The organism is Pseudomonas peradeniyensis, assembly GCF_014268935.2.
Taxonomy (GTDB): domain Bacteria; phylum Pseudomonadota; class Gammaproteobacteria; order Pseudomonadales; family Pseudomonadaceae; genus Aquipseudomonas; species Aquipseudomonas peradeniyensis.
On record NZ_JABWRJ020000003.1, the window covers coordinates 797,501 to 1,025,081 of the forward strand.

Genomic DNA, 227,581 nt, shown 5'->3' on the forward strand with positions numbered 1-227,581 from the left:
CTTTAGAGCGCGAAGTGGTTGATGCCATGCTTCCAAGAAAAGCTCCTAAGCTTCAGATAACTGGGAACCGTACCCCAAACCGACACAGGTGGTTAGGTAGAGAATACCAAGGCGCTTGAGAGAACTCGGGTGAAGGAACTAGGCAAAATGGCACCGTAACTTCGGGAGAAGGTGCGCCGGTGAGGGTGAAGCACTTGCTGCGTAAGCCCACGCCGGTCGAAGATACCAGGCCGCTGCGACTGTTTATTAAAAACACAGCACTCTGCAAACACGAAAGTGGACGTATAGGGTGTGACGCCTGCCCGGTGCCGGAAGGTTAATTGATGGGGTTAGCGCAAGCGAAGCTCTTGATCGAAGCCCCGGTAAACGGCGGCCGTAACTATAACGGTCCTAAGGTAGCGAAATTCCTTGTCGGGTAAGTTCCGACCTGCACGAATGGCGTAACGATGGCGGCGCTGTCTCCACCCGAGACTCAGTGAAATTGAAATCGCTGTGAAGATGCAGTGTATCCGCGGCTAGACGGAAAGACCCCGTGAACCTTTACTATAGCTTTGCACTGGACTTTGAGCTTGCTTGTGTAGGATAGGTGGGAGGCTTTGAAGTGGGGACGCCAGTTCTCATGGAGCCATCCTTGAAATACCACCCTGGCAACCTTGAGGTTCTAACTCAGGTCCGTTATCCGGATCGAGGACAGTGTATGGTGGGTAGTTTGACTGGGGCGGTCTCCTCCCAAAGAGTAACGGAGGAGTACGAAGGTGCGCTCAGACCGGTCGGAAATCGGTCGTAGAGTATAAAGGCAAAAGCGCGCTTGACTGCGAGACACACACGTCGAGCAGGTACGAAAGTAGGTCTTAGTGATCCGGTGGTTCTGTATGGAAGGGCCATCGCTCAACGGATAAAAGGTACTCCGGGGATAACAGGCTGATACCGCCCAAGAGTTCATATCGACGGCGGTGTTTGGCACCTCGATGTCGGCTCATCACATCCTGGGGCTGAAGCCGGTCCCAAGGGTATGGCTGTTCGCCATTTAAAGTGGTACGCGAGCTGGGTTTAGAACGTCGTGAGACAGTTCGGTCCCTATCTGCCGTGGACGTTTGAGATTTGAGAGGGGCTGCTCCTAGTACGAGAGGACCGGAGTGGACGAACCTCTGGTGTTCCGGTTGTCACGCCAGTGGCATTGCCGGGTAGCTATGTTCGGAAGAGATAACCGCTGAAAGCATCTAAGCGGGAAACTTGCCTCAAGATGAGATCTCACTGGAGCCTTGAGCTCCCTGAAGGGCCGTCGAAGACTACGACGTTGATAGGTTGGGTGTGTAAGCGCTGTGAGGCGTTGAGCTAACCAATACTAATTGCCCGTGAGGCTTGACCATATAACACCCAAGCAATTTGCAAAGCGCAGATTGCGGTGGTGAAGACGAAAGAACCGAAAGTTCGCAACATCACAAATCGCATATCCGAATTCGCTGGAGTATCCATCTGGATCTTCTGGCAACAGAATTTCTTGACGACCATAGAGCATTGGAACCACCTGATCCCATCCCGAACTCAGCAGTGAAACGATGCATCGCCGATGGTAGTGTGGGGTTTCCCCATGTGAGAGTAGGTCATCGTCAAGATTCATTTCGCAAAACCCCTATCTGCACGAGCAGGTAGGGGTTTTGTCTTTTCCGCGTTCCCAAATCAACGCCCCGCCGCCCCTGTGGGAGCGGCCTCGTGTCGCGAAAGGGCCGCAAAGCGGCCCCAGCGATCTATGCATTAACGCTGAGATCCTGGGTCTGCTACGCAGCCCTTTCGCGACACAAGGCCGCTCCTACCCGACTTATACTGGCCTGAATACAAGCATTGATCTGGACCATCGAATGAAACCCTTTGACGACTTGGTAGCCGAGGCCAACGCCGCGGATGTGACCGGCTGGGGCTTCGACTGGCTGGCAGGACGCGCCTCTGAGCAGCGTCCGCCTTGGGGCTATGCCCAGCTCCTTGCGCAGCGTCTGGGTAGGGTCTGCGCGGCGCTGGATCTCGACACCGGCGGCGGGGAGGTACTGGATGAGACACCGCGCTTCCCGCTCCTCATGTGCGCAACTGAAGCCTGGCCACCCAACGCCCGCAAGGCGCACGAGCGTCTAGGACCGCGCGGCGTTGAAGTCGTGCAGGTAGCCCCCGGTACCGCGCTCCCATTTGCCGATGCCTCATTCGAGCTGGTCACCTCACGCCACCCAGTGCAACCGGACTGGTCCGAGATTCATCGCGTCCTCCGACCTGGTGGACACTACTTCGCCCAGCACGTGGGCCCAGCCTCGGCCTTCGAGCTGATCGAGCATTTCCTGGGGCCATTGCCACGTGAGCGGCAAATGCGCGATCCGCAAGAGGAAGTGGCAGCAGCACAGGCAGCCGGGCTTACGGTGACTGACCTGCGCACAGCCCGTTGCCGCATGCTGTTCCATGACGTAGGCGCAGTCGTGTGGATTCTTCGCAAATGCGTATGGTGGGTGCCGGACTTCTCTGTGGATAAGTACCGTGCTGAACTGCTGGCCCTGGATAGCCAGATGCGCCAGGGCGAGCCTTTTGTCGCGCATTCGACCCGTCATCTCATTGAAGCGAGGCGTTAAGCGGGCGTAGGCCGAGGCAGCCGCTATCGATCGATAGCGGCCATGTACCCTTACATCCCGTTGGCGAATTCCGGCTCCTCCATTTCGACCCGCGCATTCATCCCCCTGAGCGCCCTGGCATATTCGCCCAGCACCTGAAGCGCCCAGTCGGCCCGGCGACGAATGCGCAGGTCTTGCGTACTCGCGCTTTGCGGGCCATTCATCACGTCCTCCACCTGGCGCACGATCAACTGCTCGGGCAGGTAGCAGATGCGACAATTCTTGTAGCTGGACGCACGCAATTCAGACAGCGGGTAGCTCCCGCCCTGGCCAGAGGACACCCCGACCAGCAGTGCCGGCTTGTGCCCCAACTCGCGGTAGCCGGCGTAGACGAACAGGTTCTTCAGCGCCGGGCAGGCCATGCCGTGCCATTCCGGGGTCAGCACCACCAGGGCATCGGCTTCACGCAGCAGGGCTGCATACTCGGCCCAGAGTCCGTGTTCATCCTTGGCTGGCCACAACGGCAGCGGCGCAAGCCCCAGATCGATCACCCTTGGCAGCTCGCTGAGTTGCAATGCCTGCAGGCGTTGGCCGAGAAAAGCGGCCACCTTCGCCGACTGGCTGTCCGCCTGGCTGGAGCCGGCCACGAGTACGATATTCAGGCTCATTTGGCCAGCTCCTGGTCCGATTCCGTCGGCAGGCTGGTCGACTTGCCGCGCATCAGCGGCCAGAATAGCTCCTCCTGCCAGCTGACCGGGCGCATGCCTTCGATACCGTAATGCTGGGGGCGGCGGCGGGTGATCTTTGCCGTGCCGAACAGCACGTCCCAGAAGAACAGCAGGTTGCCGAAGTTGCCCTTGTAATGCGTCACTCCGTCATCGGCGCTCAGGCCGTGATGCGCCGAGTGGGTCGCGGGGGTGGAAATGGTCCGTTCCAGCAGCCACATCACGGGCCGCAGTGCGCGTATGCGGTAAAGCTTGTCATCCCAGGGCACGCTGCTGTGGGCGCCGAAGATGACCAGCATCTTGACGATCAGGTAGCCGAAGTACACAGGCGCCAACCCCAGGTAGATCAGGGCCCCGCTGAACCACAGGCCGGGCATCAGCAGGTAATAGAAGCTGTTGTTGCGATAGACGATGCGGATGCTCATGTAGGGCGCTGAATGGTGTGCACGGTGCAGCGAGTAGAGCAGGGGCACCTTGTGGCTGAGGCGATGCCACCAGTACTGGGTCATGTCGTCCAGCACCAGGAACAGGACGAGCCCAAGCACCCAGTGCAGGCCGGCGAGGCTGCCCTTCAGTTGTGGCGCGAAGTGTTCCAGCAGGCTGTTGCTGAGGAACGTGACCAACGGCAGGGTGACCACCATCAGCAGGGCGCTGCCGACGATCTCGATGATCGCGTCCCGGCGTTTGCCGCGAGGCTGAAGGAAGCAGGCGCAGGTGATTTCGAGGAGGATGAAGCCGATCAGGATGGCGAGAATAATCGGTATCGGGCTGTTTGTTATTGTTGTGCTCATGGCATTCTCCGGTGGGTGCCGATCAAGGCGGTGCCCACCCATAAGAATTCACGAAGCCGTCAGACGATATGCGCGAAACGGACAGAATCACCCGAGAAGCGGCCAACCCATCGCCCGAGCGATTCCACCGCGGCCCGCTCGGCCGGGTACTGGAGCGCTACCTTCAGACGCATTCGCTGAAGGCGCGCAGCAACTACAGCATGCTTGCGCTGGAGCAGCTTTGGGCCAAGGCGGCCGGTCATGATCCGGCAATCGGCTTGCACCTGTTCTCGCACTTTAGCCGCCAGGACTGGCATGTACTGGCCCAGGGCTGCCTGTTTAGCGCCACGCTGGCCGAGGCCATCCGCTTCTGGGCGCGTTATGCACGGCTGGCATCGGACATGGACACCCTGGAGCTGGTCGAAGAGGGTGATTGCCTCGGGGTGGAGTTGCGTATCGATGCGCCAGCCAGCCTGGTGCGCTATATGGTCGAGCACTACAGCGTGATGTCCCTCAGCGTGATGGGCGTGGGGATGGGCGCGGCTGTAGTGCCGCAGCGGGCGTGCTTCGCTCACCGTCGGCCAGCGTACTACCCGGAGTACCACGAGTGGTTTGGTGAAAATATCCAGTTCGACTGCGGGTACAACCGCTTGTACTTCAGTCGTATCCAGCTGGACATGCCATTGCTGACCCAGCATGCCGGGATGATGGAGGTGGTGAGCCAGGAGCTGGAGCGTCGGCTGGCGCAGCAGTCCCAGCTCAGTGGCTGGTCGGCCCGGGTAACCCAGGGTATTCGCCAAGGCCTCATCACGGGCCGATTGATTACCCTGGAGGCGCAGGCACAGGACCTTCACCAGAGCGCACGTACCTTGCGTCGGCGGCTGGAGGATGAGGGGACCAGTTTTCGTGTGCTGCTCGACCGGGTGCGTGCCGAGCTGGAGCAGTACCTGGAGATACAGGGGGATAGCCGAGCGCAGATTGCTGCACAGCTTGGCTACAGTGACCTGGCGGCTTATGCCCATGCGCGCAAGCGCTGGCGATCACTGTAGGAACTGGCCGCTGAGGCACCGAATTGCAGACACAAAAAAAGACGCCCATTGGGCGTCTTCTTTTTAGGATTTGGTGGAGCCGGGGGGATTTGAACCCCCGTCCGCCAGTACTCCGCTGTCGGTACTACATGCTTAGCCGTGTCTACTGATTTAATCCGCAGCCGCCCGACGGGCAGGGTGCTTTGGATGAGTTGGGTAAGTTTTAGTCGCTTCGCCCCCAACGTGCTGCACGACGATCCTGTTCTGTATGACAATCATTTCGGGTTTACAGGCATCCCCTGATGATTGCTGGAGCCGAAGCTACCAGAAGCTATGGATCAGATTAAGCCGCGAAAGCGACTTCTTTCTCCAAGCCGAAGGTATTGTCATTGGCAACTATAGAAAGTTGCAACAGTGGATTTACGAGTTCTGTTACCAACTCGGCATGCACCTAGAGTTTCGCTACCGGCGTCGAATCCTAATCGGCCCCACACTCAGCTCTAGCTGAACGTGCCTTTCAGCACGCAAGGCCGAGTATACGCGTTTGCGCGGGCGGCGTCGACAGATGGTTCGGCCGCCCGCGCTGGCGCAGGGCTCAGGTGCCGCTGCCACCGGCCGAGCCGCTGCCTTTCTCGGTCTTCTCCAGGCGCTCGAGCACCTTGCTGGTGATGGCGATGCACTCCTTGGTGTCGCCTTTTGCCTGGGCGGCCTTGGCCTGGTCCACATGCTCGGTGATGGCCTTGTCCAGGCCTTCGGAGGTGGCGCCGGCGGTGGCCATGCTGTCGTCGATCTTCTGCAGGTTCATGGCGCACAGGTCGTCGGCGGCGAACACAGGCGAGGCCAGCAGGGTGGCGGCCGCGAACAGAGCGGATAGCGCAGTGCCTTTCATGGGAGTCTCCTTTGAGGCCTTGGGAGGTGGGCCTGATCGGTGGACTGTGCGGGTTTGCGCGGGGTTCCATTGGGTTGCTGGGGCGACCGTATGGCCTGAACCATGCGCGATACCTGTAGGAGATCACCCAGCCCTTGCGGGTTGAGCTGTCGCGCAGGGAACAAAGTTGCCAGCATCACCAGCGTGGGAGCGGGCTTGCCCCGCGAAGCGGTGTATGGCGCCGGCATAGCCGGTGATCGCGGGGCAAGCCCGCTCCCACGCTGCCTCAGTCAAATCAAGGAACTATGTTCTGTTCCATGAGAGCGACCGAACGGGCCTTCTGAAGGGCAATAAAAAGCCCCGGCACGGGGCCGGGGCTCTTTCATCACGCTAACGCGATCACTCCTGGTTGGCCAGTTTGTGCTCAAGGTAGTGGATGTTGACGCCGCCTTTGCAGAAACCTTCATCACGCACCAGGTCGCGGTGCAGCGGGATGTTGGTCTTGATGCCGTCGACGACGATCTCGTCCAGGGCATTGCGCATGCGCGCCATGGCTTCGTCGCGGTCCTTGCCGTAGGTGATCAGCTTGCCGATCAACGAATCGTAGTTCGGCGGAACCGAGTAGCCGCTGTACAGGTGCGAATCGACGCGCACGCCGTTGCCGCCCGGGGCGTGGAAGTGCTTCACCTTGCCTGGGCTCGGGATGAACTTCTTCGGGTCTTCGGCGTTGATCCGGCACTCCAGCGAGTGACCGCGGATCACCACGTCTTCCTGGCGGAACGACAGCTTGTTGCCAGCGGCGATGCTCAGCATCTCCTTGACGATGTCGATGCCGGTGACCATTTCCGAAACCGGGTGCTCCACCTGAACACGGGTGTTCATCTCGATGAAGTAGAAGCGGCCGTTCTCGTACAGGAATTCGAAGGTACCGGCACCGCGGTAGCCGATCTCGATGCACGCGTCGACGCAACGCTTGAAGACTTCCTGACGGGCCTTCTCGTCGATGCCCGGGGCCGGAGCTTCTTCCAGGACCTTCTGGTGACGGCGCTGCAGCGAGCAGTCACGGTCGCCCAGGTGCACGGCGTTGCCCTGGCCGTCGGACAGCACCTGCACTTCCACGTGACGTGGGTTGGTCAGGAACTTCTCCAGGTAGACCATCGGGTTGCCGAACGCGGCACCGGCTTCGGTGCGGGTCAGCTTGGCCGATTCGATCAGGTCTTCTTCCTTGTGCACCACGCGCATGCCGCGACCACCACCGCCACCGGCGGCCTTGATGATCACCGGGTAGCCGACGTCACGGGCGATTGCCAGGGCAACCTCTTCGTCTTCCGGCAGCGGGCCGTCGGAACCTGGCACGGTCGGTACGCCCGACTTGATCATCGCGTCCTTGGCCGAAACCTTGTCGCCCATCAGGCGGATGGTGTCGGCTTTCGGGCCGATGAAGGCGAAGCCGGATTTTTCCACCTGCTCGGCGAAATCGGCGTTTTCCGCGAGGAAGCCGTAGCCCGGGTGGATGGCGGTGGCGCCTGTCACTTCGGCGGCGGCGATGATCGCCGGAATGTGCAGGTACGATTCCTTGGACGATGCAGGGCCGATGCAGACCGACTCGTCTGCCAGGCCCAGGTGCATCAGTTCACGGTCGGCCGTGGAGTGCACGGCGACGGTCTTGATGCCCAGCTCTTTGCAGGCACGCAGGATCCGCAGGGCAATTTCCCCGCGGTTGGCGATCAGAACTTTTTCGAGCTTCCCAGACATCGTTGGCTCTCCGCGAATCAAACGATGGTGAACAGCGGCTGGTCGAACTCAACCGGCTGGCCGTCTTCCACCAGGATGGCGTCGATCACACCGCCGATCTCGGCTTCGATGTGGTTCATCATCTTCATGGCTTCGACGATGCACAGGGTGTCGCCTTTCTTCACGGCCTGGCCGACTTCTGCGTAGTTCGGCGAAGTTGGCGAAGGCTTGCGGTAGAAGGTGCCGACCATTGGCGAACGGATCACGGTGCCTTTCAGGGCAGGCGCGGCGGCAGCGGCTTCAGCGGCCGGGGCGGCAGCGGCAACAGGTGCTGCGGCGGCAACCGGAGCGGCCATCGGAGCCGGAGCGGCGAAGTACTGGGCGCCGGCCGGGGTCTTGCTGTGACGGCTGATGCGAACGGACTCTTCGCCTTCCTTGATCTCCAGTTCGTCGATGCCAGACTCTTCCAGCAGTTCGATCAGCTTCTTGACTTTACGGATATCCATTAATCAGCAACTCCCAAGGTTCGGTCGGGGACGTATTTTTAAAACGTGTCGAAAACGTTTCTTCATGAGCCTCGGCCCGAAGGGGCCAAGGCCTTGTGTCATCAGGGCTGTGCGTTGGCAGCCAGGTGTTCCAGCGCGGATTCCAGGGCCAGCCGGTAACCGGTGGCGCCCAGGCCGCAGATCACCCCTACGGCAACATCGGAAAAGTAGGAGTGGTGGCGGAACGGTTCACGCTTGTGCACGTTGGAGAGGTGCACTTCGATGAATGGGATGCTCACCGCGAGCAATGCGTCACGTAATGCGACGCTGGTGTGGGTGAAAGCGGCCGGATTGATCAGGATGAAGTCCACGCCTTCGTTGCGCGCGGCATGGATGCGGTCGATCAATTCGTATTCGGCATTGCTCTGCAGGTATTGCAGATGGTGGCCGGCGGCGCGGGCGCGTTGCTCCAGGTCCTGATTGATCTGGGCCAGGGTGGCGGCGCCGTAGTGGCCCGGTTCGCGGGTCCCGAGCAGGTTCAGGTTGGGGCCGTGCAGCACCAGTAGGGTTGCCATCTGCGATTCCTTGGTTTTGTAGGGCAATTCGACATAGCGCGGCGACTATGCCGCAAGCGGCGCTGAGTGTCCAGTTCCCGGCAATAGCCAGCACGATGTCCGAGATTCGCGCAAAGTATGTGACCAGATGATTAAGTCTGGTCACTGCGGCGGGGTTTTTTCACTGGATGCGGGAAGTTATAGCCCGAGTTGGCCGCGCACGCGCGCCAATACCTGGGCGAAATCGCCGGCGTTTATCTCACCGATGACCCGATCGGTGGTCATTTCGCTGCCGTTCGCGGCAAAGAACATCAGCGCGGGAGGGCCGAACAGCCGGTAGCGGTCGAGCAGGGCGCGTTGTTCGGCGTTGCTCTCGGTGATGTCGAAGCGCAGCAGGCGGAAGGCGCCCAGCTGCGGCTGGACCTGCGGCGCGTTGAGCACTTCGTGTTCGATCACCTTTCAACTGATGCACCAGTCGGCGTACCAGTCGAGCAGCACCGGCTGGCCGGCAGCCTTGGCCTCGGCCAGCTCCGCGTCGAGGGCCGCCGGGGTGATGACGGTCTGCCAGGCGTCGGTTTTGGCCGCCTCGACGCCGCTGGCCGCAGCTGGTGGCGGCAGCGGGCGCAGCGGGTCGCCCTGGCCGCTCAGGGCGCCATACCAGCAGGCCAGGGCGTACACCAGCAGCGCCAGGCCCAGCAGTTGCGCCAGGCGCTGGCGCGGGGTCTTGACCACGAACTCCAGGGCGCCGAGGAACAGCGCCACGCCGGCGGCCAGCAGGCCGACCAGCAGCAGGGTGGCCGGTCCCGGCAGCACGCGGCTGAGCAGGCCGATGGCCAGGCCCAGCAGCAGCACACCGATGGCGTTTTTCACCGTGTTCATCCACGGGCCGCTCTTCGGCAGCCAGGCCGCGCCGCCAGTGGCGACCAACAACAGCGGCGCGCCCATGCCCAGGCCCAGGGCAAACAGTTTCAGCGCGCCGCCCAGGGCGTCGCCGCTGGCGCTGATGTACAGCAAGGCGCCGGCCAGCGGCGCCGACACGCAGGGCGAGACCAGCAGGCTGGACAGCACGCCGAGCACCGCCGCGCCGAGCAGTGAGCCGCCCTTGGTGCGGTGGGCGAGGTTGTCCAGGCGGCTGCTCAGGGCCTGCGGCAGCTTGATGTCGAACAGGCCGAACATGGCCAGGGCGAACAGCACGAAGAACGCGGCGAACGGCACCAGCACCCAGGCCGACTGCAGGCGCGCTTGCAGGTTCAGGCCGGCGCCGAACAGGCCCATCAGCGCGCCAAGCACGGCGAAGCTCGCCGCCATCGGCAGCACGTAGGCCAGCGACAGCGACAGCCCGCGCAGGCCGCCGACCTGGCCGCGCAGGACTACGCCGGAGAGGATCGGCAGCATCGGCAGCACGCACGGGGTGAAGGTCAGGCCGACCCCGGCGAGGAAGAACAGCAACAGCGATTTCCAGGTCCAGCCCTGCTCGGCGGTAGCCGGCAGCGGGGCGCCTTGGCCGTCGATGCTCAGCCGCGCGGTTTCCGGCGGATAGCACAGGCCCTTGTCGGCGCAGCCCTGGTAGCCCACCAGCAGGGTGAAGGCGCGCGGGTCGTTGCGCGGCAGCTCGATGTCGAGCACGCCGTGGTACACCTCGACATCGCCGAAGAACTCGTCGTGCTTGGCCTCGCCCTTGGGGATGTTCGGCGCGCCCAGGCGGATGTCCGCGGGCTCGGTGCGGAACTGGAAGCGGTGGCGGTAGAGGTAGTAGCCGTCGGTGGCGACGAAGCGCAGCTTGACGGTCTGGGCGTCGGCCTGGACCAGGTTGAGCTTGAAGGCTTCGTGCACCGGCAGGAAGTCGGCGCTGTTGGAGGCGGCGCCGAGGGTGGCGCTGGGGCGGTTGTCGAGCAGGCCCGTGGCGAAGACGGGGCTGGCCAGCAGCAGGAACAGCAGGAAAAACAGGCGGCGCATGGCGGACTCGCGAGGTGGAACGTGGCGGCATGATAGCGGAGTTGGTCGAGATTGGGGCTGCTTTGCAGCCCCATCAAGCAGATGGCTAGAGCCTGAACGCCCGCACTGCCGTATTCAACTCGCCCCCCAGCTTGAGCAACTGCTCCCCCTGCTCACGCCCTTCACCAATGCGCTGCAGGTTGTCCTCGCCCAGCTCATGAATCCGCTCGCTGTGATCGCGGATCTCGCTCACCGCCCCGGTCTGCTGCGCGGTCACATCGGCGATCCGCACCGCCGTGTCGGCAATGGTGCGGATGGCGCTGACGATTGCATCCAGCGCGCCATCGGCCGACTGTGCCTGGTTCGCGGTGGCCTCGGCGTGTTCCAGCTGGGTGCGCATGCCGTCCACCGAACTGCGGGCGGCCTGTTGCAGGCGGTCGATCAGCGCCTGGATCTCACCGGTGGCGCCGGTGGTGCGCTGGGCCAGCGAGCGCACTTCGTCCGCGACCACGGCGAAGCCACGGCCCATCTCGCCGGCCCGGGCCGCTTCGATGGCGGCGTTGAGGGCAAGCAGGTTGGTCTGCTCGGCAATCGCCCGGATCACCGTGAGCACGCCACCGATGGTCGCCGACTCTTCCGCCAGTTGTTCGATCATCCGTGCGTTGCCCTGCACCTCGTCGACCAGCGAACGCAGGCCGGACAGGCTCTGGCCGATCACCGTCTGCCCCTGCTCCACGGCCCGGCCGGCATCGCGACTGGCCTCGGCGGCGGCGCTGGCGTCGCCGGCCACCTGTTGGATGGTCGCCTCCAGTTCGCCCAGGGCGTCGCGGATCTGCGCCGTGTCGCCGGCCTGGCGCTCGGCGCCGTCGTGCAGGGCGTTGCTCATGCCGGCCAGGGCATGGCTGCTGCCAGCCACCTGTTCGGCGTTGTGGCGGATGGTGCCGACCAGTTCCACCAGGTACTGGCGCAGGCGATTCAGCGATTCCTGGATATCGTGCAGCTCGCGGTTGGTGCGGCCCAGGGCGATGGCCTGGGCGAAGTCGCCCTCGGCCCAGCGCGACAGCGCCGGCGCCAGGCTGGTCAGGGTGCGTGCCAGGCGCCGCTGCAGGGTATCGATCAGCAGGGCGATCAGCAGGATCAGGCCGATCATCAGGCCCTGGATCAGGCGCACCTCGCCGGCGATGGTGGCGTGCAGGCCGCGCACCTCGGGCTCGAGACCGGCGATGGCCTGCTGCACCGCTTCCAGGCGCTCGCCGGTGCTGGCGGCCAGGGCGGCGCGGCGCTCGATCTGCTCGCGGGTGCGTTGCAGTTCGCCGGGGTAGCGGCCGAGCAGGCTGTGCAGCTCGCGCTTCAGGCCCACGGCGACGTCTTCCTGCTGGCTGCTGGCCTGGGATTCCAGGCCCATCATCGCGGCGAAGTCGTCGGCGTTGGACTCGGCGGCGCGGGTCACCCCCAGCAAGGGCAGGCCGTCGATGGCCTGGGCCTGGGCGGCGATCAGTTGCAGTTCGCGCTCCACCTCGGCGGCCAGCTCGGCGCGGCCGCTGCTGACCAGCTTGTCGCGGGCCAGGGACAGCTTGCCCAGGTGCAGCGAGGCCTCCAGCAGCGGTGTCAGGTAACGACCGGCGTCGCTGCTGGCGCTGTCGCGGGCGTAGCCGGCCAGTTGCTCGAGGTTGGCTCCCAGCTCCCGCTCGGCCTGCAGCAGCAGGGCCTGGGGATCGCCGGCCAGCTTGCCGGCGGCGAGCAGTTCGTTGGCGGTGAAGCCCTGCAGGCTGTCGAGGCTCGGGCGCAGCTTGGCCGACAGGTCCTCGGGCCAGTCGGCCAGGGCGGTTTGCAACTGCTTGTTGGCCTCCATCGCCGCGGCATGGCGCAGGGCATCGCCGCTGCCCAGGTAGGCCTGGATATTGCGCGCGGCGTCGTTCTGGAACTGCTGGGACAGGCCCAGGTAGCGCTCCATCAGTTGGTAGGGACGTTCCAGGGCGCGTTGCGACCACCACAGGGTCGCGCCCAGGGCGATACACACGGTCACCAGCAACAGGGTGTTGAAATTGGTCAGCCACTTCAGGCGCATAGCCGCGAACTTCCTGCGGAGGGGGAGTGGAGAGGTCGGGGCCTGAAGTTATTGCGATTTTGTGACGGGGTGATGACGGCGGAGGGTTGGCGCCATAAAAAAGTGGCACAGTGCCGGTATTGGTGTCAGGGCCATCGCGGGGCAAGCCCGCTCCCACGAGATTTGCGCCATCCTGCGCAAATGGAGCAAGCCAGTTGCTCTTGCAGACGTCCAGGTATCACTCGTGGGAGCGGGCTTGCCCGACGATGCGGTTATGGCTCCACCCTGACCACGCAGTTGCGCCCGGCATGCTTGGCCCGGTACAGCGCCTCGTCCGCGGCGCTGGCCATGGTCAGCGCATCGAGGCTGTCGTCCAGCTGCACCACCCCGGCGCTGAAGGTGCACTGCAGGTCATGGGGCTGGGCCGGGTAGTGGATCTCGGCGAAACGCCGGCGGATCTCGTCGAGCACCTTGTGCGCCGCCTCCAGCGCGGTGTTGGGCATGACGATGGCGAACTCCTCGCCGCCGTAGCGGCCGATGAAGTCGGTCTTGCGCAGGCGCTGCTTGAGGAACAGCGCCAGGCTCTTGATCACCCGGTCGCCCATGGGGTGGCCGTGGCGGTCGTTGATCTTCTTGAAGTGGTCGATGTCGAGCATGGCGAAGCTCAGCGGCTGCGCTTCGCGGCGGGCGCGGAAGCTGCAGTCTTCGAGCAGTTGCAGGATGTGGGTATGGTTATACAGCCCGGTGAGGCTGTCGCGGACCATCCGCGCCTTGAGGTGGCGGGCGCGGGCGGCGCGGTTGCGCACGGTGGTCACCAGGTGCCGCGAGCGGATCGGCTTGGTGAGGAAGTCGTCGCCGCCTTCGCTCATGGCGTCGAGCTGCTTGTCCAGGTCGTCCTCGGCCGACAGGTAGATGATCGGCACGCTGACGTAGCGGTCGTTGTGGCGGATCACCTTGGCCAGCTCCGGGCCGGTGCACTCGGGCATGTACATATCGAGGATGATCAGGTCGGGCTGGAAGTCGGCCAGCTCGCTCATGGTGCGGATTGGCTCGGTCAGGGTGCGGGTGATGATCCCGGCGCTGTTGAGCAGGCGCTCGGTGTGCAGGGCCTGGGCGCGGGAGTCGTCGATCACCAGCACGCGGAACGGGTCGTATTGGGTGGCGCTGGTCAGCAGTTCGAGTTTTTCCAGCAGGCTGGAGGCGTCCAGGGTGCCGGTGAGGAACTCCTGGCCGCCGGCGCGCACGGCGGCCAGGCGGGTCGGGGTATCGGTCTCGTGCAGGCAGAAGAACAGCAGCGGTACCGGCTGCTCCAGCCCCTGCTGGGCCTGGGCCGCCAGTTGCAGGCCGACGCCGGCGCCGGTGAAGTCCACATCCATGACGATGGCCGACGGCAGGCGCTCGCTCATCGACGCCTGGAACGCCTCGGCGCTGCACAGCGCCTGCACGGTCAGGCCGAAGAACTCCAGCTGCTGGGCCAGGCGCTCGGCGCGGTCGTGGTCCTGCAGCACGATATAGACCGGCTTGCGCAGTGGCGGCAGGGGTACGTTGTCGAGCTGGTCGCCCTTGCGCAGTCCGGTGCGTGACAGGCGCTGCATCAGGCGGTTGAGTTCGCTGATCAGTTCGGAGTTGAGCCGCGCGCTGTTGGCCTCGATGGCGCGCAGGGTCTGGCCGATGGCCGTCGACAGGCTACCGTGCTCGGGTTGCTCGAAGCGTTCGGCGTAGCGCTGCAGGCGCAGGTTGGCCTCGCACAGTTCGCCCAGGTCGCCGCTGGACCACTCGCCACGCTGCAGGCGCTGCCAGATCTCGAGGATCTGCCGGGCCTGGTGGATCACCCGCTGGGCAAAGTGCTGCTTGAGGCGTTCGTGGCTCGGCTCGGCTGGCTGGGTCATGTCCTGACTACTTATGAGTGGGAGGGCGCAGGTTCAATGATGGCTCTATGCTAGCACTGCTTTTCCGACAAGCGAGTGCCTGGGGTCAACAAAGTGTTCAGGGACCGTCATTCAGTTGCCGACCCGATGGTCGCTTATACGAATGGCGGCGTCTGCTTTATAGTGCTGGCATGCGGGCTTGTCGTGGCACCCTGGCCGAGGCCTGTGGTCCAAGCCCTGAACCGTTCGTGACTGATTAAGGACAATGCCATGCTGGATTGGAAAAACCGCGAGGCCAAGGCCGAGCCCCGTGAGCGGGTCGAAACCCGCGGCGCCGCCACCCGTAGCTACCTCGGCGGCCTCTGGAGCCGTGCCCTGGGCACCCTGATCGGCCTCTACCTGCTGGTGTGCATCGGCCTGGGCTGGTACTGGAGCCAGGAGCCCGAGCTGTTCCCGGTGCAGCAGAACGCCCAGGCCGCCGCCGAGCGCAACGGCCAGCAGATGGTGGTCGGCTATACCACCGTCGAGACCCTCAAGACCGTCGCCGGCACCCTGCTCGACAAGCCGGGCGGCTACATCTCCAACGACCGCTTCCCGCCAGGGCTGTGGATGGACAACATGCCGAGCTGGGAATACGGCGTGCTGGTCCAGGTACGTGACCTTTCTCGCGCCCTGCGCAAGGACTTCGCCCGCTCCCAGTCGCAGTCGACCGAGGACGCCGACCTGGCCAAGGCCGAGCCGCGCTTCAACTTCGACAACAAGAGCTGGATCCTGCCGTCGAGCGAGTCGGAGTTCGAAGAGGGCATCAAGTCGCTGAACCGTTACCAGACCCGTCTGGCCAAGGGTGACCAGGGCGCGATCTTCTACACCCGCGCCGACAACCTGAACAACTGGCTGGGCGACGTGGCCACCCGCCTGGGCTCGCTGTCGCAGCGCCTGTCGGCCAGCGTCGGCCGGGTCAAGCTGAACAACACCCTGAAGACCGAGGCCGTGGCCCCCGGCCAGGCGCCGCAGGTCGACGAGGAAGTGGTCGAGACCCCGTGGCTGCAGATCGACAACGTGTTCTACGAAGCCCGCGGCCAGGCCTGGGCGCTGTCGCACCTGCTGCGCGCCATCGAGGTCGATTTCGCCGACGTGTTGGCGAAGAAGAACGCCACGGTCAGCGTGCGGCAGATCATCCGCGAGCTGGAAGCCTCGCAGGAAGCGCTGTGGAGCCCGATGGTGCTCAACGGCAGCGGCTTCGGCATGTGGGCCAACCACTCGCTGGTGATGGCCAACTACATCTCCCGGGCCAACGCCGCGGTCATCGACCTGCGCCAACTGCTGTCCCAGGGCTGAGATGCCGGTCAATCCTGCCGAGGTCGCGCACCGCGCGGCCTCCGACGCCGAGCTGGTGGCCTGGGTCGACGAGCATGACCAACTGCTCGGCGCCCTGCCACGGGCCGAGCTGCGCGAGCGCGGCCTGATCGGGCGCTGCACCTTCATCCTGCTGTTCAACGGCGCGGGTGAGCTGTGCGTGCACCGGCGCACCCTGAGCAAGGCGCTGTATCCCGGTTACTGGGATGTGGCGGCCGGTGGCATGGTCGGGGTGCAGGAGTCCTACGCCGACTCGGCGGCCCGCGAGCTTGCCGAGGAGCTGGGGGTGAGCGGCGTCGAGTTGCGTTTTCACGAGACGTTCTACTTCGAGCAGCCGGGTAACCGCTTGTGGTGCGCGGTGTACTCGGCGGTGTGGGATGGGGCGCTGCGCTTGCAGCCCGAGGAGGTCATCGAGGCGCGGTTCATCAGCGTCGAGCAGGCCCAGGCGGAAAGCGCGCAGCGGCCGTATTGCCCGGACTCGCTGGTGGCGTTGCAGCGGTACCAGGCTGGCCTGATCTGACCGATCGCGGGGCAAGCCCGCTCCCACGATTTTGAACTGCAATTGCGTGGGAGCGGGCTTGCCCCGCGATGAGGTCGCAAAACTTTCGTAAAATGGCGCAATCCTGTACTTAGCAACAGCCAGATTTATCGTTACACTGCGCGCCCTTTTCGGGCTGTCGCATGACCTTGCGGCAGTAGCGCCGCCCCTGCCAGAGTGGGGCTTCGCGGTCGGCTCCCGCCGACCAGTTTTTTGTCCTCGGCACAGAGGAACAAAAGTGGCCAAGAAAGCTTCTTCCTTCGCCGCCCTTGGCGGTCTCGTATATTCCACCGATGCCGGTCGGCACTGTCCCGACTGTGGCCAGCCGGTGGACGCTTGCGTCTGCAAGCAGCAGGTCATCCCCGAAGGCGACGGCATTGCCCGTGTGCGCCGTGAAAGCAAAGGCCGTGGCGGCAAGACCGTGACCACCATCACCGGTGTGCCGCTGGCGCTGGAGCCGCTCAAGGAACTCGCCAGCACGCTCAAGCGCCGCTGCGGCACCGGCGGCGCGCTCAAGGACGGCGTCATCGAAATCCAGGGCGACCACGTCGAGCTGCTGCTCGCCGAGCTGATCAAGCAGGGTTTCAAGGCGAAGAAATCCGGCGGCTGAGTGCAGCCGCGCGATTTTTTGCCCAGTGCTTTCTAAACTCGTTCCGATGGCCAGGGTCTATGCCTGGACACGGAAGAATCGTCATTTTCAGTATCTACACTGCCTGCGCCCGAAGCGGGGCAGTGTTATCGACTTTTCATACAGGGGACTTGAATGTCCGTACGACGCACACGCAAAGACGATGGTAGCCAATGGACCGTGGCCGACAGCCGCAGTGTTTATGGCATCCGCCATTGGGGCGCTGGTTATTTCGCCATCAATGAAGCCGGGCGCGTCGAAGTGCGCCCCAACGGCCCGGACAGCGCGCCGATCGACCTGTTCGAGCAGGTCCAGGAGCTGCGCCAGAGCGGCCTGTCGCTGCCGCTGCTGGTCCGTTTCCCCGACATCCTGCAGGACCGCGTGCGCCAGCTGACCGGCGCCTTCGACGCCAACATCGCGCGCCTGGAGTACCAGAGCCAGTACACCGCGCTGTACCCGATCAAGGTCAACCAGCAGGAAGCGGTGGTCGAGAACATCATCGCCACCCAGAACGTCTCCATTGGCCTGGAAGCCGGCTCCAAGCCCGAGCTGCTGGCGGTGCTGGCGCTGGCGCCGAAGGGCGGCACCATCGTCTGCAACGGTTACAAGGACCGCGAGTTCATCCGCCTGGCGCTGATGGGCCAGAAGCTCGGCCACAACGTGTTCATCGTCATCGAGAAGGAATCCGAGGTCGCCCTGGTGATCGAGGAAGCCGCGGAGCTGAAGGTCAAGCCACAGGTCGGCCTGCGCGTGCGCCTGTCGTCGCTGGCCTCGAGCAAGTGGGCCGATACCGGCGGCGAGAAGTCCAAGTTCGGTCTGTCCGCCGCCCAGCTGATCTCGGTGGTGCAGCGCTTCCGTGACGCAGGGCTCGACCAGGGCATCCGTCTGCTGCACTTCCACATGGGCTCGCAGATCGCCAACCTGGCCGACTACCAGCACGGTTTCAAGGAAGCCATCCGCTACTACGGCGAGCTGCGCGCCCTGGGCCTGCCGGTCGATCACATTGACGTCGGCGGCGGCCTGGGCGTGGACTACGACGGTACCCACTCGCGCAACGCCAGCTCGATCAACTACGACATGGACGACTACGCCGGCGTGGTGGTCGGGATGCTCAAGGAGTTCTGCGACGCGCAGGGCCTGCCGCATCCGCACATCTTCTCCGAGAGCGGCCGCTCGCTGACCGCGCACCACGCCATGCTGGTGATCCAGGTGACCGACGTCGAGAGCCACAACGACGAGATGCCGACCATCGAGAACAAGGCGTCGCTGCCCGAGACCGTGCAGTGGCTGGCCGACCTGCTCGGCCCCACCGACATCGAGATGGTCACCGAGACCTACTGGCGCGCCACCCACTACATGGGCGACGTGGCCGCGCAGTACGCCGACGGCAAGCTGACCCTGGCTGAAAAGGCCCTGGCCGAGCAGTGCTACTTCGCCGTGTGCCGTCGACTGCACAACTCGCTCAAGGCCCGCCAGCGCTCGCACCGCCAGGTGCTGGACGAGCTGAACGACAAGCTGGCCGACAAGTACATCTGCAACTTCTCGGTGTTCCAGAGCCTGCCGGACACCTGGGCCATCGGCCAGGTGCTGCCGATCATCCCGCTGCACCGCCTGGACGAAGAGCCGCTGCGCCGCGCCGTGCTGCAGGATTTGACCTGCGACTCCGACGGCAAGATCAACCAGTACGTCGACGAGCAGAGCATCGAGACCAGCATGCCGGTGCACGCGGTCAAGGAAGGCGAGGACTACCTGTTGGGCGTGTTCCTGGTGGGCGCGTACCAGGAGATCCTCGGCGACATGCACAACCTGTTCGGTGACACCGACTCGGTGAACATCTACCAGAACGCCGACGGCAGCGTGTACCACGCCGGCATCGAGACCCACGACACCATCGAGGACATGCTGCGCTACGTGCACCTGTCACCGGAGGAGTTGATGACCCACTACCGCGACAAGGTGGCCAGCGCACGGATCAGCGCCCGCGAGCGCACGCAGTTCCTTGATGCGTTGCGGTTGGGGTTGACCCGGTCTTCGTACTTGTCTTCGTAAGCCGGGGCCGCTTTGCGGCCCTTTCGCGGCACGAGGCCGCTCTCACAGGTATTGCATATCCCTTTTGGAAATCCCGGTACCTGTGGGAGCGGCCTTGTGTCGCGAAATGAGGGCGAAGCCCTCACCGAAGTCATAACGAGAAATGATCCAGTAGCTGTCCACCCTGCCACCACGGCTAACTTTGAATGCAATGTTCAAAGGAGCACGACATGGACAGTCCACACTCTCGCCTTTTACGTCGAGGCCGATTTTCCGAGCCTGGGCGCCCCTACTTGCTGACAACCACTACCCGCGACCGCAAACCGCTGTTTGCAGACTTCAACCTCGCCCGAGTCGTGGTCAACCAGATGCGCTTTTGTGATCAGAAGAATGCTTGTCGCACCTTGGCTTGGGTCCTGATGCCAGATCATGTGCATTGGCTTGTCGAGCTAGGGCATACCCGCTTGAGCACACTGATGTGCGCGTTCAAATCTCGTAGCAGCAATGCGCTATACCGCGAGGGTGTTGAACGGCAGCACATCTGGCAGACCGGTTTTCACGACCGGGCCTTACGGCGGGAAGAGGATGTCAAAGCGGTTGCCCGGTACATTGTTGCCAATCCGATTCGTGCAGGGTTGGCCAAGTGTGCCGGCGAGTATTCACATTGGGATTGCGTATGGCTGTAACCCTGTAGGTGAGGGCTTCGCCCCCAGCTTCACCGAACCCAACGATCCCGCTGCTGCAACCGCCACCCCACCCACCCCAGCGTCACCGCCCTCAGCGCCATGAACAGCAAGAAGGCCAACCACAACCCATGGTTGCCGAACCCACGTATGACAACCGCCACAGGCAACGCGATCACCACCGACACCAGCATCGCATTGCGCATCTCCCGCGCCCGCGTCGCGCCGATGAACAGCCCATCGAGCAGATAGCTCCACACCGCCACCAACGGCAGCACCGCCAGATACGGCAGGTACGGATAGGCCGCCTCGCGCACGCTGGCGATATCAGTCTGCAAGTCGATGAAAAGATGGCCGCCCAGCAGGAACAGCACCGCGAACCCCAGGCTGACGATCAACGACCACCCGCAGGCCACCACCAGCGCTCGCTTCAAGGCGCCGCGATCACGGGCGCCGATGGCATGCCCGCACAGCGCCTCGACCGCATGGGCCAGGCCATCGAGGGCGTAGGCGGTGAGCATCAGCCCGTTGAGCAGCAGGGCATTGGCCGCCACCGTCGCTTCGCCCAGCCGGGCGCCCTGCACGGTCAGCAGCAGGAACACCAGCTGCAGCGCCAGGCTGCGCAGGAAGATATCGCGGTTCACCGCCAGCAGGGGCCGCCAGGCCTGCCAGCGCTTCAGCGCGGCCCAGGCGATATGCCCGGGGTAGGCGCGCAGCGCCGGGCGGGTGAGGGCCAGGCCGAGCAGGGCGGCGCACCACTCGGCGATTACCGAGGCCCGTGCCGAGCCGACCACGCCCCAGTCCAGACCGAGCACGAACCACAGGTTCAGGGCGATGTTCAGCAGGTTGGTGGTCAGCAGGATCGCCAGCGGCGCCCGGGCGTTCTGCGTGCCGAGGAACCAGCCGACCAGGGCGTAGCTGGCCAGCGCTGCCGGCAGGCCGAGCAGGCGGGTGTGGAAGAACGCCTCGGTGGAGGCATGCAGTGCCTCGCTGGGCTGCATCGCATGCAGCGCCAGCTGGCTGAAGGGCAGGGCGAGCAGGCCGATCAGTAGGGCGAAGGCCAGTGCCAGCAGCAGCCCCTGCACCAGCACCTGACGCAGCGCGGCGCCGTCGGCGCGGCCGGCGGCCTGGGCGGCGAAGCCGGTGGAGCCCATGCGCAGGAAGCCCATCAGCCCGACCATGAAGGTGAACAGCGTGGCGCCCACCGCCACCGCGCCCAACTGGTGGGCGTGGGGCAGGTGGCCGATCACCGTGCTGTCGACCAGCGCCACCAGCGGCACCGAGATGTTGGACAGGATCATCGGCGCGGCCAGGGCCCAGACCTTGTGGTGGGTGGGGCGGTCGCGCCAGGCGGTGGACAGTGAAGACATGCGAATCCTTCGTTGCAGGGCCGCTTCGCGCCCCTTGCAAGATCAAATACGCCATTGTACCGACCAGGCAACCAATCGGCGCGAACAGGGTCTCACTTGCCGCGCATCGCCAGGTAAGCAACGCACCGTTGCGCTATAGTTGCCCCCCTCACGTACACGCTGCCGAAGAGTTCTCTCTCAAATGCTCAACAAAGGATTGTTGCTGGCCTGCGCGCTGGCCCTGCTCAGTGCCTGTGATTCCTCCACCCCGGACAAGCAGCCGGCACCCGCCGATGCCGCCACCGCCGTCGCGCCCGCCGAAACCAAGGCGGCCAAGCGCGAAGACCCGGCGCTGCTCGCCAAGCGCTACGCCGGTCGCGAGCTGACCGTGCTGGACGTCTCGGAAGTCCAACTCGACGGCGCCAGCACCCTGTCGGTCAGCGTCTCCGCGCCGCTGGACGCCAACCAGGACTTCGCCGCCAAGCTGCACCTGGTCGACACCGTCAAGGGCAAGGTCGACGGTGCCTGGGAACTCTCCGACAACCAGATGGAACTGCGCTTGCGCCACCTGGAGCCGCAGCGCAAGATGGTCCTGACCATCGACAAGGGCCTGCTCTCGGTCAACGGCAACGCGCTTGAGGCCGAATCGGTCAGCCGCTTCGAGACCCGCGACATGCAGCCCACCGTGGGCTTCGCCAGCCGCGGTTCGCTGCTGCCCACGCGCCTGGCCGAAGGCCTGCCGGTGATCGCCCTGAACGTTGACAAGGTCGATGTCGAGTTCTTCCGCATCAAACCGGACATGCTCTCCAGCTTCCTGGTCAATTGGGGCCGCAACTCAAGCCTCTACTACTACCAGTCCAAGGAAACCCTGGAGATGGCCGAGCTGGTCTACAGCGGCCGCTTCGACCTCAACCCCGCGCGCAACACCCGCGAGACCGTGCTGCTGCCGATCGCCGGGATCAAGCCGCTGCAGGAGCCGGGCGTGTACCTGGCAGTGATGCGTGCCTCGGGCACCTATGACTATTCACAGCCGGCGACCTTGTTCACCCTGAGCGACATCGGTGTTTCCGCGCACCGCTACCGCGACCGCCTGGACGTGTTCAGCCAGGCCCTGGAGGGCGGCAAGGCGCTCAAGGACGTCACCCTCGAACTGCACGACGACAAGGGCAAGCTGCTGGCCCAGGCCAAGACCGACGGCGACGGCCATGCCCAGCTGCCCATTACCGCCAAGGCCGATACCCTGATCGCCACCCAGGGTGTGCACACCACCCTGTTGCGCCTGAACACCGCCGCCCTCGACCTGGCCGAGTTCGACATCGCCGGCCCCCAGGCCAACCCGCTGCAGTTCTTCATCTTCGGCCCACGCGACCTCTATCGCCCGGGCGAGACCGTGCTGCTCAACGGCCTGCTGCGCGACCAGGACGGCAAGCCGGTCAAGGCCCAGCCGGTGAGCGTGGAAGTGCGCCGCCCGGACGAACAGGTCAGCCGCAAGTTCGTCTGGGAGGCCGACAAGAACGGCTTGTTCCAGTACCAGCTGCAACTGGCCACCGAGGCCCCGACCGGCCGCTGGCAACTGCTGCTGGACCTGGGCGGTGGCCGCAAGCAGGTCTACGAATTCCTCGTCGAGGACTTCCTCCCCGAGCGCCTGGCCCTGGAGCTCAAGGGCAGCAGCACGCCGCTGGCGCCGGATGAGACCGCCACCATCCAGGTCAATGGCCGTTATCTCTACGGCGCGCCGGCCGCCGGCAACCGCCTCAGCGGCCAGGCCTATGTGCGCCCGCTGCGCGAAGCGGTGAAGGCGCTGCCGGGCTACCAGTTCGGCGCGGTCACCGAGACCGACCTGAATCAGGACCTGGAGCTCGACGAAGTCACCCTCGACCAGAACGGCAAGGCCCGCATCGATATCGAAAGCCGCTGGGCCGAGGCCCGCTCGCCACTGCAACTGACCGTGCAGGCCAGCCTGCAGGAGTCTGGCGGCCGACCGATTACCCGGCGCCTGGAGCAACCGATCTGGCCTGCCGACCGCCTGCCGGGCCTGCGCGGCCTGTTCGACGGCGAAGAGACCGACGGCGACGGCCCGGTGGAATTCGAGTTCCTGGTGGCTGACCGCGACGGCAAGAAGCTCGCCGCCGACAACCTGAAGGTGCGCCTGATCCGCGAGCGCCGCGACTACTACTGGAACTACTCGCAGAGCGATGGCTGGAGCTACAACTACAATGAGAAATTCCTCACCCAGGCCGAGGAAACAGTCAGCGTGAAGGCCGGCTCCACCGCCAAGCTGAACTTCCAGGTGGAATGGGGCCCGTACCGCGTCGAGGTGGAAGACCCGCAGACCGGCCTGGTCTCCAGCGCGCGCTTCTGGGCCGGCTACCGCGCCCAGGACAACGCCGAGGGCGGCGCCGTGCGCCCCGACCAGGTCAAGATCGCCCTGGACAAGCCGGCCTACAAGGAAGGCGGCACCGCCAAGGTCACCGTCACCCCGCCGGCCGCCGGCAGCGGCTACCTGATGATCGAGTCCGCCGATGGCCCGCTGTGGTGGCAGGAGATCGACGTACCCGCCGAGGGCAAGACCTTCGACGTCGAGCTGGACAAGAAGTGGGCGCGCCACGACCTGTACATCAGCGCCCTGGTGATCCGCCCGGGCGAGCGCAAGGCCAATGCCACGCCGAAACGCGCCGTGGGCGTGCTGCACTTGCCGCTGGACCGTGCCGAGCGCAAGCTGGCCGTGTCGCTGCAGGCGCCGGAGAAGATGCGGCCCAAGCAGCCGTTGACGGTCAAGTTCAAGGCGGTCAACGCCGACGGCAGCGTGCCGAAGCAGGTGCATGTGCTGCTGTCCGCAGTGGACGTGGGCATCCTCAATATCACCGATTTCAAGACCCCCGACCCGTTCGCCAGCCTGTTCGGCCGCAAGGCCTATGGCGCTGACCAGCTCGATATCTACGGCCAGCTGATCGAGGCCGGCCAGGGCCGCCTGGCCAGCCTCGCCTTCGGTGGTGACGCCGCCATGGCCAAGGGCGGCAAGCGCCCGAATACCACGGTGACCATCGTTGCCCAGCAGAGCCTGCCGGTGACCCTCGACGAGAAGGGCGAAGGCCAGGCCACCGTCGAGATCCCCGACTTCAACGGTGAACTGCGCCTGATGGCCCAGGCCTGGACCGAGGAACACTTCGGCATGGCCGAAGGCAAGACCGTGGTCGCCGCGCCGCTGATCGCCGAACTGTCCGCGCCGCGCTTCCTGGCGGGTGGCGACCGCACCAGCCTGGCGCTGGACCTGGCCAACCTGTCCGGCCGTGCCCAGCAACTGAGCGTGCAACTGATCGCCGAAGGGCAGTTGAGCCTGGTCGGCGGTGCCCAGCAGAACTTCAGCCTGGCCGAAGGCCAGCGCACCACGTTGATGATTCCGGTGCAGGCCCAGGGCGGCCTGGGCCAGGGCAAGGTGCGGGTGCAGGTCAATGGCCTGCAACTGCCGGGCGAGCCAGCCAACACCTTCGAGCGCGAGTGGACCCTGGGCGTGCGCCCGGCCTACCCGGCGATGCTCAAGCACTACCGCGTGGCCCTCAAGGACCAGCCCTGGAGCCTGCCGGAGAGCGACCTGGCCGAGTTCGAACCCGCGGGCCTGGAAGCGAGCCTGGCGCTGTCGAGCCGCCCGCCGCTGAACCTGGCCGAGCAGATCCGCGCCCTGGAAGCCTACCCCTACGGCTGCCTGGAGCAGACCACCAGTGGCCTGTACCCGTCGCTGTACGCCGATGCCGACAGCCTCAAGCGCCTGGGCATCAAGGGCGAGCCGGCCGATGTGCGCAAGCGCAAGATCGAGATGGGCATCGAGCACCTGCTGGGCATGCAGCGCTACAACGGTAGCTTCGGCCTGTGGAGCTCGGACAGCGAGGAAGAATACTGGCTGACCGCCTACGTCACCGACTTCCTGCTGCGTGCTCGCGAGCAAGGCTACGGCGTACCGGCCGAAGTGCTGAAGAAGGCCAGCGAGCGCCTGCTGCGGTATGTGCAGGAGCGCAACCTGATCGAAGTCGACTACAGCCAGAACGCCGACCACACCCGCTTCGCCGTTCAGGCCTACGCCGGCCTGGTGCTGGCGCGCAGCCAACAGGCGCCGCTGGGCGCCCTGCGCAGCCTGTTCGAGCGCCGCGCCGACGCCCGCTCCGGCCTGCCGTTGGTGCAACTGGCGGTGGCGCTGGACAAGATGGGCGACAAGCAGCGTTCGCAGCAGGCATTGCAGGCAGGCCTGGCCGTGACCCGCAGTAAAGGCTGGATGGCCGACTACGGCAGCGCGTTGCGTGACCAAGCGCTGATCCTCGCCTTGCTGCAGGAGAACAACCTTGCTGGCAACCAGGTCGACCAGCGTCTGTTCGGCCTGTCCGACGAGCTGGCCGCCAACCGCTGGCTGTCCACCCAGGAGCGCAATGCGCTGTTCCTCGCCGGCCGTGGCCTGCTGGGCAAGCCGGAAGGCAACTGGAAAGCCCGCCTCGACAGCGCCGGTGAAGTGCGCGAGTTCGACAACAACGACTCGGGCATGAAGCTCGAAGGCCCGCTGCTGGCCTCGCCGTTGACTGTGCAGAACCAGGGCGGCGACACCCTGTACCAGCAGCTGACCCTGTCCGGCTACCCGCGCCAGGCCCCGGCCGCCAGCGGCAACGGCATGGAGATCCGCCGCGAGTACCTGGGCATGAACGGCCAGGCACTGGATGTGCGTAACCTGCGCAGCGGCGACCTGGTGCTGGTGCACCTGGCGCTCAAGGCCCAGGACCAGGTGCCGGACGCCCTGGTGGTCGATCTGTTGCCGGCGGGCCTGGAGCTGGAAAACCAGAACCTGGCGCAGAGCGCCGCCAGCCTGGACAACGCCAGCAGCGCGGTGAAGCAGTGGCGCGAGTCGATGCAGAACGCCAGCGTGGTGCACCAGGAGTACCGTGACGACCGCTACGTGGCCGCGCTCAAGCTCGACAGCTACGGCACCACCCACCTGCTGTACCTGGCCCGCGCGGTGACCCCGGGCAGCTACCGCATCCCGCCGCCGCAGGTGGAGTCGATGTACCGGCCGAACCTGCAGGCGATCGGCGACAGCCAGGGCGAGATGGTGGTGCGCGCCCGCTGAGGCAACGCAGGAAGCGACTCGTGGGAGCGGGCTTGCCCCGCGATAGCGTCAGGTCAGGCAGCAATGCCGACCGTACGGACGCCATCGCGGGGCAAGCCCGCTCCCACGCAGACCTGCTCTCACAGGCGTATCGCTAGTGCACCACCCAACTCAACACCCACAACCCCAGCAACGCCCAGATGATCCCGAGGATGATCGACGCCCGCATGAACGCGCGCACCGCCGAGTACAGCAGCATCAGGCCAACGACGAGCGCCAGGATGCTGACCAGCGAGGTGTCCATGCCCAGCGTGCGCGCCAGGCCGTCGATGAAATTGCCACCGGCGTTGGCCAGCAGGTTGAACAACCCGCCCAGGCCGTCGACGATGAAACGGATCACCGAACCCAGAACCTGGCCCAGCCACTCGAAAAAACCTTCTACATGCATAGTCGCTTCCTGATCAACGAATCGGCGATTCCCAGCCTTTGGCCATCATCTGGCCCGGTCGGTTCCCGATGCCAAGCTTAGCGCGCCCAGGTCTGCTCAAGCTGCTGCGGCGTGTCGCCATCACCCTGCTGGCGGCCATCGTCCTGCTGTGGCTGGCCGACCGCATCTGGCCCTTGCCCATGCCGGGCGATGACCTGGCGCGGGTGGTGCTGGCCGAGGACGGCACGCCGCTGTGGCGTTTCGCCGACGCCGACGGCGTGTGGCGCTACCCGGTCGGCCCGGACGAGGTCTCGCCGCTGTACCTCGAAGCCTTGCTCGCATACGAAGACCGCTGGTTCTATCACCACCCGGGGGTCAACCCCATGGCCCTGGCCCGGGCGGCCTGGCTCAACCTGCGCGGTGGGCGGGTGGTGTCCGGTGGCAGTACCCTGTCGATGCAGGTGGCGCGCCTGCTCGACCCGCACGACCGCACCCTGGCCGGCAAGCTGCGCCAGCTGTGGCGCACGGCGCAGCTGGAGTGGCACCTGTCCAAGGCCGAGATCCTCCAGCTGTACCTCAACCGGGCGCCGTTCGGCGGCACCTTGCAGGGCGTGGCCGCGGCCAGCTGGGCCTACCTGGGCAAGTCGCCGAAGCACCTGACCCCTGCCGAGGCCGCGCTGCTCGCCGTGCTGCCCCAGGCGCCGAGCCGCCTGCGCCCGGACCGTCATCCCGAGCGTGCCCAGCGCGCCCGGGACAAGGTGCTGCAGCGTCTGGCCGAGTACCAGGTGTGGCCGGCCCAGCGTATCGACGAGGCCCGCGAAGAGCCGCTGCTGCTGGCACCGCGCCAGGAGCCGGCACTGGCGCCCTTGCTCGCCCGACGCCTGAACACGCCGGACAGCCCGCCGCTGATCCGCACCACCCTCGACGCCGCCCTGCAGCGCCGCCTCGAAGACCTGCTGATGGGCTGGCGCGCGCGTCTGCCCGAGCGCACCTCGGCGGCGCTGCTGGTGGTGGAGACCCAGAGCATGGCGGTGCGCGCCTATCTCGGCTCCATCGACCTGAGCGACGAGCGCCGCTTCGGCCATGTGGACATGATCCACGCCCTGCGCTCGCCCGGCTCGACCCTCAAGCCATTCCTCTACGCCATGGCCATGGACGATGGCCTGATTCATTCCGAATCGCTGCTGCAGGATGTGCCCCGGCGTTATGGCGACTACCGCCCCGGCAACTTCTCCATGGGCTTCAGCGGTCCGGTGTCGGCCAGCTCGGCGCTGGCGCTGTCGCTCAACCTGCCGGCGGTGCAGTTGCTCGAGGCCTATGGCCCGAAACGCTTTGCCGCGCAGATGCGCATGGGTGGCATGCCGCTGGTGCTGCCGCCACTGGCCGAGCCGAACCTGTCGCTGATCCTCGGTGGCGCGGGCAGCCGCCTGGAGGACCTGGTCGGTGGCTATGCCGCGTTCGGCCGTGGCGGCAACAGCGCGAAGATTCGCCTGCAACCCCAGGACCCGCTGGTGGAGCGCCGCCTGTTGTCGCCGGGCTCGGCCTGGATCACCCGGCGCATCCTCAGCGGCCTGGCCCGGCCGGACCGCGACCCCCATGCCGAACTGGTACAGCGCCCGCAACTGGCCTGGAAGACCGGCACCAGCTACGGCTTTCGCGATGCCTGGTCGGTGGGCGTGGGCCCGCGTTACCTGATCGGCGTGTGGATCGGTCGCCCCGATGGCACCCCGGTGCCGGGTCAGTTCGGCCTGGCCTCGGCGGCGCCGCTGATGCTGCAGGTGCACGACTTGCTAAGCAATCGCGACAGCCAACGTGGCATCGAGGTGCCGGTCGAGCCGGTGCCGGCGTCGGTGGGCGTGGCGGCGATCTGTTGGCCCTTGGGCCAGCCGATGAACCGCCAGGACCCCAACTGCCGCCGCCAGCGTTTCGCCTGGACCCTGGACGGCACCACCCCGCCGACCTTGTTGGCGGCCGACCAGCCTCTGGGGCTGGGTTTGCGCGAGACGGTGTGGCTCAACGACCAGGGGCTGCGCGTCGATGCCGCTTGCCCAGGCGCCAAGGCCCACGATGTCGCCTTGTGGCCGGCCCCGCTGGAACCCTGGCTGCCCCGGGCCGAGCACCGTGCGGCGCGGCTGCCCGCGGTGGACCCTGCCTGCCCGCCACAGCAGGTGGCCAGCGCGCCGCCGCTGTCGATCGTCGGCGTGCGCGCCGGCGACAACCTGCGCCGCCCGGCTACCAGTCACGAGCCTTTGCAGTTGCGGGTGTCGGCCTTGGGCGGTGCTGGGCGGCGCTGGTGGTTCCTGAATGGCCAGCCGTTGGGCGAGACCCAGGGGCAGGACAGCTTGCCGGTGCGATTCGAACAGGCGGGCAGCATCGAGTTGAGTGCGTTGGATGAAAGCGGCGAGACGGCGCGGGTGGCGTTTCAGGTCAGCGAATGAACCTGCTGGGTGAAAGGGCTGCAACGCAGCCCCAAAGTACCGATCAGTGCTTCATGCCGAGCTCGGCATCATCCATCAATGCCTTGGCCAGCGCGCTCAGGTAGTACGACGCCCAGAGCAGTTGGGGTTTTTCCTCCATGATCCCGGTGATGGTCAGGTCGCGTACGCAGCCCATCAGCTCTGACGCCTGGTCGCGGGCGTGCTGGCAGGGGATGCCGGGTTCGATGCAGAACAGCGGGTCGGTCATGCCTTCGCCTTGGTAGAACTTGGTCTTGCCGGCGGTGGTGGGGGTGTTGTCTGTGGTCATGATTGTTCTCCCTGAAATGGTTGGTGCCTGTGCGGGCGCTATCGCGGGGCAAGCCCGCTCCCACGCAGCTGAGTTCTACGCAGGCCTGGCGTGGGAGCGGCGGTTCGCCGCTGCGACTTGCCCCGCGATTGGGCTTAATGCAACGTCGGCGCCTGCGCTGGCATCTGTACCTGGATCAATGCCGCTTCGAGCAATACGCGCAGCGACTCCATTTCATGCATCGAAGCCATCATCAACACGGCAGCCGGCGACCTGGGTTTAAGCTGTATGGCGTGATGGGCCACGGTCAAGGCGCACAGGGCGTACTCGGTGGCCTGGATGAGGGTGTCTTCGAGGGAGTGAGGGTTGTGGGGTGGATCTGGAACGATCTTAAGCATGGTCAAGGTCCTGTTCGTGAATAAGGACCACCACCGGTTGCTGTCAAACAAGAAAGGTGGCAGCTGTACATGGGTTGACAGACCGGTGAACAAGACCAGAAACCGGCGCACACGAGGTGCCCCACGCACAGCCGCCATAAAACAGCGCCATGCGGTTTTGTTCAGAGCGGCCTGTCAAAGCCGGTCGCTGATTGTGCAGCGACTGCCCGAGACTAGAGGCCAACCCAGACCACCGCAATGGCTTGAAAGGGCTTGGGAGTATGTTTGGGAAATGGACTACAGGGAATGGGGAAAGTCTGATGAATCGGTGATCTGTTCGAGATTGCTGGGGCTGCTTTGCAGCCCTTTCGCGACGCAAGGCCGCTCCCACAGGGATCGCGCTAGCTTTAGCAGTTGAGCAAGACAGTTGGTCCCACAGGGAAACGCGATCGCCTGTGGGAGCGGCCTTGTGTCGCGAAAGGGGCGCGCAGCGGCCCCAGCATTCTCTCAGCCACCAGGAATAATGATTTATGCCTAGTCCTTTCGACAAAATTTGCGATCTACCCAGCGAAACCATCAGAAATTCATAGCCTTACCCTCCACCCCCAGCCCTCTCCCACAGGTACTAACACCAAGTTGTAATCTACCCGTCCCGCCCCCCTCGGCTTTCACTGCTGGTAGCAAGCACAACAACCAGCAGCGGGAGTCTTCCCATGAACACTCAAGCGTGGATCAAGGCCGCAACGGCGCTGACGATGGTCATGTCCCTGGGCCTTACCGGTTGCAGCAGTGGTGGCGGTGGGCATCACAGCGAGGTCGACGGCTCCTCGGCCGACGGCGGCACGGGCGCAGGCGCGGGCGCTGGAGGCTCGGGCGGCGGGGCCGGTGACGGTGGCGCAGGCACCGGTGGTGGTGGCAGCACCCCGGGCGATGGAAGCGCAGGCACCGGTGGGGGCAGCGGCGGCTCCGGCGGCTCCGGCGGCGGCACCACACCCGGCGGCGGCGATGGTGAAACCGGTGGAGGCACGACACCGACCGCCCTGGTCACCGGCCAGGTGGTCGATCAGCTGGGCAACACCGTCTCCGGCGTTGGCGACGGCGTGAGCAACCTCGGTCAGGTGATCGGCTCGCTGCCCATCGCCGGCGACACCTCGCTGACTGGCGGCGTGGGTACGCTGGTGTCATCCACCGGCAACGCGGTGAACAGTGTCGGCAGCGGCCTGAGCGACGGCCTGGGTCAACTGGGCACCGGCAATAATGCCGTGGGCACCACGGTCGGGGTGGTCGGCGCGGCCACCGCCGACCTGGGCACCGGCGTCTCTGGCCTTGGCCAGGGCGTGACCGGCCTGGCCAGCAACGGGCCGGTCGAGCAGGTACCGGTGGTCAACCAACTGGTCGCCGGGGCCGGGCAGGGTGTCGATCGGGTCGGTGAGGCCGTGACCATGCTTGGCAATACCCTCTCGCCGGTTGGTACCAGCGGCCCGCTGGCCGGTGCGACCCAGGGCGCGAGCGATGCCCTGGTGCCGGTGGTCTCATTGGTGGAAAACACCACGGCCAACGTCACCCGGCAGACCGGGCTCGCCGGCCCGCTCAACCAGACGTTGAATCAAACCGGCACCGCCTTGAACCAGGCCGGCCTGCAACTGGCTGGCTCGGGTAATCCACTGGGCACCACGCTCGGGCAGGCGGTCGCCAATACCGGCACCAGCGTGAGCACCGCCAGCGGGCTGGCGCCGGTCACCGGCGGCCCACGCACGGGACTGCTGGAAACCGCTGGCGGCGTGGTGGCCGGTGCCGGCAGCGGCCTGGCCGCAAGTGTTGGCAGTCCGACGGTGAGCGGTATCGGCGGCAGCCTGGTGCAGGCGGGCAACAGCGTCGCCAGCCTGGGCCCGGTGCTCGGCGGCAACGGCGTGACCAACACGGCGGCAGGCACCCCAGCCGCAGCACTGACCCAGCAGGTGGGCAGCGGGCTCAATCCGGTGGTCGCCGGTGTGTCCAGCGTGACCCAGCAGGTCGGCGCCAGCACAGGCGCGGGAGCACCGGTGGCCGGGTTGCTGAACCAGGTCGGTGGCGCGGTGGGTACCGTCGGCACGCAATTGACCGGCGCCACGGCCAACCCGACGGTCAGCCAGTTGGGCGCGACGGTGACGGCGGTGGGCGCAACGGTCGGTCAGGCCGGCACCTTGGTCAATGCCAACGGCACGCAGGGCGGTGGCCTCGGCGGTGCGCTAAGTGGTGTGACAGGCGCCCTGGCAGGCGGGCAGCGCTGACGCGACGGGCTACGCTCAAGGTGAGCGAGACCGACCGGCGCGCCGTGCGCCGGTCGGTCACCCTGCCACCCGTGGATCATGGAGTGTCCGAATGCGCCGATGGCTGGTGACGATGCTGGCGCTGTCCGTGGCCAGCCTGGCCCGGGCCGAGCCCTTGCCGGGTTTCCTCAACAGCAACGAGACCGAGCGCCGCCTGCCCACGCCGAACCTCCCGGTGGACGCCTATCGTCCCGGCCCCGCTGGCCTGCTCGTACCCACCGTGGACAACGCACGCCAGTCGCCCTTGCTGATGAGCACGCGGGTGGCGGTGCGCAAGGTGCGCTTCGAAGGCGGCACCGTCTACCCCTTGAGCGACCTGCGCGAGCACTACCAGCCGCTGATCGGTCGCGAGGTGACCCTCGCCGAGCTGATCGAGGTCACCCGCCGCCTGACCCAACGCTACCAGCAGGACGGCTACCTGCTGTCGTACGCCTACCTGCCGCCCCAGGACTTCGTCGATGGCCGGGTGCGGGTGGTGCTGGTGGAGGGCTATATCCACGACTATCAGGTCGAGGGCGATATCGGCGCGGCGCGGGCTTACCTGGACCAGCTGATGGAGCGCCTCAAGGCCGAGCGCCCGCTGACCCGCGAAAGCTTCGAGCGCTACACCAGCCTGGCCGGGCGTATCCCCGGAGTGACCTTCCAGGCCCAGGTGCCGCCCCCGGCCACCACCGATGGCGCGACCCGGCTGCTGGCCCAGGTCTCGCGCAAACCGTTCACCACCACCCTGAGCCTCAATGACGGCAGCCGCGACGACCTGCAGGCGCTGCTCGGTGCCAGCAGCAATGCGCAGACCCGTTTTGCCGAGCAACTGAGCGCCAGCGTGCTGGTGCCGCCCGGCGAGGACAAGGAGCATTACTACCGTCTCGACTACAGTCAGTTCCTCGACGCCGAGGGTTCGCGGCTGCTGCTGTCGGCCTCGCGCTATCGCAGCGACCCCAAGGCGCGCATCCGCCTGGACAACGGCATCGACCTGACCCAGCACCGCGAGAACGAACGCTACTCGGTGGGCATCAGCCAGTCGTTGATCGCCTCGCCCAGCGAATGGCTGGAGGTGGTCGGGCGCTTCTACGTAGTCAATGACCGCATCGACTACCAGGTGGTGGGGTTTCCGTTGCGTCTGGACAGCGAGACCGACATTCGCGCGCTGTCCTTCGAAGGCGACTGGCGCAAGGCCGAGACCCGGCGCCTGCGCATCCTCAGTGCCGGGGTCTACCAAGGCCTCGACCGCCTGGGGGCGAACACCAATGCCGACTACGACCTGGACTTTCTGCGCCTGAGGGTATCGGGCGTGCAGAGCGACAACTTCACCGACAACTGGCAGGGCGTGGCGTCGGCGGCCGTCTACTGGAGCAACGACAGCCTGCCCGACAGCGAGCGGGCGGTGTTCGGCGGGCAGAACTTCGGGCGCGGTTACCCCAGTGACCAGGGCTCGGGCGACAAAGGCTGGGGGCTGGCCTACGAGGTCAACTACAGCTTCCATCGCGACGGTGGATGGCTCAAGGTCGTGCAGCCGTATGTGGCGCTCGACACGGCGCGGGCCTGGTTCAACGAGCTGGATGTGAAGGACACGAAGATGTCATCGGCGGCGTTGGGGTTGCGGTTTGGCGATATGCGCTACTACAACATTGCGGTCGAGGTGGCCAAGCCAATGTCGGACATCGCCCTGGACAGCTTCAACCGGCGGCCACGGCTGAACTTGAGTTTCAGTTATCAGTTGTAGGGAGACGCACCTTGTTGGAGCGGCCTTGCCGAGGCGTCGGACCGGTCGGAAAGGGCCGCAAAGCGGCCCCGGCAATATCTGCATTTTCGTTGAGATCCTGGGGCTGCTACGCAGCCCTTTCGCGACGCAAGGCCGCTCCTACAGGGATAGCGCAAGGCTTGAGGTTGTTGTGTCGCTATTTAACGGCCTGCATCAACGGCTTGGGAAACAGGTTCTCCAGCGTCTCGAGCAGGCGCGCGTGGTAGATCGGCTTGCGGAACAGGTCGAGCACCTGCAAGCGCAGCAGGTCGCTGACATCGTCCATGTCGGCATGCCCGGACATGACGATCACCGGCAAATGCTGGCGCGCGGTGTGGTCGCGCAGGCGCTGCACCAGGCCCAGGCCGCTCTCCTCGGGCATGCGCAGGTCGGTGATCACCAGGGCGACATCGGGGTGGCGGGTCAGTTGCTGCAGGGCGCCACGCACCGAGGTGGCGGTGTGGCAACAGAAACCCTCGTTCTCCAGCAGTTCGGCCAGCTCCAGCAGGGCCTCTTCCTCGTCGTCCACCAGCAGGATCTGTTGACGCAAGGAAGAGGTCGGCATGGTCGGCTCCTGGCAGTGGGACTACACGTCATGCAGGTGCTGCGCGATCACTGGGTGATCGCGGTCTGGATGGTGGTCATGATCGCCGATACCTCGGTCGAGATCGGCGTGACGAAGCCGGCCAGTATCACCGCCACCATCGCCGCGATCACTGCGTATTCGATACCGGAGGCGCCGTCCTTGCGCTGGAGGAAAGTCTTCACATGGATGAGGATCTGTTGCAGCAGCATGGCACTACTCCTTGCGCTCGATGGGCGCCGGTCGGCGGGGGCTTGATAAGTGATACCCCTTTGCCATCAGAGCATCGCCAAGCCGTGGCGACGTGCAAATGTAAGAAGGCATTAATACAAAAGTATTGGTTGCAATTGACGATGCTAAGTTTTTGTTTTGCCGACGCGTCAATTTCATGGCTCTAAAAATGCGGTACAGGTAATGGCGAAAGATAGCGGCTCAGCTACCGTCCAATAGCGAAATAGTTACCTTTTGCCATCATTGGTCCCAGGCGTAGGGGAGAGCGCAGATGAGCAGTCGCCTGACCATGATCCTCGCCGGCCTGTTTCTGATCGCGGCCTTGCTCGCCGGTTACTGGGGGCTGCGTTTGAGCCATCCGGCCGAACCGGCGCCGGCGCCATTGCCCCCCTCCGGTGAAGCGGTGATTCCCGCCGCGCCGGTCCCCGTCGCTCCTCCCGAACCGCCACGCTCACCCATCGTGGTGCTGCGCAGGGCGGTACCGGCCAACACCCCCTTGAGCGAGGATGATGTGCTGGTCGAACGTCTGCAGGTGGTACCCGCCGGCGCCTTCCAGCAACTCGACCAGGTGCTTGGACGTCGCAGCTCCCGTCCCTTGGCGGCGGGCAGTTGGCTGGACGAGTCGAGCTTCCAGGCCGGTGGCCCGCTGGCGCGGATGATCCGCCCCCACGAGCGCGCCGTGGCGGTGGCCGTCGACGATGTGAGCGGCGCCGCCGGGCAGTTGCGCCCAGGGGACTTCGTCGACGTGCTGCTGTTCCTGCGTGAAGAGAACAACAACCCGCAGTCCTCCGCCCAGGTGGTGCTGCGGGCCCTGCGCGTGCTCAGCGTCGACCAGCAGACCGGGCTGGCCAACGACGGGCGCCCGGCGCAAACGGCCGAAGAACAGAAGGCCCGGCGCGAGCAGCAATCGCTGAACAGCAACACCACCCGCACCGTGAGCCTGGCCGTGCCCGAAGCCTTGGCCAGCCGTCTTATGCTGGCGGCCCAGGCCGGGACTTTGCGCCTGGCGGTGCGCAGCGCCGACGAGCCCCTGCTGGCGGCCTACTGGTCCGGCCAGGATGCCAGCTCGCAGCTGCAGCGCGCCAACCGCGACCTCTATCGCTTCAGTCAGCTGTCCCAGGTGCCCCTGGCCAGCCAGGCGGTCGCCGCCGCGGCCGGTGCGCCGACGATGCAGATCATTCGCGGCGCCCAGAGCGGCGATAACAACAAGTCTCCCTGAACCGGCAAGGATGCGATCCATGCGTAGTTCTTTGCGTGTTACTCCACGAGGCGAATTGACCCTGACCCTGCTGGCGCCGACGGCGCAGGCGGCGGCCAAGGGTTGCACGGTGTTCGGTCAGTTGCACAGCCTGATCGGCTCGCCCGGCATTCCCCTCGACAACAGCGTCTTCACCATCGTCTGGGTCCATGGCGGGTTGTCCCAATGAACGAAAGCCTGAACCAGACCTACCTGGCCTTGACCCGCACCGACGAGGACCTGCACTGGCTGCAGGGCGCGCTGGCGCCGCTGGGGCAGGTGATCGGCGCCAGCAGTCCGAACCTCGACGAGCTGCTGGCGCTGGTCGACATGACCTTCAGCAACCTGGTGTTCATCGGCCTGGACCGCGAGCAGTTGATCGGCCAGTGCGCGCTGATCGAGGGCATGCTCGAAGCCAAGCCGATGCTGGCCATCGTCGCCCTTGGCGATGGCATGGACAACCAGCTGGTGCTGCATGCCATGCGCGCCGGGGCCCGCGACTTCGTTGCCTATGGCTCGCGGGCCAGCGAGGTGGCAGGGCTGGTGCGACGCCTGGGCAAGCGCCTGCCGACGGCCACCAGCAATCCCAGCCTGGGCGGTCTGACCGTGCTCTTCGGCACCCAGCGTGGCGCCGACGGCGCGCTGCTCACCACGCACCTGGCGCGGGTGGTGCAGGACAGCGGCCAGCAGACCCTGCTGCTAGACCTCGGCCTGCCTCGGGGCGACAGCCTGGCGCTGCTGGGGCTGGAGGCCTCGTTCCATTTCGGTGATGCGCTGCGCCATCTGCGCCGGCTCGACACGACCCTGATCGACAGCGCCTTCACCCGCGACAAGGGCGGCCTGCGCATCCTGGCCTACGCCGACAACGACGAGGCCCTGGAACAGTCCAGCGCCGCCGAGCTGTACATGCTGCTCGGCGCCTTGCGCCAGCACTTCCAGCACATCGTCGTGAACCTCACCGGCCAGGCCGACAGCGAGGCCCTGCGTACCATCGTCAGCCACTGCGACAAGCTGATCGTCTACACCGACCAGAACATCCTCGACTGCCGGCGCAACCTGGACGTGCTCGAACAGTGGCGCGACCGCGGCATCAAGCTGGAGCATGCCAGTTTGCTGGTGGACCGCTACCTGCGCCATGTGGCGCCGGATGCAGATGCCCTGGCCAAACGCTACGGGCTGGCCCTGCTCAAGGTCATGCCCTACAGCCCGGAGGTGCGCCTGAACGCCAAGAACCAGGGCCTGAGCCTGTTCGAGCTGGCCCCGCGCGAAGGCCTGACCCAGGCCCTGCGCGGCCTGGGCGAACGCCTGGCGCAGCGTTCGGAAACCCTGGCACCGTCCGGCCATACCTGGCTCAACCGGCTATGGGGCAACCGATGAGCAACGAAGAACCCTTTGGCGGGCCGCGCCATGCGGCCAGCGATCCGCAGGTGCTCAAGCGCGCCCTGCACCGGCATGTCATCGACGCCATCGAGGACAGTGGCCGCAACCTGCTCGAAGGGGCGCGCCCGGTGCTGGCGCAGTTCGTCCTGGAACAGGTGGGCGACTATGTGGCGCGCCTGCGCCTGGCCCTGTCGCGCTACGAGATGGAGCGCCTGGCCGAGGAAATCGTCGACGAGCTGACCGGCTACGGCCCGTTGGAAGTGCTGCTGCGCGACCCGAGCGTCACCGAGATCCTGGTCAACGGCCCGTACCGGGTGTTTGTCGAGCGGGCGGGGCTGTTGCAACAGACCGACCTGCGCTTCATCGACGCGCACCATGTCGAGCGGGTGATGCAGCGCATCCTCGCGCCCCTCGGGCGGCGCCTGGACGAGTCGTCGCCAATGGTCGACGCGCGCATGCCCGACGGCAGCCGGGTCAACGCGATCATCCCGCCGGTGGCGCTGGACGGGCCTTGCCTGTCGATCCGCAAGTTCCGCCAGGACATGCTCAAGAGCGCCGACCTGCTGGCCACCCGGGCCATCGACCAGCCGATCTACGACTTCCTCGAGCGCGCCGTGGGCCGGCGCTGCAACATCCTGGTCAGCGGCGGCACCGGCACCGGCAAGACCACCTTGCTCAATATCCTCAGCCAGATGATCGCGCCCCAGGAGCGCCTGGTGACCATCGAGGATGTGGCCGAACTGCAACTGCACCACCCGCATGTGGTGCGCCTGGAGACCCGTCCGCCGAATGCCGAGGGCCATGGCGAGATCAAGGCCAGCGAGTTGATCCGCAACGCCCTGCGCATGCGCCCCGACCGCATCATCCTCGGCGAGATCCGCGGCGCCGAGGTGCTCGATGTGATGACCGCGATGAACACCGGCCACGACGGCTCGATGAGCACGGTGCACGCCAACACCGCCCAGGACGCGCTGCTGCGCCTGGAGACCCTGGTCGGCCTGACCGGTCGCCAGGTGGCCGAGAAGACCCTGCGACAGATGATCTGCGCGGCGCTGGACGTGGTGATCCAGCTGACCCGCCTGGCCGATGGCCGGCGCTGCGTCAGTGAGGTGCTGGAAGTGGTCGGCGTGCGCGACGATGTGTATGTCACCAACACCCTGTTCCGCCTCGACCGGCGCAGCGGCGACGGCTTCCTGCGCGAGGCGCCGAATCCGGCCGGCAACAAGCTGCGCCACGAGGGTGTGCTGTGATGGGCCCGCTGCTGCTGGCGCTGTCGCCCTTGTGCCTGGGCATGGCGCTGCTGCTGTTGCGCCTGGGCCTGTACAAGCGCGGCGAGGAGCGCATCCTCGAACGCCTGGGCCGGGCCTACCGCGCCGTGCGCAGCGGCAATCCCCGGCGCGACTGGCTCGACCCGCTGCTGCAGCGGGCGGGCCTGGCCCATGCCGACTTTTCCCCCAGGCCGTGGCTGTTCGCCTGGCTGGCGCTGACCCTGCTCGCCGGTCTGGTTGCGGGTTGGGTCGCGGCGTCGATGGTGCTGTTCGGCCTGCCGCTGCTCGGTCACCTCTACCTGGCCTGGCGCTGCCGGCGGCGTCTGCAGCAGATCGTCCAGCAACTGCCCGGCCTGCTTGACTACAGCGTGCGCAGCCTCAAGGCCGGTCGCACCCTGAACGAGGCGGTGCTCGGCGGCGTCGACAGCACCCGCGAGCCGCTGCGCTCGGCGATGCTGCGGGTGCGGCGCAACGTGCAACTGGGCGTGCCGTTGGAGGATGCGGTCAACGAACTCGCCGAACTCTATGGCCAGGCCGAACTGCGCATGTTCGCCCTGGGGCTGCGCATCAATCAGCGCCACGGCGGCAATGCCAGCGAGCTGATGGAGAACCTGATAAAGCTGATCCGCGAGCACGAGCAGGGCGACCGGCAACTGCGCGCCATGACCGGCGAGACCCGCATCACTGCATGGATCCTCGGCGCGCTGCCGCTGGCCATGGTTGGCTACTTCCTGTTCGCCAACCCCACCTACCTGTTGGCCATGTGGCATGACCGCAGCGGGCAACTGATGCTGCTCTTCGCCTTTGCCCTGCAGGTCGTCGGCTGCCTGGTGTTGTGGCGCATGATGAGGAGCCTGTGACCATGGCCATGTTGCTCTGCGCGCTGTTCCTGTTCGCCGCATTCGTGCTGTTGGCCTTGCAGGCCGCGCAGCAGTGGCGGGCCCGGCAGCGGGTGGCGCGGCGCCTGCAGGGGCGGTTGGCCCGTGACGAACGGCTCGGCGACTGGCTGCAGTGGCTGGGCAGCAGCCCGTTGGGGCGACGCCTGCAACGGCTGGATGGCGAGACCCAGGCGCTGCTTGATCGCCTGGGCTGGCGGCGCAGCCGGCAACGGGCGCTGTTCGCCGCCGTGCAGCTGGGCTTGCCGCTGCTGGCGGTGGGGGTGGCGCTGCTGCTGGCCCATGGCTTGCCCGGGGAAAACCGCGGGCACTGGGGCGTGCTGGTGCTCTGCGCGATGGGCGCGGGCTACCTGCTGCCCAAGCGCCTGCTGGTGCTGGCGGCAGCGCGGCGTCAGCGGCAGATCGCCCAGGAGGTGAGCCTGCTGATCCCGCTGCTGCGCATCCTCTTCGAAACCGGGCTGGCGGTGGAGCAGGCCCTGCGGGTGCTGGCCCATGAAGGTCGCAGCCTGGTGCCGAACATCAGCGACGAATTGCGCCTTGTCCTGCAGCGGGTCGATTCCGGCCTGGCCCTGGGCCCGGAGCTGGAAAAGACCGCGCGCCTGCTGGCGGTGGACGAGTTGATCGACACCTGCGTCATCCTCCAGCAACTGCTGGTGCAGGGCAGTGGTTCGATGAAGTCGCTGCTGGCGCTCAAGGAACTGCTCGACGACCGACGCCTGACCGGCCTGCAGGAGCGGGTATCGAAGATGTCGGCGAAGATGTCGGCGGTGATGATGGTGTTCCTGTTCCCGGCGTTGCTGATCGTCCTGGCCGGGCCAGGTTTTTCCGCGTTGGCGCGGGCCTTGGGCTCATGAACATGGAATGCAGGAGATCACCCAGCCCTTCGGGCTACGTTGTCGTGCAGGAAACGATTTCCTGTGGGAGCGGCCTTGCGCCGCTCCGACAAAGATGCGGTATTCACAAGGTCAGTGCGTGGTAAACCGCTGATGCACCGGCGACGAACGCGGGGTCAACGCCAGCGCCAGCTGCGTGCGATTGTGCATGTGAGTCAGGCGCAGCACCTGCGACACGTACAGTTTCACCGTGTTCTCGGTGATGCCCAGCTCGCAGGCGATCTGGTAGTTGGTCTTGCCCTTGCTCACCAGGCGGGCCACCTCAAGCTGTCGCGGTGACAGCTTCTCGAAGGCGGCGGGCAGTTCCGCCTCGCCCTCTTCGGCGTCGCTGGCGCGGCGGTGGGTGCCCTGGCCACGGGCTTTTTCCAGGTCCTGGTAGAGATCGTCGATGGACTCGGCCAGCTCCTGCAGGCGCTGGTTGAGGCTGCCCAGCTCGCGGAAATTGCGGCGCCGTTCGAGCAGCGCCGCTTCCTGGCGGCGCACGCCCTCGAGCAGTTCGTCCAGGTCCATGGGTTTCTGGTAGTAGTCGGCGAAGCCCTCGCGCAGGGCGCGGATCACGTCCTGCTTGTCGGCGCGGCCGGTCAGCATGATCGCCTCGAACATGCGCTGCGGCCCGGCGATCTGCTTGAGGGTGCGGACCAGCTCGATGCCATCGCGCTCGGGCATGTGCAGGTCGCACAGGATCAGGCCGATGGTCTCGTCGGCCTTGTAGCAGTCGATGGCCTGCCCGGTGGAATGGGCGGGGACACATCGGTAGCCCTCGCTTTCGAGAAATTCGCATAACTCTTCGACGATCACTGGCTGGTCGTCGACCACCAGCACTTTCACCTCACTGACGGACTTGTTCACGATCAACTCCCTGTTGTATCGGCTCTGCTCCCGGGCCAGAGGCTCTGGCAGGTAGAAAAGTAGTCGCACTTTGCAATTATGTACATGCGCCTTGCCCTTCGAAGCGGCCCATCGGTCGGTTATTGGATCCAGACGGCCGTCAGCAGGAATCCGGCCAGCACGTAGGGGGCAAAGGGCTGCTTGTCGCCGACCTGTTCGGCCAGCGCCTGCAGGCGCTTTTTCACCTTGGGGTTGAGCAGGGTCCACAGGCGCCGCCGCCCGAACATCCAGGCCAGCACGGTGACCCCGGCGCCGATGAACGTGCCAAGCACGTACTGCGGGCTGGTGGCCAGGGCCAGGGCGCCCATCAGCTTGACGTCGCCGGCGCCGAAGCGGCCGAGCATGTAGCCGGGCAGGGTAAGCAGCATGACGATGGCCAGGGCCCAGCCGGCTTCGCTGGCGTCGGCGCCGATCCAGCTGCGTCCGGTGGCGAACAGCCAGGCCAGGGCGCACGCCGCGACCCCGAGGGTCAAGGCGTTGGAAATTTGCCGTTCACGGACATCTTGTTCGGTGCACAAGGCAAGCCACATCAGGAGAACAATGCTTTGCATTGGCAAATTGCCATCCCTATTCGTTGAACGGTTCTATGCTTTCAGACAGGTCTCACAGTCAGGGTAGACGCGATCATGAAAGCAGGCCCGGCGGGACGGCAAAAAGGCGCGGCAGCCATCGAGTTTGTCGCGGTATTCATGGTGTTTTTCGCGGTGTTCTATGGGCTGGTCAGCTACGCCTTGCCGATGCTGATGCTGCAGTCGTTCAACCAGGCCAGCAGCGAGGCCGTGCGCCGCTGCGTGGCCGTGGACCCGACCAGCCAGACCTACGAGCTGGACGTGCAGGGGCTGGCCCGGCAGGTGATCGGCCAGCAGTTGGCGTGGATGCCCAGCGCGCTGGGGTTCAGTGTGCTTACCGACACCCGGGTCACCGTTGGCGCAGACAAGGTGCTCACGGTGGTGATCGACTACCCGCGCTCGCGCCTGACGCAGGTGCTGCCGACCCTGGTGCTGCCGGTGGTCGGTGACGTACCGAAGCTGCCCGCACGGCTACAGGCCCAGGCGAGCCTGCAACTGTGAGTGGTGGCCTGTTCGATCGCTGGTTCGCCGCGCCGGCCCCGGCCCAGACGCCCGAGGTGACGCCGGCCATCGGTCTGCAACTGTGGCTCGATGACCAGGCGCGGGTGCTGCGTCTGGCCGGTCCGCTGCGCAGCCTGCTGGCACTGCCCGGCCAGGCGGGTGCGCGGGTGCATGACTATCTGGAGCGCCACAGCTGGCTGGTGCTCGAAGGGCAGCCCGCCGACTGGCAGGGCCAGCCCCTGGACCTGGATTTTCACACCGTCATGGGCCATGCGTTGCACACCCGTGGCTGGCTGCAGCGCCACGAACAAGGCTGGATGCTGCAGCTGTTCGATATCGGCGATCTGCTGCGCGAACAGCGCTGGGATCGTCAGCGCCCCCTGCTCGGCGAGATCGGCCACGCTCTGCGCGAATGCGGCAGCGAGCGCCTGCTACAGACGACCCGCGAACAGCTGCACAGCCTGGCCGAGCACTGGCAGGCGGCCGCGCTGCGGCTGATGCTGCGCGAACCGGGCGGCTGGCGCCACTACGCCAGCAGCGACGAGACCTGGCCCTGGCCTGATGATCGCAGGCTGCGCGAGCGCCTGGACCGTTGGCCGGCCCATACCCTGATCGAAGTCGATGACGACCCCGAGTTGCTTGCCCTGTGCGGTGCTGCGTCGCTGTTTCTGGTGCCCTATCGTCAGGGCCTGGAGGCCGAGGCCTGGGTGCTGTGCGCGGGAGCGCGGCAGGCGCCCCCGGTCGACATGGCCCTGGCGCTGGTGCGGACCTTGACCGAGCCGCTGCTGGTGCGCCATCGCCGCCAGCAACTGCAGCACCAGGCCCATCACCTCGATGACCTGCAGCGCCAGCTGGGCGCGGGGTGGTGGGAGTGGCCGACGCACGGCGAGCTGCAGCTGGACTCGGCCCTGGCCGCGAGCCTCGGGTTGGCGAACCGGGTCAGCCTTGGCCAATGGCTTGCCCGCCTGCATCCGGCGGACCGCGAGCCGGCGCAACTGGCCCTGGACCAGGCCCGTGACGGGCAGGCGCTGAGCCTCAGCGTGCGGCTGCCGGACCGCGACCCCCTGGCGCCGCCGCGCTGGTTCCATTGGGCCGGCCAGGCCCAGGGCGGCCAATTGCGCGGCTTCCTGCTCGATATCAGCGCCCTCAAGGCCCAGGAGCAGCAGGCCGGCGCGGCCCGTGCGCGGCTGGAGAACCTCATCGCCCGCTCGCCCGCGGTGATCTACGTGCAGCGCTATACCGAAGGCGCGCTGCACAGCGATTTCTACAGCGCCAGCCTGGCGCCGTTGCTGGGCTGGGCGGCCGACAGCGAACAGGCGCGCCAGCCGGGCCTGGCGGTGCATCCGGACGACCGCCCGCTGTGGCTGGAGCGCACCCGAGGCCTGTTGCGCGATGGCCAGGTGCGCTGCCGCTATCGCCTGCGCGATCACCTTGGCGGCTATCACTGGATGCTCGACGAGGCCCGTCTGCTGCGAGACGACCTCGGCCAGCCGCTGGAGGTGGTCGGCCTGTGGCTGGACGTCAGCGAGGCCACCGAAGCCGCCGAGCGCATGCGCCAGAGCGAGGAGCGCTACCGCGTGCTGGTGGAGGATTCGCCGGCGATGATCTGCCGGTATCGCCCGGACCTGACCGTGCTGTTCGGCAATCGGCCCCTGGCCGACTACCTGGGCTGCACGCCCGAGCAGTTGCAGGGCGCGGACCTGGGGCAGTGGTTGTCCGCCGGCCAGCGCGAGGCCTTCCTCCTGCGCCTGCGGGCGCTGACACCGGAGCAGCCGGTGAGCAGCGCGGAGATCTGCTTGCAACTGCCCGGTCGCGAGCATGCCTGGTGGGTCTGGGCCGACCGTGGGTTGTTCGACGCCGAGGGCAAGCTGCTGGAGGTCCAGGCCGTGGGCCGCGACAACACCGAGGTACGGCGCAGCCAGCAGCAACTGTTGCAGGGCGCGAAGATGGCGACCCTTGGCGAGCTGGCCACCGGGCTGCTGCACGAGATCAACCAGCCGCTCAACGTGATGCGCATGGCGGTGGCCAACACCCTCAAGCGCCTGGAGAACGGCGCTGCCGATCCTGCCTATCTGGAAGACAAGCTGCGCCGCATCGAGGCCCAGGTCGAGCGCGCCGCCCGGCTGGTCGACCATATGCGGGTGTATGGCCGGCGCTCGGCGGTCGAGCGCGAGCGCTTCGCCGCCTGGGCCGCGGTGGAAGGCGCCCGGGCGTTGCTCGAGGAAGGCCTGCGCGGCAAGGGCGTGACGCTGCGCCTGGAGCCGCCCGAGGCCCTGGCGCAGGTGCTCGGGCATCAGGACCAGCTGGAGCAGGTGCTGATCAACCTGATGGTCAATGCCCGTGACGCCTTGCTGGAAAAGCAGGTGGCGCAGCCTTGGATCCGGGTACGCCAGGCGCTGCATGGCGGATGCCTGTGGCTGCTGGTGGAGGACAACGCTGGCGGGATCGATCCGCAACTGCACGAGCGGATCTTCGAACCCTTCTTCACCACCAAGCCAGCCGGGGTCGGCACCGGGCTGGGCCTGTCGGTCAGCCATGGCATCGTCAGCCAGATGGGCGGCCGCCTGAGCGTGGACAACGGCGCCGAGGGCGCATGCTTCCGGGTCGAGCTGCCCCTTCACAGCACCAGTTGAGCGTGGCCGCTGGCGCAACTGAGGTTGGTGCCGACCTGGGCGTCGAGCAGGTCGATGCCGAGCACCTTGAGCAAGCCGTTGACCAGGGGATCGAGCAGGGGGCTGAGCAGGTTCTTGATGACCGGCTCGAGGATGTTCTTCACCCCGTCCAGCAGCCCGGCGGTGAGCACCAGCACCTGGCCGAGGCCGCTATTGCCGATGGGCTTGTAGGCTTCCAGGTGGATGCCCGCCAGGGTGTCGGACAGGCTCGCCACCACCTGGGCCTGGTCGCTGTCCATGGGTAGGTAGGCAGGTTCCTGGCCGATTTCGGTCGGGGCGTGGGCGCCGCTGAACAGCAGCGCTTTTTCCTCCGGGCCACTGCCCAGCAGCTTGCTGTCTACCCGTACGCCGATGCCGCCGCCGGCATAGGGCACCCGTGTGCCGCAGGACGGCGGCAGGATCAGCACGCGGCTGCAGACATTGGTGCCGATATCGATGACCGGCAGGGCCTTGACCACGGTGGTGCCGTTGTTGAGGAAGTCCGCCGGGGAATCGAACCTGCCGATGGCGATTTTCGCCGCCGAGCGCTGGGTGAGGGTGGTCAGGCTCTTCGGGGTGCACGTGTAGTTGTCGGGCGGTGCCGGACGCAGGCGGCTGGTGCCTTCGGCGACTTCGATGCCGATGTCGATATGCACCTGGCCGTCCAGCAACTTGATGTCGCTGACCTTGCACGGGATGCCCAGGGCGCAGGTCAACGATTGCACGGTGCCCAGCAGGTTCAGGCTGAGCAGGTTGTTGAGCACGTTGGTCAAGGGTGCCGCCAGGTCCAGCACTGCGTTGAGCAGCCCGGCGATGCCGCTCAGCAGGGGCAGGTCGAGGGAGACCAGCGCCCGGATCTGGGCTGTATGAACACGCAACTCATCGGTACGCGGGTCACCCGCGGCAGAGGTTTGCTGAGGGTCGATCACCTTGAGGTACACGCGACCGTTGACCAGCCCCAATGCATTGATAGGGATTTCGGCATTCACGGCTTGCCGCTTCGCCGCCACCTGAATCATGGCTTGCACCAGCTGCAGCAGTTGAACGTTCGCATCCAGGCCCGCCTGGACGGTCCCGGTCTGGAGATTCAGCAGCTCACCCAGCGTTATCGGCCCCGTCAGGTCTGCCGCAAGCTTGAGCAGGTTGCCGGTCACCTGCGCAGTGGCCCCACTTTGTTGGAGCACCTTGACGGCAACGTCCAACAGCTTCTGGGTAGTGGTCTCCAGGCTCAGCAATTGCTGGTAGTCACCCAGGTCCAGGTGCAGTTCGGTCGACAGTGCGTCGGTATAGCTGAGCAGGTTGAGCTGGGTATCGGCGATACCTTGCCAGCCCAGCACGCTGAGTTGGGTGCTTGCACCGATGGCCTTCAGCAGCGCGTTGAGAACGGCTGATTGCATCGAGCTGACTTGCAGGAGTGTGGTATGGATGCTCAACATCGCCTGGGGCGGGCCTGGGCTGGCGGCTACCGCGCTGGCACGGAGCGTGGTGGTACGGGCGATGGCGCCGCCCTGGACCAGCGCATACACCCCGCCGGCGACGCTGGTGACCACCACGTTGCTGACCTCGACCTTGATCGCCTCGTTGCGCACGTTGTCGGCGGTGAAGGTGCGCAGGTTGTCGATGCCGGTGCGCAGGTAGCCACAGCTGGCGATCAGTGGATTGAGGGGCGAGTGGCCGTTGCGGGTGGCTGCGGTGCGGGCCAGGGCGGAGGCCTGCGGGCCGCTGCCGCTGCAGACCCCGCCGTGCTCGGCGGCTTCCAGGGCGGCCATGTCGGCGATGCGCTGCAGCTTGCGTTGTTCGAGGTAGAGGCGGCCGCTGTCGACGGTCAGGAGCATGAACACCAGGGCCAGGCCCATGGTCAGCGCGGCCATCAGGCCGATCGCGCCGCGTTGGCGCACAGCGGAACGGGGAACCACGGGCACTCCTTTGCCGGCCTGTGGCCCGGCAGCGCGGCGGCGGTGCAAGGAGTGTAGTCAAGGTGATGGCAAGTTGCCTTGTCTGCTGATCCGCACTTTTGGCACAAACCATAATGCTTTGATTAGGCTGGAACAGCGTGGGAGCGGGCTTGCCCCGCGATGGGTGTATGGCACCGGCTTTGCCGGTGAATCGCGGGGCAAGCCCGCTCCCACGCTGTCCGAGTTGAATCAAAGAATTACGTATTATTTGATGGGGTGTCTCGCAGGCCTCAGTGCGGCGGATAGTTGCTCAACACCTGGGTCACGGTCTTCTGGATCGCCGCATTGCGCTCCTGCGGGCTGGGCGGGTAGTTGTTCATGATCTGCTCGGCGCTGCCGCGCCATACCAGCTTGCCGTCGCGGCCGTCGAACAGGTCGACCTGGATGGTCGCCACCTTGTAGTCGACGCTGCGCGTCTCGTTGTACATCGGCCCACCCCAGTAACCGCCCCAGTAGCCACCCCAGGCACCGCCGTAATTGGTGGTGATCTGCTGCTGGCGGTCCTCGACGATCAGGTAGGCGCGCACCTTCACATCCGCCCGGGCATTGCCCTGGACCGGGCGCAGGCCGCGCTGGTCGAGCTGGCCGGCGACCGCCTGGCGAATGCGTTGCTCGGTCAGGTCGCTCTTGATCCGCGGATCGTCCGGGCGATACTGCAGGCCCGGCTCCTGCCAGGCCCAGCTGCGGTAGGCGGCGAAGTCGCGGCTGGCATCGAAGTCGTGCTGCACGTTGTTGCTCGAACAGGCGGCCAGCAGCAGGGCGAAGGACAGTAGAACGAGACGGCGCAACATGATGGTTCTCCGTGGGAGGTTAGCTGGGAGGATAGCCGCTCATCGCCTTGCTCACCGACTCGCGCAGGGCGCTTTCGCGTTCACGCGGCGAGTCCTTGTCGCTGCCGCTTTCGGCGCTGGCGCTCCACACCGGCTGGCCGTTGCGGGCATCGAACAGGTCGATGCGCACCACCATCACCTCGACTTCGTAGGTGCGCACGATCGGCACGCTGGCGTAGCCGCCATAGCCGTTGCGATAGCCACCGTAGCCGACGCCGCCGTAAGGGTAGGGGCCGTAGTAGGGATCGTAGTCGTAGTCGCGCACCTGGCGCAGGCGCCGCTCCAGGCGCACGTCGGCGCTGACCAGCAGGTCGGCGGGCGCATTGTGCGCCGGGCGCAGGCCGTGCTGGTCGAGGGCGCCGCTCACCGCGTCGGCCAGCTGGCCCGGCGTCGCGTTGACCAGGCCCCCGGGTGGCTGGTTGTTGCGCCAGCTCCAGCTGCGGTAACGGCCGTAGTCGCGTGCCGGCGCGGGGTAGGCGCTGGCATCGAAGGTATTGGCGGCCTGGGGCGGCGCCGGCGGCAGCGGCTTGCCGCTGGCGACATAGGGGTTGCTGCCCTGGCAGGCGGCCAGGGCGAAGGGGAGCAGGGCCAGGCAGAGCAGACGGTACGGCATGGATCCTCCTGGCGAGCGGGTCAGTGGGGGCGGCACATCCAGTGCAGATAGCGGCCCAGGCCAGCGAAGCTGGGGTGGCGGCGGTGCGCCAGTTCCATCTCCAGCAGGTCGAGCAGCTCGGCCTTGTCCTGGAACTCCTTGGGCATGTAGTCGTGGAATACCCGTACGCCGCTCTCGCTTTCGACCTGCCACAGAGCTTCAAGTTGCGCCCTGAGCTCGCGCGGATCAAGTGGTTTCTGTGGCGTGAGGCTCTGCTTTTCACCGGCCAGGCGATTGTGCCGCAGCTTGCGGAAATGGCCCTTGAGCAGGTTGCGGTAGACCAGCGCGTCGCGGTTGTAGAAGGCCAGCGACAGCCAGCCGCCCGGCGCGGTCAGCTGGTGCAGGACCGGCAGGATGCTTTCGGGCTCGGCCAGCCATTCGAGCACGGCGTGGCACAGCACCAGGTCGTAGGGTTCGGTGAGTTGGCCGAGCAGGTCCTGCCACGGCGCCTGGATGAAGGTCGCCTGCTGGCCGGCCTCGGCAAAGCGCGCGCGGGCGCCGTCGAGCATCGGCGCGGCGGGTTCGGCAAGGGTCACCTGGTGGCCGCGCTGGGCCAGCCACAGGGCCATGTGACCGAGCCCCGCGCCGATATCGAGCACCCGCAGTGGACGGTCGGGCAGGGCTTCGGCCAGGTCGGCCTGGAGCACCGCCAGGCGGATGGCACCCTTGGCGCCGCCGTAGATCTTCTCGGCGAAGCGGCTGGCCAATTCATCGAAGTGACGGTCGTTCATTTTGCGAAGCGCCTCTCGCTGTCGGCGAGCTTGGCCCGTACCACCTCATCCATGTCCAGGCCCAGCTCGCTGCACAGCAGCAACAGGTAGAGGACGATATCGCCTATCTCTTGGCCTGCGTGTGCGAGCTTGTCGGCGGGCAGCCGGCGGGACTGGTCCTCGGTCAGCCACTGGAAGATCTCCACCAGCTCGGCCATTTCGACGCTGGCGGCCATGGCCAGGTTCTTCGGGCTGTGGAATACCCGCCAGTCGTTGGTGTCGCGGATGCGGTGCAGGCGTTCGGTCAGTTCTTGCAGGTTCATCGGGGTCTCCTCGTGGCGCATAGCTTCCGGCGAGGTGCCTTGCAAAGCAAGCCCGATCAGAGCGTGCGCCAACTGCCGAGCATATGCAGCAGCCCGCCGTGGCCATCCAGGCGCAGCTCGCCGCTTGGCCCCGCCTCGCTGGCGCTCAGTATCACCTCTGAAGGCAGGCGCACCGGTTTGTGGAAGTCCACCGAAAAGGCATACCCGGCCTTGGGCAGGTGTCCCTGCAAGGCCGCCAGCGCCATGGCCTTGCTCCACATGCCGTGGGCGATGGCCCTGGGGAAGCCGAACAGGCGTGCCGTGAGGCTGCTCAGGTGGATCGGGTTGTAGTCGCCGCAGACCCTGGCGTAGCGCCGGCCGATATCGCCGTCGGCATACCAGCGGGTGGCCTCGGGCAACGCGGCGGGCGTTGTCTCGGTCAGGTCCGCGGCCGGCGCGTCGAGCTTGAGGCCGCGCACCAGCATGCGGCTGGTCTCGCGCCAGAGCAGGCCGAGGCCATCTTCGGCCTCGGTCACCAGGTCGAAGGTGCCGCCCTTTTCATGGGGTTGCAGGTTGTCGGCATACACCGCGAAGCGCAGCCCGTCGATGCCGCCCAGGGGGCGCAGCACCTGCAGGCTGTTGTGCAGGTGCACCAGCCCCAGCAGCGGGAAGGGAAACGCCTCGGCGGTGAGCAACTGCAGTTGCAAACTGAAGGCCATGATGTGCGGGTAGGTACCCGGCAGGCGGCCGTCGTCCGCGAAGTGGCAGAGCCGGCGGTAGGCCGCCAGGTTGGCGGGATCGACCCGCAGGAAACAGCGCAGGCCCTGCTCCGGCAACTGGCTGCCACGGATCTTGCGTTTGCCGAGGGCGCGCAGGTACAGGCTCAGTCGTGAGTCGGGGCTGTGCAGGTCGTGCCAGGGTCGGGTCATGGTCAGGCTCCCATCAAGGCCTGGCCGCAGACCCGCAAGGCCTGGCCATTGACCGCGCCCGAGCCCGGCTGGCTGAGCCAGGCGATGGCTTCGGCGACGTCCTGCGGCAGCCCGCCCTGGCCCAGCGAGCTCAGGCGCCGGCCGGCCTCGCGTAGGCCCATGGGCATGGCCGCGGTCATGTGCGTCTCGATGAAGCCCGGCGCCACCGCATTGATGCTGGCGCCCTGTTCGGCCAGGCGTGGCGCCCAGGCCTGGGCGAAGCCGATCAGCCCGGCCTTGCTGGCCGCGTAGTTGGACTGGCCGCGGTTGCCGGCGATGCCGCTGACCGAGGCGAGCAGGGTGATGCGCGCATCCGCGTGCAGCTTGCCTCCTTCGAACAGCGCCTGGGTCAGCACCTGGGGCGCCTTGAGGTTGACGGCCAGTACCGCGTCCCAGTACTCCGGGGTCATGTTGGCGAGGGTCTTGTCGCGGGTGATGCCGGCGTTGTGCACAACGATATCCAGGCCCTGGGGCAGGGCTTCGAGCAGTTGCGCGGCGGCATCGGCGGCGCAGATGTCCAGCGCCAGGGCGCGGCCGCCCAGGCGCGCGGCGAGGGCGTCGAGGTCGCGCTGGGCCTGGGGTACATCGAGCAGCGTCACCTCGGCGCCGTCCCGAGCCAGGGTTTCGGCAATCGCCGCGCCGATGCCCCGGGCGGCGCCGGTGACCAGGGCGTGGCGACCGGCCAGCGGTCGGGTCCAGTCTTGCACCTGGGCGGCGCAGGGCGCCAGGCGCAGGACCTGGCCGGAAACGAATGCGCTCTTGGGCGAAAGGAAGAACCGCAGCGCGCCCTCGAGCTGGCTTTCGGCGCCTTCGGCGACATACAGCAGGTTGGCCGTGGCGCCGTTGCGCAGTTCCTTGGCCAGCGAGCGGCTGAAGCCTTCGAGGGCCCGCTGGGCGACGCTGTCCTGCGCATCGGCCATGGCTTCTGGCGCACGCCCCAGGATCACCACGTGGGCGCTGGAGGCCAGGCTGCGCAGCAGGGGTTGGAAAAATTCGCGCAACTGCTTGAGGTCATCGCTGTCGGACAGGTGACTGGCATCGAACACCACCGCCTTGAGCTTCGGCCCCAGGCCCGCGACCCAGGCGGGAACCTCGAGCGCTTCGCTGGCAAAGCCATAGCAGTCGGCCGTCAGACGCGGGGCGATCGCCGCCACCTGGCCTGCCAGCGGCCCACCGCCCAGCACCAGCGCGCCCTCGATGGGACGCAGGCGTCCGGCCTGCCAGCGTTCCAGCGGCACCGGGCGGGGCAGGCCGAGGGCATCGACCAGTTTTCGTCCGAGGGTGGAGTTGGCAAAGCCCAGATAGCGGTCGCTCATGTACGGTTCTCCCTGAAGGCAAGCATGCAAGTGTGGACCAAGTTTGTGGCAGGGTCGTTCGAATGCGCGAAAAGAACCTAGGCTTAAGGATCAAATTGTTTCAGGAGGAATACAGGCATGCAGTCAATTCGCCGGGTCGCGATCCTGGGGGGCAACCGGATTCCCTTCGCCCGCTCCAACGGCGCCTACGCCAAGGCCAGCAACCAGGCGATGCTCACGGCGGCCCTCGAAGGCCTGGTGGAGCGTTACCGGCTGCACGGCCTGCGCCTGGGCGAAGTGGCGGCCGGCGCGGTGCTCAAGCATTCGCGTGACATGAACCTGACCCGCGAGTGCGTGCTGGGCTCGAGGCTGTCGCCGCAGACGCCGGCCTACGACATCCAGCAGGCCTGCGGCACCGGCCTGGAAGCGGCGTTGCTGGTGGCCAACAAGATCGCCCTGGGGCAGATCGACAGTGGCATCGCCGGGGGCGTCGACACCACCTCGGACGCGCCCATCGCGGTGAGCGAGGGGCTGCGCCAGATCCTTCTGCAGGCCAACCGCGGCAAGACCCTCGGCGAGCGTCTCAAGCCCTTCCTGAAACTGCGCCCGGGCCTGCTCAAGCCCGAGCTGCCGCGCAATGGCGAGCCACGCACGGGGCTGTCGATGGGCGAGCACTGCGAACGCATGGCGCAGACCTGGCAGATCGGCCGCGAGGAGCAGGATGAACTGGCCCTGCTCAGCCATCAGCACCTGGCGGCGTCCTATCATGAGGGTTGGCACGACGACCTGCTCACGCCCTACCTCGGCCTGACCCGGGACAACAACTTGCGCGCCGACCTGACCCTGGAGCAGTTGGCCAAGCTCAAGCCGGTGTTCGAGCGCAGCGGCCTGGGCACGCTCACGCCGGGCAACTCCACGCCGCTGACCGATGGCGCCTCGCTGGTGCTGCTCGGCAGCGAGGCCTGGGCCGAGGCGCAAGGCCTGAAGGTGCAGGCCTACCTGGTGGACGGCGAGGCGGCGGCGGTCGATTTCGTCCATGGCCAGGAAGGCCTGCTGATGGCGCCGGTGTACGCGGTGCCGCGGCTGCTGGCGCGCAATGGCCTGACCTTGCAGGATTTCGACTTCTACGAGATCCACGAAGCCTTCGCCGCCCAGGTGCTGTGCACCCTCAAGGCCTGGGAGGATGCCGACTACTGCCGCACGCGGCTGGGGCTCGACGGGCCGCTGGGGGCGATCGATCGCGCCAGGCTGAACGTGAAGGGCAGCTCGCTGGCCGCCGGGCATCCGTTCGCGGCGACGGGAGGGCGGATACTGGCGAACATGGCCAAGCTGCTGAGCGAGCGTGGCAAGGGGCGTGGCCTGATCTCGATCTGCGCGGCGGGCGGACAGGGGGTGACGGCGATCGTCGAACGCTAGGTGGCGATGGCTGGTACCCTTGTCCGACCCGAGACACCAGGCCTCAGCATGTCGATCACCGGACCGCGTCCCATCCCCGCCCTGGACCACCTGCCCAGGCCACTCTACGCCCGCGCCGAGAGCCTGGGCGCCGGGTCCTGGACCACCCGTCACCAGCATGACTGGGTGCAGTTCTCCTATGCCATCAGCGGCGTGCTTGGTGTCTATACCAGCGACGGCAGCTACTTCGCCCCGCCGCAGTGGGGCGTGTGGATCCCGGCCGGCACTGAGCACGAAGTGCTGACCTCGATGCAGGCCGAGATGCGCAGCCTGTACGTGCGCAGCGACGCCTGCCCCTGGGCGCCGGGCGAATGCCGGGTACTGGAGGTCACGCCGCTGGCGCGGGAGCTGATCAAGCAGTTCTGCACCTTCGCGGTGAACTACCCGGAAGGCGACAGTGCCGAAGCGCGGCTGGTGGCGGTGTTGCTGGACCAGCTGCGCACCCTGCCGCAGGTGGGATTCTCGCTGCCGCTGCCGCGCCACCCGGGCCTGCTGGCGTTGTGCAACGGCTTGATCGCCGCCCCCGACCAGCCCCAGACCCTGCAGCAGTGGGCGGTGCAACTCGGGGTGTCGGAAAAGACCTTGATGCGCCTGTTCCAGCGCGAGACGGGGCTGAGCTTTCGCAACTGGCGCCAGCGCATGCGCCTGCTGTCATCACTGGCGCTGCTGGAGGCCGGGGAGAGCGTCACCCAGGCCGCGCTGGGCTGCGGGTATGACTCGACCTCGGCCTATATCGCCGCGTTCCGCCAGCTGTTCGGCGCGACCCCGGGGGAGCTGCGCCTGTAGCACCGGCTGGTGTCTCTTTCAGTGACAACACCCGCTGCCATTGGCCAGGTCCTTGAGGATCGGACAGTCCGGCCGGTCGTCGCCCTGGCAGTGGGCCACCAGCTCGCCGAGGGTGTCGCGCAGGCTCACCAGCTCCTCGATGCGCTTGTTCAGTGCCTCGATATGTTGCGTGGCCAGGGCCTTTACATCGGCGCTGGCGCGCTGGCGGTCCTGCCAGAGGGTCAGCAACCGGGCGACTTCCTCCAGGGAAAAACCCAGGTCCCGCGAGCGCTTGATGAACGCCAGGCTGTGCAGGTCCTCCTGCTGGTACAACCGGTAGCCGCTTTCGCTGCGCGTGGCGGGACGCAGCAGGCCGATGGACTCGTAGTAGCGGATCATCTTGGCGCTGAGCCCGCTGCGGCGGGCGGCCTGGCCGATGTTCATGGGGCCTCCTGGTCGATGGCGGTGGGTTTCCAGGTCTTCAGCCACAGGGCATTGCTCACCACGCTGACGCTGGACAGCGCCATGGCGGCGCCGGCCAGCACCGGATTGAGGTAGCCCAGCGCGGCCAGGGGGATGCCGATCAGGTTGTAGATGAATGCCCAGAACAGGTTCTGACGGATCTTCGCGTAGGTCTTGCGGCTGATCTCGAGGGCGGCGGGCACCAGGCGCGGGTCGCCGCGCATCAGGGTGATGCCGGCCGCCTGCATGGCCACGTCGGTGCCACCGCCCATGGCGATGCCGATGTCGGCGGCCGCCAGCGCCGGGGCATCGTTGATGCCGTCGCCGACCATGGCTACCACGCCCTGTTGCTTGAGCGCGGCCACCGTGGCGGCCTTGTCCGCTGGCAGCACTTCGGCGTGCACGTCGTCGATGCCGAGGGCCTCGGCCACCACCTTGGCGCTGCCGCGGTTGTCGCCGGTCAGCAGGTGGCTGCTGATGTGGCGCGCATGCAAGGCGGCGATGGCCGGGCCGGCACCGGGCTTGAGGCTGTCGCCGAAGGCGAACAGGCCCAGTACGCGGGGCTGGCTGCCGAGTTCGATCAGCCAGGACAAGGTGCGTCCCTCGGCCTCCCAGGCCTGGGCACTGGCCGCCAGTTCGCCCGGCAGCAGTTGGCTCTCGTCGAGCAGGCGGCGGTTGCCCAGGGCCAGCTCGCGACCGTCCACCTGGCCGGCGATGCCACGGCCGGTGAGGGACTGGCTGTCGGTCACTTGCGGTACGTCAAGACTGCGCTCGGTACAGGCGTCGAGCACCGCCTTGGCCAACGGGTGCTCGCTGCCGCGTTGCAGGGCACCGGCCAGGCGCAGCAGTTCGTTGTCATCGCCGCTGCTGGCCTGCAGGTGGACGATACGCGGGCTGCCGGAGGTGAGGGTGCCGGTCTTGTCGAACACCACGCGGTTGACCGCATGGGCGCGCTCCAGCGCTTCGGCGTCCTTGATCAGGATGCCATGGCGGGCGGCGACGCCGGTGCCGGCCATGATCGCCGCGGGCGTGGCCAAGCCCAAGGCGCAGGGGCAGGCAATGACCAGCACGGCGACGGCGTTGATCAGCGCGGTTTCCAGCGGTGCGCCGGCCAGCCACCAGCCGACCAGGGTGACCAGGGCCAGCACCAGCACTGCAGGGACGAACACCTGGCTGACCCGGTCGACCAGCTTCTGGATCGGCGCCTTGGCCGCCTGGGCGTCCTCGACCAGGCGGATGATGCGGGCGAGCACGGTCTCGGTGCCCAGCGCCAGGGTCTTCACCAGCAGGCGGCCTTCGCCGTTGATGGCGCCACCGGTCACCGCGTCGCCGGGCTGCTTGGGCACCGGCAGGCTTTCACCGCTGATCAGGGCTTCGTCGGCGTGGCTGCTGCCTTCGAGCACCTGGCCATCGACCGGGAAGCGTTCGCCGGGCTTGACCAGCACCACATCGTCGAGGCGCAGCTGGCTGATGGCGACGTCTTCCTCGCGCCCGTCGATAACCCGCACGGCGCGTTCCGGACGCAGGGCCTCCAGTGCCCGGATGGCGCTGGCGGTCTGGCGCTTGGCGCGGCTTTCCAGGTACTTGCCCAATAGCACCAGGGCGATCACCACTGCCGAGGCTTCGAAGTACAGGTGCGGCTCCATGCCGCTGTGCGCATTGGCCCATTGGTACAGGCTCAGGCCATAGCCGGCGCTGGTGCCCAGGGCGACCAGCAGGTCCATGTTGCCGGCACCGGCGCGCACGGCCTTCCAGGCGGCGACGTAGAAGCGCGCGCCAAGGATGAACTGCACCGGGGTGGCCAGCAGGAACTGCGCCCATGCCGGCAGCATCCAGTGCAGGCCGAACGGTTGCACCAGCATTGGCAGCACCAGTGGCAGTGCCAGCAGCAGGGCGGCGGCGACCGCCAGGCGTTCGTTGCGCAGGCGGCGTCGGGCCTGTGCCTGGTCATCGTGGCTGGCAAGCGGCAGGGTGGCGCTGTAGCCGGCTTTCTCGACCGCGGCGATCAGTGCGCCGTCGTCGACGCCCTCGAGCACTTCGAGGTGGGCGCGTTCGCTGGCCAGGTTGACGCTGACCTGCTCGACCCCCGGCAGTTTGCCGAGGGCGCGCTCGACCCGGCCGGCGCAGCTGGTGCAGGTCATGCCGCCGATCTGCAGTTCGAGGGTGCGGGTGGGGACGCTGTAGCCGGCGTCGCGCACCGCGTCGACCAGTGCCGGCAGGCTGTCGGCCGGGGCCTGGACCCGGGCCTGCTCGGTGGCGAGGTTGACGCTGACGTGTTCGGTACCGGTGACCTTGCGCAGGGCGCGTTCGACCCGACCTGCGCAGCTGGCGCAGGTCATGCCGCCGATCGGCAGGTCGAAGGTGGTGGATGCGGGCATGGCTCTCTCCTCCGTGGACAGGCCTCCAGCATCAACCTTGCCATGCGGGCAAGGTCAATAGCCCAGGCCGGCTCTCTTGAGCACCAGGCCATTGTGCCCCATGGCGATCCGGTATTTGTTGATCTGGCCCGCCTGCAGGGTCAGCCGCGTGCTGCGCTGGTCCTCGACGCCGGGGGCGCAGCCGGGTACCTGCCCGGGCAGCAGGCGCAGGCGCACATCGACGGGGCCCGGCGGCAGGTTGAACGAGGTCGCCTGTTCCTGGAACAGGCGGCCGGACAGCTGGTCGTTGAGATAGATGCCGATCTCGCAGCTGGTGGCCACCTCCAGGCGTTCCCGGGAAATGATCAGCACGCTGTAGTCCGAATTGCCCTCGGCGCTGGCCGGTGGCACGACGGCCAGTGCGCCCAGCAATCCGACGAGGCCCAATGCTGCCCTGATCATGAAAAATCTCCTGCTTGCCAAAATCGTCAAAGGCGCAGCTTGGCCGAGCCGCGCGCGGATTTCCAGCCCGGCCGTTTTTCTCGGAACTTGACCTTGCCCCGATGGCAAGGCTGAGACTGGGCAAAACCCACAAGGAGGCAACCTCGATGCAAGTGTTCAATGTGCAAGGCATGACCTGTGGCCACTGCGTGAAGGGCGTGACCCGGGCGGTGCAGGAGCAGGATGCGGCGGCGCGGGTGGAAGTGGACCTGGCGACGCGGCAGGTGCGGGTGGAGAGTGTCCTGGCGGCGGATCGGATCCTCGCGGCGATTCGTGAAGAGGGGTATCAGGCCGAAGTGGCCTGAGATATCGCGGTGTGCATGGCGATAGTCTTGCGGCGCCTATGAGATCGAGCGCCGCCCGCGCGGCGCTCGGTCTGACAGACGATGCAAAGCTCCCGTCGTGCACCCACAAAATCAATACAAAGGTTTTCAGGTAGACTAGCGAACTTGCTTAGCCTGCTATGGATTCTCCATGAACCTGCGAACCTTGCTGATTCTCGGCGCCCTCAGTGCGTTCGGGCCTCTGGCGATCGACTTCTATCTGCCGGCCTTCCCGGCCATGGCGCATGCCTTCGGCACCGACGAAAAGCATGTGCAGGCAACCCTGGCCGCCTACTTCCTCGGCCTGTCCCTGGGCCAGCTCGCCTACGGGCCGGTGGCCGACCGTTTCGGCCGGCGCCTGCCGCTGCTGTTCGGGGTCGGCCTGTTCACCGTGGCGTCATTGGCCTGCGCCTATGCGCCCAATCTCGACAGCCTGATCCTGGCGCGTTTCGTCCAGGCCCTGGGCGGTTGCGCCGGGATGGTGCTGTCGCGGGCGATCGTCAGCGACAAGTGCGACGCGGTGGCCTCGGCCAAGGTGTTCTCGCAGCTGATGCTGGTGATGGGCCTGGCGCCGATCCTCGCGCCGATGCTCGGTGGCGTGCTGGTCAACGTGGCCGGCTGGCAGTCGATCTTCCTCGCCCTGGGCCTGTTCAGCGCGGCGTGCCTGCTGGCGGTCGGCCTGGGCCTGCCGGAAAGCCTGCCGGCCCATATACCGCGCCAGCCGCTGTCGGGCGCGCTGCGCCAGTACCTGAGCCTGCTCGGCGACCGGGTGTTCGTCGGCCATGCACTGACCGGCGGCATCGCCATCGCCGGGATGTTCGCCTACATCGCCGGTTCGCCGTTCGTGTTCATCAAACTCTACGGTGTGCCGCCCGAGCACTACGGCTGGTTGTTCGGCACCAACGCCGCTGGCTTCATCCTGATGGCCCAGGTCAATGCGCGGCTGCTGGCCAAGCGCGGCCCGGCGTTCCTGCTGGCGCGAGCGGTGTGGTTGTACCTGGTGGCGGCGCTGGCGCTGCTGGTGGTCGCGGCGTTGCGCCCGGCACAGCTCTGGCCATTACTGGTACCGCTGTTCGTGTGCATCGCCAGCCTCGGCTGCATCATCCCCAACGCCTCGGCCTGCGCCATGAGCGGGCAAGGTACGCGTGCGGGCAGTGCCTCGGCCCTGATGGGCTGCCTGCAGTTCAGCGTCGCCGCGGGCGCGGCGGCGCTGGTCGGGGTGCTGCACGATGGCAGCGCGGTGCCCATGGCGCTGGTGATCAGCCTGTGCGGCGCGCTGGTGGTCAGTGTCGCAGTGCTGACCCGGCGCCTGCAGGCCAGCCGGCCTGCGTGAGCGGGTGGGGCGCGTTGAGGCGCGCCTCCAGCAGGGCGACGAACGACCGTGCCTCGGCCTCGCTACGGAAACTCACCACATGCTGGTCGAGCTGGACCTGCCAGGGGCAGGCGGGGTTCCGGTTCGACGCACTGACGACAATCTTCATCGCGATCCACCTCCAGTGAGCGGGAGCGGATCTAGTGTAGCGCTGCCCCCGTCCCGTGCCATGACCAGGGTCAGTACCCTGACTGACGGTCATGACGGTCTGAAGTAGGGAGACCTTCTGTTTTGCAAGGCGGAAATATTCCCCTTCACTGTCGGACATATCGAGCCCCCTGATAGCAGCTGTCAGCTTCGTTCCCGCTACAGCCACGGTAGTACGGGGGATGAGCAGGATTAGCCGTCTATCGCTCTGACAGACGCATCTTTCAGAACGTTTTTTGGGAGGCGAATGCCGACCCGCCTGGGCCATGCCTCCCTCACGGCGAGCGCCTTCCAGCGGCTTATACTGCCTCCGGCGACCAGCGTGGCGTGAGCGTTTTCCGCAGCTGGCGCCGATCATCCGGCACACGAACCATCCCGCGCTTGCCCACACCGGAGGCAGGGCATCTGCGGCGTTCGCCAGCAGGCGGGATTCATCAGGGAGCTTCAGGTTCATGAACGCAGTCCGCAGCATCAGTCAGGTCGCCAACCTGATGGCCGATCCCAAGCGCAGCGCCATGTTGTGGGCGTTGATCGATGGCACCCCGCGTGCGGCGGACGAGCTTGCCGTGCTCACCGGCTTGAGCACCTCGTCGGCCTGCGCGCACCTGTCGCTGTTGTCCAGTGCCGGGCTGCTCAGGCATGAGGCGCGTGGCCGCAAGCGCTTCTTCCGCTTGGCCACACCGGAGGTCGGCACCGCGGTGGAGGCGCTGGCCAGCGTTCAACTGGCGAGCCGCTCACCTGCAGAGCAGGGCACGACGCTGCAGATTCCCCTGTCGATGCGCAAGGCGCGCCTGTGTGGCGACCACCTGGGCGGCGAAGTGGCCGCCGCGCTGCTCCACCGCCTGCATGTGGCCGGTTGGCTGGAAGGAAGCGAGCAGTACCTGTCGGTAAGCCAGGAGGGCAAGGAGCATCTGGAGGCGCTGGGGGTGTTCATCGATGCGCTGGCCGCGGGTGACCGGCACGGCTGCGTGATCTGCCATTGCAGCAAATGGAACGATCAGGGCCCGCACCTGGGCGGCTGCCTGGGCAAGGCCCTGCTTCGCCTGTTCACCCAGTCGGGCTGGGTGCGTGAGCAGGAGGGCAGCCGGGCGGTGCAGCTCACACCGCTCGGCCAGCAGCAGATCAACGCGATCGCCTGCCTCCCGGCCCGACAGGCCGGCTAGCGGACCAGGCGCGCGTCCAGGCTGTTCTGCGCCAGGCGGCGTGCCTGGTCCTGGGTCATGCCCAGGTGCTGGTGAAGGGCGTGGAAGTTCTCGGTGACGTAGCCACCGAAGTAGGCCGGATCATCGGAGTTGACCGTGACCTTCACGCCGCGCTCGAGCATGTCGAGGATGTTGTGCTGGCCCATGTGTTCGAACACGCACAGCTTGGTGTTGGACAGCGGGCAGACGGTCAGCGGGATCTGCTCGTCGATGATGCGCTGCATCAGACGCTCGTCCTCGATGGCGCGCACGCCGTGGTCGATCCGCTGGATTTTCAGCAGGTCGAGGGCTTCCCAGATGTACTCGGGTGGGCCCTCCTCACCGGCATGGGCCACGGTCAGGAAGCCTTCACTGCGGGCGCGGTCGAAGACGCGCTGGAACTTGCTCGGCGGATGGCCTTTCTCCGAGCTGTCCAGGCCCACGGCGACGAAGGCGTCGCGGAACGGCAGGGCCTGGTCCAGGGTCTTGTGCGCTTCGTCTTCGCTCAGGTGGCGCAGGAAGCTGAGGATCAGGCCGCTGCTGATGCCCAACTGCTCGCGACCATCCTTCAGGGCCCGGTTGATGCCCTCGAGCACCACCTCGAACGGGATGCCTCGGTCGGTGTGGGTCTGCGGGTCGAAGAACGGCTCGGTGTGGATGACGTTCTGCGCCTTGCAGCGCTGCAGGTAGGCCCAGGTCAGGTCGTAGAAGTCCTGCTCGGTACGCAGGACATCGGCGCCCTGGTAGTAGAGGTCGAGGAATTCCTGCAGATTGTTGAAGGCATAGGCGCTGCGCAGGGTCTCGACGTCCGCCCAGGGCAGGGCAATCTTGTTGCGTTCGGCCAGGGCGAACAGCAGTTCGGGCTCCAGCGAGCCCTCCAGGTGCATGTGCAGTTCCGCCTTGGGCAAGGCGTTCAGCCATTCATACATGTGTGCAATCTCGGTCAGGTACGGTTGGCCGCCATTCTACAGGGCCTGGCCGGGCAATGCGCCCACCCAGGCCGGTATCGCCCGGGATTACCAGATGAGCACCTCGCCCTTGTAGTTGATGAAGCGCAGGCCGCCGTTGCCGCTCTGGGCCTTGATCTGCTCGAGCATGCCACGGGTGCTGGTGAGCACGTCGATCTCGGCGTTCTCGCCGCCCATGTCGGTCTTCACCCAGCCCGGGTGCATGGCCAGCACGGCCAGGTCGGGGCGCTGCAGCTCGACCACGAAGCTGTTGATCATCGAGTTGAGCGCGGCCTTGCTGGCCTTGTACAGGCAGACTTCGCCGCCGTCGGGGATGGTCACGCTGCCCAGGATCGAGCTCATGAAGGCCAGCACCCCGCTGCCTTCGCGCACCTGGCCGGCCAGGCGGCGGGCCACACGGATAGGTGCCACGGCGTTGGTCATGAACAGCTCGCCGATCTGCTGTACCTGCACGCTTTCCAGATCCTGCGGCAGCGGGCCCATCACCCCGGCATTGACGAACACCAGGTCGAACACTTCACCTTGCAGGCGCTGCTTGAGCCCGTCGAGCTGAGCGGTGTCGTTCATCTCCAGGCGCTCGATGCGCACCCCTGAGACTTCGCCCAGCGCACCCGGCTGTTGCGGGTCGCGGACGGTGGCGACGACGTTCCAGCCATCTTCGCGCAGGCGTTGCGCCAGGCCCAGGCCGAGGCCTCGGGAGGCGCCGATGATCAGGGCGGTCTTGTTGGCGGTCATAGCGATACTCCATATCAAGGGCGCGGCGAGCGCTGCTGTGCACAGGTTCGCTCGTCGCGCGACAACGTGGTGGTTGCCCTCCACAGGGGAAGGCCTGGGTGACGAGCATAAACCAGGTGGCGGTCGGCTGCCCTGTCGCGGCTGGTCAAAAAATGATCGATGGTCTGAAAGGCCGCTGGGGCCGGGGTCTGGTGGGGTGGTTCACGGGTTATCCACAGGCTGCTCCACAGTAATTGTGTGCAAGCGAGGCGGCCTGAAAATGCACGTTTCAGGTTACGCAGGCGCTGGTGGCTGGGGATAACTCACACGCTTTCAGTGACTTGGGTTTATGTCACACAAATGTGATCAAAATATGCTCAATAAGCTGCAGGCCTTGCCGAACAGGGCCTGCAGCGGAGTGCCCCAAGCTTATCCACAGGCAGGCCCACAGCAGTTGTGGGCAACGCTCAGGCCCGTTCCAGCAGGATGCGCCCGCGGCTCAGGTCGGCGAGCTGCTGCTGCAGCACCTCGAGGTGGCTGTCACCCAGGGCGATGCGCAGGTCGACGCCGTTGGCGGTGAACTGCTCGTCCAGCACCAGGCCGTCGACTTCGCCCAGGCGCAGCTTGACCAGCGCCAGTTCGCTGAAGGTGCAACTGCAGATGAACTCGCTGCGCTGTACCAGCAAGCGCTTGGGCGCCTGCTGCAGGCACTTGTTGGCGCCGCCACCATAGGCCCGGGCCAGGCCACCGGTGCCCAGCTGGATGCCGCCGTACCAGCGGATCACCAGGACTACCACCTGGTCGCAGTCCTGGGCCTCGATGGCGGCAAGGATCGGGCGCCCGGCCGTGCCGCCAGGCTCGCCGTCGTCGCTGCTGCGGTATTGGCCGCCGAGCTTCCAGGCCCAGCAGTTGTGGGTGGCCGCCAGGTCGCTGTGGCGTTCGATGAAGGCCATGGCCTCGGCCGGGCTGCTGATCGGGCCGGCGAGGGTGATGAAGCGGCTCTTGCGGATTTCCTCGCGGAACTCGCAGAGCTCGAGCAGGGTAGAAGGCATAAGTCCGGGTCAGGCGGGCGTGCTGATGCCGCAGCCTTTGAGAATGATGTGGATAAGGTTGTTGCTGGCGTCTTCCATGTCCTGCTTGGTCAGCCGGCTGCGGCCGGTCACCTGGCAGATCTGGGTGGCGAAGTCGGCATAGTGCTGGGTGCTGCCCCAGAGCAGGAAGATCAGGTGCACAGGGTCTACCCGGTCCATCTTGCCGGCGTCCATCCAGGCCTGGAACACCGCGGCACGGCCGCGGAACCATTCGCGGTAATCAGCGCTGAAGTACTCGCTCAGGCATTCGCCGCCGCTGATCACTTCCATGGCGAAGATTCGCGAGGCCTGCGGGTTGCGCCGGGAGAACTCCATCTTGGTGCGGATGTACTGGCTGAGCGCCTCGGCCGGGTCGTCCTCCACGCTCAGAGCGTTGAAGGTGCTGTCCCACAGTTCGATGATGTTGCTCAGCACCGCGATATACAGGCCCAGCTTGTTGGTGAAGTAGTAGTGCAGGTTGGCCTTGGGCAGCCCGGCCTTGAGCGCGATGGTGTTCATGCTCGTGCCCTTGTAGCCATGCCGGGCGAACTCGTCTTCGGCGGCCTGGATGATGGCCTGCTCGTTCTTCTGGCGAATGCGGCCGGCGGGCTTGCCCGAGGCGGGGGAGCGATGCGCAGGGACTTCTAGGGTCATGGACGATTCCGGGCGGGTCGTTACGGATGTCCGACAGATTACCTGCCTGTGCCGAAGTGACAAGCATTAGCGGTAGAGATGCGTATCAACGTGTCGCAGCCAGACTCTCGAGGAAGCTTTCCAGCACCAGGTTCGGCCGGCGGCCCTTGCGCGTCACCCAACTCAGGCCCAGGTCATAGAAGCGCTGGGCGGGCTTGAGCGCACGCAGGCGTCCCTGCTGCACCCAGAACATCGCGTAATGGTCGGGCAGGTAGCCGATGTAGCGCCCGGTGAGGATGAGGAAGGCCATGCCTTCGCGGTCCGAGGCGCTGGCGGTGCAGCGCAGGGCCTGGTAATGGGCCTGGATGTCGGCCGGCAGGCGGAAGGTCGGGGCGATCGCATCCTGGCCATTGAGGCGATCGTCGTCGATCTGCTGGTCATCGGCATAGAACAGCGGATGGCCGACCGCGCAGTAGAGCAGCGAGCGCTCGCTGTACAGCGGCTGGTATTCGAGCCCGGAGAGCGGGCTGGTCTGTGGCACCACGCCGACATGCAGGCTGCCGTCGAGCACGCCCTGTTCGACCTGGCTAGGCGCGATCATACGGATCTGGATGTGCACGTCCGGGCCGCGGTCCTTCAGTTCGGCCAGGGCATGGGTGATGCGCATGTGCGGCAGGGTCACCAGGTTGTCGGTGAGGCCGATGTTCAGTTCGCCGCGCAAGTGCTGGTGCAGGCCGTTCACTTCGGTGCGAAAGGTTTCCAGGGCGCTGAGCAACTGCAGCGCCGAGTGGTAGACCTCGCGGCCTTCCTCGGTCAGCGAAAAACCGGCGCGGCCTCGTTGGCACAGACGCAGCCCCAGGCGTTGCTCGAGGTCGTTCATCTGCTGGCTGATCGCCGAGCGGCCGATCCCCAGCACGTTCTCCGCCGCCGAGAAGCCGCCGCATTCGACGACGCTGCGGTAGATTTTCAGCAGGCGGATGTCGAAATCGCTGACCTGGGCGAGGGGATCGGGGCGTCGGCTCATTAGTTTAGTTATCCGCTGACTGAAGATTAGAAATGCTGGGTTTTTCGAACTTTATCGCCGTGACAATTTAGCTGCAACAACACCCATCGTTGCCTAATCGTCTTCCGAGGAATCGCCCGATGAACATGCCCGAAACCGCCCAGGCCGGTCTGGCCAGCCAGCTCAAGCTGGACGCCCACTGGATGCCGTACACCGCCAACCGCAACTTCCAGCGCGACCCGCGGCTGATCGTGGCGGCCGAAGGCAACTACCTGGTCGACGACAAGGGCCGCAAGGTGTTCGACGCCCTCTCGGGCCTGTGGACCTGCGGTGCCGGGCATACCCGCAAGGAGATCAGCGAGGCGGTGGCCCGTCAGGTCGCCACCCTCGATTATTCGCCGGCCTTCCAGTTCGGCCACCCGCTGTCGTTCCAGCTGGCCGAGAAGATCGTCGACCTGGTGCCGGGCGACCTGAACCACGTGTTCTTCACCAACTCCGGTTCCGAGTGCGCCGACACCGCGCTGAAAATGGTCCGTGCCTACTGGCGCCTGAAGGGCCAGGCCACCAAGACCAAGATCATCGGCCGTGCCCGCGGCTACCACGGCGTGAACATCGCCGGCACCAGCCTGGGCGGCGTCAACGGCAACCGCAAGCTGTTCGGCCAGTTGCTGGACGTCGACCACCTGCCGCACACCGTGCTGCCGGCCAACGTGTTCAGCAAGGGCATGCCGGAAGAGGGCGGTATCGCCTTGGCCGACGAGATGCTCAAGCTGATCGAGCTGCATGACGCCTCGAACATCGCCGCGGTGATCGTCGAACCGCTGGCCGGTTCCGCCGGTGTGCTGCCGCCGCCGAAGGGCTACCTCAAGCGCCTGCGCGAGATCTGCAGCCAGCACAACATCCTGCTGATCTTCGACGAAGTGATCACCGGCTTCGGCCGCATGGGCGCGATGACCGGCGCCGAAGCCTTCGGTGTCACCCCGGACCTGATGTGCATCGCCAAGCAGGTCACCAACGGCGCCATCCCGATGGGCGCGGTGATCGCCACCAGCGAGATCTACCAGACCTTCATGAACCAGCCGACCCCCGAGTACGCGGTGGAATTCCCCCACGGCTACACCTACTCGGCGCACCCGGTCGCCTGCGCCGCCGGTATCGCTGCGCTGGACCTGCTGCAAAAGGAAAACCTGGTGCAGTCCGCCGCCGAGCTGGCGCCGCACTTCGAGAAGCTGCTGCACGGCATCAAGGGGACGAAGAACGTCGTCGACATCCGCAACTATGGCCTGGCGGGCGCCATCCAGATCGCCGCGCGCGACGGTGACGCCATCGTCCGTCCGTACGAGGCGGCCATGAAGCTGTGGCAAGCCGGCTTCTATGTGCGCTTCGGTGGCGACACCCTGCAGTTCGGGCCAACCTTCAACACCCAGCCGCAAGAGCTGGATCGCCTGTTCGACGCGGTGGGCGAAGTCCTGAACAAGGTCGACTGACTTTTCTGATTTTGACGTCGGGCGCGTGAGTACCACGCGCCTGTCTCTACCTTCCTTTATCTGGAGTTCTGCATGAGCATTGTTCAGCACCTGATCCACGGCGAGCTGGTCACCAAGGGCGAGCGCACCGCCGATGTCTTCAACCCGTCCACCGGCCAGGCCGTGCGCAAGGTCGAACTGGCCAGCCGCGCCACCATCCAGCAGGCCATCGATTCGGCCAAGGCCGCCTTCCCGGCCTGGCGCAACACCCCGCCGGCCAAGCGTGCCCAGGTGATGTTCCGCTTCAAGCAGCTGCTGGAGCAGAACGAGGCGAAGATCTCGCAGATGATCAGCGAGGAGCACGGCAAGACCCTGGAAGATGCCGCGGGTGAGCTCAAGCGCGGCATCGAGAACGTCGAGTTCGCCTGCGCCGCCCCTGAACTGCTCAAGGGTGAGTACAGCCGCAATGTCGGCCCGAACATCGATGCCTGGTCTGACTTCCAGCCGCTGGGCATCGTCGCCGGCATCACCCCGTTCAACTTCCCGGCCATGGTGCCGCTGTGGATGTACCCGCTGGCCATCGCCTGCGGTAACGCCTTCATCCTCAAACCGTCCGAGCGCGATCCGAGCTCGACCCTGTACATCGCCCAGCTGCTGCTGGAAGCCGGCCTGCCGAAGGGCATCCTCAATGTCGTGCATGGCGACAAGGAAGCGGTCGATGCGCTGATCGAGGCGCCGGAGGTCAAGGCCCTGAGTTTCGTCGGTTCGACCCCGATCGCCGAGTACATCTATGCCGAGGGCACCAAGCGCGGCAAGCGCGTCCAGGCCCTGGGTGGCGCGAAGAACCATGCGGTGCTGATGCCCGACGCCGACCTGGACAACGCCGTCAGCGCGCTGATGGGCGCGGCCTACGGTTCCTGCGGCGAACGCTGCATGGCCATTTCGGTGGCGGTGTGTGTCGGCGACCAGGTGGCCGATGCACTGATCGCCAAGCTGGAGCCGCAGATCAAGGCGTTGAAGATTGGTGCCGGCACTGCCTGTGGCCTGGACATGGGCCCGCTGGTGACCGCCGCCGCGCGTGACAAGGTGGTGGGCTACATCGATGACGGCGTTGCCGCTGGCGCCAAGCTGGTGGTCGATGGCCGTGGCTACCGTGTGGCCGGTAACGAGGATGGCTATTTTGTCGGCGGTACCCTGTTCGACAAAGTCACCCCCGAGATGCGCATCTATAAGGAAGAGATCTTCGGCCCGGTGCTGTGCGTGGTGCGGGTGAACAGCCTGGAACAGGCCATGCAGCTGATCAACGAGCACGAGTACGGCAACGGTACCTGCATCTTCACCCGTGACGGTGAGGCGGCGCGGCTGTTCTGCGACGAGATCGAAGTGGGCATGGTCGGTGTCAACGTACCGCTGCCGGTGCCGGTGGCGTACCACAGCTTTGGTGGCTGGAAGCGTTCGCTGTTCGGCGACCTGCATGCCTATGGCCCGGACGGTGTGCGCTTCTATACCCGTCGCAAGGCGATTACCCAGCGCTGGCCACAGCGGGCCAGCCATGAGGCTTCGCAGTTTGCGTTCCCGAGCCTGTAAGGCACAGGGATGAAAGCGGGGCGGCCGACAGGCCGCCCCGCTTTGTTTCTTGGCTGCTTATATAGGTGCTATGGCTGTGGCGAGCACCTGGCAGCCCCCGACGCGGTCTTTTCCCCCGATATTTCACTTTAATGAAATTAACGGTTGACGCCCTGTCAGATCCCCTTATAATGCGCCCCACTTCCAGCGACATCGGAACGAAAAACTCCTTGAATATCAATGAGTTGATTGTTGAAGAGGGTTGCGGAGGTGCTTCGATCATCTGATCGGCAGCGGTGAAAAAGGCAGTTGGCAGCAGGTTGTAACGCTGTATGATTCGCCTCCCGCTACGAGAGATCGCAGCGAGTCAAGTGTTTGAAGTGAAACGAGTTCTTCGTTAAAAACCTCAAAATAAACGCTTGACACGAAATGAGGAAAGCGTAGAATGCGCGCCTCGGTTGAGATGAAAAGCTCTTGGCCAAACGCTCTTTAACAAATTGAATCAAGCAATTCGTGTGGGTGCTTGTGAGTACGGACTGATAGTCGCCAAGATTATCAGCATCACAAGTGGCCATGCGAGAAATCACATAGTCATTTGAGATTGCTGAGCCAAGTTTAGGGTTTCTTAAAAACCCAAGCAGTATTGAACTGAAGAGTTTGATCATGGCTCAGATTGAACGCTGGCGGCAGGCCTAACACATGCAAGTCGAGCGGATGACGGGAGCTTGCTCCTTGATTCAGCGGCGGACGGGTGAGTAATGCCTAGGAATCTGCCTGGTAGTGGGGGACAACGTTTCGAAAGGAACGCTAATACCGCATACGTCCTACGGGAGAAAGCAGGGGACCTTCGGGCCTTGCGCTATCAGATGAGCCTAGGTCGGATTAGCTAGTAGGTGAGGTAATGGCTCACCTAGGCGACGATCCGTAACTGGTCTGAGAGGATGATCAGTCACACTGGAACTGAGACACGGTCCAGACTCCTACGGGAGGCAGCAGTGGGGAATATTGGACAATGGGCGAAAGCCTGATCCAGCCATGCCGCGTGTGTGAAGAAGGTCTTCGGATTGTAAAGCACTTTAAGTTGGGAGGAAGGGCAGTAAGTTAATACCTTGCTGTTTTGACGTTACCGACAGAATAAGCACCGGCTAACTCTGTGCCAGCAGCCGCGGTAATACAGAGGGTGCAAGCGTTAATCGGAATTACTGGGCGTAAAGCGCGCGTAGGTGGTTCGTTAAGTTGGATGTGAAAGCCCCGGGCTCAACCTGGGAACTGCATCCAAAACTGGCGAGCTAGAGTATGGTAGAGGGTGGTGGAATTTCCTGTGTAGCGGTGAAATGCGTAGATATAGGAAGGAACACCAGTGGCGAAGGCGACCACCTGGACTGATACTGACACTGAGGTGCGAAAGCGTGGGGAGCAAACAGGATTAGATACCCTGGTAGTCCACGCCGTAAACGATGTCAACTAGCCGTTGGAATCCTTGAGATTTTAGTGGCGCAGCTAACGCATTAAGTTGACCGCCTGGGGAGTACGGCCGCAAGGTTAAAACTCAAATGAATTGACGGGGGCCCGCACAAGCGGTGGAGCATGTGGTTTAATTCGAAGCAACGCGAAGAACCTTACCAGGCCTTGACATGCAGAGAACTTTCCAGAGATGGATTGGTGCCTTCGGGAACTCTGACACAGGTGCTGCATGGCTGTCGTCAGCTCGTGTCGTGAGATGTTGGGTTAAGTCCCGTAACGAGCGCAACCCTTGTCCTTAGTTACCAGCACGTTATGGTGGGCACTCTAAGGAGACTGCCGGTGACAAACCGGAGGAAGGTGGGGATGACGTCAAGTCATCATGGCCCTTACGGCCTGGGCTACACACGTGCTACAATGGTCGGTACAGAGGGTTGCCAAGCCGCGAGGTGGAGCTAATCTCACAAAACCGATCGTAGTCCGGATCGCAGTCTGCAACTCGACTGCGTGAAGTCGGAATCGCTAGTAATCGCAAATCAGAATGTTGCGGTGAATACGTTCCCGGGCCTTGTACACACCGCCCGTCACACCATGGGAGTGGGTTGCACCAGAAGTAGCTAGTCTAACCTTCGGGAGGACGGTTACCACGGTGTGATTCATGACTGGGGTGAAGTCGTAACAAGGTAGCCGTAGGGGAACCTGCGGCTGGATCACCTCCTTAATCGAAGACATCAGCCTGCTGATGAGCTCCCACACGAATTGCTTGATTCATTGTGTAAAGACGATGCTGTAACGCGACCCTGTTATAGGTCTGTAGCTCAGTTGGTTAGAGCGCACCCCTGATAAGGGTGAGGTCGGCAGTTCAAATCTGCCCAGACCTACCAATTACTTGGTGCGGCTGGTCAAATGGGGCCATAGCTCAGCTGGGAGAGCGCCTGCCTTGCACGCAGGAGGTCAGCGGTTCGATCCCGCTTGGCTCCACCACTCTTTCAGGTTTCGCAGCACTGCTCAGAACTTAGAAATGAACATTCGTTGATGAATGTTGATTTCTGACTTTTGTCAGATCGTTCTTTAAAAATTCGGATATGTGATAGATAGACTGAATGCCAGTTTCACTGCTGGTTATTCAGGCTAAGGTAAAATTTGTGAGTTCTGCTCAGCAATGAGCGAAATGCGAATTTTCGGCGAATGTCGTCTTCACAGTATAACCAGATTGCTTGGGGTTATATGGTCAAGTGAAGAAGCGCATACGGTGGATGCCTTGGCAGTCAGAGGCGATGAAAGACGTGGTAGCCTGCGATAAGCTTTGGGGAGTCGGCAAACAGACTGTGATCCAGAGATCTCTGAATGGGGGAACCCAGCCAGCACAAGCTGGTTATCTTGTACTGAATACATAGGTGCAAGAGGCGAACCAGGGGAACTGAAACATCTAAGTACCCTGAGGAAAAGAAATCAACCGAGATTCCCTTAGTAGTGGCGAGCGAACGGGGACCAGCCCTTAAGCTGGTTTGAGATTAGTGGAACGCTCTGGAAAGTGCGGCCATAGTGGGTGATAGCCCCGTACACGAAAATCTCTTGCCAGTGAAATCGAGTAGGACGGAGCACGAGAAACTTTGTCTGAACATGGGGGGACCATCCTCCAAGGCTAAATACTACTGACTGACCGATAGTGAACCAGTACCGTGAGGGAAAGGCGAAAAGAACCCCGGAGAGGGGAGTGAAATAGAACCTGAAACCGTATGCGTACAAGCAGTGGGAGCCTACTTTGTTAGGTGACTGCGTACCTTTTGTATAATGGGTCAGCGACTTATATTCAGTGGCGAGCTTAACCGAATAGGGGAGGCGTAGCGAAAGCGAGTCTTAATAGGGCGCTTTAGTCGCTGGGTATAGACCCGAAACCGGGCGATCTATCCATGGGCAGGTTGAAGGTTAGGTAACACTGACTGGAGGACCGAACCGACTACCGTTGAAAAGTTAGCGGATGACCTGTGGATCGGAGTGAAAGGCTAATCAAGCTCGGAGATAGCTGGTTCTCCTCGAAAGCTATTTAGGTAGCGCCTCATGTATCACTGTAGGGGGTAGAGCACTGTTTCGGCTAGGGGGTCATCCCGACTTACCAAACCGATGCAAACTCCGAATACCTACAAGTGCCGAGCATGGGAGACACACGGCGGGTGCTAACGTCCGTCGTGAAAAGGGAAACAACCCAGACCGTCAGCTAAGGTCCCAAAGTCATGGTTAAGTGGGAAACGATGTGGGAAGGCTTAGACAGCTAGGAGGTTGGCTTAGAAGCAGCCACCCTTTAAAGAAAGCGTAATAGCTCACTAGTCGAGTCGGCCTGCGCGGAAGATGTAACGGGGCTCAAACCATGCACCGAAGCTACGGGTATCACCTCTGGTGATGCGGTAGAGGAGCGTTCTGTAAGCCTGTGAAGGTGAGTTGAGAAGCTTGCTGGAGGTATCAGAAGTGCGAATGCTGACATGAGTAACGACAATGCGAGTGAAAAACTCGCACGCCGAAAGACCAAGGTTTCCTGCGCAACGTTAATCGACGCAGGGTTAGTCGGTCCCTAAGGCGAGGCTGAAAAGCGTAGTCGATGGAAAACAGGTTAATATTCCTGTACTTCCAGTTATTGCGATGGAGGGACGGAGAAGGCTAGGCCAGCTTGGCGTTGGTTGTCCAAGTTTAAGGTGGTAGGCTGAGATCTTAGGCAAATCCGGGATCTTAAGGCCGAGAGCTGATGACGAGTGCTCTTTAGAGCGCGAAGTGGTTGATGCCATGCTTCCAAGAAAAGCTCCTAAGCTTCAGATAACTGGGAACCGTACCCCAAACCGACACAGGTGGTTAGGTAGAGAATACCAAGGCGCTTGAGAGAACTCGGGTGAAGGAACTAGGCAAAATGGCACCGTAACTTCGGGAGAAGGTGCGCCGGTGAGGGTGAAGCACTTGCTGCGTAAGCCCACGCCGGTCGAAGATACCAGGCCGCTGCGACTGTTTATTAAAAACACAGCACTCTGCAAACACGAAAGTGGACGTATAGGGTGTGACGCCTGCCCGGTGCCGGAAGGTTAATTGATGGGGTTAGCGCAAGCGAAGCTCTTGATCGAAGCCCCGGTAAACGGCGGCCGTAACTATAACGGTCCTAAGGTAGCGAAATTCCTTGTCGGGTAAGTTCCGACCTGCACGAATGGCGTAACGATGGCGGCGCTGTCTCCACCCGAGACTCAGTGAAATTGAAATCGCTGTGAAGATGCAGTGTATCCGCGGCTAGACGGAAAGACCCCGTGAACCTTTACTATAGCTTTGCACTGGACTTTGAGCTTGCTTGTGTAGGATAGGTGGGAGGCTTTGAAGTGGGGACGCCAGTTCTCATGGAGCCATCCTTGAAATACCACCCTGGCAACCTTGAGGTTCTAACTCAGGTCCGTTATCCGGATCGAGGACAGTGTATGGTGGGTAGTTTGACTGGGGCGGTCTCCTCCCAAAGAGTAACGGAGGAGTACGAAGGTGCGCTCAGACCGGTCGGAAATCGGTCGTAGAGTATAAAGGCAAAAGCGCGCTTGACTGCGAGACACACACGTCGAGCAGGTACGAAAGTAGGTCTTAGTGATCCGGTGGTTCTGTATGGAAGGGCCATCGCTCAACGGATAAAAGGTACTCCGGGGATAACAGGCTGATACCGCCCAAGAGTTCATATCGACGGCGGTGTTTGGCACCTCGATGTCGGCTCATCACATCCTGGGGCTGAAGCCGGTCCCAAGGGTATGGCTGTTCGCCATTTAAAGTGGTACGCGAGCTGGGTTTAGAACGTCGTGAGACAGTTCGGTCCCTATCTGCCGTGGACGTTTGAGATTTGAGAGGGGCTGCTCCTAGTACGAGAGGACCGGAGTGGACGAACCTCTGGTGTTCCGGTTGTCACGCCAGTGGCATTGCCGGGTAGCTATGTTCGGAAGAGATAACCGCTGAAAGCATCTAAGCGGGAAACTTGCCTCAAGATGAGATCTCACTGGAGCCTTGAGCTCCCTGAAGGGCCGTCGAAGACTACGACGTTGATAGGTTGGGTGTGTAAGCGCTGTGAGGCGTTGAGCTAACCAATACTAATTGCCCGTGAGGCTTGACCATATAACACCCAAGCAATTTGCGCTGAGGCCAAATTGTGGTGGTGAAGACGAAAGAACCGAAGATTCGTAAGACCACAAATTCACATATCCGAATTCGCTGGAGTATCCATCTGGATCTTCTGGCAACAGAATTTCTTGACGACCATAGAGCATTGGAACCACCTGATCCCATCCCGAACTCAGCAGTGAAACGATGCATCGCCGATGGTAGTGTGGGGTTTCCCCATGTGAGAGTAGGTCATCGTCAAGATTCATTTCGCAAAACCCCTATCTGCGCGAGCAGGTAGGGGTTTTGTCTTTTCTGCGTTCCGACAAGCCCGCTCCCACGGAGGCCCTCGACCGCGTCGCCTGCCTCCGTGATAAGGTTTCCCCTCTGCATCAACCGCTTCCCGAGATCACCCAATGCCCCAGACCACCTCACTTCACCCAGGCTTCATGATCGTCCAGGGCAACCGCCTGGACGACCTGCGCAATCTGGTGGTGAGCGTGATGCGCCGTTACCCCCTGGCGCCGCTGGAAAACGAAATCGCCCTGGTGCAGAGCAACGGAATCGCCCAATGGTTGAAACTGGCCCTGGCCGAGGACCCGCAGGACGACGACCAGGGCGGTTGCGGGATCGCCGCCGCCATCGATGTGCAGCTTCCGGGCAGCTTCATGTGGCAGCTGTACCGCCGCGTGCTGGGGCGCGACGAAATCCCCGAGGTGTCACTGCTGGACAAGGCGCCCCTGACCTGGCGCCTGATGCGCCTGCTCCCGGAAGTGATCGAACGCCCGCACTTCGAGCCCCTGCGCCGCTTTCTCACCGATGACAGCGACCTGCGCAAGCGCTACCAGCTGGCCGAGCGCCTTGCCGACCTGTTCGACCAGTACCAGGTCTACCGTGCCGACTGGCTGAAGGACTGGGCAAGTGGTGCCCATGTGCTCAATACCGCGCGTGGCGAGCGCAAGCCGCTGGCCGCCGGCAATCGCTGGCAGGCCGAGCTGTGGCGGATCCTGCTCGAGGACGTCGGCGAGACGGGCATGGCCCAGAGCCGGGCCGGCGTGCATCAACGTTTCATCGAGCGGATCAACGGCCTGGAACAGGCCCCCGCCGGGCTGCCGGCGCGGCTGATCGTGTTCGGCATCTCGTCGCTGCCCGCCCAGATCCTCGAGGCCCTGGCAGGCCTGGCCCGCTTCAGCCAGGTGCTGCTGTGCGTGCACAACCCTTGCCGCCATCACTGGGGCGATATCGTCGCCGACAAGGACCTGTTGCGACACCAGTACAAGCGTCAGCAACGCAAGCAGGGCATGCCCCTGCAACTGGACGACGAGCTGCTGCACCAGCATGCACACCCGCTGTTGGCGGCCTGGGGCAAGCAGGGGCGCGACTATATCAACCTGCTCGACAGCTACGACGATCCCGGCAGTTACCAGGGCGTGTTCAGCGACGGACGCATCGACCTGTTCGGCGAAGGTGAACCGAAGACACTGCTCAACCAGTTGCAGGACGACATCCTCGAGCTGCGCCCCCTGGCCGAGACCCGCGAGCAGTGGCCGGCAGTTGATCCGGGCAAGGACCGTTCCGTGCGTTTTCACCTGGCCCACAGTCCGCAGCGTGAAGTGGAGATCCTCCACGATCAGTTGCTGGCCCGCTTCAGTGCCGACCCCACGCTGCGGCCTCGCGACGTTATCGTCATGCTGCCGGCCATCGACACCTACGCACCGCATATCCGCGCGGTGTTCGGCCAGCTCGATCGCAACGATCCGCGCTATATCCCGTTCACCCTGACCGACCAGGGCCAGCGTGGTCGCGACCCGTTGCTGATCGCCCTGGAGCATCTGCTCAAGCTGCCTGACAGCCGTTTCGCCGTCAGCGAAGTGCTCGACCTGCTGGACGTGCCGGCAGTACGCGCCCGCTTCGCCATCCAGGAAAGCGACCTGCCAACCCTGCACCGTTGGATCGAAGGCGCCGGCATCCGTTGGGGATTGAGTGCCGAGCAACGTGCCAGCCTTGGCCTTCCCGAGGGACTCGAGCAGAACAGTTGGCGCTTCGGCCTGCGGCGCATGCTGCTGGGGTACGCGGTCGGCGTGGGCGAAGGCTGTGACGGTATCGAGCCTTATGATGAGATCGGTGGCCTCGATGCCGCGTTGATCGGGCCTTTGGTGGCGTTGCTCGATGCCCTGGACATTGCCTGCCAGGCGCTCTCACAGCCGGCCTCGGCGACGGAGTGGGGGGCACGGCTGCATGCGCTGCTGCAGATCTTCTTCCTGGCCGAGAACGAACACGACGAACTGCTCCTGGTGCAGTTGCAGGACCTGCGCGACACCTGGCTGGAAACCTGTGACGCGGTCGGCCTGCACGACCTGCTGCCACTGACCGTGGTGCGCGAAGCCTGGCTGTCCGGGCTGGACCAGGGCAAGTTGTCCCAGCGCTTCCTGGCCGGCTCGGTGAACTTCTGCACCTTGATGCCCATGCGTGCCATTCCGTTCAGGGTGGTCTGCCTGCTGGGCATGAACGACGGCGACTACCCGCGTGCCCAGCCGCCCCTCGACTTCGACCTGATGGCCAGCGACTACCGGCCTGGGGACCGTTCCCGTCGTGAGGATGACCGTTACCTGCTGCTCGAGGCCCTGCTCTCGGCACGTGACCAGCTCTACGTCAGCTGGGTCGGGCGCAGTATCCGCGACAACAGCGAGCGCCCGTCCTCAGTGCTGATCGGGCAGTTGCGCGATCACCTGGCCGCCGGCTGGCAGCTTGCCGGCGCCAAGAACGGCCAACGCGACGACCCGGGGCAGCAGTTGCTGCATGCCCTGACCCAGGAGCATCCATTACAGCCGTTCAGCCAGCGCTACTTCCAGAAGGGCAGCCCGTTGTTCAGCTTCGCCCATGAATGGTTGGCGTTGCACCAGGCCGGGGATGAAGCGCAAGCGCCTACCGCCCTGTCGCCCTACGCCGGCGATGAGCCGCTCAATCTGGTGCAGCTTCAGGACTTCCTGCGCCATCCGGTACGGCATTTCTTCAGCCAGCGTCTGAAAGTGTTCTTCGAGGCCCTGGAGGCACCGACCCCGGACGAGGAGCCGTTCGTGCTGGACGCCCTGCAACGCTATGGCCTGAGCGAAAGCCTGCTCGGCGCTGCGCTGGCCGATCCGGACAACGCCGAGCGGGCGCTGCAGGACCAGGCACGACGCCTCCAGGCCTGCGGGATGCTGCCGCTGGCAGGCTTCGGCGAAGCCTTGCAGGCCGAGCTGATCCAGCCACTGCCGGACCTGCTGCAACGTCATCGGCAACTGCTGCAACGTTGGCCGACCCTGGTCGAGGGTGCCCTGCCGATCCATTTCGAACACGGGCCGCTGCGCCTCGAGGGCTGGCTCGGCCGGGTGTACCAGGCCGAGGACCAGAGCCTGCTGAGCATCGCCACCGTGCCCAACACCCTCAGTGCCGGGCGCAACAGCCTGAAGTGGCACCGACTGGTGCCGGCCTGGGTCATGCACCTTGCCGCCTGCGCCTCGGGCTATCCGCTGCATAGCGCGTTGGTGGCCAGTGACCTGACCCTGCTGCTGGGCCCGTTGCCCCAGAGTGAGGCGGCAGAGCGCCTGGGCGAACTGTTGGTGGCACGCCAGGCGGGCATGAACGCCCCTTTGCCGGTGGCGGCCAAGACCGCCTTCGCCTGGCTGGCCCAGGAGGATCCGGACAAGGCCGTGGCCGCAGCCATCCGCGCCTATGAGGGTGACGGCCAGAACAGCTTCGGTGAGCGCAGCGAAAGCCTGGCCTTGGCCCGCCAGTACCGTGACTTCGCCGCGCTGGCCCTCGACGAAACCTTCGAAGGCTGGTGCGAAGCCTTGTACCGCCCCCTGTTCGCAGCGCCCTGGCAGACCCTGGGTAATCCGGAGAACGCCCAATGACCCAAGCCCGCCCCCTGGCGCTGAGTTTCCCTTTGCACGGCAGCCAGCTGATCGAAGCCAGTGCCGGTACCGGCAAGACGTTCACCATCTCGGCCTTGTACCTGCGGCTGATCCTCGGCCATGGCGGTGAGCAGGGTTTCAGCCGCGAACTGCTGCCACCGCAGATCCTCGTGGTGACCTTCACCGACGCGGCCACCAAGGAGCTGCGCGAGCGTATCCGCGCGCGCCTGGCGGAGGCGGCGCGTTTCTTCCGCGGCGAGCTGGACGATGCCGACCCGCTGCTGCACCTGCTGCGCGACGATTATCCACAGGAGCAATGGCCACGCTGTGCCAGCCGCCTGGAGATCGCCGTGCAGTGGATGGACGAGGCCGCCGTTTCGACCATCCACGGCTGGTGCCAGCGCATGTTGCGCGAGCACGCCTTCGACAGCGGCAGCCTGTTCACCCAGAGCCTGGAGACCGATCACAGCGAACTGCTGGGCCAGGTCATGCGCGACTATTGGCGGCGCTTCTGCTACGGCATGCGTGGTGAGTCGCTGGCCTGGGTGCGCGGCAACTGGGGCAGCCCCGATGCCTTGTTGCCGAGGATCAGGCCGCTGTTCGGCCGTGTCCGGGGCCAGGTGGACGATCAGGACCCACAAGCCTTGATCGAGGCGACCCTGCGCCAGCGCACGGAACAACTGGCGCAGCTCAAGGCGCCCTGGGGCGCCTGGGCCGACGAGCTGCAGCAGATCTGCCGCGATGCCGTAGCGGCCAAGCAGGCCGACGGGCGCAAGTTGCAGGCACGCTATTTCGAGCCCTGGTTCGACAAGCTGCGGGCCTGGGCCGGTGATGAGCAGGCCATGGAACTGGACCTGGGCACCGGCTTCACCCGCCTGACACCCGCTGGCCTGGCCGAGGCCTGGAAGTCCGGCGAGCCGCCGCAGCACCCGGCACTGCGGGCCATGGAATCCTTGCGCGAGCAGTTGCAGGGGCTGGCCAGCCCCGATGCACGGTTGCTGGAGCATGCCGCCGCCTGGGTTTCGGCGCGCTTCGAGGTGGAGAAACGCCGCCGCGCCGAGATGGGCTTCGACGATATGCTGCTGCGCCTGGAGCATGCCCTGGGCAGCGACTCGGGTGAGCGCCTGGCCGCGTTGATCCGCGAGCAGTTCCCGGTCGCGTTGATCGACGAATTCCAGGACACCGACCCCGTCCAGTACGGGATCTTCGAGCGCATCTACCGCATCACCGAGAACAACCCGGACACCGGCCTGTTCATGATCGGCGACCCCAAGCAGGCGATCTACGCCTTCCGTGGCGCCGACATTTTCACCTACCTGGCCGCGCGCCGCGCCACCGCCGGGCGCCTGCACAGCCTGGACACCAACTACCGCTCCAGCCAGGCCATGGTCGCGGCGGTCAATCGGGTGTTCCTCCAGGCCGAGGAACGCGCCGAGGGCCGTGGCGCCTTCCTGTTCCGGGCCCAGGGCGACAATCCGCTGCCCTTCGTCGAAGTGCGCGCCAAGGGCCGTGGCGAGCAACTGCTGATCGCCGGACAGCCCAGCGCGGCCCTGCATTGCTGGCAGCTGGAGAGCGACGAGCCAGTATCCAGCACAGCGTATCGCCAGCAGTTGGCGGCCAGTTGCGCCAGCCATATCGTCGAGCTGCTCGAAGGTGGTCAGCAAGGCGTCAGCGGTTTCGCCGATGCCGCTGGCAAGCTGCGACCCTGCCTGCCTTCCGATATCGCCATCCTGGTGCGCGACGGTCGTGAGGCCCAGCTGGTCCGCGCCGAGCTGGCGGCTCGCGACGTGCGCAGCGTATACCTGTCGGACAAGGACTCGGTGTTCGCCGCCCAGGAGGCCCATGACTTGCTGGCCTGGCTCAAGGCCTGCGCCGAGCCGGACTCGGAGCGCATGCTCAAGGCCGCCTTGGCCAGCCTGACTCTCGACCTGCCGCTTATCGAACTGGAGCGCCTGAACCAGGACGAGCGGGTCTGGGAAAGCTGGGTTATGCGTTTTCGCCGCTATCGCGACACCTGGCAGCGTCAGGGCGTGCTGCCGATGCTGCGCCGCCTGCTGCACGACTTCCAGCTGCCGCGGGCGCTGATGGGCCGCAGCGATGGCGAACGGGTGCTGACCAACCTGCTGCACCTGGCCGAACTGCTGCAGCAGGCCGCGGGCGAGCTGGATGGCGAGCAGGCGCTGATCCGCCATCTCACCGAGCACCTGGCCAACGCCGGGCAGGCCGGAGAAGAGCAGATCCTGCGCCTGGAAAGCGACGAGCAACTGGTCAAGGTGGTGACCATCCACAAGTCCAAGGGCCTGGAATACCCCTTGGTGTACCTGCCGTTCATCTGCACCAGCAAACCGGTGGATGGCCAGCGCCTGCCCCTGGGCTGGCACGACGACCAGGGTGTGGCGCACCTGACCCTGACCCCGAATGCCGAGCAGATCGAGCGCGCCGACGACGAACGCCTGGCCGAGGACCTGCGCTTGCTCTACGTCGCCCTGACCCGTGCCCAGCATGCCTGCTGGCTGGGCGTTGCCGACCTCAAGCGCGGCACCCAGCGCAGTTCGCAGCTGCATCGTTCGGCCTTGGGCTACCTGCTGGGCGGTGGCCTGCCGTTGGCGGCTTCCAGCCAGCTGGGCGAATGGCTCGCCACCCTGGCGGCCGGCAATCCGGCCATCACCCAGGGTCCACTGCCTGAGGTCCAGGCCCTGTGCTACCGCACGCCGGACAGCCAGCGCGAGCTGCTGCCGCCGCGCAAGCCTCGTCGGGCCGCAGCGGAGCACTGGTGGATCGCCTCGTACAGCGCATTGCGGGTGGGTGACCAGACCCTGGTCGCCGACAGCTCCCAGGCCCAGCAACTGCTGGACGACGAGGTGCTGGACAGCCAGTCGCTGCGTGAGGTGCCGGCGGAAGCGGGTGATATCCACCGCTTCCCCCGTGGGCCGAATCCGGGCACCTTCCTTCATGGCCTGCTCGAATGGGCGGGGCGCGAAGGGTTCGCCGAGGTCGCCGCTCAAGGGCATGTGATCGAGCGCACCGTGGGCCAGCGCTGCAACCGACGCGACTGGATCGGCTGGATTCCCACGCTGACCGAATGGCTGCAACAGCTGCTGGTCCAGCCCATGCCGTTGCAAGGGGCCACCTTGACCCTCGCAGGTCTCGAGCGCTACCAGGTCGAAATGGAGTTCTGGTTCGCCAGCCACCAGGTCGACGCGGTGCGCCTCGACCACCTGGTAGCGCGCCACACTCACGCAGGCATGACGCGGGCAGCCGCCCAGCCGACCGTGCTCAACGGCATGTTCAAGGGCTTCATCGACCTGGCCTTCGAACTCGACGGGCGCTACTACGTGGCCGACTACAAGTCCAACTGGCTCGGCCCCGACGCCGAGGCCTACGGCGCCCTGGCCATGGAGCAGGCAATCCTCGAGCACCGCTACGACCTGCAGTACGTGCTCTACCTGCTGGCCCTGCACCGCCAGCTGCGCGCGCGCCTGCCCGACTACGACTACGACCGGCACGTCGGCGGCGCCGTGTTCATCTTCCTGCGTGGCGTCACCTCGGCCGGCCACGGGCTGTATCATGCGCGGCCGCCCCGGGCGCTGATCGAACAGCTCGACGCGATGTTCCGGGGTGAGCAAGAACCTGCCCAACAGGACCTGTTTGCCGGAGCCACGCCATGAGCCGCAACCTCGACGATCTGCTGCCCACGCCCTTGCAGGCCGAGCACCTGAGCGCCCTGGCGCCGCTGCGCCACAGCCAGGACTTGCTGGCGCTGCTCGATCGCTGGGTCGAGCGCGGCTGGCTGCGTGCTTTGGACCGGGCTTTCGTGAGTTTCCTCGAGGAGCGGGCGCCGGGCAGCGATCCGCTGGTGCTGCTGGCCGCCGCCCTGGCCAGCCACCAGCTGGGTCATGGCCATGTCTGCCTCGACCTGCAACAGACCCTCGCCGAGCCGGATTTCGCCCTGTCGCTGCCACCGGAAGGCGATGCCCTGGCCGGGCCGTTGCTGCTGCCTTCGCAACTGCTGGCCAGCCTCGACCTGGGCACCTGGTTGCAGCGGATCGCCGAGAGCCCCCTGGTTGCCACCGGCGACACCGTCGAGCAGCGTGCCCGGCCACTGGTGGTCAGCGGCGAGCGCCTGTACCTGCGCCGCTATTGGACCTACGAGCGACGCATCGACAACGCCCTGCATGAGCGCCTGGCGCGCCTTCAGCCGCAGCCGACCGACCTGGCACTACGCCTGGCGCAACTGTTTGAAGGCGGCTCGAGCGCAGGTGAGGTGGACTGGCAGAAGCTGGCCTGCGCCCTGGCCACCCGGGCCGGCTTCAGTGTCATCACCGGCGGCCCCGGGACCGGCAAGACCACCACCGTGGTACGCCTGCTGGCGTTGTTGCAGGGGCCTGCGGTCGAGCAAGGCCGGCCGCTGCGCATCCGCCTGGCGGCGCCGACCGGCAAGGCCGCGGCGCGCCTCACCGAGTCCATCGGCCAGCAGGTGGAGCGCTTACAGGTGGATGGCGCGGTGCGGGCGCAGATCCCCACCGAGGTCAGCACCGTGCACCGTTTGCTGGGCAGCCGCCCGGGCTCTCGGCACTTCCGCCATCATGCCGGCAATCCGTTGCCCCTGGATGTGCTGGTGGTCGACGAAGCCTCGATGATCGACCTGGAGATGATGGCCAACCTGCTCGACGCCCTGCCGGCCAACGCGCGGCTGGTGCTGCTGGGCGACAAGGACCAGCTCGCCTCGGTGGAGGCCGGGGCGGTGCTGGGCGACCTGTGTCGCGATGCCGAGGACGGCTGCTACTGGCCGCAGACCCTGGCCTGGCTGGAGCAGGTGGGCGGACAGTCGCTGGCCGACATCGGCCTGAGGCCGGGCGATGGCCGGCGTAACCCGCTGGCCCAGCAGATCGTGATGCTGCGCCACTCGCGGCGTTTCGGCGAAGGCAGCGGCATCGGCCAGTTGGCGCGCCTGGTCAATCGCCAGCAAGCGCTGGAGGCGCGTGCGTTGCTGGCGACCCGACCGGCGGATGTCCATTGCCTGACCCTGGGCGGCGAGCATGACAAACGCTTCGACCGCCTGCTGCTCGATGGCCTCAACCAAGGCTCCGAGGGGCCACAAGGGTATCGCGGCTACCTGCGTACCATCGGTCGCCTGCGTCCGCCGCCAGGCACGCCAGGCGACGATCCGCGCTGGGAGCGCTGGGCGGCCGAGGTGCTGCAGAGCTTCGAGGCGTTCCAGTTGCTCTGCGCCGTACGCAAGGGCGCCTGGGGCGTCGAAGGCCTCAATGAGCGGGTCGCCCGGGTGCTGCACAACGCCGGGCTGATCGACAGCCAGCAACCCTGGTACGAAGGCCGTCCGGTACTGGTCACCCGCAACGACTATGGCCTCGGGCTGATGAACGGCGATATCGGCATCGCCCTGCGCCTGCCGGACGAGCAGGGCGAGGCATTGCTGCGCGTGGCCTTCCCGCGCAATGATGGCAGCGGCGGGGTGCGCTTCGTCCTGCCCAGCCGTCTCAGCGAGGTGGAAACGGTGTTCGCCATGACCGTGCACAAGTCCCAGGGCTCGGAATTCAGCCATACCGCGCTGGTGCTGCCCGACGCGCTGAGCCCGGTGCTGACCAAGGAACTGGTGTACACCGGCATCACCCGCGCCAAGCATTGCTTCAGCCTGATCGAGCCGCGCGCCGGGGTGTTCGAGGAGGCCGTGGGGCGCAAGGTCCGGCGGGTCTCGGGGCTGATGCTGGAGCAAGTCTGACTCTGGAGTTTGCCGCCGATATGCTATCGTTGCGGCATTATCCGCAAACATTTTGTGAGATTTCCCCCCATGACAGTGGCTGTCTCGGCCTTGGGACGCGTGAAGGGCTGTGCGCTCTCGTTGCTGATGGCCATGCTGTTGTCGAACGGCGCCCCCGCCTGGGCGGGCAATGCCGTGTCGGATGCGCAGGTGCAGCTACGGGCCAAGGCCGTGACCCAGGTCGTGCTGGGCATCCTCAGCTACGCCCGCTGGCCTGCCGACCCCAATCCCCTGCGCCTGTGCCTGGTCGGTCCGACCGAGTACGCCGACGACCTGATCAAGGGCAATCTGCAGCAGTCCGGGCAACCCCTGCAGGTGCGCCGCCTGCTCGCCGACGACCCCAGTGTGGCCAGTGCCTGTGACGCCATCTACCTCGGCAAGCTCGACAAGCAGCAACGTGAGCGATTGTTCCAGCGGATCAACGGCCATCCGGTGCTGAGCATCAGCGAGGCCGACGATCCGTGCACGGTGGGGAGCCTGTTCTGCCTGCGGGTCGGCGACCAGCAGGTGGCGTTCGACGTCAACCTCGACTCGGTGGCACGCAGCGGCGTGCGCATCCATCCCAGTGTGCTGCAGCTGTCGCGACGGCGGGCGGGGCAGCCATGAAACGTTCAGCCAGGCGCTTCAGCCGGCCGACCCTGCGCGCCGTGCTCGGGCGGGGTCACCTGGGCGTGGCCTTGCTCGCCGCAGGGCTGGCCGGGGTGCTGGTGACCCTGCTCGGGGTGGCGGCGTTGCGCGTGTATGCCAACCACAACCTGCACCTGATCGCCCGCTCCATCAACTACACCGTCGAGGCCGCCGTGGTGTTCGACGACAGTGCCGCGGCCAACGAGGCACTGGCGCTGATCGCCTCCACCGAAGAAGTGGCCGACGCCAAGGTGTACGACAACGATGGCGACCTGCTCGCCCACTGGCAACGCGACGAGCAGGGGGTAATGGCGCAGTTGCAGTCCCAGGTGGCGCGCAGCCTGCTGGAGGAGCCGATCAGCATGCCGGTGCAGCACATGGGCCAGCGGGTCGGTCATATCGAGCTGACCGGGCAGGGCGGCAGCCTGGTGCGCTTCCTGCTCAGCGGCCTGGTGGGCATCCTGGTGTGCACGGTGCTCAGCGCGGTGCTGGCGCTGTACCTGTCGCGACGCCTGTTCGGCGACATCATCCGCCCCTTGCGCAACCTGGCCAGCGTTGCCCATGCCGCGCGGCGCGAGCGCAGTTTCGACCGGCGGGTGCCGCAGACCCAGATCGCCGAGCTCAACGAACTGGGCAACGACTTCAATGCCCTGCTCGACGAGCTGGAGGTCTGGCAGAGCCACCTGCAGAGCGAGAACGAAAGCCTCGCCCACCAGGCCAGCCATGACAGCCTCACCGGCCTGCCCAACCGCGCCTTCTTCGAAGGACGGCTGAGCCGCAGCCTGCGCAATGCCGCCCGTACCGAGGACCACCTGGCGTTGTTGTTCCTCGACAGCGATCACTTCAAGCAGATCAACGACAGCCTCGGCCATGCGGTGGGGGACGAAGTGCTGATCAGCGTGGCCAGCCGCGTGCGCGCGCAGCTGCGCGAGCATGACCTGGTGGCGCGCCTGGGCGGCGACGAGTTCGCCGTGCTGCTGACGCCACTGCACTCACGCGAGGATGCCCAGCGCATCGCCGAGAAGATCGTTGCCAGCATGAAGCTGCCGGTGCAGCTGGAGGATGGCAACAGCCTGACCACCTCGCTGAGCGTCGGTATCGCCTATTACCCGGACGACGGCCGCGACCCGGCCAGTCTGCTCAATGCCGCCGATGCGGCGATGTACCAGGCCAAGCGCAATCGCCGTGGCCATTGGCAAGTGGCGCAGACGGAACGCTGCGCCCCTGATGCAAAGAACAGGAGCTGAACCGTGACCAAGCGTTTTTCCGTGCTGCGTTTTCCGTTATTCACCCTGCTGCTGGCGCTGCTGACCCTGGCCGGCTGCCAGAGCGTGCCGCCCAAGGGGCTGACTCCCGAGCAGGTCGCCGTGCTCAAGCGCGAGGGTTTCGCCCCGACCGACGAGGGCTGGGCGTTCGACCTGTCGGGCAAGGTGCTGTTCGGCAGTGACCTGGACAGCCTCAACAGCGCCAGCGAGTCGATCGTCGAGCGTATCGGCAAGGCGCTGCTGTCGGTGGATATCCAGCGCGTGCGCATCGATGGCCATACCGACGCTTCGGGCAAGACCGCCTATAACCAGCAGCTCTCCGAGCGCCGCGCCCAGAGCGTGGCCAAGGCGTTGATCGGCATCGGCATGCAGCCGCAGAACATCCAGACCCGCGGCATGGGCAGCAGCCAGCCGGTGGCGGATAACCGCACCGCGGCGGGACGCATGGAGAATCGGCGGGTGTCGATCGTGGTGGCGTCGGATTGAGGCTGTTGGGGCCGCTACGCGTCCCTTTCGCCGGCAAGCCGGCTCCCACAGATACAGCGTATGTCTTGGTAACTGTGGGAGCCGGCTTGCCGGCGAAAGGGGCGCGCAGCGGCCCCAGTCAACCCTGAGCGAACTTCATCTCCCGCGTCTCGCCCATCAGCAACGGCGCATTGGCCTCGGTCACCTCGCGAATGTAATCCCATAGCAGCGTGATTCGCTTCAACTTGCGCAGATCCTCCCGGCAGTACATCCAGAACTGCCGCGTCACCTCGATCTGCTCCGGTAGCACCGTCACCAGTCGCGGGTCCTGCGCGGCCAGGAAGCACGGCAGGATCGCCAGCCCGCGCCCCTGCAACGCCGCCGTGTACTGGGCGATCACGCTGGTGCTGCGCAGGTGCGCGTTGGCGTTGGGGATCAGGTTGGCCAGGTACAGCAGCTCCGAGCTGAACGCCAGGTCGTCCACGTAGCTGATGAACGGATGGCGCCCCAGGTCGGCGATCTCGCGGATCGGCTCGTGGCTGTCCAGGTAGTCCTGGGTGGCATACAGGCGCAGGCGGTAGTCGCACAGCTTGCAGCACACATAAGGGCCATGTTCCGGGCGCTCCAGGGCGATGACGATGTCTGCCTCGCGCTTGGACAGGCTGATGAAGTGCGGCAGCGGCAGGATATCCACCGAGATCGCCGGCCAGGCATCGACGAAATGGCTCAACTGCGGGGTGACGAAGAAGCTGCCGAAGCCTTCGGTGCAGCCCATGCGCACATGCCCCGACAACGCCACGCCCGACCCCGAGACCTGCTCGCAGGCCATGTGCAGGGTGCTCTCGATCGACTCGGCATAGCCCAGCAGGCGCTGGCCCTCGGCGGTGAGGACGAAGCCGTTGGTCCGTGATTTTTCGAACAGCAAAGTGCCCAGCGCCCCTTCCAGTGAGCCGATGCGCCGCGACACCGTGGTGTAGTCCACGGCCAGGCGCTTGGCCGCACTGCTGGCCTTGCGGGTGCGCGCCACCTCAAGAAAGAACTTGAGGTCGTCCCAGTTCAGCGCGCTCAGGGAGGTGAGGTCTTTTTGCATGATGATCCGGTTTTTTTGTGCATTCTTGTTGGATGTTTGCACATCTATACTCGAACTCAGCCCCTGAGCGCCACCCCGTTCGCTGCGGCGTAGGCGTCCTCGTTCCGACAATAATTCCAAGGAGAGCGCAGATGAACGCACCCCAGTCGCCCGACCAGACTAAGGTCGAGCAGGTCAAGCTGCTGATCGATGGCCAATGGGTCGAGTCCAAGACCACCGAATGGCGTGACATCGTCAACCCGGCGACCCAGCAAGTGCTGGCGCGGGTGCCGTTCGCCACCGTCGAGGAAGTCAACGCCGCCGTGGCCGCCGCCGAGCGCGCCTTCAAGACCTGGCGCGACACCCCGATCGGCGCGCGCATGCGCATCATGCTCAAGCTGCAGGCGCTGATCCGCGAGCACAGCAAGCGCATCGCCGTGACCCTCAGCGCCGAACAGGGCAAGACCATCGCCGACGCCGAGGGCGATATCTTCCGTGGCCTGGAAGTGGTCGAGCACGCCGCCTCCATCGGCACCCTGCAGATGGGCGAGTTCGCCGAGAACGTCGCCGGCGGTGTCGACACCTATACCCTGCGCCAGCCGATCGGCGTGTGCGCCGGCATTACCCCGTTCAACTTCCCGGCGATGATCCCGCTGTGGATGTTCCCGATGGCCATCGTCTGCGGCAACACCTTCGTGCTCAAGCCGTCCGAGCAGGACCCGCTGTCGACCATGATGCTGGTCGAGCTGGCGCTGGAAGCCGGCATTCCGGCCGGCGTGCTCAACGTGGTGCACGGCGGCAAGCAGGTGGTCGACACGATCTGCACCCACCAGGACATCAAGGCGATCTCGTTCGTCGGCTCGACCGAGGTCGGTACCCACGTCTACAACCTGGGCAGCCAGCACGGCAAGCGCGTGCAGTCGATGATGGGCGCCAAGAACCACGCCGTGGTGCTGCCCGACGCCAACCGCACCCAGACCATCAATGCCCTGGTCGGCGCCGCCTTCGGCGCGGCCGGCCAGCGCTGCATGGCCACCTCGGTGGCGGTGCTGGTGGGCAAGGCCCGCGAATGGCTGCCGGATATCAAGGAAGCGGCGAGCAAGCTCAAGGTCAACGCCGGCAACGAGCCGGGCACCGATGTTGGCCCGGTGGTCTCCAAGCGCGCCAAGGAGCGTGTGCTGGGCCTGATCGAAAGCGGTATCAAGGAAGGCGCCAAGCTCGAACTGGACGGCCGCGATGTGAAGGTGCCAGGCTACGAGCAGGGCAACTTCGTCGGCCCGACCCTGTTCTCCGGGGTGAAGACCGACATGCAGGTCTACACCCAGGAAATCTTCGGCCCGGTGCTGGTGACCCTGGAGGTCGATACCCTCGACGAGGCCATCGCCCTGGTCAACGCCAACCCGTTCGGTAACGGCACCGGCCTGTTCACCCAGAGCGGCGCGGCGGCGCGCAAGTTCCAGAGCGAGATCGATATCGGCCAGGTCGGCATCAACATCCCTATCCCGGTGCCGGTACCGTTCTTCAGCTTCACCGGTTCCCGTGGCTCCAAGCTCGGTGACCTCGGCCCGTACGGCAAGCAGGTGGTGCAGTTCTACACTCAGACCAAGACCGTCACCGCCCGCTGGTTCGACGATGACAGCGTCAATGACGGTGTGAACACCACCATCAGCCTGCGCTAAGGAGCTCGACATGCGTATCGCATTCATCGGCCTGGGCAACATGGGCGCGCCCATGGCCCGCAACCTGATCAAGGCCGGGCACCAGCTCAACCTGTTCGACCTGAACAAGACCGTGCTGGCGGAACTTGCCGAGCTGGGCGGCCAGGTCAGCACGTCGCCCAAGGACGCCGCCGCCAACAGCGAGCTGGTGATCACCATGCTGCCGGCCGCCGCCCATGTGCGCGGCGTGTACCTGGATGAAGAAACCGGCGTGCTGGCCGGCATCCGTCCCGGCACCCCGACCGTGGACTGCAGCACCATCGACCCGCAGACCGCCCGGGAGGTCTCCAAGGCCGCGGCGGCCAAGGGTATCGACATGGGCGATGCGCCGGTCTCCGGTGGTACCGGCGGCGCGGCGGCCGGCACCCTGACCTTCATGGTCGGTGCCAGCGCCGAGCTGTTCGCCACGCTCCAGCCGGTGCTGGCGCAGATGGGCCGCAATATCGTGCACTGTGGCGAGGTCGGTACCGGGCAGATCGCCAAGATCTGCAACAACCTGCTGCTGGGCATCTCGATGATCGGCGTGTCCGAGGCCATGGCCCTGGGCAATGCGCTGGGCATCGACACCAAGGTGCTGGCCGGCATCATCAACAGCTCCACCGGGCGTTGCTGGAGTTCGGACACCTACAACCCATGGCCGGGCATCATCGAGACCGCCCCGGCTTCGCGTGGCTACACCGGCGGCTTCGGCGCCGAGCTGATGCTCAAGGACCTCGGGCTGGCCACCGAGGCCGCGCGCCAGGCGCACCAGCCGGTGATCCTCGGCGCCGTGGCCCAGCAGCTGTACCAGGCCATGAGCCTGCGCGGTGAAGGCGGCAAGGATTTCTCGGCGATCGTCGAGGGGTACCGCAAGAAGGATTGACGAGCGAGTGGACTTGATCGCGGGCCGGGTGGCCCTTCCCCTTGTAACTGCGCACCTTGGGGAAGGGACATCGGGTTCGCGATTTTTTTTGCCCGCTGTGTGGGCGTGGGAGCGGGTCAGGCGAAGACGAAGTACTTGCGCACCGTCTCGACCACTTCCCAGGTTCCCTTCATCCCCGGTTCGATCACGAACACATCCCCTGCTTTAAGATGCTTCGGCTCTTCACCCTCGGGCGTGACGATGCAATAGCCGTCGAGGAAATGGCAGTACTCCCACTTCTCGTAGTTGACCTCGAACTTGCCCGGCGTGCAGATCCAGGTGCCCATGATCTTGCTGCCGTCGGCGGACAGGTAGGCGTTGAGGTTGACGGTGTGCGGGTCGCCGCCGATGCGCTTCCACTTGGTCGCGTCGACCACCGGGGTCGGGCAGGTTTCGCGCAGGACGGTGATGAAATCGGACATGGCGTGGCTCCAGGCAACAAGTGAGATGACGCATCACCATAGAGTCATCACCGGACGGGCAGTTGCCTGGGCTCGACGCCCAGCTGTCTGCCCGCGCAATGTCAGGACTCGGGCCTTGCAGGTTGTGGACTGTCAGTGGCTCACGCCCACCAGTAACGCACGAAGTGGAAGAACACCGGCGCGGCGAAACACACCGAGTCCATGCGGTCGAGCATGCCGCCGTGGCCTTCGATCATGTGGCCCCAGTCCTTCACCCCACGGTCGCGCTTGATCGCCGACATCACCAGCCCGCCGAAGAAGCCCATGGCATTGACGGTCAAGGCCATCAGTGCCGCCTGCCAGAAGGTGAACGGGGTGATCCAGCACAGCAGGGCGCCGACCAGGGTAGCCAGCGCCACGCCGCCGGCCAGGCCTTCGACGGTCTTCGACGGCGACAGGTTCGGCGCCACCTTGCGCTTGCCGAACAGCTTGCCGCACACGTACTGCAGCACGTCGCTGATCTGCACCACCAGGATCAGCCAGGCGATCAGCAGCAGGTTGCGGCCTTCGTAGCCCGGGATGTCCAGGGTCATCAACGCGGGCACCGACGACACGCAGTACACCGCGATCATCAGCCCCCACTGCACCTTGGAGGCGCGCTCGAGGAAGCGCGTGGTATCGCCGCCGAAGCTGGCCAGGATCGGCAGCAACAGGAACAGGTACACCGGGATGAAGATGCTGAACAGCCCGTACCAGTCCATGGCGATCAGCAGGTACTGCACCGGCAGCGCCACATAGAACGCCGCCACCAGCGCCGGATAGTCGCTGCGTCGGGTCGGGGTGAGGGTCATGAACTCGCGCAGGGCATAGAACGACACGCCGTAGAACAGCACGATCACGCCGTACTTGCCGAACAGGAAGGCGATGCCGATGACCAGCACCATCACCCACCAGGCGTTGATGCGTGCGTTGAGGTTGTCGATCACCGCGTGCGGCGCGGGGCCGGCGCGCCATTTGAGCAGGCGGCCGATCAGGCTGGCGAGTAGCAGCAGGGCGCCGATGCCGGCGAACAGCGACAGGGTGTTGTGATCCATCTCAGGCTTCCTTCGGGGCCAGGTTCAGCAGGGCCTGGCGGGCCCGCTCGAGAAAGGCGTGCTTGCCCTCGTCCGGTTGCAGGTGCAGCGGTTCGCCGAAGCTCAGGGTGCACAGCAGTGGCAGCGGCAGGGCGCGACCCTTGGGCATGACCCGGTTGAGGTTGGCGATCCATACCGGCACCAGCTCGACCTGCGGGTTGGCCGAGGCCAGGTGGAACAGGCCGCTCTTGAACGCCAGCAACGGGTCTTCGGTCAGGTTGCGCGTGCCCTCCGGGAAGAAGATCAGCGAGTCGCCCTGGGCGAAGGCATCGAGCACCGGTTGCAGCGGGTTGCCTTCGCTTGCGCCGTGCTGGCGGTCGATCAGCACGCCGTTGAACACCTGGCGGATCAGGAAGTCGCGGATGCCCGGCTTGCACCAGTAGTCGGCGCCCGCCACCGGGCGGGTGCGGCGGCGCAGCGGCTCGGGCAGCGCTGCCCACAGCAGCACGAAGTCGCCATGGCTGCTGTGGTTGGCGAAGTACAGGCGCTGCACCGGTTGCGGCGTGCAGCCCAGCCACAAGGCGCGGGCGCCGGTGATCAGGCGGGCGGCGGAGGTGATGACGAAGGCAGTCAGGCTGGCGAGCATGGCATTGGTCTTATCCGGTGAAGGGTAGGGTCAGCATTAATGCGACCTGCAGGGCCAGGCACAGGGCCTGGCGCCGCAGCAGGGCCAGGGCGGCCCGGCTGCGGGTCGGCCAGTCGCGCGGGTCGTTGGGCGCAGGTTTGAGGCGCAGGTCGAACAGGGCGTGGTCCAGGTCCTGGGTGTCGGCGGGCAGGTCGCTGCTGGCGCCGAGGTGGGCGAACAGGTCGGCATCCAGGGCGACGCGCAGGGCCCAGTACTTGTGGACCAGACCGAGCAGCAGCAAAAGGCCGCAGAGCAGGTGAGGCAGCGGCGCCAATGGCAGACCGAGCAATGGAGCCAGGGTGCAGGCCAGGGCCAGCAGGGTCAGGCCGTCCGACAGGCGCTCCAGCTGGCAGCCACGGGCGAGCAGGCTGGCGACGAGATACAACCTCATGGCTGGGCCTCCAGGTGATGCAGTGCCAGGCGGTGGGCCGGGTGCAGGACCACACCGGGACGCGCCTGGCGAATCAGCGCTTCGGCCTGTTCGGCGCTGGCACAGCGGCCGCTGAGCAGCAGCCAGGCGGCGACGGCGCTGGCGCTGCGCGAGTAACCCAAGGCGCAGCAGACCAGCACCGGGCCTTGTTGATGGCGGTGCTCGATGGCCTTGGCGGCCTGTTGCAGGATTTCCCGGTCTGGGGCAATCAGGTCCAGGGTCGGCAGGCTCTGGTAGTCCTGTGGTGTTTTCAGCGCCTTCATCGCGGGGCAAACCGCGTTGTGGGAGCGGGCTTGCCCCGCGATGTTCTGGTGAGGGACTGCAAGGCAGGGCAGCTCGGCGCTCAGGTCGACAATCGCCGCGAACGCAGACGCTTCAGTGCGCCCCGGCACTCTGCCGAGATACACGCCATCGGCCACCTCATCCGCCTGCGGATGCCGCCAGGTCCATAGTCGCGAATTGACCCAGGCGCACAGCAGGTAAGGCGCCAGCAGCCAGGTGGCGGCCACGGACAGCCGCCCGTCGGCGCCTTTCTGGAAACCTGCGGCGCCGAACAGGGCATAGTTCAGCGCCACCAGCAGCAACGACAGCGCCGGCCACAGCAACCATAACCCGCCACCACCGATCTTCACTGCCAGTAACCCCAGCACGGCCGCGCCCAGGCCATAACGCAGCGTCAGGCGCCAACGTTTCGGATCCTGCGCCAGACGTGCCTGGCGCCAGGGCAACGGGCCACTGTGCGGCCACAGCCACAGGCAAATGAACCCCGCCAGTGCCCCGGTCGGCACATCGATGAAGTGATGCTGCCAGGTGGCCAGCACCGACAGCCCGATCAACCCCATCCAGCCATGCACCACCCAGCGCCAGACGGGATGCCGCGTATGCCGGGCGAACATCGTCCAGATGATCACCAGCAACGCGATGTGCAGCGAGGGCGCCTGGTTGTAGGGCTTGTCGAAGCCCATCAGCACATCGAACAGCCAGCCGAACAGCCCCGACAGCTCAGGGCGCTCGAAGGTGAAGCGCAGCGGCCAGAGCAGGAAGCCGGCCACGCAGATCAGTTGCGCTGTCAGCAGCGCCAGGGCATGACGGTCCATCTCCGAACGCGAGCGCGGCAGCAGGAACGACAACCCGTACAGCAGGTCGATCGACCAGTACGGGATGATCGTCCAGGGCCACAGCGGCACCTGCCGCTCCCAGGCGAACACCAGGCTGCCGATATCCTCGCGGCCTTCGGTATAGGTATTGGCCAGGCCGTAGCTGAGAAAGAAGAACGGTCCGAGCAGCAACAGCCACAGGATACCGCGACGGACCAGCCCGGCTTCACGGGCCATCAGCGCACCCGCTGCGCCAGGCTGACGCTGAAGATGCCCCACTCGTCGATGCGCTGGGTAATCTTGCGGAACCCTGCCGCTTCAACCAGCTGGTCCATCTCCGCCTGGCTGCGCCGGCGCATCACCCAGGCCTGGCCGCCACGGTGGCTGGTCAGGGCGCGGGCGATCATCTCCAACTGCGGGTGCCAGGGCTGGCCGGTGTAGACCAGGTAGCCGCCGTCCTCGACCGCGTCGGCCAGTCCCGCCAGCGAGTTGCCGACCAGCTCGTTGCTGGGGAACAGTTCGTAGAGGCCCGACACCACCGCCAGTGTCGGATGCGGGCTGAGCGCGGCCAGGCTCTGGCGGTCGAAGGCATCGCCCTGGACGAAACGCGCGATCTCGGCCAGGCCCTTTTCGCTGATCAAGGCATTGCCCTGTTGCACGTTCAGTTCGCTGTAGTCGCGCAGCAGGATCGAGTCGGGCAACTGCTGCAAGCCTTGCAGCGCTTCGAGGATGTAGCGGCCATGGCCGGCGGCGATATCGACGATATTCACCGGGCGCTGCTGTTCACGCAGGCGGGCGATGGCCAGGCGCAGCAGTTCCTCGACGTTCAGCTTGCGCTGGCGGATACCACGCCAGCCGATGGCATCCAGGTAGTTGCGGTCGATCAGCTCGCCCAGCTTGCCCTTGCCGGTCGCAGTGTTGCGGTAGACGTAGTCGAGGGTCGAGCCCGAGTCGAAACCGGTATCGAAGCCCAGCTTCACCCCCTCGGAAAGGCCTTTGCCCAAGCGCAGGCCGGCGCGGGTGGCGCGCCAGTAGAGGTCGCGTGGCGAATGGCGCGGCAACGGCGCGGCCAGGCTCTCGGCCTCGGCGCAGCTGGCGCCGCTCTTGTCGGCATCGAGCAGCGAAGGCTGGGCTTGCGGTGCGTCGAAGCAGTGCGCGACGAAGCGCTCGATCCGCGCCAGGGCGTGGGCGCGGTCGCGTTCGCCGAGGGTGTCGTGGAAGAAGCCGGGGAGGATGTGCTTCTCTTTGCGTGCGCTGCCCAGGCGGTCGAAGAACTGCTCCTGCGGCTTGCGCTCGACCACCAGGTCGGCGCCGGAGATCAGCAGCTGCGTCGGCACCTGGATCGCCTGGGCATCGGCGACCACACGGTCGGCGGCGTCGTACAGGCCCAGCAGCATGGTGACGGAGATGGGCCGGCTGATCAGCGGGTCGGCGACATAGGACATGACCCGTTCCGGGTCGTGGGTCAGCAGGCGTGGCTTGACGTAGCTGTTGACGAAGAAGTTGCCGCGCAGGGCCTTCATCAGCTTCAGCCCGGGGCGGGCGAAGGGGACGTAGAGCTTGACCTTGAAGGCCGGCGAGGCGAGCACCAGGCAACGTACCCTGGGCGCATAGTCGTGGGCCCAGGTGGCGACCAGTACCGCGCCGACGCTCTGTGCCAGCACCACCATGTCGGCCTCGGCAATGCCGTGCTGCGCCTGGATGTGCTCGATGAAGGTCTGCACGTCGCGCACGCTGGTGGCAAAGCCCGGACTGTCGCCGCGAGCCCCCGGCGACTGCCCATGGCCACGGGCGTCCCAGGCGAAGAAGTCGTAGCCGGGCATGTCCAGTTCATCGGCCAGGTGGGCCATGCGCCCGCCGTGCTCGTGGCCGCGGTGGAACATCACCACGGCCCGGCGCGGCTGGTGTTCGTTGCGCGTGGCGGGCCAGTGGCGATAGTGCAGCTCGACGCCGTCATGGGTGCAGAAGTGCAGCGATTGCGCTTGGCGCATGGCGAATATCCTTGTCCGGCAGCGAGGGGCTCAGCGGGTTTCGGCCAGGCCGTGGCGAACCCGGTTGTAGAGGGTATAGAGCGAGAGCAGCAGGATGACCAGCAGCAGGCCGTTGATCCAGGTCGCGCCCAGCAGCCCGACCCCCACGCCGGTACCCAGCACGCCGAAGGCGAAGGCCCGGTCGCTCTTGCCCATCGGCCCGTCGTAGCGGCGTGATGCGCCGGCCAGCGGGCCCATCACCCCGGCGTATTCGCTGATCACCGCGAACACCACCACCAGTACCACCAGTGTCGGCGAAATGCCTGGCAGCAGGGCGAAGGGCAGGTAGAGGGCGGTGTCGGCGATCACGTCGCACAGTTCATTGAGGTAGGCGCCGAGCTTCGACTGCTGGCCAAACTCCCGGGCCAGCATGCCGTCGACCGCGTTCAGCGCCATGCGCAGCAGCATCCATACCGGGATCAGCAGGAACAGCCAGGTGACCTGGGGCAGCCAGGCCAGCAGCAGGCCCAGCAGGACGGAAACCGCGGCAGCGGTGACGGTGACCTGGTTGGCGGTGACGCCGCGGTCGAACAGGCGCTGGACGGCAGGGCGCAGCAACGCCTGGAAGCGGGGTTTGAGCTGGTAGATCGATGGCACGTTGAATTCCCTGTCGTGGTGCGGCATGGACGCGATTGTGGGGAATCAGGCGGGGGGGCGGCAAGGGGAGCGTAGTGGAGTTGTGAGGAGGGCGAGGTAATCGAGGTGGCCTTTGCCGGCCTTGATCGCGGGGCAAGCCCGCTCCCACACTGTTCCCCGCGAAGGCAGGGTTGTGCAATAGGCAGGATAATCTCCTACAGATTTGGCGCAATCGTTGTAGGAGCGGGCTTGCTCCGCGAGGGGCCGCACAACGAGTTTCGGTACTCGGCTGTAGTTCATTTCCGAAACTTGTTTCACTGCCGCCTGGCACATTGCGAGGGGGCGGCTGAACGTTCTAGTTTCGCGGTTCACCGACCGGAAACGCTGCCCGGCAGAGGCCCAACCATGGCAGCTCGACAAAGCGAGAGAGCCGATGAACCTACTTGTTGTCCTGCACAAGTCCCGTGAGACCTATTACGGCGTCACCATCCCCGATGTACCTGGCTGTTTTTCCGCAGGTGCCACGGTCCCCCAGGCACTGGAGAACGTTCAGGAGGCGCTGGCGCTGCATTATGAAGGGCTGGTGGCCGATGGCGCGCCCCTGCCGCAGGTGCAGGAAATGGATATGCATGTGGACAACCCAGAGTATGCAGGCGGCCTCTGGGCGTTGGTGGACTTCGACGCAACGCCGTACCTGGGGACGGCGGTACGTTTCAGTGCGACGTTGCCCAAGAACCTGTTGCAACGAATCGACGATCGGGTGAAGCAGGATAATCGCTACGCTTCACGCTCCGCATTCCTGGCTTCGGCGGCGCTGCGCGAACTGGCTGAGGTGTACTGAGCCTGCGCGCCTCGGTCATATTCAGACAGGCTCGGCCAAGCGATCGACCAGCACGGCGGCGTATCCCGGCAATAGGCTGAAATCCCGCGAGCAGAGGAGCAAATGGCGATTGGCCCAGTCCTCTTGCAGGGCAACCCAACGCAGCGGCAGGATGCCTTCCCAGCGCCGAGCCGAGGCCAGTGGCACCACTGCCACGCCGGCCCCACCCGAGACCATGCGGATCACCCCATCGAACCCTTCCGCACGTACCCGCACCTGCATGCGCCTTCCCTGACGCAGCGCCTGTTCCTCAAGGTGCAACGCGAGGGCGCTGTTGGCGCCAAGCCCCACATGCCCATGGCCCAGACTGGCGTTGAAACCTGCCTCATCATGGGCGTCCAGCGGATGTCCCTGGGGCATTACCAGCACCAGCGGATCATCGCGAAACGGCCGTGTCTGCAGATGCTCGCAAGGCGCGGCGCTGGAAATGATGCCCAGGTCCGCCATGCCCTGGGTGATCGCCTGGACGATGCCAAGGCTCGGCAACTCCTGGATATCGACACTCACTCCCGGGTGCTCGACCAGGTAGCTGGCCAGCAATTCCGGCAGGTACTCGGTCAGTGCTGCCGTGTTGCACAGCAGGCGTACCTGTCCTTGCAGGCCTTGGGCGTACTGCCCCAGGTCGTATTGCAGGCGCTCCAACTGCCGGGCAATCAGCCGCGCATGCTGCAGGAGCGCCTGGCCGGCGGGTGTGGGCTGTACACCGCGGCGATTGCGGGTGAGCAGGGGGATGCCCAACGAAGCTTCCATGGCGCGAATGCGGGCACTGGCCGCTGGCAGCGACAGGTGACTGCGTCGGGAACCTTCGGTGATGTTGCCGCTCTCGAGGGTATGCTGGAACAGCTTGAGATCGATCAGGTCGAAATGCATCTGCCTCTGTCCTGGAAAGAGTCTGCCTGAGTATATGGCAGATTTTCAGCGAGCTGGCCGCACGGCAGGATGACGTCATGAATACCTTCCTGGCGTTTTATCAGAGTATCGGACCTGCAATTTCAATGCTGGTGATCATGACCTTCTTCCTGGCTGGCGCGGTCAAGGGGGTGATCGGCCTGGGGCTGCCTACCATTGCCATGGGCTTGCTGGGCCTGGCTATGTCTCCGGCGCAGGCAGCTGCGCTGCTGATCGTGCCGTCGACCGTGACCAACCTGTGGCAGCTGGCGGCAGGCGGTCACTTGCTGGCGCTGCTGCGGCGCCTGGGAGGGATGTTGTCGATGATCTTCATCGGCACCCTGTTGGGCAGCGCCTGGTCAGGTATCGACAGTGGCCCGTGGGCAGCCCATGGCCTGGGCGCTGCGTTGCTGATCTACGCCCTTTACGGCCTGGCCGGCCCGGGCTTGCGGGTGGCGCCTGGGCGGGAACGCTGGCTGGGCCCCGCCTGTGGGTTGCTGACGGGCGTGGTGACGGCGGCCACCGGGGTGTTCGTGATGCCCGCAGTGCCCTATTTGCAGGGTCTTGGCCTGAGCCGTGAGGAGATGGTCCAGGCATTGGGGCTGTCATTTACCGTCTCGACCCTGGCGCTGGCGGTCGGCCTGGCCGGTCAGGATGCCTTGGGTGGCCAGGCCTTGGGTGCTTCGTTGTTGATGCTGGCGCCCGCCTTGCTGGGTATGTTTGCCGGCCAGTGGCTGCGCGGGCGGATCAGCGCAGCGCTGTTCAAGCGCTGCTTCTTCATCGGCCTGGCGCTACTGGGCACGCACCTGTTGATCAGCGGTTAGCAGACGAAGCGCTGAGCATGTCGATCATCTGGATATCAAAGTCACGCTCCAGGTAATCCATGCGCTTTTCGAAGAACGCGGCCATGTGCGGCAGCGCCGAGTGCACGTCCAGGGCCGCCTTGGTCGCCCAGACCTCGAAGAACACGAACAGGCTCGGGTCTTCCTTATCGCGCAGCATGTGGTACTCGATGCAGCCCGGCTCCTGGCGGCTGGGTTCGACGTAGGGACGGAACAGTTGTTCGAAGGCTTCGGACTGTTCCGGGCGGGTCTTGGCTTTGAGGATGAAGGCGTGTTGCTCGCTCATGGCAGATCTCGGTAAGTGAGGAGGGTGAGCAAATTCTAAATCAACAATATGTTTACCATTCGTGATTCACAGGCAAATGTATTTTGCCCTGAACCCGCTGTTTCCCCGCCCCGTGAGTGCCTAACCTGCCGGCAACTTCACTTACAGGGCTGACCCTCCCATGAAAAAGATCCTCCTGCTCAACGGTGGCAAACGCTTCGCCCACTCCGACGGCCGCCTCAACCAGACCTTGCACGACGCCGCGCTGGCCCACCTGGACCGTGCCGGCTTCGATGTGCGGGAAACCTTCATCGACGGTGGTTACGACGTCCAGGCCGAGGTGGAGAAATTCCTCTGGGCCGACGTGGTGATCTACCAGATGCCCGGTTGGTGGATGGGCGCGCCCTGGACGGTGAAGAAGTACATCGACGAGGTGTTCACCGCCGGCCACGGCAGCCTGTACGCCAACGACGGCCGTACCCGCTCCGATGCCTCGCAGAAGTACGGCAGCGGTGGCCTGGTCCAGGGCAAGCAGTACATGCTGTCGCTGACCTGGAACGCGCCGCAGCAGGCGTTCGATGACCCCAGCGATTTCTTCGAAGGCAAGGGCGTGGATGCGGTGTACTTCCCGTTCCACAAGGCCAACCAGTTCCTCGGCATGAGCGGGTTGCCGACCTTCCTCGCCGTCGATGTGATGAAGCGGCCGGATGTGCCGGCGGCGCTGGCGGCGTACGAGCAGCACCTGGATGAGGTGTTCGGCAAGGGTAATTGAGTCGCGGGCCATCGCGGGGCAAGCCCGCTCCCACGAAGCCTTGGGCCGCGCGATGGACTAACTGCTTGCGCATGCCTGGCTCAGCAGCTATCAATCACGGCATTCTCCAATCAGGTCCTTTCGTGTGAAAACTCGCTCCGAAGAACTCCAGGTCTTCGTCGCCGTCATCGACAGCGGCTCGATCTCCGCCGCCGCCGAGCAGATCGGCCAGACCCCGTCGGCCGTCAGCCGTACCCTGTCGCGGCTGGAGGGCAAGCTGGGCACCACCTTGGTCAACCGCACCACCCGGCGCATGGACCTGACCGAGGAAGGGCGCTTCTTCCTCGAGCGCGCGCGGCTGATCCTCGAGCAGATGGACGACATGGAAGAGCGCCTGTCGATGAACCGCCAGACCCCGTCCGGGCGCCTGCGCATCAACGCCGCCGCGCCGTTCATGCTGCATGCGATCCTGCCGTGGATCGGCGAGTTCCGCCGGCAATACCCTGGCATCGAGCTGGAGTTGAACACCGACGACCTGATCATCGACCTGCTGGAGCAGAGCACCGACGTGGCCATCCGCATCGGCGAGCTGTCCGACTCCAGCCTGCATGCCCGTTCGCTGGGCTGCAGCCCGGTGCAGGTGCTCGCCAGCCCCGATTACCTGGCGCGCCACGGCACGCCGCACAGGGTCGAGGATCTCGACCAACACTGCCTGCTCGGCTTCAGCACCCTGGAATCGCTCAACCGCTGGCCATTGCGCCACGCCCAGGGCGACCATTGGGCGATTCGCCCGCAGCTGCTCGCGTCCAGTGGCGAAACCCTGCGTCAGCTGGCGATCGCCGGCGAAGGCATCGTCAGCCTGTCGCACTTCATGACCCACGAGGACATCCGCGCCGGCCGCCTGCAGGTGCTGCTCGGCGAGCACAACAACGGCTATCGCCAGCCGATCCACGCGGTCTACTACCGCAATACCCAGCTGGCCCTGCGCATCCAGTGCTTCCTCGATTTCATCCAGAAGAAACTGGCCGCCTACGCCTGCTGAGTTGCCTGAACGCGACAGCGTCTGCCCATCGGCGGCGCGATCCTGCAATGGTGTTTGCTTAGTCGGAGGGCTTCGGCCTTAATGACTGATCAACAAAAACAACACCAAGGAAGTGCGCATGCGTATCGTCATGTTCCAGTCGCTGGCCCTCGGGGTCGCGATCCTGAGCTGTTCCTCCGCCTTTGCCGTGACGCTGGAAGGCGGCGCGGTGGCCGCGCCTGATCAATATGGCGCACAGGTGGCCGCCGATATCCTCAAGAAGGGCGGCAACGCGGTGGACGCCGCCGTCGCCACCGCCTTCACCCTGGCCGTGACCTACCCCGAGGCCGGCAATATCGGTGGTGGTGGCTTCATGACCCTGTTCGTCGACGGCAAGCCCTATTTCCTCGACTACCGCGAAGTGGCGCCCAAGGCCGCGACCAAGACCATGTACCTGGACGACAAGGGCGAGGTGATCGAGAACCTCAGCCTGGTCGGCGTTCGCGCCGCCGGTGTGCCGGGCACGGTGATGGGGCTGTGGGAGGCGCACCAGAAGTTCGGCAAGCTCAAGTGGAGCGAGCTGCTGACGCCGGCCATCGGCTACGCGCAGAACGGCTTCAAGATCGCCCAGAAGCAGTACCAGTACCGCGACGACGCCCAGGGCCTGTTCAAGACCGCCACCAACTTCAACGACTACTTCGGCAGCATGAAGGTTGGCGAGCTGTTCAAGCAGCCGGAACTGGCGCAGACCCTGGAGCGCATCGCCGACAAGGGCGTCAGCGAGTTCTACCAGGGCAAGACCGCCGACCTGCTGGTGGCGCAGATGCAGGCCGACAAGGGCCTGATCAGCAAGGACGACCTCAAGGACTACAAGGCCGTGTGGCGCGACCCGATCGCCATAAACTGGCGCGGCAATGTGGTCTACACCGCGCCGCCGCCTAGCTCCGGCGGCGTCGCCCTGGCCCAGCTGCTGGGCATCAAGGAAGACCGCGCCGCGGACTTCAAGGGCGTCGAGCACAACTCGGCCAAGTACATCCACCTGCTGGCCGAGATCGAGAAACGCGTGTTCGCCGACCGCGCCGACTACCTCGGTGACCCGGCCTTCACCAAGGTCCCGGTCGACCAGCTGGTGGCCAAGGACTACCTGGCCAAGCGCGCCGCCCAGGTCAACCCGAACGCGATCTCCGAGACCGACAAGGTCAAGCCGGGGCTGGAACCGCACCAGACCACGCACTTCTCCATCGTCGACAAGCAGGGCAACGCGGTGAGCAACACCTACACCCTCAACCTCGACTATGGCAGTGGCGTGGTGGTCAAGGGCGCGGGCTTCCTGCTCAACGACGAGATGGACGATTTCAGCGCCAAGCCGGGGGCGGCCAATGCCTTTGGCGTGGTCGGTGGTGACGCCAACGCCATCGCGCCGGGCAAGCGCATGCTTTCGTCGATGAGTCCGAGCCTGGTGACCCGCGATGGCAAGGTGGCCCTGGTGCTGGGCACGCCGGGCGGTTCGCGGATCTTCACCTCGATCTTCCAGGTGATGAACAACCTGTATGACTACGGCATGCCGCTGGAGAAGGCGGTGGCGGCGCAGCGCGTGCATCACCAGTTGCTGCCCAAGGACACGATCTACTTCGACAGCTATGCGCCGCTCACCGGCAAGGTGGCGGACGATCTGAAGAAGATGGGCTACGTGCTGGAAGACCAGGGCTGGGAGATGGGCGACATCCAGGCCATCCGGGTCACCGGGGAGAAGCTGGAGACCGCGTCGGATCCGCGTGGGCGTGGGGTGGGGATGATCGTCAAGTAAGGCTGGGGTGAAATGATCGCGGGGCAAGCCCGCTCCCACGACCGGTGGGAGCGGGCTTGCCCGCGATGCGTTACAGGGTCAGACGCGGAACTGGCTGACCAGGGTCTGCAGGTGACCACCCAGGCGCGCCAGCTCGACGCTGGAGGCGGCGGTCTCGTCGCTGGCCGCGGCGGTTTGCTCCGACACGTCGCGCACGTTGAGGATGCTGCGGCTGATCTCTTCGGCCACGGCGCTCTGCTGCTCGGCGGCGGCGGCGATCTGCTGGTTCATCGACTGGATGTTCGACACCGTGCGGGTGATGCTCTCCAGCGAACCACCGGCCTTGCGCGCCAGCTCGACGCTGCTGTCGGTCAGGTTGCGGCTGCCGTTCATCACTTCGGCGACCTGCTGGGTGCCTTGCTGCAGGCTGGCAATCAGGCCTTCGATCTCTTCGGTGGACTGCTGGGTGCGCTGGGCCAGGCCACGGACCTCGTCGGCCACCACGGCGAAGCCACGACCGGCCTCGCCGGCGCGGGCCGCCTCGATGGCGGCGTTGAGCGCCAGCAGGTTGGTCTGCTCGGCCACCGACTTGATCACGTCCATGACGCTGCCGATCTTCTGGCTTTCCTGCTGCAGCAGGGTCATCGCCTCGGTGGAGCGGTGCACTTCGTGGGCCAGGCGTTCGATCTGGCTGATGGCTTCACCGACCACCTTGTCGCCGACACGGGCTTCGTCGTCGGCATTGGTCGCCGCGTGGGAGGCCTGCTCGGCGTTGCGCGCGACCTCCTGGACGGTGGCGGCCATCTCGTGCATGGCGGTGGCCACCTGGTCGGTCTCGACCTTCTGGCTGTTGGCGCCGGCGCTGGTCTGCTCGGTCACCGCCGACAGCTCCTCGGCGGCGCTGGCGATCTGGGTGACGCCGTCGCGGATGCCGGTGATCAGGTCGCGCAGGGTGGTGCCCATGCGGGCGATGCCCTGCTGCAGGGCGCCCAGTTCGTCGCGACGGGTGACGCGCAGTTCCTGGGTGAGGTCGCCGCTGGCGATGCGGTTGACCACGTCCATGGTCTCGCGCAGCGGGCGGGTGATCTGGCGGGTGATGATGAACGCGGCGAGCACGCCGACCAGCAGCGCCAGCAGGGTGGCGGTGGTCTGCAGGCTGCGGGCCTGGACGCTTTCGTCGTCACGGCGTTCGATCTGGATCTTGTACAGCTCGTCGCTGCGCTTGACGATGTCGGCGCCCTGCACGGTCATTTCGGCACGGGCAACACCGATGGCGGCGGTGGCGTCGCGGAACTGGCGCACGGCGTCGCGGTAGGCCAGCACGGCGCTTTCGAACTGCTGGATGCGCGAGGCTTCGCCCGGCAGCTGACGCTTGAGGCTGTCGATTTCATTCAGGGCGTTTTCCAGCTGGCGCAGGGCGGCCTGCTCGGCTTCGCTGGTCAGGTCGGCGATGTAGCTACGTACATCCAGGCGCACTTGCACCAGCTGTTGCTTGGCCTTGCTGATCAGCAGGTACTGGGCCAGGCGGCTGGCATCGCTCTCGGAGCTGGATAGCACGGCGCTGCTGATCGCCTCGATGGCGTCATTGGCGCGGGCCGCAGCCTGGTTCATCGATTCACGGGCAGCGAGGGTGGTCTTGTAGCCCTGGCGCATCTTTTCCAGCGAGATCCGGTATTCGCTGATGCTCTGGCCCTGCTCGCGCAGCAGCTTGAGGTTCTCGGGGCTCTTGAAGGTGTTGACCAGGTGCTGCTGCTGGCTGCCGAAGGCGTCGAGCTTGGCCTGGACATTGGCCGCCGAGGCGTCGTCGCCGTTGGTCAGCATCCACTGCAGGCGGGCCACGCGCAGGTTGGTCAGGTCACTGTTGAGCTGGGTGATGTCGCTCATCCAGTTGCTGCGGTCGATGAGGCTGCCCAGGCTGTTCCAGCCGGTCAGGGCCAGCAGGCCGGTCAGGACCAGGACCAGGCCGAAGCCCAGGCCGAGTTTGAGGTTGACGCTGATATTTGCGAACCAACTGTTCATGCACGCTCTCCCAGAGAATGATTTCGCTCACTTGATCTCAAAAGCTGGGCGTTGTTGTTGTCAGATAGCCCGCAGATTTGTGTAGGACTTATCGGCAAAGCGGGGAGAAGCTGAAACGCTTTTTCAGCAAATTTGTAACTTGTTGAATACGTTTGTGTTTTTGATGTGGTCAATCGCGGGTGCATACCCAGTGCGCACCTGCGGGCGCGCACTGGGCTGCGCGTGATATCAAAGGCTACGCGCGCTGAAGGTGTCGCATTGGTTCACGTCACCACTGGAAAACCCGGCCTTGAACCAGCGCACACGCTGTTGCGAAGTACCGTGGGTGAACGAGTCGGGTACGACCCGGCCTTGCCCCTGCTGCTGCAGGCGATCGTCACCGATGGCATTGGCGGCGTTCAGCGCCTCTTCCACATCACCCGGCTCCAGCCAGTTCAGGCGTTTCTGCGCCTGGTAGGCCCAGACCCCGGCCAGGCAGTCGGCCTGCAGCTCCTGGCGTACCAGCAGGCCGTTGTCGCCTTCCATGCGCTGGCCATTACGGCGCGCGGCGTCGACCTTGGCCGAGACGCCGAGCAGGGTCTGCACGTGGTGGCCGATTTCGTGGGCGATCACGTAGGCCTGGGCGAAATCGCCGGCGGCCTTGAAGCGGGTTTCCATTTCACGGAAGAAGGTCATGTCCAGGTACACGCGCTGATCACCCGGGCAGTAGAACGGCCCGACCGCCGACGAGGCGAAGCCGCAGGCGGAATTGACCTGGCCACTGAACAGCACCAGCTTGGGATCGCGGTACTGCTTGCCGGCCTGGGCGAACAGCGCCTTCCAGGTGTCCTCGGTGTCGCCGAGGATCGAGGCGACGAACTCGGCCTGCTCGTCGTTGGCCGGCGGGGCCTTGCCGTCGACGTTGGCTGGAGCGGTCTGCTGCTGCTCCATCTGCCCGGCCAGCTGGCCGAGGATCTGCAACGGGTCCTGCCCGGTGAGCCAGCCGATGCCGACGATCAGCAGGATGGCGCCGAGCCCCAGGCCCTTGCCGCCGCCGAAGCGCATGCCGCCGCCGCCCCCTTCGCCGCGGGCATCGACCACGTTGTCGCTGCGTCGGCCTTTTCGCCATTCCATGTAGAGCTCTCCGGTTTGTGAAACATGAAGTCAAAGATTAGTTCAGCGCTGCCCCCGGCGTCGCCTCGGTCGCTGATGCATAACCAAATGGTTATGGCTGAGACCGCTGAATTCAATATTCATCCCTATTGGCCTGCCGGAAACTGCAAGTCCGCCTGCCACGCCCAGGCGCTCGACAATTCCAAGAGAGGAAACCGGCATGCCCGCCCAGGACACCAGCCGCTTCGTGATCCGTGATCGCAACTGGCACCCCAAGGCCTTCACCCCCGACTACAAGACCTCGGTGGCGCGCTCGCCGCGCCAGGCGCTGGTCAGCATCCCGCAGTCGATCAGCGAAAGCACCGGCCCGGATTTTTCCCATCTGCGCTTTGGTGAGCACGACCACGACCTGCTGCTCAACTTCAACCACGGCGGCCTGCCGATCGGCGAGCGCATCATCGTCGCCGGTCGCGTTGTCGACCAGTACGGCAAACCGGTGCCCAACACTCTGGTGGAGATGTGGCAGGCCAACGCCGGCGGTCGCTACCGGCACAAGAACGACCGCTACCTGGCCCCGCTGGACCCGAACTTCGGCGGTGTCGGCCGTTGCCTGACCGACCGCGACGGCTACTACAGCTTCCGCACCATCAAGCCCGGTCCGTACCCGTGGCGCAACGGCCCCAACGACTGGCGCCCGGCGCATATCCACTTCTCCATCAGCGGACCGTCGATCGCCACCAAGCTGATCACCCAGCTGTACTTCGAGGGTGATCCGCTGATTCCGCTGTGCCCGATCGTCAAGTCGATCGCCAACCCCGAGGCGGTCCAGCGGCTGATCGCCAGGCTCGACATGAGCCACGCCAACCCCATGGATTGCCTGGCCTACCGCTTCGACATCGTCCTGCGCGGCCAGCGCCAGACCCACTTCGAAAACCGCTGAGGAGGCCCGTCATGCCTATCGAACTGCTGCCGGAAACCCCTTCGCAGACTGCCGGCCCCTACGTGCACATCGGCCTGGCCCTGGAAGCCGCAGGCAACCCGACCCGCGACCAGGAAATCTGGAACCGCCTGGCCAGGCCGGATGCGCCGGGCGAACATATCCTCTTGCTCGGGCAGGTGTACGACGGCAACGGCCACCTGGTGCGCGATTCGTTCCTGGAAGTCTGGCAGGCCGATGCCGATGGCCACTACCAGGGTGAGTTCAACCACGAGAACGCCTTCAACAGCTTCGGCCGCACCGCGACCACCTTCGACGCCGGCGAATGGACGCTGCACACGGTCAAGCCGGGTGTGGTGAACAATGTCGCGGGTGTGCCGATGGCACCGCACATCAACATCAGCCTGTTTGCCCGGGGGATCAACATTCACCTGCATACGCGCCTGTATTTCGATGACGAGGGCGAGGCGAACGCCCGGTGCCCGGTGCTCAACCTGATCGAGCAGCCGCAGCGGCGCGAGACGCTGATCGCCAGGCGTTGCGAGGTGGAGGGGAAGACGGCGTATCGGTTCGATATCCGTATCCAGGGGGAAGGGGAGACGGTGTTCTTCGACTTCTGATGGGGTTGGGGCTGCACAGCAGCCCCTGTCCTTCAGCCTTTCGCAGGCTTCAGGTCAAAAGCATCGCCCTGATACTGGAACAACACGCAATCAGCTGCAGCGGTACAGCCGCTTTCATGCACCAGATCAGCCGGCAACTTGTAGTAGGAACCCGCCGGATACTCGGTGCGCTTGCCATCGATCACCGCATAGAAAGTTCCACTCAGCACAACCGTCAGTAGCGTCTGGCTGTGCTGATGCAGCCCGTTGTCGGTACCTTTCCTGAATTTCACATAGGCCGAATAAGGCCCCTTGCCGAAGATATCGCCCTCGACATTGGCATAGCTGACGGCGCCTTTGGTATTGGGTACGTCCTGCCATTTCAACGCTGCGCTGTCAGTGACCGAAATGGTTTTTTCCGCTGCCTGGACGCCGACGGCCAAGGTGCCGAGCATCACGCCCACAATGACTGCTTTCATGGTGGATCTCCTTCATTGAATGACTGTGCAATGAAGGCTAATCAAACAAACAGCGCACAAATACCTGCAAAACTAGCCACATCTTGTGCTCGAATTGCACAAATCACCATCTGGTTTGCGCGTAGTAGGCCTGCACGTAACCCACCAGTGCCCGCACCTTGGGCGCCAGGTAGCGGCTCTGTGGATAAACCGCGTACAGGCTGCGGGCTGGCAGCCTCCAGTCTTCCAGCACCGACACCAGCCGCCCGTCCTGCAGCGCATCGTGCACGATGAAACGGTCGAAGCTGGCGATGCCCAGGCCACCGATGGCGGCGGCGCGCAGGGCCATGGGTGAATTGGCGCTCAGGCGTCGGGGCATGAGGATGTCGCGCTGTTCACCGCAGGCGCCGGCGAGTTGCAGGCGTTGCGGGTGCAGCAGCTGGCTGTAGCCGAGCAGGGCATGGCTGGCCAGTTCATCGGGGTCAGACGGGGCGCCATGGCGCTCGAGATACCCCGGGGCGGCCACCAGCAACACCTCGCTGCTCGCCAGTCGGCGTGCCACCAGGCTGGAGTCCGGCAGGTGGTCGGTGACCCGCAGGCACACATCGATTTCCTCCTCCAGCAGGTCGACGAAGCGATCGCTGCAGTGCAGTTCGATCTGCAGCAGCGGGTGGCGCTCGACGAAGTCCGGCAACCAGTGTCCCAGCTCCAGCTCGCCGAACGCCGTGGCCACGCCCAGGCGCAGCGTGCCGCTGGGCTGTTGCTGATGTTCGGAGAGCTCGAGGGTCATGGCCTGCATCTGCTCGAGGATCTGCACGCAGTGGCGATAGAAGAGTGCGCCGGCCTCGGTCAGGTGCAGGCGGCGGGTGGTGCGGGTGAGCAATTGCGTGCCGAGATGGCGTTCGAGTTGCTTCACCTGGCGTGACAGTATGGTGTGCGACACGCCCGCCTGGCTGGCGGCGGCGCTGAAGCTGCCGAGGTCGACGACCCGGCGGAAGGTTTGCATGGCACTAAGCTGGTCCATCAACACTCCTGGCTGCGTGCGGTGGGGCCGGGGAGGCCCCACTGCAGCGCGGATCAGCGCCGAACCAGCAGCACCCCGCTTTCCATGTGATGGGTGTACGGGAACTGGTCGAACAGCGCACAGCGTTCGATACGGTGGGTATCTTGCAGCTGGGCGATGTTCTGCGCCAGGGTCTCTGGGTTGCACGAGATGTACAGGATGCGCTCGAAGCGTCGGGTCAGCTCGCAGGTGTCCGGGTCCATGCCGGCGCGCGGCGGGTCGACAAACACGGTGCCGAAGTCGTAGGCCTTCAGGTCGATCCCTTCCAGGCGGCGGAACGGGCGGACCTCGTTCAGCGCCTGGGTCAGCTCCTCGGCCGACAGGCGCACCAGGCGCACGTTGTCCACGCCGTTCTCGTCGAGGTTGTGCAGGGCGGCGTTGACCGAGGTCTTGCTGATCTCGGTGGCCAGCACCTGGCGCGCGCGGGTGGCCAGCGGCAGGGTGAAGTTGCCGTTGCCGCAGTACAGCTCCAGCAGGTCGTCCTGGCGCTCGCCCATGGCCTCGAAGGCCCAGCCGAGCATCTTCTGGTTCACCGCGCCGTTGGGCTGGGTGAAGGCGCCTTCGGGCTGGCGATAGCTGAAGGTGCGCCCGGCGATGTCGAGTTTTTCCACGGCGTAGTCGCGGCCGATCACCACGCGCTTGCCCTTGGAGCGGCCGATCACGCTGACGTTCAGGTCGCTGGCCAGTTGCTGCGCGGCCGCTTCCCAGGCCTCGTCCAGCGGGCGGTGATAGCACAGGGTGACCATCGCGTCACCGGCCAGGGTGGTGAGGAACTCGACCTGGAACAGGCGGTTGTCCAATGCCTCGTTGCCCTGCCAGGCGGCCTTCAGGCGTGGCATCAGTTCATTGATGCGCTCGCTGGCGATGGGGAAGTCGTCGATCAGGATCGCCTTGTGCTTCTCGCCCGGCGCAAACATCGCGTAATGGCGCTGGCCGCCTTCGCGCCACAGGCGGAACTCGGCGCGCAGGCGATAGTGGTCTCGAGGCGAGTCGAATACCGCCGGCTCCGGCGCGCCGAACGGTGCCAGCAGCTCGCGCAGGCGGGCGGCCTTGGCCGCCAGTTGCGCGTCGTATTGGGAAGGATCCAGGACAGCACTCATGCGGGGAACCAGCCCAGCTTGATGACGAACAGGATCGACAGGATCACCAGCGCCGGGTTCAGGTCGCGGTGACGGCCGGAGATCAGCTTGATGGCGGTCCAGGCGATGAAGCCGAAGGCGATGCCGTTGGCGATCGAATAGGTCAGCGGCATGGCCAGGGCGGTCACCACCACCGGCGCGGCTTCGGTGACGTCGTCCCAGTTGATCTCGGCCAGGCCCGAGGCCATCAGCACGGCGACGAACAGCAGGGCCGGCGCGGTGGCGAAGGCCGGCACGCTACCGGCCAGCGGGGCGAAGAACAGCGCCAGCAGGAACAGCACGGCGACCACGATGGCGGTCAGGCCGGTGCGCCCGCCCGCGCTCACGCCCGCCGCCGACTCGATGTAGCTGGTGGTGGTCGAGGTGCCCAGCAGGGAACCGGCCATGGCGGCGGTACTGTCGGCGATCAGGGCGCGGCCCATCTTCGGCATGTGGCCGTCCTTGCCCATCAGGCCGGCGCGCTTGGCCACGCCGATCAGGGTGCCGGAGTTGTCGAACAGGTCGACGAACAGGAAGGCGAAGATCACGCTGATCAGGCCGACGTCGAGGGCGCCGGCGATGTCCAGTTGCAGGAAGGTCGGGGCCAGCGACGGCGGCATCGAGACCACGCCGCCGAACGGGGTGACGCCCATCGCGATCGAGGCCACGGTCACCGCCAGGATGCCGATCAGTACCGCGCCGCGGACTTTCAGCGACTCGAGGGCGACAATCAGGAAGAATCCCAGGGTGGCGAGGATCGGCGCTGGTTTGCTGAGGTCGCCCAGGCCCACCAGGGTGGCCGGGTTATCGACGACGATACCTGCGTTATGCAGGGCGATCAGCGCCAGGAACAGGCCGATGCCGGCGGCGATGGCCGAGCGCAGCGGCAGCGGGATGCTGTTCACGATCCACTCGCGGATGCGGAAGATCGACAGCAGGAAGAACAGCACCGCCGAAAGGAACACTGCGCCCAGCGCCACCTGCCAGGTGTGGCCCATGTGCAGGACCACGGTGTAGGTGAAGAAGGCGTTCAGGCCCATGCCCGGCGCCAGCGCGATCGGGTAGTTGGCGATGATGCCCATGGTCACCGAGCCGATGGCCGCGGCCAGGCACGTGGCGACGAACAGCGCGCCCTTGTCCATGCCGGTCTCGCCGAGGATGCTCGGGTTGACGAACAGGATGTAGGCCATGGCCAGGAAGGTGGTGACGCCCGCGAGAATCTCGGTGCGCACATTGGTGTCGTGTGCTTTTAGTTGAAACAGCCTTTCCAGCATGCCTGCTCCCCGGGCGCCCTCGCGCCGTGAATGTATCGACCCCAACAGCAAAGCACAGACCGTACCGGATACCGTGGTTTTGTGTGGGGCGGAAAAAAGCCGCGCATCATACCAGCAAGGGGGACAGGGGCCTATCGTGGGAGCGGGCTTGCCCCGCGATTTCGTCGGATCGGTCACGAGTAAGCGTCCGGTCCTTTGAAATCGGGGGGCAAGCCCGCTCCCACAATGGGAATGTAAGAGCGTGTCAGCCGTTGTGCATGCGGTCCCGATGGGTCAGCGTCGGGAAGAGCTTCATCCACACCCCGGTCACCACCAGCGTGCCCACGCCACCGAGCACCACCGCCGGCACTGTGCCAAACCAGTGCGCGGTGACGCCTGACTCGAACTCGCCGAGCTGGTTCGAGGCACCGATGAACAGCCCGTTCACCGCGCTCACCCGGCCACGCATCTCGTCCGGCGTCTCCAGTTGCACGAAGGCGCTGCGGATGACCATGCTGATCATGTCCGCCGCGCCCAGCACAACCAGTACCGCCAGGGAGAACCAGAACGAAGTGGACAGGCCGAAGGCGATGGTCGCGACGCCAAATATGCCCACTGCGGTGAACATGGTCAGGCCCACCTTGCGTTCCACCGGAAAGCGCGCCAGCCACAACGACATCAGCAATGCCCCGACGGCGGGCGCCGAGCGCAACAGGCCCAGGCCCCAGGCGCCAGTGAGCAGGATGTCCTTGGCGAACACCGGCAGCAGCGCGGTGGCGCCGCCGAGCAGCACGGCGAACAGGTCCAGCGAGATTGCGCCGAGGATATCCGGACGGCTGCGGATAAAGCGGATCCCGGCCAGCAGCGAGTCGAGGCTGGCCCTGCCTGGCTGCGGCTGCTGCCGACGGGCATCGAGGCTCAGGGTCAAAAGGCAGGCGATGAGATAGAGAACTACGGTCGGACCGTACACCCAGGTGCTGCCGAAGGCGTAGAGCAGGCCGCCCACCGCCGGGGCGACAATGGTCGCCGCCTGGGACGCCGAAGCAGAGGCCGCCACCGCGCGCGGGAACAGCCCGGGTGGCACCACGTTGGGCAGCAGGGCCTGGGTCGCCGGCATCTCGAACGAGCGGGCGGCACCCAGCAGGAAGGCCAGCACGAAGATCAGTTCACGGCTGACGTTGTCGGTAAAGCTGCCCACGGCCAGCGCCAGGGCGATCAGCGCCTGCAGGGTCTGGCACAGGGCGGCGACCTTGCGCCGGTCGTAGCGGTCGGCGACATGCCCGGTGTGCAGCATGAACAGCACCCGCGGGGCGAACTCGACCAGCCCGACCAGGCCCAGGTCGAGCACATTGCCGGTGAGCTGGTAGAGGTGCCAGCCGATGGCCACGGTGAGCATCTGGAAGCCGCTGGCGGTGAATACTCGGGCCAGCCAGAAGGCGAGGAAGGGGCGGTGATGGCGCAGCAATTGCGGGGCGGAATCGGACATCGGGGAGCCTGCAGCCTCGGAAATAGAGGGGCCAGAAGAGTAACATCTGTTTGTAACAAATAGTTGCTGAAAGCCGTGTGGATCAACTTTCCACACGCAAAAAAAGAGGGTGAGGCAACCGGTCACGCGGCAATCAACCACACATCCGGATGGGTCATTCGGGACTATGCTTCCATTCAGTCGTTGATCTGGATCAATCGTTCCAGATGCAACGATCTTGGCCCTTGGGCCGGAATCCCCGCGATCGAACAGAACAATTCCAACGCGCCGCACTCGATACCCGTGGGGGCAGTGGGCGACAGGCCATGAGCCCGGTCGCCGGATTACCTGAAGAGGAAGCACCATGTTCGGATTGGAAGCCTTAGAGCTCGCCCGAATCCAGTTTGCCTTTACCGTGTCCTTTCACATCCTGTTCCCGGCCATCACCATTGGCCTGGCGAGCTACCTGGCGGTCCTCGAAGGCCTTTGGCTGAAGACCGGCGACAACACCTACCGTGACCTCTACCACTTCTGGTCGAAGATCTTCGCCGTCAACTTCGGCATGGGCGTGGTCTCGGGCCTGGTCATGGCCTATCAGTTCGGCACCAACTGGAGTCAGTTCTCCGATTTTGCCGGCTCCATCACTGGTCCCTTGCTCACCTACGAGGTCTTGACCGCCTTCTTCCTCGAGGCCGGTTTCCTCGGCGTCATGCTGTTCGGCTGGAACCGTGTCGGCCGTGGCCTGCACTTCTTCGCCACGTGCATGGTGGCGCTCGGCACGCTGGTGTCGACGTTCTGGATCCTCGCCTCCAACAGCTGGATGCAGACACCCCAGGGCTACGAGATCGTCAATGGCCAGGTGATCCCGGTGGACTGGTTCGCGGTGATCTTCAACCCGTCCTTCCCCTACCGGCTGATGCACATGGCCACCGCGGCCTTCGTCGCCACCGCGTTCTTCGTCGGCGCCTCGGCGGCCTGGCACCTGCTGCGCGGGCGCGACAACCCGGCGGTGCGCAAGATGCTGTCGATGGCCATGTGGATGGCGCTGATCGTCGCGCCGGTGCAGGCGGTGATCGGTGACTTCCATGGCTTGAACACCCTCAAGCACCAGCCGGTGAAGATCGCGGCCATCGAAGGCCACTGGGAGAACAAGCCCGGTGAGCCGACCCCGCTGATCCTGTTCGGCATCCCTGACATGAAAGCCGAGACCACGCGCTTCAAGATCGAGATCCCGGCGCTCGGCAGCCTGATCCTCACCCACAGCCTGGACAAGCAGGTCCCGGCGATGAAGGACTTCCCGCCTGAGGATCGACCCAACTCGACCATCGTGTTCTGGTCGTTCCGGATCATGGTCGGGCTGGGCATGCTGATGATCTTCGTCGGCCTGTGGAGCCTGTGGCTGCGCAAGCGCGGCACGCTGTACAGCTCGCGTCCGTTCCTCTACCTGACCTTGTGGATGGGCCCGTCCGGGTTGATCGCCATCCTCGCCGGCTGGTTCACCACCGAGGTCGGTCGCCAGCCCTGGGTGGTCTACGGGCTGATGCGCACCGCCGATGGGGTGTCCAACCATAGCTACGCGCAGCTGGGCTTTACCCTGGTGATGTTCGTGGTGGTCTACTTCGCCCTGTTCGGCACCGGCATCGGCTACATGATGCGCCTGGTGCGCAAAGGGCCGAAGACCGGCGAAGGCGAGGAGCACACCCCGGGTGGCCCTGGCCAGAAACGCACGCCGGCGCGGCCGCTGTCCGCCGCCGATGAAGGCCATGAGGCCGAGTCCAGCAGCCTGAGCAAGGGGAACTGAGATGGGTATCGATCTTCCGCTGATCTGGGCCGTGATCATCATCTTCGGCGTCATGATGTACGTGGTGATGGATGGTTTCGACCTGGGAATCGGCATGCTCTTCCCGTTCGTCCAGGACGAGCGTGACCGTGATGTGATGATGAACACCGTCGCCCCGGTATGGGACGGCAACGAGACCTGGCTGGTGCTGGGCGGCGCGGCACTGTTCGGTGCCTTCCCGCTGGCCTACTCGGTGGTGCTGGAGGCGCTGTACCTGCCGTTGATCCTGATGCTGGTGGGCCTGATCTTCCGGGGCGTGGCCTTCGAGTTCCGCTTCAAGGCCCGGGCCAATAAACGCCACATCTGGGACAAGGCGTTCATCTGGGGTTCGCTGGTGGCGACCTTCTTCCAGGGCGTGGCCCTGGGCGCCTTCATCGAAGGCTTCAAGGTGGTCGACCGCAAGTTCGTAGGCGGCACCCTGGACTGGCTGACGCCGTTCACGCTGTTCAGTGGCCTGGGCCTGATCGTCGCCTACACCCTGCTGGGTTGCACCTGGCTGATCATGAAGACCGAAGGGCCGTTGCAGCAGAAAATGCACGACATGGCCCGCCCCCTGGCGCTGGTGCTGCTGGCGGTGATCGGCATCGTCAGCCTGTGGACGCCGATCGCCTACCCGCAGATCGCCGAGCGCTGGTTCAGCATGCCCAACCTGGTCTGGTTCATGCCGGTGCCGATCCTGGTGCTGGTGACCTTCTATGGCTTGCTGCGGGCGGTGGCGCGCAATGCCCATTACACGCCGTTCCTGCTGACCCTGGTGCTGATCTTCCTGGGCTACAGTGGGCTGGGCATCAGCCTGTGGCCGAACATCATCCCGCCGTCGATCAGCATCTGGGACGCCGCGGCGCCGCCGCAGAGCCAGGGCTTCATGCTGGTGGGCACGCTGTTCATCCTGCCGTTCATCCTTGGCTACACCTACTGGAGCTACTACGTGTTCCGCGGCAAGGTGACCCATGAAGACGGCTATCACTAGGAGCGTATCGTGATGAACGTCGAAGAGAAAAAGCCGTTGTGGCAACGCCTGGGTTGGCTGGTGCTGATCTGGGGGCTGAGCGTGGCGGCGCTTGGGGTGGTGGCTTATGGCATGCGCATGTTCATGAGTGCAGCCGGCCTTAGCACTCACTAGGTTGCAAGGGCTGCCTTGCAGCCCGATCGCGGGGCAAGCCCGCTCCTAAGTACCAGTAGGAGCGGGCTTTTTTCGTTTACTTGAGGGCGCTTATTTACGGGCTTTGAGCACCACGAACTTCGGCGTCGCCGCCACCTGCTCGACCCCTCGGAACAACCGCGCCAGCTTGCTGTGATAGCCCAGGTGGCGGTTGCCGACGATGTACAGCGCGCCACCGACCTCCAACGCCTCCCGGGCCTGTTGGAACATGCGCCAGGCGAGGAAGTCGCCCACCACCTGCTGCTGGTGGAATGGCGGGTTGCACAGCACCACGTCCAGCGATTGTTTCTCCTGCCCGGCCAGACCATCCGCGGCCCTGATCGTCACCTCGCGCTGGCCCAGCGCCGCCTGCCAGTTCTCCTGTGCCGACTGCACCGCCATGTACGACTCGTCGACCAGGGTGAACTGCGCATCCGGGTTGGCCAGGGCGCAGGCGATCGCCAGCACGCCATTCCCACAGCCCAGATCGGCGACCCGGGCATGGCCCAGGTCGCGTGGCAGGTGCGGCAGGAAAGCGCGGGTGCCGATGTCCAGGCCTTCGCGGCAGAACACGTTGGCGTGGTTGACCAGTTCCAGGGCCGGGCTGTCCAGAAGGTAGCGGCTGGGGTAGGGCGAGCGTGCGGCCGGGCGTTCGGCGACGGTGGCAATCAGCAGACGGGCCTTCTTCTGCGCCAGCGAGGCCTGGACCGGGCCGATGTACTTCTCCATCAGGTCGCCGGCGGCACGGGGCAGGTGCTTGATCATGGCCCCGGCAATCACCTGGGCGCCAGGGGCCAGCTGGCCTTGCAGGCGGATCAGCTGTTCCTCGAGCAGGGCCAGGGTTTTCGGCACACGCACCAGCACGCGGTCGAACGGGCCCTGAAAGGCCTCGCTGGCCGGGATGAAGGGCACGCTGTCGAACGGCTTGCCGTTACCCGCCAGGTTCTTCTCCAGGGCCAGGTGCGCCAGGTGCGAGTCACCGCTGCTGCTCACCTGCACATGCCCCGCAAGGCTCGCGGCCAGGGCGCCGAAGCTGTCGTTGAGCACCAGCACCTTGCAGCTCGCCTGCGGCGCCTGGGCGGCCAGGTGTTCCAGCAGGTACTGGTCGGCGGCGTCGAAGGCCAGCAGCGGGTCGTTGGCCTGGGCCGGCTGGCGGATCAGGTCGAGGTCGGCGAAGGGGCTGTTGAACAGGGGCATGGCGTACGGCTCAAGATGGCGCTGCTCATCACGGGGCGCGATGAGCTTGAGGTCCGCGATTCTACAGATTCCGAGCCATTATCTGGGACTGATCTGTTTGGATTCGATCAGCTTGGCGACGGCATGGGTTTTATTGGCGGCGTCTGTCTTCTCGATGGAGCTGCGGATATGAAAGTTCACAGTGCTGGTCGATAAACGCAGGATCTTGGCAATGTCCTCGGCAATTTTGCCTTTCGCGCACCAGTCCATCACTTCCAGTTCACGTACGCTGAGCCCGTAGAGGTGAGTCAGGTGATATTCGCTGAGCAACGAGTGCAAGGTGTTGCATAGCCACATCGTTGCAGCGCACTTTTCGTAGTGTTCTGCGTCGTCGATGGCGCGGGAACGCCGGGACACGCTCAAGTGGCTTTCGTTATGCCGCAGGTCATGCGTTGACTGGGTCCAGCCGTAGGTCATCCCGTGCGCACGGGCTTCCTCGCGCAGGTGTGGCACGTCACGGAAGAGGTCGTCGTTCCAGACAAAAGGCAACTCGCCAAGGTGGCACTTTAATATTGTCGGATCCATACTGATGAAATTCTCGTTCTGGTAACGATCATTCCAGCTTTTGGGGTAGTTATTGTAGAGAATTACCTGTGGACCCTTGGCGCAAGCATGCAGATGCAGCGTCAGCCCCAGATACTCCATGTCGAGCTTCTGTATCAGGTCTACGGCGCATGCAAAAATCTGCTTGGGCTCGCGCTCGTCCAGCAATTGCTGGAGATCTTCCGTCTTCCAGTGTGGCATCGATGAAGCTCCCTTCTGCTTCTCGCTGGATCCAATGTCGGCAACGCACGAAGCGAAGTGTAGGAAATCCCCTAACTCTGTGCTGGGTTTTTTTGTTATAGCTGGCGCGTTTTCTTAGCTGATTGCGCGCAGTCCCAGGCGATACCTTACAAACCGACGGTGTTTATCTCCGCTGCTTTGCGCGACACTACGCGCATCTGTTCCATGGAGCCCGTCATGACCGCCAGCGCCGACAAATTTACCCGCCAGACCCTGCTCGACGTCCAGCCCCTGACGCCCAACCTGTTTTCCCTGCGTGTCACCCGCGATGCCGGTTTCCGTTTCCGCGCCGGGCAGTTCGCCCGCCTGGGGGTGAGCAAGGCCGATGGCAGTGTCGTCTGGCGTGCCTATTCCATGGTCAGCGCACCCCACGACGAGTTCCTCGACTTCTTCTCCATCGTGGTGCCGGGCGGCGAGTTCACCAGTGAGCTGAGCCGCCTGGGCGAGGGCGACACCTTGCTGATCGACCGCCAGGCGTTCGGTTACCTGACCCTGGACCGTTTCGTCGGTGGTCGCGACCTGTGGCTGCTGGCCACCGGCACCGGCATTGCGCCGTTCATGTCGATCCTGCAGGACTTCGAGGCCTGGGAGCGTTTTGACAACATCAAGCTGGTGTACTCGGTGCGCGAGGCGAAGGAGCTGGCGTATGTGGACGAGATCGCCGCGCTGGAGCAACGCGACTACCTGGCGGAGTTCGCGGGCAAGTTGCAGTTCATCCCGGTGGTGACCCGAGAGCAACATCCGGGCGCATTGAATGCGCGGATCACCACGCTGATCGAGAACGGTGAGCTGGAAAAGGCGGCGGGGCTGGCGCTGTCGCCGGAGCACTCGCGGATCATGCTGTGCGGCAACCCAGAGATGATCGACGAGACGCGCAAGGTGCTCAAGGCGCGTGACCTGCAGTTGAGCCTGAGCAAGCGGCCGGGGCAGGTGGCGGTGGAGAACTACTGGTAAGGCACAACAGCGCCTGTTGGATCGTCGCCACTGGGGCCGCCGCAAAGCGGCCCCAGTCGTTTTGTGCTTCAGGGCTGGCGGTTCTGCGCCTTGAGCAGGTCGCGAATCTCGGTCAGCAGGGTTTCCTCGGCGCTCGGCACCGGCGGTGCGGTCGGGGCCACGGCTTCTTCGCGCTTGAGGCGGTTGATCACCTTCACCCCCATGAAGATGGCGAAGGCGACGATGATGAAGTCGAGGATGGTCTGGATGAACTTGCCATAGGCCATTACCACGGCTGGCACATCGCCTTCGGCGGCCTTGAGCGTGATCGCCAGGTCGCTGAAGTCCACGCCGCCGATCAGCAGGCCAATGGGGGGCATGATCACGTCGCCGACAAAGGACGAGACGATCTTGCCGAACGCCGCGCCGATGATGATACCTACCGCCATGTCGACGACATTTCCCTTGACCGCGAAGGCCTTGAATTCACTGAGCATGCCCATGCTGTATTCCTTTGTTACGAATGGAGAGGTAACCGCAGTGTAAGCCACTAAAACGCTTCATGCGTGACGTTCGCAGCTACAGACTGTGTTTAGAGCGAATAGTTTTGTCGCCTGCCGCAGCCTCCGGGACACGTCCGTGTTCGGCTATCATGGCGGTTTTTTCCAGGAGACCCGCCCATGGCCAAGGCCAAGCGCTTGTATGGCTGCACAGAGTGCGGCGCGACCTTCCCCAAATGGGCCGGCCAGTGCGGTGACTGCGGGGCCTGGAACACCCTGGTCGAGACCATGATCGAAAGCGGCGGTGCCGCGGCGCCGAGCGGGCGTGCCGGCTGGACCGGGCAGCAGGCGCAGATCAAGACCCTGGCCGAGGTCAGCGTCGAGGAGATCCCACGCTTCACCACCAGCAGCACCGAGCTTGACCGCGTGCTCGGCGGTGGCCTGGTGGACGGCTCGGTGGTGCTGATTGGCGGTGACCCGGGGATCGGCAAATCCACCATCCTTCTGCAGACCCTGTGCAATATCGCCACGCAGATGCCGGCGCTGTATGTCACCGGTGAGGAGTCGCAGCAGCAGGTGGCCATGCGCTCCCGGCGCCTGGGCCTGCCCCAGGACCAGCTCAAGGTCATGACCGAAACCTGCATCGAGACCATCATCGCCACCGCTCGCCAGGAGAAGCCGCGGGTGATGGTCATCGACTCGATCCAGACCATCTTTACCGAGCAGTTACAGTCGGCCCCGGGCGGTGTCGCCCAGGTGCGCGAGAGCACGGCGTTGCTGGTGCGCTACGCCAAGCAGAGCGGCACGGCGATCTTCCTGGTCGGCCACGTCACCAAGGAAGGCTCGCTGGCCGGGCCACGGGTGCTCGAGCACATGGTCGATACCGTGCTGTATTTCGAGGGTGAGTCCGACGGCCGCCTGCGCCTGCTGCGCGCGGTGAAGAACCGCTTCGGCGCGGTCAACGAACTGGGTGTGTTCGGCATGACCGACCGTGGCCTCAAGGAGGTCTCCAATCCCTCGGCGATCTTCCTCAACCGTACCCAGGAGGAAGTGCCGGGTAGCGTGGTCATGGCCACCTGGGAAGGTACCCGGCCGATGCTGGTGGAGGTGCAGGCGTTGGTCGACGACAGCCACCTGGCCAACCCGCGACGGGTCACCCTGGGCCTGGATCAGAACCGCCTGGCCATGCTGCTGGCGGTGCTGCACCGACACGGCGGTATTCCCACCCATGACCAGGACGTATTCCTCAACGTCGTCGGTGGTGTGAAGGTGCTCGAAACCGCCTCGGACCTGGCGTTGCTGGCCGCGGTGATGTCGAGCCTGCGCAATCGCCCGCTGGCCCATGGCCTGCTGGTGTTCGGCGAGATCGGCCTGTCGGGCGAGGTGCGCCCGGTGCCCAGTGGCCAGGAGCGCCTGAAAGAGGCGGCCAAGCATGGCTTCAAGCGCGCCATCGTGCCCAAGGGCAACGCGCCGAAGGAAGCGCCCGCCGGGTTGCAGGTGATTGCCGTGACCCGTCTGGAACAGGCACTGGATGCACTCTTCGAGTAATGCCGTTTCTTGCAAGTGATTCTCAATAACCAGTAGCATACCGCCACCTTGCGACCACCCCATGGAGAGCGTGTGGCGGAGTTTGACCTCAAGCGGCTGTTCACAAAGCACGCGAAAAATCTTCAGGGCCTGCTCTCGCGCAAGGTGCGCGACCCGCAGCTGGCGGCCGACCTGGTGCAGGACAGTTTCCTGCGCCTGGCCGAGCAGCAACGTCACGAGCCGATCGAAAACGCCCAGGCCTACCTGTACCGCACGGCGCACAACCTGATGATCGATCACGTGCGCCAGCAGCAGCGGCGCAAGACCGACACGGTGCCTCACGAAGCCTTCGAGGCGATAGTCGAGGACGGCCCCGGGCTCGAGGAGCAGGCCGTGCGCGAGCAGCACCTGCGCCGTTTGCAGGCGATCCTCGGCGAGCTGCCCGAGCGCACCCGGGAAATCTTTCGCCTGAACCGCCTGGAGGGCATGACCCACGCCGAGGTCGCCCGGCACCTGGGGATCTCCGACAGCTCGGTGCAAAAGCATCTGGCCAAGGCCCTGGCCTATGTGATGCAGTGCCTGCAGGAAACCGAATGACCAACGGTTTACTGACAATTGCCGCTTCAGACGTCAGCCCAGACATAACCAGATCGCGAGAGAACCGTGTGAGCAGCCAGAACGAGCAAGCCATCCGCGAGCAGGCCGCCGAGTGGGTGGTGCTGGAGGGGGCCGGTCCCCTGGACCCGGAGCAGCAGCAAGCGTTGGCGCAGTGGTGCGCCAGCGATCCGCGGCATGCCCGGGCCTATGCCTTCGCCCAGGCGACCTGGGCCGACCTCGGGCAAGTGGCGGGGCTGGCGTCGTCGACGCTGCATCGTGCGTCGCCGGCCAGGCCCGAGCGTCTTCGCGCCAGGCGGCGTTCGACGCGGTTGCGTTGGGCGGCTGCCAGCAGTGCGATGCTGCTGTTGGCGATACTGGGGGTCGAACAAGGGCCGCGGTTGATCGTCGACTGGCGCGCCGACTACGCCACGGCGGCCGGCGAAGTGCGCCAGGTGAGCTTGTCCGATGGCAGCCGGATCGACCTCGACAGCCGCAGCGCGGTGCAGCTCGATTTCGATGACCGGCAACGCCGGGTGCGCCTGTTGGCCGGCGAGGCGGTGTTCAGCGCCGCGCCCGTCACTGCCGATGAACCGCGCCCCTTTGTGGTCGAGTATGCCGGCGCCACCAGCCAGGCCTTGGGCACGCGTTTCGTGGTGGGCGGTGTGGGTGACGGCGGTTGGGTGGGTATGCTCGAACACAGTGTCGAGGTGCGCTTGCAGGCCGAACCGAGCCAAGGCGCCTCCCGACAGATCCTGCAGCAGGGGCAGGCGCTGCGCTACGACCACGCCGAGGGTGTGCGCCCCTGGCCCGGGCGTGATCTGCAGCGGGCCACCGACTGGCAACGGGGTGTGCTGGTGTTCGAGCGCCAGCCCCTGGCCGAGGTGGTCGAACGCCTGAATCGCTACCGCGACGGCCGCCTGATGGTGGCGGACGGCGCGCTGGCGCGGCGCGAGGTGAGCGGGGTGTTCCGCCTCGACAACCTGGCCGACGCCGCCGACACCCTGACCCGCGAGCTGAAGGCCAAACGCCTGCAGTTGCCGGGCTTGACCGTGATCTACTGAGATTTTCGAAAAAACTTTCATTTGGCGTTACTGAGTTTTCCCGCGTTGCTCGTCTGACTGTTGAGATTGATTTTCATTATTAGAAAACGCCAACAGACGAGACGCGCAGTGAGCACGCAATCAACTCGATCCCTCCGGCCTCTGAGCCGCATCGCCCTTGCCGGCAGCCTGGCCCTGGGCACCTGCACCCTGCCGATGGGGATCGGCATGGTGCAGGCCGCCAGCGCCACCAGCAGCGCCCAGCACACGGTCATTCAGTTCGACATTCCCGCCCAGCCCCTCGACAGCGCCGTGCTGGCCTATGCCGAGCAGTCCGGTGTACAGGTGTTCTTCGACAGCCGAACCCTGGCCGGCCTGCAAAGCGAGGGGCTGCACGGGGGCTACAGCATCGAGGAGGGGCTGCACCGGTTGCTGCGCGGCATGCCCGTGCGCTATCGCTTCAGCGCCCCTGGGCAGGTAGGCCTGGAGCGCCTGGCAGAGGGTGGCCAGGCCATGGAACTGGGCGCCACCCATATCGATTCGGCACGCGACGGCGACTGGGTCTACCAGACGCCCCGTTCGGTCAGCGTGATCACCCGCGAACAGATCGACAAGCGTCCGCCGCGGCATGCCGCCGACATGCTCGAGCAGACCGCGGGCGTGTACACCGCGGTCAACCAGCGCGATCCCGGCCTGTCAGTGAACATCCGCGGCGTGCAGGACTATGGCCGGGTCAACATGAACATCGATGGCATGCGCCAGAACTTCAGCGTCAACGGCCACCAGCAGCGCAACGGCACGATGTTCATCGACCCGGAGTTCGTCAGCAGCGTCGAGATCGAGAAGGGCAGCCAGTCCGGCATGGGCGGCGCGGGCGTGCTGGGCGGCATCGCCACCTTCAATACCCTCGATGCTCGCGAGTTCATCGGGCCGGACAAGGAATACGGCGGACGCGTACGCGCCGGGCATGGCATCGGCGAGCTGGGCAATGGGACCTACTTCAATGGCAGTGGTGTGTTTGCCTTCGGCAACGAAAAAGGTGACGTGCTGCTGGGCATGAGCGAGCGCCATTTTGGCGACTATCGCGCCGGCACTCGCAACCGTGACAACCTCGGCAGCGAAATGCGCCTGCGCAAGTTCTACCCTCGGGCCTGGAACAACTGGCTGGAATCCGAAGTGGGCGACATGGGGACCGTGACCCGTTCAAACCTGGTCAAGCTGGGCCTGAACCTGCCTGAAAGCCAACGCCTGCAGTTGAGCTACCTGGAGACCGACACCGACAGCAAGGATGCCTGGACCTGGCTGGCCGATGACGGCAACTCGTTCTACTACCGACGCTCGGCCAGCAGCGATGTCACCGCCAGGAACGCTGCGCTCGACTACAGCTATGCGCCGGACAACGACCTGATCGACTTCAAGGCCAAGCTGTATTTCGTCACCACCCGCCAGGACCGCTGGAACAACGACAACACCGCCAGTGCCAGCAGTGGCAACCTCTACGCGCCCTATACCGATCACTTCCAGACCGACACCTGGGGGCTGCAGGCGCAGAATACCTCGCGGTTCTATATCGGCCAGAGCAACAGCCTGCAGTTCAACTATGGTGCCGAACTGTTTCTCGACACCTTCAAGCCTAGCAGCGAACGTATTCCGGCCCCCAACGAGAAAAGCAACCCGTTCGTCACCGGTGCCGACCCCGATGGCAAGCGTGCGATGGGTAGCCTGTTCGGTGATGTCACGTTCGAGCACGGTGGCTGGCTGACCCTGGATGCGGGCCTGCGTTACGACCGCTATCGGCTCACTGGCAAGACCGGGTTGACCACCTGGATGTACCCCCAGGGTGTGACCGGCGTGGACATCCTCAGGGAGCGTACCGAGCTGATGTATGACGTCGAGCGCGAAGAGGGTCGCTTCTCGCCGACCTTCGGTGTCGCGGTCAAGCCGGGGCTGGACTGGCTGCAGCTGTATACCCGCTGGGGCCGGGGCTGGCGTCCGCCGGCGGTGACCGAGGCCTTCATGAGTGGCAAGCCCCACGGCGGTGGCAACGAGATGGTCTACCCCAACCCCTTCCTCAAGCCAGAGAGTTCGCACAACTGGGAGGCCGGATTCAATGTGTTCAAGGAATCGTTGTTTCGCCAAGGTGACCGCCTGGGCATGAAGGTCGCGTATTTCGATACGCGGATCGACAACTTCTCGTTCCTCGACTACAGCGCCGACTTGCCCGGTACCGATGTGACGGGCTTGTCGCTGGGGCAGAGCGCCTACCAGAACAACCTCAAAGGCACTACGTTCCGTGGCGTGGAGTACTCGCTCGACTACGACAACGGCCGTTTCTACAGCCAGCTCAGCTACACCCACATGATCGGCAGCAATGACTTCTGCTCCAAGCAGCTGTACATGGGGGGCGGCACCAAGCGAGTGTCGGCGGGGGAGCAATGGGTGGACATGGATTTCGGCGGATTCACCATTCCCGTGCTGATGCCGGCCTACAGCATCACCGACGATCCCGCGCTGAATGATCAGGTCAGCTGTGGCGAAATCATGGGCAATGCCGCCTACATGCCGTCCGACCGGGGCGCGCTCACCGCCGGCCTGCGCTTCTTCGACAATACCCTGGATATCGGCGCTCGCCTGCGCTACAGCGCTGGCAATGGCGAGCACCTGAACAGCCAGGGCTTCGGCAACCTCGAGAAGGCCCGCTGGCCGGAATACAAGGTGTATGACCTGTACGCCAGCTACTGGGCGACCAAGCAGCTGAACATCGCCCTGTCGCTGGAGAACGTCACCGACCAGGCCTACTTCGTGGCCATGGGCGACGCCAACAACCTGTCCCTGGCAAGGGGGCGGACCCTGACCGGCATGCTCGAGTACCGCTTCTGATCCCCCAGGTTCGCCCGATCCCGGGCAACGCGCAGGCAATGGGTGCCTGCGTCTTCAACTGCAAGACCAAGAGGAATTGAAATGTCTCTTTCCGTTACCTACGCGGCTTCCTTCGCCAACGTCACCGTCGACCAGTACCTGTCGGTCTGGGCCACCGGTTTCAAGACTGCCGATCACAACGCCAGCAACACCGGCGGCTTCAACGAAGGCGGCACCGATGGCAGCCAGTACGCCATTCGCGGCACCAACGGCTCCAACTACGCCGTGATCGCCCAGAGCGATACCCAGACCGGCCTGCACTATGTCTGGGACTCGGCACTGCCGGCTGGCAACAACCTGAACCACTACCTGTACGGCGAACTCGACACCGTGACCCTGGGCAACAATCTGCTCAAGGACGCCAGCGGCAACTACAGCGTGCAGTCGCTGGCCGTGAGCTTCGACGGCCTGGACCTGAACGCCGCGCAAGGCGCCGGCCGTGCCGGCAACGACGTGCACAACGTCATCTACAACCTCATGCAGGGCAAGACCGGCGCGCTGGAAACCGTGCTGGACAACCTGCTGGCCGACTATGGCGTCTCCACCAACAGCACCTTCGCCCAGATCGACGCGGCCCTGGCCGCCGGCCCGGTTCACGCCGCTGCCGCCGAAGCGGTCGGCGTGCAGGCGCTGCCCGAGGACCTGGCCCTGGCGGCCTGAGCGCAGGCATGAAAAAGCGAATGGAAGGTCACCCCGCCATTCGCTGATCTGATGCACTTACCCCGCAGCCCGTGTCTTTGCCGGGCCCAGGCTGCGGCGGTGCGAATTCTGTGGCGACGACAGGGCGAATGCAATCGCTGGTCGGCGCCTTCTACGAGGTTTCCAACAAATGCGAACCGCTCCCGCCGCGGCCAATGAAGTGCTGCGGGCGCTCAGGGCCTGCCGTGCCGGGCTTGGCAACGTTGCGCTGTTCACCGCGGTGATCAACGTGCTGATGCTGGCCCCGGCGCTGTACATGCTGCAGGTCTACGACCGGGTCCTGTCGTCGCGCAACGAGATGACCCTGCTGATGCTCAGCCTCATGGTGCTCGGGGTGTTCGCCTTCATGGGCCTGCTGGAGTGGCTGCGCAGCCAGGTGGTGATCCGCCTGGGCACGCGCATGGACATGGACCTCAACCCACGGGTGTTCGAGGCCGCCTACGAGGCGAGCCTGGCCGGGCACAAGGGCGCCGGGGGGCAGATGCTCGCCGACCTGACCGCGCTGCGCCAGTTCGCCACCGGCCAGGCCCTGTTCGCGTTCTTCGACGCGCCGTGGTTCCCGGTGTACCTGTTGGTGATGTTCATGTTCAGCCCATGGCTCGGCCTGATGGCGCTGTTGGGGGCGATACTGCTGACGCTGCTGGCCTGGGTCAACGAGCGCCTGACCCAGGCGCCGTTCGCCGAGGCCGGGCAGCTGTCGCAGCAGGCCGGTCTGGAGGCCAGCGCCAACCTGCGCAACGCCGAGGTGATCGAGGCCATGGGCATGCTGGCGCCGGTACGCCAGCGCTGGGCGCGCCTGCACCATGGCTTCCTGGCCCGACAGAACCTGGGCAGCGAGCGTACCGCGGCGGTCACCGCATTGACCAAGACCGTGCGCCTGGCCCTGCAGTCGCTGGTGCTCGGCCTGGGCGCCTGGCTGGCCATCGAGCAGTTGATCACGCCGGGGATGATGATCGCCGGTTCCATCCTCATGGCCCGGGTGCTGGCGCCGATCGACCAGTTGATCGGTGCCTGGCGCCAATGGAGTGGTGCGCGCCTGGCCTATCAGCGCCTCAGCGAGCTGCTGCAGGCCCAGCCGCCGCGTTCGGCGGGCATGCCGTTGCTGGTGCCGCTCGGCAAGCTTACGGTCGAGCAGGTGGGCGCGACGCAGCCGGGCAGCAGCCGTCTGTGCCTGAACAACCTGGGCTTCGAACTGCCGGCGGGTGAGTCACTGGGGATCATCGGTCCGTCCGGCTCGGGCAAGTCGACCCTGGCGCGGCTGCTGGTCGGCGCCGTTGCCCCGGCGAGCGGCAAGGTCCGCCTGGATGGCGCGGACCTGAGGGTCTGGGACCGTGGCGCGCTGGGCCAGCATATCGGTTACCTGCCCCAGGACGTGCAGCTGTTCGCCGGCAGCATCGCCGACAACATCGCCCGGCTCGGCGCGGTGGATGCCCAGCAGGTGGTGGCCGCGGCGCAGCTGGCGGGGGTGCACGACATGATCCTCAAGCTGCCGGGAGGCTATGACACGCTGCTGGGGGAGGGCGGGTTGGGCCTGTCCGGCGGCCAGCGCCAGCGCATCGGCCTGGCGCGGGCGCTGTATGGGCTGCCGGCGCTGATCGTGCTCGATGAGCCCAATTCCAATCTCGATGAGGCTGGGGAGCAGGCGTTGGTCGAGGCCATTGCCAGGCTGCGCGAGCACAAGCGCACGTTGATCCTGATTACCCACAAGTCCTCGCTGCTGGCCGGCCTGGACAACCTGCTGATGCTCAAGGGCGGCCAGTTGCAGGCCTTCGGCCCCACCGCCCGGGTGCTGCAGGACGCACAGCGGGCCGCCCGGCCGGCTCCCGCCCCCGTCGCGCCATCCTCGACACGCAACCCTATCGGCCTGAGCGTCACCTTCGGCCAGCCAAGAGCCTGACACCATGAGCGTACACGCCCTCTCCACACAAAAGACCGAGGCGAGCCTACTCAGCCTCGACGAACACCGACCGGGCCGGGTGGGCCGCTGGCTGGTGCTGGCAGGTTTCGGCGGTTTCCTCCTGTGGGCCGCGCTGGCGCCGCTGGACAAAGGCGTGCCGGTCAGCGGCAGCGTGATGGTCGCCGGTAGCCGACAGGCCGTGCAGCACCCCACGGGCGGGGTGATCGAGCAGTTGCTGGTGCGTGACGGTGACACGGTGAGCGCCGGCCAGGTCGTGCTGCGCATGGACCCGACCCAGGCTCAGGCCCAGGTCGGTTCGCTGCGGGTGCAGTACGTCAACGCCCGCGCCGCCGAGGCGCGCCTGCTGGCCGAGCGCGATGGCAGGGCCTCGATCGAGTTCCCCCAAGGCCTGCGTGACCAGGCCGCCAGTGCCTGGGTGGCCACGGTGCTGGAGAGCCAGCGGCAACTGCGCAGCAGCCGCGCCCAGGCGCTGGATATGGAGCTCGGTGGCCTGCGCGAGAGCATTGCCGGCGCCGAAGCCTCGTTGCAGGGCCTGCAAGGCTCGCTGGCCAGCAAACAGGCCCAGCGTGACGCGCTGGACGAGCAGCTGGGCGGCCTGCGCGAACTGGCCCGGGACGGCTACATCGCCCGCAATCGCCTGCTCGACAGCGAGCGCCTGTTGGCCCAGGTCAACGGCTCGATCGCCGAGGACTTCGGCAGCATCGGTCGCACCCGGCGCCAGGTGCTGGAACTCAAGCTGCGCATCGGTCAGCGCCAGCAGGAGTACCAGAACGAGGTGCGCCAGCAGCTCGCCGAGCTGCAGGCCAGCGCCGAGGACCTGGACAACCGCCTGCGCAGCGCCGAATTCGAGCTGGCCCATGCCCAGGTGCGGGCCCCCGTGGCCGGCACGGTGGTTGGTCTGAGCGTGTTCACCAACGGCGGTGTCATCGCCCGGGGCCAGCAACTGATGGAGATCGTGCCGCGCGATGCGCCGTTGCTGGTCGACGCCCGGGCTTCGGTGGACATGGTCGACCGCCTGCGCCCAGGGCTGCCGGTGGAGCTGATGTTCGTCGCCTTCAACCAGAGCACCACGCCACGGGTGGATGGCGAGGTGGCCCTCGTCTCCGCCGACCGCCTGCTCGACGAAAAGACCCAGCAGCCCTACTACCAGGTGCGCATCAAGGTCAGCGAGCAGGGCCTTGGCCAACTGGCCGGCCTGGATATCCGCCCGGGCATGCCGGTGGAGGCCTTCGTGCGAACCGGCGAGCGCTCGATGCTCAACTACCTGTTCAAACCATTGGCTGACCGGGTGCATGTCGCCCTGGCCGAGGAATAAGGGGATGTCCGTGCTTTTGCGTGCCGCCTGCCCGCTGCTGTTGTTCACCAGCCTGTCGGCGCAGGCCCTGGACCTGGGCGACGCCTATGCCCTGGCCTTGCGTAACGATCCCACCTGGCAGGGTTCCATCGCCGAGCGCGAGGCTGGGCTCGAGAACCTGGCGATCGGTCGTGCTGGCCTGCTGCCGAGGCTGTCGTATCGCTACAACCGTGCCCGCAACGATTCCGAGGTGACCCAGCGCAGCCAGTTCGGCGATGTGACCACCCAGCGCGACTACCGCAGCTACAGTTCGACCCTGACCCTCGAGCAGCCGTTGTTCGACTATGCCGCCTGGAGCGATTACCGCCGTGGCGTGGCCCAGGCCGCCCTGGCCGACGAGCGCTATCGTGGCCGTGGCCAGGAGTTGATGGTGCGTCTGTTCGGTGCCTACAGCGAAGCGTTGTTCGCCAACGAACAGATCGCCCTGGCCCAGGCCCAGCGACGCACCTACGCCGAGCAGCTGACCCTCAACGAGCGCCTGCTCAAGGGCGGCGAGGGCACCCGTACCGATGTACTGGAAACCCGCGCACGCTACGAGCTGGCCCAGGCCCAGGAAATCGAGGCCGGCGACAATCTCGATGCGGCGTTGCGCGCCTTGCAGGCGATCATCGGCGAACCGGTGGCGGTCGAGGACCTGGCACCGATGACCGGCGATTTTCGCGTCCAGCCGCTCACCCCCACACGTTTCGAACCCTGGCGCGACCTGGCCGTCGCCCATAACGCCGAGCTGGCCAGCCAGCGCCACGGGCTCGAGGTCGCCGAGCAGAACATCGAGCGGCAACGGGCCGGGCACCTGCCTTCGTTGAGTGCCTATGCCAGCAAGGGCATTTCCAGTTCCAGCTCCGAGAGCAGCTACAACCAGCGTTACGACACCGACAGCATCGGCGTGCAGTTGAGCGTGCCGTTGTTTGCCGGGGGCGGTGTACAGGCGTCGGTGCGCCAGGCCCGGGCCCAGCGTGATGCCGCGGGTTTCGAGCTGGATGCGCAGCTGCGCGACACGCTCAACCAGCTGCGTCGGCAGTTCAATCTGTGCGCCAGCGGCACGGCGAAGATCCGTGCCTACGACCTTGCGGTGAAGGCGGCCTCGGCCCTGGTGCAGGCCACGCGCAAGAGCGTGCGGGGAGGGGAACGGGTCAACCTCGATGTGCTGGACGCCGAGCAGCAGCTGTTCGGTGCCAGGCGCGACCTGACGCAGGCACGCCATGAGTACCTGCGGGCGTGGTTGCAGTTGCGCTATCTGGCGGGGGTGCTGGAGGCGGGGGACCTGAATGTGTTGAACCGGTACTTCGTGGCGCACGGCTAGGGCGACTGAGGAGGTTGAACGTGGGAGCGGGCTTGCCCCGCGATGGCGACCGGTCATGAAGTGATGTTGTACCGACAGACCGGATCGCGGGGCAAGCCCGCTCCCACAGTGCATGCTTGCGCACATGCTCGAGACGAAAAAAAGGAGCCGACGATGCGCGTCGGCTCCCCCTCGATGACCGTCCTGGTCAGCGATCAGTGTTCGGCAACCGCCTTGCGCCTGGGCGCCTCGTTGCCGTGCTCGTCAAGCTCCAGCACCGGAACCTCGTTGCCGTCGGCGTCGAACAGCTTGCCATCCTTGAAGTAGTCGCCATCGCGCAGGGCCGAGATGTCCGAGTACTGGATGGTGCGTTCGTAGGCCGCGGCGAATACCGACTGGTTCTCCGAGTTGCCGGTGGTGAAGTGGTTGAAGATCAGGTTCAACAGGATGGCCATGATCGCCGCCGAGCTGATGCCGGAGTGGAAGATGGTTTCGAACCAGCTCGGGAAGTTGTGGTAGAAGGTCGGCGCCGCGATCGGGATCATGCCGAAGCCCAGCGAGGCGGCGACGATGATCAGGTTGACGTTGTTCTTGTAGTTGACCTTGGACAGGGTACGGATGCCGCTGGCCGCCACGGTGCCGAACAGCACGATGCCCGCGCCGCCGAGGACCGGGGTCGGTACCGCGGCGATGACCCGGCCCATGATCGGTAGCAGGCCCAGCACCACCAGGATCACCCCGCCGGTGGCCACCACGTAGCGGCTCTTCACCCCGGTCACGGCCACCAGGCCGACGTTCTGGGCGAAGGCGCTCTGGGTGAACGAGCCGAAGATCGGCGCCAGGATGCTCGACGCCATGTCGGCGCGCAGGCCATTGCCCAGGCGCTTGGAGTCGACCTTGGTGTCGATGATCTCACCCACCGCGAGGATGTCCGCCGAGGTTTCTACCAGGGTCACCATGATCACGATGCACATCGACAGGATCGCGGCGATATGGAAGGTCGGCATGCCGAAGTGGAACGGCGTGGGGAAGGCGAAGATCGGGCCTTCGGTGACCTTGCTGAAATCGGTCATGCCCAGCGCCCAGGCAATCAGGGTGCCGGCGACCATGGCCAGAAGGATCGACAGGCGCGAGATGCTCGCACTGCCCAGCTTGCTCAGCAGCAGGACGATGGCGAAGGTCAGCCCGGCCAGGCCGATGTTGGCCACGCTGCCGAACTCCGGCGAGGCGCTGTTGCCGCCCATCACCCAGCGTGCGGCCACGGGCATCAGGGTCAGGCCGATGGTGGTGATGACGATGCCGGTGACCAGCGGCGGGAAGAACTTGGTGATGCGCGAGAACACCGGGGTGATCAGGAAACCGATGAGCGAAGCCGCCATCACCGCGCCCAGCACCGAAGGCAAGCCGCCACCGCTCTGGCTGCCGAGGATCGCACCCATGGTCGCCACGCCGGCGAACGATACACCCTGCACCAGTGGCAGCTGGCAACCGAAGAACGGCAGGCCCAGGGTCTGCAGCAACGTCGCCAGGCCCCCGGCGAACAGCGAGGCGGCGATCAGCAGGCCGATTTCCGCCGGGGCCAGGCCGGCGGCCTGGCCGAGGATCAGGGGTACGGCGACGATCCCTCCATACATGGTCAGGACATGCTGCAGCCCGTAGGCCAGGTTGGCGCCGAGGCCGAGGTTTTCGTCCTCGGGGCGCGGGGCGGGAGACGTGCTGGGGGACGTGGTCATTGGAGCAGGCTCTCTGTTTATTGTTGTGCCGCTACTGTAGACAACTACCACAAAAAATTGCCACAAAAATTGTATACAAAGTTTTGATCGTAGCGACGGAACGGGTGCGTCCAGGGTGCGTGAAACCTGGATGCAGGTTGCGTTCCAACATGCAGGAGGCTGTTCCAGAGGGGTGTGTACAAACAGGCTGACAGGCGTAGGAAAGCTGTCTGGCTGGACAGGAAAGCCGTCACAGCCAGATAGATAGCAGGCTAAGAGATATCAATCTTCGATGAGTTCGCGCAGCTCGCGCATCATTTCGGTGCTGTCACCCACGTTCAGTTCCACCAGACGGTGCAGATGGGTCATCGAATCGATGTCGATGTGCAGGCAGATGAAACCCAGACGGCTCGGCTCCTCGTGGCGCAGTTCGACCTGCATCAGCACCTGGGTCTTCTTGTCGTTGAGGTGGATGATCGCTTCGAAGTCCTGGGTGAGGTCGGCATTCCAGGGATCGGGGCGCTCGATCAGCAAGCCCTTGAGCGACAGGTCGAGCAGTTTCACCGGCCAGCGCCGCTCGCCCTGGCGCAGTTCAGTGGGGGCATCGAAGGCGATGCGTTGAAAGCGGCGGCGTTCGTCGTGGTCGCTCATGGGAAAAGCCCTCGGGGGTTCAACCTGACTATAGTGGGTTATGTTGCCGTATCAGGTACCGCAATCTGGCCGCAGAGGCTCTAGACCAAAGCAAGTGTGGCAATGCGCTTTGACTCGCCCTAGACTCGATGGGCGGTCTTTCCAATCCACCAGCTGGAAGTAAACCATGAACAACAATAATAGCCTGCTACGCCACATTCCGTGGCTGGCGCTGGCAGTCATAGGGGCCTGCGCGCTGGGTGTGGTTGCCCTGCGTCGCGGTGAGGCAATCAACGCCTTGTGGATCGTGGTCGCGGCAGTGGCCCTCTACCTGGTCGCCTACCGTTACTACAGCCTGTTCATCGCCACCAAGGTGATGCAGCTCGACCCCCGCCGGGCCACGCCCGCGGTACTCAACAACGATGGCCTGGACTACGTCCCGACCAACAAGCACATTCTCTTCGGCCATCACTTCGCCGCCATCGCCGGCGCCGGCCCGCTCGTGGGCCCGGTCCTCGCCGCGCAGATGGGCTACCTGCCCGGCACGCTGTGGCTGATCGCCGGCGTAGTGCTGGCCGGCGCGGTGCAGGACTTCATGGTCCTGTTCCTCTCCACCCGCCGCAACGGCCGCTCGCTGGGCGACATGGTCCGTGAGGAAATGGGCCGCATCCCCGGCACCATCGCCCTGTTCGGCTGCTTCCTGATCATGATCATCATCCTTGCGGTGCTGGCGCTGATCGTGGTCAAGGCCCTGGCCGAGAGCCCGTGGGGCATGTTCACGGTGATGGCGACCATCCCGATCGCGATGTTCATGGGCATCTACATGCGCTACATCCGCCCGGGCCGCATCGGTGAGATCTCGGTCATCGGCGTGGTCCTGCTGCTGCTGTCGATCTGGCTGGGGGGCCAGATCGCTGCGGATCCGGTGTGGGGCCCGGCATTCACCTTCACCGGCGTGCAGATCACCTGGATGCTGGTCGGCTACGGTTTCGTCGCCGCCGTGCTGCCGGTGTGGCTGGTGCTGGCGCCGCGTGACTACCTGTCGACCTTCCTCAAGATCGGCACCATCGTCGGCCTGGCCATCGGCATCCTGATCATCGCGCCCGAACTGAAGATGCCGGCGCTGACCCAGTTCACCGACGGCACCGGCCCGGTGTGGAAGGGCACCCTGTTCCCGTTCCTGTTCATCACCATCGCCTGCGGCGCGGTGTCCGGCTTCCACGCGCTGATCTCCTCGGGGACCACGCCCAAGCTGCTGGACAATGAAACCAACGCTCGCTACATCGGCTACGGCGGCATGCTCATGGAGTCGTTCGTCGCCATCATGGCCATGGTCGCCGCCTCGGTGATCGAGCCGGGCGTGTACTTCGCCATGAACAGCCCGGCCGCGGTGGTCGGTGCCGACGTTGTCTCGGTGGCGCAGACCGTCAGCAGCTGGGGCTTCATGATCACCCCCGAGCAGCTCGAGGCCACCGCCCGTGACATCGGCGAGCACACCATCCTGGCCCGTGCCGGTGGCGCGCCGACCCTGGCGGTCGGTATCGCGCAGATCCTCCATCAGGTGCTGCCGGGCGAGAACACCATGGCGTTCTGGTACCACTTCGCCATTCTGTTCGAGGCACTGTTCATCCTGACCGCCGTGGACGCCGGTACCCGCGCCGGGCGTTTCATGTTGCAGGACCTGCTGGGCAGCTTCGTGCCAGCGCTGAAACGCACCGAGTCGTGGACCGCCAACCTGATCGGCACCGCCGGTTGCGTGGCGCTGTGGGGCTACCTGCTGTACCAGGGCGTGATCGACCCGCTGGGTGGTATCAACACCCTGTGGCCGCTGTTCGGCATCTCCAACCAGATGCTCGCCGGCATCGCCCTGATGCTCGGCACCGTGGTGCTGATCAAGATGAAGCGCCAGCGCTACGTCTGGGTCACCCTGCTGCCGGCCGTGTGGCTGCTGATCTGCACCACCACCGCGGGCCTGATCAAGCTGTTCGACCCGAACCCGGCGGTCGGCTTCCTGGCCCTGGCCAAGAAGTACAGCACCGCGCTGGACGCCGGCCAGGTGCTGGCCCCGGCCAAGGACATCGGCCAGATGCAGCACGTGATCTTCAACGCCTACACCAACGCCGGCCTGACCGTGCTGTTCCTGGTGGTGGTGTTCAGCGTGCTGTTCTTCGCCGTCAAGGTCGGCCTCGCCGCCCTGGGTCGCAAGGAGCGCAGCGACAAGGAAACCCCGTTCCAGGCCCTGCCTGACGCTTGAGAGGACCGCCGCGATGTTCAACGACCTGGGTCGACTGGGTAAGTACCTGGGGCAGGCCGCCCGCCTGATGGTCGGCATGCCCGACTACGACAACTATGTCGAGCACATGCAGAAGAAGCACCCGGACAAGCCGGTGATGAGCTACGAGGAGTTCTTCCGAGAGCGCCAGGAAGCGCGTTATGGTGGCAAGTCCGGGCCCAAGTGCTGTTGAACCCGCGACACGCGTGAACCAGTGGGAGCCCGGGCAACCGGGCTCCCACTTTCATTTTCAGCTGCAGGAGACAACCGCGTGCAAACGCCGATTCCCGTTACCGTGCTGACCGGCTTCCTTGGCGCCGGCAAGACCACATTGCTCAAGCACATGCTCAAGGCCGAGCATGGCCTGAAGCTCGCCGTGATCGAGAACGAATTCAGCGAGGCCGGCATCGACAGCCAGCTGCTGGGCGATGAACCGGTGCAGGTCATGACCCTGGCCAACGGCTGCGTGTGCTGCAGCATCCATGGCGACCTGACCCGGGCCCTGTACCTGCTGCTCGAACGGCTGGATGCCGGTGAAATCGCCTTCGATCGCCTGGTCATCGAATGCACCGGCCTTGCCGACCCGGCGCCGGTGGCGCAGACCTTCTTCATCGATGAAGAGTTGCGTGAGCGCTATATCCTCGACGGCATCATCACCCTGGTCGACACCGCCCACGCCGAGCTGCACCTGACCCAGGCCATCGCCCAGGCCCAGGTCGGCTTCGCCGACCGCCTGCTGCTGAGCAAGACCGACCTGGTCGAGCCACAGGTGGTCGACGCCCTGCACGAGCGCTTGGCGCGTATCAATGGCCGTGCGGCGATCCGCGTGGTCGAGCACGGCCGCATCGACCTGGCCGAACTACTCGATGTGCGCGGCTTCAACCTCAACCCGGACCTGGGCATCAGCCTCAAGCCCACTTTGCGCCCGCTGCTCAAGCCCGCTACCCCTGACCGTATCTCGACGTTGGTGCTGCGCACCGAAACGCCGTTGGACATTGATCGGCTCAGCGACTTCATGAACGAGCTGCTGGAAGAGCACGGCAAGCAATTGCTGCGCTACAAGGGGGTACTGAACATTGCCGGCGAGGACCGCCGCCTGGTGTTCCAAGGGGTGCTGAAGCTGTACGGGTTTGACTGGGACGCCGAGTGGAAGGAAGGCGAGATGCGCGAAAGCGTGATGGTGTTTATCGCCGATGAGTTGCCGGAGGAGAAAATTCGGATAGGGTTTGAGGCGTTGAGTCACGAGGGAGTCAGAAGTATCTGACTTGCTAATGCCGCCTTATGGCGGCATTTTTTTACCTCTACTTACTCAAGCGAGGAAGACCGAATGAACCTTCACAAAGGGACGGATTTTGATGACTTCCTTTTGGAGGAAGGCCTGGCTGAAGTGGTATCTGAGGCGGCACTCAAGCAGGTGCTTATCTGGCAATTGATGCAATGCATCAAGAAGATTCACATCGCAAGCGACGATGGCGTTCAGGGGCTGGAGCGCGTTGCCAACCAGGCGAGTGACGCCAACCCAGCGCATAACATAACCAGCACAGTGGGGCTTGTGCCCACGGCGCTGGATATCAAGTTCGTCAGGGCAGCCAGCAGTTGGTGAACAAGAGCGATTAGTGCCATGGCAGGAGAAGCAGCTCCTGTTGACTGCCTGCTTGCCAGTGACAGACTCACTGGGTATGCCATTCCCTGAGCTACAAGCATCAGGCAATAGGGTAGCCAGATCGCGTAAGCCGAGTTTTTCAACAGTGATGATGCAATAAGCATGATGAGTGCGCCAAGTAACAGCAAAGCGCTCGAAAATCGAAGCATCGTTACTTCGTTGTTACCGGTTGCAAGGGTGCTTGCCAGACGAGTGCCGAGCAGATAGGCAATGCTGATTGGCCATCCCAATAGCCCATATTCCCACATGGACCAGTTGAAGGACTGCTGGAGAAGCAAGGGCGCTGTACTGCTAAATACGACGATGATGGAGTACCCAAAACCTCCAGCAAGCACAGGTAGAATGAAGCGTGGTTGCACAATGAGCTTATGGAGATGGGTACTCTCATCTGTTCGGCACGGGAGAACTATGTGCTGAGCTGCGATATTCCAGCCTTTCAGTGTTGCCATGAGTACACAGGGCATCGCGATGAGCAGCATGGCCACTCGCCAGTTCGTGAGCGTAGCAATCATCGCTCCGATAAACTGGGAGGCCCCGAGTGAGAGTACGAAGCAAAGTGAAAGGCTGCTATATGCGCGTGTCAGATCCTTGCCATCATACTGTTCGACCAGCAACGCACGAGCGGCAACTGATATGCCGCCTGCCAGGGCTCCCTGAAGCAGGCGTAGAACAAGAAATGCCCAGGCAACGGGTGATACTGCGAGCAGAAATGTGCAACAGCCGTAGAGTAGTAGCGTCCAGGTCAGCATACGGCTTGAACCGAGAGTGACCCCCAACCGACCCCATAGCATTACGCATGCCCCCATTCCTCCGAGAAACAGGCTCAGGCTGAGTGCGGCGAATTCATCTGTTGCATTCAGATCGTCAGCAATGGCCGGGAGCATGGGTAGGTAGAAGGTTATACCCGACTGGCACAACAGTACTGCTAAGCAACTGAAGTAGAGAATTCGCCGTTTGGTCATGGCTGAGTGTTCAGTAAATGGGCGATGGCAGGGTTGCTGTCCAGGTACTCAGCGACACTCCGGCAGAAGCTCTCGATTTCACCAGGCTGCATATCTGCTCTGAGCGTAATGCGCAGTGCTGCAGCATTCTTGGGTACGACAGGAAAGAAGACGGCTGAGGTGAGGAACCCGTTGTTGGCCAGGAAGGTCGACGCAGCAATGGCATCTTCAGCCTCTCCAAGCGGTATTAGCCTGATAGGAGATGTTGATCCAGCATGAGGTGTGGGCAAAAGCCTGTCGAACAGTTCGATGTTGTTTCTCAACGCTTGCTGCAGCGTATTCAGCAGAGGGCTGGAGTGAAGTCGGGCGGAGGCCCGGCCTGCACCGATAGCTGCGGCATTGAGACTTTGGGACCAGTTGGTAGGACCGCCATATCTTTGTACAAGGTGTTTCTGTTGGGTATTTGCCAGCATGACCAGGCCACCGCTTGCGGCAAATGCTTTCCCCAAGGACGCTACAATGATGACCCCTTCATCCAGCTCCTGTAGTTGCCCCCTGACAAAGCCCTGCCCAAAAACACCTACCGTAGAAAGGGCATGTGAGTCGTCCAAGTACAAGAACAAACCGTAGCGCTCCTTGAGGTACAGCAAGGCGTCCATGTGTGCCGTCCCGCCCATGCTGTAGTAGCCGTCTGTAACATAGGCAACCCTTCCATGTTGCCTGCAGATGCTCTCGAGTTGGTCCATATCGTTATGGGGAAGCGTCTGGACCTCGGTCTCATCCGCACAAGCTGCTTTGATATGGTTCAGGGAGTAGTGGGCAAACTTGTCGAACACCATATGGGGCGACATTCCATCGGTGAAAATGCCTGCGGCAACAAGAGGCAATACTCCAGAGCTTGCTGCGCTGCATGACAATGTGGCCAGAGACGCGCATCCAAACAGTTCGGACAGTTCAGCCTCATATTGGTCTAGCACTTGAAGCTGGCAGCGATTGCGCGAGTTGGCGATACGTAGGGTGCGCGAATTTTCCAACTCTTCGATCGCCCCTTGGAGGATATCCGGGTGGTAGTCCAGCCCAAGATAGGAGGTCGTACAGAAGTGTTGCAGCGTCCTGCCGTGTTGGTCCTGAAGTAGATTTCTGGCGATGGGCTGCACCTGCAATCCGCAAAGATGCTTGGCATACGATGTCTGCCAGTCCGGCTCGGACTTTTGAATCATGCTCCTGTAATTGGTGAATCGATTTCGAGTGACTGCCATGTCAAACACTTCCTGCAATGGTGTGGAGCAAGCAGTGTGCATTGCAGGAAAGCGTCGGTATGTCCGAAGCCGGGTGTTTTGACCGAGGTAATTCTCCGAGAAGAGCGTCAGAAATACCTTGGTGTGTAGCGGAGAATTAAACAATCACGTTCAAGGTTTTGTAGGATATGCATGCGTCCACACAAGGCACAAAAAAGCCCGGCACATGGCCGGGTTTTTTCACATCAGGCGTCTGCCAATCAGTTGCCGTATACCGGCAGCTTCTTGCAGATGGCCTTGACCTTCTCACGCACGGCGTCGATCACCGCTTCGTTGTTCAGATCAGCCAGGATGTCGCAGATCCAGCCGGCCAGTTCGCGGCACTCGGCTTCCTTGAAGCCACGGGTGGTGACGGCTGGGGTGCCGAAACGCAGGCCCGAGGTGACGAACGGCGAACGTGGGTCGTTCGGAACCGAGTTCTTGTTGACGGTGATGAAGGCCTTGCCCAGGGCGGCGTCGGCGTCCTTACCGGAGATTTCCTGCTTGATCAGCGACAGCAGGAACAGGTGGTTCTGGGTGCCGCCGGAGACGACGTCGAAACCACGCTCGATGAACACTTCGGCCATGGCCTGGGCGTTCTTCACCACTTGCTGCTGGTAGGCCTTGAACTCAGGCTGCAGCGCTTCCTTGAAGCAGATCGCCTTGGCGGCAATGACGTGCTCCAGCGGGCCGCCCTGGGCGCCCGGGAAGACCGCGGAGTTCAGCTTCTTCTCGATGTCGGCGTTGGCACGGGCCAGGATCAGGCCGCCACGTGGACCGCGCAGGGTCTTGTGGGTGGTGGTGGTGACTACGTCGGCGAACGGAACAGGGTTCGGGTACACGCCGGCGGCGACCAGGCCAGCCACGTGGGCCATGTCGACGAACAGGTAGGCACCGACCTTGTCGGCGATTTCACGGAAGCGTGGGAAGTCCAGGACCTGCGAGTAGGCGGAGAAGCCGGCGACGATCATCTTCGGCTTGTGCTCCAGGGCCAGTGCCTCGACTTCGTCGTAGTTGATCAGGCCGTTGGCGTCGATGCCGTACTGGATGGCGTTGTACAGCTTGCCCGAGGAGGAAACGCTGGCGCCGTGGGTCAGGTGACCGCCGTGGGCCAGGCTCATGCCCAGGATGGTGTCACCGGCCGACAGCAGGGCCAGGTAGACAGCGGCGTTGGCCTGGGAACCGGCGTGCGGCTGGACGTTGGCGTAGTCGGCACCGAACAGTTCCTTGGCGCGGTCGATGGCCAGCTGCTCGACGACGTCGACGTACTCGCAACCACCGTAGTAACGCTTGCCTGGGTAGCCTTCGGCGTACTTGTTGGTCAGTACCGAACCCTGGGCCTCCATGACCGCCGGGCTGGTGTAGTTTTCCGAAGCGATCAGCTCGATATGCTCTTCCTGGCGCAGGGCTTCTTGCTGCATGGCTTCGAAGAGCTCGGCGTCGTACTTGGCAATGGTCAAATCACGGCTGAACATGGCGGTCCTCAAGGATCGGGCAGAATTGGGGGTGCATTCTAACCGATTGATTCGCTGCTGGCATATGAAGTGGCATCAAGTCGCGGACCAATGGCCCTCATGTTGCAACCCGCGCCGTTTCTGGGCTGGAATTGACTTCGGGGTCCGGTTTTTCTGGCCGCATGGGGTCAGCGTGGGAGCGGGCTTGCCCCGCGATTTGGCCGTCAAATGATGTGGCCACGGCTTGGCCATCGCGGGGCAAGCCCGCTCCCACGACGTTCGCAAAGAAACCCGCGGCGCGACTACTGGAACATGAACAACGTCTCGTTGCTGAACTGCGCCTCGAACTGGTTGGCCGGCATCGGCCGGCCGAACAGGTAGCCCTGCACCTCGTCGCAGCCATGCTCGCGCAGGAACTCCAGTTGCTCGTGGGTCTCCACGCCCTCGGCGATCACCGCCAGGTTGAGGCTGTGGGCCATGGCGATGATCGCCCGGGCGATCTGCGCGTCCTGCTCGCCCTCGGGCAGGCCGTCGACGAAGGTGCGGTCGATCTTGAGCACGTCGATGGGGAACTGCTTGAGGTAGTTGAGCGACGAGTAGCCGGTGCCGAAGTCGTCGACCGCGATGCTCAGACCGAGGTTCTTCAGGCTGTCGAGGATCTGCATGGCCTCGTTGACCTCGCGCATCAGGATGCTCTCGGTCAGCTCTAGCTCCAGGCAGGCCGGGGGTAGCCCGGTTTCCTCGAGGATGGTGGCGATGCGCGTGCCCAGCTGGCCGTCGGAGAACTGCCGGGCGGAAATGTTCACCGACACCTTCGGCACCCGCACCTTCTCCTTGTGCCAGGCCTTGAGCTGGCGGCAGGCCTCGCGCAGCACCCAGTCGCCGACGTCGACCACCAGGCCCAGTTCCTCGATCACCGGGATGAAGTCGCCCGGCGGCACCAGGCCGCGGGTCGGGTGGCGCCAGCGCAGCAGCGCCTCGGCGCCGGTCAGGCGCTTGCCGTCGCCGCTGAACTGCGGCTGGTAGTAGAGGATGAACTCGTTCTGCTCCAGGGCATGGCGCAGGTCGCTTTCCAGCTCCAGGCGCTCCAGGGCGCTGGCGTTCATGTCCGTCTGGTAGAACTGGAAGTTGTTCTTGCCGCGCTCCTTGGCGTGGTACATCGCCGTGTCGGCGTTCTTCATCAGCTGGCTGAGTTCGCTGCCGTCCTGCGGGCTCAGGGCGATGCCGATACTGGCGGTGACGAAGAACTCGCGGTTTTCCAGGACGAACGGCGTGACCAGCCCCTCGAGGATGTTCTCGGCGACATGGATGGCCCGGTTGAGCGCCTGCTCGCGGCTGGCCTTGGGCTGCAGCAGCAGGGTGAATTCGTCGCCGCCCATGCGCGCCACGGTGTCGTCGTCGTCGACGCAGGCCAGCAGGCGCTCGGCCATGTCCTTGAGCATTCGGTCGCCCGCGGCATGGCCGAGGGAGTCGTTGATCGGCTTGAAACGGTCGAGGTCGAGGAACATCAGCACCACCCAGGCCTTGTGCCGTTCGGCCTGTTGCAGGGCGGTGTACAGGCGGTCCTGGAACAGCGTGCGGTTGGGCAGGTGGGTCAGGGCGTCATAGTAGGCCAGGCGGTGGATGCGCTGTTCGCTGGCCTTGCGCTCGCTGATGTCGGTGAAGAAGCACACGTAGCTGGCCAGGTCGCCCTCGTCGTCGAGTACTGCGGTGATGCCCACCCACGCCGGGTAGTGCTCGCCGTTGCGGCGCTTGAGCCAGACCTCGCCTTCCCAGGTGCCGCGCTGGCCCAGCTGCTTGAGCACGTAGCCAAGCTGGGCGCTCTGCTGCTGTTCGACGGTGAGCATGCCGGGCAGCTGGTCGAGCACTTCGGCCACGGCATAGCCGCTGACCCGGCTGAAGGCCTCGTTGGCCTGGACGATATAGCCGGCCGGGTCAGTGATGAGGATCGCCGAGGTGGAGTGTTCGAACACTGTCGCGGCCATGCGCAGGTCTTTCTCGGCCCGGCGCTGCTGGCTGATATCGCGGCCCACGCCGAGCACGCCTTCGAAACGCTCGTGTTCGTCCCAGACCAGCACCAGGCGCAATTCGATGGGGATCTTGCGGCCGTCGGCGCGCAGGCAGTCGAACAGGAACAGCTGGGTGGGCAGGGTGCTGCGCAACAGGGCCAGTTGCTCGCTGTCGCCCAGCACCTTGCTGACCCGCTCCAGCAGGTTGTAGACGCCGCTGAGCTGGGCGGGGTTGGCGACGATCGACTGCCAGCCGTTGGCGAAGATCCAGTCGGCCTGATAGCCCAGCACCGCCTGTACCGAGGGGCTGACGTAGTTCAACTGCAGCTGGCTGTCGGTGGAGAAGATCACGTCGCTGATGCTCTCGGCGAGCATGCGGTAGCGCTGCTCGCTATCGCGCAGGGACTCGCTGGCTTCGATCTGCACGGTGACGTCCTTGCCCACGCCGATGATGCGGGTGACCAGGCCTTCGCTGTCGCGGGTCAGCACCTGTTCGCGGATGTCGTAGCAGCGCCAGCCGCCGTCGCGGTGGCGGAAACGCAACTGACAGTGCAGCGACTGGCCGTAGCTGGTGTCGCGCTGCTGCTGGCGCAGGGCGCGGTAGTGCTCGGCGTCGCCGGGGTGCAGGAGCATTTCCCAGAAGCGGTCGCCCATCTGCGCCAGCTCCACGCGGTCGTAGCCCAGGGTCTGGCCGAGGTGGCGGTTGCTGAAGATCATCCGCTGGCTGTTGACGTCCTGCACGTAGAGCTGGTCGGGCACCGTGCGCACCACGTCCGACCAGAAGCCTTCGCGTTCGAGCAGCGACAGTTCCACCTGCTTGCGGCTGGTGATGTCGCTGATGCTCAGGATCACCGCCTGGTAGTCGCGACGCTGCTGGGGCAGGCGGGCCATCAGCCACAGGTGCAGCTCACCGCCCAGCGGGGCGGGCAGGCGCACTTCCAGTTCAAGCTGCTGGCGCTCTTCGATCAGCGCGTCGATCAGTTGCATGCCGACACTGTCGCGGCTGTCGCCGCTGCCTTCGATCAGGCGCTGCCAGGCACCTTCGTGGCAGTCGACGTTGAGCAGCTGGCGGGCCACCTGGTTGATCTCGGTGATCTTCAGTTCCGCCAGCAGCGTGCGGCGCAGCCTGGTGTCCAACGCCAGGCTCTGCTTGAGCGCGGCGCGGTTGCGCAGGTGGTAACGGTCGAGCTGGCCGGGCAGGCTGGAGAGGTCGAGCACGCACAGGGCCACGCCGGTGCCCTCGAAGATTTCCTGGTAGCGTCGGCGATCTTCCTGCAGGGCGCGCTGGCGGCGGCGCATGTTGATCAGCGCCAGCACCGGCAGCAGGGCGCAGAACAGCACCAGCACGCACTTGCCGATCAGCGCCGGCAGCAGTTTGTCGCGGGCCAGGCCTGCGTCGAACAGGCCGCGCAGTTGCCAGGTGCTGTTGTCGATGAACGCGAGCATCACGCTCTGCAACGGCTCGTTGCTGGTCTGGCGATGGCCGTGGTGCTGGATGATCTCGCCGCTGCGGCTGTTTTCCAGCAGCCACAGGGGATGGGTGGGGCCGTCCAGGTGGCGGGTCAGCTCCTGGTAGTAGTCCGGGCTCAGGCGCAGCAGCCAGTAGCCGCGATCCTGCTCGGTCGGCTGGCGCAGCAGCAGGTACACCTGCTGGTTGTCGGCGCCGTTGCCATAGAAGAAGCCGCGGCCCTGGTTCAGTTGCAGGAGGTCGTCAATCAACTGACGGTCCGGCGTGCCGTCGAGGCTGTCGCTGCGAACCTGCCCGGTGGCGTCCAGCCAGGCCAGATCGCGCAAGGCCGGCAGGCGCGCCTGCAAGGTGCTGAGCAGGCTCGGCAGGGCGGCGGGCGCCGGTGGTTTGACGTAAGGCTGGACCAGGTTCAGCGATTGCTGGGCCTTGAGCGCCATGTTCAGGCTCAGGTGGTCGGCCAGTTCGGCGCTGGTCGCCAGGCTGTGCTGGCGCAGGTCGGCCTGGGTATGGCGGAACTGGGCGAACAGTTGCCACAACAGCAAGCCCAGCAAAACCAGGGCGAGCAGGGCCAGCGCCCCCTTGAGCGAGCCACGCAGGTGTGTGCCGGCCGAGGTGTCGGCAGGCCGCAGGGATGACGGTTGCGTGAGATTGGTCAAGCGTTGGGTCCTGCGATTTGGCTGGCGATGGCAGGGGTTGCGTCCTCGCAGCATGCACGGCGCGTGCCGTGGTCGCTGGGCGCACTATAAGACGCACGCGAGAAGCCGACTAGCATGCCCGCAAACATGGCAAAGTGCCAGTCTGCTTGTCGGCGACCCGCCCGGCAGCCGGTCATGTCGGTTCGGCAAGCCCCTGCAACCTGTGCGAGAATGCCGCCCGCTTCATAGTCAACGCAACGGAGATGTACGGTTTTGGTTACCCACTATTCCACCAATGGCCTCGATTCCGCCTGTGGGCGCAGCAGTCAGACCCTGGTCAGCACTGCCGTGACCGAGGACGTATCCTGCAAGACCTGCCAGCGTTCGCTGGCCAAGCCGGACACGGCTGCCGCCAGTGCCAACAAGACGCCGTCGCTGGCCGAACTGCGCAAGCAGGCCAAGCCCGCGGTCGAGGCCGTCGCCCCGGCGCCTGCCAAGCCTGCTGCCGCGCCCGCCAAGGTCGCGAGCAAACCCGCCGCCAAGGCTGCTGAAAAACCTGCCCGCAGCGGCGGTTTCAGCGTCAAGGCCGCCTGGGCCGCGCGCCTGGCCGAGCAATCGGACCGTTGCCGCCTGCCGCGTGGCAAGGTCAAGCAAGCGCACGTCTGAGCCTGCGTCACCTCGATCGCGGGTCAAGTCCGCTCCCACGCAACAACACCTTGGCGTGGGAGCGGGCTTGACCCGCGATAGCCGCCGAACGGCGCCGCCATCTACCCATCTGTGCAACGCCGCGAGTTGGCGTAGAATGGCCCACTTTGTTCAACGACACCCCGTAATCACATCCCCCTGGCCCATGCCGGGGCGCGTGTCTTTACCTATCTGATAGAGGGCTTGGTTTTGGCTCAATACGTCTACACCATGCATCGGCTGAGCAAGGTCGTGCCGCCGAAGCGGGAAATTCTCAAGAACATTTCCCTGTCGTTCTTCCCTGGCGCCAAGATCGGCGTGCTGGGCCTGAACGGCGCGGGTAAATCGACCCTGCTGCGGATCATGGCGGGCGTCGACAAGGAATTCGACGGCGAAGCCCGTCCGATGCCCGACATCAACGTCGGCTACCTGCCCCAGGAGCCGCAGCTGGATCCGACCAAGACCGTGCGTGAAGTGGTCGAGGAAGCGGTCAGCGTGATCAAGGACGCCCAGGCCCGCCTGGACGAGGTCTACGCTGCCTACGCCGACCCGGACGCCGACTTCGACAAGCTGGCCGCCGAGCAGGCCAAGCTCGAGGCCATCCTGCAGGCCGCCGACGGCCACAACCTGGAGCGTCAGCTGGACGTCGCCGCCGACGCCCTGCGCCTGCCGGCCTGGGACGCCAGGATCGAGCACCTGTCCGGTGGCGAGAAGCGCCGCGTGGCCCTGTGCCGCCTGCTGCTGTCTGCTCCCGACATGCTGCTGCTGGACGAACCGACCAACCACCTGGACGCCGACTCGGTGGCCTGGCTTGAGCGTTTCCTCCATGACTTCCCCGGCACCGTGGTGGCGATCACCCACGACCGTTACTTCCTCGACAACGTCGCCGGCTGGATCCTCGAACTGGACCGCGGCGCCGGTATCCCGTACGAAGGCAACTACTCGGGCTGGCTGGAGGCCAAGTCGGATCGTCTGGCCCAGGAGTCCAAGCAGCAGAGCGCCCACGAGAAGGCCATGAAAGAGGAACTGGAGTGGGTGCGCAAAGGCGCGAAAGCCCGCCAGTCCAAGTCCAAGGCCCGTCTGCAGCGCTTCGAAGAGATGCAGTCGCAGGAGTTCCAGAAACGCAGCGAGACCAACGAGATCTACATCCCGGCCGGTCCGCGCCTGGGCGACAAGGTCATCGAGTTCAAGAACGTCACCAAGGGCTACGGCGATCGCGTGCTGATCGACAACCTGTCGTTCGCCATGCCCAAGGGCGCCATCGTCGGCGTGATCGGCGGCAACGGTGCCGGTAAGTCGACCCTGTTCCGCATGCTGATGGGCAAGGAGCAGCCGGACTCGGGCAGCATCGAGATCGGTGAAACCGTGCAACTGGCCTGCGTTGACCAGAGCCGCGAGGACCTGGACGGCAGCAAGACCGTGTTCCAGCAGATCTCCGACGGTTCCGACCAGATCCGCATCGGCAGCTACGAGATCCCGTCGCGCACCTACGTCGGCCGCTTCAACTTCAAGGGCGGCGACCAGCAGAAGTTCGTCAAGGACCTCTCCGGTGGTGAGCGTGGCCGCCTGCACCTGGCCCTGACCCTGAAGGAGGGCGGCAACGTCCTGCTGCTCGACGAACCGTCCAACGACCTCGACGTCGAAACCCTGCGTTCCCTGGAAGAAGCCCTGCTGGACTTCCCGGGCGCCGCCATCGTGATTTCCCACGACCGTTGGTTCCTGGACCGTGTGGCCACTCACATCCTGGCGTACGAGGACGACTCGAGCGTGGTGTTCTTCGAGGGCAACTACACCGAGTACGAAGCCGACCGCAAGAAGCGCCTGGGCGACGCCGCTGCCCAGCCGCACCGTGTGCGTCACAAGAAACTGGCCCAGTAAGCCGGATTTCGCTGCACAAAAATGGGGCCCTTCGGGGCCCCATTTTTGTGCCTGGAATATGCTGTTTGTCTTTGTTTGCGTGGGAGCGGGCTTGCCCCGCGATGGCCCGCGTTCAGGCAATCGTGGGGCAAGCCCGCTCCCACGATCCAGTCATTGATTCTGTATACACTTATAGAAAATGCACCAAATAATTTCATAAAAACGACATTTTGCCCTGTTCCAGTGCGATTGGTTCTTGGTACATTCGGGAAAAAACCAAAAACTATCCCTCTTGGTGAGATGTCTACCATGATCGAATCCGTCGACGATTTCCTGGCCCGATTGCAACAGCGCGACCCGGCCCAGCCCGAATTCCACCAGGCCGTGGAAGAAGTGCTACGCAGCCTGTGGCCGTTCCTCGAACAAAACCCTCACTACCTCAAGGCCGGCATCCTCGAGCGCATGGTCGAGCCCGAGCGCGCGGTGCTGTTTCGCGTGTCGTGGGTCGATGACCAGGGCAAGGTCCAGGTCAATCGCGGCTACCGCATCCAGATGAGCAGCGCCATCGGCCCGTACAAGGGCGGCCTGCGCTTCCACCCGTCGGTGAACCTGGGCGTGCTCAAGTTCCTGGCCTTCGAGCAGGTGTTCAAGAACTCGCTGACCTCGCTGCCCATGGGCGGCGGCAAGGGTGGTTCGGACTTCGATCCGAAGGGCAAGAGCGACGCCGAAGTGATGCGCTTCTGCCAGGCGTTCATGAGCGAGCTGTACCGTCATATCGGCGCCGACCTCGACGTGCCGGCCGGTGATATCGGCGTCGGCGCCCGCGAGATCGGCTTCCTGTTCGGCCAGTACAAGCGCCTGGCCAACCAGTTCACCTCGGTGCTGACCGGCAAGGGCATGACCTACGGCGGCAGCCTGATCCGCCCGGAGGCCACCGGCTATGGTTGCGTGTACTTCGCCGAAGAGATGCTCAAGCGCCAGGACAAGCGCATCGACGGTCGCCGCGTGGCGATCTCTGGTTCCGGCAACGTTGCCCAGTACGCCGCGCGCAAGGTCATGGACCTGGGCGGCAAGGTGATCTCGCTGTCCGACTCCGAAGGCACCCTGTTCTGCGAAGCCGGCCTGAACGACGCGCAATGGGATGCGCTGATGGAACTGAAGAACGTCAAGCGCGGCCGTCTCAGCGAGCTGGCCGGGCCGTTCGGCCTGGAGTTCCGCAAGGGCCAGACACCATGGTCCCTGCCGTGTGACATCGCCCTGCCGTGCGCCACCCAGAACGAACTGAACGCCGAGGACGCCCGTACCCTGCTGCGCAACGGCTGCATCTGCGTGGCCGAAGGCGCCAACATGCCGACCACCCTGGAGGCTGTGGATATCTTCATCGAGGCTGGCATCCTCTATGCGCCGGGCAAGGCTTCCAACGCTGGCGGCGTCGCCGTGTCGGGCCTGGAGATGTCGCAGAATGCCATGCGCCTGCTGTGGACCGCGGGCGAGGTGGACAGCAAGCTGCACCACATCATGCAGTCGATCCACCATGCGTGCGTGCATTATGGGGAAGAGGCTGATGGCAGCATCAACTATGTGAAAGGCGCCAACATCGCGGGCTTCGTGAAAGTCGCCGATGCCATGCTGGCGCAGGGCGTGGTCTGATCTCGGATCGCAGGGGGCTGCAAAGCAGCCCCTCAACCCTCAACCTCGATTCCAATAATCTCGATCATCTGATCCCCCGCCGGCCTTCGCCACAACACTTCATCCCCAGGTCCGGCCCCCAGCAACGCCTGCCCCAGCGGCGAGCCCCAGTTGATCAGCCCATGCAGAGCATCTGCCTGGTCCTCGCCCACCAGTTGTACCTGATGCTCCCGTCCATCCTCATCGACGAATCGCACCCGACTGCCAATCTGTACCTTCTCCGTGGACGTGGCCGCAGGCACCACCTGCGCACTCTGCACGCGGGCGTTGAAGTAGCGCAGGTCGCGCTCGGTATCGGCCAATCGCTGTTGGTCGGCCCGCTCGCCCTGCGCCTGCAGTTCGCCGCGCAGCGCGTTCAGCGCGGCCAGCCGTTGCTGCAACTGGGCAAGGCCGGTGGCGGTGACATAGTTGGGCTGGTCGCTGACCCGCCGTTCCACCGGCTGGCTGGCCTGGGCGGCGGCCTGGTCCTCGTTGACGAATGCTCGGCTCATGCAGGGGCCTCCATGTACTGGAGACCATGGTGGCAGGTTACGGGTTGCAACGGTTGTCCGTTTGCGACGTCACTTGCGGCGATAGGCGCGGGCGGCGTCCTGGTCCTTTTCCTGCTGCCACTCGCGGTCGCGCTCGTCCCAGTAGCGTTCGCGGTACTCGCGCAGGTCTTCGTTGGACTGCATCGCGTGGCACTGGCGGAAGCCGTCGTCCCAGCCGCTTTCGTACTGGCGATTGTGCAGGTAGCGCGGGACATCCTTGCGAAAGTCGCCGGCCATCAGCCCGGCGGCCTGGCGACCGCTGCTGCAGCCATCCTGGAAGCCGTCGGCGTAGGCGGGGGGATAGCCCTGGTTGACCATCTGTTCGTGGGTGGTCTCACATCCCGCCAGCAGCAATGCGACACACAGGCCCAACCAATACCGCGACATATCCACCAGACCTTTGACGTAATGGTGGAAAGTCTAGGGGGGGAATTGTCGGCGCGATGTCAAAACGCTGTCGAAGGATCGCGGCGCAGTCGTGGGAGCTGGCTTGTCCCGCGATAAGCCAGCGGACGTATCGCGGGGCAAGCCCGCTCCCACGAGGAAGGCCACGTTGATCAGTATTGGTACCACTTGAGCTCCAGCATCACCTCGTTCTGCGCCGTGGCCAGATGACTGAACTGCCGCGAAGCGCTCAAGCGTAGCCCCAGGTCCCGGCTGATCTCCCACTGCTGGTTCAGGCTCACGCTGCGCCGTACCTCGCCATTGGTGAAGTAATCACCCTTGGCTTCCAGGGTCAGGTTGCCCAGCGGATTGCGCCACAGCAGCCCGCCATTGAACCCGGCCGCCGGTGAGATGAACTCGGCGAAGTCGTTGTGGTGTTCCACCCGCACTGTACCCAGGGCAAAGCCCAGCAGGTCGTCGCCCAGCTGCCAGGTACCGCCAGCGCCGCCATTGACGTGGCTGACCAGCACCTCGTCGTCGTGCTTGCCCGGCACCCGCTCCAGGCCACCGGCGACCTGCCACGACCAGGGCTTGAGCAACTCATTGCGCGGGGTCAGCGAGCGGATGGTGGCCAGGTCCAGGCGCTGCACCTGCCAGTCGTTGCCCTCGTACTGGCGCAGCTTGAGCTGGAGGATCTCGATCTGCGCGCCCAGCGGGAAGCCGTACAGGTTGTCGTTGAGGTCGTGGTAGGCCATGCGCAGGCCGTACTCGGCATAGGCGCGGTCTTCGCGGGTCCCGACGCCCAGTTGCCAGGTGCGCGACTGATGACCATCCTCGGGCAGGCCCGGGCGCTCGATCGCCAGCGGGGGCGGCGGGTTGCGGTTGATCGCCCTGAGCAGCTCGAAACTGCGCGCGGCCTGGGCCGGGTCGCGCTCCTGGCCGTTGGCCCGGTAGCGCTCCAGACGGTAGGCGGCATCCTGCACCAGCGCCTGGCGCTCGCGGGGCAGGGCGGTGAAGTCGGGGCTCCGCAGGTGGGTGGTGTCGGCACTGATGGCCAGGACCTGCTGTTTTTCCTCATGCGCCAGCGGCTCGGCGCGGGCCAGCAGCTCGCGCTCGCGGGAGGGGCGATAGCGCACGTCGGAGACCAGCCCCGACTGCTTGACCGCCTTGACCGTGTCGGTGGGGATCGCGGTCAGCGGGAACTGCGAGGTCAGGTCCAGGCTCGGGCGCGCCACCTGCAGCAGTTCCAGCAGGCGGTAGGAGCAGTTCTCGTCGAAGAAGAAGTAGTCGAACTTGACCTGCCTGAGCTCCCACACGTGCTCGACCATGCGCCCGGTTTCCTGCGGCGTCAGGTCCAGCTGGTATTCCCACAGGTCGCGGTTCTCAAGGCTGCGGTATTCGGAGAGTTTCTCCTGGTAGGGCATGATCGCGAACAATCCGGGGTAGCCGCCCATCAGGCCTTTCCAGGCATAGAGGATGCTGTTGTCGCTGCCTTCGATGTAGGCGCCGAAGTTGATCGCGTAGCTCAGCAGCGTGGTGTCGTCGCGGCGGCTGCTGGACTGGTCGATGCGCAGCAACGTGTGGCCGAACATCGACGACGGGCTGTTGAGGTAGGCCGCCGGGAAGATCAGCGTCGCGCTGTGCGGGTCGATGGACGTGTACCAGGTCTTGAACTCCTGGCAGTCCGGGCTCGGCAGGTCGGTCAGGCCCAGCTGCTCACTTAGCCAGCGGGTACGCGCGGGAAACACGCACTGGGCATGCTTGTCGCCCAGGCTGGCCGGGGCGTACAGGGCGGCGACCGTGGCCTGCAGCTCCTGGTCCGGGTGATGGGCGCCATCTTCGGCGAGGAAGAAGCGTCGATCGTCCACATAGCTGCGCCAGCCGCCGAGCTTGGCGGTCTCGTAGTGCCCGAGGGCGATCCAGTAGGGCGTGGCCGCCAACTGCTGGACGCGGGCCGGGTCGAGCTGGGGTGCGGCATGAATCGGTGCGCTGACGATCAGCGCCAGGGAAGCGAGGCGTTTGAGCATGTCGGGCAACTACATCCTGATGATGCCGGAAGGTGAAGCGCCAAGCCCGCCCCGCAACCGGGGCGGGAGGCGTGGAACTCAAGCCTCGGTGGCGTACTTGGCCAGTTGCGGGTCGCTCTTGAGCACGGCCAGGGTGTTGGAGTGGACAGTCTCGGCAGTCACGTCGGCGCTGCTGAAGATCTGCTGGAAGTGCTCATGGGTGACGGCGGCGAAGCGCGCGCGGTCTTCAGGGGCCACACCGAGGACCACGGCATAGGTGGTCAGGGCTTCGCCCTGGCCCTGGGCCATGTCTTCGGAGAGCTCGTTCATCATGCCGTTCATGGCGAACCAGGATTTGCCGCCATAGGTGAGCGCGGCCTTGGTCGAGCAGCCGTTGGTGCCCGAGGTCATGCCGAAGGTTGCGTTGCCGGAGGTGCCGTTGGTGGTGGAAGCCAGGAAGTGGGCCGGTGTGCCGCGCTGGCCCTCGAACAGCAGGTTGCCCCAGCCGCAGTTCGGGCCGCCCGGCGCTTCGGCCATGGCGTTGATCGAGACAGCGGCGAACAGAGTACCCAGAAGAATCCGTTTCATAGCGTTGTTCTCTTTCTCAAGTGACGTACCAATGGTCAGGGTTCTGGCAACGCGGTTGCCAGGGCGGGAGGATTTCCATCCCCCTGCGCAGCTTGGAGTTTAGGCACGATCCAAAGGTTGCGTTGTTTATTGCGAAAAATTGCTTGCGCGATCGGCCATGTTGGGCTGTGACATAAAGTCCCACGGAGCCTTGCCGCTGCGCGCCGGCAGCGCCAGAATGCCTTTCATCCGCCCCGCCGAAGTAAGGAAACCCAATGCCCGATCCTGTCGCCTCGCGCCTGCGTCTCGCGCCCGAAGCCCTGACCCGGCGTTTCTCCGCTGAACAGTTCGCTTTCTCCAACACCGACGACCTGGAGCCGTTTCGTGGCGTCCTGGGCCAGGAACGTGCCGTCGAGGCCCTGCAGTTCGGCGTGGCCATGCCGCGCCCCGGTTACAACGTGTATGTGATGGGCGAGCCCGGCACGGGCCGCTTCTCCTTCGTCAAGCGTTACCTCAAGGCTGAAGGCAAGCGCCAGCACACCCCGGCCGACTGGCTGTACGTCAACAACTTCGAGGACTCCCGCGAGCCCCGGGCCCTTGAGCTGCCGTCCGGCAGCGCCCATGAGTTCATCAACGACATGAACGGGCTGATCGACAACCTGCTGGCGACCTTCCCGGCGGTGTTCGAGCACCCGTCGTACCAGCAGAAGAAGAGTGCCATCGACCGTGCCTTCAACCAGCGCTACGACCGGGCGCTGGACGTGATCGAGCGGGCCTCGCTGGAAAAGGACGTGGCGCTGTACCGCGACAGCAGCAATGTCGCTTTCACCCCCATGGCAGATGGCAAGGCGCTGGACGAAGCCGAATTCGCCCAACTGCCGGAGGCATTGCGCGAGCGTTTCCACGAGGACATCGCCGAGCTGGAGGAGCGCCTGAACGAGGAGCTCTCCAGCCTGCCGCAGTGGAAGCGCGAATCGAACAACCAGTTGCGCCAGCTCAACGAAGAGACCATCACCCTCGCCCTGCAGCCGCTGCTGGCGCCGCTGTCGGAGAAGTACGCGGAAAACGCCGCGGTGTGCGCTTACCTGCAATCGATGCAGTTGAACCTGCTGCGCACCGTGGTCGAACAGTTGGTCGACGACAGCAAGACCGACGCCGTGGCGCGCAAGATGCTCGAAGAGCAGTACGCGCCCAACCTGGTGGTCGGCCATCCCGGCAAGGGCGGGGCGCCGGTGGTGTTCGAGCCGCATCCGACCTACGACAACCTGTTCGGCCGTATCGAATACAGCACCGACCAGGGCGCGTTGTATACCTCCTACCGCCAGCTGCGTGCGGGGGCATTGCACCGCGCCAACGGCGGCTTCCTGATCCTGGAAGCGGAGAAGATGCTCGGCGAGCCGTTCGTCTGGGACGCGCTCAAGCGTGCCCTGCAATCGCGCAAGTTGAAGATGGAGTCGCCGCTGGGCGAACTGGGCCGCGTCGCCACCGTCAGCCTGACGCCGCAGATGATCCCGCTCAGCGTCAAGCTGGTAATCATCGGCTCGCGCCAGCTGTACTACGCGCTGCAGGACCATGACTCGGACTTCCAGGAGATGTTCCGGGTGCTGGTGGACTTCGACGAAGACATGCCCATGGTCGACGAGAACCTGGAGCAGTTCGCCCAGCTGTTGCGTACCCGCACCAACGAAGAAGGCATGGCGCCGCTGACCAGCGACGCGGTGGCGCGCCTGGCCACCTACAGCGCGCGCCTGGCCGAGAACCAGTCGCGGCTGTCGGCGCGGATCGGCGATTTGTTCCAGCTGGTCAGCGAGGCGGATTTCATCCGCCAGCTGGCCAACGAGGCCATGACCGACGCCGGCCACATCGAGCGTGCGCTCAAGGCCAAGGCCCAGCGCACCGGGCGGGTCTCGCAGCGGGTGCTCGACGACATGCTCGCCGGGATCATCCTGATCGACACCGAAGGCGCGGCAATCGGCAAGTGCAACGGCCTGACCGTGCTCGAGGTCGGTGATTCGGCGTTCGGCATGCCGGCGCGGATTTCCGCCACGGTCTATCCGGGCGGCAGCGGCATCGTCGACATCGAGCGCGAGGTCAACCTCGGGCAGCCGATCCACTCCAAGGGGGTGATGATCCTCACCGGCTACCTGGGCAGCCGCTACGCCCAGGAGTTCCCCCTGGCGATCTCGGCGAGCATTGCCCTGGAGCAGTCCTACGGCTACGTCGATGGCGACAGCGCCTCGCTGGGCGAGGCCTGCACATTGATCTCGGCGCTGTCGCGCACGCCGCTCAAGCAGTGCTTCGCCATCACCGGCTCGATCAACCAGTTCGGCGAGGTGCAGGCGGTCGGCGGGGTCAACGAGAAAATCGAAGGCTTCTTCCGCCTCTGCGAGGCCCGTGGCCTGACCGGCGAACAGGGCGTGATCATCCCGCGGGCCAACGTCGCCACGCTGATGCTCGACGAGCGGGTGGTGCAGGCGGTCGAGGCCGGGCGCTTCCATGTCTACGCCGTCAGCCAGGCCGACGAGGCGCTGAGCCTGCTGGTCGGCGAGGAAGCCGGCGCGGTCGACGACAAGGGCGAATTCGCCGAGGGCAGCGTCAACGCCCGGGTGGTCGAGCGCCTGCGGGTGATCGCCGAGATGATCAGCGAGGAAGAGATCAAGGAGGCCGAGAAGGAGCGCATGGAGGAGGTCATCGCCCAGGCCAAGCCTGCCTGAGTCAATAAACCGGCGTTGGCGGCCATGTGCTACCGTTCAGCGCCGGTTTTCCAACTTTTTCCTCAGCTCGGCTAAAGTGGAACTTAAGGACGTTGTCAGGGTTCAGGATGGAAACAGCCTGAGGGTTTCAGGCTGAACAGGGCTTTACAGAGGGGACGCCGCCATGCGCAACCTCAGCCTCACCCGCCAGTGCCTGGGCCTGGTGACCCGCATCGAATGCAGCATCCGTCCGCTGGCCGGGGACAACGGCATGTGGACCTTGCTGTTCGCCGCCGGCATGGCCGGCGAACAACCCTCGGCGATCAAGGCCCAGGGCCCGTTCCATGGGCCGATGGTGGCCGAGTCGGTGATGAACGCCATCGTCGACAGCCTCACCCTTCATGGTTATCAGGTCGCGGAGGACCCGCAGATCTGGTGCCTGCACCTGCAGGCGCAGTTGCGCCGGATCAACGGTGAGCGGTGCCGCAATCTTGGGGACTATCAGTTCCATCCGGAGACCTGAGCGTTTTTCCTGTGGAACCAGGTTCCCGTGGGAGCGGGCTTGCCCCGCGATAGAGGCCCGGCCTGGCCATTGTGACAGGGCGGCTGGCGCCATCGCGGGGCAAGCCCGCTCCCACGAAGTCGCCTCCACAAAGTCTACTCGCACGATGCACTGCGGCAACCAGCCGCAGGCTTTTGCTGTCACAGGTGGCTGGCTATACTCGCGCTCGCTTTTCCAGTCACTTCACGAGTCCCCCTACTGTCCATGGAACGTATCCTCGAAAACGCGATGTATGCCTCGCGCTGGCTGCTCGCCCCGATCTATTTCGGCCTCTCGCTGGGCCTGCTGGCATTGGCCCTGAAGTTCTTCCAGGAAATCATCCATGTCCTGCCCAACGTCTTCACCCTCGCCGAAGCCGACCTGATCCTGGTGATCCTGTCGCTGATCGACATGTCGCTGGTCGGCGGCCTGCTGGTGATGGTGATGATCTCCGGCTACGAGAACTTCGTCTCGCAGCTGGACATCGACGAGAGCAAGGAAAAGCTCAACTGGCTGGGCAAGATGGACTCCTCTTCGCTGAAGATGAAAGTCGCCGCCTCCATCGTTGCCATCTCCTCGATCCACTTGCTGCGGGTGTTCATGGATGCGCAGAACATCTCCACCGACTACCTGATGTGGTACGTGATCATCCACATGACCTTCGTCATCTCGGCGTTTGTCATGGGTTACCTGGATCGTATTACCAAGCACTGATTGGTCTGGGTGCTATCGCGGGGCAAGTCGCATCGGCGCACCGCCGCTCCCACGCAGGCCTTGAGGGTTGCGTGGGAGCGGCGGTGCGCCGATGCGACTTGCCCCGCGATCTTTCTGACCGACGGCAGCTTGTGCTTTCGCCGTTGTCGTACAAAAAATGAGCACTCATGCGTGGTTCCCGCAGCGAGGTACGCCCATGAACCTGCATCAGCTCAATACCGAGGCCAGGGCTGGCCATGTCGACGAACTCAACCTGATCGCCATCGAAGGCGGTGACTACCTGCTCGAGGCCCGGGTCAAGGGCCGTGCCCACCCATTGGACGATGCGCGTGGCAAGCGTCTGCGTGTGCACTCTGTCGAAGATGCGCGTCAGCTCCTGCAAGCGCTTCCCCTGCTGTCGATGAACCTGGTGCACTGGTCCGTGCAGGACGAGATGTGCGGCCTGGGTCTGCACCCGGAAGAAGACCTCAAGGTCCCGATTTCCCAGCGTTCGGCCTGGTAGCTGCTTCGCGCGGCACCAGTGTGCTAGGCTGCTCGCCCTTTTCATTAGGGCGCGGATGCAGTGCGCCCTTAAGCGGAGCAAGCCAATGTCCGAACTCAACCTGTCCACCGACGAATCCCGCGTCAGCTACGGCATCGGCCGCCAACTGGGCGGCCAGCTGCGTGACAACCCGCCACCAGGCGTCAACCTGAACGCTATCGTTGCCGGCCTGACCGACGCCTTCAACGGCGCCGACAGCCGCGTCAGCGAAGAAGACCTGTCCGCCGCCTTCAAGGTCATCCGCGAAGTGATGCAGGCCGAAGCCGCTGCCAAGGCCGAAGCCGCCGCTGCCGCCGGCAAGGACTTCCTGGCCTTCAACGCCAAGCGCGAAGGCATCGTGACCCTGGCCTCGGGCCTGCAGTACGAAGTGCTGACCGCAGGCGAGGGCGCCAAGCCGACCCGCGAAGACAACGTGCGTACCCACTACCACGGTACCCTGATCGACGGCACCGTGTTCGACAGCTCCTACGATCGCGGCCAACCAGCCGAATTCCCGGTCGGTGGCGTGATCGCCGGCTGGACCGAGGCCCTGCAGCTGATGAACGCCGGCAGCAAATGGCGCCTGTACGTGCCGAGCGAGCTGGCCTACGGCGCCCAGGGCGTCGGCAGCATCCCGCCGCACAGCACCCTGGTGTTCGACGTCGAGCTGCTCGACGTTCTGTAATGCCTGATCGCGGGGCAAGCCCGCTCCCACTGGTGCTCTGCTACCGCGTGGGAGCGGGCTTGCCCCGCGATGCCTTTCAGTTCCAATCCGTTCCCCCCGGGCGCAACGCCCGCGCATAGCAGAACAGAAACAGATTCCTCACCAGCTCCTTGAGCACCCCGGGTTCACTCGAATTCAGCCCCGTGAGGTCCAGGTCACCCTGGTCACGCAGTTCGTCGAGCGCGTCTTCCTCGAGCACGGCGCACACTTCGCCGGTCTCGCGATGCAGGATGCGCAGGTAGGGGTGGGGGCGGTCGAGCCAGGCGTCGATCAGATAGGTCATGGCTATTCTCCTTGGATAGCGTTTCCAATGAGAATAATTCTTATTATCAAAATAGCAAGGGACTATTGGAAGAAATCTTCCGAATGGTGCAGGCGATCCTGTTGCAGGATCTGTCAGGGCCGCCCGCAGGGCAGCCCCTAGGGGCAGGAGATCAGACCTTGCGCACGAACTCGGACTTGAGCTTCATCGCGCCGATGCCGTCGATCTTGCAGTCGATGTCGTGGTCGCCATCGCACAGGCGGATGTTCTTGACCTTGGTACCGACCTTGACCACCAGGGACGAACCCTTGACCTTGAGGTCCTTGATCACGGTGACGGTGTCGCCGTCCTGCAGGACGTTGCCGACCGAATCCTTCTTCACCACGTCGTCGCTGGCGGCTTCGGCTTCGCCGTTGGCCGACCACTCGTGGGCGCATTCGGGGCAGATCAGTTGGGTGCCATCCTCATAGGTGTATTCGGAGTTGCATTTGGGGCAGGGTGGCAGAGTGCTCACGGCGTTTCCTTTCAAGTACAGGCGGGTAAAGGCGCACATTGTATAAGGTTTTGGTGCTGGCTGCACAAATGCATCGCGGGGCAAGTCGCATCGGCGCACCGCCGCTCCCACGCCATGATGTGTGCTGGCGTGGGAGCGGCGGTGCGCCGATGCGACTTGCCCCGCGATGAGGGTGTTGCGATGAATCAGTGGGTGCGCGCGACCGCGAACTCGCTCAGCTCGACCAGGGCATCCCGGTACTCGCTGGCCGGCAGCACTTCCAGGCAGGCGATGGCACGGGCGACGTAGTCGCGGGCCATCTGCGCGGTGTAGTCCAGGGCGCCGGACGCCTCGACGGCGATGCGGATCTGCTCCAGGTCTTCCAGGCCGCCTTTCTGGATCGCCTGGCGTACCAGCGCGGCCTGCTCCGGGGTGCCTTCGCGCATGGTGTAGATCAGTGGCAGGGTCGGCTTGCCTTCGGCCAGGTCGTCGCCGACGTTCTTGCCCAGGGTCTCGGAGTCGCCCTTGTAGTCCAGCAGGTCGTCGACCAGCTGGAAGGCCACGCCCAGGTGGTCGCCGAAGGTACGCAGGGCTTCGCGCTGCTCGTCGGTGGCGCCGGCCAGCGCGGCGGCGCTGTGGGTCGAGGCCTCGAACAGCATCGCGGTCTTGCCGCGGATGACGTCCATGTACACCTCTTCGGTGGTGCTGGCGTCGCGCACGCGCGACAGCTGCAGCACTTCACCCTCGGCGATTACCCGGGTGGCCTTGGAGAGGATCTGCATGACCGGCATCGAACCCAGTTCGACCATCATCTCGAACGAGCGCGAATAGAGGAAGTCGCCCACCAGCACGCTCGGCGCGTTGCCCCACAGAGCGTTGGCGGTGGAGCGGCCACGGCGCATGCCGGACATGTCGACCACGTCGTCGTGCAGCAGGGTGGCGGTGTGCAGGAACTCGATGGTCGCCGCCAGCAGGCGCAGGTCGTCGCCTTCGCGGCCCAGGGCCTTGCCGCACAGCAGCACCAGCAGCGGGCGCAGGCGTTTGCCGCCGGCGGACGTGATATAGTCACCGATCTTCGATACCAGCGGGACGCGCGAGGTCAGCTGCTTCTTGATGATCTCGTCGACGGCGCTGAAATCGTCAGCTACCGCGCGGTAGAAGGATTGGGGTTGCATCGGCTGCTCCATTGAGGTTGCGCGGCATGCTAGGTCGCAGGTCCCGGTGTGTCAAGGCGCGGTGGCCGTGGCCCCGGGCCGGTACTTGCAAGCATTTATGGGGTTGCGTACAATCGCGCACCCTAACTTCCTGGGCAGCACCTGCCTTACGCAATTGCACCGGGCCGTTCCAGCCCTGTGCAGCCATGCCAGCCAATACTCATCATATAAAGCGCTGGGTGAGCAGGATTATCGGAGAAATACCATGTCTTACGCAGTAATCGTTACCGGCGGCAAGCAGTACAAAGTCGCTGAAGGTGAATTCCTCAAGATCGAAAAACTGGAAGTCGCCACTGGCGAATCCGTGACCTTCGATCGCGTCCTGCTGGTCGCCAACGGTGAAGAAGTCACCATCGGCGCTCCAGTTGTTGCTGGTGCTAAAGTAGTGGCCGAAGTTGTTTCGCAAGGCCGCCACGACAAGGTTCGCATCATCAAGTTCCGTCGTCGTAAGCACCACATGAAGCGCATGGGCCACCGCCAGTGGTTCACCGAAATCAAAATCACCGGTATCCAGGCTTAATCGCCCCGATCCCCTGAATTTATTGGAGAATTGAACCATGGCTCACAAGAAGGCTGGTGGTAGTACTCGTAACGGTCGCGACTCAGAATCTAAACGCCTTGGCGTGAAGATGTATGGCGGCCAGGTGATCAAGCCGGGCAACATCATCGTCCGTCAGCGCGGCACCGAATTCCACGCTGGCTACGGCGTTGGCATGGGCAAGGATCACACCCTGTTCGCCAAGATCGAAGGCGTGATCAAGTTCGAGAAGAAAGGCGAGTTCATGCGCCGTTACGTGAGCATCGTCGCCGCTTAATCGCGACGTCGCTCCAGAAGCCCCGTCATGCGACGGGGCTTTTTCGTTTGTGGTGAGCCTCTTGCAAAGCTGTTTGAATGGGCTGCCGGCGTTGGTTTCTGGTTCGTACGGGGCCGCCGCGCTCATCTTCGCAAGAGCCTCATGGTTATCTGGTTTTCGACTCGTCATCCGACGAGAGGCGGTTTTGAATGAAGTTTGTAGACGAAGTATCGATCCGGGTTAAGGCCGGTGACGGCGGCAACGGTTGCATGAGCTTCCGCCGCGAGAAATTCATCGAGAACGGCGGTCCCAACGGCGGTGACGGTGGCGACGGTGGCTCGGTGTACATGGTGGCCGACGAGAACCTCAACACCCTCGTCGACTATCGCTACACCCGTCACCACGAGGCCCAGCGCGGCTCCAACGGCGGCAGCACCGACTGCACCGGCAAGAAGGGCGACGACCTGTTCCTGCGCGTGCCGGTGGGCACCACCGTGATCGACGCAGCCACCCAGGAAGTCATCGGTGACCTGATCACCCCGGGCCAGAAGCTGATGGTCGCCCAGGGCGGCTGGCACGGCCTGGGCAACACCCGCTTCAAGTCCAGCACCAACCGTGCGCCGCGCCAGACCACCCCGGGCAAGCCCGGCGATCAGCGTGACCTGAAGATGGAAATGAAGGTCCTGGCCGACGTCGGCCTGCTGGGCCTGCCGAACGCCGGCAAGAGCACCTTCATCCGTTCGGTCTCGGCCGCAAAGCCGAAAGTCGCCGACTACCCGTTCACCACCCTGGTGCCGAACCTGGGCGTGGTCAGCGTCGACCGCTGGAAGAGCTTCGTCATCGCCGACATCCCCGGCCTGATCGAAGGCGCCTCCGAAGGTGCCGGCCTGGGTATCCGCTTCCTCAAGCACCTGGCACGTACCCGCGTGCTGCTGCACCTGGTCGACCTGGCGCCGCTGGACGGCAGCAGCCCGGCCGACGCCGCCGAGATCATCATCAACGAGCTGGCGCAGTTCAGCCCGGCGCTGGTCGATCGTGAGCGCTGGCTGGTGCTGAACAAGGCCGACATGATCATGGACGACGAGAAGGATGAGCGCGTCAAGGAAGTGGTCGAGCGCCTGAACTGGGATGGCCCGGTCTATGTGATCTCGGCCATCGCCAAGCAGGGCACCGAGAAGCTCAGCCACGACCTGATGCGCTACCTCGAAGACCGCGCCGACCGCCTGGCCAACGACCCGGCCTACGCCGAGGAACTGGCCGAGCTCGACCAGCGCATCGAGGACGAGGCCCGCGCCCAGCTGCAGGCCCTGGATGACGCCCGCACCCTGCGCCGCACCGGCGTCAAGAGCGTGCACGACATCGGCGACGATGACGACTGGGATGATTTCGAGGACGACGAAGACGGCCCGGAAATCATTTACGTGCGCGACTGATCGGTTGCAGTACACTGAACGCCGCTCTCTGGAGCGGCGTTTTTGTATCCACGGTATCTACAGATTCGACATAGGTTGGAAGAGAAGATGCGAAGCAAGGTGACTGGCGCCAAGCGCTGGGTCGTGAAGATCGGCAGCGCGCTGCTGACCGCCGATGGCAAGGGCCTCGACCGCGGCGCCATGGCGGTATGGGTCGAGCAGATGGTGGCCCTGCGTGAAGCGGGCGTGGAACTGGTGCTGGTCTCCTCCGGGGCCGTGGCCGCCGGCATGAGCCAGCTGGGCTGGACCTCGCGACCGAGCGCGATGAACGAGCTGCAGGCCGCCGCCTCGATCGGCCAGATGCGTCTGGTGCAGGCCTGGGAGTCGAGCTTCGGCGAGCACGGCAAGCACACCGCGCAGATCCTGCTGACCCACGACGACCTCTCCGACCGCAAGCGCTACCTCAACGCCCGCAGCACCCTGCGCACCCTGGTCGACCTGGGCGTGGTGCCGGTGATCAACGAGAACGACACCGTGGTCACCGACGAGATTCGCTTCGGCGACAACGACACCTTGGCCGCCCTGGTGGCCAACCTGGTGGAAGCCGACCTGCTGGTGATCCTCACCGACCGCGACGGCATGTTCGACGCCGACCCGCGCAACAACCCCGAAGCCCAGCTGATCTACGAAGCCCGTGCCGACGATCCGTCGCTAGACGCCGTGGCCGGCGGCACCGGCGGCGCCCTGGGCCGCGGCGGCATGCAGACCAAGCTGCGCGCCGCGCGCCTGGCCGCCCGTTCCGGTGCCCATACCATCATCATCGGTGGCCGTATCGAGCGCGTGCTGGATCGCCTGAAGGCCGGCGAGCGCCTGGGCACCCTGCTGTCGCCCGAGCGCGGCATGCTTGCCGCACGCAAGCAGTGGCTGGCCGGCCACCTGCAGACCCGTGGCACCCTGGTGCTCGACGACGGCGCCGTGAAGGCCTTGCGCGAATCGAACAAGAGCCTGCTGCCGGTGGGCGTGAAGACCGTGCAGGGCAGCTTCCGTCGCGGCGAGATGGTGGTCTGCGTCGGCCCCGACGGCCTGGAAGTGGCCCGTGGCCTGGCCAACTACAGCGCCCTGGAGGCGCAGAAGATCATTGGCCAGCCGTCCGACGCCATCGAGAGCCTGCTGGGCTACAGCGCCGAGCCTGAGTTGGTGCACCGCGATAACCTGGTCCTGGTCTGAAGGAGATCACCGTGCTGAAAAGGATGTTTGCCGTGGCGGCGCTGCTGCTGCCGATGCTGGCCGGGGCCGAGGAGATCGGCCAGGTGTCCACCGTGTTCAAGTTCGTCGGGCCCAACGACCGTATCGTGGTCGAGGCGTTCGATGATCCGAAGGTCGACGGCGTGACCTGCTACCTGTCGCGGGCCAAGACCGGCGGGCTCAAGGGTGGCTTGGGGCTGGCGGAGGACCGTGCCGAGGCGTCGATCGCCTGCCGTCAGGTGGGGCCGATCCACTTCAAGGGTGACTTGAAGGATGGCGAGGAGGTGTTCAAGGAGCGCACCTCGCTGGTGTTCAAGACCATGCAGGTGGTGCGTTTTCTCGACAAGAAGCGCAATACGCTGGTGTACCTGGTGTACAGCGACCGGGTGATCGAAGGCAGCCCGCAGAATGCGGTGACGGCGATTCCGATTGTGCCGTGGGCACAGCAATAACCGATAGATAGCGGGGAGGCCTTCGGCCTCCTTTCGCGGATGAATCCGCTCCTACAGAGGTACACATAACCCTGTAGGAGCGGATTCATCCGCGATGGGCCGCAAAGCGGCCCCAATACACCGAATCAGGCCAGTTCCTCGGCCTCATCCTCACGCACGATCGCCTTCACCTCGTCGCGACGGCTGATGTACTTCCAGTCCGCCTCGTCGATGTAGATGCCGTTCGGCCCGCTGCCGCCTTCCAGGTCGATCGCCACGCGAGCCGACACCTGCGGCTTCACGCTCGCCAGGATCGGCACGAAGCCCAGCTGCTGGCTGGTCTCCAGCAGCGCCGCCTGGTTGCGTTCGTCGATGTCCGCCGCCTCGTCGAGGTAGTACGGCAGGCGAATGCGCCCGGCCAGGTCGCGGTCCATCAGGTGCAGCAACAGGTACATGTTGGTCAGCGCCTTGATGGTCATGGTGGTGCCGTTGGACGCGGCGCCGTCGATGTCGGCGTGGATCACCGGCTGGCTGTTGATCTTGGTGATCTCGAAGGCCAGTTCGAACAGGTCCTTCAGGCCCAGCTGGTTGTGGTTGGCCGCCACCAGCCGCGCCAGGTACTCCTTGGCCTCTTCGTTCTTGTGATCCTGCTCGGCGCTCTGGGTCAGGTCGAACACCGACAGCGTCTCGCCTTCCTCGTACTGGCCGGCGCTGTGGATGATCTGGTCGATGTGCCGGAGCGCTTCCTTGTTCGGTGCCAGCACCACGCGGAAGCTCTCCAGGTTGGACACCTGGCGCTTGTTGATCTCGCGGTTGAACAGCGCCAGCTGGTGCTCGAGGCTGTCGTAGTCGCTGCGGATGTTGCGCAGGGTCCGGGCGATGTCGGTAACCGCGGCGCGGCGGGCCTTGGCCAGGGTCAGCGCTTCCTCGGTGCGGTGCGAGTAGGCGTTGATCAGCAGCTGCAGGCGGCGCTCCATGTCGTCTTCGCTGTCGAACTTGGCCACGCCCTTCAGGCGCACCTGGGCGTACAGCGCCTCGATCTGGTTGTCCACGCGTTGCAGCGCCTGCCAGCTGTCCTGGTAGTCGTTGAGCAGCGGCAGCAGGTTGTCCATGGAGTCGTCGATGGCCTCCATGAACGGCGTGCCGAACGGCAGGTCGGCCGGCAGCAGCTGGCGACGGCGCAGGGCGTCCTCGAGGGTGCGTTGCTTGGCTTCGAGGTCGGCTATCTGCCGGCCCACCAGTTGCAGCTTGGCCGACAGTTGCTGGACGCGTTCGGTGAAGGCGTCGCTGGAGCGCTTGAGCTCGTCCTGGGCGGCTTCCAACTGGCCCAGTTGCTCCATCTTCTCCGGCTCTTCGGCGGCCAGGGTCTCGGTGCGGCGGAAGTCTTCCAGGGCCTTCTGCGCATCCAGCACCTGCTGGTACAGGGCCTCGGTCTGCGCCTTGCTGGCGGCGCGGTCGAGGGCCACGGCCTGCTGGGTCTTGAGCTGCTTGAGCTCTTTTTCCAGGCGCTCCTTCTGGTCGCGCAGGGCGGCGCGGTCGGCCAGGGCCTGCAGCGCGGGCGGGTCGATGTGCGAGATGTCGATGGACAGGCCCGGCACTTCGAAGCGTTCGCCCTTGAAGCGGTCGAGCACGCCTTCGAGGGTCTTCACCCAGACGTCGCTGTCGTCCAGCTCGATGCCACGGTCACCCAGCGGCAGGCTGAACAGCGCGCCGTTGAACAGGCGCATCAGGCGGTCGACGTCCTGCTGCGAGAACTCCTCGCGCAGGCGGGCGTAGCTGTTGTTGTCGGCGTGGTCGAGCTGCTGCTTGACCGCCTTCACGCGTTTTTCCAGGTCGCGCACGCGCTCGTCGAGGTCTTCGGCGGAGAACTGCCGCGACTGGGCCAGGGCGCCGGCCAGTTCGTCGTGGGCGTCCTTGGCGGCCAGCAGCTGCTGCTCCAGTACCTTGACGTCGGTGACCAGGGCGAAGCGGTGCTTGAGCACCGACAGCTCACCCAGCCAACGCTGGATACCGGTGATCTCGCGCTCCAGGCGCATCAGCTCCTGGGTGCCGCCGCGCTGGTCGTTCTGCAGGCGGTCCTGCTCGCCACGGTAGTGCTCGGCCTGGATGGTCAGCTCTTCCTTGCGTGCCATGGCGTATTCCTGCCAGGTGCCCAGCAGGTTGTCGAGCAAGGGCGAGATGCGGTGCAGCTTGCCGCGCAGGATGTCGCGCTGCGCCACGCCCCCGGCCAGGGCTTCGACCAGGGGACCTGCGGCCACCAGGGCGTTGTAGTCGCCCTCCATGCGGCGTACGTCGCGGAAGGCCTCTTCGCAGGCGGCGATGTAGTCGACGCTGCCCGAGCGCAGGCTGTGCTCGAAGGCGTCGAGGAACAGCTGCTTGAGCTTGGCGGCGGTGATCTCGCGCATGTGTAACAGGTTGATGAACAGCGCGCGGAAGGTCTTCAGGCTTTGCTCGCTGGTCGAGCGCAGCGGGATCAGGGTCAGGTCCAGCGGCACCGAGGTGTGACCGCCGACCAGCAACCGGCGCAGCTCGTCCGGCTTGAGCTCGTAGGCTTTCAGGCCATGGCGCTCGAGGTTGCTGAACAGCTCCTTCTGGCGCAGGCAGGTGTCGTCTTTCTGGTAGTGGGCCAGGTCCAGCTCGCCCTGGTAGGCGAAGAACTGGTGGCCGAAGCCGCCGCCCGGGCCGCGGCCGACCACGCCGATCACGTGCGGGCCGTGGGGCAGGTTCAGTTCGGTGAGGATGTAGCTGGTATCGCTGGCGAAGTAGAAGCGGCGTGACTGCTCCAGGCTGTACTTGCCGAAGCTCATGTCGGACATGCGCGCCAGGATCGGGAACTGCAGGGCGTTGATCGACGCCGATTTACCCAGGTTGTTGGCGCCGTAGACCGACAGCGGGTGTTCCAGGGGGAACAGGCCGAGGCTGTAGCCGGCGGTGTTGAGCAGTGCGAAGCGGCGGATGCCGTAGCGTTCCTGGCTCATGCGTCAATCTCCTGTTGCTCTTCGCGGATCGCCCGGGCCAGGGCATCCTCTTCGCTTTCCTCGCCGTTGAACGGGGTGAGGTCGAGCGGGTCGTCGGTGCGGTTGAGTTCCTCGGGGGTTTCTTCCACCACCAGCACGGGCACCGGCAGCGGCAGGTCGCTGTGCAGGGTGGCGGCGAGGTCGCGGTCCTGCTGGACCGACAGGCACACGTCGAGGAAACGGTGCATCGGCGGCATGAAGCGGTAGATGCCGCCCTCTTCGAAGGCGAAGCCCAGCTGGGTCATGCGGCGCATGATCTTTTCTTCGAGCTCGTCGACGGTCTGCACTTCGGCCTGCAGGAACAGGTCGCGGTACTTGTCCAGCAGCGACGGCAGTTCGTCGCGGCCGATGCTGCCGCCGTCGAGCACGGCCATCGGGTCGCGGCCCTGGTCGGCCAGGTGCTCGACCAGGATGAAGGTGAACAGCGACAGGCGCTGGGCGGTCTTGTTGACCTGCGCGGCGGCCTGCTCGGGGACGAAGTAGTAGAAGCCGCGGGTGTCGCAGACCAGCTCGAAACCGAGGGCCTTGAACAGGGTGCGGTACTGGTCCTGGAAGTTCGACAGCTGGGCGTACAGCTCCGGGTCGCGGCGGCTGATGTGGAAGCCCTTGAACAGCTCGCGGAAGATCGGCGCGAGCTGGGACAGTTCGGAAAGATCAAGATGCATGGACGGGGCTCGCGGTGGATTCGGTCGGGGTCGCCGGCTTGTTGTCGCGGCTGGAGGTCAGGGCGAAGGAGCGCAGGCTGACCAGGTGTTCGCGGGTGAGGTATTGCTGGCGATCGAGGCGCTCGCGGCTGAAGCGCTTTTCCCGCGACAGGCGCGAGAACCAGTACAGCAGCTCGTCGGTGGCGCCCTCGGGCTCCTGTTCCAGCAGCCAGACCATCAGGTCCGGCAGCGGCAGGGCATCCTCGCAGCGCTCGAGCATTTCCTTGACCGTGCGCGGGGCGCGGGGCAGCGGGCCCTTTTGCGTCTTGTGCGCCTTGGGGAAGCGCGCAGGTTTGGGCTCGAAGCGGGCCAGCGCGTAGACGTAGGCCTCGACCTGGCTGGCGCTGCCAAGGAAAGTGCTCTGCGGCCGGGTGAACAGCGGCATGGCCGCCTGCGGCACGGCGTCGATGCCCTTCTTGCGGATCACCGACAAGGCCAGGGCGGCGCCACGGGTCACGGCGTTGTGCCGGCGCGCTTCTTCGCGCAGCGGCAGCAGCAGTTCGCGGGCGTGACGCAGGGTCAGCTGGGCGCTGGTCTGCATTTCGAGGATGCGCGCGTGGGTGCGCAGCAGCATGTCGTCGTCGACCAGGTGGCCCAGACGTGCCTGCTCGCCCAAAAGGCGCAGCAGCACGGTCTCGACCTTGCGCACGCCCTGCTCGAAGGCGCCGTCGGCGTTGACTAGCTGGATCATCGGCTCGACGTACTCGTCCCAGGTCGCCAGTACTTCGGCGTAGCGCTGGCGCAGGGGGATCTGCCGGTTGCTGGTCTTGGCCCGCTCGGCCACGGCCACCAGCGCCTGTTCGTCGTTGTCGAGCTTCTTCAGTACGTCGCGCACGCGCATGTCGAGCAGGCGCAGCTGGCGCGCCAGGTCGTCACTGTCGCGGTTGTCGAAGGCGTCCTGGATATGCCCGGCCAGGCGTTCCAGGTGGCGCAGGTAGGCCTCGATCTCCAGGCACAGGCCCAGCCGGTGTTCGCGGCGCAGGTAGGCGAGGAAATCGTGGATCTGCGCGTTGAGCTCGAAACGGTTCGGGCTCTTGGCCACCGGGACCAGGATGTCCAGGCGGATCCACACGTCGAGCAGCTGGGTGATGTCCTGCGGGGTGCTTTCCACCTGCTGGCGGGCCAGCTGCTGGCGCAGCTCGACCAGGCTCAGGGTGCCCTGGTCGAAGCGCTCGCACAGCGGCTCGATCAAGGCCCAGTGTTCGGCTAGGGCGCGCAGGACGCGCTTGGGTTCGATCATTGGCGGGTCGACTCGTTGCCAAATAAAAGGGGCGATTGTACTGCATCCGGGGGGGAGGATTTCACCCCTTGGTCTGTTATGGGGATAACCCTGAGGCTCAAGGGGGGATTTACCGGCCCCATCGCGGGGCAAGTCGGGACGCCGAACCGCCGCTCCCACGCCTGCATTAGGGCGTGGGAGCGGGCTTGCCCCGCGATGGCCGATAATCTGTTGCGGCGCATCCTGGGCAACGGCGTTAGAATGCCCGACTGTTTCGTCTATCCCCGGATACCCGCGCCTTGCTGATCGAGTCCCGCCGCCGCGCCTACCTGTCCGCCATGCAAGTGGTGCACTGGCTGCCGCGCGCCGAACTGCCGTTCGCCGCCCCGTCGCGGCCGGAGCTGCTGTTGCCGGTGGCGCCGGTCGAGGACGTCGACTTCGAGGTGCGTCCGGCCGCTTCCGCGCCTGCGCCGAGCACCACCCCGGCGGCGCCCCAGGCGCGCGCCGAGCGACCGAAGATCGAAATCCCGCGCCCGGGCAGCGCGCCAAAACCGGCCGCCAAGCCGGTCGAGGCCGAGCAGGAGGCCCCCGCGCCACGCCCGGCGCCGGTAGCGCCGCCACGCTTCGCCCTGCAGTTGCTGCGCGCCGGCAGTTGCCTGCTGCTGGTCGAGCTGGCCACCGGCCAGCCGTTCCAGAGCCGCGACCCGTCGTACCTGCTGCTCAAGGACATGCTGCGCGCCGCCGGCCTGCCGGATGCCCCGCAGATCATCGGCGAGCCGGTGCGCTGGCCGCTGCTGATGCGCGGCAACATGGACCAGGGCCCGGACGCCGCCCGCGACTTCGTCCAGGGTTTCATCGCCGCGCGCCTGGAAGAGGCGCCGTGCACCTGCCTGTGGCTGCTCGGCCTGCCGGCCATCCGCTTCGCCGGCCAGGCCGATGCCGAAGCCTATTACCAAGAACTCGAGGTCGACCTGCTCGGCAACGCCTGGGCCTTGCCCGGCCTTGAACTGTTGATGGACGAGCCGCAACGCAAGGCGGACGTCTGGAAAGCCATGCGCCGGCTGATGGCGCGCTGGAAGAGCGTTGAATGAGTGACTCGATCAGTTTCCGCCCGGCAACCGAGGCGGATCTGGATGCCCTGCTTAAGATCGAATATGCCGCCTTCAGCCACCCCTGGACCCGCGGCATCTTCCTGGATGCGCTGAAGTCCTACGAAGTGTGGCTGATGTTCGTTGGCCAGCAGCAGGTCGGCCATGGCGTGATCAACGTGATCATCGACGAGGCGCACCTGCTCAATATCACCGTCAAGCCGGAGAACCAGGGCTGCGGGCTGGGCTTGCGCCTGCTCGAGCACCTGATGGCGCGGGCCTACCAGCTCAATGGCCGCGAGTGTTTCCTCGAAGTGCGCGCCAGCAACCAGTCGGCCTATCGCCTGTACGAGCGCTATGGGTTCAACGAGATCGGCCGGCGTCGAGACTACTATCCGCTGGCGGGTGGGCGCGAAGACGCGCTGGTGATGGCCTGTACGTTGCTGGAGGACTGAGGCGCGCCGCCGCGGGCACCGGTTCAAGCCAGTGCCAGGCGACGGCTGAGGTTCAGGCGGCGAGAATCAACGCTCGATTGCCAGGGCTACGCCCTGACCGCCGCCGATGCAGAGGGTCGCCAAGCCCTTCTTCGCATCGCGCTTGATCATCTCGTGCAGCAGGGTCACCAGCACCCGGCACCCCGAGGCGCCGATCGGGTGGCCCAGGGCGATGGCGCCGCCGTTGACGTTGACCTTCGCCGCATCCCACTCCAGCTGTTTGCCCACCGCCAGCGCCTGGGCGGCAAAGGCTTCGTTGGCCTCGATCAGATCCAGGTCGGCCAATTGCCAGCCGGCCTTGTCCAGGCAGCGCTGGGTCGCCGACACCGGGCCGATGCCCATGATCGCCGGGTCCACGCCGGCGCTGGCATAGGCGGCGATCCTCGCCAGCACCGGCAGGCCCAGGGCCTTGGCCTTGGCGGCGCTCATCAGCAGCACCGCGGCGGCGCCGTCGTTGAGGCTGGAGGCGTTGCCGGCGGTGACGCTGCCGTCTTTCTTGAACGCGGCGCGCAGCTTGCCCAGGGATTCGGCAGTGGTGCCGGGGCGTGGCTGCTCGTCGGTGTCGAACACCAACGGCTCGCCTTTTTTCTGCGGGATGTGGATCGGGGTGATCTCGTCCTTGAAGCGCCCGGCCTCGATGGCGGTCACGGCCTTGCGCTGCGACTCGGCGGCGAAGGCGTCCTGCTGTTCACGGGTGAGGGCGTACTTGTCCACCAGGTTCTCGGCGGTGATGCCCATGTGGTAGTCGTTGAAGGCGTCCCACAGGCCATCGCTGATCATGCTGTCGATCAGCTGGCCGTGGCCCATGCGCTGGCCGGTGCGCGCCGAAGGCATCACGTAGGGCGCCAGGCTCATGCTCTCCTGGCCGCCGGCGATCACCACCTCGGCGTCGCCACAGCGGATGGCCTGGGCGGCCAGGTGCAGGGCTTTCAGGCCCGAGCCGCAGACCTTGTTCAGGGTCAGCGCCGGGACCTCGAAGGGCAGGCCGGCCTTGACCGCGGCCTGGCGGGCGGGGTTCTGGCCGGCGCCAGCGGTGAGCACCTGGCCGAGAATCACTTCGTCGACCTGGGCCGGGTCCAGCTGGGTCTGGGCCAGCAGCTGGCGGATCACGGCGGCGCCCAGCTCCACGGCGGACACGTTGGCCAGGGCCCCCTGGAAACTGCCGATGGCAGTGCGGGTGGCGGCGACGATGACGACTTCGTTCATTGTTGTTCTCCGGGATGCGGGCGTGATCTTCACAGCATCCCCGCCCGGGGCTTATTTGAGAAGTTTGTTTTTCTTTGCCATTGATCTGAAATTCAAATGAATGATTGGTGTGCGGTGGAGCCTTCAATCGGGCAGGGCCAAGTTTTGTGATCGGCGGCGGGGCGGCGCAGGCCTTTCGAGGCCCTGTGAAAGTGGGGCCGCTTTGCGGCCCTTTCGCGGCGCAAGGCCGCTCCTACAGAGGGAACGCAATTCCCTGTAGGAGCGGCCTTGTGCCGCGAAAGGGCTGCGCAGCAGCCCCGGCAATCGTGCCTACACCGCCGGGCACTGGTTGGTAACGCAGTGAATCCCGCCCCCACCCGCGGCAATCGCATCGATATCCAGCTGCACCACCTTGCGCCCCGGATACAGCTTCACCAGCAACGCCCGCGCCTTCTCGTCGGCACTGCGATCACCAAACTGCGGCGCGATTACCGCGCCGTTGATGACGAAGTAGTTGATGTACCCCGCCGCGAAGTCCGGATTGTCCTCGTTGAACTTGCTGCGCCGAGGCTTGAGCGGTGGCGACATCGTGTGGATCTCCAGCTTGCGTCCATCGGCATCGGTGGCGTTGCGCAGGATTTCCAGATGCTCGAGAGTCACCTCGTGGTCGTAGGAATCCGGATCGTTGTCCAGGTTCGCCACCACCACGCCGGGCGCCGCGAAGCGCGCGTAGAAGTCCACGTGGGCGTCGGTGATGTCCTTGCCCTTGATGCCCGGCAGCCAGATGATCTTGCGCAGCCCAAGCCGCTCCTTCAGCTCCTTTTCGACCTGGGCCTTGCTCCAGCCGGGGTTGCGGTTGCTGTTGATCCAGCTGCTCTCGGTCATGATCCCGGTGCCGTGGCCGTCCACTTCGATACCGCCGCCTTCGCCCACCAGTTCGCTCTGCTGGTACTGGGCGCCGGCCAGCCTGGCAACGCGGGCCGCAAGCTTGGCGTCGTAGCGGTGCTGCTGCTTGCCGCCCCAGCCGTTGAAGTTGAAGTCCACCGCGCCCAGCACGCCGTCGTCGTCGACCACGAAGTTGGCGCCGATGTCACGCATCCAGATGTCGTCCAGTTCAGTTTCGACATAGGTGATGTTGTGGCTGCCGCATTCCTCCTCGGCGATGTCGCGCTCGCTGGCGCGGCAGAACACCGTCACCGGCTGGAACGCGGCGATGGCCCGGGCGATGCGCCCGAGCGCGGCCTGGACGTCTTCGGTGAAATCTTCCCAGATGGCGTCCTGGGCGCCGAAGGCAATGTAGGCGCGCTGGTGCTTTTCACCCTCGTCGGGCATGAACCAGCGGCCCGACTCGGCAGCGCGGGCGCTGTTGCCGCCGAACGGCAGGCCAAAGCTGGCGGCGGCGCCGAGGCCGGCGACGACGCTCATCTGTTGGAGGAAGGTACGGCGAGTAGGCATGGGGTCAGTCCTGTGCAGTCTTGAAGCGGGTCCAGACGCGCATGCGCGCACGCATGTCGGCCTGGGGGATGTCCTTGCCCGGGATCAGCCGGGTGTAGGTGGCATCGCCGAGGTAGATGTCCGGGTTGTCACGCAGGCGCGCATCCACCAGGGGGCGGGCCTTGGCGCTGGCGGTGGGGTAGCCGGTGAAGTTGCTGATTGCGGCCATGTTCTCCGGGCGCATGACGAAGTTGATGAAACGATAGGCGTATTCCGGGTGCTTGGCGTCGGCGGGGATGGCCATGGTGTCCATCCACACCGTGGTGCCTTCGCGGGGCACGCGGTACTGGAAGTCGATGGCCTTGCCGGCGGCTTCCGCGGTGCGCTGGGCCTGGATCACGTCGCCGCTGTAGCCCAGCGACAGGCAGGTGTTGCCATTGACCAGCTCGGTGACAGGTTGCGACTGCAGCTTGCGCACATACGGGCGGATGCCCTTGAGCAGCTCGCTGGCGGCGGCCAGGTCCTCGCGCTTGGCGCTGCGCGGCTCGCGGCCCAGGTAGTGGAGCACCACGGCCAGCACTTCGTCGGGCGAGTCGATCATCGAGATGCCGCAGTCGGCGAACTTGGCCGCCAGCTCGGGCTTGAACAGCAGGTCGAGGCTGTCCAGCGGGGCGTCGGGCATGCGCTCGCGGATCTTCTTCGCATCCATGGTCAGGCCGATAGTGCCCCAGGTGTAGGGCACGGTGGCCTGGCTGGCCTTGGGGTAGCGGTCATGCAGCTGGCGCAGGCCGGGCTCGATATCGTCGAGCGCGGTCAGTTGCTTGCGATCCAGGGCCTGCAGGCTACCGGCGCGCATCAGCCGTTCGGCCACGGTGTCGCCGGGGAATACCAGGTCGTAGCCGCTGCGCCCGGACATCAGCTTGGCCTCGAGCACCTCGCTGCCGTCCATGACGTCGTAGATCACCGGGATGCCGGTTTCGGCGGTGAAGCGCTTGAGGGTGTCCTCGGCAAAATAGTCGGCCCAGTTGTACAGGCGCAGGGCGTCCTGCTCGGCCTGGGCGACGCCGGCGCAGGCCAGCAGGGCGGCGATGGCGAGCAGTTTCGATGGACGGCTTGGCATGGTTCAGGCCCTCGCGGTCTGTGGAGTGCGGCCGTCCAGGCTGAGCAACGGCGCGTACATGCTGGGGCGACGGTCGCGGTAGATGCCCCAGGTCAGGCGGTCCTCGCGCATGCGTTCCAGGTCCAGGTCGTGCAGCCAGACACCGCTGCTGTCGCGGTCGGCCTCTTGCAGCATCGCGCCCTTGTGGTCGCAGATGAATGACGAGCCGTAGAAGCGCATCGACAGGTTGTCGTCGCTGCGCGCCACTTCATGGCCGACGCGGTTGGCGGCCACTACCGGCAGCAGGTTGGCGGCGGCGTGGCCGCGCATGGCCATTTGCCAATGGTCACGCGAGTCCAGCTCGGCGGCGCCCGGCTCCGAGCCGATGGCGGTGGGGAACAGCAGCACCTCGGCGCCCATCAGCGCCAGGCAGCGGGCGGTCTCGGGGAACCACTGGTCCCAGCAGATGCCGATGCCCAGGCGGCCGAAGGCAGTGTCCCAGACCTTGAAACCGGTGTCGCCGGGGCTGAAGTATTCCTTTTCCTGATAGCCGATGGCGTTGGGGATGTGGGTCTTGCGGTATACCCCCAGCAGGCGGCCGTCGGCGTCGGCCACGGTCAGCGAGTTGAAGAAGGCATTGCCGGCGCGCTCGTACCAGCTCAGCGGCAGGACCACGCCCAGCTCCTTGGCCAGGGCGGCGAAGCGCTTGAGCAGCGGGCTGTCGTTGTAGTCCTGGGCCAGTGACTGGTGGCTGTGGCACTGCTCGATGCAGAAGTACGGGGTGGCGAACAGCTCCTGCAGCAGGATCACCTGGGCGCCCTGGGCGGCGGCCTGGCGCACCAGCTGCTCGGCGCGCTCGAGGTTGGCGGCCAGGTCCCAGCTGCAGGCCATCTGCGTGGTGGCGATGCGCAAGGTACTCATGGGCGCGCTCCCTGCCAGGCCGGCTGCTGCTGGGTGATGCAGTGGATGCCGCCGCCGCCGTGGGCGATGTGGTCGATGCGTACCGGCACGACTTCGCGGCCGGGGAAGGCCAGGGCCAGCTGCTGGGCGGCGGCCTGGTCGGCGTCGATGCCGTAGGCGGGCATGATCACCGCGCCGTTGGCCAGGTAGAAGTTGGTGTAGGAGGCGCAGAACACCTCGGCCTCGGTATCCACGGCCGCCGTGGCCTCGTACAGGTCGAGCAGTTCGAACGAGCGGCCCTGGGCGTCGGTGGCCAGCTCAAGGGCGCGACGGTTCTCGCGGGCCACTTCGGCGTACACCGAACCCTGGTCGTGGGTGGCGTCCACCAGCAGCACGCCGGGGCGGGCGAAGGCGCACACGCCATCGACATGGCCGTCGGTCATGTCGCCGGTGACGTACTGTGGGTCACCCGGCAGCCAGATGGTCTTGCCGATGCCCAGCAGGCGGGCGAAGCAGTCCTCGAAATCGGCCTTGCTCAGGCCTGGGTTGCGGTTGGGGTTGAGCAGCACCGACTCGGTGGTGATCAGCGTGCCTTCGCCGTCGACGTGGATGGCGCCGCCTTCATTGCACAGCGGAGTGCTCAGGCCTTCGAGGCCGAGGTGGTCGAGGATGCGCCGGGCCAGGCTGCGGTCCTTGCCATGCTCGGACTTGTCGCCCCAGGCGTTGAAGCGCCAGCTCAGGCCGGCCACGCCCTGCTGCGGGTGGATGAGGAAGGTCGGGCCGCTGTCGCGGCACCAGCTGTCGTCGACGGCCAGTTCGACCAGCTCGATGCCGGAGCCGCACAGTTCGCGGGCAATGGCCATGGCCGAAGGGTCGACCACCATCTTCACCGGCTCGAAGCGGGCGATGGCGGCGGCCACGCGGGCATAGTCGCGCTGCACGTCGGCCAGGGTCACGCCCCAGCCCGACTCCCACAGCGGCTTGTTGTGTGGCCAGATCATCCAGGTGGCGGCGTGGCGGGCCCATTCGGCAGGCATGCGCCAGCCGCTGTCGCGGGACAGGGTCATAGTGAACTCCGATCTATTAGGGATTTTTATCAACGAAGCCCGCCGTCGCGGGTGTTGCTGCCCATGTTATGGCTGGGAAACCGGGGCGACAAACGATAGATTTAGCGTATTTCTGATCAGTCAGGCTTATCAGCATGCTCAAACACTGGCCCCCGCTCAACGCCCTGCGCGGCTTCGAAGCTGCCGCTCGCCTGGGCAGCTTCCACAAGGCCGCCGAGGCCCTGAACCTCACCCAGTCGGCGATCAGCCAGCAGATCCGCAGCCTGGAGAGTTACCTGGAACAACCGTTGTTTCACCGCAGCGGGCGCAGTGTCAGCCTGACCGATGCCGGGCACGACCTGCTCAGCACCACCCAGGCCTTGCTGCAGCAGCTGGCGGTGGGCATCCGCCGCCTTGACCAATACCGCAAGCCCAACCAATTGGTGGTCAACACCACCCCGGCCTTTGCCCGGCATTGGCTGTTACCGCGCCTGGCGGATTTCCACCAGCGTCACCCGGACGTGGACCTGTGGCTGTTCACCAGCTTCGAGGTCCCGGACATGGCCAACGAGACCATCGACCTGGCGATTCGCGACGATATCGGGCCGCAGGCTGAGTGCAGCTTCACCGTGCTACACCAGGACACGCTGTATCCGGCGTGTCACCCGACGTTACCCGGGACCGGGCGCACGACCTTGCACGGCGAGCGCGAGATGGACTGGAGTCACTGGCAGCTGGAGGGCGGCGAGGAGGTGGGGCAGCAGGGCAAGGGGCTGAACTTCTCTGACCCGGGGCTGCTGCTGGAGGCGGCGGGCGAGGGGCTGGGGATCGCCCTGGTCAGTCAGCTGCTGGCGCAGCGGATGATCGACGAGGGACGTTTGCGGCCCTTGTCGGCACAGCGCGTACGCGGGCCAGTGTGGAGCTGCCTGGTGCATTGGGAGAGTCAGGAGGATCCGTTGGCTCGGCAGTTCCTGGCGTGGTTGCGAGAGGCCCTGTCGCCTGCGTTGTCCTGATGGAGCGGAACCTGTGGGAGCGGCCTTGTGTCGCGAAAGGGCCGCTAAGCGGCCCCGGCGATGTTCGCGTCAACACTGGAACCCTGGGGCTGCTGCGCAGCCCTTTCGCGACACAAGGCCGCTCCCACAGGACCGCGCCAGCCTCAAGATCAACGCTGTACCTGCAGGAGCAAATGGGGGCGTGCAGACAATGCAGCAATGCGAATCACCCCGTAATATGTGTCGGATATCCCACGAGGGTAGTCTCACCCTCTAGATCAAACGGCAGTGCCCCGAATCCGGGCGCTGCCCCAGCCTAAACCTGACGAGGTACAGACATTGGCCATCATTCATCCCAAGGTTCGCGGTTTCATCTGCACCACGACTCACCCCAAGGGCTGCGAGCTCAACGTCCGTGACCAGATCGAAGCCACCCGCAAGCTGGGCGTGCGCGAGGATGGTCCGAAGAAAGTCCTGGTGATCGGCGCCTCCAGCGGCTACGGCCTGGCCGCGCGCATCACCGCGGCGTTCGGCTTCAAGGCCGATACTCTGGGTGTGTTCTTCGAAAAGCCGGGCACCGAGACCAAGGCCGGTACCGCCGGCTGGTACAACGCCGCCGCCTTCGACAAGTTCGCCAAGGCCGAAGGCCTGTACAGCAAGTCGATCAACGGTGACGCCTTCTCCGACGAAGCCCGCGCCAAGGTCATCGAGCTGATCAAGAACGAAATGGGCGGCCAGGTCGACCTGGTGATCTACTCCCTGGCCTCGCCGGTGCGCAAGCTGCCGCAGACCGGTGAGCTGGTGCGCTCGGCGCTCAAGCCGATCGGCCAGCCGTACAAGTCGACCGCCATCGACACCAACAAGGACACCATCATCGAGGCCAGCATCGAGCCGGCCACCGAGCAGGAAATCGCCGACACCGTCACCGTGATGGGCGGCCAGGACTGGGAACTGTGGATCGACGCCCTGAACGCCGCTGGCGTGCTGGCGCCGCAGGCCCGCACCGTGGCCTTCAGCTACATCGGCTCCGACATCACCTGGCCGATCTACTGGGACGGCGCGCTGGGCAAGGCCAAGCAGGACCTGGACGAAACCGCCCAGCGCCTGGGCAAGAAAGTCGGTGGCAGTGCCAACGTTGCGGTGCTGAAGTCGGTGGTTACCCAGGCCAGCTCGGCGATCCCGGTGATGCCGCTGTACCTGTCGATGGTCTTCAAGATCATGCAGGAGAAGGGTATCCACGAAGGTACCCAGCACCAGCTGGACCGCATGTTCCGTGACCGCATGTACCGTGAAGACGGTGCGCCGGCTGCCCTGGACGACGAAGGCCGCCTGCGTCTGGACGACTGGGAACTGCGTGATGACGTGCAGGACGCCTGCCGTGCCATGTGGCCCAAAGTCACCACCGAGAACCTGTTCGAGCTGACCGATTACGCCGGCTACAAGAAGCAGTTCCTCAACCTGTTCGGCTTCGAGCGCGCTGACGTCAACTACGACGAAGACGTGGCCACCGACGTACGGTTCGACTGCATCGAGCTGTAAGCAAGTCCTTGACCGCGCAGCCGTTGATGACGGCTGCGCGGTTCCCGCCGACGGCTTGTTAATATTCTGAAACAAATCCTCCAATGGCCCTTTGCCATGGGCACCCTCCGCCTGATCTATACCCCAGCTATTGGCCTGGCAATTCCGCCGGGGCCGAGGAGGGAGCAATGGGCGCACTGCAAAAAATACAAGAACGCATTCGCCAGAAGGGCCTCAAGCGCACCTTCAAGACCTTGTTCGAACGTTACGTGTTCTTCCACTGGGAATTGTTGTGGATGGAACGCGACCTGATCAGTCCGGTGCCTCCCTACAGCCTCAAGGCCCACACGCCGGTTACCCTGGTGCAGATCACCACCGCCAACGCCGACGCCTTCGCCGCGAATTTCGGCGACCGCGTCGAGACCATGCGCGAACTGGCCGCCGAAGGGCACACCGGGCACATGTACCTGGACGAGCAGGGCGACGCCGTGGCCTTCATCTGGGCCAGCGTGGTCGACTATCACGACAAGCACTACTACGGTTGCACCTTCCCGGTGAAACCGGGCGAATTCTTCGAGTTCGGCGGCGAGATGACCCGGCCCTACTTCGGCAGCGAGCTGTCGGTGACGGCCCAGGTCGAGCTGTGGAACACCATGCGGGAGAAGGGCTGCCACAAGGTGGTGGACGTGGTGGAGACCCACAACGTGCCGGCCATGAAGCTGCACCTGCGCATGGGCTACCACGAGCAGGGGCGGGTGATGCATGTTTATGGCCTGTTCGGCCGCTGGAAGCTGTTCCGCGAGACCCGCTACGACGGCTCGCGCCTGGCAGTGCTGCGCAAGCCAGGCGTGGCGCGGGCCCTGCCGACTGCTTGAACCTATCGCGGGGCAAGTCGCAGCGGCGCACCGCCGCTCCCACGCTACCTTGGCCAGTTCTGAGTAGCGTGGGAGCGGGCTTGCCCCGCGATAGTGCCGGTACAGCCACCGATTTTTTTGCTAGCGTGGGCGCACGACAACAGCCCGTCCGCCAGCATGGCGCGACGCCGCAGGGAGCGCGCCATGAGCAGCCTCACCCAACCCGCCTGTGCCTTTCGTCATGTCGCCGCCGACGGCTACAGCCTCGGCGGATTCCGTTGGCGCCACGCCGAGCCCGACCCCGGGCGAGCGCTGGTGATCATCAACGCCGCCACCTCGGTGCGCTGTCGTTACTACTCGCGATTCGCCGACTACCTGTTCGCCCAGGGCTTCGACGTGCTCACCTACGACTACCGCGGCATCGGCGAATCGCGCCCGGCCACGCTGCGCGGTTTCCAGGCGTCCTGGAGCGACTGGGGGCGGCTGGACTTCGAGGCGATGCTGCAACTGGCCGCCGCCGAGCATCCGGGCCAGCCGGTGCATGTGGTCGGCCACAGTTTCGGCGGCTGGGCGCTGGGGCTGGCGCCGTCGGCGGGGCAGGTGCGCCATGCAGTGCTGGTGGGGGCGCAGTTCGCCTACTGGCGTGACTATGCGGCGGACCAGCGTTGGCAGCTGTTCGGCAAGTGGCATGTGCTGATGCCGCTGTTGACCCGGCTGTTCGGCTACTTCCCCGGCAAGCGCCTGGGCTGGCTGGAGGATACCCCGGCTGGTGTCGTGCACGACTGGAGCACCCGCACGCCGTGCTACGAACACCGCCCCAGCGGGCGCCTGCTCGAGGCGGTGCCGTTCGAACAGGTGCGGGCGGCGACCCTGGCCGTCAGCCTGACCGATGATCCGTTCGGCACGGTGGCGGCCACCGAGCGGTTGTTGGGGTATCTGCGGCAGGCCGAGCGTCGGCACCTGCGGGTGGCGCCTGTGGATATCTCGGTGGAGGAAATCGGGCATTTCGCGTTCTTTCACGATCGGTTTCGTGAAAGTTTGTGGCCAATAGCGCTGGGGTGGCTGCGAGCAGGGCAGTTGGAGGGGCAGGTGCCGGGTAGCGTTATCAGTTGAGGGCCCCTTCGCGGGGCAGGTCGCATCGGCGCAGCGCCGCGACTTGCCCCGCGATGGGCGAGACGCGAAGTCAGGCCAGGCGCGCGAGCGGCTGGGCGGTGAACTTCACCCCGGCCAGCCCATGCTTGATCAGCGCACGGATATTGCCATGGTCGCTGCCCTCGGGCGTGGCCACCACGCTGCGGTAGTGCTCGCCGAAGGCCAGCAGCGCCTCTTGGTCGCTCAGCCCTTCCAGCAGCGCCAGGCCCAGGGTCTTGCACGAACCTTCGTTCTGCCCGGCGGCGTTGTGCACGTCGCCGTTGTCGAAGGCCTGGGGCTGGTAGCTGTAGTTCGCGGCGATGAACGCCAGGGTGTCGGCGAAAACGTGTTCGCCGCTGGCGAGGCTGCTGCGCAGGGTGTTCAGGTCAGTCACGAGGTTTTCCTTGTTCGAACGCCGCCTGTTGCTCGGCGCTGGCTTCTTTCTGGTGTTGGGCTTTCCACTCGGCGTAGGGCATGCCGTACACCTGCTCGCGGGCATCGTCCAGGCTCAGCTCGATCTGGCGATCGTCGGCGGCGGCCTTGAGCCATTTGGACAGGCAGTTGCGGCAGAAGCCGGAGAGGTTCATCAGGTCGATGTTCTGCACGTCGGTGCGCTTCTGCAGATGGTCGACCAGGCGCCGGAACGCGGCGGCTTCGAGTTCGAGCTGTTGTTGCGGGGTCATGGGCGGTGTCTCTTCAGGTCATGCGGTTCTTCAGATGGCGGCCACCATTGATGACCACCTGGCTGCCGGTGCTGTACTGGCTTTCGAGCAGGAACAGCACGGCATCGATCAGCGGGCGGGCGCCGGGTTCGAATTCGAGCAGGGCCTTTTTCAGGGTCTGCTGGCGGTACTGCTCGTCGCCGCCTTCCTTGAGGATCAGGAGGCCCGGCAGGATACCGTTGACGCGCACCTTGGGCGCGTACTTTTCGGCGAACGACAACACCATGTTCTGCAGCGCGGCCTTGGTCGCGGCGTAGCCGATATGGCTCTTGCTGCCGCGCGAGGAGGTCTCGTCGCAGATGTGGATGATATCGGCCTTGTCCACCTTGTTCAGCCACTCGCCGAGGGCCAGGTTGAGGTGGTAGGGCGCCTCGACGTGCAGGCGGAACATGGTGTCGAGGTTGTCCAGGCCATCGTCGAGCCACAGTGAGGCGTTGTGGATGATCGCACGCAGGCCGTCGTAGTGGCCGTGCAGGTGGTCGATCAGGGCCTGGCGGTCTTCGCTGCGGGTCAGGTCGGCCTGGAACTGCCGGATGTTCGGGTGGGCCGCCTGGGGATGCAGGCTGCGGCTGGCGCTGACCACCGTATGGCCGGCCTGGGCCAGCTCCAGGGCCAGGGCCAGCCCGACGCGCTGGCTGGCGCCGGTGATGAGGATTGGGCTGTTCATGTGCGGGCGGTCTGTTCGTCTGTCCGTGCGTGATGCCCCAGCATACCCGAACTGCGCGGCCTTGCGAGCCCGTGCCTCAGCGGCTGCGCAGCCCCTGGGCGCGGTCGCTCGGGGCGTGCGGCGCGGCGTTCAGCCAGCCGGCCAGCAGGCGGGTGGACAGCGGGATGAACAGGTACACCATCAAGGGGGTCAGGGCCAGGGTGCTGAGCAGTACGCGGGGTAGCAGTTCCAGCGCTGCCAGCCAGTGGCCGAACAGCAGGTTGAACAGCAGCGAGACCGGGAAGAATGCCAGCCAGATGGCCGTGGCCTGTTTCCAGCGCGGCGGTTTCTGCACTGTATTGGTGCCGAACCAGTCGTCGATGCCGCTCACGCGCCTCTCCTTGGGGCGTTCGAACAGGCCGTCGCCACGCTCAAGCCAGGCTCGGCGCGAGGCGGAATGCTCCCAGGCGTGCAGGGTCTGCTCATCGGTGAAGCGGAAGATGATCTGGAATTCATCGCCCTCGGCCGGCGGCGCGAGGATGCCCGAGCCCAGGTAACCGGGGAAGTCGGTGGCCAGCTGCTCGCCTTCGTGCAGCCAGGCCAGCAGGTCCTGGTAGCGGCCACAGGCGGCGCGGCGCGACACCATCAGGGTGACGGGTGGGGTAGACATCGTGTATCTCCTGGCGACGGGGCTGGCGGGTAGCCGGCCCCTTGGCATGCGGCCCGGGGTGGTGGGCGGCGCAGGCGTGCTTGCAAGAATCGGGCGCAGATTATGCGCGATCACCCATGACCGGTCAGTTTCAGCGGCTGGACGGTCGTCAGCAGGCGGCGGGAGCCTGGGCGTGCAGCTCGGGGTGGGCCTGGCGGTGGGCCTGCAGGATGTACTCGCGCAGGCGTTCGATCTCTTCGGCCGGGCTGTGCGACAGGTCATAGGCGGCCAGGCGCGGGCCGATGCGCCGGCGCAGCACGCCGTGCAGGCCGATCGGCGGGATATCCGCGGCGGCGAAGCGCAGCTTGAAGTGGGACGGTGCCTCGCGCCGGCCACGGACTTCCAGCAGCACGCCCTTGAACGAGATATCCCGCACCCACAGGTCGCTGGCCTGGCCATGGTCGTCGAGCAGCGCGCTCGGCCGCTCCAGCGACAGGCGCCAGGGCCGCAGCATGGGGCCGTCCTCGTAGATGTCCGGCGAGCCCAGTTGCAGGTGCAGGGCGTGGAATTCGTCCTCGACCAGTTGCAGGGGGAAGCTCAGCTGCTGGTTGTTGAAGCTGGCCTGCAGGGTCACCTGCTCGTTGGCCACCAGGCGGGTGAGCAGGTCCTTCAGACGACGGTCGCCATTGACCAGCAGGCTCGACATGGGGTCGGCCAGGTTCAGCTGGGGCGAATGCTGCATGTCCTGGATGAAATCCAGTTCGTCCTGGGAGAGTAGGGCGTCTGCTTGCATGGTCGAACTCGAAGGGGCGATCGGTAAGGGCGATTTCTTCACGGCTGTCGACAGTGGGCAATACGCTTTGTTCCGGTCATTCGTCGGATAATCCTGAAGCGTGTGACTTTAGGCATAGGCGGCCTTTTGCCACTGTCGAGTGCTAGTATCCTACGTTTTCACTCAGTTTCGGAATCCTCACCCGATGAAAGTCGCCATTATTTCCGGTTCGGTCTACGGCACCGCCGAAGAAGTCGCCCGTCACGCCGAGTCGCTGCTCAAGGCCGCCGGCCTTGAAGCCTGGCACGCCGCCCGCGCCACCCTGCAGGACATCGAGGGCTTCGCCCCGGACGCGCTGCTGGCGGTGACCTCGACCACGGGCATGGGTGAACTGCCCGACAGCCTGATGCCGCTGTACAGCACCATTCGCGATGTGCTGCCGGCGGCCTGGCGCGGTTTGCCTGGGGCGGTGATCGGCCTGGGTGACTCGAGCTATGGCGACACCTACTGCGGCGGCGGCGAGCAGATGCGCGAGCTGTTCGCCGAGCTGGGGGTGAACGAGGTGCTGCCGATGCTGCGGCTCGACGCCAGCGAGACGGTGACGCCGGAGACCGATGCCGAGCCGTGGTTGACGGAGTTTGTGGCAGCACTCAAAGGTTAAATTGCCCGTGTAGGAGCGGCCTTGCCGAGGCGTCGGACCGGTCGGCAAGGCCGCTCCTACACGTCCGCGTCATGCTTCGTCGCGTTCGCGCAACAACGCCAGCCACGCCTGTGCCGCCCGCGACAGATAAGCCCCGCGCCGCCAGATGAAGGCGATGTCCCAACGCAGATGTTCCGGCGCCCGTAACGGCAAACGCACCACCCCGGGCCGCTCCAGCGCCCGCGCGACGATCGCCGGCAGCAGCACCACGCCTTGACCGGCCGCCACCAGCGCGGCGAGAAAGTCCGCCTGGCCGCTGCGTCCGCCTTCCCTGGGCGTGAAGCCCTCCTGCTGGCAGGCACTGAGCAACCGATCGTTCAACACGAAGCTGCGCTGGTACAGCAGGAACGGCGTGTCGGCCAGTTGCGCCAGGGCGACGTCGGCTTGCCCGGCCAGCGGATGGCCGGCGGGCAGCAAGGCCTCCAGCGGCTCGTTGCAAAAAGGTTGGTAGTCGAACGCCGGATCGCTCGGCGTCAGGCTGCCGCCCAGTTCCAGCTCGCCACTTCTCACCGCCTGCTCGACCATGCGGCTGCCGCCTTCGAGCAGCTGGATCGAGATGTTCGGATGCCGCCGCCGGTACTCGGCGAACAACCCGGCGAACAGCGCGTCGCTGCCCAGCAGCGGCAGGCCCAGGCGCAGCTCGCCGCGGGCCATCTGGCTGAGGTCGTCCAGTTCGCTCTGCAGCTCCTGGCGCTGGCGCAACAGCGCTTCGCCCCGCTCGAGGACGATGCGCCCGGCGGCGGTCAGCAGCAACTGCGAACCCTGGCGCTCCAGCAGGGGCTGGCCGATATCCTGTTCCAGCTGGGCGACCTGCTTGCTCACCGCCGACTGGCTGATGTGCAGGGTGGTTGCCGCCTGGGTGAAGCCACCCTTGTGGACGACCTCGATGAAACTGCGCAGCTGTTTGAATTCCATGATCGCTCGATTCCATTCTGGAATGGCTGTCAGTCTAACAATTCGCTTCTGGCCTAGGTATGCGACTTCTACAATGGGCGTGTTGTCGAGGAACCCCCGCCCATGAATCCTGCATTGCTGAAGAAAACCCTGCGCCTGCTCGCCGAGCTGGCGGCGCTGCTGGCCCTGTTCCTGATCGGTGGCCAACTGGCCGCATGGCTGGCCTGGCCGATCCCCGCCGGAGTGATGGGCCTGGCGCTGCTGCTGGGGCTGTTCGCCTGCGGCGTGCTCAAGCCGGCCACCCTGCAACTGGGCGCCGGCTGGCTGATGGCCGAGATGCTGCTGTTCTTCATCCCGGCGCTGATGAGCCTGCTGGACTACGGCAGCCTGTTGCGCAGCGAAGGCTGGCGCATCCTGCTGGTGATCGCCCTGAGCACCCTGCTGGTGATGGTGGTCACCGCGCTGACCGTGGAACTGGTGTGCCGCTGGAGGTTGCGCCATGAGCCTTGAACCCATGCCGCTGTTCTGGCTGGCGCTGACCCTGGGCGCCTACCTGGGCAGCCGCTGGCTGTACCGGCGCAGCGGGCGCTACCTGCTGTCGCCGCTGATCCTGGTGCCGGCGCTGCTGCTGGCGGTGGCCGTGCCGCTGCACACCGCCTACGCCGAGTACGCCCGCAACACCCACTGGTTGATGGGTGTGCTGGGCCCGGTCACCGTCGCCTTCGCGGTGCCGATCTGGCAGCAGCGGGCATTGCTGGCGCGGCACTGGCCGGCGCTGCTGGTGGGTATGCTGGCCGGCAGTGTGGCCTCGATCGGCAGTTCCTGGGCGCTGGCGCACCTGCTGGCGCTGGACGAGGCGGTCAGCCTGTCGCTGCTGCCGCGCTCGATCACCACGCCGTTCGCCATGCCGGTGGCCCAGGACCTGGGCGGCGTGCCAGAGCTGACGGCGGTATTCGTGATGTTCACCGGCGTGCTCGGGGCGATGTTCGGTGGCATCCTGCTGCGCTGGTTGCCGCTGCGCACACCGTTGGCGCGGGGCGCGCTGTTCGGCGTCGGCGCCCATGGCGCGGGTGTCAGCCGGGCCCAGGAGGTCGGTCGCGAGGAGGGCTCGGTGGCCGGCCTGGTCATGGTCCTGACCGGGTTGCTCAACCTGCTGGCGGCGCCGCTTCTGATGAAGTTGATCTGACCGTTCGTGCCACTGACTCGCACGGTCATCAGGCTGGCTGCCAAGGCAACCTAATACCTTCGTATTGCCTTCTAGACTGAGCCTCGACATAGAGAGCACATGTATGTGCCGAGGTGACATGCAATGAACGCAGCCTTGCCCTATTCCGACACTTATCCACCGGGACGACCGTGATGCCACTGGCCGAGATTCCATTGTGCGTCTGGCGCACCCGGAGCCAGGGTTTCACCTTCCGGGGCCAGAGCATCCGCTACTGGACGGCAGGGCAAGGAGAGCCCCTGCTATTGCTTCACGGTTTCCCCACGGCCAGCTGGGATTGGCACTACCTGTGGGCACCCCTGACCCAGCGTTTTCGCGTGGTGGCCTGCGACATGCTTGGCTTCGGCGACTCGGCCAAGCCCGCAGACCACAACTACAGCCTGCTCGAACAGGCCGACCTGCAGCAGGCGTTGCTGGCGCACCTGCACATCGACCAGCCGGTGCACCTGCTGGCCCACGACTACGGTGGCAGCGTCGCCCAGGAGCTGCTGGCCAGGCACCACGAGCGGCGGCTCGAGGTGGCCAGTTGCGTGTTCCTCAACAGCGGGCTGTTCCCCGAGAGTTGCCGTGTGCTGCTGGTGCAGAAACTGCTGCTCAGCCGCCTGGGCTGGCTGGTCGGGCGCTCGTTCGGGCGCGACGACCTGGTGCGCAATGTCACCCAGGTCTACGGCCCCTGCACCCACCCCAGCGAAAGTGCCCTGGACGACTACTGGAGCCTGATCGCCTCCAATCGCGGCCCACGCATCCTGCATCGGCTCATCAGCTTCCTGCCCGAGCGCAGGGCCCAGCGCGAACGCTGGGTCGCGGCGCTGCAACGCCCAGGCGTGCCGCTGCGCTTCATCAATGGCGCGGTGGATCCGCTGTCCGGCGCGCACATGGTCGAACGCTACCGCGAACTGGTGCCGGAGCCGGATACCGTGGTGCTGCAGGGCATCGGCCATTACCCGCACACCGAGGCACCGGTGCAGGTGCTGCGCCACTACCTGGCCTTTCGTGAACAACCGATGAGCTATGTGCCGCTGAAGGTCGCCTGGTCCTGACCGGGCGATCATCGCCGGGCGTTATCGGGCGGCATTCGCCACGGTGCGCTTGATTGCCCGGCCCCGGCGGCTGGCGGAGACTGCGTTGCATCCCTTCATTGCCAGGAGCCTTGAGCATGAGCGAACCAGTACGTCTGCAGGATCGAGTGGTGATCGTCACGGGGGCCGGTGGCGGCCTGGGCCGGGCCCATGCGTTGCTGTTCGCCGCGCGCGGCGCGCACGTGGTGGTCAACGACCTGGGCGGGTCAACCCATGGCGAAGGCGCCAATGCCTCGGCGGCCGACCGCGTGGTGGAGGAGATCCGCGCCGTGGGCGGTTCGGCGATCGCCAACCATGACTCGGTCACCGACGGCGCGCGCATCGTCGAGCAGGCCCTGGACACCTTCGGCCGGGTCGATGTGCTGGTCAACAACGCCGGCATCCTGCGCGACAAGACCTTCCACAAGATGGAGGACAGTGACTGGGAGCTGGTCTACCGCGTGCACGTCGAGGGCGCCTACAAGGTCACCCACGCCGCCTGGCCGCACCTGCGGGCGCAGAACTGGGGGCGGGTGATCTTCACCTCGTCCACCTCGGGCATCTACGGAAACTTCGGCCAGGCCAACTACGGCATGGCCAAGCTCGGCCTCTACGGGCTGACCCGCACCCTGGCCATCGAGGGCCGCAAGCACGGCATCCTGGTCAACGCCATCGCCCCGACCGGCGGCACGCGCATGACCGAGGGGCTGATCCCGCCGCAGGTGTTCGAGCGGCTGCAACCCGAGCTGATCAGCCCACTGGTGGTGTACCTGGGGAGCGATCAGTGCCAGGACAGCGGCGAGCTGTTCGAGGTGGGCGGCGGCTGGGTCGGCAAGGTGCGCTGGGAGCGCAGCCAGGGCGTGGGGTTCGATCCGCGGGAAGGGTTCACGCCCGAGCAGGTGGCGGACAACTGGGCGCGGATTGGCGACTTCGAGGGCGCCGGGCATCCGCAGGACAGCCTGCAGGCGTTGCAGCAGATGATGGCGAACCTGCAGAAGTATCCGTTGGGTTGAAGAGCGCCAACTACTGATGCCGATTCTTGCACAAATAAAAAAGGCCGCTGCAATCGCAGCGGCCAATCGAGACGTTAGATCAAGGAGCTTCAAAATCAACGTCGGTGAACCTGGGCGGGCCCGAAAGGCGGGGGGAGAGCCCTTCGTGCCGGCCAGTGAGATCAGAATAAGCGCTTGATCCCGTGGGAAAAATAGCGGCTTATGACATTCACCTTTACGTTTCGGGTAAAAGTGCAAGGCGGACTATAGCCAGCCTGTGCAGTGAAAATCCGTAATGCTTTGTAAGCCCTTTCACTGATCCGCGCCGTATCCCATCCGCCAGCTGGTGGCCTGGGTGGCGGCGAGCAGGCGCCGGGCCGCCGGGCCGTGCTCGTCGGCATGGAAGATCGAGGTCGGCCCGACCACGGTCATCACCGCGGCGATCTGGCCCATGGCGTTGAACACCGGCGCGGACAGCGCATCCACCCCCGGCATCAGCAACCCGTGCACATGGTGCAGGCCGCGCTGGCGGATCTGCTCCAGCAGGGGCGCATAGTCGGCCGGCGTCTGGCCGAGCGTGGCCAGTTCCCGGTCGCGCAGCTCCACGGTCTCCCGCTCGGGCAGATGGGCAGCGAACACCAGGCCGGTGGACGAACTCAGCAACGGCAGCACCGAGCCGATCTGGGTCACCACCGTCACCGCCCGTACCGCCGGCTCGATGCTCACCACGGTCGCGCCCTGGTTGCCCCACACGGCGATGAAGCAGCTTTCGTTGAGCTCGTCGCGCAACTGCGACAGCGGCAGCGCGGCCACCTTCAGCACATCGATGCTGCCCAGGGCCGCCATGCCCACCCGCAACGCCTCGCGGCCCAGCCCGTAGTGGTTGGTGGCCGGATCCTGCTCGGCGAAGCCGCTGGCGATCAGCGCCTGCAGGTAACGGTGCACCTTGCTCGCCGGCATCTCGACATGCTCGGCCAGGCGCGACAGCGAGGTGGAGGGGGAGAGCTCGGCCAGGGCCTTGAGGATGTCGGTGCCGACTTCCGCCGAGCGGACCTTCTGTTTGCCGTTGTCGGCGCTGCTGCTGGCTTTGGCCATGGGGGACTTCTATGCGGATTTCTTGGGGTGGCGCCTTTATAGCTTGACGCCTGCGCGCGGGCAAATTACGTTATTCGTAATCTGATTACGATAAAAACAATGCAGACGCGCTGCCGCCCTTGGTGCCGGTTTCAGGATCGGGCCCGCAGCCAGCTGCCCGCAACGGCTCCCAGCAGCCCGGAGGCACCGATGACCCGCGACACTTCCCCTGAACTCGAGTACCTGAGCGGCTTCGGCAACGAATTCGCCAGCGAAGCCTTGCCCGGCGCCCTGCCGGTCGGGCAGAACTCGCCGCAGAAGGCCCCCTACGGGCTGTACGCCGAGCTGCTGTCGGGCACCGCCTTCACCATGACCCGCAGCGAACTGCGCCGCACCTGGCTGTACCGCATCCGCCCGTCGGCGCTGCACCCGCGCTTCGAGCGCCTGGAGCGCCAGCCGCTGACCGGCGCGCTGGGCGCCATCAACCCCAATCGCCTGCGCTGGAGCCCCCAGCCGATCCCGTCCGAGCCGACCGACTTCATCGATGGCTGGCTGCCAATGGTGGCCAACTCGGCATCGGAGAAACCGGCCGGGGTGAGCATCTACATCTACCGCGCCAACCGTTCCATGGAGCGGGTGTTCTTCAATGCCGACGGCGAGCTGCTGCTGGTGCCTGAACAAGGTCGCCTGCGCATCGCCACCGAGCTGGGCGTGCTCGAAGTCGGGCCGCTGGAGATCGCGGTGATCCCGCGAGGCATGAAGTTCCGGGTCGAACTGCTCGATGCCCAGGCCCGTGGCTACATCGCCGAGAACCATGGCGCGCCGCTGCGCATCCCGGACCTCGGCCCGATCGGCAGCAACGGCCTGGCCAACCCGCGTGACTTCCTCACCCCGGTCGCCCATTACGAAGAGAGCACCGGCCCGGTGCAGCTGGTGCAGAAGTTCCTCGGCGAACACTGGGCCTGCGAGCTGCAGCATTCGCCGCTGGACGTGGTTGCCTGGCACGGCAGCAACGTGCCGTACAAGTACGACCTGCGCCGCTTCAACACCATCGGCACGGTCAGTTTCGACCATCCCGACCCGTCGATCTTCACCGTGCTGACCTCGCCCACCAGCGTTCACGGCATGGCCAACATGGACTTCGTGATCTTCCCGCCGCGCTGGATGGTGGCCGAGAACACCTTCCGTCCACCATGGTTCCACCGCAACCTGATGAACGAGTTCATGGGCTTGATCCACGGTGCCTACGACGCCAAGGCCGAAGGCTTCCTGCCCGGCGGCGCCTCGCTGCACGGGGTGATGAGCGCCCACGGCCCGGATGCCGAGACCTGCGACAAGGCCATCTCGGTGGACCTGGCGCCGCACAAGATCGACAACACCATGGCCTTCATGTTCGAGACCAGCCAGGTGCTGCGTCCGAGCCGCCAGGCTCTCGAAAGCCCGCAGTTGCAGGCCGACTACGATAGTTGCTGGGCCACCTTGCCGAGCACCTTCAACCCGAACCGGAGATAACCGATGAACCACACCGCCATTGCCCGCAGCTGGGTCGAGCACGCCAACGGGCACCGCGACTTCCCGCTGCAGAACCTGCCCCTGGGCATCTTCAGCCGTCCAGGGCAGGCGCCACGTTGCGGCGTGGCCATCGGCGACGCGATCCTCGACCTCGAGGCCGTGCTGGCCGCCGGCCTGTTCGACGGCGCGGCCAAGGCCGCCGTCGAAGCCACCGCAGGTGGCGCGCTGAACGCCTTCTTCGCCCTCGGCCGTGCGGCCCGCGTGGCCCTGCGCGAGCGCCTGCTGGCACTGCTGGGCGAGGGCAGCGAGCACCAGGCTGCGCTGAAGGCCGCGCTGTACCCGGCCAGCGAATGCCAACTGCACCTGCCGGCGAAGATCGGTGACTACACCGACTTCTATGTCGGCATCGAGCATGCCAAGAACGTCGGCAAGCTGTTCCGCCCGGACAACCCGCTGCTGCCCAACTACAAGCATGTGCCGATCGGTTACCACGGCCGCGCCTCGACCATCCGTGCCTCCGGCGCCGATGTGCGCCGCCCCAAGGGCCAGACCCTGCCGGCGGGCCAGACCGAGCCGAGCTTCGGCCCTTGCGCGCGCCTGGACTACGAGCTGGAGCTGGGCATCTGGATCGGCCAGGGCAACGACATGGGCCAGCCGATCCCGGTGGGCGATGCCGCCGAGCACGTGGCCGGCTTCTGCCTGCTCAACGACTGGTCGGCGCGGGATATCCAGGCCTGGGAATACCAGCCGCTGGGCCCGTTCCTGTCCAAGAGCTTCATCACCACGGTGTCGCCGTGGGTGGTCACCGCCGAGGCCCTGGAGCCGTTCCGCTGCGCCCAGCCGGCCCGTCCGGAGGGTGACCCGCAGCCGCTGTCGTACCTGCTGGACAAGCGCGACCAGGCCGCCGGCGCCTTCGACATCGAACTGGAGGTGCTGCTGCTGACCGAGCGCATGCGCGAGCAGAACCTGCCGGCTCATCGCCTCACCCTGAGCAGCACCCGCAGCATGTACTGGACCGTGGCGCAGATGGTTGCCCACCACAGCGTCAACGGTTGCCAGCTGCAACCGGGCGACCTGTTCGGCTCGGGCACCTTGTCGGGCGCCGCGCCGGGTTCGTTCGGCAGCCTGCTGGAGATCACCGAGGGCGGCAAGCACCCGGTGGAACTGGCCAGTGGCGAGGTGCGCAAGTTCCTCGAGGACGGCGACGAGATCATCCTGCGTGCCCGTTGCGTGCGCGAGGGCGTGGCCAGCATCGGCTTCGGCGAATGCCGCGGCACCATCGTCGCGGCCAACTGAGGGGGCAGGGCGATGGAACTGTTCACCTACTACCGCTCCACCTCGTCGTATCGGGTGCGCATCGCCCTGGCGCTCAAGGGCCTGGATTACCAGGCCCTGCCTGTGAACCTGCTCAAGGGCGAGCAGCGCGGCGCGGACTACCTGGCGCTCAACCCCCAGGGCCGGGTGCCGGCCCTGCGCCTGGAGAGCGGCGAGCTGCTGGTGCAGTCGCCGGCGATCATCGAGTACCTGGAGGAAGCCTTCCCGCAAACGCCACTGCTGCCCCGTGCGCCCGAAGCCCGGGCCAGGGTGCGCGGCGTGGCGGCGATCATCGGTTGCGATATCCACCCGTTGCACAACGTCAGCGTGCTCAACCAGCTACGTCAGTTGGGTCACGACGAGGCCCAGGTCAACCAGTGGATCGGCCACTGGATCAGCCAGGGGCTGGCGGCGGTGGAGCAACTGATCGGCGATGAGGGCTTCTGCTTCGGAGCGACGCCGGGCCTGGCCGACGTCTACCTGATCCCGCAACTGTACGCGGCCGAGCGCTTCAACATCGACCTCGGCGGCTACCCGCGCATCCGCCGGGTGGCCGCCCTGGCCGAGCAGCACCCGGCCTTCCACCAGGCCCACCCGGCGAGGCAGCCCGACACGCCCGACTGATCGCCACCGCCCGCACCTGCACTCATAACAACAAAAGACAGGGACCTTGCGATGCACAACCAGATAGCCAGCTTTCGCGCGGCGCTCGACGCGCGCCCGGTGTCACCCTATCAGTGGCGCCTGCTGCTGCTGTTGATCCTGCTGTTGGTCACCGATGGTTATGACGCCCAGGTGCTGGGCTATGTGATCCCCGCACTGGCCCAGGACTGGGGGTTGGAAAAGGCCGCCTTCGGGCCGGTGTTCAGCGCCAACCTGCTGGGGCTGACGGTCGGTTCGCTGGCGGTGACGCCACTGGCCGACCGCTTCGGCGTGCGCCGGGTGCTGCTGTGCTGCGTGCTGCTGTACGCCAGCCTGACGGTGCTGATGGTGTTCGCCTCCTCCCTCGACAGCCTGATGCTGGCGCGCTTTCTCTGCGGCATCGGCATGGGCGGCGCCATGCCCAGCGCCATGGCGCTGATGGCCGACTACGCGCCGCCTCGACTGCGTACCCTGATGGTCACCCTGGCGGCCTGTGGTTTCTCCCTGGGTGGCGCGGCGGGGGGCTTTGTCGCCGCGGGCTTCATCGACCATTACGGTTGGCAGGCGGTGTTCCTTGCCGGTGGCGTGGCGCCGCTGCTGTTGTTCCCGTTCCTGGCCTTGTACCTGCCCGAGTCGCTGCCGCGCCTGCTGCGCGATACGCCGCCGTATGCCCGGTTGCAAAGGATTACCACCCGCCTGCTGCCGGGCTGGCAGGTGCCGGCGGCGCAGGTTGCCACCGATGAGCCAGCGGATAGCAAGCTCACCATGGTGGCGTTGTTCCGCGACGGTTTCGCCCGGCCGACCTTGCTGCTGTGGGGTACCTTCTTCGTCAGCCTGATCCTGTTGTACTTCATGATCAGCTGGCTGCCGTCGCTGTTGCAGGAAAGCGGGCTGGCGCTGAACCAGGCCAACCTGGTCACCTCGCTGTTCCTGTTCGCCGGCACCTTCGGCGCGGTGTGCTTGGCCTGGTGCGCCGACCGCATGGCCAACAAGGCCTATCTGCTGGCCGCCGTGCTGCTGGGAGCGGCGCTGTTCAGTGTGCTGGTCGGCCTGAACCACGACGACCCGCGCTGGCTGGTGCCCAGTGTGTTCGCCGCCGGCTTCTGCATCATCGGCGGCCAGCTGACGCTCAATGCCTTCGTCAGCAACTTCTACCCGGCCCAGGTGCGCGCCACCGGCACCGGCTGGGCCCTGGGCGTCGGGCGCTTCGGCTCGATCCTCGGGCCGCTGCTGGGCAGCCTGCTGCTGACCCTGCACATGCCGGTGGAACAGATCTTCTTCTTCTGCGCCATCCCGGCCGTGCTGGGGGCGTTGTTGATCAGCCGGGTGCGGGCGCCGCGGCCGCGCGAGCCGAAGGTCGAGGCCGAGGCTTTAATGGATTGAGCGCTTGCCGCTGGGCAACTGACCGAGGCGTTCGCTGAGTTTCAGGCGCTGCAGCGGGTCGTCGGTCAGCAGCAGGGCATGCTCCAGGTCGAAGCGTTCGGCCTGGGGGCAGTCCAGGTGCTGGTACAGCGTGGCGCGGGCCAGGTAGTCGCTGACCTGCACCGGACCCAGTTGCATGACCCGTTCGGCATCGACCAGCGCGGCCAGGTCGTTGTCGTTGCTGGTATGCAGCTGGCGCAGGTTGCGCGACAGGCGCTGGAGCATCTGCATCGGCGAGGCGCTGCGCAGGTGCTCGGCGCTCAGCGGCATCTGCGGGCCGTACTGGCGGGCGAGCAGTTCGCGGCAGTCGCTGGGATAGAGACGTCGGCCCCCGCAGGGGTCGAGCAGATGATCGGCGCCGGGTACGCGTAGCAGGAAGTGGCCGGGGAAGTTGACGCCCTCCAGCGGAATCGACAGACGACGCGCCAGTTCCAGGGCGAGGATGGCCAGCAGCAACGGCTGGCCGCGGCGGCGCTGCAGCACCTTGTCCATCAGGGCCGCCTGCGGTCGCAGCGGGTGGTACTCGTCCTGCTGGAAGCCCAGGGCGTTGAGCTGGCGCAGCAAGGGCTGGGCCAGCTCGTTGAGTGGCAGTATCGGCAGGCTGGTGCTGATGTCGCGTTGCAGTTCGTGCAGCCGGGCCAGGCTGGCCGTGGGGTCGACAGTGCCATCATGCTCGGCGGCGATCCACAGGGCGGCTTCCAGCAGGGCGACCGGCTCGCGTTCCAGGCAGGCCAGGCAGGCTTGGCGTGGGTTCATGGGACCTCTCCATCACGCTTAACTTGTAGCCCTGGCGTGGCTTTTCGTCCAGTGGTCCGCCCGTGCGATGTCCGGCCTCGACCTGTTTATACTGGTAGCAGCACCTCTTTGGGGAGCCCGTCTATGTTCGAGCTCATGCAAAGCACCCGCGCCCAGTCACTGCACCTGTTCATCGACCCGCCCACGGGCCTGAAGGCCGTGGTGGTGATCCACAGCGAACAGCTGGGCCCAGCCATGGGCGGCTGCCGCTACCTGCCCTATGCCGACGATGAGAGCGCCATGACCGACGCCATTCGTCTGGCCCAAGGCATGAGCTACAAGGCGGCCCTGGCCGGGCTGCCGATGGGCGGTGGCAAGGCGGTGATCGTGCGCAATCCGCATGTGGAAAACCGCGCGGCGCTGTTCGAGGCCTTCGGCCGCTTCGTCGACAGCCTCCAGGGGCGTTTCATCACGGCGGTGGACAGCGGCACCTCGACCCTCGACATGGACTGCATCGCCCAGTCCACCCCCTACGTGACCAGCACTACCGCCTCGGGCGACCCGTCGCCCCATGCGGCCATGGGGGTGTTCGCCGGCATTCGCGCCACCTCCATGGCCCGGCTGGGCAGCGACAACCTGGAGGGCCTGCGGGTGGCGGTGCAGGGCCTGGGCAACGTGGGCTATGCCCTGGCCGAGCAACTGCATGCAGCGGGCGCCGAGTTGCTGGTCAGCGACCTGGACCCGGGCAAGGTGCGCCTGGCGGTGGAGCAGTTCAGTGCCCACCCGGTGGCCCACGAGGCCTTGATCAGTACCCCGTGCGATATCTTCGCACCCTGTGGCGTGGGGCCGGTGCTCAACGGGCAGAGCGTGATGCAGCTGCGCTGCGCGGCGGTGGCGGGGTCGGCGAACAACCAGCTGACCACGTTGCAGGTGGCCGACCAGCTGGAGAGTCGGGGGATCCTGTACGCGCCGGACTACGTGATCAACGCGGGCGGGTTGATCTATGTGGCGTTGACCCATCGGGGGGAGGCCGTGGGCACCATCACCGCGCACCTGGCGCGAATTCCCACGCGCCTGACCGAGGTGTTCGCCCATGCCCAGGCGGAAAAACGCTCGCCGGCAAGGGTGGCGCAGATGTTGGCGGAGCGGTTGCTGTATGGCTGAGGCTCGGACCGGCCGCTTGTGGTGAAGACCGTTCCTCAATACCATCGAAAGGACCTCCGTCTTATTGCGCAGGGCGACTCCGAGCGGTCGTCATCTGTGATGTTCCCAGGTAGACATGAACCCATTACCCACCCTTATTCGTGAAACCTTCCCCGTCGGCCCGCTGCAGTGCAACTGCACCCTGATCGGCGACCCGCTCAGCAAGAAGGCCATCGTCGTCGATCCGGGCGGCGACGAGCAGAAGATCCTCGCCCGCCTGCAGCACCACGGCCTGACCCTGGTGAGCATCATCCACACCCATGCTCACTTCGACCATTTCCTCGCCTCGGGCAAGCTCAAGGAACTGACCGGTGCCACGTTGCACCTGCACAAGGCCGACCAGCCGCTGTGGGAAAACCTGGAAATGCAGTGCCAGATGTTCGGCATGCCCTACACGCCGGTGCCGTCGCCGGATCGCTGGCTGAGCGATGACGAGGAGCTGGCCTGCGGTTGCGGCGTGGCCTTGCACACCCCAGGGCATACGCCGGGCTCGATGAGTTTCTGGTTCGCCGAGCACAAGTTGCTGATCGCCGGCGATACCCTGTTCCGCCGTGGCGTCGGGCGCACCGATTTGTGGGGTGGCGATCAGCGGGCTATCGTTCGTTCCATCAAGGAACGGCTGTACCGCCTGGATGAGGAAGCCATCGTGGTGACCGGTCATGGCCCGGACACCCGCCTCGGCGACGAGATGCGCGAGAATCCGTTCGTGCGTGCCTGAGGTTTCATGGAATTTTTCCGCTGCGCTGCAATCCAAGGCTGGCATAGATCCGTAGGCGATCCGCTGCACTTTTGAATTTCAGTAGGAGCTTGTCCATGTTCACCATGCGTCGTCTGATTATCGTCGCTACCGCTGCAGCCCTGATGTCCGGTTGTGCCAGCCCCAACCCGTATGACAACCAGGGCCAGGCGCAGGGCTCCACAGGGATGAGTAAGACCGCCAAGTACGGTGGCCTGGGCGCGCTGGCCGGCGCCATCGCCGGTGCCGCCATCGATCACAACAACCGCGGCAAGGGCGCGCTGATCGGCGCCGCCGCGGTGGGCGCCGCCGCCGCCGGCTACGGCTACTACGCCGACAAGCAGGAAGCCGAGCTGCGGGCCAAGATGGCCAACACCGGCGTCGAGGTGCAGCGCCAGGGCGACCAGATCAAGCTGATCATGCCGGGCAACATCACCTTCGCCACCGATTCGGCGAACATTTCCCCAAGCTTCTACTCGCCGCTGAACAACCTGGCCAACTCGTTCAAGCAGTTCAACCAGAACACCATCGAGGTGGTGGGCTTCACCGACAGCACCGGCAGCCGCCAGCACAACATGGACCTGTCGCAACGCCGTGCCCAGGCGGTCAGTACCTACCTGACTTCCCAAGGCGTGGATTCGTCGCGGGTCAGCGTGCGTGGCATGGGGCCGGACCAACCGATCGCCAGCAACGCCGACGCCAATGGCCGTGCGCAGAACCGCCGGGTCGAGGTCAACCTGAAGCCGATCCCGGGTCAGCAGTATGACCAGCAGGGGACTGTGCAGCAGTATCCATAATTTGTAGTTCTGAACCGATGGGGCTGCTTCGCAGCCCTTCGCGGGTTTACCCGCGAAGGGACGCGTAGCGGCCCCATCTGTTTTCAGCGCTCGGTACTGGCCTGGATCGCCGTCAACGCGATGGTATGCACGATATCGTCCACCTGCGCCCCACGGGGCAGGTCGTTGACCGGCTTGCGCAGCCCTTGCAGCATCGGCCCGAGGCTGACGCAGTCGGCGCTGCGCTGCACCGCCTTGTGGGTGGTGTTGCCGGTGTTCAGGTCGGGGAACACGAATACCGTGGCGCGTCCGGCCACCGGGCTCGACGGCGCCAGTTGCCGGGCGATCTCGGGGTTGGCGGCGGCGTCGTACTGCAACGGCCCGTCGATCAGCAGGTCGTGCTCGGCCTGTTGCGCCAGGCGCGTGGCCTCGCGCACCTTCTCGACCTCCTCGTCGCTGGCCGCCGAATCGCTGGAGTAGCTGAGCATCGCCACCCGTGGCGCGATGCCGAACGATTCAGCGGACTCGGCGCTCTGCCGGGCGATCTCGGCGAGCTCCGCGGCACTGGGGTGCGGGTTCATCACGCAGTCGCCGTAGACCAGCACCTGGTCGGGGAACAGCATGAAGAACACCGATGACACCAGGCTGCTGCCCGGCGCGGTCTTGATCAGCTGCAAGGCCGGGCGGATGGTATTGGCGGTGGAGTGCACCAGGCCGGAGACCAGGCCGTCCACTTCGCCGAGGGCCAGCATCATGGTGCCGATCACCACCGGGTCTTCCAGTTGCTGTTCGGCCATCGGCGCGTTGAGGTTCTTGCTCTTGCGCAGCTCGACCATCGGTTCGACATAGCGGCCACGGATCAGCTCGGGGTCGAGCACCTCCAGGTCCGGCGGCAGGCTGATGCCCTGGGCGCGGGCCACGGCCTGCACATCCTCGGGCTTGGCCAGCAGCACGCAGCGGGCGATGCCACGGGCCTGGCACAGGGCGGCGGCCTGCACCAGCAGGGGCTCGGCGCCCTCCGGCAGGACGATGCGCTTGTTGGCCTGTTGGGCGCGCTGGATCAACTGGTAGCGGAACACCGCCGGCGACAGGCGCAGTTCCCGTGGCGTGCCGCAACGCTGGTGCAGCCAGGCGGCGTCCAGCTGGCTGGCGACGAAGTCGGTGATGAACTCGGCGCGCTCGCGGTCGTCCACCGGGATCTCGCGGTTCAGCGAGTTGAGCTGGTTGGCGGTGTCGTAGGAGCCGGTGCTCACCGACAGGATCGGCAGGCCGGCCTGCAGGGCGCCGCGGCACAGCTCGAGGATGCGCGGGTCGGGCTTGCTGTCGCTGGTCAGCAACAGGCCCGCCAGGGGCACGCCGTTGATCGCGGCCATGCACACGGCGAGGATGATGTCGTCGCGATCGCCCGGCGTCACCACCAGGGTGCCGGAGGTCAGCAGCGGCACTGTGTTGGCCACGGTGCGGGCGCAGATGATGATCTTGCTCATGCGCCGCTGGTCGTAGTCGCCGGCGTTGAGTACCTGGGCACCGAGCAGCTCGGCCACGTCGCGGGTTCGCGGGGCGTTGAGCTCGGCCTGGTAGGGGATGCAGCCGAGCAGGCGGAAGTCGTTGCCGCGCAGCAGCGGCGAATGCTCGCGCAGGCGCGTGGCGAAGTCGGCCATGCTTTCGTCGGTGCGCACCTTGTTGAGGATCACCCCGAGCACCTTCGGGTCGCGCGGGCCGCCGAACAACTGGGCTTGCAGCTCGACACGGCCGGACAGCTCGCTCAGTACCTCGTTCTCCGGCGCCGATACCAGGATCACCTCGGCGTCCAGGCTCTTGGCCAGGTGCAGGTTGACCCGGGCGGCATAGCTGGCATGGCGGGTCGGCACCATGCCCTCGACCACCACCACGTCCTTGCCGACGCAGGCCTGCTGGTAGAGGCGGATGATCTCCTCGAGCAGCTCGTCGAGCTGGCCGTCACCGAGCATGCGCTCGACATGGCCCAGGCTCAGGGGCGTGGGCGGCTTGATGCCATGGGTGCGGGCGACCAGCTCGCTGGAGCGCTCCGGGCCGGTGTCGCCGGGGTGCGGCTGGGCGATCGGCTTGAAGAAACCGACCTTGAGCCCCGCGCGCTCCAGGGTGCGCACCAGGCCCAGGCTGATGGAGGTCAGGCCGACGCCGAAGTCGGTCGGCGCGATGAAAAATGTCTGCATGCGTGCTTCTCGAAATAAGCGGTGCAAGGAATTCAGCGGCCAAGGGTATCGCTAACCGCCCCCTGCGCGCACCAGCCGCAGGCGAATACCTGGCCGATGCGCCGGGCGCGCTCGTCGGCATCGAGCACCCAGGGCCGCGCCTGCCACGGCGGCTGGTGGCGCAGGTGCTGGGTATGGCCGCAGGACAGCTCGACCACCCAGTGGCCCTCTTCGTCGAGGTGGAAGCCGGTGATCCGACTGATGGGCGGCCCTTGGTCCGAGTCGCGTTCGCAATCGGTCGATGCGTTGGTTACACTTGTCCGTTCTACATTCTTTTGCAAAAGGTCTTGCCCCATGCTGATCGCCGCCAACAAGGCTGTCTCCATCGACTATACCCTCACCAACGACGCTGGTGAGGTCATCGACAGCTCCGCCGGTGGTGCGCCGCTGGTCTACCTGCACGGTGCCGCCAACATCATCCCGGGCCTGGAAAAAGCCCTGGAAGGCAAGCAGGCCGGTGACGAGCTGACCGTTGCCATCGAACCGGAAGAAGCCTACGGCGAGTACTCGGCCGAACTGGTCAGCACCCTGAACCGCAGCATGTTCGAAGGCGTCGACCAACTGGAAGTCGGCATGCAGTTCCACGCCTCGGCGCCGGACGGCCAGATGCAGATCGTCACCATCCGCGACATCGACGGCGACGACGTCACCGTCGACGGCAACCACCCGCTGGCCGGCCAGCGCCTGAACTTCAAGGTCAAGGTTGTCGACGTGCGTGACGCCAGCGAAGAAGAGATCGCTCACCGTCACATCCACGGTGAAGGTGGTCATCACCACTGATTTTCTGCGCTAAGCTCAGAGAGTCGCCAGGCGCTCGGGCAAGCCGGACTTGCCCTCCTCAGGAGGGTGGACGGTTTGGCCGCGCGCCTTTTTAGTGGGCGGGATTCGCCCCAGCGGCAATCGGGAACCTGAGAGGGGATTTCATCATGAGTGCATTTCACGACCTGACGTTGAAGGCGTTGAACGGCGAGGACCTGCCGCTGGCCCCGTTCAAGGGCCAGGTGGTGCTGGTGGTCAATGTCGCCTCCAAGTGCGGGCTGACGCCGCAGTACAAGGCCCTGGAGAACCTGTATCAGGATTACCGGGACAAGGGCTTCAATGTGCTGGGCCTGCCGTGCAACCAGTTCGCCGGCCAGGAACCTGGCAGCGAGAAGGAAATCCAGGAATTCTGCAGCCTCAACTATGGGGTGAGCTTTCCGCTGGGCGCCAAGCTCGAGGTCAACGGGCCACAGCGTCATTCGCTGTATCGCCTGCTGGCGGGTGAAGGGGCCGAGTTCCCCGGTGATATCACCTGGAACTTCGAGAAGTTCCTGGTTGGCAAGGATGGCCGTGTATTGGCGCGTTTCGCCCCGCGTACCGCGCCGGATGATCCGACCGTGGTGCAGGCGATCGAGAAGGCGCTGGCCTGATCTGTACCCACACCCCTGTAGGAGCGGCCTTTCCGGCCGGTCCGACGCCTCGGCAAGGTGAACTGGCCTAATGATCCCGGACACCTCTTAAGGGCGATATGATTCGCCCATTCAGGAGGTTCCATGCAAGAGCGAAAGACCTATACCCGCGAGTTCAAGCAACGTGCTGCAAGCATGGTTCTTGACGACAACTGTTCGGTTCCCGACGTCTGCGCATCGATGGACGTCGGTCCAACGGCTCTGCGCCGGTGGGTGGATCAGGTTCGTAAAGAACGCCAGAAAGGACAGCCAGTGCCAGGCACCAAGGCGATTAGTGACGAACAGCGGGAGCTCCAGCAGTTACGCGCCAAGATCAAACGCTTGGAGACCGAGGCCGAAATATTAAAAAAGGCTACCGCTCTCTTGATGTCGGATCCCGGTCGTTTTTCCTGATCGAGGAGCTGAGAGAGTCAGGCTCGTATCCGACCAGCCAGCTTTGCAGTGTTCTGGGCGTTTCCCGTAGCGCGTTTTACGACTGGCTCCATCGCCGCTCAGTACCGGATACCGAGCGCGATGCGCTCAGGGAAAAGGTTGTGCAACTGCATGCTGAAAGCAGAGAAAGTGCCGGTGCAAGAATGATCTCTCAGTACTTGAAGGCCCAGCAACTCAAAGTGGGAAGGTATCTGGCTGGAAGACTTATGGCGGAGGCAAACCTGACCAGCAGGCAGCGCCGTCGCCACCAATATCGCTCTAAAGGTGTTGAGGCATTTGTGGCCAAGAATGTCCTTGAACGTAATTTCCGGCCAGCAGCAGTCAATCAGGTTTGGTGCGGCGACGTTACCAGCCTGATGGTCGGAAAGCGCTGGTATCACTTGGCTGTGGTCATTGACCTGTTCGCCCGCCGGGTCGTTGGCTGGGCATTTTCTCTGATCAATGACGCCAACCTGGTCGCCAAAGCACTGAGAATGGCTGTGGAAGTACGAGGCAAGCATACGGGCTTGATGTTTCATTCGGATCAAGGTTGCCAATACACGAGCCAGCGCTTCCAATCCGAACTGCTTGAGCATGGCATAACCCAAAGCATGAGTCGTAGAGGCCAATGCTGGGACAACGCACCGACAGAGCGCTTGTTCGGCACGCTCAAGTCAGAGTGGGTGCCCACTAAGGGCTACACAGAGATCGAAGAAGCCAGACAGGATATGACCAGCTTCTTCATGCGTTACAACCGAGTCAGGCTCCACAGCTACAACAACTACCTGTCGCCAATAGCCATGGAGCAGCAGGCGGCTTGATCACCGTAATCGGTGTCCGGAAAAACTTGACCAGAACAAGGCCGCTCCTACAGGGGACGGCGAAAGTCGCGATTTCCCGCCCCGGTCTGTCAGAACGCTACCGACGTCTGCACATACAGCGTCCGTGGTTCACCCACGTACTTGCCCTTGTTGTTGTCGTCGAACGAGCGGGTGTAGTACTCGCGGTTGAACAGGTTCTTCACCCCCACCGCCACCTTCAGGTTCGACAGCGCAGGGCCGAAGTCATAGCCGGCGCGGGTGCTGACCAGCATGTAGCCGGGGATGCGCCCGGTGCTGCCGTCGGCGCTCTCGCTGGCGGTGTTGGCGTTGTCGGCGTACTGGCTGCTCTGGAAGCTGCTGTCCAGGTTCAACTGCCACGGGCCTTCGGTGTAGCCGATCCCCAGCGTGCCTTTGTGGCGGGACGAGAACGGTACCTGGTTGCCCTTGTTCGGGCCGTCCTCGCGGATGGTTGCATCGACGAAGGCGTAGCCGGCGTGCACATCGAAACCGGCCAGGGCCGGGCTCAGGCCGTCGAGGGCGTAGCGTACGCTGGTCTCGATACCCTGGTGGCGGGTCTCGCCGCGGGCGATCACCGAGTCGTTGGTCTGGTTGCTTTCGTACTGGTTGTCGAAGTTGATCAGGAAGGCGCCGATCTCGGCCTGCAGGTCGCCATTGTCGTAGCGGGTGCCGACTTCCCAGGTGCGCGCCTTCTCCGGCTTCACTTCGCCGCTGCTGACACGGTTGGGCATCTGGCTGTACTGCACGCTGCCGAACGAGCCTTCGGTGTTGGCGTAGAGGTTCCAGTTGTCGGTGAGGTGGTACATTACGTTCAGCGCGGGCAGGGCAGTGTTGTAGCTGCCCTGGTATTGCTGGCCGTTGAGCTTGTTGCTCTGCTCGGAGTCGATCATCTCGTAGCGGATGCCCGGGGTGATGGTCCAGCGGCCGATGTCGATGCGATCATCCAGGTAGATGGCGTGGGCTTCGGTGCTGCCGCGGGTGTCGCGGTCGTTGCGGCTGGCGGTGGTCGGCAGGGCGCCGTTGACCGGCTCGCGGTAGCGCAGTTCATGCCCGGCCTCGTTGACGTAGCGGTAGCCGATGCCCAGTTCGTGCCAGCTGTCACCCAGGGCCAGGCCCTGCGAGAAGCGGGTCTCGATGCCGCGTACCCAGTACTCGCGTGGCGACAGCGAGACGAAGCTGCCCTGGTCGAGGTAGCCGCTGCGCAGGGTCTTGGTGAAGAAGCTGTTGACGCTGAACTGGCGGTCGTCCTGCTTGTAGTCGTAGCCCAGGTTGAACAGGGTGCGGCGGCCCCAGAACTTGTCCTTCAGGCGGGTCGACTGGTACGGGTCGGCGTCGAAGTCGGCGGTGCTCAGGCCGCCGGGCATTTCGGCTTCGCCCTCGTAGTACTGGGCCATGGCGTGCAGGCTGTTGGCTTCGTCCAGCTGCAGCTTGCCCTTTAGCATCAGGTCGTCGATCTGCGTGTCGCTGTGTTCGCGCCAGTCGCTGCCGCGGGTGCCGGAGTAGAGCAGGGCGCCGCCCAGGCCGTTGGCATTGGTGCCGCCGATCAGCAGGTTGGCGCTGTTCTTCAGGCCATCCTGGCTGGATGACGGGCTGATCTGGTTCTGCATCGCTGCCTTGAAGGTGGCTTCTTCAGGGATGGCGCGGGTGACGAAGTTGACGATGCCGCCGACGTTCTGCGGCCCGTAGCGCACCGCGCCGCCGCCGCGCACCACATCCACGGCGTCCATGTTGCCCAGGCTGATCGGCGCCAGCGACAGCTGCGGCTGGCCGTAAGGGGCGAAGGGCACCGGGATGCCGTCCATCAGCACGGTGGAGCGCGAGGCCAGGCGTGGATTCAGGCCACGGATGCCGAAGTTCAGTGCCAGGTCGTGGCTGCCGGTGCCGTTGTTTTCCGGGGCGTTGACGCCGGGAATGCGGTTGAGCACTTCGCGGGCGCTGCTGGCGCCGCTGCGTTCGAATTCCTCGCGGCGCACCACGTCGCGGGCGCCTGGGTGCTCGAAGACGTTGTCCTGGCGGGCCTCGGCCAGCCAGTCGCCGACCACGGTCGAGGCGCCCAGCTCGATCGGGGCGTTGCTGCCCGTTGCCGGCAGCGCTTGCAGGCTGTAGGCGTTGTCGGTCTCCAGGCGCGCCTGCAGGCCGCTGCCGCGCAGCAGGGCATCGAGCCCCTGGCCGACCTCGTACTGGCCTTCCAGGCCTGGGCTGCTCAGGCCCTGGGTGAGGCCCGGGCTGAACGAGATCAGCGCGCCACTTTCGCGACCGAACTGGTTCAGGGCCTGTTCCAGTGTGCCGGGCGCGATGTGGTAGGCGCGGGGCTCGCCGGCCAGGGCGAGCGGGGCGGCGAGGATCAGGGCGTAGGCGAGGGGGCTGAGGCGCAGGGGCATGTGACGGAGGTCCTGTGACAAGGGGTTCTGTCTTCTCTGTCACGCGAGGTTCGGGAAAGGGCTCAACTGATTTGAAATAAATTTGGGTTGGAGCCGATATTCGTGGGAGCGGGCTTGCCCCGCGATGACCATGTCGGTTGCTTGCCTCTCAACCTGTTGACGCCGCCTCGAGCGACACCCAGTAACGGGTGAACCGCCGCACCTTCACCGGCAGCGTCACTTCCAGCATCTCCAGGATCCGCTCACTGTCTGCCAGCGGATACGATCCGGAAATCCGTAGATCGGCCACCCGCTCGCTGCATCCCAACTGCCCGAGTCGATACCGCGACAGCTCGGCGAGAAAGTCACCCAGGCGCATCTGTGACGCCACCAACATACCTTCCACCCACGCCGCCCGGTTGGGGTCCAGCGGTGCGACCGCCTGCCAGCCGCCCCGGGCGAAGCGCGCCTGGTGCCCGGCCAGCAACGGTGTGCCGGCCACGCTGGCGCTGCCGCTGAACACCGATACCAGGCTGAAACCGTCGAACTGACGGACGTCGAAGCGTCCGCTTTCCAGATGCAGCTCGCCCTGGGCCGTGGCCAGGCGCAGTGGCCGTGGATCGTTGATCACCTCGAGCAGCAGCTCGCCTTCCTGCAAGCGCACCAGGCGTTGCCGGCCGTCGAAGCGCACATCGGCGGCGCTGCGGGTGTTCAGGTGCAACTGGCTGCCGTCGTCGAGGGTCAGGCGGCGGCGCTGGCCAACCGGGCTGCGGTAGTCGGCCATCAGTCCGGGCAGTGGATTGTGCGGGTACAGGCCCAGCCCGGCGGCACTGGCCACCCCTGCCAGCAGCAGCGCCTTGAGGGCACGGCGCCGGGCCGGTGAGGGCGGCGCCTGCAGGGTGGCATGGACCACCGGGGCGGCGACGCCGCGCAGGCGCTGGTTGACCTGCTGGATATGGGCCCAGGCCCGCTGATGTTCGCTGTCGGCCTGCAGCCAGCGCTCCAGGGCCTGGTGCTGGTCGAAGTCGTCGCTTTGCGACTCGATCAGCCAGTGCACCGCCTGTTCGGCGATTTGCGAGGAAAAGGCTGCGTTCACAGGGCGAAATAGCAGCGCAAGGCCGCCTTGTGCAGGTAACGCTTGACCGTCGCCAGGGAAATGCCCAGCTCGCGGGCGATCTCGCCCTGGCCCAGGCCATCGACCTGGGCCAGCAGGAAGGCGCGCTTGACCAGCGGCGGCAGGCTATCGAGCAGGCGGTCGAGTTCGAGCAAGGTATCGAGGATGATGGCTTTGTCTTCCTCGCTGGGGGCCACCTGCTCGGGCAGTTGGGCCAGGGCCTCGAGATAGGCGCGCTCCAGTTCCTGGCGGCGGAAGTGGTTGCACAGCACGCGCTTGGCCACGGTGGTGAGGAAGGCACGGGGCTCGATCAGCTGCGGCGCCTCGCGGGCCTGCAGCAGGCGCAGGTAGGTGTCCTGGGCCAGGTCGGCGGCACTCTGCGGGCAGCCCAGGCGCCGTCGCAGCCAGCCGGTCAGCCAACTGTGATGGGCGTGGTAGAGGCCTTCGACGGTGGAAGAGAGGGCACTGGACACCGATACGACTCCGGCGCCGCAAAGCGCAACTGGAAGTAAGAATTGTTCGCATTGTATTCATGCTGTTGGTGTTCGGCAATCGCTGCCGACGCAAGGCATGCTTACCGCTGGTGCCGGCATGCTTTGCTTATGAGAATTGAAATCATTAGTATTGCAGCCCCAATTCCCGGACCCTCGCCATGAAGAGCAAAGCCGCCGGCCTTCCCCTGAGCTACCGCCTGGCCGTGACCTCACGCAGCCTGGCCGCGCTGCTGGGTGGCTACCTGCTGGCGTCGATGGCCAGTGTCTGCATCACCCTGCTTGCGCCGATGACCCAGGCCGATGCGACGATGACCGGGATGATGCTGTCGTTCGTCTTCTACCTGATCGCCTTCATCTGGTGCTTCGCCTGCCGCAGTGCCTGGCGCGCCTGGCTGGGCGTGCTGCTGCCAAGCCTGGCGCTGGGGCTGATCAACGCACTGGCCTACTGGATGAACCTGCCATGAAAGAAGGCTTCCGCCAGGCCATGGCCTGGCTGCATACCTGGACCGGCCTGATCTTCGGCTGGCTGCTGTTCGCCATCTTCCTTACCGGAACGCTGTCGTACTTCAAGGAAGAGATCAGCCACTGGACTCAGCCCGAGGTGCAGAGCCATCCGCTGGACCCGGTGAGCAGCCTTGGCCTGGCCCAGCGATACCTGGAATCCAATGCCGGCCACGCCAGCACCTGGTTCATCCGCCTGCCCAGCGAGCGCGAGGCAGCGCTGAGCGTCAGCTGGCGCGACCCGAACGGCGGCGGGCGTCGAGGTTTCACCGACAAGGAACTCGATGCCCGCACCGGCGAGGCGGTCGAGGCCCGTGACAGCCGTGGCGGCGAGTTCTTCTACCGCTTCCACTTCCAGCTGCAGATGCCCCACCCCTGGGGTCGCTGGCTGTCGACCTTTTGCGCCTTCATCATGCTGCTGGGGCTGGTCACCGGGATCATCACCCACAAGAAGATCTTCAAGGAGTTCTTCACCTTCCGCCCGGGCAAGGGCCAGCGCTCCTGGCTCGATGGCCACAACGCCATCGGCGTGCTGGTGCTGCCATTCCACCTGATGATCAGCTACAGCAGCCTGGTGATCTTCATGTACATGGTCATGCCGGCCAGCATCCTGGCCAGCTACGGCGACAGCAGTGGCTATTTCAACGATGTGTTCGGCCGCGACGAAGTCCCCAAGGCGGCGGCCCAGGCCGCGCCGCTGGCGCCACTGACCGAACTGTACGCCAAGGTCCAGGAACAGGCGCCGGGTGCGCGCATGGGCTACATCCAGGTGCACAATCCCGGCGACCGCAACGCCCGGGTCACCTTCACCCGCGCCTCGGCCGACAGCGTCGCCTACCAGCGCAGCGCCACCTGGACCTTCGATGGCGTCAGCGGCGAGCTGCTGCGCCGGGGCGCGCCGGAAAGCGCGGCGATGACCACCTCCTTCACCTTCGTCGGCCTGCACATGGGCAATTTCGCCGGGCCCTGGCTGCGCTGGCTGTACTTCGCCTTCGGCGTGGCCGGCACGGCGGTGATCGGCACGGGCCTGGTGATGTGGCTGGGCAAGCGCCAGCTCAAGCATGCCAAGAGCGAGCGCATGCCCGGCGAGCTGCGCCTGGTCGAAGTGCTGAACATCGCCAGCATGAGCGGCCTGTTGCTGGGCGTGACGGCGTTCTTCTGGGCCAATCGCCTGCTGCCGACGGCCATGGCCGGGCGCGCCGACTGGGAGATCAACGCCTTCTTCCTGGCCTGGGGCGCGTCATTGCTCCACGCCATGCTGCGCAGCGGGCGTCGCGCCTGGGGCGAGCAACTGACCCTGGGGGCGCTGGCGTTCGCCTTGCTACCGGTGGTCAACGCGCTGACCACCGACAAGGGGTTGGACCACTCCATCGCCGCGGGTGATTGGGCGATGGCCGGTTTCGACCTGACGGCGCTGGCCACCGGCCTGTTCCTGGCCTGGGCCGCCGGCAAGATGCTGCGTGCGCCCATGCCAGTCGCCAAGCGTGCGCCACGCGCCGCCAAGACCGTGGAGGCGAGCTGATGCTGGGTGTCGCGCTGATGGGCTTCGCCGGTTTTGCCGGCCTGTGCCTGGCCATGGAAAAACACTTCAACGACCTGCTCGGGCGCAAGCCCACGGGCCGGCAACTGCAAGCCCTGAGGATCACGGGCTGGGCCTTGCTGCTGCTGTCGTTGATCCTCGCCGAGCACGGGCGCGGCTGGGCCCTGGGCCTGGTGGAGTGGATCGCCGTGCTGATGGCCGGCGTGACCCTGTGGGTGTTCGGCCTGCCTTACCAGCCGCGCTTGCTGCTTGGGGCGGCGCTCGCCAGCCTGGTGCTCGGGCCGCTGTTGGCCGTGCTGGCGGTCTAGGCCCTTGAGCGACTCCGAGGCCGGCGGCGGTCGGGCGCGCTTTCTCCAGGTGTTCCTGGCCCAGCGCGCGCGCATGGAGGCGCTGGTCAGCCGGCGTGTCGGCTGCCGCGCCACGGCGTCGGACCTGGTCCAGGACCTGTTCCTGCGCTTCTGGCGGCGCCCCGAGGTGAAGGTCGAGGCGCTCGACACCTACCTGCTGCGCAGCGCCAGCAACCTGGCCATCGACTACCTGCGCAGCGAAGGCAGCCGCGACCGGGCGGCCGAAGGCCTGCACGACCCCGACGAATCGCAGGGCAGCCAGGCCCCCGAGCAGGCACTGGAGGTCGACCACGACCTGCAGCGTATCGAGACGGCCCTGCGAGCGTTGCCCGAGCGCACGCGGCAAATCTTCCTGCTCAACCGCATCCATGGCTGCACCTACGGTGAGATCGCCAAGGCCATGCAGTTGTCCCAGAGCGCGGTGGAAAAGCATATGATGCGCGCCCTCGAAGCGTGCAAGGCGAGCGTCGCCGAACCCGCGTCCCCACTACGCCGGCCAGGGAGCGCCCGTCGATGAGTCTTGAACAGCCGATCACTGCCGCACAGTCCCAGGCCGCCCTGCGCTGGCTGGGGCGCATCCAGCAGCAGCCGGCGCAAGCCGAGGGCGCGGCGTTCAAGCGTTGGTTGCTGGAGAGCCCGGCCCATCGCCAGGCCTATGCCGAGGCCCAGGCGTTGTGGCGCCTGAGCGAGGCACCGGCGGCGCGGCTGGCGGCCGAGGAGCGAGAGGGCCTGCAACACTATCTGGACGCCATGCGCCGACCCACGCGCAAGCGGCCGTGGCGCGGCCTGGCGGTGGCGGCGTGTCTTGTGCTGGCGCTGGGATGCGCGGCGGGCTGGCAGCCGCAGTTCTGGCTGCAGGACCTGCGTGCCGACTACACCAGCGGCGCGCAGGTGCGGCAGGTGACCCTGGTCGATCATTCGCGGCTGACCCTGGATGCCGGCACGGCCGTGGCGGTGGATTTTGCCCAGGGCGAACGGCGCGTGCGGTTGCTGCGCGGCGCGGCGTTCTTCGAAGTGACCCATACCGGCGAGCCGTTCCTGGTGGATGCCCAGGGCGGTGAAGTGCGGGTGCTGGGGACCCAGTTCGAGGTACGCGGGCAGGGTGATGGCGCCCAGGTCACCGTGCGCAGCGGGCGGGTGGCGGTGACGGCGGCCAAAGGGCAGGCGGCCCGCGAGCTGACGGCCAACCAGCAGCTGGCCTATGCCGGCGGCGTGGCCGGCGGGGTCGAGGCGGTGGACAGCGACAGCCGCCTGGCCTGGCGTCAGGGCTGGCTTAACTATTACCAGGTGCCGTTGGCGCAGGTGATCGAGGACCTTGGGCGTTACTACCCTGGGCGGATCCTGTTGCTCGACGGGGAGCTGGGGCAGCGTAGGGTCAGTGGCAGTTTCCCGGTGGCGGAACCACTGGCGGCGCTGGATTCGCTGGGCAAGGTGATGGGCTTCTCGCGGCAGACGGTGCTGGGGCGGCTGACCGTATTGCGTTGACCTGTTCCGACGCCGTCGCGGGGCAAGCCCGCTCCCACGCGCCCGCTTCCACGCAATTGCTTTGGGAGCAGGCTCGTGGGAGCGGGCTTGCCCCGCGATAGCGTCGATAAAGCAAAAATTTTTCGATCAGGTGATGAGGTATCCCCCCACGGCATCCGTGTAGTGAGTGGAAGTGCGATTCATTCGCAAACGATCATCCCTCTCACAGGTCCGCGTCCATGAAGTTCACCCCGCGTTGCGTCCCGCTCTGGTTCGGCCTCTGCTCCCTGCCCGCTATCGCCATCGTGCCCCAGGCCCTGGCCGCGCAGCAGAGCCAGGTCTACAGCTTCGCCCAGCCAAGCCAGCCGCTGGCCCAGGCACTCAACGCCTTCAGCCGCGCCACCGGGCAGAGCGTGGTCTACACCCTGGCCCTGCCGGATGTGCAGGCCCCGGCACTCAACGGCACCTTCGACGCCGACCAGGCGCTGCAGCAGTTGCTCGGCAACTCGGGCCTGGCCTGGCGCCGCCTTGACGCCCGCACCCTGACCCTGGAGCCGGTCGACAGCTCCGGCGCGCTGAATCTTCAGGCCACCACCATCAATTCGCAACTGGACGACTACAGCTACCAGCCGCCGGCCAGCGCCTCGATCATGCGCGGGCAGGGTGCGACGCTGGACATTCCCCAGGCCGTCAACGTGGTCCCGGCCCAGGTGATCCGCGACCAGGCGCCGCGCAACCTGGACGATGCGCTGTACAACGTCAGCGGCATCACCCAGGGCAACAATTTCGGCGGCACCGCCGACACCGTGATGAAGCGCGGCTTCGGTGACAACCGCGACGGCTCGATCATGCGCGACGGCATGCCGATCGTGCAGGGCCGCGCCCTCAACGCCAGTACCGAGCGGGTCGAGGTGCTCAAGGGGCCGGCCTCGCTGTTGTATGGCATCCAGGACCCGGGCGGGGTGATCAATGTGGTCAGCAAGCGCCCGCAACTGCAGCAGTACAACGCCCTGACCCTGCGCGGCTCGACCTATGGCAGCGGCAAGAACGGCAGCGGCGGCGGCCTGGACAGCACCGGGGCGCTGGGTGACAGCAACCTGGCCTACCGCCTGATCGTCGATCACGAGGACGAAGACTACTGGCGCAACTACGGGGTGCACCGCGAGTCGCTGGTGGCGCCGTCGCTGGCCTGGTACGGCGAGGACACCCAGGTGGTGCTGGCCTATGAGCACCGCGAGTTTCTCTACCCGTTCGACCGTGGCACCGCCTTTGGCAGCGACGGCCACCCCTTGAACATTCCCGCAACCCGCCGCCTCGACGAGCCGTTCAACGACATGGAGGGCCGCTCCGACCTGTACCGCCTGGAGGTCGATCATCGCCTGGCCGACGACTGGAAACTGCACTTCGGCTACAGCTTCAACCGCGAGACCTACGACGCCAGCCAGGTCCGCGTGACCGGCGTGGATGAAAGCAAGGGCACGCTGTCACGCAGCATCGATGGCACCCAGGGCGCCCTGAGCCGCGACCAGTTCGCCACCCTCAGCCTCAACGGCAGCGTCGAGCTGGCGGGCATGCGCCACGACCTGGTGGTGGGTGTCGATCACGAGGACCGCAAGGTCTACCGCGCCGACCTGATCCGCCAGAACAGCCGCTCGACCTTCAGCTACCTGAACCCGGTCTATGGCCGCGAAGTGGAAGGCACCAGCGTGCGCGCCACCGACAGCGACCAGACCGACAAGCTGCGCACCGACTCGCTGTTCCTGCAGGACGCCTGGCACCTGGACGAGCACTGGATCCTGGTGGCCGGCGGGCGCTTCCAGCAATACGACCAGTACGCCGGTCGCGGCCGCCCGTTCAACGTCAACACCGACACCAGCGACCAGACCTGGGTGCCCCACGCGGGCGTGGTGTACAAGGTCGATGACCAGCTGTCGTTCTATGGCAGCTACAGCGAGTCGTTCAAGCCCAACTCGACCATCGCCCCGCTGAGCATCGGCGGTGGCCGCACCCTGACCCTGGACTCAGGTATAGCGCCGGAGGAAGGCAAGTCGTGGGAGCTGGGGGCCAAGCTCGATGTACCGGGTGCGCTGACCGGTACCCTGGCGCTGTTCGACATCACCAAGCGCAACGTGCTGGTGGCCGATGGCGACACCCAGCCGGGCACCATTCTCTACAGCAACGCGGGCGAAGTGCGCTCACGGGGCGTCGAGCTGGACCTGACCGGCCAGCTCAGCGAGCGCTGGAGCCTGATCGGCGCCTACGCCTTCACCGACGCCGAGGTGACCAAGGACCCGCAGCTCAAGGGCAATCGCCTGCAGAACGTCGCCCGGCACAGTGGTTCGCTGTCGGCGGTGTATGACTATGGCAGCCTGTTCGGCGGTGATCGCCTGAGACTGGGGGCTGGTGCGCGTTATGTGGGGGAGCGTGCGGGGAACGCGACCAATGACTTTGACCTGCCGGCGTACACGGTGGCGGATGCCTTTGCCAGTTATGAAACGAAACTGGACGAGCACAAGGTGCGGTTGCAGCTGAACGTGAAGAACCTGTTCGACAAGGTGTATTACAGCTCGGCGGTGAACCGGTACTTCGTAGCGGTGGGGGATGCGCGGCAGGTGAGCTTGTCGAGCACCTTCGAGTTCTAGATCGCCGGGGCCGCAAAGCGGCCCCTGGATTCAACTGGCAAACGCAGCTCGGTACTCCCCCGGCGTCGCCCCCAGCGCCTGCCTGAACCGGTTGCTGAAATGACTGGCACTGGCAAACCCGCACAACAACGCCACTTCCCCCAAAGGCAACGTGCCCATGCGCAGCAACCGGCACGCCCGCTGCAGCCGCCGGGCCAGCAGGTACTGATGCGGCGGCAGTCCAAAGCTCGCCCGGAACATCCGCGCGAAGTGGTACTCGGACAGGTTGCAGCGCAGCGCCAGCTCCCCCAGCGTCAGCGGCTGGTCGAGGTTGGCCTCGATATAGTCCACCAGTTGCCGGCGCTGGTGCGGTGCCAGCCCACCCTTGAGCTTCAGCCCCTGGCGCAGGCCGACCTGGTTGAGCACGGCGTGGTCGATGATGTCATGGGCCAGGCTGCTGGCCAGCAGGCGCTCGCCGGGCTCGGCCCAGTCCAGCCCGATCAGCTCGCGAAAGCGTCGGGCCTGCTGCGGGTCTTCGAGGAAGGTCGCCTCGCGCAGTTGCATCTCCCGCGGCTCGCGGTCCAGCAGGCGGGTGCAGCCGAGGGCGAACTGTTCCTCGCTGATATACAGGTGGGCCAGGCGGATCGAGCCGTTGATCACCCAGTTCGACTCGTGGCCGGCGGGCATCACGCACAGCTTGTCCGGCGCGCCGCGATCACTGGGGCGCTGGCGGCGGAAGGTGCCGGTACCGTCGGCGATGTAGCACGACAGCGTGTGATGGCTGGGCGCTTGGTAGTCGCGGGTATCGTCGCGGTTGCTCCACAAGGCCGCCGCCAGCCCGTCACCCAGGTGCGCGCTCAGCTCCAACCGGGCGTGGGGCGAGGCGTTCAGGACGTTGAAGACCTGCAGGTGATCGAGTGGGGGCATGGGCGGTTCCTCTGCTGGCCATCGTACTGCGCTGGCGCCGGGATGGCAGCTACCCGGGGAGGAAAAGCGCAAGTTTATGCAAGCGCCGAACAGCGATGTCGCAAGAAACTGGGCTCATGGGGTTTTCATCGCGGGGCAAGCCCGCTCCCACCGAGGTCGCATGCGCCCTGTGGGAGCGGGCTTGCCCCGCGATAGGCCTGATACCTGTCGAGGGAGTCCATCATGAACCTGTCGCTCTACCTGCTCACCGTCCTGATCTGGGGCACCACCTGGATCGCCCTGAAACTGCAGCTGGGCGAGGTCGCCATCCCGGTGTCGATCGTCTACCGCTTCGCCCTGGCCGGGCTGATCCTGTTCGCCTTCCTGCTGCTCACCCGCCGCCTGCAACCGATGAACCGGCGTGGTCACCTGGTGTGCCTGGCCCAGGGCTTCTGCCTGTTCTGTGTCAACTTCATGTGCTTCCTTACCGCCAGCCAGTGGGTTGCCACCGGCCTGATCGCCGTGGTGTTCTCCACCGCTACCTTGTGGAATGCCATCAATGCACGGATCTTCTTCGCCCAGAAGATCGCCGCCAATGTGCTCGGTGGCGGCGCCTTGGGCTTGCTCGGTCTGGGCCTGCTGTTCTGGCCGGAACTCTCGCACCACGCCGCCAGTCGCGAGACTTTCTACGGACTGGGGCTGGGCCTGCTCGGCACACTGTGCTTCTCGGCGGGCAACATGCTGTCCAGCGTGCAGCAGAAGGCCGGACTCAAGCCGATGACCACCAATGCCTGGGGCATGCTCTATGGTGCCTCGATGCTGGCGGCGTATTGCCTGGTCAAGGGCGTCCCCTTCGACATGGAGTGGAACGCCCGCTACATCGGCTCGCTGCTGTACCTGGTGATCCCGGGTTCGGTGATCGCCTTCACCGCCTACCTGACCCTGGTCGGACGCATGGGGCCGGAGCGGGCAGCCTATTGCACCGTACTGTTCCCACTGGTGGCGTTGAATGTGTCAGCATTTGCCGAGGGCTACCAATGGACGGCGCCGGCGTTGCTGGGGCTGGTGGCGGTGATGGCGGGGAATGTGCTGGTGTTCCGCAAGCCGAAATCCAGGCCGGTCGAAGGCGTGCTGGCAGTCAAGTAACCTTGTCCTATCGCGGTACCGCGTGGGAGCGGGCTTGCCCCGCGACAGGGTCGGTAACTCGGGCTGAAAGGCTCAGCCCTTCCACACCTGCGGATTCACCAGATCTCGCGGCCGCTCACCCAGCAACGCCGCCCGCAGGTTGTCCAGCGCACGGTTGGCCATGGCTTCGCGAGTCTCGGCGGTGGCCGAGCCGATGTGCGGCAGGGTCAATGCGTTGGGCAGTTTGAACAGCGGCGAGTCGCCGAGCGGTTCCTTCTCGTACACATCGAGCCCGGCACCGCGAATCGTGCCGTTCTGTAGCGCCTCGACCAGCGCCGCCTCGTCCACAACCGGCCCACGGGCGACGTTGACCAGGAACGCGCTGGGCTTCATCAGTTTCAGCTCGCGGGCACCGATCAGCTTGCGAGTGGCCTCGGACAGCGGCACCACCAGGCAGACGAAATCGGCTTCGCCCAGCAGTGCGTCCAGGCTGCGGAACTGCGCGCCCAGCTCCTGCTCCAGCGCAGTCTTGCGGCTGTTGCCGGTGTACAGCACCTGCATGTTGAAACCGAAGCGGCCACGACGGGCGATGGCCGCGCCGATGTTGCCCATGCCGACGATGCCCAGTGTCTTGCCGTGCACATCGCAGCCGAACTGCGCCGGCCCCACGGTGGCTTGCCAATGGCCGGCCTTGGTCCAGGCGTCCAGCTCGGCGGTGCGCCGGGCACAGCCCATGATCAGGGCGAAGCCCAGGTCGGCGGTGCTTTCGGTGAGCACGTCGGGGGTGTTGGTCAGGGCGATGCCGCGTTCGTTGAAGTAGTCCAGGTCGTAGTTGTCGTAGCCGACCGAGACGCTGGACACCACCTCCAGCTTGCCCGCGCCTTCGAGCTGCGCGCGGCCGAGCTTGCGACCGACGCCGATCAGGCCATGGGCCTCGGGCAGGGCCTCGTTGAACTGGGCGCTGATGTCGCCGAGTTTCGGGTTCGGCACGATCACGTTGAAGTCTTGTTGCAGGCGTTCGGCCATGGCTGGCGTGATGCGGCTGAAGGCCAGGACGGTCTTTTTCATCGGGCTGCTTCTCTGCAAGGCGTGAGGTGGAGTCGGGCAGAAGAGCGGGGCCGCTGTGCGGCCCTTTCGCGGCACAAGGCCGCTCCTACAGGTACCGCGTAACCCTGTAGGAGCGGCCTTGTGTCGCGATGGAGGGCGAAGTCCTCCCATGGTCCTGTCTGCCAGACGCTGGAATCAATGGTTAGCAACCTACCATTGTCCTTACCCCCAATGCAGCCGCTTTTTTCAGTTGGCGATCAGCAGCTCATGGGTCTTCAGGTCGGCCTCATGGGCGGCAAGAATCTCCGGCAGCGAATTGCGCAGGTACTCGACCCAGGTCTTGATCTTGGCATCCAGGTACTGGCGCGACGGGTAGATCGCGTACAGGTTCAGCTCCTGCAGGCGGTACTCCGGCATGATGCGCACCAGGCTGCCATCGCGCAGGCCGTCGATGGCCGAATAGATCGGCAGCACGCCTACGCCCATGCCGCTGCGGATCGCGGTCTTCATCGCGTCCGCCGAGTTGACCTGGAACGGCGAGGTGGTGATGTTGACCATCTCCTGGCCTTCCGGCCCGTCGAACAGCCACTTCTCCAGCGGGATCACCGGGCTGACCATGCGCAGGCAGGCATGCTTGAGCAGGTCGGCCGGCTTGTGCGCGCTGCCGTGACGGGCCACGTACTCGGGCGAGGCGCAGACGATGCTGTAGGTGATGCCCAGGCGCTGGGAGACGAAGCCCGAGTCCGGCAGCTCGCTGGCCAGCACGATGGACACGTCGTAGCCCTCGTCCAGCAGGTCGGGCACGCGGTTGGCCATGGTCAGGTCGAAGGTCACGTCCGGGTGCGACTCGCGGTAGCGGGCGATGGCGTCGACCACGAAGTGCTGGCCGACGCCGGTCATCGAATGCACCTTCAGTTGCCCGGCGGGGCGGGCGTGGGCGTCGCTGGCCTCGGCCTCGGCTTCTTCCACGTAGGTAAGAATCTGTTCGCAGCGCATCAGGTAGCGCTTGCCAGCCTCGGTCAGCGCGATGCGCCGGGTGGTGCGGTTGAGCAGGCGGGTTTGCAGATGGGCTTCCAGGTTGGAGACCGCCCGCGACACGTTCGCGGTGGTCGTATCCAGTTGCGCCGCGGCAGCGGTGAAGCTGCCGAGCTGGGCCACGCAACTGAAAGCACGCATGTTTTGCAGGGTGTCCATGGGTCACTCTCGGTTTAGAGGACAAAATTGTGACATGAAGTTGCGGAATTTCGCTTCCGACTAAAGCCGGATTATCGCTGTTTTGGTAACAAAGATTCGCAGGAATATGCGCTTATCGCCAATGAAACCCGCCCCTAGAATTGCCCGGCCCCTCCACCTCTTCCTCGGGAAATCGCAGCTGTGCCGCGTCGCCACATCAGAGCGCTCCATGCGTTCAGTGCCTGTGCCCTTTGTCTCACCTTGAGCGGCTGTATCGGAACCTGGGGCATCGCCCCGCAAAGCAAGACCCTCCAAGCCAACCAACTGACCACCGACGCCGCGATCCGCGAGGCCGCGCGCGACGCCCACTGGCCGGCCCAGCAATGGTGGCGCGCCTATGGCGACCCGCAGCTCGACGCCTGGATCGCCCAGTCCCTGGCCGGCAGCCCGAGCATGGCCATGGCCGCCGCCCGGGTGCGGGAAGCCAAGGCCATGGCCGGCGTGGTCAAGTCGGCGGAAAAACTGCAGGCCAACGGCAATGCCACGCTCAAGCGCCACAACTGGCCCGAGGATCAGTTCTACGGCCCGGGCGCGTTGTCCGGCGCCAATACCTGGGACAACAACGCCGCCATTGGTTTCAGCTACGCCCTGGACCTGTGGGGCCGCGAGCGCAATGCCAGCGAGCAGGCCGTGGACCAGGCGCACATGAGCGTCGCCGAGGCGCGCCAGGCTCAGCTGGAGCTTGAGAACAACGTGGTGCGCGCCTATATCCAGCTCAGCCTGCATTACGCCCGGCGCGATATCGTCCAGGCCGAGCTTGCGCAGCAGGAGCAGATCGTCGCCCTGGCCAAGCGTCGCCTCGACGGTGGCATTGGCACCCATTTCGAGGTCAGCCAGGCCGAGGCGCCGCTGCCGGAAACCCACCGCCAGATCGACAGCCTCAACGAAGAGATCGCCCTGACCCGCAATCAGCTGGCGGCCCTGGCCGGCAAGGGGCCGGGGGAGGGCGCGAAGCTGCAACGCCCGACCCTGACCCTCGGCGCGCCGCTGAAACTGCCGTCGAACCTGCCCGCCGAGCTGGTCGGCCAGCGCCCCGACGTGGTCGCCAGTCGCTGGCAGGTGGCGGCCCAGGCCCGTGGCATCGACGTGGCCCACGCCGGCTTCTTCCCCAACGTCGACCTGGTCGGCGGCCTTGGTTTCATGGCCACCGGTGGCGGCCCGCTGGAGTTCCTCACCGGGCGCAAGTTCAACTACAACGTGGGGCCGGCCATCAGCCTGCCGATCTTCGACGGCGGTCGCCTGCGCTCGCAGCTGGGCGTGGCTTCGGCCGGCTATGACGTGGCCGTGGCGCGCTACAACCAGACGGTGATCGGCGCGCTGAAGAACATCTCAGACCAACTGATCCGCCGCGAGTCGATGAAGGAACAGGCGCACTTCGCCGCCGAATCGGTGGCTGCGGCGCAGAAGACCTACGACATCGCCACCGTCGCCTTCCAGCGTGGCCTGACCGATTACCTCAACGTGCTCAACGCCCAGACGTTGTTGTTCCGTCAACAGCAGGTGCAGCGGCAGGTGCAGGCCGCGCGCCTGACCGCCCATGCCGAGCTGGTCACCGCCCTGGGCGGCGGCCTGGAGGCGGGCAAGGATGTGCCCGATCAAGAGCGCCAGGCCGCCCCGAAAACGCCGGCCACCCTGGCCATCTTCGACCAGCCGGACCACGCCGAATGAGCACACTGAGCTTGCCCCTGCGCTGGCTGCAGAGCCTGGAATGGCGCCGGGGTTTCTTCGCCTGGGCGCGCACCGACGGGGTCACCTGGGTCTACATCTTCAAGGTGCTGGCCGCCGCGTTCATCACCCTGTGGCTGGCCATGCGCCTGGAGCTGCCGCAGCCGCGCACGGCGATGATCACCGTGTTCATCGTCATGCAGCCGCAGAGTGGCCATGTGTTCGCCAAGAGCTTCTACCGGGTGCTGGGGACGCTTGCCGGCTCGGCGATGATGGTCGCGCTGATGGCGATCTTCCCGCAGAACACCGAGCTGTTCCTGCCCAGCCTGGCGCTGTGGGTCGGGCTGTGCTCGGCGGGTGCCATGCGCTACCGCACCTTCCGCGCCTATGGCTTCGTGCTGGCCGGTTACACGGCGGCGATGATCGGCCTGCCGGTGCTGCAGCACCCCGACCAGGCGTTCATGGCGGCGGTGTGGCGGGTGTTGGAGATCGCCCTGGGCATTCTCGTCTCGACTTTCGTCAGCGCCGCGATCCTGCCGCAGTCGGCCAGTGCCGCCATGCGCAACGCCCTGTACCAGCGCTTCGGCGTGTTCGCCGGGGTGGTGGTCGAGGCCCTGCGCGGCGACAGCCAGCGCGACCGCTTCGAGACCAGCAACGTGCGCTTCGTCGCCGAGGCGGTGGGCCTGGAGAGCCTGCGCAACGTCACCGCCTTCGAAGACCCGCACATGCGCCGGCGCTCGGGCCGCCTGGTGCGCATGAACAGCGAGTTCATGGCCATCACCACGCGCTTCAATGCCTTGCACCGGTTGCTGGAGCGCCTGCGCGCCCGTGGCCCGTTGCAGATCGTCGGCGCCATCGAGCCCGGCCTGGACACCCTGGCCGAGCTGCTGCAGCCCTATGTCGGTCGGGCTCTGACCGACGCCGATGCCTTGCGCCTGGCACTGGAGCTGGGCACCTACAAGGAAGGCCTACAGGCCCAGGTGCGCGGCTTGCGCGCCGAGTACCTGGAGACCAACCCCAGCGAGTCCGACCTGCTCGATTTCCACACCGCCTTCGAGCTGCTGTACCGCTTCGTCGACGAGATGTACAGCTACGCCGAGACCCACGCCTCGCTGGCCGTGCACAAGCATGAGCGCGAACAGTGGGACGAACCCTACGTGGCCCAGACCAGCTGGCTGGTATCGTTGGCCGCCGGCGTGCGCGCCTCGGCGGTGCTGCTGTTGCTGGGCAGCTACTGGCTGCTCAGCGACTGGCCCAGCGGCGCCATGATGACCCTGATCGCCACCGTCACCGTGGGCCTGTCGGCGGCCTCGCCGAACCCCAAGCGCATGTCGTTCCAGATGGCCTGCGGCACGGCGATCGGCGCCTTCGTCGGGTTCTTCGAGACCTTCTTTGTGTTCCCCTGGATCGACGGTTTTCCGCTGTTGTGCATGGTGCTGGCGCCGGTGTTCGTGCTTGGCGCGTTCCTCGCCTCGCGCCCGGCCTATGCCGGTTACGGCCTGGGCCTGCTGGTGTTCTTCGCCATCGGTTCGGTGCCGAACAACCTGACCATTTATGACCCCTACACCTTCATCAACGACTACATCGGCATGGTCATCGGCATGTTCGTCTGCGCTGCGGCCGGGGCGATCATCCTGCCGCCCAACAGCCGCTGGCTGTGGAGCCGCCTGGAGCAGGAGCTGCGCGAGCAGGTGCTGTTCGCCATCGGCGGGCGACTGCGCGGGTTGGGCTCGGCGTTCGAGAGCCGCACCCGCGACCTGCTGCACCAGGCCTATGGCCTGGCCGCCGGCAAGCCGCAGGTGCAGAGCGAACTGATGGGCTGGATGTTCACCGTGCTGGAGGTTGGCCACGCCATCATCGAGCTGCGCAAGGAGCAGGATCGTGCACCGGTCCACCCGGCCTACGCCGAGTCGCAGCCTTGGCGCCAGGCCATCCGTGTGATGGGCCGGGCCCTGGCGCGGCTATTCCTGCAGCCCAGCGCCAGCAACCATGAGCGCGCCCTGGTGGCGGTGGACCACGCCATCAGCCGCGTGCAGGCCACCGACGAACCCTTCGCCCGGCACTTCGACACCTCGGTGCTGCGCCGGGCGCAGAGCTACCTGCACTTCATCCGTTCCTCCCTGCTCGACCCACAGTCGCCGCTGGCACCGGCGAAAGGATTGCACCATGCCCCGTGAGATCGCCTTCCATGGCGTGTACATGCCCACCATGACCTTGATGTTCCTGTTCGCCCTGGGCCTGGCCTGGGGCCTGGACCGGTTCATCGCAAGCGTTGATGGCTATCGCTTCTTCTGGCACCCGGCGCTGCTGCGCCTGTCGCTGTTCGTCTGCCTGTTCGGCGCCCTGGCGCTGTCGCTCTACTGGTGAGAATCCTGCAATGAAAAAGTTCTTCAGCCTGATCGCCACCCTGCTGGTGCTGGCCGCTGCCGTGGCGATCGGCCGCCAGCTGTGGCTGCACTACATGACCACGCCGTGGACCCGCGACGGCCGGGTGCGCGCCGACATCATCAACGTCGCCGCCGATGTGCCGGGCTATGTGGTGGACGTGCCGGTCAAGGACAACCAGCGGGTGAAGAAGGGCGACGTACTGATCCGCATCGACCCCGAGCACTACCAGCTGGCGCTGGACCAGGCCAAGGCGCTGGTGGCCTCGCGCAAGGCCACCTGGGAGATGCGCAAGGTGAATGCCAAGCGCCGAGCCGACCTGGACAACCTGGTGATCTCGAAAGAGAACCGCGACGACGCCAGCAACATCGCCGACTCGGCACTGGCCGACTACCAGCACGCCCAGGCCCAGCTGGCGGCCGCCGAGCTGAACCTCAAGCGCACGCAGATCGTCGCCACCGTCGATGGCTACGTGACCAACCTGAACATCCACAAGGGCGACTATGCCCGCACTGGCGAGGCGGTGATGGCGGTGGTGGATGAGCAGTCGTTCTGGGTGTATGGCTTCTTCGAGGAGACCAAGCTGCCCCATGTGAAGGTGGGCGATGTGGCCGAGTTGCAGATGATGAGCGGCGAGCGGATCAAAGGGCATGTGGAGAGCATTGCCCGTGGCATCTACGACCGCGACAACCCGCAGAGCCGTGAGCTGATCGCCGATGTGAACCCGACCTTCAACTGGGTGCGCCTGGCGCAGCGGGTGCCGGTGCGGATCCATATCGATGAAGTGCCGGACGGGTTCCTGCTGGCGGCGGGGACGACCTGTACGGTGGTGGTTAAACCGAGCGAGGAATGATCCGGTTCTTGCGCTGACGCCATTGATGGATTGGTGGGCAGGTGTCAGCGCTTTAGGGTGGCGTTGAATCGAGCTGTTGCCGCGGTCGCTTCCTGCAACAGCTGGTCCCAGTCATCCGGAGGGTGTCCGCTGCCCAGCATGCGACGGAACACTCTGTAGGCATCGTCACTGCTTTCGTAAGCGCGCTTGCTGTCATCATCGTTCACCCACGCCAACACGATGATCTTGCTGGAGGCGTGATAGCGATAAAACAAGCGGTATTGCTGGAAGAACTTTGCACGAAACCAGTGCTTGTGTTCCGCGCCCAGTGTGCCGCCCATTCGATGGTCAGGGTTGCCAGGCGCCTGGGCAATGACGTCGAAGGCCAAGCGTCTGACGGCCTTCAATCGTTTTGCCGCATTTTTCTTTACGTAGCCGACCGGATCCTTCTTCTGAAGCACTTCGACTTCATCGATGAGTGCCTCCAGCTTGTCGAGAAAGAGGGGATGGGCGAACACGCTCCAGCCATGTACGCAAAGAGGTTTGCGCCTCGTTTCAGTCATTCATCGTCCGCCGAGAGAGGTTGATCGAGATCGATTTCAACGTCGCCCACCAGTGCATCCAGGCGAGCGACAAACTCTGCATCGACAACCTTCAATCGTTGCGGATTCGTGGCGATATCCCGGGCCAGGAAATCCAGGAACTGCCCCACGGCGGGGTCTTCCTCGGCTGTCTCTGCGCGGGTCAGTATTACCGCTCCGTCGGGGCGGATCGAGTAGTGAATCTTGTCACGCTTTTTCAGGCCCAATGCGCGGCGAACGGTTTCGGGGACCGTGGTCTGGTAGCGCTCGGTCAGGGTCGACTCGGCTTCGAAGGTAGTGGCCATGATCGTAGGTCCGCGAGGGGTAGTATCAAGCAAGGTAATGCGAGTGCATTACCTGGTCAATGCAATTGCATTACCTCGTGTGTACTGCCTGATCAACGGCTATTCGGGCTCAGGCAGCCCCGACCAGCACGGGCACCTGCACCCGGTCGATGACCTTGGCACTGATCGAGGGGTCCAGCAGCCTGCCTACCCGTGACAGGTGGCGGTGGCCGATGATGATCAGCTCGCATTCAAGCTCCCGGGCCTTGGTGGTGATCGCCTCCACCGGCTGGCCGGCGACCATGCAGCCCAGGCTGTCGAACCCGGCTTCGCGCAGGGTGCCCACGGCGCTGTTCACGGCGTGCTCGGCCAGTTGCTGTTCGTCGCAGGCGGCGGGGTATTCCTCCAGCTCTTCCTCGGTGTAGGCCGCACGGTGGTCGTGCACGGCAAAGGTAGAGTCGATGGCCAGCAGCACGTGCAGGGTGTGTTCGCCCGGGCGGCAGTAACGGCGGGCGAGGTCGAGCAGGGCGTGGCTGGCGGGGGAGGCGTCGATGGCGATCAGGACCGGGCGGGGCATGGGGGTTCCTTGCAGGGTGGTGACATTTGTAGAAACCTAATCTCCCATCGCGGGGCAAGCCAGCTCCCACGAACCTTGTGTGGCTGGCGTGGGAGCGGGCTTGCCCCGCGATCGGGCCGGTACAGGCTGAAGCATTGACCGGCCGGGATAAATGGCCCCTCACGCACGGTGCCATTGCGCCTGACGCAATCCACCAACCTGATACCATCGCGTTTCCCACAGCTGTCACGGAAAACGGCCATGCAACTCCCGGACATGAACCTGCTCGTCGCCCTCGATGCCCTGCTTGATGAAGGCAGCGTGGTCGGCGCCGCCCAGCGCATGAACCTGAGCCCGGCGGCCATGAGCCGCACGCTGGGGCGCATCCGCGAGGCCATGGGCGACCCGATCCTGGTGCGCGCCGGCCGTGGCCTGGTGCCGACGCCACGGGCGCTGGCCCTGCGCGACCAGGTACGAGCGCTGGTAGAGCAGGCCGGTCTGGTGTTTCGCAGTGGCGACGAGGTCGACCTGCCGAACCTCGACCGGGCCTTCAATATCCGCACCAACGACCTGTTCATTGCCCTGTATGGCGCGCGCCTGCTGCACATGATGCTCGAGCAGGCGCCGAACACCGTGCTGCGCTTCGTTCCCGAGCACCAGGGCGACGATGACCTGGTGCTGCGCCACGGACAGATCGACCTGGTGGTCAGTTCGAGCATCGACATGGGGCCGGAGATCAAGGTGCAGAGCCTGTTCGACACCTGGTTCGTCGGGCTGGCGCGGGCCGACCACCCGATCTTCGACGCCGAGATCACCCCGGAGCGCTTTGCCCGTTACCCGCAGATCAGCGTGTCGCGACGCGGACGGGCCAATGGGCCGATCGACGTGGAGCTGGGCGGCCATGGCGTGCAGCGCAGGGTGGCGCTGATCACGCCGAGTTTCCATTCGGCGATGTTCTCGTTGCCGGAGTCGGACCTGATCCTGCCGATGCCGGCGAACATCCTCGGCAGCGTGACCAAGTTCGGCCTGCCGCTGCGCTCGTTCGAGATTCCGGTGCCGCTGGAGAGGGTGCGGGTGATGCAGGCCTGGCATCCGCGTTTCGACAACGACCCGGCGCATCGCTGGTTGCGCCAGACCATGCGCGCCTGCTGCGCGGGGGAGCCTTGATATCAGCGGTGTTTGATGCGCGGGTGCGTTAACCCCAAGCCTTGCGCGATACCTGTGGGAGCGGCCTTGCCGAGGCGTCGGACCGGTCGGAAAGGGCTGCGCAGCGGCCCCAGGATTTCAGTGTTGAGCAAAGATCGCTGGGGCCGCTTTGCGGCCCTTTCCGACCGGTCCGACGCCTCGGCAAGGCCGCTCCCACAGGGCCCCAGCAAGGCTCGAGTGCAACGGTGAACCGGTGGGAGAGGGCCCGAGAAGCAAGCGGCGCCGACTTTCATGGATTGCGTCTGACGCAACATAAACCTGCCAACAAGTCAGTTTTCGTCAGCATTCGACCTTCTTAGACTTCTCCCAGCCCTGAATTTGTTGCTGGAGATGTCTATCCATGAGTTCCCTGACCGCGCCCTCCGCCGCGCTGGCCGCCGCCCCCGCTCCGGCCGCCCCCGCGCAGACGGCGTTCGGCCTGAGGGTGGTGGTCGGGCTGTTCGGCGTGTTGCTGGCGGTGCTGTGCGCCGGGCTCAACGAGGCAGTGACCAAGATTTCCCTGAGCGACATTCGTGGCGCCATGGGCATCGGCGCCGACGAAGGTGCCTGGCTGCTGGCGGTCTATGCCGCCGCCTCGGTCTCGGCCATGGCCTTCGCGCCCTGGCTGGCCACCACCTTCTCGTTGCGCCGCTTCACCATGAGCGCCGTCGGCGTGTTCGCCGTGCTCGGCCTGATCCAACCCTTCGCGCCCAACCTGCACAGCCTGATGCTGCTGCGCGTGCTGCAGGGCTTCGCCTCGGGCGCCTTGCCACCGATGCTGATGAGCGTGGCGCTGCGTTTCCTGCCGCCGGGCATCAAGGTCTACGGCCTGGCCTGCTACGCCCTGACCGCCACCTTCGGGCCGAACCTCGGCACGCCGTTGGCGGGCCTGTGGACCGAATACGTCGGCTGGCAGTGGGCGTTCTGGCAGATCATCCTGCCCTCGCTGCTGGCGATCGCCTGCGTCGGCTGGGGCCTGCCCCAGGATCCGCTGCGCCTCGAGCGCTTCCGGCAACTGGACTGGCGCGGCGTGCTGCTCGGCCTGCCGGCGATCAGCTGCATCGTCCTCGGGCTGTCGCTGGGCGACCGCTGGGGCTGGTTCGACTCGCCGCTGATCTGCTGGCTGCTCGGCGGTGGCGTGTTGCTGCTGGTGCTGTTCATGTTCAACGAATGGTCCGAGCCGCTGCCGTTCTTCCAGTTGCGCATGCTCACGCGGCGCAACCTGAGCTTCGCCCTGGTGACCCTGGCCGGGGTGCTGATCGTGCTCTCGGGAGTGGGCAGCATTCCGTCCGCCTACCTGGCGCAGATCCAGGGCTACCGCCCGGCGCAGACCAGCCCGTTGATGATGCTGGTGGCCATGCCGCAGCTGATTGCCCTGCCGTTGACTGCGGCGCTGTGCAACATCCGCGCGGTGGACTGCCGCTGGGTGCTGGCGCTGGGCCTGGCCATGCTGGCGGTTTCGTGCGTGGGTGGCAGCCTGCTGACTTCGCAGTGGATCCGTGGCGACTTCTACCCGTTCTACCTGCTGCAGGTGTTCGGTCAGCCCATGGCGGTGCTGCCGCTGCTGATGCTGTCGACCAATGGCATGACCCCGCAGGAAGGCCCGTTCGCCTCCGCCTGGTTCAACACGGTCAAGGGCCTGTCGGCGGTGATCGCCGGTGGCCTGCTCGACGCCCTGGGCACCGTGCGCCGGCATTTTCATTCCAACCACCTGGTCGACAGCCTGGGCAATGCGCCACTGATCGACGACAACGCCGCTGGCCTGGCCAAGCGCATCCATGAACAGGCCCTGGTGCTGACCTCGGCCGACCTGTACCTGGTGATGGCGGGCATCGCCGTCGCCCTGATCTGCCTGATCCCCTTCGTGCCTACCCGGATCTTCCCGCCGCGTGCGGTGGCCTGAATCCGTGGATGAATCCGAGACCTTGAAATGACCAACAACCGCAAGACAATCCTTATCGGCTCGGTGCTCGCCGTGGCCGTGCTGGCCGCCATCGTCGGCCCCTGGATGTTCGGCAGCGACCATCGCCAGAGCACCAACGACGCCTATGTGACCGCCGACTACACCGTGGTCGCGCCGAAGGTGGCGGGCTTCATCAAGGAGGTACTGGTGGAGGACAACCAGCAGGTGAAGGCCGGCCAGTTGTTGGCGACCATCGACCCGCGCGACTACCAGGCCGCCCTCGACGCGGCCCAGGCCCAGTTGCTGGTGGCCAGGGCGCAGAGCCTGGATGCCCGCGCCACCCTCGAGCGCCAGGCCTCGCTGATCGCCCAGGCCGAGGCCGCGGTGAAGGCGGCCCAGGCCGAGGCGGCGTTCGCCGATCACGAGGTGACCCGCTACAGCCGCCTGGCCGAGCAGGGCGCCGGCACCGTGCAGAATGCCCAGCAGGCGCGCAGTGGCGTCGACCAGGCCCGTGCCCGGCTGGCCAACACCCAGGCGGCGCTGGTGGCGACGCGCAAGCAGGTGGATATCCTCGGCGCCCAGGTGGCCAGTGCCGATGGCCAACTGAAACGGGCCGAGGCTGGCCTGGAGAAAGCCCGGCTGGACCTGTCCTATACCCGCATCACCGCGCCGGTGGATGGCATGGTCGGCGAGCGCGCCCTGCGCGTCGGCGCCTACGTAAATCCGGGCGCGCGGCTGTTGTCGGTGGTGCCGCTGGAGCGCGCCTACATCGTCGGCAACTTCCAGGAGACCCAGTTGACCCACGTGCAGCCGGGCCAGCCGGTGAGTATCAGCGTCGATACCTTCTCCGGCGAGAAACTCCACGGCCGCGTCGAGAGCATCGCCCCGGCCACGGGGGTGACCTTCGCTGCGGTGAAGCCGGACAACGCCACCGGCAACTTCACCAAGGTGGTGCAGCGCATTCCGGTGAAGATCGTCTTCGATGACGGCCAGCCGTTGTTGGAGCGCCTGCGGGTGGGCATGTCGGTGGAGGCGGTCATCGACACCCAGGGTGACAAGCTGGCCGGTAAAGAGGTGACGGTGCGATGAGCAATGTGGTTGAAAAAATTGTGAGCGCCGGGGCTGCTGCGCAGCCCTTTCGCGGCACAAGGCCGCTCCTGCAGAGGATCGTGGTCGCCTGTAGGAGCGGCCTTGTGCCGCGAAAGGGGCGCGCAGCGACCCCCTTGCTGCTGGCCGCGATGCTGGCCGGCTGCACCCTCGGACCGGACTTTCAGAGCCCGTCCAGCGAAGCGCCTGAGGATTGGGCCTCGCTGCAAGGTGAGGCCGCAGCCAGCCAGCCGGTAGCCGGCCCGCTGGAACTGCGCTGGTGGGACAGCTTTCACGACGCCCAGCTGAGCGCACTGATCCAGAAGGTCGCCGAGCGCAACCTCGACCTGCAGATGGCCAGTGCCCGCCTGCTGCAGAGCCGCGCCTTGCGCAGCACCGTGGCGGCCGACGAAATGCCTTCGATGGATGCAAACGCAGGCTACAGCCGAGCGCGCAACAGCGCCGTAGGGTTGAACGACCCCTCCGGCAAGGCCGGCAAGTCGGCGTACAACCTGTGGCAGGGGGACCTGGTCGCTGGTTGGGAGCTGGACCTGTGGGGACGCGTGCGCCGTCAGGTCGAGGCCGCCGACGCGACCGTGGCGATCGCCGAGAACGACCGTCGTGGCGTGCTGCTGGCGCTGTTGTCGGAAACTGCCGGCAACTACATCCAGCTGCGGGCCGTGCAGCACACCCTGGACATCACCCAGGACAATCTCAAGGTCGCCCGACACAGCCTGAAGCTGTCCGAAGGCCGCCAGGCCGAAGGTGTCGCCACCCGGCTCGACGTTGCCCAGGCCAGCGCCCAGGTGGCGTCGATCGAGGCGCGCTTGCCGACCCTCGAGGCCCGCCGCGACGACCTGATCAATGCCCTGAGCCTGCTCGCCGCCGAGCCGCCGCGCAGCTTGCAGGCACAATTGCTGCCGGACGGTAAGCTGCCCGCGCCGCAGCAGCGCTTCGCCATCGGCGTACCGTCGGAGCTGGCCGAGCGCCGCCCGGATATTCGCCAGGCCGAGGCCCGGTTGCATGCGGCCACCGCCAGCATCGGCGTGGCCAAGGCCGATTTCTATCCGAGCATCCGCCTGTCCGGGAGTGTCGGTTTCCAGGCCATGCAACTGTCCGATTTCGGGGCCTGGGATTCGCGCCGGTTCGCCTTCGGGCCGCAGCTGTCGTTGCCGATCTTCGAGGGCGGACGGCTCAAGGGTCAACTGGAGCTGCGCGAGGCTCAGCAACAAGAAGCGGCGCTGAACTACCGCAAGGTGGTGCTCGGCGCCTGGCATGAGATCGACGATGTGCTGCGCTTGTATAACGCCAGCCAGCTGCGTCGCGATCACCTGGCCGAGGCGGTGCGGCAGAACCGCATCGCCCTGGAAACCGCGCAGCGCCAGTATGTGGAAGGGGCAGTCGACTTTCTCAATGTGCT

Annotated in this window: 197 protein-coding genes, 2 tRNA genes, 5 rRNA genes, 1 other RNA gene and 4 pseudogenes (2 of these 209 cut by a window edge); 114 read left to right on the top strand and 95 right to left on the bottom strand. The window is 65.4% G+C overall.

Going from position 1 to position 227,581, the window contains the following annotated elements; translation table 11 throughout:
- The 3 genes from HU751_RS18570 to HU751_RS18580 all read left to right on the top strand — a co-directional run.
- Positions 1-1,370, top strand: a 23S ribosomal RNA gene (locus tag HU751_RS18570) (it extends 1,523 nt beyond the left edge of the window).
- Between the two features lie 130 nt (positions 1,371-1,500).
- A 5S ribosomal RNA gene (gene rrf, locus HU751_RS18575) occupies positions 1,501-1,616 on the top strand.
- 243 nt (positions 1,617-1,859) lie between these two features.
- Positions 1,860-2,609, top strand: a complete 750-nt coding sequence (locus HU751_RS18580) for a class I SAM-dependent methyltransferase (RefSeq protein WP_186734447.1) — start codon at positions 1,860-1,862, stop codon at positions 2,607-2,609.
- Positions 2,610-2,659: 50 nt separating this feature from the next.
- On the opposite strand, the gene HU751_RS18585 is transcribed toward HU751_RS18580, so the two are convergent.
- Positions 2,660-3,256, bottom strand: coding sequence for an NADPH-dependent FMN reductase (locus HU751_RS18585; protein ID WP_186734448.1), 597 nt, complete (start codon positions 3,254-3,256; stop codon positions 2,660-2,662).
- A complete protein-coding gene (locus HU751_RS18590; RefSeq protein ID WP_186734449.1) occupies positions 3,253-4,104 on the bottom strand; it encodes a sterol desaturase family protein in 852 nt (283 codons plus the stop codon). Before HU751_RS18590 ends, HU751_RS18585 begins: the two co-directional genes overlap by 4 nt.
- A gap of 68 nt (positions 4,105-4,172) precedes the next feature.
- Between HU751_RS18590 and HU751_RS18595 the strand changes: the two genes are divergently transcribed.
- A complete protein-coding gene (locus tag HU751_RS18595; protein WP_186734450.1) occupies positions 4,173-5,132 on the top strand; it encodes an AraC family transcriptional regulator ligand-binding domain-containing protein in 960 nt (319 codons plus the stop codon).
- Positions 5,133-5,203: 71 nt separating this feature from the next.
- Here the strand turns inward: HU751_RS18595 and ssrA are convergent.
- The 8 genes and pseudogenes from ssrA to HU751_RS18635 form a co-directional block, all read right to left on the bottom strand.
- Positions 5,204-5,601, bottom strand: a transfer-messenger RNA (tmRNA) gene (gene ssrA, locus HU751_RS18600).
- Positions 5,602-5,706: 105 nt separating this feature from the next.
- The gene (locus tag HU751_RS18605; protein ID WP_023631557.1) at positions 5,707-6,000 is read right to left on the bottom strand and encodes a PA2433 domain-containing protein; all 294 of its coding nucleotides are present in this window, start codon (positions 5,998-6,000) and stop codon (positions 5,707-5,709) included.
- 378 nt (positions 6,001-6,378) lie between these two features.
- Positions 6,379-7,734: an acetyl-CoA carboxylase biotin carboxylase subunit gene (gene accC / locus HU751_RS18610; protein ID WP_011535872.1), complete on the bottom strand. Its 1,356-nt coding sequence runs from the start codon at positions 7,732-7,734 to the stop codon at positions 6,379-6,381.
- A gap of 17 nt (positions 7,735-7,751) precedes the next feature.
- Positions 7,752-8,219 (bottom strand): acetyl-CoA carboxylase biotin carboxyl carrier protein, encoded by a 468-nt coding sequence (gene accB, locus HU751_RS18615; protein ID WP_186714982.1) that lies wholly within the window; start codon positions 8,217-8,219, stop codon positions 7,752-7,754.
- Between the two features lie 101 nt (positions 8,220-8,320).
- A complete protein-coding gene (gene aroQ, locus HU751_RS18620; RefSeq protein WP_011535870.1) occupies positions 8,321-8,773 on the bottom strand; it encodes a type II 3-dehydroquinate dehydratase in 453 nt (150 codons plus the stop codon).
- 177 nt (positions 8,774-8,950) lie between these two features.
- Positions 8,951-10,708, bottom strand: a pseudogene (locus tag HU751_RS18625) (protein-disulfide reductase DsbD).
- Positions 10,709-10,793: 85 nt separating this feature from the next.
- Positions 10,794-12,755, bottom strand: coding sequence for a methyl-accepting chemotaxis protein (locus HU751_RS18630; RefSeq protein ID WP_186734451.1), 1,962 nt, complete (start codon positions 12,753-12,755; stop codon positions 10,794-10,796).
- Positions 12,756-13,006: 251 nt separating this feature from the next.
- Positions 13,007-14,623 (bottom strand): diguanylate cyclase, encoded by a 1,617-nt coding sequence (locus HU751_RS18635; protein WP_186734452.1) that lies wholly within the window; start codon positions 14,621-14,623, stop codon positions 13,007-13,009.
- A gap of 249 nt (positions 14,624-14,872) precedes the next feature.
- Between HU751_RS18635 and HU751_RS18640 the strand changes: the two genes are divergently transcribed.
- From HU751_RS18640 to HU751_RS18660, 5 genes are all read left to right on the top strand, one after another.
- On the top strand, positions 14,873-15,940 hold the full coding sequence (locus HU751_RS18640) for a DUF2333 family protein (RefSeq protein ID WP_050703603.1): 1,068 nt from the start codon (positions 14,873-14,875) through the stop codon (positions 15,938-15,940).
- Between the two features lies 1 nt (position 15,941).
- Positions 15,942-16,478: an NUDIX hydrolase gene (locus HU751_RS18645; protein ID WP_062572769.1), complete on the top strand. Its 537-nt coding sequence runs from the start codon at positions 15,942-15,944 to the stop codon at positions 16,476-16,478.
- 256 nt (positions 16,479-16,734) lie between these two features.
- Positions 16,735-17,106: a translation initiation factor Sui1 gene (locus HU751_RS18650; RefSeq protein ID WP_110739861.1), complete on the top strand. Its 372-nt coding sequence runs from the start codon at positions 16,735-16,737 to the stop codon at positions 17,104-17,106.
- Positions 17,107-17,259: 153 nt separating this feature from the next.
- Positions 17,260-19,173 carry an arginine decarboxylase gene (speA, locus tag HU751_RS18655; protein ID WP_186734453.1) on the top strand — a complete coding sequence of 638 codons (1,914 nt, stop codon included), beginning with the start codon at positions 17,260-17,262 and terminating at the stop codon, positions 19,171-19,173.
- A 209-nt stretch (positions 19,174-19,382) separates the two neighbouring features.
- On the top strand, positions 19,383-19,838 hold the full coding sequence (locus HU751_RS18660) for an REP-associated tyrosine transposase (RefSeq protein WP_186734454.1): 456 nt from the start codon (positions 19,383-19,385) through the stop codon (positions 19,836-19,838).
- 29 nt (positions 19,839-19,867) lie between these two features.
- Here the strand turns inward: HU751_RS18660 and HU751_RS18665 are convergent, their stop codons facing one another.
- Positions 19,868-21,205 carry an MATE family efflux transporter gene (locus tag HU751_RS18665; RefSeq protein WP_186734455.1) on the bottom strand — a complete coding sequence of 446 codons (1,338 nt, stop codon included), beginning with the start codon at positions 21,203-21,205 and terminating at the stop codon, positions 19,868-19,870.
- A gap of 181 nt (positions 21,206-21,386) precedes the next feature.
- On the opposite strand from HU751_RS18665, the gene HU751_RS18670 reads away from it, so the two are divergent.
- Positions 21,387-26,291: an alpha-2-macroglobulin gene (locus HU751_RS18670; RefSeq protein ID WP_186734456.1), complete on the top strand. Its 4,905-nt coding sequence runs from the start codon at positions 21,387-21,389 to the stop codon at positions 26,289-26,291.
- A 133-nt stretch (positions 26,292-26,424) separates the two neighbouring features.
- Here HU751_RS18670 and HU751_RS18675 read toward each other — a convergent pair whose 3' ends face one another.
- Complete coding sequence (locus tag HU751_RS18675; protein ID WP_186714973.1) at positions 26,425-26,718, bottom strand: hypothetical protein; 294 nt, start codon at positions 26,716-26,718, stop codon at positions 26,425-26,427.
- A 68-nt stretch (positions 26,719-26,786) separates the two neighbouring features.
- Here HU751_RS18675 and pbpC point away from each other — a divergent pair, with 68 nt between their 5' ends.
- The gene (pbpC, locus tag HU751_RS18680; protein WP_186734457.1) at positions 26,787-29,135 is read left to right on the top strand and encodes a peptidoglycan glycosyltransferase PbpC; all 2,349 of its coding nucleotides are present in this window, start codon (positions 26,787-26,789) and stop codon (positions 29,133-29,135) included.
- A gap of 43 nt (positions 29,136-29,178) precedes the next feature.
- Here pbpC and HU751_RS18685 read toward each other — a convergent pair whose 3' ends face one another.
- Positions 29,179-29,442, bottom strand: a complete 264-nt coding sequence (locus HU751_RS18685; protein WP_102685470.1) for a DUF3077 domain-containing protein — start codon at positions 29,440-29,442, stop codon at positions 29,179-29,181.
- A 134-nt stretch (positions 29,443-29,576) separates the two neighbouring features.
- The gene (locus HU751_RS18690) at positions 29,577-29,819 is read right to left on the bottom strand and encodes a hypothetical protein (protein ID WP_050703611.1); all 243 of its coding nucleotides are present in this window, start codon (positions 29,817-29,819) and stop codon (positions 29,577-29,579) included.
- A 692-nt stretch (positions 29,820-30,511) separates the two neighbouring features.
- Between HU751_RS18690 and HU751_RS18695 the strand changes: the two genes are divergently transcribed.
- Entirely contained in the window at positions 30,512-32,068 is a 1,557-nt protein-coding gene (locus HU751_RS18695) for a collagen-like triple helix repeat-containing protein (RefSeq protein WP_186734458.1), read from the top strand.
- Between the two features lie 91 nt (positions 32,069-32,159).
- On the top strand, positions 32,160-33,830 hold the full coding sequence (locus tag HU751_RS18700) for a ShlB/FhaC/HecB family hemolysin secretion/activation protein (protein WP_186734459.1): 1,671 nt from the start codon (positions 32,160-32,162) through the stop codon (positions 33,828-33,830).
- A gap of 175 nt (positions 33,831-34,005) precedes the next feature.
- Here HU751_RS18700 and HU751_RS18705 read toward each other — a convergent pair whose 3' ends face one another.
- Positions 34,006-34,413, bottom strand: coding sequence for a response regulator (locus tag HU751_RS18705; protein ID WP_050703614.1), 408 nt, complete (start codon positions 34,411-34,413; stop codon positions 34,006-34,008).
- A gap of 47 nt (positions 34,414-34,460) precedes the next feature.
- On the bottom strand, positions 34,461-34,643 hold the full coding sequence (locus HU751_RS18710; protein WP_186714969.1) for a Flp family type IVb pilin: 183 nt from the start codon (positions 34,641-34,643) through the stop codon (positions 34,461-34,463).
- A 290-nt stretch (positions 34,644-34,933) separates the two neighbouring features.
- Here HU751_RS18710 and cpaB point away from each other — a divergent pair, with 290 nt between their 5' ends.
- From cpaB to HU751_RS18740, 6 genes are read left to right on the top strand one after another with little or no spacing between them, the layout of a single operon-like run.
- Positions 34,934-35,881 carry a Flp pilus assembly protein CpaB gene (gene cpaB / locus HU751_RS18715; protein WP_186734460.1) on the top strand — a complete coding sequence of 316 codons (948 nt, stop codon included), beginning with the start codon at positions 34,934-34,936 and terminating at the stop codon, positions 35,879-35,881.
- Between the two features lie 19 nt (positions 35,882-35,900).
- Entirely contained in the window at positions 35,901-36,089 is a 189-nt protein-coding gene (locus tag HU751_RS18720; protein ID WP_186734461.1) for a hypothetical protein, read from the top strand.
- Positions 36,086-37,276, top strand: coding sequence for a CpaE/TadZ family protein (locus tag HU751_RS18725; protein WP_186734462.1), 1,191 nt, complete (start codon positions 36,086-36,088; stop codon positions 37,274-37,276). The genes HU751_RS18720 and HU751_RS18725 overlap by 4 nt, the downstream gene beginning before the upstream one ends.
- The gene (locus HU751_RS18730; RefSeq protein WP_028691362.1) at positions 37,273-38,529 is read left to right on the top strand and encodes a TadA family conjugal transfer-associated ATPase; all 1,257 of its coding nucleotides are present in this window, start codon (positions 37,273-37,275) and stop codon (positions 38,527-38,529) included. Before HU751_RS18725 ends, HU751_RS18730 begins: the two co-directional genes overlap by 4 nt.
- On the top strand, positions 38,526-39,407 hold the full coding sequence (locus HU751_RS18735; protein ID WP_186734463.1) for a type II secretion system F family protein: 882 nt from the start codon (positions 38,526-38,528) through the stop codon (positions 39,405-39,407). The genes HU751_RS18730 and HU751_RS18735 overlap by 4 nt, the downstream gene beginning before the upstream one ends.
- A gap of 2 nt (positions 39,408-39,409) precedes the next feature.
- Positions 39,410-40,297, top strand: coding sequence for a type II secretion system F family protein (locus tag HU751_RS18740; RefSeq protein ID WP_186734464.1), 888 nt, complete (start codon positions 39,410-39,412; stop codon positions 40,295-40,297).
- A gap of 111 nt (positions 40,298-40,408) precedes the next feature.
- Here HU751_RS18740 and HU751_RS18745 read toward each other — a convergent pair whose 3' ends face one another.
- Both HU751_RS18745 and HU751_RS18750 read right to left on the bottom strand, forming a co-directional pair.
- The gene (locus HU751_RS18745; RefSeq protein ID WP_189657100.1) at positions 40,409-41,191 is read right to left on the bottom strand and encodes a response regulator transcription factor; all 783 of its coding nucleotides are present in this window, start codon (positions 41,189-41,191) and stop codon (positions 40,409-40,411) included.
- A gap of 113 nt (positions 41,192-41,304) precedes the next feature.
- Positions 41,305-41,775 (bottom strand): A24 family peptidase, encoded by a 471-nt coding sequence (locus tag HU751_RS18750; protein ID WP_028691368.1) that lies wholly within the window; start codon positions 41,773-41,775, stop codon positions 41,305-41,307.
- Positions 41,776-41,850: 75 nt separating this feature from the next.
- Between HU751_RS18750 and HU751_RS18755 the strand changes: the two genes are divergently transcribed.
- Both HU751_RS18755 and HU751_RS18760 read left to right on the top strand, forming a co-directional pair.
- Positions 41,851-42,294: a TadE/TadG family type IV pilus assembly protein gene (locus tag HU751_RS18755; protein ID WP_050703621.1), complete on the top strand. Its 444-nt coding sequence runs from the start codon at positions 41,851-41,853 to the stop codon at positions 42,292-42,294.
- Positions 42,291-44,927, top strand: coding sequence for a PAS domain-containing sensor histidine kinase (locus tag HU751_RS18760; protein WP_186734465.1), 2,637 nt, complete (start codon positions 42,291-42,293; stop codon positions 44,925-44,927). The genes HU751_RS18755 and HU751_RS18760 overlap by 4 nt, the downstream gene beginning before the upstream one ends.
- Here the strand turns inward: HU751_RS18760 and HU751_RS18765 are convergent.
- The 7 genes from HU751_RS18765 to HU751_RS18795 all read right to left on the bottom strand — a co-directional run bounded on the left by HU751_RS18765 (position 44,912) and on the right by HU751_RS18795 (position 51,678).
- Entirely contained in the window at positions 44,912-46,861 is a 1,950-nt protein-coding gene (locus HU751_RS18765) for a pilus assembly protein TadG-related protein (protein WP_367616968.1), read from the bottom strand. The two genes, HU751_RS18760 and HU751_RS18765, sit on opposite strands and share 16 nt — an antisense overlap.
- Before the next feature lie 269 nt (positions 46,862-47,130).
- Positions 47,131-47,691 carry a DUF4136 domain-containing protein gene (locus HU751_RS18770; RefSeq protein ID WP_050703622.1) on the bottom strand — a complete coding sequence of 187 codons (561 nt, stop codon included), beginning with the start codon at positions 47,689-47,691 and terminating at the stop codon, positions 47,131-47,133.
- Positions 47,692-47,710: 19 nt separating this feature from the next.
- Positions 47,711-48,343 carry a DUF4136 domain-containing protein gene (locus HU751_RS18775; protein ID WP_186734466.1) on the bottom strand — a complete coding sequence of 211 codons (633 nt, stop codon included), beginning with the start codon at positions 48,341-48,343 and terminating at the stop codon, positions 47,711-47,713.
- Between the two features lie 20 nt (positions 48,344-48,363).
- Positions 48,364-49,113 carry a methyltransferase domain-containing protein gene (locus tag HU751_RS18780; RefSeq protein ID WP_186714959.1) on the bottom strand — a complete coding sequence of 250 codons (750 nt, stop codon included), beginning with the start codon at positions 49,111-49,113 and terminating at the stop codon, positions 48,364-48,366.
- Positions 49,110-49,415, bottom strand: coding sequence for a MazG-like family protein (locus HU751_RS18785; protein WP_186734467.1), 306 nt, complete (start codon positions 49,413-49,415; stop codon positions 49,110-49,112). Before HU751_RS18785 ends, HU751_RS18780 begins: the two co-directional genes overlap by 4 nt.
- A 56-nt stretch (positions 49,416-49,471) precedes the next feature.
- Positions 49,472-50,323, bottom strand: a complete 852-nt coding sequence (locus HU751_RS18790) for a MaoC family dehydratase (RefSeq protein ID WP_186734468.1) — start codon at positions 50,321-50,323, stop codon at positions 49,472-49,474.
- 2 nt (positions 50,324-50,325) lie between these two features.
- Complete coding sequence (locus tag HU751_RS18795) at positions 50,326-51,678, bottom strand: 3-oxoacyl-ACP reductase (protein WP_186734469.1); 1,353 nt, start codon at positions 51,676-51,678, stop codon at positions 50,326-50,328.
- Positions 51,679-51,795: 117 nt separating this feature from the next.
- On the opposite strand from HU751_RS18795, the gene HU751_RS18800 reads away from it, so the two are divergent.
- Positions 51,796-53,073: an acetyl-CoA C-acetyltransferase gene (locus tag HU751_RS18800; RefSeq protein ID WP_186734470.1), complete on the top strand. Its 1,278-nt coding sequence runs from the start codon at positions 51,796-51,798 to the stop codon at positions 53,071-53,073.
- 48 nt (positions 53,074-53,121) lie between these two features.
- Positions 53,122-53,898, top strand: a complete 777-nt coding sequence (locus tag HU751_RS18805) for an AraC family transcriptional regulator (protein WP_186734471.1) — start codon at positions 53,122-53,124, stop codon at positions 53,896-53,898.
- 18 nt (positions 53,899-53,916) lie between these two features.
- Here the strand turns inward: HU751_RS18805 and cueR are convergent, their stop codons facing one another.
- The 3 genes from cueR to HU751_RS18820 are packed head-to-tail and all read right to left on the bottom strand — an operon-like array spanning position 53,917 to position 57,158.
- Complete coding sequence (gene cueR, locus HU751_RS18810; RefSeq protein ID WP_186734472.1) at positions 53,917-54,321, bottom strand: Cu(I)-responsive transcriptional regulator; 405 nt, start codon at positions 54,319-54,321, stop codon at positions 53,917-53,919.
- Complete coding sequence (locus tag HU751_RS18815) at positions 54,318-56,717, bottom strand: heavy metal translocating P-type ATPase (protein WP_186734473.1); 2,400 nt, start codon at positions 56,715-56,717, stop codon at positions 54,318-54,320. Before HU751_RS18815 ends, cueR begins: the two co-directional genes overlap by 4 nt.
- Before the next feature lie 54 nt (positions 56,718-56,771).
- On the bottom strand, positions 56,772-57,158 hold the full coding sequence (locus tag HU751_RS18820; protein ID WP_050703632.1) for a hypothetical protein: 387 nt from the start codon (positions 57,156-57,158) through the stop codon (positions 56,772-56,774).
- Positions 57,159-57,304: 146 nt separating this feature from the next.
- Between HU751_RS18820 and HU751_RS18825 the strand changes: the two genes are divergently transcribed.
- Positions 57,305-57,502, top strand: coding sequence for a heavy-metal-associated domain-containing protein (locus HU751_RS18825; RefSeq protein ID WP_186734474.1), 198 nt, complete (start codon positions 57,305-57,307; stop codon positions 57,500-57,502).
- Between the two features lie 169 nt (positions 57,503-57,671).
- A complete protein-coding gene (locus HU751_RS18830; protein ID WP_186734475.1) occupies positions 57,672-58,853 on the top strand; it encodes a multidrug effflux MFS transporter in 1,182 nt (393 codons plus the stop codon).
- Here the strand turns inward: HU751_RS18830 and HU751_RS26855 are convergent.
- Positions 58,804-59,001, bottom strand: a complete 198-nt coding sequence (locus tag HU751_RS26855) for a hypothetical protein (RefSeq protein WP_082337625.1) — start codon at positions 58,999-59,001, stop codon at positions 58,804-58,806. The genes HU751_RS18830 and HU751_RS26855 overlap by 50 nt on opposite strands.
- A gap of 490 nt (positions 59,002-59,491) precedes the next feature.
- Between HU751_RS26855 and HU751_RS18835 the strand changes: the two genes are divergently transcribed.
- Positions 59,492-60,202: an ArsR/SmtB family transcription factor gene (locus tag HU751_RS18835; RefSeq protein ID WP_050703635.1), complete on the top strand. Its 711-nt coding sequence runs from the start codon at positions 59,492-59,494 to the stop codon at positions 60,200-60,202.
- Here the strand turns inward: HU751_RS18835 and HU751_RS18840 are convergent.
- The 5 genes from HU751_RS18840 to HU751_RS18860 all read right to left on the bottom strand — a co-directional run bounded on the left by HU751_RS18840 (position 60,199) and on the right by HU751_RS18860 (position 64,629).
- Positions 60,199-61,149 carry an adenosine deaminase gene (locus HU751_RS18840; protein WP_186714949.1) on the bottom strand — a complete coding sequence of 317 codons (951 nt, stop codon included), beginning with the start codon at positions 61,147-61,149 and terminating at the stop codon, positions 60,199-60,201. The two genes, HU751_RS18835 and HU751_RS18840, sit on opposite strands and share 4 nt — an antisense overlap.
- Positions 61,150-61,236: 87 nt before the next feature.
- The gene (locus HU751_RS18845) at positions 61,237-61,923 is read right to left on the bottom strand and encodes an SDR family oxidoreductase (RefSeq protein WP_186734476.1); all 687 of its coding nucleotides are present in this window, start codon (positions 61,921-61,923) and stop codon (positions 61,237-61,239) included.
- A 446-nt stretch (positions 61,924-62,369) separates the two neighbouring features.
- A complete protein-coding gene (locus HU751_RS18850) occupies positions 62,370-62,954 on the bottom strand; it encodes an IMPACT family protein (protein ID WP_050703638.1) in 585 nt (194 codons plus the stop codon).
- A 9-nt stretch (positions 62,955-62,963) separates the two neighbouring features.
- Positions 62,964-63,626: a TetR/AcrR family transcriptional regulator gene (locus tag HU751_RS18855; protein ID WP_023629633.1), complete on the bottom strand. Its 663-nt coding sequence runs from the start codon at positions 63,624-63,626 to the stop codon at positions 62,964-62,966.
- A gap of 85 nt (positions 63,627-63,711) precedes the next feature.
- Positions 63,712-64,629, bottom strand: a complete 918-nt coding sequence (locus HU751_RS18860) for a LysR family transcriptional regulator (protein ID WP_186734477.1) — start codon at positions 64,627-64,629, stop codon at positions 63,712-63,714.
- 119 nt (positions 64,630-64,748) lie between these two features.
- Between HU751_RS18860 and aptA the strand changes: the two genes are divergently transcribed.
- From aptA to yfiB, 13 genes are all read left to right on the top strand, one after another.
- Complete coding sequence (aptA, locus tag HU751_RS18865; RefSeq protein ID WP_186734478.1) at positions 64,749-66,095, top strand: omega-aminotransferase AptA; 1,347 nt, start codon at positions 64,749-64,751, stop codon at positions 66,093-66,095.
- A 72-nt stretch (positions 66,096-66,167) separates the two neighbouring features.
- A complete protein-coding gene (locus HU751_RS18870) occupies positions 66,168-67,661 on the top strand; it encodes a CoA-acylating methylmalonate-semialdehyde dehydrogenase (protein WP_028691392.1) in 1,494 nt (497 codons plus the stop codon).
- 624 nt (positions 67,662-68,285) lie between these two features.
- Positions 68,286-69,822, top strand: a 16S ribosomal RNA gene (locus tag HU751_RS18875).
- A gap of 86 nt (positions 69,823-69,908) precedes the next feature.
- Positions 69,909-69,985 (top strand) — tRNA-Ile (locus HU751_RS18880).
- 24 nt (positions 69,986-70,009) lie between these two features.
- Positions 70,010-70,085 (top strand) — tRNA-Ala (locus tag HU751_RS18885).
- Between the two features lie 245 nt (positions 70,086-70,330).
- Positions 70,331-73,223, top strand: a 23S ribosomal RNA gene (locus tag HU751_RS18890).
- Between the two features lie 133 nt (positions 73,224-73,356).
- Positions 73,357-73,472 (top strand): 5S ribosomal RNA (gene rrf, locus HU751_RS18895).
- The 16S, 23S and 5S rRNA genes sit together here with 2 tRNA genes alongside, the layout of an rRNA operon.
- 152 nt (positions 73,473-73,624) lie before the next feature.
- A complete protein-coding gene (recC, locus tag HU751_RS18900; protein WP_186734163.1) occupies positions 73,625-77,104 on the top strand; it encodes an exodeoxyribonuclease V subunit gamma in 3,480 nt (1,159 codons plus the stop codon).
- Positions 77,101-80,772: an exodeoxyribonuclease V subunit beta gene (recB, locus tag HU751_RS18905; protein ID WP_186734164.1), complete on the top strand. Its 3,672-nt coding sequence runs from the start codon at positions 77,101-77,103 to the stop codon at positions 80,770-80,772. The genes recC and recB overlap by 4 nt, the downstream gene beginning before the upstream one ends.
- On the top strand, positions 80,769-82,844 hold the full coding sequence (gene recD, locus HU751_RS18910; protein ID WP_186734165.1) for an exodeoxyribonuclease V subunit alpha: 2,076 nt from the start codon (positions 80,769-80,771) through the stop codon (positions 82,842-82,844). Before recB ends, recD begins: the two co-directional genes overlap by 4 nt.
- A 69-nt stretch (positions 82,845-82,913) precedes the next feature.
- Positions 82,914-83,489: a regulatory sequestration protein YfiR gene (gene yfiR / locus HU751_RS18915; RefSeq protein ID WP_186713009.1), complete on the top strand. Its 576-nt coding sequence runs from the start codon at positions 82,914-82,916 to the stop codon at positions 83,487-83,489.
- Positions 83,486-84,757 (top strand): diguanylate cyclase DgcN/YfiN, encoded by a 1,272-nt coding sequence (dgcN, locus tag HU751_RS18920; RefSeq protein WP_186734166.1) that lies wholly within the window; start codon positions 83,486-83,488, stop codon positions 84,755-84,757. Before yfiR ends, dgcN begins: the two co-directional genes overlap by 4 nt.
- Positions 84,758-84,760: 3 nt before the next feature.
- Entirely contained in the window at positions 84,761-85,261 is a 501-nt protein-coding gene (yfiB, locus tag HU751_RS18925) for an outer membrane lipoprotein YfiB (RefSeq protein WP_367616969.1), read from the top strand.
- Between the two features lie 118 nt (positions 85,262-85,379).
- Here yfiB and HU751_RS18930 read toward each other — a convergent pair whose 3' ends face one another.
- Positions 85,380-86,330: a LysR family transcriptional regulator gene (locus tag HU751_RS18930; protein WP_186713006.1), complete on the bottom strand. Its 951-nt coding sequence runs from the start codon at positions 86,328-86,330 to the stop codon at positions 85,380-85,382.
- Positions 86,331-86,461: 131 nt separating this feature from the next.
- On the opposite strand from HU751_RS18930, the gene HU751_RS18935 reads away from it, so the two are divergent.
- Entirely contained in the window at positions 86,462-87,988 is a 1,527-nt protein-coding gene (locus tag HU751_RS18935; protein WP_186734167.1) for a CoA-acylating methylmalonate-semialdehyde dehydrogenase, read from the top strand.
- 10 nt (positions 87,989-87,998) lie between these two features.
- Positions 87,999-88,889 (top strand): 3-hydroxyisobutyrate dehydrogenase, encoded by an 891-nt coding sequence (gene mmsB, locus HU751_RS18940; protein ID WP_050706942.1) that lies wholly within the window; start codon positions 87,999-88,001, stop codon positions 88,887-88,889.
- Between the two features lie 116 nt (positions 88,890-89,005).
- Here mmsB and HU751_RS18945 read toward each other — a convergent pair whose 3' ends face one another.
- The 7 genes from HU751_RS18945 to HU751_RS18975 all read right to left on the bottom strand — a co-directional run bounded on the left by HU751_RS18945 (position 89,006) and on the right by HU751_RS18975 (position 95,241).
- Positions 89,006-89,350, bottom strand: a complete 345-nt coding sequence (locus HU751_RS18945) for a cupin domain-containing protein (RefSeq protein ID WP_023631693.1) — start codon at positions 89,348-89,350, stop codon at positions 89,006-89,008.
- A gap of 140 nt (positions 89,351-89,490) precedes the next feature.
- On the bottom strand, positions 89,491-90,423 hold the full coding sequence (locus tag HU751_RS18950; RefSeq protein WP_069017061.1) for a phosphatidate cytidylyltransferase: 933 nt from the start codon (positions 90,421-90,423) through the stop codon (positions 89,491-89,493).
- A gap of 1 nt (position 90,424) precedes the next feature.
- The gene (locus tag HU751_RS18955; RefSeq protein ID WP_186713003.1) at positions 90,425-91,048 is read right to left on the bottom strand and encodes a lysophospholipid acyltransferase family protein; all 624 of its coding nucleotides are present in this window, start codon (positions 91,046-91,048) and stop codon (positions 90,425-90,427) included.
- A gap of 10 nt (positions 91,049-91,058) precedes the next feature.
- Complete coding sequence (locus HU751_RS18960; protein ID WP_186734168.1) at positions 91,059-91,478, bottom strand: hypothetical protein; 420 nt, start codon at positions 91,476-91,478, stop codon at positions 91,059-91,061.
- Positions 91,475-92,851, bottom strand: a complete 1,377-nt coding sequence (locus HU751_RS18965; RefSeq protein ID WP_186734169.1) for a phosphatase PAP2/dual specificity phosphatase family protein — start codon at positions 92,849-92,851, stop codon at positions 91,475-91,477. The genes HU751_RS18960 and HU751_RS18965 overlap by 4 nt, the downstream gene beginning before the upstream one ends.
- The gene (locus tag HU751_RS18970; protein ID WP_186734170.1) at positions 92,851-94,605 is read right to left on the bottom strand and encodes a bifunctional alpha/beta hydrolase/class I SAM-dependent methyltransferase; all 1,755 of its coding nucleotides are present in this window, start codon (positions 94,603-94,605) and stop codon (positions 92,851-92,853) included. Before HU751_RS18970 ends, HU751_RS18965 begins: the two co-directional genes overlap by 1 nt.
- 30 nt (positions 94,606-94,635) lie before the next feature.
- A complete protein-coding gene (locus tag HU751_RS18975) occupies positions 94,636-95,241 on the bottom strand; it encodes a CDP-alcohol phosphatidyltransferase family protein (RefSeq protein ID WP_186734171.1) in 606 nt (201 codons plus the stop codon).
- Between the two features lie 412 nt (positions 95,242-95,653).
- Here HU751_RS18975 and HU751_RS18980 point away from each other — a divergent pair, with 412 nt between their 5' ends.
- Positions 95,654-96,061, top strand: coding sequence for a type II toxin-antitoxin system HicB family antitoxin (locus tag HU751_RS18980; RefSeq protein WP_186734172.1), 408 nt, complete (start codon positions 95,654-95,656; stop codon positions 96,059-96,061).
- Between the two features lie 21 nt (positions 96,062-96,082).
- Here the strand turns inward: HU751_RS18980 and HU751_RS18985 are convergent, their stop codons facing one another.
- Positions 96,083-96,970 (bottom strand): LysR substrate-binding domain-containing protein, encoded by an 888-nt coding sequence (locus HU751_RS18985; RefSeq protein ID WP_186734173.1) that lies wholly within the window; start codon positions 96,968-96,970, stop codon positions 96,083-96,085.
- Between the two features lie 77 nt (positions 96,971-97,047).
- Between HU751_RS18985 and HU751_RS18990 the strand changes: the two genes are divergently transcribed.
- The gene (locus HU751_RS18990) at positions 97,048-97,812 is read left to right on the top strand and encodes a sulfite exporter TauE/SafE family protein (protein WP_186734174.1); all 765 of its coding nucleotides are present in this window, start codon (positions 97,048-97,050) and stop codon (positions 97,810-97,812) included.
- Here the strand turns inward: HU751_RS18990 and HU751_RS18995 are convergent.
- On the bottom strand, positions 97,802-98,116 hold the full coding sequence (locus HU751_RS18995; RefSeq protein WP_186734175.1) for a putative quinol monooxygenase: 315 nt from the start codon (positions 98,114-98,116) through the stop codon (positions 97,802-97,804). The genes HU751_RS18990 and HU751_RS18995 overlap by 11 nt on opposite strands.
- Before the next feature lie 160 nt (positions 98,117-98,276).
- Between HU751_RS18995 and mdaB the strand changes: the two genes are divergently transcribed.
- The 3 genes from mdaB (at position 98,277) to ggt (ending at position 101,674) form a co-directional block, all read left to right on the top strand.
- Positions 98,277-98,867 carry an NADPH:quinone oxidoreductase MdaB gene (gene mdaB / locus HU751_RS19000; RefSeq protein ID WP_050706935.1) on the top strand — a complete coding sequence of 197 codons (591 nt, stop codon included), beginning with the start codon at positions 98,277-98,279 and terminating at the stop codon, positions 98,865-98,867.
- Between the two features lie 124 nt (positions 98,868-98,991).
- Positions 98,992-99,888 carry a LysR family transcriptional regulator gene (locus tag HU751_RS19005; RefSeq protein ID WP_186734176.1) on the top strand — a complete coding sequence of 299 codons (897 nt, stop codon included), beginning with the start codon at positions 98,992-98,994 and terminating at the stop codon, positions 99,886-99,888.
- Between the two features lie 118 nt (positions 99,889-100,006).
- Positions 100,007-101,674 (top strand): gamma-glutamyltransferase, encoded by a 1,668-nt coding sequence (gene ggt, locus HU751_RS19010; protein WP_186734177.1) that lies wholly within the window; start codon positions 100,007-100,009, stop codon positions 101,672-101,674.
- Between the two features lie 78 nt (positions 101,675-101,752).
- Here ggt and HU751_RS27375 read toward each other — a convergent pair whose 3' ends face one another.
- From HU751_RS27375 to ypfJ, 3 genes and pseudogenes are all read right to left on the bottom strand, one after another.
- Positions 101,753-102,616, bottom strand: a complete 864-nt coding sequence (locus tag HU751_RS27375; RefSeq protein WP_375538113.1) for a methyl-accepting chemotaxis protein — start codon at positions 102,614-102,616, stop codon at positions 101,753-101,755.
- 39 nt (positions 102,617-102,655) lie between these two features.
- Positions 102,656-103,537: pseudogene (locus HU751_RS27380) on the bottom strand (methyl-accepting chemotaxis protein); the annotation flags it as partial.
- A 363-nt stretch (positions 103,538-103,900) separates the two neighbouring features.
- Complete coding sequence (gene ypfJ / locus HU751_RS19020; protein ID WP_050706931.1) at positions 103,901-104,785, bottom strand: KPN_02809 family neutral zinc metallopeptidase; 885 nt, start codon at positions 104,783-104,785, stop codon at positions 103,901-103,903.
- A gap of 199 nt (positions 104,786-104,984) precedes the next feature.
- Here ypfJ and pcaH point away from each other — a divergent pair, with 199 nt between their 5' ends.
- Both pcaH and pcaG read left to right on the top strand, forming a co-directional pair.
- Complete coding sequence (pcaH, locus tag HU751_RS19025) at positions 104,985-105,704, top strand: protocatechuate 3,4-dioxygenase subunit beta (RefSeq protein ID WP_186734179.1); 720 nt, start codon at positions 104,985-104,987, stop codon at positions 105,702-105,704.
- Positions 105,705-105,715: 11 nt separating this feature from the next.
- The gene (gene pcaG, locus HU751_RS19030; RefSeq protein ID WP_186734180.1) at positions 105,716-106,321 is read left to right on the top strand and encodes a protocatechuate 3,4-dioxygenase subunit alpha; all 606 of its coding nucleotides are present in this window, start codon (positions 105,716-105,718) and stop codon (positions 106,319-106,321) included.
- Positions 106,322-106,353: 32 nt separating this feature from the next.
- Here the strand turns inward: pcaG and HU751_RS19035 are convergent, their stop codons facing one another.
- The 5 genes from HU751_RS19035 to HU751_RS19055 form a co-directional block, all read right to left on the bottom strand.
- Positions 106,354-106,779 carry a cupin domain-containing protein gene (locus tag HU751_RS19035; protein WP_186734181.1) on the bottom strand — a complete coding sequence of 142 codons (426 nt, stop codon included), beginning with the start codon at positions 106,777-106,779 and terminating at the stop codon, positions 106,354-106,356.
- 103 nt (positions 106,780-106,882) lie between these two features.
- Positions 106,883-107,782: a LysR family transcriptional regulator gene (locus HU751_RS19040; RefSeq protein ID WP_186734182.1), complete on the bottom strand. Its 900-nt coding sequence runs from the start codon at positions 107,780-107,782 to the stop codon at positions 106,883-106,885.
- A gap of 53 nt (positions 107,783-107,835) precedes the next feature.
- A complete protein-coding gene (gene trmA / locus HU751_RS19045; RefSeq protein ID WP_186734183.1) occupies positions 107,836-108,921 on the bottom strand; it encodes a tRNA (uridine(54)-C5)-methyltransferase TrmA in 1,086 nt (361 codons plus the stop codon).
- Positions 108,918-110,213: an NCS2 family permease gene (locus tag HU751_RS19050; protein WP_110739369.1), complete on the bottom strand. Its 1,296-nt coding sequence runs from the start codon at positions 110,211-110,213 to the stop codon at positions 108,918-108,920. Before HU751_RS19050 ends, trmA begins: the two co-directional genes overlap by 4 nt.
- Positions 110,214-110,457: 244 nt before the next feature.
- Complete coding sequence (locus HU751_RS19055) at positions 110,458-111,678, bottom strand: MFS transporter (protein ID WP_186734184.1); 1,221 nt, start codon at positions 111,676-111,678, stop codon at positions 110,458-110,460.
- 343 nt (positions 111,679-112,021) lie between these two features.
- Here HU751_RS19055 and HU751_RS19060 point away from each other — a divergent pair, with 343 nt between their 5' ends.
- From HU751_RS19060 to HU751_RS19070, 3 genes are read left to right on the top strand one after another with little or no spacing between them, the layout of a single operon-like run.
- The gene (locus HU751_RS19060; protein WP_186734185.1) at positions 112,022-113,458 is read left to right on the top strand and encodes a cytochrome ubiquinol oxidase subunit I; all 1,437 of its coding nucleotides are present in this window, start codon (positions 112,022-112,024) and stop codon (positions 113,456-113,458) included.
- Between the two features lies 1 nt (position 113,459).
- The gene (gene cydB / locus HU751_RS19065; protein ID WP_050706923.1) at positions 113,460-114,467 is read left to right on the top strand and encodes a cytochrome d ubiquinol oxidase subunit II; all 1,008 of its coding nucleotides are present in this window, start codon (positions 113,460-113,462) and stop codon (positions 114,465-114,467) included.
- 12 nt (positions 114,468-114,479) lie between these two features.
- Positions 114,480-114,620: a DUF2474 domain-containing protein gene (locus HU751_RS19070; protein ID WP_036986195.1), complete on the top strand. Its 141-nt coding sequence runs from the start codon at positions 114,480-114,482 to the stop codon at positions 114,618-114,620.
- A 90-nt stretch (positions 114,621-114,710) separates the two neighbouring features.
- Here the strand turns inward: HU751_RS19070 and HU751_RS19075 are convergent, their stop codons facing one another.
- Together HU751_RS19075 and HU751_RS19080 are read right to left on the bottom strand one after the other, a co-directional pair.
- The gene (locus HU751_RS19075) at positions 114,711-115,835 is read right to left on the bottom strand and encodes a methyltransferase (RefSeq protein WP_186734186.1); all 1,125 of its coding nucleotides are present in this window, start codon (positions 115,833-115,835) and stop codon (positions 114,711-114,713) included.
- A 78-nt stretch (positions 115,836-115,913) separates the two neighbouring features.
- Positions 115,914-116,618 (bottom strand): autoinducer binding domain-containing protein, encoded by a 705-nt coding sequence (locus HU751_RS19080; RefSeq protein WP_186734187.1) that lies wholly within the window; start codon positions 116,616-116,618, stop codon positions 115,914-115,916.
- 216 nt (positions 116,619-116,834) lie between these two features.
- Between HU751_RS19080 and HU751_RS19085 the strand changes: the two genes are divergently transcribed.
- The gene (locus HU751_RS19085; RefSeq protein ID WP_186734188.1) at positions 116,835-117,611 is read left to right on the top strand and encodes a ferredoxin--NADP reductase; all 777 of its coding nucleotides are present in this window, start codon (positions 116,835-116,837) and stop codon (positions 117,609-117,611) included.
- 68 nt (positions 117,612-117,679) lie between these two features.
- Here the strand turns inward: HU751_RS19085 and mscL are convergent, their stop codons facing one another.
- On the bottom strand, positions 117,680-118,093 hold the full coding sequence (mscL, locus tag HU751_RS19090) for a large-conductance mechanosensitive channel protein MscL (RefSeq protein WP_050706920.1): 414 nt from the start codon (positions 118,091-118,093) through the stop codon (positions 117,680-117,682).
- Between the two features lie 177 nt (positions 118,094-118,270).
- Between mscL and radA the strand changes: the two genes are divergently transcribed.
- The 8 genes from radA (at position 118,271) to HU751_RS19130 (ending at position 129,447) form a co-directional block, all read left to right on the top strand.
- Positions 118,271-119,638, top strand: a complete 1,368-nt coding sequence (radA, locus tag HU751_RS19095) for a DNA repair protein RadA (RefSeq protein ID WP_028691337.1) — start codon at positions 118,271-118,273, stop codon at positions 119,636-119,638.
- Positions 119,639-119,710: 72 nt separating this feature from the next.
- Positions 119,711-120,214, top strand: coding sequence for an RNA polymerase sigma factor (locus HU751_RS19100; protein ID WP_050706918.1), 504 nt, complete (start codon positions 119,711-119,713; stop codon positions 120,212-120,214).
- A gap of 68 nt (positions 120,215-120,282) precedes the next feature.
- Positions 120,283-121,275 carry a FecR family protein gene (locus tag HU751_RS19105; protein WP_186734189.1) on the top strand — a complete coding sequence of 331 codons (993 nt, stop codon included), beginning with the start codon at positions 120,283-120,285 and terminating at the stop codon, positions 121,273-121,275.
- Positions 121,276-121,470: 195 nt separating this feature from the next.
- Positions 121,471-124,134, top strand: coding sequence for a TonB-dependent receptor (locus HU751_RS19110; protein ID WP_186734203.1), 2,664 nt, complete (start codon positions 121,471-121,473; stop codon positions 124,132-124,134).
- Positions 124,135-124,215: 81 nt separating this feature from the next.
- Positions 124,216-124,833, top strand: a complete 618-nt coding sequence (locus HU751_RS19115) for a heme acquisition protein HasA (RefSeq protein ID WP_186734190.1) — start codon at positions 124,216-124,218, stop codon at positions 124,831-124,833.
- A gap of 169 nt (positions 124,834-125,002) precedes the next feature.
- Positions 125,003-126,769, top strand: coding sequence for a type I secretion system permease/ATPase (locus HU751_RS19120; protein WP_186734191.1), 1,767 nt, complete (start codon positions 125,003-125,005; stop codon positions 126,767-126,769).
- Between the two features lie 4 nt (positions 126,770-126,773).
- Positions 126,774-128,105, top strand: coding sequence for an HlyD family type I secretion periplasmic adaptor subunit (locus tag HU751_RS19125; protein ID WP_186734192.1), 1,332 nt, complete (start codon positions 126,774-126,776; stop codon positions 128,103-128,105).
- Positions 128,106-128,109: 4 nt separating this feature from the next.
- Positions 128,110-129,447 carry a TolC family outer membrane protein gene (locus tag HU751_RS19130; protein ID WP_186734193.1) on the top strand — a complete coding sequence of 446 codons (1,338 nt, stop codon included), beginning with the start codon at positions 128,110-128,112 and terminating at the stop codon, positions 129,445-129,447.
- Between the two features lie 194 nt (positions 129,448-129,641).
- Here the strand turns inward: HU751_RS19130 and HU751_RS19135 are convergent, their stop codons facing one another.
- The gene (locus HU751_RS19135; RefSeq protein ID WP_050706911.1) at positions 129,642-131,159 is read right to left on the bottom strand and encodes a nucleobase:cation symporter-2 family protein; all 1,518 of its coding nucleotides are present in this window, start codon (positions 131,157-131,159) and stop codon (positions 129,642-129,644) included.
- Positions 131,160-131,420: 261 nt separating this feature from the next.
- Complete coding sequence (locus HU751_RS19140) at positions 131,421-131,789, bottom strand: PilZ domain-containing protein (RefSeq protein ID WP_028691346.1); 369 nt, start codon at positions 131,787-131,789, stop codon at positions 131,421-131,423.
- Positions 131,790-131,955: 166 nt separating this feature from the next.
- Here HU751_RS19140 and HU751_RS19145 point away from each other — a divergent pair, with 166 nt between their 5' ends.
- The 4 genes from HU751_RS19145 to HU751_RS26860 all read left to right on the top strand — a co-directional run bounded on the left by HU751_RS19145 (position 131,956) and on the right by HU751_RS26860 (position 135,643).
- Positions 131,956-134,022 (top strand): carbon starvation CstA family protein, encoded by a 2,067-nt coding sequence (locus HU751_RS19145; RefSeq protein ID WP_050706910.1) that lies wholly within the window; start codon positions 131,956-131,958, stop codon positions 134,020-134,022.
- 13 nt (positions 134,023-134,035) lie between these two features.
- Positions 134,036-134,233, top strand: a complete 198-nt coding sequence (locus HU751_RS19150) for a YbdD/YjiX family protein (RefSeq protein ID WP_186712971.1) — start codon at positions 134,036-134,038, stop codon at positions 134,231-134,233.
- A gap of 78 nt (positions 134,234-134,311) precedes the next feature.
- The gene (gene yjiA, locus HU751_RS19155; RefSeq protein ID WP_186734194.1) at positions 134,312-135,304 is read left to right on the top strand and encodes a GTPase; all 993 of its coding nucleotides are present in this window, start codon (positions 134,312-134,314) and stop codon (positions 135,302-135,304) included.
- Positions 135,305-135,367: 63 nt separating this feature from the next.
- A complete protein-coding gene (locus HU751_RS26860; RefSeq protein WP_050706907.1) occupies positions 135,368-135,643 on the top strand; it encodes a hypothetical protein in 276 nt (91 codons plus the stop codon).
- A gap of 38 nt (positions 135,644-135,681) precedes the next feature.
- Here HU751_RS26860 and HU751_RS27125 read toward each other — a convergent pair.
- From HU751_RS27125 to HU751_RS19175, 4 genes and pseudogenes are all read right to left on the bottom strand, one after another.
- Positions 135,682-136,665, bottom strand: a pseudogene (locus HU751_RS27125) (MFS transporter); the annotation flags it as partial.
- Positions 136,662-137,912: an aminotransferase class I/II-fold pyridoxal phosphate-dependent enzyme gene (locus HU751_RS19165; RefSeq protein ID WP_437181059.1), complete on the bottom strand. Its 1,251-nt coding sequence runs from the start codon at positions 137,910-137,912 to the stop codon at positions 136,662-136,664. The gene HU751_RS19165 and the pseudogene HU751_RS27125, both read right to left, overlap by 4 nt.
- Positions 137,913-138,142: 230 nt before the next feature.
- The gene (gene glyA, locus HU751_RS19170; RefSeq protein ID WP_028691350.1) at positions 138,143-139,396 is read right to left on the bottom strand and encodes a serine hydroxymethyltransferase; all 1,254 of its coding nucleotides are present in this window, start codon (positions 139,394-139,396) and stop codon (positions 138,143-138,145) included.
- Positions 139,397-139,677: 281 nt separating this feature from the next.
- A pseudogene (locus HU751_RS19175) lies at positions 139,678-142,809 on the bottom strand (sensor domain-containing protein); the annotation flags it as partial.
- A gap of 951 nt (positions 142,810-143,760) precedes the next feature.
- Between HU751_RS19175 and HU751_RS19180 the strand changes: the two are divergent.
- The 3 genes from HU751_RS19180 (at position 143,761) to gdhA (ending at position 147,678) form a co-directional block, all read left to right on the top strand.
- Positions 143,761-144,153 (top strand): hypothetical protein, encoded by a 393-nt coding sequence (locus HU751_RS19180; RefSeq protein WP_186712966.1) that lies wholly within the window; start codon positions 143,761-143,763, stop codon positions 144,151-144,153.
- 228 nt (positions 144,154-144,381) lie between these two features.
- Positions 144,382-146,049 (top strand): energy-dependent translational throttle protein EttA, encoded by a 1,668-nt coding sequence (gene ettA, locus HU751_RS19185; protein WP_186734197.1) that lies wholly within the window; start codon positions 144,382-144,384, stop codon positions 146,047-146,049.
- Positions 146,050-146,337: 288 nt separating this feature from the next.
- Positions 146,338-147,678 (top strand): NADP-specific glutamate dehydrogenase, encoded by a 1,341-nt coding sequence (gene gdhA, locus HU751_RS19190; protein WP_186734198.1) that lies wholly within the window; start codon positions 146,338-146,340, stop codon positions 147,676-147,678.
- Positions 147,679-147,710: 32 nt separating this feature from the next.
- On the opposite strand, the gene HU751_RS19195 is transcribed toward gdhA, so the two are convergent.
- From HU751_RS19195 to HU751_RS19210, 4 genes are all read right to left on the bottom strand, one after another.
- A complete protein-coding gene (locus HU751_RS19195; RefSeq protein ID WP_186734199.1) occupies positions 147,711-148,208 on the bottom strand; it encodes a GreA/GreB family elongation factor in 498 nt (165 codons plus the stop codon).
- Positions 148,209-148,277: 69 nt separating this feature from the next.
- Positions 148,278-148,634, bottom strand: a complete 357-nt coding sequence (locus HU751_RS19200; protein WP_050706896.1) for a hypothetical protein — start codon at positions 148,632-148,634, stop codon at positions 148,278-148,280.
- Between the two features lie 170 nt (positions 148,635-148,804).
- The gene (locus HU751_RS19205; protein ID WP_186734200.1) at positions 148,805-150,658 is read right to left on the bottom strand and encodes an Lnb N-terminal periplasmic domain-containing protein; all 1,854 of its coding nucleotides are present in this window, start codon (positions 150,656-150,658) and stop codon (positions 148,805-148,807) included.
- Positions 150,659-150,736: 78 nt separating this feature from the next.
- On the bottom strand, positions 150,737-151,225 hold the full coding sequence (locus HU751_RS19210) for a DUF3015 domain-containing protein (RefSeq protein WP_028691183.1): 489 nt from the start codon (positions 151,223-151,225) through the stop codon (positions 150,737-150,739).
- A gap of 254 nt (positions 151,226-151,479) precedes the next feature.
- On the opposite strand from HU751_RS19210, the gene HU751_RS19215 reads away from it, so the two are divergent.
- The 5 genes from HU751_RS19215 (at position 151,480) to bamJ (ending at position 156,357) form a co-directional block, all read left to right on the top strand.
- Complete coding sequence (locus HU751_RS19215) at positions 151,480-153,918, top strand: Lon protease family protein (protein WP_186734201.1); 2,439 nt, start codon at positions 151,480-151,482, stop codon at positions 153,916-153,918.
- A gap of 163 nt (positions 153,919-154,081) precedes the next feature.
- Complete coding sequence (locus tag HU751_RS19220) at positions 154,082-154,420, top strand: PA4575 family protein (RefSeq protein WP_023631147.1); 339 nt, start codon at positions 154,082-154,084, stop codon at positions 154,418-154,420.
- A gap of 243 nt (positions 154,421-154,663) precedes the next feature.
- A complete protein-coding gene (locus HU751_RS19225; RefSeq protein ID WP_023631146.1) occupies positions 154,664-155,152 on the top strand; it encodes a TIGR00645 family protein in 489 nt (162 codons plus the stop codon).
- 196 nt (positions 155,153-155,348) lie between these two features.
- Positions 155,349-155,654, top strand: coding sequence for a DUF6482 family protein (locus HU751_RS19230; protein WP_186712960.1), 306 nt, complete (start codon positions 155,349-155,351; stop codon positions 155,652-155,654).
- 85 nt (positions 155,655-155,739) lie between these two features.
- Positions 155,740-156,357: a BamJ family beta-barrel-assembly machinery protein gene (gene bamJ / locus HU751_RS19235; protein WP_050706891.1), complete on the top strand. Its 618-nt coding sequence runs from the start codon at positions 155,740-155,742 to the stop codon at positions 156,355-156,357.
- Positions 156,358-156,433: 76 nt separating this feature from the next.
- Here the strand turns inward: bamJ and HU751_RS19240 are convergent, their stop codons facing one another.
- The 3 genes from HU751_RS19240 to HU751_RS19250 form a co-directional block, all read right to left on the bottom strand.
- Positions 156,434-156,679: a PA4570 family protein gene (locus HU751_RS19240; RefSeq protein ID WP_028691179.1), complete on the bottom strand. Its 246-nt coding sequence runs from the start codon at positions 156,677-156,679 to the stop codon at positions 156,434-156,436.
- Positions 156,680-156,830: 151 nt separating this feature from the next.
- Positions 156,831-157,172, bottom strand: a complete 342-nt coding sequence (locus HU751_RS19245; RefSeq protein ID WP_043208469.1) for a zinc ribbon domain-containing protein YjdM — start codon at positions 157,170-157,172, stop codon at positions 156,831-156,833.
- Between the two features lie 185 nt (positions 157,173-157,357).
- Positions 157,358-158,326: a polyprenyl synthetase family protein gene (locus HU751_RS19250; protein ID WP_186712958.1), complete on the bottom strand. Its 969-nt coding sequence runs from the start codon at positions 158,324-158,326 to the stop codon at positions 157,358-157,360.
- A gap of 244 nt (positions 158,327-158,570) precedes the next feature.
- Here HU751_RS19250 and rplU point away from each other — a divergent pair, with 244 nt between their 5' ends.
- The 5 genes from rplU (at position 158,571) to HU751_RS19275 (ending at position 162,268) form a co-directional block, all read left to right on the top strand.
- Complete coding sequence (gene rplU / locus HU751_RS19255; RefSeq protein ID WP_003247466.1) at positions 158,571-158,885, top strand: 50S ribosomal protein L21; 315 nt, start codon at positions 158,571-158,573, stop codon at positions 158,883-158,885.
- Between the two features lie 37 nt (positions 158,886-158,922).
- The gene (gene rpmA, locus HU751_RS19260) at positions 158,923-159,180 is read left to right on the top strand and encodes a 50S ribosomal protein L27 (RefSeq protein WP_003247464.1); all 258 of its coding nucleotides are present in this window, start codon (positions 158,923-158,925) and stop codon (positions 159,178-159,180) included.
- Positions 159,181-159,368: 188 nt separating this feature from the next.
- On the top strand, positions 159,369-160,592 hold the full coding sequence (cgtA, locus tag HU751_RS19265) for an Obg family GTPase CgtA (protein ID WP_110735931.1): 1,224 nt from the start codon (positions 159,369-159,371) through the stop codon (positions 160,590-160,592).
- Positions 160,593-160,679: 87 nt separating this feature from the next.
- Positions 160,680-161,798, top strand: a complete 1,119-nt coding sequence (gene proB, locus HU751_RS19270) for a glutamate 5-kinase (RefSeq protein ID WP_186712957.1) — start codon at positions 160,680-160,682, stop codon at positions 161,796-161,798.
- 23 nt (positions 161,799-161,821) lie between these two features.
- A complete protein-coding gene (locus tag HU751_RS19275) occupies positions 161,822-162,268 on the top strand; it encodes a CreA family protein (protein WP_186735110.1) in 447 nt (148 codons plus the stop codon).
- Between the two features lie 125 nt (positions 162,269-162,393).
- On the opposite strand, the gene mksF is transcribed toward HU751_RS19275, so the two are convergent.
- From mksF to mksB, 3 genes are read right to left on the bottom strand one after another with little or no spacing between them, the layout of a single operon-like run.
- Complete coding sequence (gene mksF, locus HU751_RS19280; protein ID WP_186735062.1) at positions 162,394-165,225, bottom strand: Mks condensin complex protein MksF; 2,832 nt, start codon at positions 165,223-165,225, stop codon at positions 162,394-162,396.
- Entirely contained in the window at positions 165,222-165,929 is a 708-nt protein-coding gene (gene mksE / locus HU751_RS19285; protein WP_186735064.1) for an Mks condensin complex protein MksE, read from the bottom strand. The genes mksF and mksE overlap by 4 nt, the downstream gene beginning before the upstream one ends.
- The gene (mksB, locus tag HU751_RS19290) at positions 165,919-167,208 is read right to left on the bottom strand and encodes an Mks condensin complex protein MksB (RefSeq protein WP_050706885.1); all 1,290 of its coding nucleotides are present in this window, start codon (positions 167,206-167,208) and stop codon (positions 165,919-165,921) included. Before mksB ends, mksE begins: the two co-directional genes overlap by 11 nt.
- A 278-nt stretch (positions 167,209-167,486) precedes the next feature.
- On the opposite strand from mksB, the gene HU751_RS19295 reads away from it, so the two are divergent.
- The gene (locus tag HU751_RS19295; protein WP_186735066.1) at positions 167,487-168,278 is read left to right on the top strand and encodes an energy transducer TonB; all 792 of its coding nucleotides are present in this window, start codon (positions 167,487-167,489) and stop codon (positions 168,276-168,278) included.
- The gene (gene rimI / locus HU751_RS19300) at positions 168,275-168,730 is read left to right on the top strand and encodes a ribosomal protein S18-alanine N-acetyltransferase (RefSeq protein ID WP_186735068.1); all 456 of its coding nucleotides are present in this window, start codon (positions 168,275-168,277) and stop codon (positions 168,728-168,730) included. Before HU751_RS19295 ends, rimI begins: the two co-directional genes overlap by 4 nt.
- Positions 168,731-168,796: 66 nt before the next feature.
- Here rimI and HU751_RS19305 read toward each other — a convergent pair whose 3' ends face one another.
- From HU751_RS19305 to HU751_RS19325, 5 genes are all read right to left on the bottom strand, one after another.
- Positions 168,797-169,975, bottom strand: a complete 1,179-nt coding sequence (locus tag HU751_RS19305; protein WP_186735070.1) for an acetyl-CoA C-acetyltransferase — start codon at positions 169,973-169,975, stop codon at positions 168,797-168,799.
- Positions 169,976-170,284: 309 nt separating this feature from the next.
- On the bottom strand, positions 170,285-171,409 hold the full coding sequence (locus tag HU751_RS19310) for an agmatine deiminase family protein (RefSeq protein WP_186735072.1): 1,125 nt from the start codon (positions 171,407-171,409) through the stop codon (positions 170,285-170,287).
- A gap of 4 nt (positions 171,410-171,413) precedes the next feature.
- Positions 171,414-172,508 (bottom strand): extracellular solute-binding protein, encoded by a 1,095-nt coding sequence (locus HU751_RS19315; protein WP_186735074.1) that lies wholly within the window; start codon positions 172,506-172,508, stop codon positions 171,414-171,416.
- A gap of 3 nt (positions 172,509-172,511) precedes the next feature.
- A complete protein-coding gene (gene aguB, locus HU751_RS19320; RefSeq protein WP_186735076.1) occupies positions 172,512-173,408 on the bottom strand; it encodes an N-carbamoylputrescine amidase in 897 nt (298 codons plus the stop codon).
- Positions 173,405-174,454 carry an agmatine deiminase family protein gene (locus tag HU751_RS19325; protein ID WP_186735078.1) on the bottom strand — a complete coding sequence of 350 codons (1,050 nt, stop codon included), beginning with the start codon at positions 174,452-174,454 and terminating at the stop codon, positions 173,405-173,407. The genes aguB and HU751_RS19325 overlap by 4 nt, the downstream gene beginning before the upstream one ends.
- 134 nt (positions 174,455-174,588) lie before the next feature.
- On the opposite strand from HU751_RS19325, the gene HU751_RS19330 reads away from it, so the two are divergent.
- From HU751_RS19330 to HU751_RS19345, 4 genes are all read left to right on the top strand, one after another.
- Positions 174,589-175,446 (top strand): LysR substrate-binding domain-containing protein, encoded by an 858-nt coding sequence (locus HU751_RS19330; protein ID WP_186735080.1) that lies wholly within the window; start codon positions 174,589-174,591, stop codon positions 175,444-175,446.
- A 318-nt stretch (positions 175,447-175,764) separates the two neighbouring features.
- The gene (fabV, locus tag HU751_RS19335; RefSeq protein ID WP_186735082.1) at positions 175,765-176,964 is read left to right on the top strand and encodes an enoyl-ACP reductase FabV; all 1,200 of its coding nucleotides are present in this window, start codon (positions 175,765-175,767) and stop codon (positions 176,962-176,964) included.
- A 167-nt stretch (positions 176,965-177,131) separates the two neighbouring features.
- Complete coding sequence (locus HU751_RS19340) at positions 177,132-177,818, top strand: GNAT family N-acetyltransferase (RefSeq protein WP_186735084.1); 687 nt, start codon at positions 177,132-177,134, stop codon at positions 177,816-177,818.
- 183 nt (positions 177,819-178,001) lie between these two features.
- Positions 178,002-178,910 (top strand): alpha/beta hydrolase family protein, encoded by a 909-nt coding sequence (locus tag HU751_RS19345; protein ID WP_186735086.1) that lies wholly within the window; start codon positions 178,002-178,004, stop codon positions 178,908-178,910.
- Between the two features lie 70 nt (positions 178,911-178,980).
- On the opposite strand, the gene HU751_RS19350 is transcribed toward HU751_RS19345, so the two are convergent.
- The 5 genes from HU751_RS19350 to HU751_RS19370 all read right to left on the bottom strand — a co-directional run bounded on the left by HU751_RS19350 (position 178,981) and on the right by HU751_RS19370 (position 181,738).
- Positions 178,981-179,322, bottom strand: coding sequence for a HopJ type III effector protein (locus tag HU751_RS19350; protein ID WP_028689852.1), 342 nt, complete (start codon positions 179,320-179,322; stop codon positions 178,981-178,983).
- Positions 179,315-179,611 (bottom strand): DUF1244 domain-containing protein, encoded by a 297-nt coding sequence (locus HU751_RS19355; protein WP_050706872.1) that lies wholly within the window; start codon positions 179,609-179,611, stop codon positions 179,315-179,317. The genes HU751_RS19350 and HU751_RS19355 overlap by 8 nt, the downstream gene beginning before the upstream one ends.
- Before the next feature lie 13 nt (positions 179,612-179,624).
- Complete coding sequence (folM, locus tag HU751_RS19360) at positions 179,625-180,317, bottom strand: dihydromonapterin reductase (RefSeq protein WP_186735088.1); 693 nt, start codon at positions 180,315-180,317, stop codon at positions 179,625-179,627.
- A gap of 76 nt (positions 180,318-180,393) precedes the next feature.
- On the bottom strand, positions 180,394-180,966 hold the full coding sequence (locus HU751_RS19365) for a putative antibiotic biosynthesis monooxygenase (RefSeq protein ID WP_050706870.1): 573 nt from the start codon (positions 180,964-180,966) through the stop codon (positions 180,394-180,396).
- Positions 180,967-181,114: 148 nt separating this feature from the next.
- Positions 181,115-181,738: a hypothetical protein gene (locus HU751_RS19370; protein WP_186712944.1), complete on the bottom strand. Its 624-nt coding sequence runs from the start codon at positions 181,736-181,738 to the stop codon at positions 181,115-181,117.
- 184 nt (positions 181,739-181,922) lie between these two features.
- Between HU751_RS19370 and HU751_RS19375 the strand changes: the two genes are divergently transcribed.
- Complete coding sequence (locus HU751_RS19375; protein ID WP_186735090.1) at positions 181,923-182,378, top strand: flavodoxin; 456 nt, start codon at positions 181,923-181,925, stop codon at positions 182,376-182,378.
- Positions 182,379-182,447: 69 nt separating this feature from the next.
- On the opposite strand, the gene HU751_RS19380 is transcribed toward HU751_RS19375, so the two are convergent.
- Positions 182,448-183,332: a LysR family transcriptional regulator gene (locus HU751_RS19380; protein ID WP_186735092.1), complete on the bottom strand. Its 885-nt coding sequence runs from the start codon at positions 183,330-183,332 to the stop codon at positions 182,448-182,450.
- A gap of 102 nt (positions 183,333-183,434) precedes the next feature.
- Here HU751_RS19380 and HU751_RS19385 point away from each other — a divergent pair, with 102 nt between their 5' ends.
- The 4 genes from HU751_RS19385 (at position 183,435) to HU751_RS19400 (ending at position 186,607) form a co-directional block, all read left to right on the top strand.
- Positions 183,435-183,821, top strand: a complete 387-nt coding sequence (locus HU751_RS19385; RefSeq protein ID WP_186735094.1) for a CidA/LrgA family protein — start codon at positions 183,435-183,437, stop codon at positions 183,819-183,821.
- Positions 183,811-184,497, top strand: coding sequence for an LrgB family protein (locus HU751_RS19390; RefSeq protein ID WP_028689844.1), 687 nt, complete (start codon positions 183,811-183,813; stop codon positions 184,495-184,497). Before HU751_RS19385 ends, HU751_RS19390 begins: the two co-directional genes overlap by 11 nt.
- A gap of 173 nt (positions 184,498-184,670) precedes the next feature.
- Positions 184,671-185,576 carry an alpha/beta fold hydrolase gene (locus tag HU751_RS19395; RefSeq protein WP_186735096.1) on the top strand — a complete coding sequence of 302 codons (906 nt, stop codon included), beginning with the start codon at positions 184,671-184,673 and terminating at the stop codon, positions 185,574-185,576.
- 116 nt (positions 185,577-185,692) lie between these two features.
- The gene (locus HU751_RS19400; RefSeq protein WP_186735098.1) at positions 185,693-186,607 is read left to right on the top strand and encodes an SDR family oxidoreductase; all 915 of its coding nucleotides are present in this window, start codon (positions 185,693-185,695) and stop codon (positions 186,605-186,607) included.
- 291 nt (positions 186,608-186,898) lie between these two features.
- Here the strand turns inward: HU751_RS19400 and HU751_RS19405 are convergent, their stop codons facing one another.
- Positions 186,899-187,681 carry an IclR family transcriptional regulator gene (locus HU751_RS19405; protein ID WP_186735100.1) on the bottom strand — a complete coding sequence of 261 codons (783 nt, stop codon included), beginning with the start codon at positions 187,679-187,681 and terminating at the stop codon, positions 186,899-186,901.
- A 189-nt stretch (positions 187,682-187,870) separates the two neighbouring features.
- On the opposite strand from HU751_RS19405, the gene hmgA reads away from it, so the two are divergent.
- From hmgA to HU751_RS19425, 4 genes are read left to right on the top strand one after another with little or no spacing between them, the layout of a single operon-like run.
- Entirely contained in the window at positions 187,871-189,172 is a 1,302-nt protein-coding gene (hmgA, locus tag HU751_RS19410) for a homogentisate 1,2-dioxygenase (protein WP_050706861.1), read from the top strand.
- 3 nt (positions 189,173-189,175) lie between these two features.
- Positions 189,176-190,468, top strand: a complete 1,293-nt coding sequence (fahA, locus tag HU751_RS19415; protein WP_186735102.1) for a fumarylacetoacetase — start codon at positions 189,176-189,178, stop codon at positions 190,466-190,468.
- 12 nt (positions 190,469-190,480) lie between these two features.
- Positions 190,481-191,110, top strand: coding sequence for a maleylacetoacetate isomerase (gene maiA / locus HU751_RS19420; protein ID WP_186735104.1), 630 nt, complete (start codon positions 190,481-190,483; stop codon positions 191,108-191,110).
- A 51-nt stretch (positions 191,111-191,161) separates the two neighbouring features.
- On the top strand, positions 191,162-192,511 hold the full coding sequence (locus tag HU751_RS19425; RefSeq protein WP_186735106.1) for an MFS transporter: 1,350 nt from the start codon (positions 191,162-191,164) through the stop codon (positions 192,509-192,511).
- On the opposite strand, the gene HU751_RS19430 is transcribed toward HU751_RS19425, so the two are convergent.
- Complete coding sequence (locus HU751_RS19430) at positions 192,500-193,306, bottom strand: SirB1 family protein (RefSeq protein ID WP_186735108.1); 807 nt, start codon at positions 193,304-193,306, stop codon at positions 192,500-192,502. The genes HU751_RS19425 and HU751_RS19430 overlap by 12 nt on opposite strands.
- Before the next feature lie 123 nt (positions 193,307-193,429).
- Between HU751_RS19430 and HU751_RS19435 the strand changes: the two genes are divergently transcribed.
- The 3 genes from HU751_RS19435 (at position 193,430) to HU751_RS19445 (ending at position 196,021) form a co-directional block, all read left to right on the top strand.
- A complete protein-coding gene (locus tag HU751_RS19435) occupies positions 193,430-194,449 on the top strand; it encodes a Leu/Phe/Val dehydrogenase (protein ID WP_050706856.1) in 1,020 nt (339 codons plus the stop codon).
- Positions 194,450-194,564: 115 nt separating this feature from the next.
- Positions 194,565-195,206, top strand: a complete 642-nt coding sequence (locus tag HU751_RS19440) for an MBL fold metallo-hydrolase (protein ID WP_050706855.1) — start codon at positions 194,565-194,567, stop codon at positions 195,204-195,206.
- 95 nt (positions 195,207-195,301) lie between these two features.
- Complete coding sequence (locus HU751_RS19445) at positions 195,302-196,021, top strand: YiaD family glycine zipper/OmpA-like lipoprotein (RefSeq protein ID WP_028689530.1); 720 nt, start codon at positions 195,302-195,304, stop codon at positions 196,019-196,021.
- An 83-nt stretch (positions 196,022-196,104) separates the two neighbouring features.
- On the opposite strand, the gene pta is transcribed toward HU751_RS19445, so the two are convergent.
- Both pta and HU751_RS19455 read right to left on the bottom strand, forming a co-directional pair.
- On the bottom strand, positions 196,105-198,195 hold the full coding sequence (gene pta, locus HU751_RS19450; protein WP_062364613.1) for a phosphate acetyltransferase: 2,091 nt from the start codon (positions 198,193-198,195) through the stop codon (positions 196,105-196,107).
- Positions 198,196-198,227: 32 nt separating this feature from the next.
- Positions 198,228-198,530: a DUF3565 domain-containing protein gene (locus tag HU751_RS19455; protein ID WP_062572837.1), complete on the bottom strand. Its 303-nt coding sequence runs from the start codon at positions 198,528-198,530 to the stop codon at positions 198,228-198,230.
- Between HU751_RS19455 and HU751_RS19460 the strand changes: the two genes are divergently transcribed.
- The 4 genes from HU751_RS19460 to HU751_RS19470 all read left to right on the top strand — a co-directional run bounded on the left by HU751_RS19460 (position 198,529) and on the right by HU751_RS19470 (position 200,914).
- Complete coding sequence (locus tag HU751_RS19460; protein ID WP_050706853.1) at positions 198,529-199,014, top strand: FKBP-type peptidyl-prolyl cis-trans isomerase; 486 nt, start codon at positions 198,529-198,531, stop codon at positions 199,012-199,014. The two genes, HU751_RS19455 and HU751_RS19460, sit on opposite strands and share 2 nt — an antisense overlap.
- A 146-nt stretch (positions 199,015-199,160) precedes the next feature.
- A complete protein-coding gene (locus HU751_RS19465; protein ID WP_050706852.1) occupies positions 199,161-199,643 on the top strand; it encodes a glutathione peroxidase in 483 nt (160 codons plus the stop codon).
- 123 nt (positions 199,644-199,766) lie between these two features.
- Positions 199,767-200,075 carry a transposase gene (locus tag HU751_RS26865; RefSeq protein WP_062574409.1) on the top strand — a complete coding sequence of 103 codons (309 nt, stop codon included), beginning with the start codon at positions 199,767-199,769 and terminating at the stop codon, positions 200,073-200,075.
- Between the two features lie 8 nt (positions 200,076-200,083).
- A complete protein-coding gene (locus tag HU751_RS19470; RefSeq protein ID WP_264082599.1) occupies positions 200,084-200,914 on the top strand; it encodes an IS3 family transposase in 831 nt (276 codons plus the stop codon).
- A gap of 89 nt (positions 200,915-201,003) precedes the next feature.
- Here the strand turns inward: HU751_RS19470 and fecA are convergent, their stop codons facing one another.
- The 3 genes from fecA to HU751_RS19485 form a co-directional block, all read right to left on the bottom strand.
- Positions 201,004-203,313: a TonB-dependent Fe(3+) dicitrate receptor FecA gene (gene fecA, locus HU751_RS19475; protein ID WP_186733483.1), complete on the bottom strand. Its 2,310-nt coding sequence runs from the start codon at positions 203,311-203,313 to the stop codon at positions 201,004-201,006.
- 148 nt (positions 203,314-203,461) lie between these two features.
- A complete protein-coding gene (locus tag HU751_RS19480) occupies positions 203,462-204,388 on the bottom strand; it encodes a FecR domain-containing protein (RefSeq protein ID WP_186733484.1) in 927 nt (308 codons plus the stop codon).
- Positions 204,385-204,879, bottom strand: coding sequence for a sigma-70 family RNA polymerase sigma factor (locus HU751_RS19485; protein WP_110735845.1), 495 nt, complete (start codon positions 204,877-204,879; stop codon positions 204,385-204,387). The genes HU751_RS19480 and HU751_RS19485 overlap by 4 nt, the downstream gene beginning before the upstream one ends.
- Before the next feature lie 179 nt (positions 204,880-205,058).
- On the opposite strand from HU751_RS19485, the gene HU751_RS19490 reads away from it, so the two are divergent.
- The 6 genes from HU751_RS19490 to HU751_RS19515 all read left to right on the top strand — a co-directional run bounded on the left by HU751_RS19490 (position 205,059) and on the right by HU751_RS19515 (position 211,394).
- The gene (locus HU751_RS19490) at positions 205,059-205,364 is read left to right on the top strand and encodes a DUF3649 domain-containing protein (protein ID WP_186712930.1); all 306 of its coding nucleotides are present in this window, start codon (positions 205,059-205,061) and stop codon (positions 205,362-205,364) included.
- Complete coding sequence (locus HU751_RS19495) at positions 205,361-206,923, top strand: PepSY-associated TM helix domain-containing protein (protein WP_186733485.1); 1,563 nt, start codon at positions 205,361-205,363, stop codon at positions 206,921-206,923. The genes HU751_RS19490 and HU751_RS19495 overlap by 4 nt, the downstream gene beginning before the upstream one ends.
- On the top strand, positions 206,923-207,249 hold the full coding sequence (locus tag HU751_RS19500; protein ID WP_186733486.1) for a DUF3325 domain-containing protein: 327 nt from the start codon (positions 206,923-206,925) through the stop codon (positions 207,247-207,249). The genes HU751_RS19495 and HU751_RS19500 overlap by 1 nt, the downstream gene beginning before the upstream one ends.
- A 4-nt stretch (positions 207,250-207,253) precedes the next feature.
- Positions 207,254-207,805, top strand: coding sequence for an RNA polymerase sigma factor (locus tag HU751_RS19505; protein ID WP_225933334.1), 552 nt, complete (start codon positions 207,254-207,256; stop codon positions 207,803-207,805).
- Positions 207,802-208,773 carry a FecR family protein gene (locus HU751_RS19510; RefSeq protein WP_186733487.1) on the top strand — a complete coding sequence of 324 codons (972 nt, stop codon included), beginning with the start codon at positions 207,802-207,804 and terminating at the stop codon, positions 208,771-208,773. Before HU751_RS19505 ends, HU751_RS19510 begins: the two co-directional genes overlap by 4 nt.
- A 218-nt stretch (positions 208,774-208,991) precedes the next feature.
- Complete coding sequence (locus HU751_RS19515; protein ID WP_186733488.1) at positions 208,992-211,394, top strand: TonB-dependent siderophore receptor; 2,403 nt, start codon at positions 208,992-208,994, stop codon at positions 211,392-211,394.
- 30 nt (positions 211,395-211,424) lie between these two features.
- On the opposite strand, the gene HU751_RS19520 is transcribed toward HU751_RS19515, so the two are convergent.
- Complete coding sequence (locus HU751_RS19520; protein WP_186733489.1) at positions 211,425-212,300, bottom strand: helix-turn-helix domain-containing protein; 876 nt, start codon at positions 212,298-212,300, stop codon at positions 211,425-211,427.
- A gap of 222 nt (positions 212,301-212,522) precedes the next feature.
- On the opposite strand from HU751_RS19520, the gene HU751_RS19525 reads away from it, so the two are divergent.
- A complete protein-coding gene (locus tag HU751_RS19525) occupies positions 212,523-213,425 on the top strand; it encodes a DMT family transporter (RefSeq protein ID WP_186733490.1) in 903 nt (300 codons plus the stop codon).
- A 72-nt stretch (positions 213,426-213,497) separates the two neighbouring features.
- Here HU751_RS19525 and HU751_RS19530 read toward each other — a convergent pair whose 3' ends face one another.
- Positions 213,498-214,472: a 2-hydroxyacid dehydrogenase gene (locus HU751_RS19530; RefSeq protein ID WP_186733491.1), complete on the bottom strand. Its 975-nt coding sequence runs from the start codon at positions 214,470-214,472 to the stop codon at positions 213,498-213,500.
- Between the two features lie 225 nt (positions 214,473-214,697).
- Complete coding sequence (locus HU751_RS19535; protein WP_028689548.1) at positions 214,698-215,645, bottom strand: LysR family transcriptional regulator; 948 nt, start codon at positions 215,643-215,645, stop codon at positions 214,698-214,700.
- A gap of 180 nt (positions 215,646-215,825) precedes the next feature.
- Here HU751_RS19535 and HU751_RS19540 point away from each other — a divergent pair, with 180 nt between their 5' ends.
- The 4 genes from HU751_RS19540 to HU751_RS19555 are packed head-to-tail and all read left to right on the top strand — an operon-like array spanning position 215,826 to position 220,587.
- Positions 215,826-217,352, top strand: coding sequence for an efflux transporter outer membrane subunit (locus HU751_RS19540; protein WP_186733492.1), 1,527 nt, complete (start codon positions 215,826-215,828; stop codon positions 217,350-217,352).
- On the top strand, positions 217,349-219,526 hold the full coding sequence (locus tag HU751_RS19545; RefSeq protein ID WP_186733493.1) for an FUSC family protein: 2,178 nt from the start codon (positions 217,349-217,351) through the stop codon (positions 219,524-219,526). The genes HU751_RS19540 and HU751_RS19545 overlap by 4 nt, the downstream gene beginning before the upstream one ends.
- Entirely contained in the window at positions 219,516-219,716 is a 201-nt protein-coding gene (locus tag HU751_RS19550) for a DUF1656 domain-containing protein (protein WP_028689551.1), read from the top strand. The genes HU751_RS19545 and HU751_RS19550 overlap by 11 nt, the downstream gene beginning before the upstream one ends.
- Before the next feature lie 10 nt (positions 219,717-219,726).
- Entirely contained in the window at positions 219,727-220,587 is an 861-nt protein-coding gene (locus HU751_RS19555) for an efflux RND transporter periplasmic adaptor subunit (RefSeq protein ID WP_186733494.1), read from the top strand.
- A gap of 44 nt (positions 220,588-220,631) precedes the next feature.
- Here the strand turns inward: HU751_RS19555 and HU751_RS19560 are convergent, their stop codons facing one another.
- The 3 genes from HU751_RS19560 to HU751_RS19570 form a co-directional block, all read right to left on the bottom strand.
- A complete protein-coding gene (locus tag HU751_RS19560; RefSeq protein WP_186733495.1) occupies positions 220,632-221,129 on the bottom strand; it encodes a type II toxin-antitoxin system YhaV family toxin in 498 nt (165 codons plus the stop codon).
- The gene (locus HU751_RS19565) at positions 221,126-221,452 is read right to left on the bottom strand and encodes a type II toxin-antitoxin system PrlF family antitoxin (protein ID WP_186733496.1); all 327 of its coding nucleotides are present in this window, start codon (positions 221,450-221,452) and stop codon (positions 221,126-221,128) included. The genes HU751_RS19560 and HU751_RS19565 overlap by 4 nt, the downstream gene beginning before the upstream one ends.
- Positions 221,453-221,561: 109 nt before the next feature.
- Complete coding sequence (locus HU751_RS19570) at positions 221,562-222,008, bottom strand: universal stress protein (RefSeq protein ID WP_186733497.1); 447 nt, start codon at positions 222,006-222,008, stop codon at positions 221,562-221,564.
- 240 nt (positions 222,009-222,248) lie between these two features.
- Between HU751_RS19570 and HU751_RS19575 the strand changes: the two genes are divergently transcribed.
- From HU751_RS19575 to HU751_RS19590, 4 genes are all read left to right on the top strand, one after another.
- Positions 222,249-223,154, top strand: coding sequence for a LysR family transcriptional regulator (locus HU751_RS19575; protein WP_186733498.1), 906 nt, complete (start codon positions 222,249-222,251; stop codon positions 223,152-223,154).
- A gap of 379 nt (positions 223,155-223,533) precedes the next feature.
- Complete coding sequence (locus tag HU751_RS19580) at positions 223,534-225,075, top strand: MFS transporter (protein WP_186733499.1); 1,542 nt, start codon at positions 223,534-223,536, stop codon at positions 225,073-225,075.
- A gap of 27 nt (positions 225,076-225,102) precedes the next feature.
- Positions 225,103-226,164: an HlyD family secretion protein gene (locus HU751_RS19585; protein WP_186733500.1), complete on the top strand. Its 1,062-nt coding sequence runs from the start codon at positions 225,103-225,105 to the stop codon at positions 226,162-226,164.
- Between the two features lie 149 nt (positions 226,165-226,313).
- On the top strand, positions 226,314-227,581 hold the 5' portion of the coding sequence (locus HU751_RS19590; protein WP_186733553.1) for an efflux transporter outer membrane subunit. It continues 127 nt past the right edge of the window; 1,268 of the gene's 1,395 nt are visible here — the first part of the coding sequence; its start codon is at positions 226,314-226,316; its stop codon lies beyond the right edge, outside the window.

Bases quoted from the DNA above. Each gene is read 5' to 3' on its own strand.
- HU751_RS18580 (WP_186734447.1), top strand. From the start codon at position 1,860: ATGAAACCCTTTGACGACTTGGTAGCCGAGGCCAACGCCGCGGATGTG.
- HU751_RS18585 (WP_186734448.1), bottom strand. From the start codon at position 3,256: ATGAGCCTGAATATCGTACTCGTGGCCGGCTCCAGCCAGGCGGACAGC.
- HU751_RS18590 (WP_186734449.1), bottom strand. From the start codon at position 4,104: ATGAGCACAACAATAACAAACAGCCCGATACCGATTATTCTCGCCATC.
- HU751_RS18595 (WP_186734450.1), top strand. From the start codon at position 4,173: ATGCGCGAAACGGACAGAATCACCCGAGAAGCGGCCAACCCATCGCCC.
- HU751_RS18605 (WP_023631557.1), bottom strand. From the start codon at position 6,000: ATGAAAGGCACTGCGCTATCCGCTCTGTTCGCGGCCGCCACCCTGCTG.
- accC (WP_011535872.1), bottom strand. From the start codon at position 7,734: ATGTCTGGGAAGCTCGAAAAAGTTCTGATCGCCAACCGCGGGGAAATT.
- accB (WP_186714982.1), bottom strand. From the start codon at position 8,219: ATGGATATCCGTAAAGTCAAGAAGCTGATCGAACTGCTGGAAGAGTCT.
- aroQ (WP_011535870.1), bottom strand. From the start codon at position 8,773: ATGGCAACCCTACTGGTGCTGCACGGCCCCAACCTGAACCTGCTCGGG.
- HU751_RS18630 (WP_186734451.1), bottom strand. From the start codon at position 12,755: ATGCGCCTGAAGTGGCTGACCAATTTCAACACCCTGTTGCTGGTGACC.
- HU751_RS18635 (WP_186734452.1), bottom strand. From the start codon at position 14,623: ATGACCCAGCCAGCCGAGCCGAGCCACGAACGCCTCAAGCAGCACTTT.
- HU751_RS18640 (WP_050703603.1), top strand. From the start codon at position 14,873: ATGCTGGATTGGAAAAACCGCGAGGCCAAGGCCGAGCCCCGTGAGCGG.
- HU751_RS18645 (WP_062572769.1), top strand. From the start codon at position 15,942: ATGCCGGTCAATCCTGCCGAGGTCGCGCACCGCGCGGCCTCCGACGCC.
- speA (WP_186734453.1), top strand. From the start codon at position 17,260: ATGTCCGTACGACGCACACGCAAAGACGATGGTAGCCAATGGACCGTG.
- HU751_RS18660 (WP_186734454.1), top strand. From the start codon at position 19,383: ATGGACAGTCCACACTCTCGCCTTTTACGTCGAGGCCGATTTTCCGAG.
- HU751_RS18665 (WP_186734455.1), bottom strand. From the start codon at position 21,205: ATGTCTTCACTGTCCACCGCCTGGCGCGACCGCCCCACCCACCACAAG.
- HU751_RS18670 (WP_186734456.1), top strand. From the start codon at position 21,387: ATGCTCAACAAAGGATTGTTGCTGGCCTGCGCGCTGGCCCTGCTCAGT.
- HU751_RS18675 (WP_186714973.1), bottom strand. From the start codon at position 26,718: ATGCATGTAGAAGGTTTTTTCGAGTGGCTGGGCCAGGTTCTGGGTTCG.
- pbpC (WP_186734457.1), top strand. From the start codon at position 26,787: ATGCCAAGCTTAGCGCGCCCAGGTCTGCTCAAGCTGCTGCGGCGTGTC.
- HU751_RS18685 (WP_102685470.1), bottom strand. From the start codon at position 29,442: ATGACCACAGACAACACCCCCACCACCGCCGGCAAGACCAAGTTCTAC.
- HU751_RS18690 (WP_050703611.1), bottom strand. From the start codon at position 29,819: ATGCTTAAGATCGTTCCAGATCCACCCCACAACCCTCACTCCCTCGAA.
- HU751_RS18695 (WP_186734458.1), top strand. From the start codon at position 30,512: ATGAACACTCAAGCGTGGATCAAGGCCGCAACGGCGCTGACGATGGTC.
- HU751_RS18700 (WP_186734459.1), top strand. From the start codon at position 32,160: ATGCGCCGATGGCTGGTGACGATGCTGGCGCTGTCCGTGGCCAGCCTG.
- HU751_RS18705 (WP_050703614.1), bottom strand. From the start codon at position 34,413: ATGCCGACCTCTTCCTTGCGTCAACAGATCCTGCTGGTGGACGACGAG.
- HU751_RS18710 (WP_186714969.1), bottom strand. From the start codon at position 34,643: ATGCTGCTGCAACAGATCCTCATCCATGTGAAGACTTTCCTCCAGCGC.
- cpaB (WP_186734460.1), top strand. From the start codon at position 34,934: ATGAGCAGTCGCCTGACCATGATCCTCGCCGGCCTGTTTCTGATCGCG.
- HU751_RS18720 (WP_186734461.1), top strand. From the start codon at position 35,901: ATGCGTAGTTCTTTGCGTGTTACTCCACGAGGCGAATTGACCCTGACC.
- HU751_RS18725 (WP_186734462.1), top strand. From the start codon at position 36,086: ATGAACGAAAGCCTGAACCAGACCTACCTGGCCTTGACCCGCACCGAC.
- HU751_RS18730 (WP_028691362.1), top strand. From the start codon at position 37,273: ATGAGCAACGAAGAACCCTTTGGCGGGCCGCGCCATGCGGCCAGCGAT.
- HU751_RS18740 (WP_186734464.1), top strand. From the start codon at position 39,410: ATGGCCATGTTGCTCTGCGCGCTGTTCCTGTTCGCCGCATTCGTGCTG.
- HU751_RS18750 (WP_028691368.1), bottom strand. From the start codon at position 41,775: ATGCAAAGCATTGTTCTCCTGATGTGGCTTGCCTTGTGCACCGAACAA.
- HU751_RS18755 (WP_050703621.1), top strand. From the start codon at position 41,851: ATGAAAGCAGGCCCGGCGGGACGGCAAAAAGGCGCGGCAGCCATCGAG.
- HU751_RS18770 (WP_050703622.1), bottom strand. From the start codon at position 47,691: ATGTTGCGCCGTCTCGTTCTACTGTCCTTCGCCCTGCTGCTGGCCGCC.
- HU751_RS18775 (WP_186734466.1), bottom strand. From the start codon at position 48,343: ATGCCGTACCGTCTGCTCTGCCTGGCCCTGCTCCCCTTCGCCCTGGCC.
- HU751_RS18780 (WP_186714959.1), bottom strand. From the start codon at position 49,113: ATGAACGACCGTCACTTCGATGAATTGGCCAGCCGCTTCGCCGAGAAG.
- HU751_RS18785 (WP_186734467.1), bottom strand. From the start codon at position 49,415: ATGAACCTGCAAGAACTGACCGAACGCCTGCACCGCATCCGCGACACC.
- HU751_RS18790 (WP_186734468.1), bottom strand. From the start codon at position 50,323: ATGACCCGACCCTGGCACGACCTGCACAGCCCCGACTCACGACTGAGC.
- HU751_RS18795 (WP_186734469.1), bottom strand. From the start codon at position 51,678: ATGAGCGACCGCTATCTGGGCTTTGCCAACTCCACCCTCGGACGAAAA.
- HU751_RS18800 (WP_186734470.1), top strand. From the start codon at position 51,796: ATGCAGTCAATTCGCCGGGTCGCGATCCTGGGGGGCAACCGGATTCCC.
- HU751_RS18805 (WP_186734471.1), top strand. From the start codon at position 53,122: ATGTCGATCACCGGACCGCGTCCCATCCCCGCCCTGGACCACCTGCCC.
- cueR (WP_186734472.1), bottom strand. From the start codon at position 54,321: ATGAACATCGGCCAGGCCGCCCGCCGCAGCGGGCTCAGCGCCAAGATG.
- HU751_RS18815 (WP_186734473.1), bottom strand. From the start codon at position 56,717: ATGCCCGCATCCACCACCTTCGACCTGCCGATCGGCGGCATGACCTGC.
- HU751_RS18820 (WP_050703632.1), bottom strand. From the start codon at position 57,158: ATGATCAGGGCAGCATTGGGCCTCGTCGGATTGCTGGGCGCACTGGCC.
- HU751_RS18825 (WP_186734474.1), top strand. From the start codon at position 57,305: ATGCAAGTGTTCAATGTGCAAGGCATGACCTGTGGCCACTGCGTGAAG.
- HU751_RS18830 (WP_186734475.1), top strand. From the start codon at position 57,672: ATGAACCTGCGAACCTTGCTGATTCTCGGCGCCCTCAGTGCGTTCGGG.
- HU751_RS26855 (WP_082337625.1), bottom strand. From the start codon at position 59,001: ATGAAGATTGTCGTCAGTGCGTCGAACCGGAACCCCGCCTGCCCCTGG.
- HU751_RS18835 (WP_050703635.1), top strand. From the start codon at position 59,492: ATGAACGCAGTCCGCAGCATCAGTCAGGTCGCCAACCTGATGGCCGAT.
- HU751_RS18840 (WP_186714949.1), bottom strand. From the start codon at position 61,149: ATGTATGAATGGCTGAACGCCTTGCCCAAGGCGGAACTGCACATGCAC.
- HU751_RS18845 (WP_186734476.1), bottom strand. From the start codon at position 61,923: ATGACCGCCAACAAGACCGCCCTGATCATCGGCGCCTCCCGAGGCCTC.
- HU751_RS18850 (WP_050703638.1), bottom strand. From the start codon at position 62,954: ATGCCTTCTACCCTGCTCGAGCTCTGCGAGTTCCGCGAGGAAATCCGC.
- HU751_RS18855 (WP_023629633.1), bottom strand. From the start codon at position 63,626: ATGACCCTAGAAGTCCCTGCGCATCGCTCCCCCGCCTCGGGCAAGCCC.
- HU751_RS18860 (WP_186734477.1), bottom strand. From the start codon at position 64,629: ATGAGCCGACGCCCCGATCCCCTCGCCCAGGTCAGCGATTTCGACATC.
- aptA (WP_186734478.1), top strand. From the start codon at position 64,749: ATGAACATGCCCGAAACCGCCCAGGCCGGTCTGGCCAGCCAGCTCAAG.
- HU751_RS18870 (WP_028691392.1), top strand. From the start codon at position 66,168: ATGAGCATTGTTCAGCACCTGATCCACGGCGAGCTGGTCACCAAGGGC.
- recC (WP_186734163.1), top strand. From the start codon at position 73,625: ATGCCCCAGACCACCTCACTTCACCCAGGCTTCATGATCGTCCAGGGC.
- recB (WP_186734164.1), top strand. From the start codon at position 77,101: ATGACCCAAGCCCGCCCCCTGGCGCTGAGTTTCCCTTTGCACGGCAGC.
- recD (WP_186734165.1), top strand. From the start codon at position 80,769: ATGAGCCGCAACCTCGACGATCTGCTGCCCACGCCCTTGCAGGCCGAG.
- yfiR (WP_186713009.1), top strand. From the start codon at position 82,914: ATGACAGTGGCTGTCTCGGCCTTGGGACGCGTGAAGGGCTGTGCGCTC.
- dgcN (WP_186734166.1), top strand. From the start codon at position 83,486: ATGAAACGTTCAGCCAGGCGCTTCAGCCGGCCGACCCTGCGCGCCGTG.
- HU751_RS18930 (WP_186713006.1), bottom strand. From the start codon at position 86,330: ATGCAAAAAGACCTCACCTCCCTGAGCGCGCTGAACTGGGACGACCTC.
- HU751_RS18935 (WP_186734167.1), top strand. From the start codon at position 86,462: ATGAACGCACCCCAGTCGCCCGACCAGACTAAGGTCGAGCAGGTCAAG.
- mmsB (WP_050706942.1), top strand. From the start codon at position 87,999: ATGCGTATCGCATTCATCGGCCTGGGCAACATGGGCGCGCCCATGGCC.
- HU751_RS18945 (WP_023631693.1), bottom strand. From the start codon at position 89,350: ATGTCCGATTTCATCACCGTCCTGCGCGAAACCTGCCCGACCCCGGTG.
- HU751_RS18950 (WP_069017061.1), bottom strand. From the start codon at position 90,423: ATGGATCACAACACCCTGTCGCTGTTCGCCGGCATCGGCGCCCTGCTG.
- HU751_RS18955 (WP_186713003.1), bottom strand. From the start codon at position 91,048: ATGCTCGCCAGCCTGACTGCCTTCGTCATCACCTCCGCCGCCCGCCTG.
- HU751_RS18960 (WP_186734168.1), bottom strand. From the start codon at position 91,478: ATGAGGTTGTATCTCGTCGCCAGCCTGCTCGCCCGTGGCTGCCAGCTG.
- HU751_RS18965 (WP_186734169.1), bottom strand. From the start codon at position 92,851: ATGGCCCGTGAAGCCGGGCTGGTCCGTCGCGGTATCCTGTGGCTGTTG.
- HU751_RS18970 (WP_186734170.1), bottom strand. From the start codon at position 94,605: ATGCGCCAAGCGCAATCGCTGCACTTCTGCACCCATGACGGCGTCGAG.
- HU751_RS18980 (WP_186734172.1), top strand. From the start codon at position 95,654: ATGAACCTACTTGTTGTCCTGCACAAGTCCCGTGAGACCTATTACGGC.
- HU751_RS18985 (WP_186734173.1), bottom strand. From the start codon at position 96,970: ATGCATTTCGACCTGATCGATCTCAAGCTGTTCCAGCATACCCTCGAG.
- HU751_RS18990 (WP_186734174.1), top strand. From the start codon at position 97,048: ATGAATACCTTCCTGGCGTTTTATCAGAGTATCGGACCTGCAATTTCA.
- HU751_RS18995 (WP_186734175.1), bottom strand. From the start codon at position 98,116: ATGAGCGAGCAACACGCCTTCATCCTCAAAGCCAAGACCCGCCCGGAA.
- mdaB (WP_050706935.1), top strand. From the start codon at position 98,277: ATGAAAAAGATCCTCCTGCTCAACGGTGGCAAACGCTTCGCCCACTCC.
- ggt (WP_186734177.1), top strand. From the start codon at position 100,007: ATGCGTATCGTCATGTTCCAGTCGCTGGCCCTCGGGGTCGCGATCCTG.
- HU751_RS27375 (WP_375538113.1), bottom strand. From the start codon at position 102,616: ATGGGCACCACCCTGCGCGACCTGATCACCGGCATCCGCGACGGCGTC.
- ypfJ (WP_050706931.1), bottom strand. From the start codon at position 104,785: ATGGAATGGCGAAAAGGCCGACGCAGCGACAACGTGGTCGATGCCCGC.
- pcaH (WP_186734179.1), top strand. From the start codon at position 104,985: ATGCCCGCCCAGGACACCAGCCGCTTCGTGATCCGTGATCGCAACTGG.
- pcaG (WP_186734180.1), top strand. From the start codon at position 105,716: ATGCCTATCGAACTGCTGCCGGAAACCCCTTCGCAGACTGCCGGCCCC.
- HU751_RS19035 (WP_186734181.1), bottom strand. From the start codon at position 106,779: ATGAAAGCAGTCATTGTGGGCGTGATGCTCGGCACCTTGGCCGTCGGC.
- HU751_RS19040 (WP_186734182.1), bottom strand. From the start codon at position 107,782: ATGGACCAGCTTAGTGCCATGCAAACCTTCCGCCGGGTCGTCGACCTC.
- trmA (WP_186734183.1), bottom strand. From the start codon at position 108,921: ATGAGTGCTGTCCTGGATCCTTCCCAATACGACGCGCAACTGGCGGCC.
- HU751_RS19050 (WP_110739369.1), bottom strand. From the start codon at position 110,213: ATGCTGGAAAGGCTGTTTCAACTAAAAGCACACGACACCAATGTGCGC.
- HU751_RS19055 (WP_186734184.1), bottom strand. From the start codon at position 111,678: ATGTCCGATTCCGCCCCGCAATTGCTGCGCCATCACCGCCCCTTCCTC.
- HU751_RS19060 (WP_186734185.1), top strand. From the start codon at position 112,022: ATGTTCGGATTGGAAGCCTTAGAGCTCGCCCGAATCCAGTTTGCCTTT.
- cydB (WP_050706923.1), top strand. From the start codon at position 113,460: ATGGGTATCGATCTTCCGCTGATCTGGGCCGTGATCATCATCTTCGGC.
- HU751_RS19070 (WP_036986195.1), top strand. From the start codon at position 114,480: ATGAACGTCGAAGAGAAAAAGCCGTTGTGGCAACGCCTGGGTTGGCTG.
- HU751_RS19075 (WP_186734186.1), bottom strand. From the start codon at position 115,835: ATGCCCCTGTTCAACAGCCCCTTCGCCGACCTCGACCTGATCCGCCAG.
- HU751_RS19080 (WP_186734187.1), bottom strand. From the start codon at position 116,618: ATGCCACACTGGAAGACGGAAGATCTCCAGCAATTGCTGGACGAGCGC.
- HU751_RS19085 (WP_186734188.1), top strand. From the start codon at position 116,835: ATGACCGCCAGCGCCGACAAATTTACCCGCCAGACCCTGCTCGACGTC.
- mscL (WP_050706920.1), bottom strand. From the start codon at position 118,093: ATGGGCATGCTCAGTGAATTCAAGGCCTTCGCGGTCAAGGGAAATGTC.
- radA (WP_028691337.1), top strand. From the start codon at position 118,271: ATGGCCAAGGCCAAGCGCTTGTATGGCTGCACAGAGTGCGGCGCGACC.
- HU751_RS19110 (WP_186734203.1), top strand. From the start codon at position 121,471: ATGGGGATCGGCATGGTGCAGGCCGCCAGCGCCACCAGCAGCGCCCAG.
- HU751_RS19115 (WP_186734190.1), top strand. From the start codon at position 124,216: ATGTCTCTTTCCGTTACCTACGCGGCTTCCTTCGCCAACGTCACCGTC.
- HU751_RS19120 (WP_186734191.1), top strand. From the start codon at position 125,003: ATGCGAACCGCTCCCGCCGCGGCCAATGAAGTGCTGCGGGCGCTCAGG.
- HU751_RS19125 (WP_186734192.1), top strand. From the start codon at position 126,774: ATGAGCGTACACGCCCTCTCCACACAAAAGACCGAGGCGAGCCTACTC.
- HU751_RS19130 (WP_186734193.1), top strand. From the start codon at position 128,110: ATGTCCGTGCTTTTGCGTGCCGCCTGCCCGCTGCTGTTGTTCACCAGC.
- HU751_RS19135 (WP_050706911.1), bottom strand. From the start codon at position 131,159: ATGACCACGTCCCCCAGCACGTCTCCCGCCCCGCGCCCCGAGGACGAA.
- HU751_RS19140 (WP_028691346.1), bottom strand. From the start codon at position 131,789: ATGAGCGACCACGACGAACGCCGCCGCTTTCAACGCATCGCCTTCGAT.
- HU751_RS19145 (WP_050706910.1), top strand. From the start codon at position 131,956: ATGAACAACAATAATAGCCTGCTACGCCACATTCCGTGGCTGGCGCTG.
- HU751_RS19150 (WP_186712971.1), top strand. From the start codon at position 134,036: ATGTTCAACGACCTGGGTCGACTGGGTAAGTACCTGGGGCAGGCCGCC.
- HU751_RS26860 (WP_050706907.1), top strand. From the start codon at position 135,368: ATGAACCTTCACAAAGGGACGGATTTTGATGACTTCCTTTTGGAGGAA.
- glyA (WP_028691350.1), bottom strand. From the start codon at position 139,396: ATGTTCAGCCGTGATTTGACCATTGCCAAGTACGACGCCGAGCTCTTC.
- gdhA (WP_186734198.1), top strand. From the start codon at position 146,338: ATGATCGAATCCGTCGACGATTTCCTGGCCCGATTGCAACAGCGCGAC.
- HU751_RS19195 (WP_186734199.1), bottom strand. From the start codon at position 148,208: ATGAGCCGAGCATTCGTCAACGAGGACCAGGCCGCCGCCCAGGCCAGC.
- HU751_RS19200 (WP_050706896.1), bottom strand. From the start codon at position 148,634: ATGTCGCGGTATTGGTTGGGCCTGTGTGTCGCATTGCTGCTGGCGGGA.
- HU751_RS19205 (WP_186734200.1), bottom strand. From the start codon at position 150,658: ATGCTCAAACGCCTCGCTTCCCTGGCGCTGATCGTCAGCGCACCGATT.
- HU751_RS19210 (WP_028691183.1), bottom strand. From the start codon at position 151,225: ATGAAACGGATTCTTCTGGGTACTCTGTTCGCCGCTGTCTCGATCAAC.
- HU751_RS19215 (WP_186734201.1), top strand. From the start codon at position 151,480: ATGCCCGATCCTGTCGCCTCGCGCCTGCGTCTCGCGCCCGAAGCCCTG.
- HU751_RS19220 (WP_023631147.1), top strand. From the start codon at position 154,082: ATGCGCAACCTCAGCCTCACCCGCCAGTGCCTGGGCCTGGTGACCCGC.
- HU751_RS19225 (WP_023631146.1), top strand. From the start codon at position 154,664: ATGGAACGTATCCTCGAAAACGCGATGTATGCCTCGCGCTGGCTGCTC.
- HU751_RS19230 (WP_186712960.1), top strand. From the start codon at position 155,349: ATGAACCTGCATCAGCTCAATACCGAGGCCAGGGCTGGCCATGTCGAC.
- bamJ (WP_050706891.1), top strand. From the start codon at position 155,740: ATGTCCGAACTCAACCTGTCCACCGACGAATCCCGCGTCAGCTACGGC.
- HU751_RS19240 (WP_028691179.1), bottom strand. From the start codon at position 156,679: ATGACCTATCTGATCGACGCCTGGCTCGACCGCCCCCACCCCTACCTG.
- HU751_RS19250 (WP_186712958.1), bottom strand. From the start codon at position 158,326: ATGCAACCCCAATCCTTCTACCGCGCGGTAGCTGACGATTTCAGCGCC.
- rplU (WP_003247466.1), top strand. From the start codon at position 158,571: ATGTCTTACGCAGTAATCGTTACCGGCGGCAAGCAGTACAAAGTCGCT.
- rpmA (WP_003247464.1), top strand. From the start codon at position 158,923: ATGGCTCACAAGAAGGCTGGTGGTAGTACTCGTAACGGTCGCGACTCA.
- cgtA (WP_110735931.1), top strand. From the start codon at position 159,369: ATGAAGTTTGTAGACGAAGTATCGATCCGGGTTAAGGCCGGTGACGGC.
- proB (WP_186712957.1), top strand. From the start codon at position 160,680: ATGCGAAGCAAGGTGACTGGCGCCAAGCGCTGGGTCGTGAAGATCGGC.
- HU751_RS19275 (WP_186735110.1), top strand. From the start codon at position 161,822: ATGTTTGCCGTGGCGGCGCTGCTGCTGCCGATGCTGGCCGGGGCCGAG.
- mksF (WP_186735062.1), bottom strand. From the start codon at position 165,225: ATGAGCCAGGAACGCTACGGCATCCGCCGCTTCGCACTGCTCAACACC.
- mksE (WP_186735064.1), bottom strand. From the start codon at position 165,929: ATGCATCTTGATCTTTCCGAACTGTCCCAGCTCGCGCCGATCTTCCGC.
- mksB (WP_050706885.1), bottom strand. From the start codon at position 167,208: ATGATCGAACCCAAGCGCGTCCTGCGCGCCCTAGCCGAACACTGGGCC.
- rimI (WP_186735068.1), top strand. From the start codon at position 168,275: ATGAGTGACTCGATCAGTTTCCGCCCGGCAACCGAGGCGGATCTGGAT.
- HU751_RS19305 (WP_186735070.1), bottom strand. From the start codon at position 169,975: ATGAACGAAGTCGTCATCGTCGCCGCCACCCGCACTGCCATCGGCAGT.
- HU751_RS19310 (WP_186735072.1), bottom strand. From the start codon at position 171,409: ATGCCTACTCGCCGTACCTTCCTCCAACAGATGAGCGTCGTCGCCGGC.
- HU751_RS19315 (WP_186735074.1), bottom strand. From the start codon at position 172,508: ATGCCAAGCCGTCCATCGAAACTGCTCGCCATCGCCGCCCTGCTGGCC.
- aguB (WP_186735076.1), bottom strand. From the start codon at position 173,408: ATGAGTACCTTGCGCATCGCCACCACGCAGATGGCCTGCAGCTGGGAC.
- HU751_RS19325 (WP_186735078.1), bottom strand. From the start codon at position 174,454: ATGACCCTGTCCCGCGACAGCGGCTGGCGCATGCCTGCCGAATGGGCC.
- HU751_RS19330 (WP_186735080.1), top strand. From the start codon at position 174,589: ATGCTCAAACACTGGCCCCCGCTCAACGCCCTGCGCGGCTTCGAAGCT.
- HU751_RS19340 (WP_186735084.1), top strand. From the start codon at position 177,132: ATGGGCGCACTGCAAAAAATACAAGAACGCATTCGCCAGAAGGGCCTC.
- HU751_RS19345 (WP_186735086.1), top strand. From the start codon at position 178,002: ATGAGCAGCCTCACCCAACCCGCCTGTGCCTTTCGTCATGTCGCCGCC.
- HU751_RS19355 (WP_050706872.1), bottom strand. From the start codon at position 179,611: ATGACCCCGCAACAACAGCTCGAACTCGAAGCCGCCGCGTTCCGGCGC.
- folM (WP_186735088.1), bottom strand. From the start codon at position 180,317: ATGAACAGCCCAATCCTCATCACCGGCGCCAGCCAGCGCGTCGGGCTG.
- HU751_RS19365 (WP_050706870.1), bottom strand. From the start codon at position 180,966: ATGTCTACCCCACCCGTCACCCTGATGGTGTCGCGCCGCGCCGCCTGT.
- HU751_RS19370 (WP_186712944.1), bottom strand. From the start codon at position 181,738: ATGCAAGCAGACGCCCTACTCTCCCAGGACGAACTGGATTTCATCCAG.
- HU751_RS19375 (WP_186735090.1), top strand. From the start codon at position 181,923: ATGAAAGTCGCCATTATTTCCGGTTCGGTCTACGGCACCGCCGAAGAA.
- HU751_RS19380 (WP_186735092.1), bottom strand. From the start codon at position 183,332: ATGGAATTCAAACAGCTGCGCAGTTTCATCGAGGTCGTCCACAAGGGT.
- HU751_RS19385 (WP_186735094.1), top strand. From the start codon at position 183,435: ATGAATCCTGCATTGCTGAAGAAAACCCTGCGCCTGCTCGCCGAGCTG.
- HU751_RS19390 (WP_028689844.1), top strand. From the start codon at position 183,811: ATGAGCCTTGAACCCATGCCGCTGTTCTGGCTGGCGCTGACCCTGGGC.
- HU751_RS19395 (WP_186735096.1), top strand. From the start codon at position 184,671: ATGCCACTGGCCGAGATTCCATTGTGCGTCTGGCGCACCCGGAGCCAG.
- HU751_RS19400 (WP_186735098.1), top strand. From the start codon at position 185,693: ATGAGCGAACCAGTACGTCTGCAGGATCGAGTGGTGATCGTCACGGGG.
- HU751_RS19405 (WP_186735100.1), bottom strand. From the start codon at position 187,681: ATGGCCAAAGCCAGCAGCAGCGCCGACAACGGCAAACAGAAGGTCCGC.
- hmgA (WP_050706861.1), top strand. From the start codon at position 187,871: ATGACCCGCGACACTTCCCCTGAACTCGAGTACCTGAGCGGCTTCGGC.
- fahA (WP_186735102.1), top strand. From the start codon at position 189,176: ATGAACCACACCGCCATTGCCCGCAGCTGGGTCGAGCACGCCAACGGG.
- maiA (WP_186735104.1), top strand. From the start codon at position 190,481: ATGGAACTGTTCACCTACTACCGCTCCACCTCGTCGTATCGGGTGCGC.
- HU751_RS19425 (WP_186735106.1), top strand. From the start codon at position 191,162: ATGCACAACCAGATAGCCAGCTTTCGCGCGGCGCTCGACGCGCGCCCG.
- HU751_RS19430 (WP_186735108.1), bottom strand. From the start codon at position 193,306: ATGAACCCACGCCAAGCCTGCCTGGCCTGCCTGGAACGCGAGCCGGTC.
- HU751_RS19435 (WP_050706856.1), top strand. From the start codon at position 193,430: ATGTTCGAGCTCATGCAAAGCACCCGCGCCCAGTCACTGCACCTGTTC.
- HU751_RS19440 (WP_050706855.1), top strand. From the start codon at position 194,565: ATGAACCCATTACCCACCCTTATTCGTGAAACCTTCCCCGTCGGCCCG.
- HU751_RS19445 (WP_028689530.1), top strand. From the start codon at position 195,302: ATGTTCACCATGCGTCGTCTGATTATCGTCGCTACCGCTGCAGCCCTG.
- pta (WP_062364613.1), bottom strand. From the start codon at position 198,195: ATGCAGACATTTTTCATCGCGCCGACCGACTTCGGCGTCGGCCTGACC.
- HU751_RS19460 (WP_050706853.1), top strand. From the start codon at position 198,529: ATGCTGATCGCCGCCAACAAGGCTGTCTCCATCGACTATACCCTCACC.
- HU751_RS19455 (WP_062572837.1), bottom strand. From the start codon at position 198,530: ATGGGGCAAGACCTTTTGCAAAAGAATGTAGAACGGACAAGTGTAACC.
- HU751_RS19465 (WP_050706852.1), top strand. From the start codon at position 199,161: ATGAGTGCATTTCACGACCTGACGTTGAAGGCGTTGAACGGCGAGGAC.
- HU751_RS26865 (WP_062574409.1), top strand. From the start codon at position 199,767: ATGCAAGAGCGAAAGACCTATACCCGCGAGTTCAAGCAACGTGCTGCA.
- fecA (WP_186733483.1), bottom strand. From the start codon at position 203,313: ATGCCCCTGCGCCTCAGCCCCCTCGCCTACGCCCTGATCCTCGCCGCC.
- HU751_RS19490 (WP_186712930.1), top strand. From the start codon at position 205,059: ATGAAGAGCAAAGCCGCCGGCCTTCCCCTGAGCTACCGCCTGGCCGTG.
- HU751_RS19495 (WP_186733485.1), top strand. From the start codon at position 205,361: ATGAAAGAAGGCTTCCGCCAGGCCATGGCCTGGCTGCATACCTGGACC.
- HU751_RS19500 (WP_186733486.1), top strand. From the start codon at position 206,923: ATGCTGGGTGTCGCGCTGATGGGCTTCGCCGGTTTTGCCGGCCTGTGC.
- HU751_RS19510 (WP_186733487.1), top strand. From the start codon at position 207,802: ATGAGTCTTGAACAGCCGATCACTGCCGCACAGTCCCAGGCCGCCCTG.
- HU751_RS19515 (WP_186733488.1), top strand. From the start codon at position 208,992: ATGAAGTTCACCCCGCGTTGCGTCCCGCTCTGGTTCGGCCTCTGCTCC.
- HU751_RS19520 (WP_186733489.1), bottom strand. From the start codon at position 212,300: ATGCCCCCACTCGATCACCTGCAGGTCTTCAACGTCCTGAACGCCTCG.
- HU751_RS19525 (WP_186733490.1), top strand. From the start codon at position 212,523: ATGAACCTGTCGCTCTACCTGCTCACCGTCCTGATCTGGGGCACCACC.
- HU751_RS19530 (WP_186733491.1), bottom strand. From the start codon at position 214,472: ATGAAAAAGACCGTCCTGGCCTTCAGCCGCATCACGCCAGCCATGGCC.
- HU751_RS19535 (WP_028689548.1), bottom strand. From the start codon at position 215,645: ATGGACACCCTGCAAAACATGCGTGCTTTCAGTTGCGTGGCCCAGCTC.
- HU751_RS19545 (WP_186733493.1), top strand. From the start codon at position 217,349: ATGAGCACACTGAGCTTGCCCCTGCGCTGGCTGCAGAGCCTGGAATGG.
- HU751_RS19550 (WP_028689551.1), top strand. From the start codon at position 219,516: ATGCCCCGTGAGATCGCCTTCCATGGCGTGTACATGCCCACCATGACC.
- HU751_RS19555 (WP_186733494.1), top strand. From the start codon at position 219,727: ATGAAAAAGTTCTTCAGCCTGATCGCCACCCTGCTGGTGCTGGCCGCT.
- HU751_RS19560 (WP_186733495.1), bottom strand. From the start codon at position 221,129: ATGACTGAAACGAGGCGCAAACCTCTTTGCGTACATGGCTGGAGCGTG.
- HU751_RS19565 (WP_186733496.1), bottom strand. From the start codon at position 221,452: ATGGCCACTACCTTCGAAGCCGAGTCGACCCTGACCGAGCGCTACCAG.
- HU751_RS19570 (WP_186733497.1), bottom strand. From the start codon at position 222,008: ATGCCCCGCCCGGTCCTGATCGCCATCGACGCCTCCCCCGCCAGCCAC.
- HU751_RS19575 (WP_186733498.1), top strand. From the start codon at position 222,249: ATGCAACTCCCGGACATGAACCTGCTCGTCGCCCTCGATGCCCTGCTT.
- HU751_RS19580 (WP_186733499.1), top strand. From the start codon at position 223,534: ATGAGTTCCCTGACCGCGCCCTCCGCCGCGCTGGCCGCCGCCCCCGCT.
- HU751_RS19585 (WP_186733500.1), top strand. From the start codon at position 225,103: ATGACCAACAACCGCAAGACAATCCTTATCGGCTCGGTGCTCGCCGTG.